General features: G+C 71.5%; 75 protein-coding genes and 2 pseudogenes (1 of these 77 cut by a window edge). 48 read left to right on the top strand and 29 right to left on the bottom strand.

Going from position 1 to position 194,778, the window contains the following annotated elements:
* The 4 genes from ACFVWW_RS23760 to ACFVWW_RS23775 all read left to right on the top strand — a co-directional run.
* On the top strand, window positions 1-20,291 hold the 3' portion of the coding sequence (locus tag ACFVWW_RS23760; RefSeq protein ID WP_386879015.1) for a type I polyketide synthase. It extends 8,197 nt beyond the left edge of the window; only the last 20,291 of its 28,488 coding nucleotides appear in the window; its start codon lies beyond the left edge, outside the window; its stop codon occupies window positions 20,289-20,291.
* A 22-nt stretch (window positions 20,292-20,313) separates the two neighbouring features.
* Window positions 20,314-36,663, top strand: coding sequence for a type I polyketide synthase (locus tag ACFVWW_RS23765; RefSeq protein WP_386879014.1), 16,350 nt, complete (start codon window positions 20,314-20,316; stop codon window positions 36,661-36,663).
* Window positions 36,664-36,739: 76 nt separating this feature from the next.
* The gene (locus ACFVWW_RS23770; RefSeq protein ID WP_389680025.1) at window positions 36,740-42,913 is read left to right on the top strand and encodes a type I polyketide synthase; all 6,174 of its coding nucleotides are present in this window, start codon (window positions 36,740-36,742) and stop codon (window positions 42,911-42,913) included.
* A 137-nt stretch (window positions 42,914-43,050) separates the two neighbouring features.
* The gene (locus ACFVWW_RS23775; RefSeq protein ID WP_384189136.1) at window positions 43,051-44,235 is read left to right on the top strand and encodes a cytochrome P450; all 1,185 of its coding nucleotides are present in this window, start codon (window positions 43,051-43,053) and stop codon (window positions 44,233-44,235) included.
* An 80-nt stretch (window positions 44,236-44,315) separates the two neighbouring features.
* Here ACFVWW_RS23775 and ACFVWW_RS23780 read toward each other — a convergent pair whose 3' ends face one another.
* The 4 genes from ACFVWW_RS23780 to ACFVWW_RS23795 all read right to left on the bottom strand — a co-directional run bounded on the left by ACFVWW_RS23780 (window position 44,316) and on the right by ACFVWW_RS23795 (window position 48,277).
* Window positions 44,316-44,510, bottom strand: coding sequence for a ferredoxin (locus ACFVWW_RS23780; RefSeq protein WP_384189134.1), 195 nt, complete (start codon window positions 44,508-44,510; stop codon window positions 44,316-44,318).
* 62 nt (window positions 44,511-44,572) lie between these two features.
* Entirely contained in the window at window positions 44,573-45,748 is a 1,176-nt protein-coding gene (locus ACFVWW_RS23785; RefSeq protein WP_384189132.1) for a cytochrome P450, read from the bottom strand.
* 63 nt (window positions 45,749-45,811) lie between these two features.
* The gene (locus tag ACFVWW_RS23790) at window positions 45,812-46,870 is read right to left on the bottom strand and encodes a DegT/DnrJ/EryC1/StrS family aminotransferase (RefSeq protein ID WP_384189131.1); all 1,059 of its coding nucleotides are present in this window, start codon (window positions 46,868-46,870) and stop codon (window positions 45,812-45,814) included.
* A 12-nt stretch (window positions 46,871-46,882) separates the two neighbouring features.
* On the bottom strand, window positions 46,883-48,277 hold the full coding sequence (locus tag ACFVWW_RS23795; protein ID WP_384189130.1) for a glycosyltransferase: 1,395 nt from the start codon (window positions 48,275-48,277) through the stop codon (window positions 46,883-46,885).
* A 376-nt stretch (window positions 48,278-48,653) separates the two neighbouring features.
* Here ACFVWW_RS23795 and ACFVWW_RS23800 point away from each other — a divergent pair, with 376 nt between their 5' ends.
* From ACFVWW_RS23800 to ACFVWW_RS23850, 11 genes and pseudogenes are all read left to right on the top strand, one after another.
* Window positions 48,654-52,775 carry a type I polyketide synthase gene (locus ACFVWW_RS23800; protein ID WP_389680028.1) on the top strand — a complete coding sequence of 1,374 codons (4,122 nt, stop codon included), beginning with the start codon at window positions 48,654-48,656 and terminating at the stop codon, window positions 52,773-52,775.
* A 59-nt stretch (window positions 52,776-52,834) separates the two neighbouring features.
* A pseudogene (locus ACFVWW_RS23805) lies at window positions 52,835-62,401 on the top strand (type I polyketide synthase); the annotation flags it as partial.
* Window positions 62,402-62,420: 19 nt separating this feature from the next.
* A complete protein-coding gene (locus tag ACFVWW_RS23810; protein ID WP_386879011.1) occupies window positions 62,421-95,081 on the top strand; it encodes an SDR family NAD(P)-dependent oxidoreductase in 32,661 nt (10,886 codons plus the stop codon).
* A 299-nt stretch (window positions 95,082-95,380) separates the two neighbouring features.
* Complete coding sequence (locus ACFVWW_RS23815) at window positions 95,381-96,136, top strand: thioesterase II family protein (RefSeq protein WP_386879010.1); 756 nt, start codon at window positions 95,381-95,383, stop codon at window positions 96,134-96,136.
* Between the two features lie 277 nt (window positions 96,137-96,413).
* Window positions 96,414-99,401 carry an AAA family ATPase gene (locus tag ACFVWW_RS23820; RefSeq protein WP_386879009.1) on the top strand — a complete coding sequence of 996 codons (2,988 nt, stop codon included), beginning with the start codon at window positions 96,414-96,416 and terminating at the stop codon, window positions 99,399-99,401.
* A 63-nt stretch (window positions 99,402-99,464) separates the two neighbouring features.
* Window positions 99,465-102,314: an AAA family ATPase gene (locus ACFVWW_RS23825; protein ID WP_386879008.1), complete on the top strand. Its 2,850-nt coding sequence runs from the start codon at window positions 99,465-99,467 to the stop codon at window positions 102,312-102,314.
* Complete coding sequence (locus ACFVWW_RS23830; protein WP_386879007.1) at window positions 102,304-105,084, top strand: AAA family ATPase; 2,781 nt, start codon at window positions 102,304-102,306, stop codon at window positions 105,082-105,084. Before ACFVWW_RS23825 ends, ACFVWW_RS23830 begins: the two co-directional genes overlap by 11 nt.
* Before the next feature lie 445 nt (window positions 105,085-105,529).
* Window positions 105,530-106,162 (top strand): PAS domain-containing protein, encoded by a 633-nt coding sequence (locus ACFVWW_RS23835; protein WP_384189133.1) that lies wholly within the window; start codon window positions 105,530-105,532, stop codon window positions 106,160-106,162.
* 778 nt (window positions 106,163-106,940) lie between these two features.
* Window positions 106,941-110,282 (top strand): NACHT domain-containing protein, encoded by a 3,342-nt coding sequence (locus ACFVWW_RS23840; protein WP_386879006.1) that lies wholly within the window; start codon window positions 106,941-106,943, stop codon window positions 110,280-110,282.
* A 231-nt stretch (window positions 110,283-110,513) separates the two neighbouring features.
* On the top strand, window positions 110,514-111,722 hold the full coding sequence (locus ACFVWW_RS23845) for a hypothetical protein (RefSeq protein ID WP_386879005.1): 1,209 nt from the start codon (window positions 110,514-110,516) through the stop codon (window positions 111,720-111,722).
* 41 nt (window positions 111,723-111,763) lie between these two features.
* Complete coding sequence (locus ACFVWW_RS23850; protein WP_386879004.1) at window positions 111,764-112,573, top strand: M23 family metallopeptidase; 810 nt, start codon at window positions 111,764-111,766, stop codon at window positions 112,571-112,573.
* 81 nt (window positions 112,574-112,654) lie between these two features.
* Here ACFVWW_RS23850 and ACFVWW_RS23855 read toward each other — a convergent pair whose 3' ends face one another.
* A complete protein-coding gene (locus ACFVWW_RS23855; protein WP_384188218.1) occupies window positions 112,655-114,088 on the bottom strand; it encodes a lipase family alpha/beta hydrolase in 1,434 nt (477 codons plus the stop codon).
* 83 nt (window positions 114,089-114,171) lie between these two features.
* Complete coding sequence (locus ACFVWW_RS23860; RefSeq protein WP_384188217.1) at window positions 114,172-118,587, bottom strand: AAA family ATPase; 4,416 nt, start codon at window positions 118,585-118,587, stop codon at window positions 114,172-114,174.
* Between the two features lie 91 nt (window positions 118,588-118,678).
* Here ACFVWW_RS23860 and ACFVWW_RS23865 point away from each other — a divergent pair, with 91 nt between their 5' ends.
* Complete coding sequence (locus ACFVWW_RS23865; RefSeq protein WP_386879003.1) at window positions 118,679-119,683, top strand: translation initiation factor 2; 1,005 nt, start codon at window positions 118,679-118,681, stop codon at window positions 119,681-119,683.
* A 29-nt stretch (window positions 119,684-119,712) separates the two neighbouring features.
* On the opposite strand, the gene ACFVWW_RS23870 is transcribed toward ACFVWW_RS23865, so the two are convergent.
* From ACFVWW_RS23870 to ACFVWW_RS23885, 4 genes are read right to left on the bottom strand one after another with little or no spacing between them, the layout of a single operon-like run.
* Window positions 119,713-120,744, bottom strand: coding sequence for a LacI family DNA-binding transcriptional regulator (locus ACFVWW_RS23870; protein WP_384188213.1), 1,032 nt, complete (start codon window positions 120,742-120,744; stop codon window positions 119,713-119,715).
* Between the two features lie 33 nt (window positions 120,745-120,777).
* Complete coding sequence (locus ACFVWW_RS23875; RefSeq protein ID WP_384188212.1) at window positions 120,778-121,644, bottom strand: carbohydrate ABC transporter permease; 867 nt, start codon at window positions 121,642-121,644, stop codon at window positions 120,778-120,780.
* A complete protein-coding gene (locus tag ACFVWW_RS23880) occupies window positions 121,641-122,549 on the bottom strand; it encodes a carbohydrate ABC transporter permease (RefSeq protein WP_384188210.1) in 909 nt (302 codons plus the stop codon). The genes ACFVWW_RS23875 and ACFVWW_RS23880 overlap by 4 nt, the downstream gene beginning before the upstream one ends.
* Window positions 122,549-123,865, bottom strand: coding sequence for an ABC transporter substrate-binding protein (locus ACFVWW_RS23885; protein ID WP_384188209.1), 1,317 nt, complete (start codon window positions 123,863-123,865; stop codon window positions 122,549-122,551). Before ACFVWW_RS23885 ends, ACFVWW_RS23880 begins: the two co-directional genes overlap by 1 nt.
* A 200-nt stretch (window positions 123,866-124,065) precedes the next feature.
* On the opposite strand from ACFVWW_RS23885, the gene ACFVWW_RS23890 reads away from it, so the two are divergent.
* Both ACFVWW_RS23890 and ACFVWW_RS23895 read left to right on the top strand, forming a co-directional pair.
* Window positions 124,066-126,087, top strand: a complete 2,022-nt coding sequence (locus tag ACFVWW_RS23890) for a beta-galactosidase (RefSeq protein ID WP_384188208.1) — start codon at window positions 124,066-124,068, stop codon at window positions 126,085-126,087.
* Between the two features lie 89 nt (window positions 126,088-126,176).
* Window positions 126,177-127,760: a glycosyl hydrolase 53 family protein gene (locus tag ACFVWW_RS23895; protein WP_386879002.1), complete on the top strand. Its 1,584-nt coding sequence runs from the start codon at window positions 126,177-126,179 to the stop codon at window positions 127,758-127,760.
* Window positions 127,761-127,813: 53 nt separating this feature from the next.
* On the opposite strand, the gene ACFVWW_RS23900 is transcribed toward ACFVWW_RS23895, so the two are convergent.
* Window positions 127,814-128,014 carry a DUF1918 domain-containing protein gene (locus tag ACFVWW_RS23900; protein ID WP_384188206.1) on the bottom strand — a complete coding sequence of 67 codons (201 nt, stop codon included), beginning with the start codon at window positions 128,012-128,014 and terminating at the stop codon, window positions 127,814-127,816.
* Window positions 128,015-128,184: 170 nt separating this feature from the next.
* Here ACFVWW_RS23900 and ACFVWW_RS23905 point away from each other — a divergent pair, with 170 nt between their 5' ends.
* Entirely contained in the window at window positions 128,185-129,615 is a 1,431-nt protein-coding gene (locus ACFVWW_RS23905) for a DUF2252 domain-containing protein (RefSeq protein ID WP_386879001.1), read from the top strand.
* Window positions 129,616-129,628: 13 nt separating this feature from the next.
* Here ACFVWW_RS23905 and ACFVWW_RS23910 read toward each other — a convergent pair whose 3' ends face one another.
* Both ACFVWW_RS23910 and ACFVWW_RS23915 read right to left on the bottom strand, forming a co-directional pair.
* A complete protein-coding gene (locus ACFVWW_RS23910) occupies window positions 129,629-130,441 on the bottom strand; it encodes an Fpg/Nei family DNA glycosylase (protein ID WP_384329856.1) in 813 nt (270 codons plus the stop codon).
* A 95-nt stretch (window positions 130,442-130,536) separates the two neighbouring features.
* The gene (locus ACFVWW_RS23915; RefSeq protein WP_386879000.1) at window positions 130,537-131,682 is read right to left on the bottom strand and encodes a glycoside hydrolase family 88 protein; all 1,146 of its coding nucleotides are present in this window, start codon (window positions 131,680-131,682) and stop codon (window positions 130,537-130,539) included.
* A 267-nt stretch (window positions 131,683-131,949) separates the two neighbouring features.
* Here ACFVWW_RS23915 and ACFVWW_RS23920 point away from each other — a divergent pair, with 267 nt between their 5' ends.
* From ACFVWW_RS23920 to ACFVWW_RS23935, 4 genes are all read left to right on the top strand, one after another.
* Window positions 131,950-132,393 carry an SPW repeat protein gene (locus ACFVWW_RS23920; RefSeq protein WP_384188224.1) on the top strand — a complete coding sequence of 148 codons (444 nt, stop codon included), beginning with the start codon at window positions 131,950-131,952 and terminating at the stop codon, window positions 132,391-132,393.
* Between the two features lie 244 nt (window positions 132,394-132,637).
* Window positions 132,638-133,939: a ThuA domain-containing protein gene (locus ACFVWW_RS23925; RefSeq protein ID WP_384329849.1), complete on the top strand. Its 1,302-nt coding sequence runs from the start codon at window positions 132,638-132,640 to the stop codon at window positions 133,937-133,939.
* 127 nt (window positions 133,940-134,066) lie between these two features.
* Window positions 134,067-134,723 (top strand): peptide deformylase, encoded by a 657-nt coding sequence (gene def, locus ACFVWW_RS23930; protein ID WP_386878999.1) that lies wholly within the window; start codon window positions 134,067-134,069, stop codon window positions 134,721-134,723.
* Between the two features lie 58 nt (window positions 134,724-134,781).
* Window positions 134,782-135,111: an SCO4225 family membrane protein gene (locus ACFVWW_RS23935; protein WP_384188196.1), complete on the top strand. Its 330-nt coding sequence runs from the start codon at window positions 134,782-134,784 to the stop codon at window positions 135,109-135,111.
* Between the two features lie 71 nt (window positions 135,112-135,182).
* On the opposite strand, the gene ACFVWW_RS23940 is transcribed toward ACFVWW_RS23935, so the two are convergent.
* Window positions 135,183-135,875 (bottom strand): hypothetical protein, encoded by a 693-nt coding sequence (locus ACFVWW_RS23940; protein WP_386878998.1) that lies wholly within the window; start codon window positions 135,873-135,875, stop codon window positions 135,183-135,185.
* Window positions 135,876-136,267: 392 nt separating this feature from the next.
* Between ACFVWW_RS23940 and ACFVWW_RS23945 the strand changes: the two genes are divergently transcribed.
* From ACFVWW_RS23945 to ACFVWW_RS23955, 3 genes are all read left to right on the top strand, one after another.
* A complete protein-coding gene (locus tag ACFVWW_RS23945; RefSeq protein WP_386878997.1) occupies window positions 136,268-137,812 on the top strand; it encodes an alpha/beta hydrolase family esterase in 1,545 nt (514 codons plus the stop codon).
* Between the two features lie 151 nt (window positions 137,813-137,963).
* Window positions 137,964-138,290 carry a hypothetical protein gene (locus tag ACFVWW_RS23950; RefSeq protein WP_384188191.1) on the top strand — a complete coding sequence of 109 codons (327 nt, stop codon included), beginning with the start codon at window positions 137,964-137,966 and terminating at the stop codon, window positions 138,288-138,290.
* A gap of 38 nt (window positions 138,291-138,328) precedes the next feature.
* Window positions 138,329-138,613 carry a hypothetical protein gene (locus ACFVWW_RS23955; RefSeq protein WP_384188190.1) on the top strand — a complete coding sequence of 95 codons (285 nt, stop codon included), beginning with the start codon at window positions 138,329-138,331 and terminating at the stop codon, window positions 138,611-138,613.
* Window positions 138,614-138,654: 41 nt separating this feature from the next.
* On the opposite strand, the gene clpX is transcribed toward ACFVWW_RS23955, so the two are convergent.
* On the bottom strand, window positions 138,655-139,962 hold the full coding sequence (gene clpX / locus ACFVWW_RS23960) for an ATP-dependent Clp protease ATP-binding subunit ClpX (RefSeq protein ID WP_386878996.1): 1,308 nt from the start codon (window positions 139,960-139,962) through the stop codon (window positions 138,655-138,657).
* Between the two features lie 134 nt (window positions 139,963-140,096).
* Between clpX and ACFVWW_RS23965 the strand changes: the two genes are divergently transcribed.
* The 3 genes from ACFVWW_RS23965 (at window position 140,097) to ACFVWW_RS23975 (ending at window position 143,394) form a co-directional block, all read left to right on the top strand.
* Entirely contained in the window at window positions 140,097-141,218 is a 1,122-nt protein-coding gene (locus tag ACFVWW_RS23965) for a TetR/AcrR family transcriptional regulator (RefSeq protein ID WP_386878995.1), read from the top strand.
* A gap of 196 nt (window positions 141,219-141,414) precedes the next feature.
* Window positions 141,415-141,816, top strand: coding sequence for a hypothetical protein (locus ACFVWW_RS23970; RefSeq protein ID WP_386878994.1), 402 nt, complete (start codon window positions 141,415-141,417; stop codon window positions 141,814-141,816).
* 99 nt (window positions 141,817-141,915) lie between these two features.
* Complete coding sequence (locus ACFVWW_RS23975; RefSeq protein ID WP_386878993.1) at window positions 141,916-143,394, top strand: amino acid permease; 1,479 nt, start codon at window positions 141,916-141,918, stop codon at window positions 143,392-143,394.
* A 280-nt stretch (window positions 143,395-143,674) separates the two neighbouring features.
* Here ACFVWW_RS23975 and ACFVWW_RS23980 read toward each other — a convergent pair whose 3' ends face one another.
* A complete protein-coding gene (locus ACFVWW_RS23980; RefSeq protein WP_386878992.1) occupies window positions 143,675-144,052 on the bottom strand; it encodes a reverse transcriptase N-terminal domain-containing protein in 378 nt (125 codons plus the stop codon).
* Window positions 144,053-144,728: 676 nt separating this feature from the next.
* Between ACFVWW_RS23980 and ACFVWW_RS23985 the strand changes: the two genes are divergently transcribed.
* Window positions 144,729-147,131, top strand: coding sequence for a hypothetical protein (locus ACFVWW_RS23985; RefSeq protein ID WP_386878991.1), 2,403 nt, complete (start codon window positions 144,729-144,731; stop codon window positions 147,129-147,131).
* 48 nt (window positions 147,132-147,179) lie between these two features.
* On the opposite strand, the gene ACFVWW_RS23990 is transcribed toward ACFVWW_RS23985, so the two are convergent.
* A complete protein-coding gene (locus ACFVWW_RS23990) occupies window positions 147,180-148,178 on the bottom strand; it encodes an ankyrin repeat domain-containing protein (protein WP_386878990.1) in 999 nt (332 codons plus the stop codon).
* 707 nt (window positions 148,179-148,885) lie between these two features.
* Here ACFVWW_RS23990 and ACFVWW_RS23995 point away from each other — a divergent pair.
* From ACFVWW_RS23995 to ACFVWW_RS24025, 7 genes are all read left to right on the top strand, one after another.
* Window positions 148,886-152,815, top strand: a complete 3,930-nt coding sequence (locus tag ACFVWW_RS23995; protein WP_386878989.1) for an amino acid adenylation domain-containing protein — start codon at window positions 148,886-148,888, stop codon at window positions 152,813-152,815.
* On the top strand, window positions 152,812-162,132 hold the full coding sequence (locus ACFVWW_RS24000) for an amino acid adenylation domain-containing protein (RefSeq protein ID WP_386878988.1): 9,321 nt from the start codon (window positions 152,812-152,814) through the stop codon (window positions 162,130-162,132). The genes ACFVWW_RS23995 and ACFVWW_RS24000 overlap by 4 nt, the downstream gene beginning before the upstream one ends.
* A gap of 81 nt (window positions 162,133-162,213) precedes the next feature.
* Entirely contained in the window at window positions 162,214-163,281 is a 1,068-nt protein-coding gene (locus ACFVWW_RS24005) for a GSCFA domain-containing protein (RefSeq protein ID WP_386878987.1), read from the top strand.
* Window positions 163,282-163,324: 43 nt separating this feature from the next.
* Window positions 163,325-163,921 carry a hypothetical protein gene (locus ACFVWW_RS24010; protein ID WP_386878986.1) on the top strand — a complete coding sequence of 199 codons (597 nt, stop codon included), beginning with the start codon at window positions 163,325-163,327 and terminating at the stop codon, window positions 163,919-163,921.
* Between the two features lie 78 nt (window positions 163,922-163,999).
* Complete coding sequence (locus ACFVWW_RS24015; RefSeq protein ID WP_386878985.1) at window positions 164,000-164,872, top strand: TauD/TfdA dioxygenase family protein; 873 nt, start codon at window positions 164,000-164,002, stop codon at window positions 164,870-164,872.
* A 41-nt stretch (window positions 164,873-164,913) separates the two neighbouring features.
* Entirely contained in the window at window positions 164,914-165,699 is a 786-nt protein-coding gene (locus tag ACFVWW_RS24020; RefSeq protein WP_386878984.1) for a SpcZ, read from the top strand.
* 126 nt (window positions 165,700-165,825) lie between these two features.
* Window positions 165,826-167,850 (top strand): GTP-binding protein, encoded by a 2,025-nt coding sequence (locus ACFVWW_RS24025; protein ID WP_386878983.1) that lies wholly within the window; start codon window positions 165,826-165,828, stop codon window positions 167,848-167,850.
* On the opposite strand, the gene ACFVWW_RS24030 is transcribed toward ACFVWW_RS24025, so the two are convergent.
* The 3 genes from ACFVWW_RS24030 to ACFVWW_RS24040 are packed head-to-tail and all read right to left on the bottom strand — an operon-like array spanning window position 167,847 to window position 170,412.
* Window positions 167,847-168,602, bottom strand: a complete 756-nt coding sequence (locus ACFVWW_RS24030; protein WP_386878982.1) for an FAD:protein FMN transferase — start codon at window positions 168,600-168,602, stop codon at window positions 167,847-167,849. The genes ACFVWW_RS24025 and ACFVWW_RS24030 overlap by 4 nt on opposite strands.
* Complete coding sequence (locus ACFVWW_RS24035) at window positions 168,595-169,017, bottom strand: FMN-binding protein (protein ID WP_384188165.1); 423 nt, start codon at window positions 169,015-169,017, stop codon at window positions 168,595-168,597. The genes ACFVWW_RS24030 and ACFVWW_RS24035 overlap by 8 nt, the downstream gene beginning before the upstream one ends.
* Window positions 169,018-169,047: 30 nt before the next feature.
* Window positions 169,048-170,412, bottom strand: a complete 1,365-nt coding sequence (locus ACFVWW_RS24040) for a ferric reductase-like transmembrane domain-containing protein (protein ID WP_384329805.1) — start codon at window positions 170,410-170,412, stop codon at window positions 169,048-169,050.
* Between the two features lie 149 nt (window positions 170,413-170,561).
* Here ACFVWW_RS24040 and ACFVWW_RS24045 point away from each other — a divergent pair, with 149 nt between their 5' ends.
* From ACFVWW_RS24045 to ACFVWW_RS24060, 4 genes are all read left to right on the top strand, one after another.
* Window positions 170,562-171,296 (top strand): response regulator transcription factor, encoded by a 735-nt coding sequence (locus tag ACFVWW_RS24045; protein ID WP_384188162.1) that lies wholly within the window; start codon window positions 170,562-170,564, stop codon window positions 171,294-171,296.
* Entirely contained in the window at window positions 171,293-172,777 is a 1,485-nt protein-coding gene (locus ACFVWW_RS24050; protein ID WP_386878981.1) for a sensor histidine kinase, read from the top strand. The genes ACFVWW_RS24045 and ACFVWW_RS24050 overlap by 4 nt, the downstream gene beginning before the upstream one ends.
* A 75-nt stretch (window positions 172,778-172,852) precedes the next feature.
* Window positions 172,853-173,479: a GntR family transcriptional regulator gene (locus ACFVWW_RS24055; protein WP_384329999.1), complete on the top strand. Its 627-nt coding sequence runs from the start codon at window positions 172,853-172,855 to the stop codon at window positions 173,477-173,479.
* A 47-nt stretch (window positions 173,480-173,526) separates the two neighbouring features.
* Window positions 173,527-174,222 carry an alpha/beta fold hydrolase gene (locus ACFVWW_RS24060; protein ID WP_386878980.1) on the top strand — a complete coding sequence of 232 codons (696 nt, stop codon included), beginning with the start codon at window positions 173,527-173,529 and terminating at the stop codon, window positions 174,220-174,222.
* Here the strand turns inward: ACFVWW_RS24060 and ACFVWW_RS24065 are convergent, their stop codons facing one another.
* Both ACFVWW_RS24065 and ACFVWW_RS24070 read right to left on the bottom strand, forming a co-directional pair.
* Window positions 174,223-175,056: a carbon-nitrogen hydrolase family protein gene (locus ACFVWW_RS24065; protein ID WP_386878979.1), complete on the bottom strand. Its 834-nt coding sequence runs from the start codon at window positions 175,054-175,056 to the stop codon at window positions 174,223-174,225. It lies immediately after the preceding gene.
* 73 nt (window positions 175,057-175,129) lie between these two features.
* Window positions 175,130-176,509 carry an MFS transporter gene (locus ACFVWW_RS24070; RefSeq protein ID WP_386878978.1) on the bottom strand — a complete coding sequence of 460 codons (1,380 nt, stop codon included), beginning with the start codon at window positions 176,507-176,509 and terminating at the stop codon, window positions 175,130-175,132.
* A gap of 122 nt (window positions 176,510-176,631) precedes the next feature.
* Here ACFVWW_RS24070 and ACFVWW_RS24075 point away from each other — a divergent pair, with 122 nt between their 5' ends.
* Window positions 176,632-177,318, top strand: a complete 687-nt coding sequence (locus tag ACFVWW_RS24075) for a DUF2848 domain-containing protein (RefSeq protein WP_386878977.1) — start codon at window positions 176,632-176,634, stop codon at window positions 177,316-177,318.
* A 13-nt stretch (window positions 177,319-177,331) separates the two neighbouring features.
* On the opposite strand, the gene ACFVWW_RS24080 is transcribed toward ACFVWW_RS24075, so the two are convergent.
* Window positions 177,332-178,246, bottom strand: coding sequence for a glutaminase (locus tag ACFVWW_RS24080; RefSeq protein WP_386878976.1), 915 nt, complete (start codon window positions 178,244-178,246; stop codon window positions 177,332-177,334).
* 243 nt (window positions 178,247-178,489) lie between these two features.
* Between ACFVWW_RS24080 and ACFVWW_RS24085 the strand changes: the two genes are divergently transcribed.
* The 4 genes from ACFVWW_RS24085 (at window position 178,490) to ACFVWW_RS24100 (ending at window position 180,977) form a co-directional block, all read left to right on the top strand.
* The gene (locus tag ACFVWW_RS24085; protein ID WP_386878975.1) at window positions 178,490-179,305 is read left to right on the top strand and encodes an SAM-dependent methyltransferase; all 816 of its coding nucleotides are present in this window, start codon (window positions 178,490-178,492) and stop codon (window positions 179,303-179,305) included.
* A gap of 26 nt (window positions 179,306-179,331) precedes the next feature.
* Complete coding sequence (locus tag ACFVWW_RS24090; protein ID WP_386878974.1) at window positions 179,332-180,060, top strand: ribonuclease H; 729 nt, start codon at window positions 179,332-179,334, stop codon at window positions 180,058-180,060.
* Between the two features lie 150 nt (window positions 180,061-180,210).
* Window positions 180,211-180,381 carry a hydrophobic protein gene (locus ACFVWW_RS24095; protein WP_384188148.1) on the top strand — a complete coding sequence of 57 codons (171 nt, stop codon included), beginning with the start codon at window positions 180,211-180,213 and terminating at the stop codon, window positions 180,379-180,381.
* Between the two features lie 170 nt (window positions 180,382-180,551).
* Window positions 180,552-180,977 carry an SRPBCC family protein gene (locus ACFVWW_RS24100; protein WP_384188146.1) on the top strand — a complete coding sequence of 142 codons (426 nt, stop codon included), beginning with the start codon at window positions 180,552-180,554 and terminating at the stop codon, window positions 180,975-180,977.
* A gap of 258 nt (window positions 180,978-181,235) precedes the next feature.
* Here the strand turns inward: ACFVWW_RS24100 and ACFVWW_RS24105 are convergent, their stop codons facing one another.
* Complete coding sequence (locus ACFVWW_RS24105) at window positions 181,236-182,702, bottom strand: M20/M25/M40 family metallo-hydrolase (RefSeq protein ID WP_386878973.1); 1,467 nt, start codon at window positions 182,700-182,702, stop codon at window positions 181,236-181,238.
* 366 nt (window positions 182,703-183,068) lie between these two features.
* Between ACFVWW_RS24105 and ACFVWW_RS24110 the strand changes: the two genes are divergently transcribed.
* Window positions 183,069-183,794 (top strand): helix-turn-helix domain-containing protein, encoded by a 726-nt coding sequence (locus ACFVWW_RS24110; RefSeq protein ID WP_386878972.1) that lies wholly within the window; start codon window positions 183,069-183,071, stop codon window positions 183,792-183,794.
* On the opposite strand, the pseudogene ACFVWW_RS24115 reads toward ACFVWW_RS24110, so the two are convergent.
* The 3 genes and pseudogenes from ACFVWW_RS24115 to ACFVWW_RS24125 all read right to left on the bottom strand — a co-directional run.
* A pseudogene (locus tag ACFVWW_RS24115) lies at window positions 183,739-184,065 on the bottom strand (protein translocase subunit SecD); the annotation flags it as partial. The gene ACFVWW_RS24110 and the pseudogene ACFVWW_RS24115 overlap by 56 nt on opposite strands.
* A 483-nt stretch (window positions 184,066-184,548) precedes the next feature.
* On the bottom strand, window positions 184,549-185,373 hold the full coding sequence (locus ACFVWW_RS24120) for a rod shape-determining protein (RefSeq protein ID WP_386878971.1): 825 nt from the start codon (window positions 185,371-185,373) through the stop codon (window positions 184,549-184,551).
* A 62-nt stretch (window positions 185,374-185,435) separates the two neighbouring features.
* Complete coding sequence (locus tag ACFVWW_RS24125) at window positions 185,436-185,762, bottom strand: TraR/DksA family transcriptional regulator (protein WP_386878970.1); 327 nt, start codon at window positions 185,760-185,762, stop codon at window positions 185,436-185,438.
* Window positions 185,763-186,322: 560 nt separating this feature from the next.
* Between ACFVWW_RS24125 and ACFVWW_RS24130 the strand changes: the two genes are divergently transcribed.
* Window positions 186,323-186,646 (top strand): SH3 domain-containing protein, encoded by a 324-nt coding sequence (locus ACFVWW_RS24130; protein WP_386878969.1) that lies wholly within the window; start codon window positions 186,323-186,325, stop codon window positions 186,644-186,646.
* A 191-nt stretch (window positions 186,647-186,837) separates the two neighbouring features.
* On the opposite strand, the gene ACFVWW_RS24135 is transcribed toward ACFVWW_RS24130, so the two are convergent.
* Window positions 186,838-187,341 carry an ATP-binding protein gene (locus ACFVWW_RS24135; RefSeq protein WP_386878968.1) on the bottom strand — a complete coding sequence of 168 codons (504 nt, stop codon included), beginning with the start codon at window positions 187,339-187,341 and terminating at the stop codon, window positions 186,838-186,840.
* A gap of 614 nt (window positions 187,342-187,955) precedes the next feature.
* Window positions 187,956-194,627, bottom strand: coding sequence for an SDR family NAD(P)-dependent oxidoreductase (locus tag ACFVWW_RS24140; RefSeq protein ID WP_386878967.1), 6,672 nt, complete (start codon window positions 194,625-194,627; stop codon window positions 187,956-187,958).
* Window positions 194,628-194,778 lie beyond the last annotated feature (151 nt).

Raw genomic sequence — 194,778 nt, forward strand, 5'->3', positions numbered from 1 at the left:
ACGGCACCTGGCTGCTCGTCAGCAGCGAGGAGACCGACGACACCCTCTGCGACGATCTGGCGGGCGCGCTCAGCACGCACGGCGCGCGGGTGCGCCGTGTGGTCCTGGACGCGTCGTGCGCCGACCGTGGCGTGCTGGCGGCGCGGCTCGAAGGCACCGAGGACTTCGACAGCACGGCGAACGTGCTGTCCGTTCTCCCGCTGGACGAGCGCCCGAGCGACGCGTACGCGCCGCTCACCACCGGGCTCGCGCTGACGGTCGCGCTCGTCCAGGCACTGGGCGACACCGGGTCCGGGGGACGGCTGTGGACGGCCACTCGGGGCGCCGTGTCGACCGGACCCGCAGACCCGGTCACCCGGCCCGTCCAGGCCGCGGCCTGGGGGCTCGGCCGGGTCGCGGCCCTCGAACACCCCCAGAGCTGGGGCGGTCTCATCGACCTGCCGGCCACGCTCGACCAGCAGGCCGGACAGCGGCTGGCGGGCGTGCTCGCCACTAAGGACGCCCCCGACGGCGAGGACCAGGTGGCGCTGCGCGCCTCCGGGGTCTCCGGCCGCCGCCTCGTCCGGCACACCGTCGACGCACTGCCCGCCGCCCACGAGTTCACCGCACGGGGCACCGTGCTGGTGACCGGTGGCACCGGCGGCCTCGGCGCCGAGGTGGGCCGCTGGCTGGCACGCTCCGGCGCGCAGCACCTGGTCCTGACCAGCCGCCGCGGCCCGGACGCCCCCGGCGCGGCCGAACTCCGCGCCGAGCTGGAGGAGCTGGGCGCCCGCGTCGAGATCGTCGCCTGCGATGTCTCCGACCGCGACGCGCTCGCCGCCGTACTGGACGGGATCCCGTCCGAGCTGCCGCTGACCGGTGTGGTGCACACCGCGGGCGTCGGCCACTTCGGACCGCTGGAGCAGCTCAGCCTCCCGGACTTCGCCGAGCTGACCTCGGCGAAGCTGGCGGGCGCGGCCCATCTCGACGCCCTGCTCGGCGACCGCGAACTGGACCTCTTCGTCCTGTTCGGCTCGATCGCCGGCGTCTGGGGCAGCGGCGGCCAGAGCGCGTACGGCGCGGCCAACGCCTACCTGGACGCCCTGGCCGAGCACCGGCACGCCCGTGGACTCACTGCCACCTCCGTGGCCTGGGGTCCGTGGGCCGAAGCGGGCATGGCCGTCGACGAGACGGTCTCCGGAAGCCTGAAGCGACAGGGCCTCGGCTTCCTGGACCCCGGTCCCGCGATGACCGAACTCCGCCGCGCGGTCGTACGGCGGGACGTGACCGTCACGGTCGCCGACGTCGACTGGGACTGCTACGCGCCGGTCTTCACCTCGGGACGGCCCAGCGCGCTGCTCGCCGGCCTGCCCGAGGTACAGGCGCTGACGAGCGGCGCCGAGCAGGACACGGCCGGTGACGCCTCCGAGTTCGTCACGCGCGTGCGCGCCCTGGCCGAGCCCGAGCAGGACCGGCTGCTCGCCGACCTCGTCCGCGACGAGGCGGCAGCCGTGCTGGGCCACAGCTCCGCCGACGGCGTACCGGAGGGGCGTGCCTTCCGCGACATCGGCTTCGACTCGCTGACCGCGGTCGAGCTGCGCAAGCGGCTGTCCACCGTGACCGGCCTGACCCTGCCGAGCACGATGGTCTTCGACTATCCGACCCCGCTGGAGCTGGCGCGGTATCTGCGCTCGGAGATCCTGGGCGCCGTGCTGGAGGTGGCAGGACCGGTCGCCACCCTGGCGGCCGACGACGAGCCGATCGCCATCATCGGCATGAGCTGCCGCTTCCCCGGCGGAGCCGGCTCGCCCGAGCAGCTGTGGGACCTCGTCACCAACGGCGCGGACGCCGTGACGGAATTTCCCGTCAACCGAGGCTGGGACGCCCAGGGACTCTTCGACCCGGACCCGGACCGGCAGGGCAGGACCTACTCGACGCAGGGCGGATTCCTGCACGAGGCCGACGAGTTCGACCCGACGTTCTTCGGCATCTCCCCGCGCGAGGCACTGGTGATGGACCCCCAGCAGCGGCTGCTGCTGGAGACCACCTGGGAGTCCTTCGAACGCGCGGGCATCACCCCCGGCGCGGCACGGGGCAGCCTCACCGGCACCTTCATCGGATCCAGCTACCAGGACTACGGCATGGGCGCCGGCGACGGCGCCGAGGGCCACATGGTCACCGGCAGCAGCCCGAGCGTGCTCTCCGGGCGGATCTCGTACGTATTCGGTCTCGAGGGCCCCGCGGTCACCGTCGACACCGCGTGCTCCTCCTCTCTCGTCGCCCTGCACCTCGCCTGCCAGTCCCTGCGCAACGGCGAGTCCACGCTCGCCGTCGCGGGCGGCGCCACGATCATGACCACGCCCGCCCCCTTCGTCGCGTTCAGCCGGCAGCGGGCGCTCGCCCAGGACGGCCGCTGCAAGGCGTTCTCCGACGACGCGGACGGCATGACGCTCGCCGAGGGCGTCGGCATCCTGCTGGTCGAGCGGCTCTCCGACGCCCGGCGCAACGGTCATCCGGTCCTCGCGGTGATCCGTGGCTCGGCGATCAACCAGGACGGCGCGTCCAACGGACTCACCGCGCCCAACGGTCCCTCGCAGCAGCGGGTGATGCGACAGGCCCTGGCCAACGCCCGCCTCTCCCCGGGGGACATCGACGCCCTGGAGGCCCACGGCACCGGTACGCCCCTCGGCGACCCGATCGAGGCGCAGGCGCTGCTGGCCACCTATGGCAGGGACCGCGACCCGGAGCGCTCCCTGCTGCTCGGTTCGGTCAAGTCCAACATCGGGCACACCCAGTCCGCCGCCGGAGTCGCGAGCGTCATCAAGATGGTGATGGCGCTGCGCAACGGCGTGCTGCCGCGGACGCTGCACGCGGAGACTCCCTCGTCGCACGTGGACTGGTCCTCGGGCGCGGTACGTCTGCTGTCCGAGGCGGTCGCATGGCCCGAGACGGGCCGGCCGCGCCGTGCGGCGGTGTCGTCGTTCGGGATCAGCGGCACCAACGCCCACACGCTGCTGGAGCAGGCGCCCGTCGAGGAAGAGACCGAGGAGACCGGGTCCACGGTCGAGCCGGTGCCCGTCGCGGGCGGCGTGGTGCCGTGGGTGGTGTCGGGCCGTACCGGGTCCGCCGTACGGGAGCAGGGGGCACGCCTGCTGTCGTACGTGGAGACCGCGGGATCCGCGTCGAGGCCGCTCGATGTGGGCTTCTCACTCGTCTCGTCCCGCTCCGTCTTCGAGCACCGGGCCGTGGTGGTCCCCGCCGAGGACGCGGACCCGCTGACGGCCCTGCGCGCGATCGAGCACGACGGACCGTCGTCCGTGGTGGCCCGGGGTGTGGCCGATGTGGAGGGGAAGACGGTGTTCGTCTTCCCGGGTCAGGGTTCGCAGTGGGTGGGGATGGGGGCTCGTCTGCTGGACGAGTCGCCGGTCTTCGCCGAGCGGATCAGTGAATGTGCGGCGGCGCTGGGCGAGTTCACCGACTGGTCGTTGGTGGATGTGCTGCGGGGTGTCGAGGGCGCGCCGTCCCTGGAGCGGGTGGATGTGGTCCAGCCCGCGTCCTTCTCGGTGATGGTGTCGCTGGCCGCGCTGTGGCGCTCGCGCGGCGTCGAGCCCGCGGCCGTCGTCGGCCATTCCCAGGGCGAGATCGCGGCCGCTGTCGTCTCCGGTGCGCTGTCCTTGCAGGACGGCGCGCGGGTGGTGGCGCTGCGCAGCCAGGCGATCGGCCGGCGGCTCGCCGGACACGGCGGAATGATGTCCGTGGCGCTGCCCGTGGCCGACGTCGAGAGCCGGCTGGAGGCGTGGTCGGGCCGGGTGTCCGTCGCCGCGGTCAACGGCCCGCGCTCGGTCGTCGTCTCGGGTGAGCCGGAGGCCCTGGACGAGCTGTCCGCCGAGCTGACGGCCGAGGACATCCGGGTCCGCCGGATCGCGGTGGACTACGCCTCGCACTCCGCCCAGGTCGAGGACCTGCGCGACGAACTGCTCGACGTGCTGGGGCCGGTACGCCCTCAGGTCTCCGAAGTCCCGTTCTTCTCGACGATGACGGGCGCGTGGCTGGACACCGACGGGATGGACGCCGGGTACTGGTTCCGCAACCTGCGGCAGCGGGTGCTGTTCGCCGACGCGGTACGCGACCTGCTGGACGCGGGACACCGCGCCTTCATCGAGGTCAGCTCGCACCCGGTGCTCACCATGTCGGTGCAGGACATGATCGACGAGACCGGTGAACCGGGCGTCGCGACCGGCACGTTGCGCCGGGACACGGGCGGCGTGTCGCGGTTCCTGCTCTCGGCCGCCGAGGTCTTCGTCCGTGGCGTCGACGTCGACTGGGCGGGCGTTTTCGCGGGCACGGATGCCCGGCGGGTGGACCTGCCCACCTACGCGTTCCAGCACGAACAGCTGTGGGCCATACCGCCCGCGCCCGAGAACGCCGTCGCCGCCGACCCCGCCGACGCCGAGTTCTGGGCGGCGGTGGAGCAGGAGGATCTCTCCGCGCTGTCCTCGACGCTGCGTACGGACGAGGGTTCGGTGGCCGCCGTGCTGCCGGCGCTGTCGTCCTGGCGCAGGTCGCGCCGGGACCGGTCGACGGTCGATTCCTGGCGCTACCGCGTGTCCTGGTCCCCGGTGAGCACCGTTCCGCAGAAGTCGCTCTCGGGCGCCTGGCTGGTGGTGTCCGCCGAGGGAATCGACGACGCCGAGGTCGTCGACGCACTGAGCGGCCACGGCGCCGAGGTCCGGCGTCTGGTGCTGGACGAGTCGTGTGTCGACCGTACGGTCCTGGCGGAGCGGCTGGCCGGGACCGGCGAGGTCGCCGGAATCGTGTCCGTGCTCGCCGGGGCCGAGGAGCCGGGCGAGCAGTATCCCGGCCTCTCCCTCGGGCTCGCGCTGACGGTCTCGCTGGTGCAGGCCCTGGGCGATACCGAGACCGGCGCCCCGCTGTGGTTCCTCACCCAGGGCGCGGTCTCCACGGGCCGTTCCGACGAGGTCACGTCCCCCGTCCAGGCTCAGGTGGCCGGGGTGGGGTGGACGACGGCGCTGGAGCATCCGCAGCGCTGGGGCGGGGTCATCGATCTGCCGCAGACGCTTGACCAGCGGGCGGCTCAGCGTCTGGTGTCCGCCCTGGCGGGCGCACTGGGCGAGGAGGACCAGCTCGCCATCCGGTCCTCCGGCGTCTTCACCCGCCGTATCGTCCGCGCCGCGGCCGGCCGGCAGGGCCCCTCCCGGGACTGGACGCCGCGCGGCACCACCCTCGTCACCGGCGGCTCGGGCACCCTCGCCCCGCATCTCGCCCGCTGGCTGGCCGGACAGGGCGCCGAGCACCTGGTGCTGACGAGCCGTCGGGGCATGGACGCTCCTGGCTCCGCCGAACTCGTCGCCGAACTGGCCGAGCTGGGCACCGAAGCCACCATCGCCGCCTGCGACGTCACCGACCGCGAGGCCGTGGCCGCGCTCCTGGCGGAGCTCAAGGCCGAGGGACGGACCGTACGGACCGTCGTGCACACCGCCGCGCTCATCGAGCTGTACTCGCTGGCCGAGACCGGCATGGACGCCTTCTCCCGCGTCATGCACGCGAAGGTGGTCGGCGCCCAGGTCCTGGACGAACTGCTCGACAACGACGACCTCGACGACTTCATCCTCTACTCGTCCACGGCCGGCATGTGGGGCAGTGGCGCGCACGCCGCGTATGTGGCGGGCAACGCCTACCTCGCCGCGCTCGCCGCCCACCGCAGGGCCCGCGGGCTGCGCGCCATGTCGCTCTCCTGGGGCATCTGGTCCGACGACCTCAAGATCGGCCGCGTCGACCCGCAGCTGATCCGCCGCAGCGGCCTGGAGTTCATGGACCCGCAGCTGGCGCTGAGCGGACTGAAGCGGGCCCTGGACGACGACGAGACCGTCATCGCGGTCGCCGACGTCGACTGGGACACGTACTACCCCGTCTTCACGTCGAGCCGTCCCACGGCCCTCTTCTCCGAGGTCCCCGAGGTCCGCAGGCTCACCGAGGCCGCCGAGCAGACCACCGGCACCGTCGTGGAGGGCGAGTTCGTGGCGCGGCTGCGCGCGCTGTCCGCCGCCGAGCAGGAGCGGCTGCTGCTGGAGGTGGTCCGTACCGAGGCCATGGCCGTTCTGGGGCTCACGTCCGCCGACGCCCTGCCCGACCAGCGCGCCTTCCGTGACGTCGGTTTCGACTCGCTGACCGCCGTCGGGCTGCGCAACCGCCTCGCGTCCGTCACCGGGCTGACGCTGCCGACGACCATGGTCTTCGACTATCCGAGCCCCGCCGCGCTGGCCGGCTTCCTGCGGTCCGAGCTGGCCGGGGCGCAGCCCGCGACCGGCGCCCCCGCCGTCGTCGCGTCGGCCTCCGCCGCCGACGACGACCCGATCGCCATCATCGGCATGAGCTGCCGCTACCCCGGCGGGGTCACCTCGTCGGAGGAGCTGTGGAAGCTCGTCCTGAACGGCTCCGACGCCATCTCCGGCTTCCCCGCCGACCGTGGCTGGGACGCCGAGGGCCTGTACGACCCGGACCCCGACCGGTCCGGCAGGACCTACTCCGTCCAAGGCGGATTCCTGCGCGACGTCGCCGACTTCGACCCCGGGTTCTTCGGCATCTCGCCGCGTGAAGCGGTGTCCATGGACCCGCAGCAGCGCCTGCTGCTGGAAACGTCCTGGGAAGCCTTCGAACACGCCGGAATCGACCCGGCCTCCCAGCGCTCCAGCCTGACCGGCACCTTCATCGGCGCCAGCTACCAGGACTACACCTCCGGCGTGGCCAACGCCGCCGAGGGGTCCGAAGGCCACATGATCACCGGCACGCTCTCCAGCGTGCTGTCGGGCCGGGTGTCCTACCTCTTCGGCTTCGAGGGCCCCGCGGTCACCCTCGACACCGCCTGCTCGTCCTCGCTCGTCGCGCTCCACCTGGCCTGCCAGTCGCTGCGCAACGGAGAGAGCTCCCTCGCGCTCGCGGGCGGCGTCAGCATCATGTCCACCCCCAGCGCCTTCGTCGGCTTCAGCCGGCAGCGGGCGCTCGCGGTCGACGGCCGCTGCAAGGCCTACGCCGAGGCAGCCGACGGCATGACGCTCGCCGAGGGCGTCGGCCTGGTCCTGCTGGAGCGCCTCTCCGAGGCCCGGCGCAACGGCCACCAGGTGCTGGCCGTGGTGCGCGGCTCCGCGGTCAACCAGGACGGCGCGTCCAACGGACTCACCGCCCCGAACGGCCCGTCGCAGCAGCGGGTGATCCGGCAGGCCCTGGCCAACGCCGGACTCCGGTCCCGCGAGGTCGATGTCATCGAGGGCCACGGCACCGGCACCGCGCTGGGCGACCCCATCGAGGCGCAGGCCCTGCTGACCACGTACGGACAGGACCGGGATCCCGAGCACCCGCTGCTGCTCGGCTCGGTCAAGACCAACATCGGCCACACCCAGATGGCCTCCGGCGTCGCCAGCGTCATCAAGATGGTCCACGCCCTCCAGCAGGGCATCGTGCCGAAGACACTGCACATCGACACACCGTCCTCGCACGTGGACTGGTCCTCCGGCGCCATCGATCTGCTGACCGAGCAGACCACGTGGCCCGAGACCGGCCGCCGCCGCCGCGGCGCCGTCTCCTCGTTCGGCCTCAGCGGCACCAATGTGCACACCATCCTGGAGCAGGCTCCCCCGGAGGAGCCCGCCGAGCGGCCGGCACCCGAGCGGGAGCCCCGTCCTGGCATCATGCCCCTGCTGGTCTCCGCCCGGAGCGAGGCGGCGCTGCGCGCCCAGGCCGGCCGGCTGCTGTCCCTGGTGGAGGAGCGGCCCGACGCGCACCTCACCGACCTCGCCTTCTCGCTGGCCACCTCCCGTTCGAGCCTGGACCGGCGGGCGGCCGTCGTGGCGGAGGAGCGCGACGAACTGCTGCGCGGTCTGCTGGCCCTGCGCGACGGACTGCCGGGCCCCGGTGTGGTCCAGGGCAGCACGGGCCGCGGCCGTACCGCGTTCCTGTTCAGCGGACAGGGCAGCCAGCGTCCCGGCATGGGCCGCGAGCTGTACGAGCGGTTCCCCGCCTTCGCCGACGCGCTCGACGCCGTACTGGCCCGGGTCGACGGTGAGCTGGACCGGCCGCTGCGCGAGATCATGTTCTGCGAGGCGGGATCCACCGAGGCCGCCCTGCTCGACCGGACCGAGTACGCACAGCCCGCGCTGTTCGCCGTCGAGGTCGCGCTGTTCCGGCTGGCCGAGTCCTGGGGCGTCACCCCCGACTATCTGGCCGGGCACTCCATTGGCGAGCTCGCCGCCGCGCACGTCGCGGGTGTGCTCTCCCTGGAGGACGCGTGCGCCCTGGTGGCGGCACGCGGCCGGCTGATGCAGGCACTGCCCGCGGGCGGCGCGATGATCTCCCTCCAGGCCGCCGAGGACGAGGTCCTCCCGCTGCTGGCGGGAATCGAGGACCAGGTGTCGATCGCCGCCGTCAACGGCCCCGCCTCGGTGGTCGTCGCCGGAGCCGAGGCCGCCGTCCTCGACCTCGCCGCCCGCCTCGGGGCCGAGGGACGCAAGACCAAGCAACTGCGGGTGAGCCATGCCTTCCACTCGCCGCTCATGGACGCCATGCTCGACGACTTCGGCCGGGTCGCGAGCGGCATCACGTACCACCCGCCGGTGATTCCCTTCGTCTCCAACGTGACCGGTGAACTCGCCACCGACGACCAGGTGTGCTCCCCGGAGTACTGGGTCCAGCACGTCCGCCGTGCGGTCCGCTTCGCCGACGGGGTGAGCTGGCTGTCGGAGCGGGGCGGCGTCCGTACGTTCCTGGAACTCGGCCCCGACGGGGTGCTCTGCGGCATGGCCCGCGAGAGCCTCGCCGACGCGTCGCGCTCCGCGCTCCTTCCGCTGCTGCGCGGCGACCGTCCCGAGGTACGGGCCGTCCTCACCGCACTGGCCGGCGCGCACGCGCACGGCGTGGACGTCGACTGGTCCGTCTTCTTCGCCGACACCGGAGCCCGCCGGGTCGAGCTGCCCACATACGCCTTCCAGCGCGAGCGGTACTGGCCCGAGGCCCCCGCGCAGCAGGCGGGACCGCAGTCGGCGGAGAACGCGCTCGACGCCGAGTTCTGGTCGGCGGTGGAACGGGACGACGTACGGTCCCTGGCCGCCTCGCTGGACCTGGACGACGACACCGTCACCGCGATGGTCCCGGCCCTGACCGCCTGGCGCCGCCGCCGCGGTGAGCAGTCCGCGGTGGACGCCTGGCGCTACCGCGTCACCTGGAAGCCGCAGACCGGCTCCACCGCGCCGACCGTGCTGTCAGGGCGCTGGCTCGTCCTGACCCCGGCCCGCGCGGAGGACGCCGCGTGGTCCGCCGAGGTCGTCGGCGCCCTCGGGACGCAGACCGTCACGGTCGAGGTCACCGAGGTTGACCGCGCCGCGCTCGCCGCGCGACTGGAGGCACTCGGCGCCGAGGACGGCGGCTTCACGGGCGTCCTGTCGCTGCTCGCCCTCGCCGGCTGCGAAGGCGTCGCGCACTCCGGTGTCCCCGCTTCGCTCGCCCTGACGACCGTCGCCGTACAGGCGCTCGGTGACGCGGGGATCGACGCACCGCTGTGGAGCGTCACCCGCGGCGCGGTGTCCGTCGGCCGCTCGGAGCATGTCGTCAGCCTCGACCAGGCGGCCGTCTGGGGACTCGGGCGCGTCGTCGCGCTCGAACATCCCGGCCGTTGGGGCGGCTCCGTCGACCTGCCCGAGCAGCTCGACTCCCACGCCGGCCGCCGGCTGCGCGGCGTCCTGGCCGGCGCCGCCGGCGAGAACGAGGCTGCCGTACGCGCCTCCGGCGTGTTCGTACGCCGCCTCGCCCACAGCCCCGCCGCACCGGCCACGGCCGGGCGCCCGCTCGACGCGTCGGGCACCGTGCTGATCACCGGAGGCACCGGCGGCCTCGGCGGGCATGTCGCCCGCGGGCTCGCCCGCTCCGGCGCCGGACATCTGCTGCTCACCAGCCGACGGGGCGAGGACGCCCCCGGCGCCGACGAGCTGCGCCGCGAACTCACCGAACTCGGCGCCCGGGTCACCATCGCCGCCTGCGATGTCGCGGACCATGACGCCCTGGCCGCCCTGCTCGCCTCCGTCCCCGAGGACGCGCCGCTCACCGCGGTCTTCCACACGGCCGGTGTCGTCGTGGACAGCGTCGTGGACGCGCTGACGGCGGACAACTTCACTCCCGTACTGCGCTCCAAGGTCGTCTCCGCGCGCAATCTGCACGAGCTGACCGCGGACCTCGACCTGTCGGCGTTCGTCCTCTTCTCCTCCACGGCCGGCGTCTTCGGCGCCGCCGGACAGGGCAACTACGCCGCGGCCAACGCCTATCTCGACGCCCTCGCTGAATACCGGCGCGCACACGGCCTGACGGCCCTCTCCGTCGCCTGGGGCCCCTGGGCCGGATCCGGCATGGTCGCCGACGCCGCGGAGATCGAGAGCCGGGTGCGGCGCGGCGGATTCGAGCCGCTGGCGCCGGAACCCGCCGTCCGCGCCATGCTCCAGGCCGTCGAACACGACGACACGGCCGTCGCGGTCGCCGACATCGACTGGAGCCGCTTCCTCCGCGCGTTCGCCTCGACCCGCCCCCTGCCGCTCATCAGCGACCTGCCCGAGGTACGGCAGGCCGCCACCGCGTCGGTCGGGGCGGCCGCCGGGGAACCGGAGCTGCGCCGGCGGCTCGCGGAACTCCCCGAGGCCGAGCGTGGCGGCTACGTGCTCGACCTGCTGCGCGCCCAGGTGGCCGCGGTGCTGGGGCACTCCGACGCCAGGAACATCGAGGACGACCGCGCCTTCCGCGACCTGGGCTTCGACTCACTGACGACGCTCGAACTGCGCAACGGGCTCGCCGCCGTCACCGGGCTGAGCCTGCCCGTCTCCCTCGTGTACGACCTGCCCACCCCGCGCGAGATGGCGGAGTTCCTGCTCGCCGAGCTGGTCGGCTCGCTGCCCGACGCGTCGGCGGCGCTCCCGGTCGCCACCGGCCGGCCGGTGGACGACGACCCGATCGCCGTCGTCGGCATCAGCTGCCGCTTCCCCGGCGGGGTGTCCTCGCCGGAGGAGCTGTGGCAGCTGCTCCAGGACGGCGGGGACGGCATCTCCTCGTTCCCTGCCGACCGCGGCTGGGACATCGAGGCGCTCGGAGCGGGCGCCTCGGACACCCTCGACGGCGGATTCCTCACCGGGGTCGCCGACTTCGACGCCGGCTTCTTCGGCATCTCGCCGCGTGAGGCCCTGGCGATGGACCCGCAGCAGCGGCTGCTGTTGGAGGCGACCTGGGAGGCGCTGGAGCGGGCCGGTATCGACCCGTCAGGACTGCGCGGCTCCACCACCGGCGTCTTCGTCGGTACCAACGGCCAGGACTACCCCACCCTGCTGCGCAGGTCCGCCTCCGACGTGCAGGGCTATGTGGCCACCGGCAACACCGCCAGTGTCATGTCGGGCCGGCTCTCCTACGCGCTCGGCCTGGAGGGCCCGGCGGTCACCATCGACACCGCCTGCTCGTCCTCGCTGGTGGCGCTGCACTGGGCCGGCAAGGCGCTCAGCTCGGGGGAGTGCTCGCTGGTGATCGCGGGCGGCGTCTCCGTGATGTCGAGCCCCGACTCCTTCGTCGAGTTCAGCACCCAGGGCGGGCTGGCCCCCGACGGCCGGTGCAAGGCGTTCTCCGACAGCGCCGACGGCACCGCCTGGTCCGAGGGCGTCGGCATCCTGGTGCTGGAGCGGCTCTCCGACGCCGTACGCAACGGGCACGAGGTGCGCGGCGTCATCCGCGGCACCGCCGTCAACCAGGACGGCGCGTCCAACGGGCTCACCGCCCCCAACGGCCCCTCGCAGCAGCGGGTGATCCGGCAGGCGCTCGCCGACGCCGGACTGGCCACCGCCGACATCGACGCCGTCGAGGCGCACGGCACGGGCACCACCCTCGGCGACCCGATCGAGGCGCAGGCCCTGCTGACCACGTACGGCCGGGACCGCGAGCGCCCGCTGCTCCTCGGCACGGTCAAGTCCAACATCGGTCACACGCAGGCCGCGGCGGGCGTCGCGGGTGTGATCAAGATGCTGATGGCCATGCGGCACGGCACCCTGCCGAAGACCCTGCACATCGACACCCCGTCGGCGCACGTCGACTGGTCCGCGGGGGCCGTGTCACTGCTGCGCGAGCCGCAGGCGTGGCCGGAGACCGGTCGGCCGCGCCGGGCCGGCGTCTCGGCCTTCGGCGTCAGCGGTACGAACGCCCACGTCATCGTGGAGCAGGCACCCGCCGTCGAACAGCCCCCGGCCGACCCGGAGACCGCCGCCCCGGCCGTCGCGCCGACGGTCGTGCCGTGGATCGTGTCCGGCAGGACCCGTGAGGCGCTCCAGGCCCAGGTCGAGCGGCTCACCTCCTTCACCGAGCGCCACACCGGGCTCTCGCCCCTGGACATCGGCCACTCGCTCGTGTCGGACCGTACGGCCTTCCCGCACCGCGCGGTGCTGCTGGCCGGGCCCGACGGCGTACGGGAGGCCGCGCGCGGCGTCGCGAGCCGCGCCCCCGGCAGGACCGCGTTCCTCTTCTCCGGCCAGGGCAGCCAGCGGGCCGCCATGGGACGGGAGCTGTACGAGCGGTTCCCCGTCTTCGCCGAGGCCCTCGACGCGGTGCTCGCCCATCTGGACACGGAGCTGGAATTCCCGCTGCGGGAGGTGCTGTTCGCCGAGCCGGGCACCTTCGAGGCGGAACTGCTGGACGAGACGGGATGGACCCAGCCGGCCCTCTTCGCCGTCGAGGTGGCGCTGTTCCGGCTGATGGAGTCGTGGGGCATCACCCCGGACTTCGTGGCAGGACACTCCATCGGTGAGATCACCGCCGCCCATGTGGCGGGCGTGTTCCCGCTCGAGGACGCCTGCCGGCTGGTCGCGGCGCGCGCCTCGCTGATGCAGGCCCTGCCCCAGGGCGGCGCGATGGTCGCGGTGCAGGCCACCGAGGACGAGGTCACCTCGCTGCTCGGTGAGCATGTCTCGATCGCCGCGGTCAACGGCCCCGAGGCGCTGGTCATCGCCGGTGCGGAGGACGCCGTCCTGGAGATCGCCGACCTCTTCGCCGCGGACGGGCGCCGCACCAGGCGGCTGCGGGTGAGCCACGCGTTCCACTCGCCGCTGATGGACCCGATGCTCGCGGACTTCGCCCGGGTCACCGAGGGCCTCGCGTTCGAGGAGCCCCGTATCCCCGTGGTGTCGAACCTGACCGGTGAGGTCGCCACGGCGCGGGAGCTGGGCTCGCCCGCCTACTGGGTGCGGCACGTACGGGAGGCCGTCCGGTTCGCCGACGGTGTCCGCACCCTGCGGGACGCCGGCGTCAGCACCTTCGTGGAACTCGGCCCCGACGGCGTGCTCTCCGCCATGGCCCAGCAGAGCCTGGAGGGCGTCGAGCCCGCCCCGGCCGTGGTGCCCCTGCTCCGCAAGGCCCAGGGCGAGGAGGCGGCCGTGGCCGCCGCGCTGGCCACCCTGCACACGCACGGAGCGGACCCGCGGTGGTCCGCGTTCTTCGCGGGCACCGGCGCGCGCCGCGTCGAGCTGCCGACGTACGCCTTCCAGCGCGAGCGGTACTGGCCCGAGCCGGCGGCCCCGGCCGCCGTCGGTGCCCCGGACCCGGTGGACGCCGAGTTCTGGTCGGCCGTGGAGCGGGAGGACCTGGAGTCGCTGGCCGCCTCGCTGGACCTGGACGGCGACACCGTCACCACGATGGTGCCCGCGCTCTCCGCGTGGCGCCGCCGCAGGGGCGAGCAGTCCGCGGGCGAGAACTGGCGCTACCGCGAGAGCTGGACGCCGCTCACCGCACCGGCCACGGCCGCGCCGTCCGGCGACTGGCTGGTCCTCGTGCCGGCCTCCGGCGCCGAGGACACCTGGATGTCCGACGCCGTCGCGGCACTGGGCGCACGGGCGGTACGGGTGGAGGCCGACGCGGCCGACCACGCGGAGCTGTCGCGGCGGCTGGCGACGGCGCGCGAGGACGGGACCGGTTACGCCGGTGTCGTGTCGTTGCTCGCCGCCGCCCGCCCGGATGCGGAAGCCACCGGTGCGCATCTGCCGCAGGACCTGGCGTGGCCGACCGCGCTGCTGCGGGCGCTGGACGAGGCGGGGATCGACGCGCCGCTGTGGTGCGTCACGCGGGGCGCCGTCTCCGTGGCCCCGTCGGAGCACCTGGTGAACGCCGGACAGGCCGCCGTATGGGGCCAGGGGCGGGTCACCGCACTGGAACACCCGGACCGCTGGGGCGGACTCGTCGACCTCCCCGAGGCCATCGACGCCCTGACGGGCGCCCGCTTCGCCGCGGCCCTGGCCGGCCAGGACGGCGAGGACCAGATCGCGGTCCGCGCCACCGGGGCCTTCGGCCGGCGGCTGAGCCGTACGGCACCGTCCCCGGCGGGCGGCTCGTGGCGGCCCACCGGCACGGTCCTCGTCGTCGGGGGTACGGGAACGATGGGCGCCCGCGCCGCCCGCTGGCTGGCCCGCGAGGGCGCCCAGCACCTCGTACTGACCGGCCGTCAGGAGTCGGACCTGACGGGCGCGGCCGCGCTCGAAGCCGAACTGACGCGGCTCGGCGCCACCGTCACGGCCGCCGTCTGCGAGGTGTCCGACCGCGACGCGCTGACCGCGCTGCTGGCGGCGATCCCCGAGGACAGGCCACTGACCGCGGTGATCCACGCCGAGGAGGCCGCCGGCGACACCGGCTCCGGAGCCGCGGCACTGTCCGCGGCGCTGGCCGGAGTCGTCCAGCTGGACGCCGTCCTCGGCGACCGGCCGCTGGACGCGTTCGTCCTGTTCGGATCGATCGCCGGAGTCTGGGGTGTCCGCGGCCAGGAGACACAGGCGGCGCTCGGCGCGTACGTGGACGCCGTCGCACGCCAGCGCCGTGACCGGGGCGCCACCGCCCTGTCGGTCGCCTGGGGCGCCTGGACGGATGCCGTGGACCGCACCATGGCCGCGCATCTGCGGATGAACGGACTGCCCGTGATGGACGCCGACGCGGCGCTCGCCGCGCTCGGCCGCACCCTCGCCGACGGCGAGAGCGCGGTGACCGTCGCCGACGTGGACTGGGAGACCTTCGCCCCCGCCTTCACCGAAGGCCGCCGCAGCACCCTGCTGGCGGACCTCCCGGAGGCCCGCGCCGCCATCGCCGCCGCCGAACGCGAGCGCCGGGACGAGCAGTCCGCCGCCGGCACCTACCGGCAGGGGCTGCTGGAACTGCCCGAAGCCGAACGGGCGGACGCGCTGCTCTCCCTGGTCACCGGGAAGGTCGCCGTGGTCCTGGGACACGCGGACGCCGGCGTGGTCGAGTCCGACCTGCCGTTCCGTGACCTCGGGTTCGACTCGCTGACCGCCGTCGACCTGCGCAACCAGCTCATGGCCGCGACCGGCCTCAGCCTGCCGGCCACCCTTGTGTTCGACCACCCGACCCCGGCCGAACTGGCCGGTCATCTGCGGACCGTGCTGCTCGGCGAACTGCCGGACGTCGCGGCGCCCGTGGCGGCCTCGGGTCACATCGGCGACGACCCCATCGCGATCGTCGGCATGGCCTGCCGCTATCCGGGAGGCGTCGGTTCCCCCGAGGACCTGTGGAAGCTCGTCACCGAAGGGACCGACGCCGTCGGTGAGTTCCCCACGGACCGCGGCTGGGACCTCGACACCCTGCTCGGCGGCGGAACGGAGGGCGGCCGCGGACGCAGCGCCACCGGCCACGGCGGCTTCCTCTACGACGCGGCCGACTTCGACCCCGGCCTGTTCGGCATCTCTCCGCGCGAGGCCATGGTGATGGACCCGCAGCAGCGCATCGTGCTCGAAGCCGCCTGGGAGGCGCTGGAGCGGGCCGGTATCGACGCGGCGACGCTCCGCGGGAGCGCGACCACCGGCGTCTACGTCGGCGGCGGCAGCGGTGACTACCGGCCGCCGAAGGAGTTCGGACAGTGGGAGACGGCCCAGTCGGCGAGTCTCCTGTCCGGCCGGCTGGCGTACTCCTTCGGCCTCCAGGGGCCCACGGTGTCGGTCGACACGGCATGCTCCTCGTCCCTGGTGGCCCTCCACCTGGCGGCGCAGGCACTGCGTTCGGGAGAGTGCTCGATCGCGCTGGCCGGTGGGGTGACCGTCATGGCCACCCCGGTGGGCTTCGTCGAATTCACCGCCCAGGGCGCGCTGTCCTCCGACGGCCGGTGCAAGGCGTTCTCCGAAGTGGCGGACGGCACCGGCTGGGCCGAGGGCGTGGGCATGCTCGTCGTTGAGCGGCTCTCCGACGCGCGGCGCAACGGCCACCACGTCCTGGCGGTCCTGCGCGGCTCCGCCATCAACCAGGACGGCGCCTCCAACGGACTGACCGCGCCGAGCGGACCCGCGCAGCAGCGGGTGATCCGGCAGGCGCTCGCCAACTCCGGCCTGGCGCCCGCCGATGTGGACGCGGTGGAGGCACACGGCACCGGAACCAAGCTCGGTGACCCGATCGAGGCGCAGTCCCTGCTGGCCACCTACGGCCAGGACCGTGACCCGCAGCGCCCGGTGCTGCTCGGCTCGCTGAAGTCCAACATCGGCCACACCCAGGCCGCTTCCGGCGTCGCGGGTGTGATCAAGATGGTGATGGCGATGCGGCACGGCACCCTGCCGAAGTCGCTCCACGCGCAGCCGCCGTCGTCGCACGTGGACTGGACGGCGGGCGCCGCCCGGCTGCTCACCGAGCCGGTCGCCTGGCCGGACGCGGGCCGCCCGCGCCGCGCCGGAGTCTCCTCGTTCGGCGCCAGCGGTACGAATGCGCACGTCATCCTGGAGCAGGCACCGTCGGCCGACGCCGACACGGCTCCCACGGCCCCCGAAGGGGCCGCACGCGAGGCGGGAACGCTGCCGGTGCTGCTGTCCGGAAGGACGGAGAGCGCGCTGCGCGACCAGGCCCGCCGACTGCTCGCCCAGGTGACCGCGCACCCGGACACCGCCCTGGCCGATCTGGCCTTCTCGCTCGCGACCACCCGCTCGGTCTTCGAGCACCGGGCCGCCGTCACCGTCACCGAACGCGAGGGTCTGCTCGACGGCCTCGCGGCGCTGGCCGAGGGCAGCACCGTCCCGCACGTGGTCGAGAACCAGGTGGAACGGATCGGCAAGCGCGCGTTCCTCTTCTCCGGCCAGGGTTCGCAGCGGCTGGGGATGGGCCGGGAACTGTACGACGGCTTCCCGGTGTTCGCCGAGGCGCTCGATGCCGTACTGGCGCGGCTGGACGGTGAGTTGGACCGTCCGCTGCGTGAGGTGATCTGGGGCGAGGACGCCGATCTGCTGAACGAGACGGGCTTCACCCAGCCGGCGCTGTTCGCCATCGAGGTGGCGCTGTTCCGGCTGGTGGAATCGTGGGGTGTGACGCCGGACTTCGTGGCCGGTCACTCGATCGGTGAGATCGCCGCCGCGCATGTGGCGGGGGTGTTCTCCCTGGAGGACGCCTGCCGCCTGGTGGTGGCGCGCGCCGGGCTGATGCAGGCGCTGCCGTCCGGCGGTGCGATGGTGGCGGTACAGGCGACGGAGGACGAGGTTCTTCCGCTGCTGTCCGAGCGCATCTCCATCGCCGCGGTCAACGGACCGACATCGGTGGTGATCTCCGGCGACGAGGACGTGGTCCTGGAGGTCGCGGCCCGGCTCCAGGAGCAGGGCCGTAAGACCAGCCGGCTGCGCGTCTCGCACGCCTTCCACTCACCCCTGATGGACCCGATGCTGGCGGACTTCCAGCGGGTCGCGGAGAGCCTGGCCTTCCAGGCGCCCCGGATCCCGGTGGTGTCCAACCTGACCGGCGGCCTCGCGACGGCCGACGAGCTGTGCTCCGCCGCCTACTGGGTGCGGCACGTACGGGAGGCCGTCCGGTTCTCCGACGGCGTACGGACGCTGGCGGACCGCGGCGTGACCACGTTCCTGGAACTGGGTCCGGACGCGGTGCTCTCCGCGATGGCCCAGGAGTCGGCGCCGCAGGGCGCGGTGGCCGTGCCGGTCCTGCGCAAGGGCCGCGGCGAGGAAGCCACCCTGGTGACCGCGTTCGCCCGGCTGCACGTCCACGGGGTGAGCCCGAGGTGGTCCGCGTTCTTCGCGGGCACCGGCGCCCAGTGGGTGGACCTGCCGACCTACGCCTTCCAGCACGGCCGGTTCTGGCCGGACGCCCTGCCCGGTACGGCCGGCGCGGCCGCCTCGCAGGAGTCGGACGCGACCGACCGCGCGTTCTGGGAGGCGGTGGAGCAGGAGGACTTCGCCTCCCTGGAATCCGTCCTGGACATCGAGGGCGACACGCTGTCCAAGGTGCTTCCCGCGCTGCTCGACTGGCGCAGGCACCGCCAGGACGAGTCGGTCGTGGAGGGCTGGCGGCACCGGATCGTATGGAAGCCGCTGGCCGGCGCCACCACCGCCAACCGCAAGCCGCTGACGGGCACCTGGCTCGCCGTGGTCCCCGAGGAACAGACCGAGGACACCTGGGTCCGCGCCGCGCTCGACGCGCTGGGCACCACGGTGGTACGGGTAGCGGCCGGCACGCCGGACCGGGCCACGCTCGCCGGGGAACTCCGCGCCCTCGCCGAGGACGCGCGCGCCGAGGACGGCACGGCCTTCGCCGGAGTCGTCTCGCTCCTGGCGCTGCGGGACACCACGGCGGGCAGCGTGCCCGAGGGCGTCGCCCTCACCGCGGTGCTGCTGCAGGCGCTGGGTGACGCCGGGATCGACGCCCCGCTCTGGGCCGTCACCCGGGGTGCGGTGTCCGTGAACCGCGCGGACACGCCACACAACCCGCTCCAGGCCGCCGTCTGGGGCCTGGGCCGCGTCGCCGCGCTGGAGTACCCCGAGCGCTGGGGCGGTCTGATCGACCTCCCCGAGGAGCTGGACGAGCGGACGGCCGCGGGCCTCGCCGGAGCGCTGGCCGGGACGGACGGTGAGGACCAGATCGCCGTACGGGCCTCCGCGGTCCTCGCCCGCCGGCTGGTACAGGCGCCCGGCAAGCACCCCGCCCGCGTATGGGATCCGAAGGGCACGGTGCTCATCACCGGGGGCACCGGCGCCCTCGGCGCCCATGTCGCCCGCCGGCTGGCCAGGGACGGCGTCCAGCACCTGGTGCTGCTCAGCCGCCGCGGCCAGGACGCACCGGGCGCGGCCGGCCTGCGGGCCGAACTCGACCGGCTGGGCACCGGCGTCACCGTCGCCGCGTGCGACGTCGCCGACCGCGCCCAACTCGCCGCCGTACTCGCGGACATCCCGGCCGAGCACCCGCTGACCGGCGTGGTGCACGCGGCGGGTGTCCTGGACGACGGCGTGCTCGACCGGCTCACCCCGGAGCGGTTCGAGGCGGTCTTCCGCTCGAAGGTGACCTCGGCCTTCCTGCTCGACGAGCTCACCCGTGATCTGGACCTCACGGCGTTCGTCCTGTTCTCCTCCGCCTCCGCGGCCGTGGGCAACCTCGGCCAGGCCAACTACGCGGCGGCGAACGCGGTACTCGACGCACTGGCCGAGCGGCGCCGGGCGCTGGACCTCCCGGCGACCTCGATCGCCTGGGGCGCCTGGGGCGGCGGCGGAATGGCCGAAGGGGCCGGGGCCGACGAGGCCGCCAAGCGCGCCGGGGTCGGCGCCATGGACCCGGAGCTGGCCTGCGAGGCACTCCTGCGGCTGGTCATGGGAACGGAACCGACGGCGGTGGTCGCCGAGGTCGCCCTCGAACGCTTCGTGGGCGCCTTCGGCGCGGCCCGGCCGAGCGCCCTGCTCCGGGAGTTCCCCGGATACCGGGACATGGTGGCCGCGACGGCCGCGGCGCCCGAGAGCGGCGCGGGCGAAGCCGGCCTGCGGGACCGGCTCGTGGGCATGCGGGCGAACCGGCGCCTCGAAGTGGTCGTGGATCTGGTCCGTACCCGGGCCGCCCAGGTACTGGGCTACCCGGACACCGACGCCGTCGGCGCCGAACGGTCCTTCCGTGACCTCGGAGTCGACTCGCTCGGAGCCGTCGAGCTGCGCAACCAGCTCAACGCGGCCACCGGCCTGAGCCTTTCCGCGACGCTCGTCTTCGACCATCCGACCCCCACGGCCCTCGGTGAGCACGTGCTCGGGCAGCTCGTCCCCGACGAGGGCCCCGACGCGCGGACCGACGCGGAAGAGGCGGAGATCCGGGCCCTGCTGGCCTCCGTACCGCTCGCACAGCTGCGGGACATCGGCGTACTGGAGCCGCTGCTCCAGCTGGCAGGGCGGGGCGGGACGGCCCCGGCAGAGGACGACGAATCCGACGAGTCCATCGACTCGATGGCCGTGGCAGACCTGGTGCGGGCCGCGCTCAACGGCCAGTCCGACCTGTAGCGCGAGAGTGACGGAGCAGACGATGAATGCCCCCACCGAGAATGCCCCTACCGCGGGTGTCGTAGAAGCACTCCGCGCCGCGATGAAGGAGGCCGAGCGGCTCCGGCGGCAGAACCGCATGTTCGTCGCCGCGGCCAAGGAACCCATCGCCATCGTCGGAATGAGCTGCCGGTTCCCCGGCGAGGTCTACTCCCCGGAAGGCCTCTGGGACCTCGTCGCCTCCGGCACCGACGCCATCTCCGGATTCCCCACCGACCGGGGATGGGACCTGGACGCGCTGCGCGACAGCTCCACCGACGAGCGCGACACCTCCGTCAGCCAGCAGGGCGGATTCCTCAGCTGCATCGCCGACTTCGATCCCGGCTTCTTCGGCATCTCGCCCCGCGAGGCGGCCACCATGGACCCCCAGCAGCGGCTGCTGCTGGAGACCACCTGGGAGGCCATCGAGCGGTCCGGTATCGACGCCACCCGGCTGCGGGGCACCCGTACCGGAGCGTTCATCGGCACCAACGGTCAGGACTACGCCTACCTGTTGGTCAGGTCGCTGGACGACGCGACCGGCGATGTCGGCACCGGCATCGCCGCCAGCGCCGTGTCCGGCCGGCTCTCGTACACGCTCGGTCTCGAAGGCCCCGCGATCACGGTCGACACCGCGTGCTCGTCCTCGCTGGTCGCCCTCCACCTGGCCGTGCAGTCGCTGCGCAACGGCGAATGCGGGCTGGCGCTCGCCGGCGGCGTCAATGTGATGTCCACCCCCGGCTCGCTGGTCGAGTTCAGCCGCCAGGGCGGTCTGGCACGCGACGGCCGGTGCAAGGCGTTCGCCGAGTCGGCCGACGGCACCGGCTGGTCCGAGGGCGCCGGCGTCCTGATGCTGGAGCGCCTGTCGGACGCCCAGCGCAACGGACACCCCGTCCTCGCCGTGGTCCGGGGCTCCGCGGTCAACCAGGACGGCGCCTCCAACGGCTTCACCGCGCCCAACGGCCCCTCACAGCAACGCGTCATCCGGCAGGCGCTCGCCAACGCGGGCCTCTCCCCGGCCGATGTCGACGCGGTGGAGGCGCACGGTACGGGCACCCCGCTGGGCGACCCCATCGAGGCGCAGAGCCTGCTCGCCGGCTACGGCCAGGACCGCGAGCGGCCGCTGCTGCTCGGCTCGGTGAAGTCCAACATCGGGCACACCCAGGCCGCTTCCGGCGTCGCGGGCGTGATCAAGATGGTCATGGCGATGCGGCACGGCGTGGCGCCGAAGACCCTCCACGCGGACGAGCCGTCGTCGCACGTCGACTGGTCCGCGGGCAAGGTCGAGCTGCTCACCGAGGCGCGCGCGTGGCCGGACGCGGGCCGTCCGCGCCGTACGGGCGTGTCCTCGTTCGGGGTCAGCGGCACCAACGCACATGTGATCATCGAGCAGGCCCCGGCCGCCGAGGCCGCCCCCGCCGAGCGGGAGGAGACCGCCCCCGCCCGGGAGGCCACCGCCCTGCCGTGGGTCATCTCGGGACGGACCGCCGAAGCCCTGCGGGACCAGGCGACCGTTCTGCTGAGCCGGCTGGAGCGCGAGCCCGGCCTGCGCCCGGTGGATACGGCACTGTCCCTGGCGACGTCCAGGGCGAGCATGGAGCACCGCCTCGCCGTCGTCGCGGACGGGACCGGCGAAGCGGGCCGCGAGGCGCTGGAGGCATGGCTCAGGAACGGCGCGGCACCGGGCGCGGTCGACGGCACGGTCGCCGGACGCACGAAGTACGCGGTGCTGTTCTCGGGCCAGGGCTCGCAGCGGCTGGGCATGGGCCGTGAGTTGTACGACAGGTTCCCGGTGTTCGCCGAGGCGCTGGATGCCGTACTGGAGCGGCTGGACGGTGAGTTGGACCGTCCGTTGCGCGACGTGATCTGGGGCGAGGACGCCGACCTGCTGAACGAGACCGGCTTCACCCAGCCGGCCCTGTTCGCCATTGAGGTCGCTCTCTTCCGCCTGATCGAGTCGTGGGGTGTTTCCCCGGACTTCGTGGCCGGCCATTCCATCGGTGAGATTGCCGCCGCGCATGTGGCGGGGGTGTTCTCGCTGGAGGACGCGTCCCGTCTGGTCGCGGCCCGCGCGAAGTTGATGCAGGCGTTGCCGTCCGGCGGTGCGATGGTGGCGGTCCAGGCCACCGAGGACGAGGTCGTCCCGCTGCTGTCCGACCGTGTGTCGATCGCGGCGGTCAACGGCCCGACGTCGGTGGTGATTTCGGGCGATGAGGATGCGGTCCTGGAGGTCGCGGCGCGGCTGGCGGAGCAGGGCCGTAAGACAAGCCGGCTGCGTGTCTCGCACGCGTTCCACTCGCCGCTGATGGACCCGATGCTGGACGAGTTCCGCGCCGTCGCCGAGACCCTGACCTATGCCGAGCCGTCCGTGCCGGTGGTGTCGAATCTGACCGGCGGTCTGGCCTCGGACGGGGAGTTGTGCTCGGCGGAGTACTGGGTGCGGCATGTCCGGGAAGCTGTCCGGTTCGCGGACGGTGTTCGGACGCTGGGCGAGCAGGGTGTGACGACGTTCCTGGAGCTGGGCCCGGACGGCGTGCTCTCCGCCATGGCCCAGGAATCGGTCCCGAGCGGCGCCGTGACCGTACCGTCGCTCCGCAAGGACCGGCCCGAGGAGACCTCGGCCGTCACCGCACTGGCCCACCTGCACGTCCACGGTGTACGGGTGGACTGGCCGGCGTTCTTCGCCGGAACCGGCGCCCGGCAGGTCGATCTGCCGACCTACGCCTTCCAGCACGAGCGGTTCTGGCCGAAGGTGACCTTCCAGCCGGCCGACGCCGCCGGTCTGGGCCTGACCTCCGCCAACCACCCGCTGCTCGGCGCGGCCATGTCCGTGGCGGGCTCCGACGAACTGCTGCTGACCGGCACGCTGTCGCTGGCCACCCACCCGTGGCTGGCCGACCATGTCGTCAGCGGGATGGTCTTCTTCCCCGGCACCGGATTCCTGGAGCTGGCGATCCGCGCCGCCGACCAGGCCGGCTGCGACCGGGTCGAGGAACTGATGCTGGCCGCCCCGCTCATTCTGCCCCGCACCGGCGCGGTCCAGGTCCAGATCTCCGTCGGCGGCGCCGACGACGACGGCCGCCGTGAACTGCGCTTCTACACGCGCCCGGCCGACGCGCCCGACGACGAGTGGACGCTGCACGCCTCCGGGCGGATCGGCAACGGCGAGCGCCTGATCGACTTCGACGCGTCCGTATGGCCGCCCAAGGGCGCGACCGTGGCGGACGTGGAGGGTCTCTACGACCGCTACGCGAGCAACGGGCTGGAGTACGGTCCCGTCTTCCGCGGTCTGCGCGCGGTCTGGCGCCGGGGGGAGGAGATCTTCGCCGAGGTCGCGCTCGACCGTGACGTCAGCGACGCGGACTCCTACGGGGTGCACCCGGCGCTGTTCGACTCCGTCCTGCACAGCACGGTGTTCACCAGCGCGGACGGTGACGACCGCAGCCTGCTGCCGTTCGCCTGGAACGGCGTGTCGCTGCACGCCTCCGGGGCGTCGACCCTGCGTGTCCGGGTCACCAGCAACGGCCAGGACTCGGTCCAGTTGGCCGCGGTCGACATGCGGGGCGAACCGGTGATCTCGGTGGAGTCGCTGGTCCTGCGGGCGGCCGGGCCCCAGCCGGCGGGCACGGCCCGCCGCGACGAGCTGAACTCGCTGTTCCGTGTCGACTGGGTGCCGGGAACGCCGGAGAAGGTGTCCGAGGACACCACCTGGGTGGTGCTCGGCCAGGACGAGCTGGGCCTGACGGCCGCGCTCGGTTCGACAGCCGCGGTCCGGCTCCGTCCTCCGGTGGCCACGCTCGCGGAGCTGGCCGGATCGGCCGCCGGTGATGAAGCGCCGGTGCCGCAGGTCGTGGTCGTCCCGCTCACGGGCGACAGTACGCGCGGCGCCGAGTCGGCGCACGAACTCGCCCGTCACGCGCTGGCGTTGGTGCAGGAGTGGCTGGCCGAGGACCGGTTCGCCGGTTCGCGGCTGGTGTTCGTCACCCGGGGCGCCGTCGAGGACGGAGCCGAGGATGTCTCCGATGTCGCCGCCGCCTCGGTATGGGGTCTCGTACGGTCCGCGCAGGCGGAGAACCCCGGCCGGTTCCTGCTGGTGGACGTGGACGCTTCGGCGGACTCGGCGGCCGTACTCCCCGGTCTGCCGGGGCTGGTGGACGCCGAAGAACCGCAGGCCGTGGTCCGCGCGGGCACGCTGCGGGTCGGCCGGCTCGCCCGGCTGGAGTCCGGTACGGGGCTGGTGCCGCCGGCCGGGGTGCCGTGGCGGCTGGGCAGCCGGGCCAAGGGCAGCCTGGACGGGCTGACCCTCGCTCCGTTCCCCGAGGTCCTCGAACCGCTGACCGGCCGCGATGTACGCATCGAGGTCCGCGCGGCCGGGGTGAACTTCCGTGATGTCCTCAACGCCCTGGGCATGTACCCCGGCGATGCCGGGCTGTTCGGCTCCGAGGCGGCCGGCGTGGTCGTCGAGACCGGGCCCGAGGCGACCGAACTGCGGGTCGGCGACCGGGTCACGGGCATGCTCTTCGGCGGCTTCGGCACGCATGTCGTGGGCGACGAACGCCGCATGACCCCCGTACCGGAGGGCTGGTCGTGGGAGACGGCGGCTTCGATGCCGCTGGTGTTCCTGACGGCCTACCACGCCCTGGTGGAGCTCGGCGGGCTTCAGCGCGGTGAGAAGGTGCTGATCCATGCCGGCGCCGGTGGTGTCGGGATGGCGGCGATCCAGGTGGCGAACCATCTGGGCGCCGAGGTGTTCGCGACCGCGAGCGAGGGCAAGTGGGAGGTCCTGCGGTCGTTGGGTGTGGCGGATGATCACATCGCTTCGTCGCGTACGACAGACTTTGAGGCGGCTTTCGCCGGGGTCACGGAGGGCCGGGGTGTCGATGTCGTACTGAACTCGCTGGCCGGTGAGTTCGTGGACGCGTCGCTGCGGCTGGTCGCGCCCGGCGGCCGGTTCCTGGAGATGGGCAAGACCGACGTCCGTGACGCGGCGGACCTGCCCGACGGCGTGAACTACCGTTCGTTCGACCTCGGTTGGGTGGAGCCCGAGGGTATCCAGCGGATGCTGGTCGCGTTGATGGAGCTGTTCGACCGGGGTGTGCTGGAGCCGCTGCCGGTCCGTTCCTGGGATGTGCGCCGGGCGCGCGACGCGTTCCGGTTCATGAGCATGGCCAAGCACGTCGGCAAGATCGTGTTGAGCATGCCCCCCGTGTGGGACGCCCATGGCACGGTCCTGATCACCGGCGGTACCGGCGGTCTGGGGGGCGTGCTGGCACGCCATCTGGTCGCCGAACGCGGTGTACGGCATCTGCTGCTGACCAGCCGGCGGGGCATCGAGGCTCCGGGCGCGGCCGAACTGGCCGCCGAGCTGAGGACGCAGGGCGCCGACGTATCGGTCGCCGCGTGCGATGTGGCCGACCGGGAAGCGCTGGCGGGGCTGTTGGCATCGGTTCCGTCCGAGCATCCGCTGACCGCCGTGGTGCATACGGCGGGTGTGCTGGACGACGGCATCATCGGCTCGCTGACCCCGGAGCGGCTGGCCACGGTCCTGCGGCCGAAGGTCGACGCCGCCTGGAACCTGCACGAGCTGACCCGGGACCTCGACCTCGCCGCGTTCGTGGTGTATTCGTCGACGTCCGGCGTCATGGGCGGCCCCGGACAGGCCAACTACGCGGCGGGCAACGCGTTCCTCGACGCCCTCGCCGCCCACCGGCGCGCCCAGGGCCTGCCCGCGCTCTCGCTGGCCTGGGGCGCCTGGGAACAGGGCGTCGGCATGACCAGCACCCTGGAGGACCACGACGTACGCCGGGTCAGCGGCTCCGGGATGCCGCTGCTGTCGGTGGAGCAGGGCCTCGCCCTGTTCGACGCCGCCACGGGCAGCGACGAGGCACTGGTCGTCCCGCTCGGCATCGGCGGCGGCGCGATCCCCTCGGCGGCCGGAGTCCCGGCCATCCTGCGCGGGCTCGTACGCACCGGCCGCCGCGCCGCGAAGAGCGGCGCCGCCGGCGTGTCCCGGGCGGGCCTCGTCGAGCGGCTGGCCGCGCTGGGCGAGAACGAGCGCCCCCGCCTGCTGATCGACCTGGTCCGTACCGAAGCCGCCGTGGTGCTCGCGCACTCCTCGCCCGAGGCCGTCGTCGCGGAACGGGAGTTCCGCCAGCTGGGCTTCGACTCCCTGACCGCCGTCGAGCTGCGCAACCGGCTGTCCTCGGCCACCGGTCTGACGCTGCCCGCCACCCTCATCTTCGACTACCCCACGCCCACCCGGCTCGCCGGATATCTGCTCGACGAGCTGGTGGGCGCGGACGACATCGCGGCCGTCACCGCACGCGAGTCGGCCGACAGCGCCGATGCCACCGACGATCCGATCGCGATCGTGGGGATGAGCTGCCGCTTCCCCGGCGGAGTGGAATCCCCCGAGGGCCTCTGGGACCTCGTCCTCTCCGGCGAGGACGCCATCTCCGGCTTCCCCACCGACCGTGGCTGGCAGGCCGACTCGACCATCGGCGCCACCGAGGGACAGGGCGGGTTCCTGCGCGACGTGGCCGACTTCGACGCCGGGTTCTTCGGAATCTCGCCGCGCGAGGCCCTCGCCATGGACCCACAGCAGCGCGTGCTGCTCGAAGTCTCCTGGGAAGCGGCCGAACGCGCCGGAATCGACCCGGCGACCCTGCGCGGCAGCCGTACCGGCGTCTTCGTCGGCGTGAGCGGCCAGGACTACGTCGGCCTCGTCATGCGCTCGAAGGACGACATGGCGGGCCACGCGACCACCGGCCTCGCCGTCAGCGTCGTGTCGGGCCGACTGGCGTACGCGCTCGGCCTGGAGGGCCCGGCGATGTCGGTCGACACCGCCTGCTCCTCGTCCCTGGTGTCACTGCACCTCGCCGCCCAGGCGCTGCGCAGCGGTGAGTGCTCGCTCGCCCTCGCGGGCGGTGTGACGGTGATGACCACCTCCGCGAACTTCGCCGGATTCTCCCGTATGGGCGGGCTGGCCGGCGACGGCCGGTGCAAGGCGTTCTCCGACTCGGCAGACGGCACAGGATGGTCCGAGGGCGCGGCCGTGCTGGTCATGGAGCGGCTGTCGGACGCCCGGCGCAACGGGCACAAGGTCCTTGCGGTCGTACGGGGCAGCGCGGTCAACCAGGACGGTGCCTCGAACGGTCTGACGGCGCCGAACGGCCCGGCCCAGCAGCGCGTCATCCGGCAGGCGCTGGCCAACGCGGGCCTGGCCCCGGCCGAGGTGGACGCGGTGGAGGCGCACGGCACCGGGACGCCGCTGGGCGACCCGATCGAGGCGCAGGCGCTGCTCGCGACGTACGGGCAGGACCGCGAGCTCGACCGGCCGCTGCTGCTGGGCTCCGTGAAGTCCAACATCGGTCACACACAGGCCGCCGCGGGCGCCGCCGGGCTGGTCAAGATGGTGATGGCGCTGCGGCACGGAACGCTGCCGCGGACACTGCATCTGACGGAGCCGTCGTCGCACGTCGACTGGACAGCCGGCGCCGTGGAGCTGCTGGCCGACAACACCGCGTGGCCGGAGACCGGGCGCGCGCGCCGGGCCGGTGTGTCGTCCTTCGGCATCAGCGGCACGAACGCGCACGTGGTCCTGGAGCAGTCCGACCCGGCAGATGACGCCGCGGACCGTTCGCCTGTCACGCCGGACGTGGTGCCCCGCGCCGTGCCCTGGCTCGTGTCGGCCAAGAACGAAGCCGCCCTGGACGGACAGATCAGCCGGATACGGGCCTTCGCGAGGCAGCACCCCGGGCACTCCCCGGTGGATGTCGGGTTCTCGCTGGCGACCGGCCGGTCGGCGTTCGAGCACCGCGCGGTACTGCTGGCCACCGGCGAGGGCGTCGCGGACATCGCCCGGGGCATGGCCACCGAGCGGACATCGGCGGTGCTGTTCTCCGGTCAGGGCAGTCAGCGGCTGGGGATGGGACGCGAGTTGTACGAGCGGTTCCCGGTGTTCGCCGAGGCGCTGGATGCCGTACTGGCGGGGCTGGACGGTGAGTTGGACCGTCCGCTCAGGGACGTGATCTGGGGCGACGACGCGGAGTTGCTGAACGAGACCGGCTTCACTCAGCCGGCCCTGTTCGCCATCGAGGTCGCTCTCTTCCGCCTGGTGGAGTCGTGGGGTGTGACGCCGGACTTCGTGGCCGGTCACTCGATCGGTGAGATTGCCGCAGCCCATGTGGCGGGGGTGTTCTCGCTGGAGGACGCCTGCACGCTGGTGGTGGCGCGGGCGAAGCTGATGCAGGCGCTGCCGTCCGGCGGTGCGATGGTCGCGGTCCAGGCGACGGAGGACGAGGTTCTTCCGCTGCTCTCCGACCGTGTCTCGATCGCCGCGGTCAACGGCCTGACGTCCGTGGTGATTTCGGGCGATGAGGATGTGGTCCTGGAGGTCGCGGCCCGGCTGGCGGAGCAGGGCCGTAAGACGAGCAGGCTGCGCGTCTCGCACGCCTTCCACTCGCCGCTGATGCAGCCGATGCTGGACGAGTTCCGCACGGTGGCCGCCGGTCTGTCGTTCCAGGAGCCCGGCATCCCGCTGGTGTCCAACCTGACCGGCCGGCTCGCGTCGGCCGAGGAGCTGTGCTCGGCGGAGTACTGGGTCCGCCATGTCCGGGAGGCCGTCCGGTTCGCCGACGGCGTACGGACCCTGGCCGATCAGGGCGTCGGTACGTTCCTGGAGCTGGGCCCGGACGGGGTGCTCTCCGCCATGGCACGCGAGTCCCTGCCCGGCGACGCCGAGGTGGTTCCCGCGCTGCGCAAGGACCGCGACGAGGAAGCGGCGCTGATCACCGCGCTGGCGCGGCTGCATGTGGCCGGCGCCCCCGTCGACTGGACCGAGGTGTTCGCGGGAACCGGTGCCCGGCAGGTGGATCTGCCGACCTACGCCTTCCAGCGCGAGCGGTTCTGGCCCGAGGTGGTCGGCGCCGCGCCGGCGGACGGTACGGATCCGGTCGACGCGGAGTTCTGGGCTGCGGTGGAGCGGGAGGATCTGGAGTCCCTGTCGTCCAGCCTGGACGTGGACGGCGATTCCCTCGGGGCCGTACTGCCCGCCCTGTCGTCGTGGCGGACCCGGCGCAAGGCCCGGTCGGCCGTGGACGCGTGGCGCTACCGCGCGAGCTGGAAGCCGCTGAACGCCGACAGCTCCCAGGACACCCTGTCGGGGACCTGGCTGGTGCCGGTCCCGGCCGGAGGTGACGACGCCTGGGTGACGTCGCTGATCGCGGCGCTCGGCCCGGCCGCGGTGCGGGTGGACATCGGTGACGCCGACCGTGACCGTACCGGCCTCGCCGAGCGGCTGTCCGAGGCGGCGGCTTCGAGCGGCGCGGACATCGCGGGTGTGGTGTCGCTGCTGGCCCTGGACGAGTCGTCAGGACCCGCCGGGGTGCCCGGTGGCCTGGTGTCCACCGCCACCCTCGTACAGGCGCTCGCGGACACGGGCCTCGCGGCCCCGCTCTGGGCGGTCACCCGGGGCGCGGTGTCGGTCGGCCGCTCCGAGCCGCTGGTCAGCCCGGCGCAGGCCGCCGTGTGGGGCCTCGGCCGCGTCGCCGCGCTCGAACACCCGCGTCTCTGGGGCGGGCTGGCCGATCTCCCCGAGGAGCTGGACGACCGGTCCGTACGGCGGTTCGTCGCCGTGCTGGCGGGCCGGAGCGACGAGGATCAGGTCGCCGTCCGCGCGTCGGGCGTGTTCGGCCGGAGGATGGTGCCCGCGCCCACGGCGGAGACCGTGGGGGAGCGCGAGGGACGGTGGGAGCCGTCGGGCACCGTGCTCATCACCGGCGGTACCGGCGCGCTCGGCGCGCGGGTGGCCCGCCGGCTGGCGAGCGAGGGCGCCCGCCATCTCGTACTGCTGAGCCGCCGTGGCCCGGACGCCCCCGGCGCGCGGGAACTGCACGCGGAGCTGACGGACCTCGGCGTACAGGTCACCCTCACCGCCTGCGACGCGGCCGACCGGCAGCAGCTGGAGCGGGTGCTCGCAGCGGTCCCGGAGGACTGCCCGTTGACCGCCGTGGTGCACACGGCGGGTGTGCTGGACGACGGCGTGCTGGCCGGTCTGACGCCCGAGCGGTTCGAGACGGTGTTCCGGCCGAAGGTCGCGTCGGCCCTGCTGCTCGACGAACTGACCCGTGATCTGGATCTTTCGGTGTTCGCGCTGTTCTCGTCGGTGGCCGGCGCGGTGGGCAACCCCGGCCAGGCCAACTACGCGGCGGCGAACGCGGTGCTCGACGCACTGGCCGAGCGGCGGCGGTCGCTGGGGCTCCCCGCGACCTCCATCGCCTGGGGCGCGTGGGGCGGCGGCGGCATGGCCCGCCAGGCCGGGATCGACGACACCGCCGGCGCACCGTCGGGCGCGCTCGGCCCTGAGCAGCCGCCGGGTCTGCTCGACCCCGAGCTGGCGCTCTCCGCGCTGTCCCGGGTCGTGCGGGAGCCGGAACCGACCGCGGTCCTCGCCGATCTGCAGCAGCCGCGTCTCCTCGAAGCCCTGCTGAGCCTGCGGCCCAGTCCGCTGCTGGCCGACCTGCCCGAGGCCCGTCGCGCCCTGAAGATGGCGCGGGAGGCACGGCAGGAGAGCGAGTCGGCCGCCTCCGGGCTGCGGGAGCGGCTGTACGGAGCGTCGGAGGGCGAGCGCGTCGCCGTGCTGCTGGCCGCCGTCCGTACCCAGGCCGCCGCGGTGCTCGGACACGCCGGCGCCGAGGCCATCAGGGGCGACAAGGCGTTCCGTGACCTCGGCTTCGACTCGCTGACCGCGGTGGAACTGAGCAACCGGCTCTCGCAGCTCACCGGTCTGGCGCTGCCCGCCAGCCTGGTGTTCGACTACCCCACCCCGCGGGCGCTCGCCGGCCATCTGATCGCCGAGCTGCTCGGCGAGCGGACCGGCCTCGACGCCCCCGCCCTCACCCCCGCCGTCACCCCCGGCGTCGCGGACTCCGACGACCCGATCGTGATCGTCGGCATGGCGTGCCGGTTCCCCGGCGGGGTGCGCTCGCCCGAGGACCTGTGGCAGCTCCTGGCCGACGGCCGGGACGGGATCGCCGAGTTCCCCACGGACCGGGGCTGGAACCTCGATGTCCTGGCCGGCGACGGCCAGGGCCGCAGCGCGACGCGGGAAGGCGGATTCCTCTACGAGGCCGCCGACTTCGACCCCGGCTTCTTCGGGATCTCGCCGCGTGAGGCCCTCGCCATGGACCCGCAGCAGCGCCTGCTGCTGGAGGTGGGCTGGGAGGCCTTCGAGCGGACCGGCACCGACCCGGCCTCGCTGCGCGGCAGCCGGACCGGTGTGTTCGTCGGCACCAACGGCCAGGACTACGCCAACCTGATTCTCCGGGCCAGCGAGGACGTGGAGGCCCACGCCGGCACCGGTCTCGCCGCGAGCGTCATCTCCGGCAGGCTCTCCTACGCCTTCGGCTTCGAGGGCCCCGCGGTCACGGTGGACACCGCCTGCTCCTCCTCCCTGGTGGCGCTGCACTGGGCCGCCCAGGCGCTGCGCGGCGGTGAGTGCTCCATGGCGCTGGTCGGCGGGGTCACCGTGATGACGACCGCGACGAGCTTCGCCGGGTTCACCCGGCAGGGCGGTCTCGCCCCGGACGGCCGCTGCAAGGCGTTCTCCGACTCGGCCGACGGCACCGGATGGTCGGAAGGCGTCGGCGTGGTCGTCGCCGAGCGGCTGTCGGACGCCCGGCGCAACGGTCACGAGATCCTGGCCGTCCTGCGCGGGTCGGCCATCAACCAGGACGGCGCGTCGAACGGTCTGACCGCCCCGAACGGCCCCTCCCAGCAGCGGGTGATCCGTCAGGCCCTCGCCAGCGGCGGTCTGACACCCGCGGATGTGGACGCCGTCGAGGCGCACGGCACCGGCACCACGCTCGGCGACCCCATCGAGGCGCAGGCCCTGCTCGCGACGTACGGGCGTGACCGCGACCCGGAGCGGCCGCTGCTGCTCGGGTCCGTGAAATCGAACCTCGGCCACACCCAGGCGGCCGCCGGCGTCGCAGGCGTGATGAAAATGATCCTGGCGCTCCGCAACGGCCGGCTGCCGCGGACGCTGAACGTGAGCGAGCCCTCGACCCGGGTCGACTGGTCGGCGGGGGCGGTGGAGCTGCTCACCCAGCAGGTGGAGTGGCCGGATGCCGACCGTCCCAGGCGTGCCGGGGTGTCGTCCTTCGGCATCAGCGGCACCAACGCGCATGTGATTCTGGAGCAGGGCCCGCCGGCCGAGGACACGGCCGAGCGGCCGTCGGCCCCCGCCGTGACGCCGACGGCGGTGCCGTGGCTCGTATCGGCCACCAGCGAAGCCGCGCTGGACGGGCAGCTGGAGCGGCTGCGGTCCTTCGTGGCCGAGCGCCCCGGGCTGTCCCCGGTCGACATCGGGTTCTCGCTCGCCACGGGCCGCTCGGTGTTCGAGCACCGAGCCGTGCTGACGCATTCCGGCGAGGGAGTGGCGGAGGTCGCCAGGGGAGTGGACACGGAGCGGCCCGCCGCGGTGCTGTTCTCCGGTCAGGGCTCGCAGCGGCTGGGGATGGGCCGGGAGCTGTACGAGCGCTTCCCGGTCTTCGCCGACGCGCTGGACGCCGTACTGGCGCGGCTGGACGGTGAGTTGGACCGTCCGCTGCGCGAGGTGATCTGGGGCGACGACGCCGATCTGCTGAACCGGACCGCGTTCACCCAGCCCGCCCTGTTCGCGATCGAGGTGGCGCTGTTCCGGCTGGTGGAGTCGTGGGGTGTGACCCCGGACTTCGTGGCCGGTCACTCGATCGGCGAGATCACCGCAGCGCAGGTGGCGGGGGTGTTCTCGCTGGAGGATGCCTGCCGTCTGGTGGCGGCCAGGGCCCGGCTGATGGAGGCGCTGCCCCCGGGCGGCGCCATGATCGCGGTGCAGGCCACCGAGGACGAGGTCGCCCCGCTGCTGTCCGACCGGGTGTCCGTCGCGGCGGTCAACGGACCCACCTCCGTCGTCCTCTCCGGCGACGAGGAGCAGGTGAGGACGGCCGCGGACCTCCTGGCGGCCGAGGGACGCAGGACGTCACGGCTCTCGGTCAGCCACGCGTTCCACTCGCCGCTGATGGACCCGATGCTGGACGAGTTCCGCGCCGTCGCACGGCGGCTGGCCTTCCAGGCGCCCCGTATTCCCGTGGTGTCGAACCTGACCGGCCGGCTCGCGTCCGCCGAGGAGCTGTGCTCCGCCGAGTACTGGGTACGGCATGTCCGCGAGGCGGTCCGCTTCGCCGACGGGGTGCGGACCCTCGCAGAGCAGGGCGTCGGTACGTTCCTGGAGCTGGGCCCGGACGGGGTGCTCGCCGCCCTGACCCGCCCCTGCGTGCCGGCCGAGGCCGTGGTGGTGCCGGTCCTGCGCAAGGGCCGCTCCGAGGAGCTGACCGCCGTCACCGCGCTGGCCCGGGTGCACGCCAACGGGGTGACGGCCGACTGGGCCGGGATCTTCGCCGGCACGGGCGCGCGCCGGGTGGAGCTGCCGACCTACGCGTTCCAGCGTGAGCGCTACTGGCCTTCGGTGTCGGTGGCCGCGGGAGACGCCTCGGGGCTCGGCCTGGTGGCCGCGGGGCATCCGCTGCTGGGCGCGGCGATGACGGTCGCCGGTTCGGACGAGACGGTGCTGACCGGCCGGCTGTCGGTCCAGTCGCACCCCTGGCTGACCGGCCATCAGGTGCTCGGCAGGACGGTGTTGCCGGCGGCGGCCTTCGCCGAGCTGGCCGTACGGGCCGGTGACGAGGTCGGCTGCGACCGGGTCGAGGAACTGGCCGTCGCGGCGGGTCTGGTCGTGCCCGAGCAGGGCGCGGTGCGCGTACAGGTGCGGGTGGGAGCCGCCGACGAGGCGGGCCGCCGCTCGCTGCATGTACACGCGCGTCCCGACGCCGCGGCGGACCTGCCGTGGACCCTGCACGCCAGTGGAGTACTGGCCGCCGGTGACCGTAGGCCGGAGGCCGAGTTCGACACGGCGGTATGGCCGCCGGCCGGCGCCGAAGCCGTACGCCTGGACCTGGACCCGGACCTGGATCCGGACCCGGACGGCGCTGCCCAGCGGCTCGGTCTCCGGGCGGCCTGGCGGCGGGACGGCGAGGTGTTCGCCGAGGTGGAGCTCGCCGAAGAGGCCCGTACGCACGGGGCCTTCGCGATCCATCCGGCGCTGCTCACCGCCGCCGTCCGCGCGGCCGGCCTGCTGGACACCGACGGCGCGGCCGCCGGAGCGGAGCCGTCCGAGTGGCACGGACTGACACTGCACGCCGCGGCCGCCACGACACTGCGCGTACGGCTCACCCCGGCCGGCGAGGACACCGTGTCGCTGGCGGCGGTCGACGAGGAGGGCGCACCGGTCCTCTCGGTGCGCTCCCTGACCCTGCGCCCGGTCACCGAAGCGGAGACCGCCACGGCTGCCGACGAGGACGCCTCGCTGTTCGGCGTCGAGTGGGTGCCCGCGCCGGTGTCTCCCGCGTCCCCGGCCGGCATCCGGTGGGCGGTCGTCGCCACGGACGCGGCGGGGCCGTCCGGCGCGCTGGAATCGATGGGCGGCCTGTCCGCCGTACGGGCCGGCTCGCTGGCGGAACTCCTCGACGCCGAGGGCCCGGTGCCGGACGTCGTGCTGGCCCCGGCCATCCGTGACCTGACCGGCGCACCCGAGCCGGTCCCCGGGGCCGTACGGACCGTGACGACCGCCGTCCTGGACCTGCTGCGGGAGTGGACGGCCGATCAGCGGACCGCCGGATCCCGGCTGGTCCTCGTCACCCGGGGCGCGGTCTCGGCCGGGGACAAGGACGTACCGGACCTGGCCGCCGCCCCGGCGTGGGGCCTGGTGCGCTCCGCGCAGTCGGAGAACCCCGGCAGCTTCCTGCTCCTCGACCTGGACGACACGGACGCCCTGCCGGCCGCTCTCCGCGCCCTGCCGGGACTGCTGGACGCCGGTGAGACACAGGCGGCGCTGCGTGGTGGCGAGATACGGGTGGCCCGGCTGGCCCGGCTGCCGGAACGCGCCCCGGCGGCCCGGAACGCGGCCCGTTCGTGGGACCGCGACGGTACGGTCCTGATCACCGGCGGCACCGGCGGCCTGGGCGGTGAGCTGGCCCGGCACCTGGTGGCCGGACACGGCGTCAAGCACCTGCTCCTCGTCGGCCGCCGCGGACCGGACGCGCCGGGCGCGGCGGACCTGCGGGCGGAACTGACCGCCCAGGGCGCCGAGGTGACCGTCGCCGCCTGCGACGTCGCCGACCGTACGGCGCTGGACGCGCTGCTGGCGGCCGTACCGGCCGAGCACCCGCTGACCGCCGTCGTACACACCGCCGGGGTGCTGGCCGATGCCACGATCGGCTCGCTGACGCCCGGACTGCTCGACCGGGTGCTGCGGCCGAAGGCGGACGCCGCCTGGCATCTGCACGAGGCGACCCGCGACCTGGACCTGGCGGGCTTCGTCCTGTACTCCTCGGTCGCCGGAATCACCGGCGGCCCCGGCCAGGGCAACTACGCCGCCGCCAACACGTTCCTGGACGCGCTGGCCCGTCACCGCGCGGGCCTCGGCCTGCCCGCCCTGTCGCTGGCCTGGGGCCCGTGGGCCCGCAGCGGCGGCATGACCAGCGGTCTCAGCGACACCGACATGGAGCGGATGTCCCGCTCGGGCATGCCTCCGCTGCCGGTGGACCAGGGCCTCGCCCTGTTCGACGCCGCGACCGTACGCGACGAAGCCCTGGCCGTTCCGGTACGGATCGCCGCCGGAGCGGGCGCCGCCACGCCGCGCGACCCGGGCGAGGTCCCCGCGATCCTGCGGGGGCTGCTGCGGACCCGGCGCCGCACGGCCGCCGCCGCACGGGGCGGCGCCACCGGTCTCGCCCAGCGCCTCGCGGGGCTGGGGGAGGAGGAGCGCGAGCTGCTCCTCGTGGACCTGGTGCGGGCCGAGACCGCCGCCGTACTGGGGCACACCACCCCGGACGCGATCCCGGCCGACCGCGACTTCAGCCGGCTGGGCTTCGACTCCCTGATGGCGGTGGAGCTGCGGACGCGGCTGACCGCGACAGCGGGGGTGCGGCTCTCCGCCACCCTCGTGTTCGACCATCCCACGCCGGTCGCCGTCGCCCGGCATCTCGCGTCCGCGCTGCTGGGTGAGGCCACACCGGCCGCGAGCCCGTCCCCGCTGGCCGAACTCGACCGGCTGGAGGCGGCGCTCGCCGCGGGCGTGCTGGACGAGGTCACCAGGTCCGGGGTCGCGGGACGGCTGCGGCACCTGCTCGCGAGGTGGGACGGATCCGACCCCGAGACCGACGAAAACGCCACTACGGAACGGATCGAGGCTGCGAGTGCCGATGAGGTCCTCGCCTTCATCGACAACGAGCTCGGCCGGTCGGCGGATTCCTGACCGACGGACTCCTGACCGACGTACCGACGGTCGAACTCCCTTCGCGCTCGAAACATCTGAGGAAGGTTCACGGACGATGCCGGACGAAAAGAAGCTCGTCGAATACCTGAAGTGGGTCACGACGGACCTGCACCAGACCCGCCAACGCCTCCAGGAGGCCGAATCCGGCCGCCACGAGCCGGTGGCGATCGTCGGGATGGCGTGCAGGTTCCCCGGCGGGGTCCGGTCCCCGGAGGACCTGTGGGAACTGCTCGCCTCCGGCCGGGACGCGATCTCCGGGTTCCCCGCCGACCGCGGCTGGGACCTGGAGGCGCTCGCCGGTGACGGGGAGGGACACAGCGCCACCCAGGAAGGCGGCTTCCTGTACGACGCACCCGAGTTCGACCCCGCCTTCTTCGGGATCTCGCCGCGCGAGGCGCTGGCGATGGACCCCCAGCAGCGGCTGCTGCTGGAAGTGTCCTGGGAAGCCATCGAGCGTACGGGCATCGACCCGGCCGGGCTGCGCGGCAGCAGGACCGGGGTGTTCGTCGGCACCAACTCCCAGGACTACGCGCACCTCGTCCTCGCCTCGCAGGACGACATGGGCGGCTACGCGGGCAACGGCCTCGCGGCCAGCGTCATGTCCGGCCGGCTGTCCTTCGTCCTCGGTCTCGAAGGGCCCGCGGTCACCCTCGACACCGCCTGCTCCTCGTCGCTGGTGACGCTGCACCTCGCCGCGCAGGCCGTACGGAACGGCGAATGCTCGCTGGCGCTGGCCGGCGGGGTGACCGTGATGACGACCTCGTCGAGCTTCGCCGGGTTCAGCCTGCAGGGCGGCCTCGCCCCCGACGGGCGCTGCAAGGCGTTCTCCGACGCGGCGGACGGTACCGGCTGGTCCGAGGGCGTCGGCATGCTGGTGGTCGAGCGGCTGTCGGACGCCCAGCGCAACGGGCACGAGATCCTCGCGGTGCTGCGCGGCAGCGCGGTCAACCAGGACGGCGCGTCCAACGGGCTCAGCGCCCCCAACGGCCCTTCGCAGCAGCGGGTGATCCGCCAGGCCCTGGCCGGCGCCGGGCTCTCCCCGGCAGACGTGGACGCGGTCGAGGCCCACGGTACGGGTACCACCCTCGGCGACCCGATCGAGGCCGGGGCCCTGCTGGCCACCTACGGGCAGGACCGCGACCCGGAGCGCCCGCTGTGGCTGGGCGCGGTCAAGTCGAACCTCGGTCACACCCAGGCGGCGGCGGGTGTCGCGGGCGTGATGAAGATGGTGATGGCGCTCCGCAACGGCGTCCTGCCCGAGACACTCCATGTGGACGCGCCGTCGTCGCACGTGGACTGGTCGGCCGGCGGCGTACGGCTGCTGACGAAGCCGGTGGAGTGGCCGGAGGGCGACCGGGTGCGCCGCGCCGGCGTCTCGTCGTTCGGGATCAGCGGCACCAACGCGCACGTACTCATCGAGCAGGCCCCACCGGCCGAGCCCGACGCCGCCGCGCCCGCCCAGGCGCCGGCCGCGCCGCCGAAGGCCGTGCCGTGGCCGGTGTCGGCCAGGAGCGAGGCCGCGCTCGACGCCCAGCTGGAGCGGATCCGCTCCTTCGCGGACGCCGGCCCCGGCCGGAACCCGGTCGATGTCGGCTTCTCGCTCGCCACGACCCGGTCCGCCTTCGAGCACCGGGCGGTGCTGCTGGCGTTCGGCGCAGACGTCGTCCAGGCGGCGCGCGGCGTGGCCGCCAAGGGCCCGCTGGCGGTGCTGTTCTCGGGCCAGGGATCCCAGCGGCTCGGGATGGGCCGCGAGCTGTACGGCCGGTTCCCCGTCTTCGCCGAGGCGCTGGACGCCGTACTCACCCAGCTGGACGGGGAGCTGGACCGTCCGCTGCGGGACGTGATCTGGGGCGACGACGCGGTCCTGCTCAATGACACCGGCTACACCCAGCCGGCGCTGTTCGCCCTTGAGGTGGCGCTGTTCCGGCTGGTCAGGTCCTGGGGAGTCAAGGCGGACTTCCTGGCCGGTCACTCGATCGGTGAGATCACGGCCGCCCATGCGGCCGGGGTGTTCTCGCTGGAGGACGCCTGCCGCCTGGTGGCCGCCCGGGCCCGGCTGATGCGGGCGCTGCCGGCCGGCGGGGCGATGGTGGCCGTACGGGCCACCGAGGACGAGGTGACCGCGCTGCTGGACGACCGGGTGTCGGTCGCCGCGGTCAACGGCCCCGACGCGGTGGTGATCTCCGGCCACGAGGACGCGGTGCTGGAGATCGCGGAACGGCTGGCGGCCGAGGGACGCAAGACCACCCGGCTGTCCGTCAGCCACGCGTTCCACTCGCCGCTGATGGAACCGATGCTCGACGAGTTCCGCGCGGTGGTGGAGGGGCTGTCGTTCCAGCAGCCGACCGTACCCGTCGTCTCGAACCTGACCGGGGACCTGGCCCCGTCCGACGAGCTCGGCTCCGCCGAGTACTGGGTCCGGCACGTCAGGCAGGCGGTCCGGTTCGGCGACGGGGTGCGGACGCTCGCCCGGCGCGGCGTGAAGACCTTCCTCGAACTGGGCCCGGACGGGGTGCTCTCCGCCCTGGTGGGGGAGTCCGTGCAGGACCCGTCCGTCACCGCGGTGCCGGTCCTCACCAAGAACCACCCCGAGGAGAGCGCCGCCGTCACCGCGCTCGCCGGGCTGTACGCCCACGGCGTGGCCGTCGACTGGGCCGGGCTGTTCTCCGGCACGGGCGCGCGCCGGGTGGACGTGCCGACGTACGCCTTCCAGCGCGAGCGGTTCTGGCCCACGGTGCGGATGCCGGCCGGCGACGCGTCGGGCCTCGGCCTGGTCGCCGCGGGGCACCCGCTGCTGGGCGCGGCGATGATGATGGCCGGGGCGGACGAGACCGTACTGACCGGCAGGCTGTCGGCGCAGTCGCATCCCTGGCTGGCCGACCATCGGATCTCGGGCCGGATCGTGCTGCCGGGCACGGCCTTCGCGGAACTCGCCGTCCGGGCCGGGGACCAGTCGGGCCAGGACCGGGTGGCGGAACTGACGCTGCTCGCCCCGCTCGTGCTGACCGAGCGGGACGCGGTCTCGATACAGGTGCGGGTGGGCGCGGCGGACGAGTCGGGGGGCCGCGAGCTGACCATCCACTCCCGCCCCGACGGCCGGGACGCCCAGGACGGACAGCCCTGGACGCTGCACGCCCGCGGTGTGCTGACAGCCGGCGGACCGGCGGGTGAACTCGCCGGGGACAGCGCCGGATTCGACACCGCCGTCTGGCCGCCGCGCGACGCTTCCCCCGTACCCCTGGACGGTCTGCACGCGCGGCTCGCCGACGCCGGACTGGCCTACGGGCCGGTGTTCCAGGGCCTGTCGGGCGTATGGCGGCGCGAGAGCGAGGTCTTCGCCGAGGTGTCGCTGCCCTCGGCGGCCGACGACGCCGCGGCGTTCGGTATCCACCCGGCGCTGCTGGACGCCGCGCTCCGGGCGGCGGGCGCGCTGGACGCCGACGGCGCCGCCACCGTCCCCGTGTCGTGGAGCGGTCTCACCCTGCACGCCGGCGCCGCCTCCGCCCTGCGGGTACGGATCACCGCGGCCGGTCCCGGCGAGGTGGCGCTGACCGCCGTCGACGCGACAGGCGCCCCGGTGCTCTCGGTGGACTCGCTGGTCCTCGGCCCGCCCTCCGGGGAGCCGCAGGCGACGCCCGCCGGCAGCGGCCCCGAGCGCGGTTCGCTGTTCGCCGTCGACTGGGTGCCCGCCGCGGTGGATCCCGCGTCCGTCACCGGTACCCGGTGGGCGGTGGTCGGCGCGGACGAACTCGACCTGGGCTACGCGATGCACCGCGCGGACGAGACCGTCAGCGCGTACGCGGACTCCCTGACCGGCGCGGTCGGCGACAGCGGGGTCGCCCCCGATGTCTTCCTGGTGCCCGTCGTCGGCGACGCGGACCAGGACCGGCCCGCGTCGGTGCGCGCCCTGACGTCCTGGGTGCTCGGCCTGATCCAGGAGTGGCTGAACGAGCCGCGGCTGGCGGGATCGCGGATGGTCTTCCTCACCCGCGGTGCGGTCGCCCTCGACGGCGAGGACGTCCAGGATCTGGCCGCGGCCGCCGTATGGGGTCTGGTGCGGTCGGCGCAGACGGAGAACCCGGGCAGCTTCCTGCTGGTCGACATGGACGACACGTTCCTGTCGGCCGGGGTGCTGCCGGGCCTGCTCGCCCTCGACGAGCAGCAGATGGTGGTGCGCTCCAACACCGTCCGCGTCGGACGGCTGACGCGGCTTCCCGAGAGCGGGGACGCCTCCCCGGCCGGGGGCGCGGGGCCGGCCTGGGACCGCGAGGGCACCGTACTGATCACCGGTGGTACCGGTGGCCTCGGCGGGGAGCTGGCGCGGCACCTGGTCGCCGAGCACGGCGTACGGCATCTGCTGCTGGCCAGCCGGCGCGGACCGGCGGCGCCGGGCGCGGCGGAGCTGCTCGCGGCCCTCGCCGAGCAGGGCGCGGAAGCCGCCGCGGTCGCCTGCGACCTGGGGGACCGGGACGCGGTGACCGCGCTGCTGGCGGGTGTGCCCGCCGAGCGTCCGCTGACCGCGGTGGTGCACACCGCCGGGGTGCTGGGCGACGCGCTGACCGGCTCGCTGACGCCGGAACTGCTGGAGCGCGTGATGCGGCCGAAGGTGGATGCCGCCTGGTATCTGCACGAGGCGACCCGCGACCTCGACCTGTCCGCGTTCGTGCTCTACTCCTCCATCTCCGGTGTGCTGGGCAGCCCCGGCCAGGGCAACTACGCGGCGGCCAACGCGTTCCTCGACGCGCTCGCCCAGCACCGCGCCGGCCTGGGGCTGCCCGCGGTGTCCCTCGCGTGGGGGCCATGGGAGCAGGGCAGTGGCATGACCAGCCATGTCAGCGCCACCGACCTGGAGCGGATGGCCCGCGGCGGTATGCCGCCGCTGGCCATGGAGCAGGGCCTCGCGCTCTTCGACGCCGCCACCGCCCGCGGCCGTACGACGGTGGTCCCGACCCGGCTCAATGTGGCCGGACTCCAGGAACAGCAGGCGCTGCCGGCGCTCTGGCGCGAGCTGGTGCCCCGTACCCGGCGCTCGGCCGCCGCGGCCGACCGCTCGCCGGTCACCCTGCGGGAGCGGCTGCGGCACCTCGGCGCGGCCGAGCAGGAGAACCTGCTCATCGAACTCGTGGTGGGCTACTCCGCCGGTCTGCTCGGGCACCGCGACCCCAGCGGGGTCGACCCCGAACGCGGCTTCCTGGAGCTGGGCTTCGACTCGCTGGTCTCCGTCGGGCTGCGCAACCAGCTCTCCGACGCGCTCGGCCTGCGGCTCCCCAGCTCGGTGGTGTTCGACAACGGGACGCCCATGAAGCTCGCCCGCTGGCTGCACGGCGAGCTCGCGGGACAGCTCGCCCCGTCCACCGCGAGCGGCACCTCCGCCGCCGCCGCGCGGCCGGCCGCGAGCATGGACGAGACGCTGGAAGGTCTCTTCTACGCCGCGGTCAAGGGCGGGAAGATGGTCGAGGGCATGCGCATGCTGAAGGCGGTCGCCAACACGCGGCCCACCTTCGAGACCCCCGCCGACCTGGAGGAACTGTCGGCGCCCGTCGTCCTGGCGGACGGCCCGAGCAACCCGAGGCTGGTCTTCGTCAGCGCCCCCGGCGCCACCGGCGGCGTCCACCAGTACGCGCGCATCGCGGCGCACTTCCGCGGCAAGCGGCATGTCTCCGCGCTGCCGCTCATGGGGTTCGCCCCCGGTGAGTCGCTGCCGGCCACCAGCGAGGCCGCGGCCCGCATCGTGGCGGAGAGCGCCTTGCACGCCAGTGACGGCGAACCCTTCGTCCTGGTGGGGCACTCGACGGGCGGCTCGCTCGCCTATCTGGCCGCCGGGGTGCTGGAGGAGACCTGGGGGATCACGCCCGAGGCGGTGATCCTGCTGGACACCGCGTCCATCCGCTACCGGGTGGGCGAGGGCAAGGACCTGGACAGGACCACCCGGTACTACCTCGCCGACATCGACTCGCCGTCGGTGACGCTGAACAGCGCCAGGCTGTCCGCGATGGCGCACTGGTTCATGGCGATGACCGACATCGAGTCGGTGCCCACCAGCGCGCCCACGCTCCTCGTCCGGTGCATGGAGTCGCTGGACGGCTTCCTGTTCGACACCGCGGGGGTTCCCGCGAACGAGATCCGTGAGATCGAGGCCAACCACCTGTCGCTCGCCAAGGAACACTCCGCGCTGACCGCGCGGACCATCGAGGAGTGGCTCGACGGCCTGCCGGCCACCGAGGCGTAACCGTGCGGTCCTGGCGGCGGGGCCGCGCCGCCGGGACCGCACGCACCGACACACACCGGGGGCCGCCCCGGCCCGGTCCCGGTCCGTGGGCGGTCGGGGCCCAGCACACACGCACCACCGTCCAGAGGAGAATCCCCATGACCACATCCCAAGAGCTGCCCTCGCTCAAGGGCCAGCAGCAGTCCGTGCTGCGGCTGAGCCCGCTGCTGCGCGAGCTCCAGGCCGAGAACCCCGTGTGCAAGGTGCGCACCCCCGCCGGTGACGAGGGATGGCTGGTGACCCGCCACGCCGAACTCAAGGAACTGCTCCGCGACGAGCGGCTGGGACGGGCGCACGCCACCCCGGCCACCGCCCCGCGCTATGTCCACAACCCCTTCCTCGACATGCTCGTCAGCGACGACGCCGAACTGGCCAGGAAGCTGCACACCGAGACCCGGGCGCTGCTCACCCCGAACTTCTCGGCCCGGCGCGTGCTCAACATGATGCCGAAGGTGGAGGCCATCGCCGAGGGCGTGCTGGCGAACTTCATCGCCCAGGGCCCGCCCGCCGATCTGCACAGCCAGTTCTCGCTGCCGTTCTCGCTGGCCGTCCTCTGCGAACTGATCGGCGTCCCCACCGAGGACCACGGTCTGCTCGTCAGCCATCTGTCCCGGATGGGCGGTCTCGACGACCCGGACACCGTCCAGGGCGGGCAGCAGGACCTCTTCGGCTACCTGGTGGAGCTGGCCGGCCGGAAGAGGGCCGAGCCCGGCGACGACGTGATCTCACGGCTGTGTGTGAGCGAGCCCTCCGACGAGCGTATCGGGCCGGTCGCGGCCGGGGTCCTGTTCGCCGGACTGGAAGCCGTCGCCAGCCATGTCGACCTCGGCGTGGTGCTGTTCACCCTCTACCCCGAGCAGCGCGCGGCGGCCATGGGCGACCCGAAGCTGATGGCGGGCGCGGTGGAGGAGATCCTGCGGTCCGCCAAGGCCGGCGGCTCGGTGCTCCCGCGGTACGCCACCGACGACGTGGAGATCAGCGGCGTCACCATCCGCACCGGTGACCTGGTCCTGCTGGACTTCACCCTCTCCAACTTCGACACGCGGGTCTTCGACGAACCCGAGCTGTTCGACATCACCCGGTCCCCCAACCCGCATCTGACGTTCGGTCATGGGATGTGGCACTGCATCGGCGCCCCGCTGGCCCGGATGCAGCTGAGGACCGCGTACACCCTGCTCTTCACCCGGCTGCCCGAGCTGAGCCTCGCGCTCCCGGTCGAGGAGCTCCAGGTGCTGGGCGGCCAGCTCTCCGCCGGCCTCACCGAGCTGCCGGTCAGCTGGTAGCGCGGTCCCGCGCGACAGCGCCAACGGGCGCTGCCCCCACCGACGGTGGGGGCAGCGCCCGTTGTATAGGCGGGAGCCGCTCAGCTCTCCCGTACGGTGATCGCCTGTGACGGGCAGATCAGGCCCGCCTGCCGCGCCGCGTCCCGCGCCGGATCGTCCGACGGCTCCTCCAGGACCATGACGATCCCGTTGTCGTCCTGGTCGAAGACATCGGGAGCCGACAGCACGCACTGTCCCGCTCCGACACAGCGGTCGGTGTCCACGCTGATCTGCACCATCATTCCTCCGTCGGTTGCTTACGGTCTTGCCGGGGGCCGCCCATGATCGCCTGCCGGTCCTACCAGCGGACGGGCAGCTCGTGCAACCCGTACAGCACTCCGTCGTACTTGAGCGGCAGTTCTTCGACCGGCACCGCCAGCTCCAGCGAGGGGATCCGCTCGAACAGCGTCCGGTAGGCGATGTCCATCTCGACCCGGACCAGATTCTGTCCGAGGCACTGGTGCACGCCATACCCGAACGCCACATGCGAGCGGGCCGACCTGCCGGGGTCGAACTCGTCGGGACGGTCGAAGACGGTCCCGTCATGGTTGGCCGCGGCCACCAGCGGCACGATGCCCTCGCCCGCCTTGATCAGCTGACCGCCGATCTCCACATCCTCGACGGCCACCCGGAAGGCCACCAGGTCGGCCACCGAGTAGTAGCGCAGCAGCTCCTCCACCGCCCGCTCGTCGCCGATCCACTTCGGATTGGTCAGCAGGGTGACCACCCCGAGGCCGATGTTGTTCGCCGTCGTCTCGTGCCCCGCGATCAGCAGGAGCATCGACACGCCGGACAGTTCCTGCTTGCTCAGCGTCCCCTCGCCCAGCAGTTGACTGATGAGGTCGTCGCCCGGCCGCTTCTGCTTGATGGTGATCAGCCGGTTGAGATAGCGCAGCAGCGCCATGGACGCCGCCTGGCGCTGCTCGTCCGTGGAGGTCAGCGTGACCAGGACCCGGGTCTTCGTCTCGAAGAAGTCGCGGTCCGCGTTGGGCACGCCGAGCAGACTGGAGATCACCAGCGACGGCACGGACAGCGCGAAGTCGGCGATCAGATCGGCGGTGTTGCCCGCCGCGAGCATGGCGTCGATGCGCTCGTCGACGATCTGCTGGATCGCCGGCCGCATCTCCCTGACCTTGCGCACCGTGAACTCGGGAATCAGCGTCTTGCGGAACCTGCCGTGCTCCGGCGGGTCCAGCGCCACGAACCAGCCGGGCACCTCGTCCTGGGACGGGACACCGCCGGTCTTCGCCGCCCGGGGGAAACCCGGGTGCGAGGGGTTGGAGCTGATCCGCGGATCGGTGAGCACCGTACGTACGTCTTCGTGCCGCGTCACCAGCCATACCCGGACCCCGGAGGGCAGCGTCGTCTGTACGAGGCCGTCCTGCGCGCGGAAGTCCGCGTACTCCGGCGGCGGAAAGGTCTGGCCGGGCCGCCGCAGCGGGAAGGCGACCGGGCACCTGTCAGTAGTTGTCATCTTTTAGGTTCCTCTGAGGATCGGAACTTCCCGTGTCGTCCGTGTCGTACTCCCTCGCGGGGCTCACGAGGCGCCGTAGAACGCACGGACCTTCTCCGTGATGAATTCCTGGTCGTCCTTGGTCAGCCCGGTATGGGTCGGCAGATAGAAGCCGTCCTCGCTGAAACGGCTGGCGTTCAGCGACGGCCAGTCCGCGTCGTAGTAGCCGGGCTGCCGGCTCATCGGCTTGAAGAACAGCCGGGTCTCGACGCCCTCGGCCGCGAGGAAGGCACGCAGCTCCTCACGGCGTTCCGCGCGCAGGTCGTACATCCACAGCACGTCGCGCGGCGGCATCAGCGTGATCCCGTCGACGCCCCGCAGCCCCTCGTCGTAGCGCCGCTCGATCTCCCGGCGGGTCTCCAGGATCGAGTCCAGCTGCTCGGTCTGCGCCAGGGCGACGGCCGCCTGCATGCTCGTCATACGGAAGTTGTAGGCGAGCTTCTTGTGCAGGAAGCTGTGGTCCTTGGTGAAGGCCATCGCGCGCAGATGGGCCATCTGCTCGGCCAGCCGCTCGTCATTGGTGAGACAGACACCGCCCTCGCCGGCGGTGATGATCTTGTTGGCGAAGAGCGAGAAGCAGGCGATGTCGGCGACCGGCCGTACGCCGTGCGCCTCGGCGGAGTCCTCCACGACACGCAGGTTGTACTCGTAGGCGATATCCATGATCTGGTCCATGTCGCACCGCCGCCCGTAGATGTGCACGGGCATGATCACCTTGGTCCTGGCGGTGATCTTCTCCTCGATGAGCGAGACATCGATGTTCAGGTCGTCCCCGCAGTCCACGAAGACGGGGGTCGCGCCCACATAGGTGACCGCCCAGGCACTCGCGATCATCGTGAACTCGGGGACGATCACCTCGTCGCCGGGACCGATGCCGAGCGCCCGCAGGGCAAGGGTGAGCGCCGTCGTACCCGAGGAACAGGCGACGCCGTGCGCCACCCCGTTGTACCGGGCGAACTCCTCCTCGAACCGCCGGACATAGGGCCCCTGCGACGAGATCCAGCCGTCGCTGACGGCCTCGGTCACATACTCGAGCTCACGCCCGCCGAGCCAGGGTTTGGAAACCGGATGGGTGAAAGACATGGGATGCCCCGATCAGTGAGTAGCGGGTGCTGTGGCGAGTACCGGGAGGCCGAGCAGCAGGTCCGCCGCCGAACTCCGGCCGCCCGCCGCGCGCAGAAGCTCTCCGAAGTGCTCCGCGCGCTCGCGGAACGCGCTGTCGTCGAGCACCCGGGTGAGCTTGTCGTACACATCGTCCGGATCGACGGTCTCCGGACGGTCGAGGGTCAGGCTGACGCCGAAGTCCTGGCCGCGGACGGCCTGGTCGTCGCAGTCCACCCAGAGCGGCCGCACCACCAGCGGCTTACCGAAGTACAGCCCCTCGTGATAGCCGTTGCCGCCCGCGTGGGTGAAGAAGACCTTGACGTTCGGATGGGCCAGGACATCGAGCTGCGAGGGAACCCAGCTCTCGATCCGCAGATTGTCCGGCAGATCCTCCGGCAGCAGGTGCTGCTGTTCCCTGGGCAGTTTCCACAGGACCGCGTGCCGGTCCGACAGCCGCCGTGTGACCTCCACCAGCGCGCCGACCTGCTCACGCGTCAGCCTGGTGATCGTGCCGAACCCCATGTAGACGACGGAGTCCTGGGCGGCGAGCCAGTCGGAGAGGCCGTCGTCGTCCGGTGCCTGCGGCAGCGGCGGCACCATGGCGCCGACCAGTCGCATCTTGTCCGGCACGGGGAAGGGGTAGTCCAGTTCGGGCACCGAGTAGCACAGCACCATCTCGGCATGGTCGATCCTGGCCATCATCGCGCGTGCCTCGGGCGCGATCCCCAGCTCCTCGCGGATCTGGTTGTCCTCCTCGACCACCTTCCGCATCGAAGAGGTCATGAACATCCCCAGCGTCCGCAGCCGGAACAGCTGGTTGGCCACCCGCTGCGGGAAGCTCATGTCCAGCGGAAGACCGGAGTGCGGCACCGGGAAGCCGCCCGGGGTGTAGGACTTGGCGAAGGGCACGTGCGACGTGAGCACATTGCTGGGCACGAACGGCACGCCCAGCACGAAGGGAATCTTCTTGGTGATGGCCAGTTCATAACCGAACTGGCACATGCTCTCGATCACCATCAGCGCCGGCTTGACCTCGTCGACGACGGCTTCCAGACGCCGGTACTTCTCGACCCGCGACCGCGGCGCGAACGAGTGCTTGATGACCGCGCGATGCGCCTTGAACCGCGAACGCTGGGTCACCTCCCGATACGTCTCGTCGTCCCAGGTGACGGCCGACATCTCGGACACGACCTCGCCGAGGGACGCGAACTCGACAGGGGTTTTGACTTCGACCGCTCCGATATCGGAGCGTCCTTTCTCATCCGTCGCGAACCACAGGTCTTCCACTCCGCGACGTGACAATTCCTCCGCCAGCACGAGCAGCGGGTTGAGGAGACCGCTTTCGGCATAGCTGACGAACAGGATCGGCCGCCGAATCGAGTCCATGGACAACACCCTTCGGAAGTGGCAGTCCGATGGCTCGGTGCCACGCGTACACACACGGCCGGTCGCCGGGTGGCCGCGTTCATCGCCGCCGCCCCCCGGTCCGCGCCGTCCCGAGGGGACCGGCGCCGGCCGGCATCGACGGGCGCGCCGCGCGATGAAGCGGGACAGTAACTTGGTCTCACACCACGTTCCGGAGAATCCCTAGTCTTCGTGCCGTCCCGCGACTTTGTGCGTGCTGTACGAGCCGTCCGCGCGCCGCCGCGCAATGACCGGCGGGGGATCCGGCGAATTCCTTAGGGAAAAGTACAGCCTTGCCGCCCATACGATCCGGCACGGAGAGATGTCCGTGGCCCGACTTTCCCTAGGGGTGTGCAACGTGATGACGATCGGAGCCGACGAAGACCCGGTAGTGGTCGTCGGGATGGCGTGCCGCTATCCGGGCGGCGTGCGCTCCCCCGAGGAGCTGTGGGATCTGGTCCTGACGGACCGCGACGCGATCTCCGGCTTCCCGGCGGACCGCGGCTGGGACCTGGACACGCTCGCCGGCGAAGGACCCGGCCGCAGCGTGACCCGCGAGGGAGGATTCCTCCACGAGGCGGCCGACTTCGACGCCGGCTTCTTCGGTATGTCGCCCCGCGAGGCGGTGTCCACGGACCCGCAGCAGCGTCTGGTGCTGGAAACGTCGTGGGAGGCCGTCGAACGGGCCGGGATCGACCCGCTGTCGCTGCGCGGCAGCAGGACCGGCGTGTTCGTCGGCACCAACGGCCAGGACTACGCCACCGTCACCCAGCGCTCGCGGGAGGACCTGGCAGGCCACGCCATGACCGGCCTCTCGCCCAGCGTCGCCTCCGGGCGGCTCGCCTACACCCTCGGTCTCGAAGGACCGGCGATCACGGTGGACACCGCTTCCTCCTCCTCGCTGGTGGCCCTGCACTGGGCGGCGCGTTCGCTGCGCTCGGGGGAGTGCTCGATGGCCCTGGCCGGGGGCGTCACGGTGATGTCCACCCCGGTGGGATTCGTCGGCTACTCCCGGCAGGGCGGCCTGGCACCCGACGGCCGCTGCAAGGTGTTCTCCGACGACGCGGACGGCACCGCCTGGGCCGAGGGCGTGGGCATCGTGGTGCTGGAACGCCTGTCCGACGCACGGGCCAACGGGCACCCCGTCCTCGCCGTCATCCGCGGCTCCGCCACCAACCAGGACGGCGCGTCGAACGGGCTGACCTCACCGAGCGGCCAGGCTCAGGAGCGGGTGATCCGTCAGGCGCTGGCCGATGCGGGCCTCTCCCCGGCCGAGGTCGACGTGGTGGAGGCGCACGGCACCGGTACGAAGCTCGGCGACCCGATCGAGGCGCAGGCGCTGCTGGCCACGTACGGCCAGGGCCGCGCCCCCGGACGCCCGCTGTGGCTCGGCTCCCTCAAGTCGAACATCGGGCACGCCCAGGCGGCCGCCGGTGTCGGGGGCGTCATCAAAATGGTGATGGCCATGCGGTACGGGCTGATGCCGCGCACCCTGCATGTGAACAAGCGGACGTCCCAGGTGGACTGGGCGAGCGGCGCCGTGGAGTTGCTGACCGAGCCGGTCCTGTGGGGCGAGGACGGGCGTCCGCGCCGGGCGGGGGTGTCGTCCTTCGGCATCAGCGGCACCAACGCCCACATGATCATCGAGCAGGCCCCGGCGGCCGAGCCGCGGACAGGCCCGCCCGCCCCGCCCGCCAGCGAGCCCGAAACGGCGCCCGCCGTCGTGCCATGGCTCGTATCGGCCAGGACCGAGGCGGCCCTCGACGCCCAACTGGCCCGCCTCACCTCCTTCGTGGACGGCCACCCCGGGCTCAGCCCGGTGGATGTCGGCTTCTCGCTGGCGACGGGCCGGGCGGCGCTGCGCCACCGGGCCGTGCTGCTCCCCTCCCTCGCGCCCGGCGAGGCGCGGAGCGTGGGCGAAGCGGCCCGCGGCGTGGCCGGCGACGGCGCCACAGCGGTGCTCTTCCCCGGCCAGGGCAGCCAGCGGCTCGGTATGGGACGCGAACTGTACGAGCGTTTCCCGGCGTTCGCCGACGCCCTGGACGCGGTGGAGTCCGAACTGAACGCGTACCTCGACCGCCCGCTGCGCGCGGTCATGTGGGGTGACGACCCGGAGCGGCTGAACCGTACCGGCTGGACCCAGCCCGCCCTGTTCGCCATCGAGGTGGCGCTGTTCCGCCTGATGGAGTCCCTCGGCGTACGCCCCGCTGTCGTGGGCGGCCACTCGATCGGCGAGATCGCGGCCGCGCATGTGGCCGGAGTCTTCTCGCTGGCCGACGCCTGCCGGCTGGTCGCGGCGCGCGCCTCACTGATGCAGGCGCTGCCCCCGGGCGGGGCGATGGTGGCCGTGCAGGCCGCCGAGGACGAGGTCCTGCCGCTGCTCGCCGGGCGCGCGGACGAGGTGTCCGTCGCCGCGGTCAACGGACCCGAGTCCGTGGTGGTCGCGGGCGAGGAGAGCGCGGTCCTGGAGATCGCCGCACACTTCACCGGACTGGCGCGCAAGACGAACCGGCTGTCGGTGTCGCACGCCTTCCACTCCCCGCTGATGGATCCGATGCTCGCGGACTTCCGGCACGTCGTGGAGGGACTGGCCTTCCACGAGCCGGCCGTACCCGTGATCTCTAATCTCACCGGCGAGCTGTCCACCGGGCAGCTGAGCACCCCCGAGTACTGGGTGGAGCATGTACGGCAGGCGGTCCGCTTCGCCGACGGGATCACGGCGCTCCTGGACGAGAACGTGGACGTCCTGCTGGAACTGGGGCCCGGCGGCGTGCTGTCCGCGATGGCCCAGGGCAGCCTGGGCGAGGCGGCCCCGCGCATGACCGTCGTGCCCGCTCTGCGCAAGGACCGTACCGAGGAAACCGCCCTGGTCACCGCGTTGGGCCGGCTGCACACCGCCGGTGTGCCGGTCGACTGGCGCAGCTTCTTCGCGGACCTGGCGGCCCGGCGGGTCGATCTGCCGACGTACGCCTTCCAGCACGAGCGCTTCTGGCCGGCCGCGCCGGCGGACGGCACCGGCGGCTCCGGCGCGGGCGCGACCGGCCACCCCCTGCTATGCGCCACGCTGGAACTCGCCGACGGCGAGGGCCTGGTGTTCACCGGCACCCTCTCGGCGCGCTCGCACCCCTGGCTGGCCGACCACGTGATCGCGGGGCGGATCCTGCTGCCGGGCACGGCCTTCCTGGAACTGGTCGTCCGCGCCGGCGACGAGGTCGGCTGCGACCGGATCGAGCAGCTGGTCCTGACCGAACCCCTCGTCCTGCCCGAACACGGCGCGGCCCGGATCCAGATACGCGTCAGCGCGGCGGACGGGATCGGCTGGCGCGTCGTCACCATCCACTCCAGGCCGGAGGGCGCGGTGAACGAGCCGTGGACGCAGCACGCGACCGGTGTGCTGACACCCGGCTCGGACGAGACCGCGCCGGAGCCCGGACTCGGCGCGGGCGTCTGGCCGCCGGAGGGCGCGGTGCCGGTGGACCTCGAAGACCACTACGAGCGGCTGGCCGACAGCGGCTTCGACTACGGCCCGCTCTTCCAGGGGCTGCGGGCGCTGTGGCGGCGCGGCGACGAGATCTACGCCGAGGCCGCGCTGCCCTCCGGGGTGCCGGACGCGGAGTCGTACGGTCTGCATCCCGCCCTGCTCGACGCGGCCCGGCACGCGGCCATGACGGACGGCGGCAGTCTCCCGCTCTGCTGGCAGGGGGTGTCCCTGCACGCCTTCGGCGCCTCGGCGCTGCGGATACGGCTCTCCCCGCGCGACGACGACGCGATGTCGCTGCTGGCCGCCGACGTCTGCGGGGCGCCGGTGCTCTCGGTCGAGGCGCTGCGCGTACGCCCGTTGTCGGAGGAGGAGAAGGCCCCCGCCCTGCGGGAGGCCCACAGCGGGACCGCGACACCGGCCGAAGGACCGCGGACCACCCGGCCGGCGGCGGCGAAGCCCGGCATGGCGGGCAGCGAAGCGCCCACGCTGGTGACCCGGCTGGAAGGCATGCCGGAGAGCAAGCGGGCCCGCCATCTGCTGGATCTGGTACGGACCGAGGCCGCCGCGGTGCTCGGCCACGGCAGCCCGGACGCCGTCGGCGCCCAGCAGGTCTTCAAGGAAATGGGATTCGACTCACTGGCGGGGGTCGAACTCTGCGACCGGCTCAATGCCCTCACCGGCCGGCGGCTCCCCAGCACGCTCGTATTCAACTTCCCGACCCCGGTTCTGGTGGCCGAGTATCTGTCGGCCAACCTCACCGCCCCCGCCACCGCCGCGACGGGTTCGGCGGACGACGAACTCGCCAGGTTCGAGGCTGTCATGCAATCAGTGCCGGCGGACGGTTCCGAACGCCAGGGGATCGCGGACCGCCTGGAGAAAATCGTTTACACGCTACGACAATCCGCGCCATCCGCAATGCGCTCTTCGGGCGAGGACATCGAGACGGTGTCGGTCGACAGGCTGCTCGACATCATCGATGAAGAGTTCGAAACCACATAACGAATTGTTGCTTTCGTTCGCGACCCGATGATGAGGACGGACCGGTGCCAGAAGACCAGCAGGACAAAGTCGTCGACTACTTGAGGCGGGTCACCTCAGATCTCCGCCGCGCGCGTCAGCGCATCGGCGAACTGGAACTCAAGAACAACGAGCCCATCGCCATTGTGGGAATGAGCTGCCGCCTCCCCGGCGGCGTCCGCTCCCCGGAGGCCCTGTGGGATCTCGTCGATTCCGGTGGCGACGCCATCTCCGGATTCCCGGCGGACCGCGGCTGGAATCTGGACCGGCTCACCGGCGACGGAGAGGGCAGCAGCGCGACCCACGAGGGCGGCTTTCTCTACGAGGCGGCGGAATTCGACGCCGGATTCTTCGGTATCTCCCCGCGCGAGGCCCTCGCGATGGACCCCCAGCAGCGGCTGCTGCTCGAAGTGTCGTGGGAAGCCCTCGAACGGTCCGGGATCGCCCCGAACTCGCTGCGCGGCAGCCAGGCCGGTGTCTTCGTCGGCGCCTACCACTGGGGACAGCCGTCGGCCGGAACGGCCGGAGAGCTCCAGGGGCACGCGCTGACCGGAACCGCGGCCAGTGTGCTGTCGGGCCGGCTCGCCTACACCCTCGGGCTCGAAGGCCCCGCCATGACGGTCGACACGGCCTGCTCCTCCTCGCTGGTCGCGCTGCACGTGGCGGCGCAGTCGCTGCGCAACGGCGAGTCCTCGCTCGCCGTCATCGGCGGCGTCACGGTGCTGTCGGAGCCCTCGGTCTTCGTGGAGTTCAGCAAGCAGGGCGGGCTGGCGCCCGACGGCCGCTGCAAGGCGTTCTCCGACGACGCGAACGGTACGGGTTGGGGCGAAGGCGTCGGCGTACTCGTCGCGGAGCGCCTCTCGGACGCCCGCCGCAACGGGCACCAGGTCCTCGCCGTACTGCGCGGCTCCGCCGTCAACCAGGACGGCGCGTCCAACGGGCTCACCGCGCCCAACGGCCCCTCGCAGGAGCGGGTGGTCCGCCAGGTCCTCGCGCAGGCCGGTCTGTCGACGGCGGATGTGGACGCGGTGGAGGCGCACGGCACCGGCACCAGGCTCGGTGACCCGATCGAGGCGCAGGCGCTGCTGGCGACGTACGGCCAGGACCGGGATCCGGAGCGCCCGCTGTGGCTGGGCTCGCTCAAGTCCAACATCGGTCACACGCAGGCGGCCGCCGGTGTCGCCGGGGTCATCAAGATGGTGATGGCGCTGCGCAACGGGGTGCTGCCGCGGACCTTGCATGCGCAGTCCCCGTCGTCGCAGGTGGACTGGTCCTCGGGCGCGGTGCGGCTGCTGTCGGAGGCCGTGGAGTGGCCGGAGACGGGCAGGCCGCGCCGGTGCGCGGTGTCGTCGTTCGGCATCAGTGGAACGAACGCCCACGCGCTGCTCGAAGAGGCGCCGGCCGCCGAGGAGGCCGAGCCGCAGGCGGAGCCGGTGCCCGTCGCGGGCGGCGTGGTGCCCTGGGTGGTGTCAGGTCGCGGCCGGTCGGCGGTACGGGACCAGGCGACGGCTCTCGTCTCCTGGGCGGAGACCGGTGCGGAGACCGGTCAGCAGCCGCGGCCGGCCGACGTGGGCTTCTCGCTGGTCTCGTCGCGGTCGGTGTTCGACCACCGCGCCGTGCTGGTCGGCGAGGACCACGACGAACTCCTGGCCGGAGCCCGCGCGCTGGGCGCCGCCGAGTCCTGGGCCGGCCTGGTCGACGGTGTGGCCGATGTGGAGGGGAAGACGGTGTTCGTCTTCCCGGGTCAGGGTTCGCAGTGGGTGGGGATGGGGGCTCGTCTGCTGGATGAGTCGCCGGTCTTCGCGGAGCGGATCGGTGAATGTGCGGCGGCTCTCGGCGAGTTCACCGACTGGTCGTTGGTGGATGTGCTGCGGGGTGTCGAGGGCGCGCCGTCCCTGGAGCGGGTGGATGTGGTCCAGCCCGCCTCCTTCTCGGTGATGGTGTCGCTGGCCGCGCTGTGGCGTTCGCGCGGTGTCGAGCCGGACGCCGTGGTGGGGCACTCACAGGGCGAGATCGCGGCCGCGGTGGCCTCGGGCGCGCTGTCGTTGGAGGACGGCGCGCGGGTGGTGGCACTGCGCAGCCAGGCGATCGGCCGGCGACTGGCGGGGCATGGCGGAATGATGTCGCTCCCGCTGCCCGTGGCCGAGGTGGAGAGCCGGCTGGAGGCGTGGTCGGGCCGGGTGTCGGTCGCGGCGGTCAACGGCCCGCGCTCGGTTGTCGTCTCGGGTGAGCCGGAGGCCCTGGACGAGCTGTTCGCGGAGCTGACGGCCGAGGAGGTGCGGGTCCGCCGGATCGCGGTGGACTACGCCTCGCACTCCGCCCAGGTCGAGGACCTGCGCGACGAACTCCTGCGTGAGCTGGGGCCGGTGCGTCCGCGCGTCTCCGAGGTGCCGTTCTTCTCGACGGTCACCGGTGACTGGCTGGACACCGAGCAGATGGACGCCGGGTACTGGTTCAGCAATCTGCGCCAGCGGGTCAGGTTCGCCGACGCGGTCCTCGACCTCCTGGGCAGCGGGCACCGCGCCTTCGTGGAGGTCAGTTCCCATCCGGTGCTGACGATGTCGGTGCAGGACATGATCGACGACGCGGGCGAACCCGCTGTCGCCACGGGGACGTTGCGCCGGGACACGGGTGGTCTGTCGCGGTTCCTGCTCTCGGCCGCCGAGGTCTTCGTCCGTGGCGTCGACGTCGACTGGGCGGGTGTTTTCGCGGGCACGGACGCCCGGCGGGTGGACCTGCCCACCTACGCGTTCCAGCACGAGCGTTTCTGGAACATCCCCGACGTGCTCGACCAGGTCGCCGCGGTCGATCCCCTGGACGCGGCGTTCTGGGCGGCGGTGGAGCAGGAGGATCTCTCCGCGCTGTCCTCGACGCTGCGTACGGACGAGGGCTCGGTGGCCGCCGTGCTGCCGGCGCTGTCGTCCTGGCGCAGGTCGCGCCGGGACCGGTCGACGGTCGATTCCTGGCGCTACCGCGTGTCCTGGTCCCCGGTGAGCACCGTTCCGCAGAAGTCGCTGTCGGGCGCCTGGCTGGTGGTGTCCGCCGAGGGAATCGACGACGCCGAGGTCGTCGGTGCACTGAGCGGATCGGGCGCTGAGGTGCGGCGTCTGGTGCTGGACGAGCCGTGTGTGGATCGTACGGTCCTGGCGGAGCGGCTGGCCGGGAGCGGCGAGGTTGCCGGAATCGTGTCCGTGCTCGCCCGCGCCGAGGAGCCGGGCGAGCGGTACCCCGGCCTGTCCCTCGGGCTCGCTCTGACGGTGTCCCTGGTCCAGGCCCTGGGCGACGCCGGAATCGGCGCCCCGCTGTGGTTCCTCACCCAGGGCGCGGTCTCCACGGGCCGTTCCGACGAGGTCACGTCCCCCGCGCAGGCTCAGGTGGCCGGGGTGGGGTGGACGACGGCGCTGGAGCATCCGCAGCGCTGGGGCGGGGTCATCGATCTGCCGCAGACGCTTGACCAGCGGGCGGCTCAGCGTCTGGTGTCCGCTCTGGCGGGCGCGCTGGGCGAGGAGGACCAGCTCGCCATCCGGTCCTCCGGTGTGCTGACCCGCCGTATCGTCCGCGCCGGCGCCGGCCGGAAGGCCTCGTCCCGCGACTGGAAGCCGCGCGGCACCACGCTCGTCACCGGCGGCTCGGGCACCCTCGCCCCCGGCCTCGCGCGCTGGCTGGCGGCGCACGGCGCCGAGCATCTGGTGCTGGTGAGCCGGCGGGGCATCGAGGCCCCCGGCGCTCCGGAACTCGTCGCCGAACTGGCCGAGCTGGGCACCGAAGCCACCATCGCCGCCTGCGACGTCACCGACCGCGACGCGGTGGCCGCACTCCTGACGAACCTCAAGAACGACGGCCGTACGGTCCGTACGGTCATCCACACGGCCGCCGTTATCGAGCTGTACTCGCTGGCCGAGACCAGCATGGAGTCCTTCTCCGACGTCGTGCACGCGAAGGTCGCCGGCGCCCGGCACCTGGACGAGCTGCTGGACGACGAGGAGCTGGACGACTTCATCCTCTACTCGTCCACGGCCGGCATGTGGGGGAGCGGTCACCACGCCGCGTATGTGGCGGGCAACGCCTACCTCTCCGCCCTCGCCACCCAGCGCCGGGCCCGTGGCCTGCGCACCACCTCGCTGCACTGGGGCAAGTGGCCCGACGACATCGAGCGCGAGCTCGCCGACCCGCACCAGATCCGCCGCAGCGGTCTCCAGTACCTGGACCCGCAGCTGGCGCTGAGCGGGCTGAAGCGGGTCCTGGACGACGACGAGACCGTCATCGGGGTGACGGACGTCGACTGGGACACGTACTACCCCGTCTTCACCTCCGGCCGCCCCACGCGCCTCTTCGACGAGGTGCCCGAGGTACGACGGCAGCTGGCGGAGAGCGCCGAACAGGGCGGCGCGGGGCCGGAGATGAGCGATCTCGCGGCGCGGCTGCACGAGCTGACCGCCCCCGAGCAGGAACGCCTGCTGCTGAATCTCGTCCGTACGGAGGCGGCCGCCGTCCTGGGCCACGCCTCCGCCGAGGTGTTCCCCGAGCGGCGCGCCTTCCGGGATATCGGCTTCGACTCGGTCACCGCGGTGGACCTGCGCAACCGCCTTGTGTCGGCCACCGGTCTGAAGCTGCCGTCGACCATGGTCTTCGACTACCCCAGCCCCGCCGTGCTGGCCGGCTTCCTGCGGTCCCAGGCCGTGGGTGACGCGCAGGCGTCGTCGGCGGCGACCGCGTCCGCCGGTACCGACGCCGACGACGAGCCGATCGCCATCATCGGCATGAGCTGCCGCTACCCCGGCGGCGCAGGCTCCCCCGAAGAGCTGATGCGACTCGCCCTCGACGGCGCCGATGTCATCTCGGAGTTCCCGGCCGACCGTGGCTGGGACGCCCAGGGGCTCTACGACCCCGACCCGGACCGGCAGGGCAGGACCTACTCCGTCCAGGGCGGATTCCTGCACGAGGCGGCCGAGTTCGACCCCGGGTTCTTCGGGATATCGCCGCGTGAAGCGGTGTCCATGGACCCGCAGCAGCGCCTGCTGCTGGAGACCTCCTGGGAGGCCTTCGAGCGCGCCGGAATCGAGCTGGACTCGCTGCGCGGCAGCACCGCCGGTACGTTCATCGGCGCCAGCTACCAGGACTACTCGTCGAGCGTGCAGAACGGAGCCGAGGGCTCCGAGGTGCACATGGTCACCGGCACGGCGGCCAGCGTGCTGTCGGGCCGGGTGTCCTACCTCTTCGGCTTCGAGGGCCCCGCCGTCACCGTCGACACCGCCTGCTCGTCCTCGCTGGTCGCGATGCATCTGGCGTGCCAGTCGCTGCGCAGCGGCGAGAGCTCGCTCGCGCTGGCCGGCGGCGCGGCCGTGATGGCCACCCCGCACGCCTTCGTGGGCTTCAGCCGGCAGCGGGCGCTCGCGCTCGACGGCCGCTGCAAGCCGTTCTCCGAAGCCGCCGACGGGATGACGCTGGCGGAAGGCGTCGGCGTCGTCCTGATGGAGCGCCTCTCGGACGCGCGGCGCAACGGGCACCGCGTGCTCGCGGTGGTACGCGGCTCGGCGATCAACCAGGACGGCGCGTCCAACGGACTCACCGCGCCCAACGGCCCCTCGCAGCAGCGGGTGATCCGCCAGGCGCTGGCCAACGCCGGTCTGTCGACGGCGGACGTCGACGCCGTGGAGGCACACGGCACCGGCACCAAACTCGGCGACCCGATCGAGGCGCAGGCACTGCTGGCGACGTACGGCCAGGACCGGGATCCGGAGCGCCCGCTCTGGCTGGGCTCGCTCAAGTCCAACATCGGGCACACACAGGCAGCCGCCGGGGTCGCCGGGGTCATCAAAATGGTGATGTCCATGCGTGACGGTGTCCTTCCCAGGACGCTGCACGCGGGCACTCCGTCGTCACACGTCGACTGGACCGCGGGCGCGGTGGAACTGCTGCACGAGCAGACCGCGTGGCCGGACGCCGGCCGCCCGAGGCGGGCCGGAGTCTCGTCCTTCGGGATCAGCGGCACCAACGCGCATCTCATCCTGGAACAGGCCCCCGCGGCCGAAGAGCCCGCCGAAGAGCCGGGCGAGGAGACGCCGGACGAGCCCGGACAGGACGCGGCACACGAAGGCGTGCTGCCCTGGCTGATCTCGGCGAAGTCCGACGGAGCGCTGCGCGAGCAGGCGGCCCGGCTGCTCGCCCACGCCGACGCCGACCCTCTCCTGTCGCCCGCGCGGGTGGGCTGGTCGCTGGCGACCGGCCGGTCCACCTTCGCCCACCGCGCGGTGGTGCTCGGCGAGAGCAGGGACGACTTCCTGCGCTCCCTGGACGCGCTGGTCACCGAGCAGAGCGCCGCGGGCGTGGTGCGCGGGGTGGCGGACGAGGACGCGGCCGGCGGCCCGGTGTTCGTCTTCCCCGGCCAGGGATCCCAGTGGTGGGGGATGGGCCGCGACCTGCTCGCGAGCTCCGACGTGTTCCGGGACACCGTGGACGCGTGCGCCGAGGCGCTGGCCCCGTACATCGACTGGTCGCTGCACGACGTGCTGGCCGGTGAAGGAGACCCGGCCCTGCTCGAACGGGTGGACGTGGTCCAGCCCGCGCTGTTCTCGATGATGGTGGCGCTGTCCGCGCTCTGGCGCTCCTACGGCGTCGAGCCCGCGGCGGTGGTCGGCCACTCGCAGGGCGAGATCGCCGCGGCGTACGTGGCCGGCGCGCTGACCCTGGAGGACGCCGCGGCCGTCGTCGCACTGCGCAGCCAGGCCCTGCCCCGTCTTTCCGGCCTGGGCGGCATGATGTCGGTGGCCGCTCCGGTCGAGCGGGTGACGGCCCTGCTGGAACCCTGGAGTGAACTCCTCTCGGTGGCGGCGGTCAACGGCCCCTCCTCGGTCGTCGTGTCCGGCGACGCCCGGGCCCTGGACGAACTGCTCGCCGCGTGCGAACAGCAGAACGTCCGCGCCCGCAAGGTCTCGGTGGACTACGCCTCGCACGGGGCGCACGTCGAAGCGGTACGCGACGAGCTGTCGCGAGTGCTCGCCACGGTCCGCTCCACCTCCCCCCGGGTGCCCTTCTACTCGACGGTGACCGGCGGCCGGCTGGAGACAGCCGCGTTCGACGGCGACTACTGGTACACCAACCTGCGGCAGACGGTACGGATGGAGGAGGCGACCCGGGCGCTGCTGGCCGACGGGCACCGGGTCTTCATCGAGGCCAGCCCGCATCCCGTGCTGGCCGGGCCCATCCAGGAGACCCAGGAGACGGTGGCGGAAGCCGCCGGATCCGCGGTGGTCCTGGGGTCGCTGCGCCGGGACGAGGGTGACACCGGGCGCTTCCTGGCCTCCCTCGCCGAGGCGCATGTGCACGGGACACCGGTCGACTGGCGCACGGCGTTCCCGGCCGGCGGTCTCACCCCGGTGGAGCTGCCGACGTACGCCTTCCAGCGCCGGCGCTACTGGCCGGAGCAGAAGCCCGTCGAGAACGGCGGCGCGGCCGGCACCGACGCGGACGCGGCGTTCTGGCGGCTCGTCGAGAGCGAGGACCTGGAGTCCCTCGCCGACGAACTGGGCGTCGGAGCCAACGGTGAGCGTTCCTCGCTCGGCGCCGTACTGCCCACGCTCTCGGCCTGGCGCGCCAAGTCGCGGGAGCGCTCACTCGTCAACGAGTGGCGCTACCGCGTCGACTGGACCCGGCTGAGCGAGCCGGCCGCCGGCCCTGCCGAGGGCCGCTGGCTCGCGGTGGTCGCGGCAGGCGGGGCCGACGACCCGTGGGTCTCCACCGCGCTCGCCGCGCTCGGCCGGGACACGGTCCTGTTCGAAGCCGGGACCGAGGGCGCCGACCGCACCGTCTGGGCCAAAAGGCTCACTGAACTGACCGCCGACGGAGGCGAGTTCGCGGGCGTGCTGTCGCTGCTGGCCCCCGTCGAGGAAAGGCACCCGGACTTCGGCTCGGTGCCCGGCGGGCTGGCCCTGACACTCACCCTCGTCCAGGCACTGGGCGACGCCGGGCTCGACGCACCGCTGTGGTGCGTCACCCGCGGCGCCGTCTCCGTCGGCCGGGACGACCGGCTGACCAGCCCGGTGCAGGGCGCGCTGTGGGGCCTCGGCCGCGTGGTCGCGCTGGAGCACCCGGACCGCTGGGGCGGTCTGGTCGACCTCCCCGAGGCGGTGGACGCGCGGGCCGTGGCCCGGCTGACCGCCGTACTGGCCGGCCTCGACGGTGAGGACCAGGTCGCCATCCGACCCTCGGGTGTCTACGGACGCCGCATGGTGCACGCCGCGCCCGCGGTCGCCGCCCCCGAACGCCGCTGGCAGGGCCGCGGTACGGCACTGATCACCGGCGGCACCGGCGGTATCGGTGGCCGGGTCGCCCGCTGGATGGCCGAGCGCGGCGCCGAACACCTGGTGCTGACCAGCCGCCGCGGCGAGGACGCGCCCGGCGCGGCCGAACTGCGCGCGGAACTGGAGGAACTGGGCGCCCGGGTCACCATCGCGGCCTGCGACGCCGCCGACCGCGCGGCGCTGGCCGGCGTACTCGCGGCGATCCCCGCCGATTCCCCGCTGACCTCCGTGTTCCACTCCGCAGGGGTGGCGGACGGCGACGACACCGTGCGGTCACTGACGCTCGGACAGCTCGACGCGCTCATGCGGTCGAAGCTGACCGCCGCCCTGCATCTGCACGAACTGACCCGCGACCTCGACCTGGACGCGTTCGTCCTGTTCTCCTCGGGCGCGGCCATCTGGGGCAGCGGCGGCCAGCCCGGATACGCGGCGGCCAACGCGTTCCTCGACGCCCTGGCCGAGTACCGCAGGGCCGAGGGCCTCACCGCCTCGTCCGTCTCCTGGGGCACCTGGGCCGAGGTCGGCATGGCCACGGTCTTCGAGGTCCATGAGCGGCTGCGGCGCCAGGGCGTACGGGCGATGGAACCGGCGCCGGCCCTCGCCGCCCTCCAGCGGATGCTGGAGGACGACGACACGGCCCTCACGGTGGCATCGATGGACTGGGACGTGTTCACCCCCAGCTTCACCGCGACCAGGCCCAGCCCCCTGCTGGCCGGAATCCCGGAGGCCGGCCAGGCGCTGGCCACCGGGAACGGCCTCCCCACCGGCGACACCGACGCCGACGTACCGCCGCTGCGGCGGCGGCTCGACGCACTGCCGACCGCGGAGCGCGCCCGCGCCCTGCTCGAAGCGGTACGCGCCGACGCGGCGGCGACACTCGGCCACGACGTGGCCGACGCCATCCCGGCGACCCGGGCCTTCCGCGACGTCGGGTTCGACTCCGTGACGGCGGTCGAGCTGCGAAACCGGCTGCGGACCGGCCTCGGCCTGCCCCTGCCGGCGGCGCTGGTCTTCGACCACCCGACCCCGGCCGCACTCGCGCAGCATCTCGCCCCGCTCCTCTTCGGGGCCGTACCCGCGCAGGACGCGGACCGGGCGAACGACCCGGAAGCGCGCATGCGCGACGTCCTCGCATCCGTCCCGATCAGCCGACTCCGCAAAGCGGGCCTGCTGGACATGGTGTTGAAACTCGCCACCGCCGACGACGCCGAGGCCCCGGGCCCGGTGGCCGACGGCGGGAGCGACTCGCTCGACGACATGGACGCGGAAAGCCTGCTGCGGCTCGCCACCGAGAACTCGGCGAACTGAAAGAGATCTGGAGAGAACGATGAGCACGTCCCCCAATAAGTATGTCGAGGCGCTGCGGTCGTCCCTGAAGGAGATCGAGCGGCTCCGTCAGCAGAATCAGCAGCTGGTGGCGGCTGCGGAGGAGCCCATCGCCGTCGTCGGAATCGGCTGCCGCTACCCGGGCGGGGTGACCTCCCCCGAGGCCCTGTGGGAGCTGGTCGCCGAGGGCCGCGACGTCATGGCCGGCTTCCCCGCCGACCGTGGCTGGGACCTGGACCGCCTCGCGGGGGACGGCCCCGGCCGCAGCCTGGCCCGGGAGGGCGGGTTCCTCTACGACATGGCGGAGTTCGACCCCGGGTTCTTCGGGATCTCTCCCCGTGAGGCCGTCGCCATGGACCCCCAGCAGCGGCTGCTGCTCCAGGTGTCCTGGGAGGCGCTGGAGCGGGCCGGGATCGACCCGGCCACGCTCCGCGGCAGCCGGGCGGGCGTGTTCGTCGGCACCGCAGGGCAGGACTACGGCTCGGTGGTCAAGGCGTCCGACGAGGACATGGAGCTCTATGCCACGACCGGGCACGCCGCCAGCGTCATCTCGGGCCGTCTCTCCTACACACTCGGCGCCGAGGGGCCGGCCGTCACGGTCGACACGGCCTGCTCCTCCTCGCTGGTGGCGCTGCACTGGGCGGCGCAGTCCCTGCGCAACGGCGAGTGCACGATGGCCCTGGCCGGCGGGGCGTCCGTGATGGCCACGCCGGGCCCCTTCGTCTCCTTCACCGCGCAGAACGGGATGGCCGCCGACGGCCGGTGCAAGTCGTTCTCCGACGACGCCGACGGCACCGGCTGGGGCGAGGGCGCCGCCGTCCTCGTACTGGAGCGGCTCTCCGACGCGCAGCGGGCAGGCCATCCTGTCCTGGCCGTACTGCGCGGCAGCGCGATCAACCAGGACGGCGCGTCCAACGGCCTGTCGGCCCCCCACGGCCCCTCGCAGCGGCGGGTCATCCGCGCCGCCCTGGAGAACGCCCGGCTGGCGCCCGGCGACGTGGACATCGTCGAGGCGCACGGTACGGGTACGACGCTCGGCGACCCGATCGAGGCGCAGGCGCTGCTGGCCACCTACGGCCAGGACCGCGAGCGCCCGCTGCGGCTGGGCTCCGTCAAGTCGAACATCGGACACACACAGGCGGCCTCGGGCGCCGCGGGTGTCATCAAGATGATCATGGCGATGCGGCACGGGCTGATGCCGCGCAGCCTGCACGCGGCCGAGCCGTCCGCCGACGTCGACTGGACCACCGGCTCGGTGGAGCTGCTGAACGAGCCCGTCGAGTGGCCGGAGACCGGACGGGCCCGGCGGGCCGCGGTCTCCTCCTTCGGAGTCAGCGGCACCAACGCGCATGTGATCCTTGAGCAGGCGCCGCCGGCGGCCGCGAAAGCCGTCGCCGAGGACGCCGTGGAACCGGGCGTCATCCCCTGGGCCATCGCCGGCAGGACCGCGGCGGCGCTGGAGGCCCAGCGCGCACGACTGCTCTCGTTCATCGAGCGGAACCCGGGCATCCGGCCGGCCGATGTGGGCTTCTCCCTCGCCGTGGGCCGCTCGGTCTTCGAACACCGGGCCGTCCTGCTCGCCGGGGACACCGACGCCACGGAGGTCGCCCAGGGCGTCGCCGGCGAAGGCCCGCTCGCCGTACTGTTCTCGGGCCAGGGCTCCCAGCGGCTCGGCATGGGCCGTGAACTCCACGCGCGCTTCCCGGTGTTCGCCGAGGCGTTCGACGCGGTCGCCGACGCACTCGACGCGCACTCCGACCGTCCGCTGCGGGACATCGTCTGGGGAACCGACCCCGCGGAACTGGGCGAGACCCGCTGGACCCAACCGGCGCTCTTCGCGATCGAGGTGGCGCTGTACCGCCTCGTCGCGTCGCTCGGCGTCACCCCCGACTTCGTCGGCGGCCACTCCATCGGTGAGATCGCGGCCGCCCATGTGGCCGGCGTGTTCCCACTGGAGGACGCCTGCCGCCTCGTGACGGCCCGCGCCTCGCTGATGCAGGCCCTGCCGCGCGACGGCGCCATGGTCGCCATACGGGCGACCGAGGACGAGGTCGCATCGCTGCTCACCGACCGGGTGTCCATCGCCGCGGTCAACGGGCCCGAGTCCGTGGTGATCGCGGGCGACGAGAGCGCCGTACTGGACATCGCCGCGCACTTCGAGACACAGAAGCGGAAGACCAGCAGGCTGCGCGTCTCGCACGCCTTCCACTCACCGCTCATGCAGCCGATGCTGGAGGAGTTCCGCGCCGTCGCGGAGGGCCTCACGTACCAGGAACCCCGGATCCCGGTGGTGTCGAACGTGACCGGCCGCATCGCCGCGGTCGAGGAGCTGTGCTCCGCCGACTACTGGGTCAGGCACGTACGGGAGGCCGTACGGTTCGCCGACGGCGTCCGCACCCTCACCGGACGAGGCGTCACCACCCTGCTGGAACTGGGCCCGGACGGGGTGCTCTCCGCCATGGCCCAGGACTCGCTGCCGGACGGGGCGGCGATCGTGCCGCTGCTGCGCAAGGACCGCCCCGAGGAGCTCGCCGCGGTCACCGCCCTCGCGCAGGTGCACGTCCGCGGCGCCACCGTGCGGTGGGCCGGGCTCTACGCCGGATCCGGCGCCCGGCAGGTGGACCTGCCGACCTACCCCTTCCAGAACCAGCGCTACTGGCCGGCCGCCTCCCTCAACAAGGCCGGCGACATGCGCGCGGCGGGCCTCGGCTCCGCCGGACACCCCCTGCTGGGCGCGGCCGTCGAACTGGCCGACGGCGAGGGCGCCCTGTTCACCAGCCGGCTGTCGGTGCAGTCCCACCCCTGGCTCGCCGACCACGGAGTGCGGGGCCGGGCCCTGCTGCCGGGAACGGCCTTCGTCGAGCTGGCCATCCGCGCCGGTGACGAGGTCGACTGCGACCGGGTCGAGGAGCTGACCCTCGCCGCGCCCCTGGCATTCCCCGAGCACGGCGCCGTACAGCTCCAGGTCCGCGTCGGCGCCGCCGACGCCGCGGGACGCCGCCCGCTGGGCATCTACTCGCGCGCCGAGGGCGTCGTGGACCTCCCCTGGTCGCAGCACGCCACCGGCGTACTGGCCCCGGGCACACCGGCCGCGGACACCACGGACCCCGGCTTCGATGCCACCGTCTGGCCGCCGCCCGGCGCGGAACCCGTCGACCTGGACGGCTGCTACGAGCGCCTCGCCGGACTCGGCTTCGACTACGGCCCGGTCTTCCAGGGCCTGCGCGCCGCGTGGCGGCGCGGTGACGAGGTGTTCGCCGAGGTCACCCTGCCGGACGGCGCCGATTCCGAGGCGAGCGCCTTCGGTCTGCACCCGGCGCTGCTCGACGCCGCCCAGCACGCGGCCGCCTACACGGACCTCGGCGCCATCAGCCGGGGCGGCCTGCCGTTCGCCTGGGAGGGTGTGTCGCTGACCGCCTCCGGGGCATCCGCGGTGCGCGCCCGGCTGTCCCCGGCGGGCGAGGACACGGTGTCGATCGCGGTGTACGACGCGGCAGGCGGCCCGGTCCTCTCCGTGGACTCCCTGGTCTCCCGCTCGATGCCCGCCGAGCGGCTGCACGACACCGGCGCGGTACACCGGGACTCGCTGTTCCGCGTGGAGTGGACCAAGGCCAAGGGCTCCACGCCGTCCGGCCCCGGCCCGGTGGCCGTGGTGGGCGCGGACACACTCGGCGTGGCCGGCGCCCTGCACACCGCCGACGCGCCCGTCACGGTCCACCCCGACCTGGCGTCGCTCGCGGCGGCGGACGGCCCGGTGCCCGGCGTGGTCATGATCGCCGCGGTCGGTGAGCCCGACGGCTCCGGCGACGGCGTCGTGGCCTCGACGCACGCCCTCGGCGCCCTCGTCCTCGGACACGTACAGCAGTGGCTGGACGAGGACCGGTTCGCCGACGCCCGCCTGGTGTTCGTGACCCGGGGCGCGGTGGACGGAGACGACCTCGCCGCCGCCTCGGTCCACGGACTCGTACGGACGGCGCGCACCGAGAACCCAGGACGCTTCGGTCTCCTGGACCTGGACCCCGGCACGGCCTCACTCCCCCCGGAGGCCGTGCCGGCTGTACTCACCTCGGCCGCCGTGACGGACGAGCCGGACCTCGCGGTACGGGGCGGCGAACTGCTCGCCGCCCGCCTGGCGCGCGTCCCGGTCCCCGACGAGCCGGCCGGCTGGGACGCCGACGGCACGGTACTGATCACCGGAGGCACGGGTGGCCTGGGCGGTGTACTGGCCCGGCACCTGGTCGCCGAGCGGGGCGTACGGCACCTGCTGCTCGTCAGCCGCCGCGGCCTCGCCGCCGAAGGAGCAGGGCAGCTCGTCGCCGAACTGACCGAGCAGGGCGTCGAGGTGACGGTCGCCCCCTGTGACGTGACCGACCGGGCCGCCCTCGCGGAGCTGCTCACGACCGTTCCGGCCGAGCATCCCCTGACCGCCGTCGTCCACACCGCCGGTGTGGTCGACGACGGCGTGGTCGGCTCACTGACCGCCGAGCGACTTGCCGGTGTACTGCGGCCGAAGGTCGACGCGGCGTGGAACCTGCACGAGCTGACCCGCGGGCTCGACCTCGCCGCCTTCGTGGTGTTCTCCTCCGTCGCCGCCACCCTCGGCAGCCCCGGACAGGCCAACTACGCCGCCGGAAACGCCTTCCTGGACGCGCTCGCCACCCACCGGCGGACCGCCGGACTGCCCGGCCTGTCCCTCGCCTGGGGCCCATGGACCCAGAGCGTCGGCATGACCAGGACACTCACCGACATCGACGTGGAACGCATCGCACGCTCCGGCATGCCGCCGCTCTCCGTCGAGCAGGGCGTGGCGCTGTTCGACGCCGCCCTCGCCACCGGCGCCGCCGCCGTGGCACCCGTACGCCTCGACCTGCCGGTCCTGCGCGCCCAGGGCGACATCCCGGCGCTGCTGCGCGGCCTCATCAGGGCCCCGGCCCGGCGCGCCGCCGCCCAGGTCTCCGAGACGGCCGGCGGCCTCGCCCAGCGCCTCGCCGGACTGAACGGCGCCGAGCGCCGCGAGATCCTCCTCGATCTCGTACGCGGCCAGGTCGCGCAGGTACTGGGACACGCCGACGCGGCGGAGGTCGAAGCGGCCCGCCAGTTCCAGGACCTCGGCTTCGACTCCCTGACGGCGGTCGAACTGCGCAACGGCCTGAACACCGTCACCGGCCTGCGGCTGCCCGCGACCATGGTCTTCGACTATCCGACGCCGAGCGCGCTCGCCGACCATCTGCGCGACGAACTCCTCGGCGGCGAGGCGGAAGCACCGACCGTACCGGTCCGCGCCCTGCCCCCGGTCACCGACGACCCCATCGCGATCGTCGGCATGGCCTGCCGCTACCCCGGCGGGGTGACATCGCCGGAAGACCTGTGGCGGCTGGTCACCGAGGGCGCCGACGCGATCTCCGGGTTCCCGGCCAACCGTGGCTGGGACATCGACGGACTCTACGACCCGGACCCCGACCGCCCCGGCAGGACCCATGTCCGCGAAGGCGGATTCCTGCACACGGCGGGCGACTTCGACCCGGACTTCTTCGGGATGAGCCCCCGTGAGGCGATGGCCACGGACTCGCAGCAGCGCCTGCTGCTCGAACTCTCCTGGGAGGCCGTCGAGCGCGCCGGCATCGACCCGGTGTCGCTGCGCGACAGCCAGACCGGCGTCTTCGCCGGCGTGATGTACAACGACTACGGCCCGCTGCTCACGGGCGAGGAGTACGAGGCATTCCGCGGCAACGGCAGCGCACCGAGCGTCGCCTCCGGCCGGGTCTCCTACACCCTCGGTCTCGAAGGCCCCGCCGTCACCGTGGACACCGCGTGCTCCTCCTCCCTGGTCGGCATGCACCTCGCCGCACAGGCGCTGCGCGCCGGTGAATGCTCGCTGGCACTGGCCGGCGGTGTGACCGTGATGTCCACGCCGAGCACGTTCGTCGAGTTCTCCCGGGCGCGGGGTCTGGCCCCCGACGGCCGGTCCAAGGCGTTCTCCGAGTCGGCCGACGGGGTCGCCTGGTCGGAGGGCGTCGGCATGCTGGTGCTGGAACGCCTCTCGGACGCGCGGCGCAACGGCCACCAGGTGCTCGCGCTGCTGCGCGGCAGCGCGATCAACCAGGACGGTGCGTCGAACGGCCTGACCGCGCCGAACGGTCCCTCGCAGCAGCGGGTGATCCGCCAGGCGTTGGCGAGTGGCGGCCTTTCGGCCGATGACGTCGATGTGGTGGAGGCGCACGGTACGGGCACGACTCTCGGTGACCCGATCGAGGCGCAGGCGCTGCTGGCGACGTACGGCCGGGACCGTGATCCGGAGCGGCCGCTGCTGCTGGGCTCGGTGAAGTCCAACATCGGTCATACGCAGGCGGCCGCAGGTGTCGCGGGTGTGATCAAGATGGTGATGGCGATGCGGCACGGAGTGCTGCCGCGGACGCTGCACGTGACCGAGCCGTCGACGCATGTCGACTGGACCGCGGGCGCGGTGGAGCTGCTGAGCGAGCAGACCGCCTGGCCGGAGGCCGGACACGCGCGACGCGCCGGTGTGTCGTCGTTCGGTATCAGCGGTACGAACGCGCACGTCATCCTGGAGCAGGCGCCCACGGTGATCCAGGGAACGGTGCTGGACGGCGCAGCCGCCACTCCGGTGGCGGAGCCGGGTGTGGTGCCGTGGGTGCTCTCGGGCAGGACGCCGGAGGCGCTGGCCGCTCAAGCGGCGCGGCTGCTGTCCGCCGTCGAGTCGGAGGCCGGGCAGCGGCCGGTGGATGTCGGGTTCTCGCTGGCTACGGGCCGGTCGGTGTTCGACCACCGCGCGGTGGTACTGGCGGGCGATCCCGCGGACGCGGTCCGTGCGCTTGCGGCGCTGGCGGCCGGCGGGGCGGATGCCTCGGCGGTATCGGGCTCGGTCGCCGGTGGCAAGCGCGCGTTCCTGTTCTCGGGCCAGGGTTCACAGCGGCTGGGGATGGGCCGGGAGCTGTACGACCGCTTCCCCGTCTTCGCGAAGGCGCTGGATGCCGTACTGGCCCAGCTGGACGGTGAGTTGGACCGTCCGCTGCGTGAGGTGATCTGGGGCGACGACGCGGAGCTGCTGAACGAGACGGGTTTCACTCAGCCGGCGCTGTTCGCCATTGAGGTGGCGTTGTTCCGGCTGGTGGAGTCGTGGGGTGTGACGCCGGACTTTGTGGCGGGTCATTCGATCGGTGAGATCGCGGCGGCTCATGTGGCGGGGGTGTTCTCGCTGGAGGACGCGTCGCGTCTGGTCGCGGCGCGGGCGAAGCTGATGCAGGCGCTGCCGTCCGGTGGTGCGATGGTGGCGGTGCGGGCGACGGAGGACGAGGTTCTTCCGCTGCTCTCCGACCGTGTGTCGATCGCGGCGGTCAACGGCCCGACGTCCGTGGTGATTTCGGGCGACGAGGACGCGGTGCTCGCGGTCGCGGCCCGGCTGGAGGAGCAGGGCCGTAAGACAAGCCGGCTGCGCGTCTCGCACGCGTTCCACTCCCCGCTGATGGACCCGATGCTGGAGGAGTTCCGCGCGGTGGCGGAGGACTTGGTCTTCCAGACCCCGCGTATCCCCGTGGTCTCGAACCTGACCGGCGCTCTGGCCTCGGACGGGGAGCTGTGCTCCGCCGCGTACTGGGTGCGCCATGTCCGGGAGGCCGTGCGCTTCGCGGACGGTGTACGGACGCTGGGCGAGCAGGGTGTGACCACATTCCTGGAGCTGGGCCCGGACGGCGTGCTCTCCGCCATGGCTCAGGAATCGGTGCCGGACGACGCCGTGACCGTACCCCTGCTCCGTAAGGACCGGCCGGAAGAACTGGCCGCTGTCACCGCGCTGGCGCGGCTCCATGTGCGGGGCGTCCCGACCGACTGGGCCGCCGTGTTCGCGGGGACGGGCGCGGCGCGGGTGGACGTACCGACGTACGCCTTCCAGCACCAGTGGTTCTGGCCGGCGGGGCCGCAGTCCGGCGCGGGTGACGTACGCGCGGCGGGGCTGGGCTCCGCCGGACATCCCCTGCTGGGTGCTGCGGTCGAACTGGCAGAGGGCGAAGGAGTGCTGTTCACCGGCCGGCTCTCCGTCCAGTCGCATCCGTGGCTCGCCGACCACGCGGTACTCGACCGGATCCTGCTGCCGGGAACGGCCCTGCTGGAGCTGGCCTTCCGCGCCGGTGACGAGGTCGGCTGCGACCGCGTCGAAGAGCTGACGCTCGCCGCGCCGCTCACGCTGCCGGAGCACGGTGCGGTCCGGGTCCAGGTGCGCGTCGGGGTCGCGGACGACACCGGCCGGCGCTCCGTCGCGGTGCACTCCCGGATCGACGGCGCCGACGAGCGGTCGTGGACGCAGCACGCGATGGGCGTACTGACCGTGGCCGGCCAGGTACCGGCCGACGGATTCGACGCCACGGTGTGGCCGCCGACCGGCGCCGAGCCCCTGGACGTCGAGGGGTGCTACGAGCGCTTCGCCGAGCTCGGGTTCGGCTACGGCCCCGTCTTCCAAGGGCTGCGGGCCGCCTGGCGGCGCGACGGCGAGATCTTCGCCGAGGTGAGCCTCCCGGAGAGCGCGGAAGCCGACGCGGCCGCGTTCGGCCTCCATCCCGCTCTGCTCGACTCCGCTCTGCACGCCTCGCTCCTCGCCGGTGATGGCGAGGACGGCAACGGCGGTCTGCCGTTCTCGTGGGAAGGCGTGTCGCTGTACGCGACGGGCGCTTGTGCCCTGCGGGTCCGGATCGTCCCGGCCGCCGGCCGGGACGCGGTGTCGATCGCGGTCGCCGACACGTCCGGTGCCTCGGTCGCCTCGGTCGATTCGCTGCTCGTACGAGCCGTGTCGAGTGAGCAGCTGAGCGAGGACGCCGCGCTGGCCCGGGACGCGCTGTTCGGACTGGACTGGGTTCCCGTGCCGTCCGGTTCCACCGTTCCCGAGACCCTCGCCCTGGTGGGGCCTGATCCGCTCGGGCTCGCCGGCGGGGTGGCCGGGTCCGGCGCCCGCGTCGAGACGTTCACCGATCTGGCGGCGCTGGCAGCGGGGGAGTCCCCGGTGCCCGGCGTCGTCCTGATCGGCGTGACCGGTGCGAACAGCACGGACGGTGCCGGGGTGGCGGAGTCCGCCCATACGCTGACGGCCGACGTGCTGGCGTCGCTCCAGGCGTGGCTGGCCGAGGACCGGTTCGCCGGGTCGCGGCTGGTGTTCGTGACGCGGGGCGCCGTGGCGGCCGGTGACGAGGATGTCTCCGATGTCGCCGCCGCCTCGGTGTGGGGTCTGGTCCGGTCCGCGCAGACCGAGAACCCCGGCTGCTTCGGCCTGGTGGACCTCGGCTTCGCGGACGACGCCGTCGCACGGCTCGTGACGTCACTCGGTGCGGACGAACCGCAGGTGGTGATCCGCGACAGCGGAATCCAGGCAGGCCGGCTCGCGCGGCTGGACTCCGGTACGGGGCTGGTGCCGCCGGCCGGGGTGCCGTGGCGCTTGGACAGTAAGACGAAGGGCAGCCTGGACGGGCTGACCCTGGCGCCGTTCCCCGAGGTCCTCGAGCCGCTGACCGGCAGCGATGTACGGATCGACGTGCGCGCGGCCGGGGTGAACTTCCGCGATGTCCTCAAGGCGCTGGACATGTACCCCGGTGACGCCGGGCGCATGGGGCGCGAGGTCTCGGGTGTGGTGACCGCGACCGGACCCGATGTGACCGGGCTGCGGCCCGGCGACCGGGTCACCGGCCTGGTGTCCGGTGGCTTCGGCTCACAGGTGGTGGGCGACGCACGGCTCCTCACCCGGATGCCCGAGGGCTGGTCGTGGGAGACGGCGGCTTCGATGCCGCTGGTGTTCCTGACGGCGTACTACGCCCTGGTGGACCTCGGTGGGCTTCAGCGCGGTGAGAAGGTGCTGATCCATGCCGGCGCGGGTGGTGTCGGGATGGCAGCGATCCAGGTGGCCAATCATCTGGGCGCCGAGGTGTTCGCGACCGCGAGTGAGGGCAAGCATGACGTTCTGCGGTCGTTGGGTGTGGCGGACGATCACATCGCTTCGTCGCGTACGACGGACTTCGAGGCGGCTTTCGCCGGGGTCACGGACGGCCAGGGTGTCGATGTCGTACTGAACTCGCTGGCCGGTGAGTTCGTGGATGCCTCGCTGCGGCTGGTTGCGCCCGGCGGCCGGTTCCTGGAGATGGGCAAGACCGACATCCGCGACGAGGCGGACCTGCCGGAGGGCATGGACTACCAGTCCTTCGACCTCGGTTGGGTGGAGCCCGAGGGTATCCAGCGGATGCTGGTCGCGTTGATGGAGCTGTTCGACCGGGGTGTGCTGGAGTCGCTGCCGGTCCGCTCGTGGGATGTGCGGCAGGCCCGGGACGCGTTCCGGTTCATGAGCATGGCCAAGCATGTGGGCAAGATCGTGCTGAGCATGCCGCGGGTGTGGGATGCCGACGGCACGGTCCTGATCACCGGTGGTACCGGCGGTCTGGGGGGTGTGCTGGCACGCCATCTGGTCGCCGAACGCGGAGTACGGCATCTGCTGCTGACCAGCCGTCGCGGCATCGAGGCTCCGGGCGCGGCCGAACTGGCCGCCGAGCTGACGGCGCAGGGCGCCGACGTATCGGTCGAGGCATGTGATGTGGCGGACCGCGCGGCGCTGGCAGAACTGCTGGGAGCGGTGCCGTCCGGGCATCCGCTGACCGCCGTGGTGCATACGGCGGGTGTGCTGGACGACGGCATCATCGGCTCGCTGACCCCCGAGCGGCTCGACACGGTCCTGCGGCCGAAGGCTGACGCGGCCTGGAACCTGCATGAACTGACCCGGGACCTCGACCTCGCCGCCTTCGTGGTGTTCTCCTCGGTCTCCGGCCTGATCGGTGGCGCGGGACAGGGCAACTACGCGGCGGGCAACACCTTCCTGGACGCGCTCGCCGCGCACCGGCAGGCCGAGGGCCTGCCGGGCGTCTCCCTCGCCTGGGGCGCCTGGAACCAGGGCGCCGGCATGACCAGCGGTCTCGGTGAGGCCGATCTCCGGCGGGCGGCCGAGGCCGGAATGCCTCTCCTCTCGGTCGAACAGGGCGTGGCCCTGTTCGACGCCGCGCTGGCCACCGGCCGGGCCGCGGTGGCGCCGGTGCGACTGGACGTGGCGACGCTGCGTACGCGGGGCGCCGTCCCGCCGCTGCTGCGGGGTCTGGTCCGTACGGGCTCCCGGCGCACCGCGGTCGCCGGAGCGGGAACGAGCGCGGACGCCGGTCTGGCGGAGCGCCTGAGCCGGCTGGAGCGCGCCGAACGGCGTGAGACGCTGGCGAATCTGGTACGCGGCCAGGCGGCCATGGTGCTCGGCCACGCGAGTGGTGACGGGGTCGACCCGGCACGGGCGTTCCGGGATCTGGGGTTCGACTCGCTGACGGCGGTGGAGCTGCGGAACCGGCTCAACACCGCGACCGGGCTGCGGCTGCCGGCCACGATGGTCTTCGACTACCCGACGGTCGGGGCGCTGGCGGACCATCTGCTCGAAGAGCTCCTCGGCCCGGACGCGGCCGCGGCCGCGGTGCCGGAACTCTCGCGGGCTCTGCTCGACGACGACCCGGTCGTGGTCGTGGGCATGAGCTGCCGCTTCCCCGGCGGCATCGGTTCGCCGGAGGACCTGTGGCGGCTGGTCACCGAAGGCGCCGACGTCGTCACGGACTTCCCGGTCAACCGTGGCTGGGACGTGGACGCGCTGTTCAACCCCGACCCGGACCACATGGGGACGTCCTACACCCGCTCGGGTGGATTCCTGCACGACGCCGGCGAGTTCGACCCCGACTTCTTCGGGATGAGCCCGCGCGAGGCGATGGCCACGGACTCCCAGCAGCGACTGCTGCTGGAGACGTCCTGGGAGGCGATCGAGCGGGCCGGTATCGACCCGGTGTCGCTGCGCGACAGCCAGACCGGTGTCTTCGCCGGTGTGATGTACGGCGGCTACAACACCACGCTCAGCGGCAAGGAGTTTGAAGGCTTCCAGGGCCAGGGCAGCGCGCTGAGCGTGGCCTCGGGCCGCGTCTCGTACACCTTCGGGTTCGAGGGCCCCGCCGTCACGGTGGACACCGCCTGCTCGTCGTCCCTGGTCGCGATGCACCTCGCCGCACAGGCGCTGCGTGGCGGTGAATGCTCGCTGGCGCTGGCCGGCGGTGTCACCGTCATGTCGATCCCCGACACCTTCGTGGAGTTCTCGCGGCAGCGGGGCCTGGCCCCCGACGGCCGGTCCAAGCCGTTCTCCGAGTCGGCCGACGGCGTCGGCTGGTCCGAGGGCATCGGCATGCTCCTCCTGGAGCGGCAGTCGGACGCCCTGCGCAACGGCCACGAGATCCTCGCGGTGCTGCGCGGCTCCGCGGTCAACCAGGACGGCGCGTCGAACGGTCTGACCGCGCCGAACGGTCCCTCGCAGCAGCGGGTGATCCGGCAGGCCCTGGCCAGCGGCGGTCTGTCGCCCGCCGATGTGGACGCGGTGGAAGCGCACGGTACGGGCACCACGCTGGGTGACCCGATCGAGGCGCAGGCACTGCTCGCCACCTACGGCAGGGACCGCGAACAGCCGCTGCTCCTGGGGTCGGTGAAGTCGAACCTCGGCCACACCCAGGCGGCCGCGGGCGCCGCGGGTGTGATCAAGATGATCATGGCGATGCGGCACGGAGTGCTGCCGCGGACGCTGCATGTGACCGAGCCGTCCTCGCACGTCGACTGGTCGGCGGGCGCGGTGGAACTGCTGCGGGAGAACACCGCCTGGCCGCAGAGCGACCGTGCGCGGCGCGCGGGTGTGTCGTCGTTCGGTATCAGTGGTACGAACGCACACGTCATCCTGGAGCAGCCGGCGACGGTGATCCAGGGGACGGTGGTGAACACCGCTGACGCTCCTGCGGTGGAGCCCGGTGTGGTGCCGTGGGTGCTGTCCGGCAAGACGCCGGAGGCGCTGCGCGGCCAGGCGGCCCGGCTGCTCTCGTACATCGAGGCACGGCCCGAACTGAGGCCGCTGGACGTCGGGTTCTCCCTGGCCACGAGCCGGTCGAGGTTCGAGCACCGAGCGGTGGTGCTGGCCGGTGACTCCGTGGACACGGCACAGGTACTGGCGGCGGTGGCGGTCGGCGAGCCGGATGTCTCGGCCGTGTCCGGTTCGGTGATCGGCGGCAAGACGGCGTTCCTCTTCTCCGGTCAGGGCAGTCAACGGCTCGGTATGGGACGCGAGTTGTACGAGCGGTTCCCGGTGTTCGCCGAGGCGCTCGATGCCGTACTGGCGCGGCTGGACGGTGAGTTGGACCGTCCGCTCAGGGATGTCATCTGGGGTGATGACGCCGACCTGCTGAACGAGACGGGCTTCACCCAGCCGGCGCTGTTCGCGATCGAGGTGGCGCTGTTCCGGCTGGTGGAGTCGTGGGGTGTGACGCCGGACTTCGTGGCCGGTCACTCGATCGGTGAGATCGCGGCGGCTCATGTGGCGGGGGTGTTCTCGCTGGAGGACGCGTCCCGTCTGGTGGTGGCGCGGGCGAAGCTGATGCAGGCGCTGCCCTCGGGCGGTGCGATGGTCGCGGTGCAGGCGACGGAGGACGAGGTTCTTCCGCTGCTGTCCGAGCGCGAAGCCCAGGTGTCGATCGCCGCGGTCAACGGTCCTTCTTCGGTGGTGATCTCCGGCGACGAGGACGTGGTCCTGGAGGTGGCGGCGCGGCTGGAGGAGCAGGGCAGGAAGGCGACCTGGCTGCGCGTCTCGCACGCCTTCCACTCGCCGCTGATGCGGCCGATGCTGGACGAGTTCCGCGCTGTCGCGCAGACCCTGACCTTCGCCGAGCCGTCGGTTCCGGTCGTGTCGAACCTGACCGGCCGGCTGGCGTCGGCCGAGGAACTGTGCTCGCCCGACTACTGGGTGCGGCACGTCCGGGAGGCCGTCCGGTTCGCCGACGGCGTGCGGACCCTCGCCGATCAGGGCGTCGGCGTGTTCCTGGAGCTGGGCCCGGACGGGGTGCTCTCCGCCATGGCCGGGGAATCGGTGCCCGACGAGGCCGTCACCGTGCCGGTGCTCCGCAAGAACCGGCCCGAGGAGACCTCCGCGGTCACCGCCGTGGGCCAACTGCACACGCACGGCGCGCTCGTGGACTGGACCAGGTTCTTCGCCGGGACCGGCGCGTCCCGCGTGGATCTGCCCACGTACGCCTTCCAGCACCAGCCGTTCTGGCCCGGGGGCGTACGAGGCGGCGCCGACGCGGCCGCCATCGGGCTCATGTCCGCAGGACACCCCCTCCTCAACGGCGTTGTCGAACTGGCCGAGGGCGAAGGCGTGTTGTTCACCGGCCGGCTGTCGGTGCAGTCGCACCCATGGCTGGCCGATCACGCGGTGCTCGGCCGGATCCTGCTGCCCGGTACGGCGCTGCTGGAGCTGGCGATCCGGGCCGGCGACGAGGTCGGCTGCGACCGGGTCGAGGAACTGACCCTCGCGGCGCCGCTGGTGCTGCCGGAGCGCGGCGCCGTGCAGACGCAGGTACGGGTCGGAACCGCCGCCGACGAGACCGGGCGGCGTACCCTCACCGTCCACTCCCGTCCCGAGGGCGCGATCGAGTCACCGTGGACCCAGCACGCCATGGGCGTACTCGCCGTCGGCGCTTCCGCCGCGTCCGCCGACTTCGACGCCACGGTCTGGCCGCCCGAGGGCGCCGAACCGGTGGATCTGGACGGCTTCTACGATGCCCGGGCCGCCGACGGTTTCGCGTACGGTCCGGTGTTCCAGGGACTGCGGTCCGTGTGGCGACGCGGCGGCGAGGTCTTCGCCGAGGTGAGCCTGCCGGACGGCCTCCAGGACGAAGCGGAAGCGTTCGGCCTGCACCCCGCGCTGCTGGACGCCGGGCTGCACGCGGCCTGGTTCACCGGTCCGGATCAGCGGGCCGGTGTGCCGTTCTCCTGGAGCGGCGTCTCGCTGCAGGCGTCCGGGGCCTCGGCCGTACGGGTCAGGATGACCCGCGACGCCGACGGAGCGGTCTCGATCGCTCTCGCCGACACCACGGGGGCGCCGGTCGCGTCGGTGGAGTCGCTGGCGATGCGGGCGCTGTCCACCGAGGCGCTGAGCGACTCCGCGGCGTTGACGCGGGACGCCCTGTTCCGGCTGGACTGGACTCCGCCGGCCGCGCCCTCCACCGACGCCCCGCAGACGGTGACGGTGCTCGGCCCGGACACCGTGGGTCTGGTGACAGCCCTGCGTGACGCGGGTGTCGAGCCGGACATCCACCAGGAGTTGATGGCTGCGGCGGCCGGAGATACTCCGCTGCCCGGCGTCGTACTGATCCCCGTGGCCGGGGAACCGACCGCGGACACCGCCGGCTCGGTGCGCGCACTCACCCACCAGGTCCTGGCGCAGCTCCAGGCGCGGCTGGCCGAGGAGCGGTTCGCCGCATCCCGCTTCGTCTTCGTCACCCGTGGTGCTATGGGCGGCCGCGATGTGGCGGCGGCCTCGGTGTGGGGTCTCGTACGGTCCGCGCAGTCGGAGAACCCCGGCTGCTTCGGACTGGTCGACCTGGACGTGGACGAGTCGGCCGCGCTGCCGCTGTGGGCCCTGGAGGCCGATGAGCCGCAGGTGGTGGTCCGGGACGGTGAGGTCCTGGCCGGGCGCCTGGTGCGCAGGCCGGCAGCCGAATTCGATATGACCCCGGCGTGGGGCGCCGAGGGCAGCGTGCTGATCACCGGTGGTACGGGTGGTCTGGGCGCGGTCGTCGCGCGCCATCTGGTGGCGGAGCACGGCGTACGGCGGCTGCTGCTGGTCAGCCGGCGGGGACGGGCCGCCGAGGGCGTCGAAGAGCTGGTGGCCGAGCTGGAGCTGCAAGGGACCGCGGTCGCGGTCGCGGCCTGCGATGTGGCCGACCGGGACGCGCTGGCGGACCTGCTGGCCGCGCACCCGGTGTCCGCCGTGGTGCACGCGGCGGGTGTGCTGGACGACGGGGTGGTCGGTTCGCTGACTCCGGAGCGGCTCGACACGGTCCTGCGGCCGAAGGTCGACGCGGCCTGGCATCTGCACGAACTGACCCGGGACATGGACCTCGCCGCTTTCGTGGTCTTCTCCTCCGCGGCGGCCACCTTCGGCAGTCCGGGGCAGGGCAACTACGCGGCGGGCAACGCGTTCCTGGACGCGCTGATGGAGCGCCGGCAGACCGAGGGCCTGCCCGGGACGTCCCTCGCCTGGGGCCCGTGGGACCAGCCCGGTGGCATGACCGGGACGCTCGCGGAAGCGGACACCGACCGGATGGCGCGCTCCGGCGTGCCCCCGCTGCCGGTGGAGCAGGGTGTGGCGCTGTTCGACGCGGCGCTGGCCACCGGGGACGCCGTACTCGCGCCGGTCCGGCTGGACCTGCCGGTGCTGCGTGCCCAGGGTGAGGTGCCGCCGTTGCTGCGGGCCCTGATTCGGACCCGGTCCCGTCGGGCGGCGGTCGCCGGATCGGCCACCGCCGCGGGACTTGTGGAGCGGCTGGCCGGGCTTACGGCCGTGGAGCGTCAAGAGGTGCTGCTCGACCTCGTACGCGGGCAGGTCGCCCTCGTACTGGGACACGCCGACGCCGAGGCGGTCCATCCGGGCCGCGCGTTCCGTGAGCTGGGCTTCGACTCGCTGACGGCGGTCGAACTGCGGAACCGGCTCAACACCGCCAGCGGGCTGCGGCTGCCCGCCACGATGGCCTTCGACTATCCGACGGTCCAGACACTGGTCGACCATCTGCTCGACGAGCTGCTCGGCTCGGACGCGGCGGTGGCCGCGCCCGCTGCCACCCGGACCGCGGCGGTGGCCGACGATCCGATCGTGGTCGTCGGGATGAGCTGCCGGTATCCGGGCGGGGTCGGTTCGCCGGAGGATCTGTGGCGGCTGGTGACCGAGGGCGCCGACGCGATCTCCGGATTCCCGGTCAACCGTGGCTGGGACGTGGACGGGCTGTTCCACCCGGACCCCGACCACATGGGTACGTCCTACACGCGTTCGGGCGGGTTCCTGCACGAGGCGGGGCAGTTCGACCCGGCGTTCTTCGGGATGAGCCCGCGTGAGGCACTGGCGACGGACTCGCAGCAGCGGTTGCTGCTGGAAGCCTCGTGGGAGGCGATCGAGCGGGCGGGGATCGACCCGGTGTCGCTGCGGGGCAGCGCCACGGGTGTCTTCGCCGGTGTGATGTACAGCGACTACACCGCCGTACTGGCGAGCCCCGAGTTCGAGGGCTTCCAGGGCGGTGGAAGTACGAGTCTGGCGTCCGGCCGGGTGTCGTACACGCTGGGTCTCGAAGGCCCGGCCGTCACCGTCGACACCGCGTGCTCGTCGTCGCTGGTGGCGATGCACTGGGCGATGCAGGCGCTGCGCAGTGGTGAGTGCTCGATGGCGCTGGCCGGCGGGGTGACGGTGATGTCGACGCCGACGGTGTTCGTGGACTTCTCCCGGCAGCGCGGCCTGTCGCCCGACGGGCGGTGCAAGGCGTTCTCCGAGTCGGCTGACGGTGTCGGCTGGTCCGAGGGTGTCGGCATGCTGGTGCTGGAGCGGCAGTCGGACGCGCTGCGCAACGGCCACGAGGTTCTGGCCGTGGTGCGCGGCAGTGCGGTCAACCAGGATGGTGCGTCGAACGGTCTGACGGCGCCGAACGGTCCCTCGCAGCAGCGGGTGATCCGGCAGGCGCTCGCCAGCGGCGGACTCACGGCGGACGATGTCGATGTCGTGGAGGCGCACGGCACGGGCACGATGCTCGGCGACCCGATCGAGGCGCAGGCGCTGCTGGCCACGTACGGGCGCGACCGTGATCCGGAGCGGCCGCTGCTGCTCGGCTCGGTCAAGTCCAACATCGGTCACACGCAGGCCGCCGCCGGCGTCGCCGGGGTGATCAAGATGATCATGGCGATGCGGCACGGAAGCCTGCCGCAGACGCTGCACGTCGACGCCCCGTCCTCCCATGTGGACTGGACCGAGGGCGCGGTGGAACTGCTGACCGAGCCGACCGTCTGGCCGGAGAGCGACCGTGCGCGACGAGCGGCCGTGTCGTCGTTCGGTATCAGTGGTACGAACGCGCACGTGATCCTGGAGCAGCCGGCGACGGTGATCCAGGGGACGGTGGTCGGCAAGGCCGATGCTCCGGGTGTGGAGCCGGGTGTGGTGCCGTGGGTGCTGTCGGGTAAGACGCCGGAGGCACTGCGGGGCCAGGCGGCGCGACTGCTCTCCTTCATCGAGGCGCGGCCGGAGCTGCGGCCGGTGGATGTCGGATTCTCGCTGGCCACGGGCCGGTCGGTCTTCGACCATCGGGCGGCAGTGCTGGCGGACGGCTCCGCGGACACGGTACGAGCCCTGACGGCGCTCGCGGCCGGTGAACCGGACCCGTTGGCCCTCTCCGGCTCGGTCACCGGTGGGAAGACGGCATTGCTCTTCTCGGGCCAGGGCAGTCAGCGGCTGGGGATGGGCCGGGAGTTGTACGAGCGGTTCCCGGTGTTCGCCGAAGCGCTCGACTCCGTACTGACCCGGCTGGACGGTGAGTTGGACCGTCCGCTCAGGGACGTGATCTGGGGCGACGACGTCGACCTGCTGAACGAGACGGGCTTCACTCAGCCGGCGTTGTTCGCGGTTGAGGTGGCGTTGTTCCGGCTGGTGGAGTCGTGGGGTGTGACGCCGGACTTCGTGGCCGGTCACTCGATCGGTGAGATCGCTGCCGCGTATGTGGCGGGGGTGTTCTCGCTGGAGGACGCGTCGCGTCTGGTGGTGGCGCGCGCGAAGTTGATGCAGGCGCTGCCGTCCGGCGGTGCGATGGTCGCGGTACGGGCGACGGAGGACGAGGTTCTTCCGCTGCTGTCCGACCGTGTGTCGATCGCCGCGGTCAACGGTCCGTCGTCGGTGGTGATTTCCGGTGATGAGGATGTGGTCCTGGAGGTCGCGGTGCGGCTGGAGGAGCAGGGCCGTAAGACGAGCAGGCTGCGGGTCTCGCACGCCTTCCACTCCCCGCTGATGCAGCCGATGCTGGACGCGTTCCGCACCGTCGCGCAGGGACTGGTCTTCCGGACGCCTCGTATCCCGGTGGTGTCTAACCTCACCGGTGAGACGGCGACAGCCGAGGAGCTGTGCTCCGCCGACTACTGGGTGCGGCACGTCAGGGAGGCGGTCCGGTTCGCCGACGGGGTGCGGTTCCTGGAGGGCGCGGGCGTCAGGAAGTTCGTGGAGCTCGGGCCGGACGGGGTGCTCTCCGCCATGGCGCGGGAGTCCACCGCCGACGACACGCTCGTGGTGCCGGTGCTGCGCAAGGACCGGCCCGAGGAACTGTCCGCCGTCACCGCGTTGACGCGGCTCCACGTCCAGGGCGTTCCCATGGACCGGGCCGCCGTGTTCGCCGGATCCGGTGCGTCGCGGGTGGATGTGCCGACGTACGCCTTCCAGCACCAGTGGTTCTGGCCCGCCGGCCCCCTGGGCGGCGCGGGTGATGTGCGGGCGGCCGGTCTCGGTTCGGCCGAGCACCCGTTGCTGGGCGCCGCGGTCGAACTGGCTGAAGGTGAAGGCGCGTTGTTCACCGGCCGGCTGTCGGTGCAGTCGCATCCGTGGCTGGCCGACCACGCGGTCATGGACCAGATCCTGCTGCCCGGTACGGCGCTGCTGGAGCTGGCGTTCCGGGCCGGCGACGAGGTCGGCTGCGACCGCGTCGAGGAGCTGACGCTCGCCGCGCCGCTCCTGCTTCCCGAGCAGGGTGCGGTGCAGGTGCAGGTACGTGTGGGCGTCGCTGACGAGGAGGGCCGACGCTCGGTCGCGGTCCACTCCCGGCTCGACAGCGCCGACGAGCGGTCCTGGACGCAGCACGCGACGGGTGTACTCGCTGTCGGTGCTTCCGGCGCGTCCACCGACTTCGATGCCACGGTCTGGCCGCCCACGGGCGCCGAGACGCTTGATGTCGAGGGCTGCTACGAGCGGTTCGCCGAGATCGGCTTCGGTTACGGTCCGGTGTTCCAGGGGCTCCAAGCCGCCTGGCGGCGTGGCGGTGAGATCTTCGCGGAGGTGAGCCTCCCGGAGGACGCCGACGCGGCCGCGTTCGGTCTGCACCCCGCCCTGCTCGACTCCGCGCTGCACGCTTCCCTGCTCGCCGGTGACGGCGAGGAGGGCAACGGCGGTCTGCCGTTCTCGTGGGAGGGCGTCTCGCTGTACGCGACGGGCGCGTCGGCCCTGCGGGTACGGATCGCTCCCGCAGGCAACGACGCGATATCGGTGACGGTCGCCGACACGTCCGGTGAGCCGGTCGCCTCGGTCGACTCCCTTCTCGTACGGACCGTGTCGAGCGAGCAGCTCCGTGGGGCGGCGGGGCCGGCCAGGGACGCGTTGTTCGGCCTGGGCTGGGTGCCGGTGGCTGTTCCGTCCGAGGCCGTGTCCGGTGCGGTCGCGGTGGTCGGCCCGGATGCTCTCGGCCTGGCCGAGGGCTTGGAGGGGACGGGCGTCACGGTCGGTACGTACCCGGATCTGGCGTCGGCGGCGGGGGAGTCCCCGGTGCCGGACGTGGTGCTGGTGGGTGTCGCCGACACATCCGACGGTCAGGTGGCGGAGTCCGCGCACGCGCTGACCGCCGACGCGCTGGCGTTGGTGCAGGAGTGGCTGGCCGAGGACCGGTTCGCCGGTTCGCGGCTGGTGTTCGTGACGCGGGGCGCCGTGGCGGCCGGTGACGAGGATGTCTCCGATGTCGCCGCCGCTGCGGTGTGGGGTCTGGTGCGTTCCGCGCAGACCGAGAACCCGGGCTCCTTCGGCCTGGTGGACCTCGGGTCCGATGAGCCGACGGCCGTACTGCCGCGGGCTCTCGGCGCGGATGAACCACAGCTGGTGATCCGCGACGGTGGCATGCGTGCCGGGCGCCTCGCCCGTATGACCGTCGCCGAGCCGGAGGCGGGCGCGGCGTGGGACGCCGAGGGCACCGTATTGATCACCGGTGGTACGGGCGGTCTGGGCGGTCGGCTGGCGCGGCACCTGGTGGCTGGGCGAGGCGTACGGCACCTGCTGCTGGTCAGCCGAAGCGGTCTGGCGGCCGAGGGCGCCGAGGCACTGGTCGCGGAGCTCGCCGAGCAGGGCGCCGAGGTCTCGGTCGCCGCGTGTGATGTGGCGGACCGGGAAGCGCTGACGGAGCTGTTGGCGTCGGTGCCGGTGGACCATCCGCTGACCGCTGTGGTGCATACGGCGGGTGTGCTGGACGACGGCGTGATCGGTTCGTTGACGCCGGAGCGGCTCGATACGGTTCTGCGGCCGAAGGCGGACGCGGCCTGGCATCTGCATGAACTGACCCGGGATCTCGATCTGGCCGCGTTCGTCGTGTTCTCCTCGGTCGCCGGCGTGTTCGGCGGCGCGGGCCAGGGCAACTACGCGGCGGGCAACGCCTTCCTGGACGCGCTCGCCGCGCACCGGCAGGCCGAGGGCCTGCCGGGCCTGTCGCTCGCCTGGGGCCCGTGGGAGCAGGGCGCGGGCATGACCAGCGGTCTGGCCGGCCGTGATCTGCGCCGGGCCGAGGACGCGGGCATGCCGCTGCTCTCGGTCGAACAGGGGATGGCCCTGTTCGACGCTGCGCTGGCCGGCGGCGAGCCGCTCGCGGTACCGGTGAGGCTGGACCTGCCGGTGCTGCGCGCACAGGGCGTCGCCCCGGCGCTGCTGCGGGGGCTGATCCGTACGCCTTCGCGCCGGGCCGCCACGACGGGATCGGGCGGGGACGCCGGCCTGGCGCAGCGGCTGAGCCGACTGAACCTGGCGGACCGACAAGAAGTGCTGCTGGATCTCGTCCGTGCCCAGGCGGCTCTGGTGCTGGGCCACGCGAGCGTCGCCGACATCGACTCGGAGCGCGCCTTCCGTGATCTGGGGTTCGACTCGCTGACGGCGGTGGAGCTGCGGAACCGGCTGAACACCGCGACCGGACTGCGGCTGCCGGCCACGATGGTCTTCGACTACCCGACGCTGACGGCGCTGGCGGACCATCTGCTGGACGAGCTGCTCGGAGCCGAGGCCGAGGTGGCGATCCCGGTGTCGTCCCTGCCGCCGATGGCGGACGACCCGATCGTGGTGGTCGGGATGGCCTGCCGGTATCCGGGCGGGGTGGCCTCGCCGGAGGATCTGTGGCGGCTGGTCACCGAGGGCGCGGACGCCGTCTCGGACTTCCCCGCCGACCGTGGCTGGGACGTGGACGCACTGTTCCATCCCGACCCCGACCACAGCGGGACCTCTTACACCCGTTCGGGTGGGTTCCTGCACGAGGCGGGGCAGTTCGACCCGGCGTTCTTCGGGATGAGCCCGCGTGAGGCCATGGCGACGGACTCCCAGCAGCGGCTGCTGCTGGAATCGTCGTGGGAGGCCATCGAGCGGGCCGGTATCGACCCGGTGTCGCTGCGCGACAGCCAGACCGGTGTCTTCGCCGGTGTGATGTACAACGACTACGGCACCACCCTCAACGGCAAGGAGTTCGAGGGTTTCCAGGGCCAGGGCAGCGCGGGCAGCGTGGCCTCGGGCCGGGTGTCCTACACCTTCGGGTTCGAGGGCCCCGCGGTCACCGTGGACACCGCGTGCTCGTCGTCGCTGGTTGCGATGCACTGGGCGATGCAGGCGCTGCGCAGTGGCGAATGCTCGCTGGCGCTGGCCGGCGGTGTGACGGTGATGTCGACTCCCGGCACCTTCGTGGAGTTCTCGCGGCAGCGTGGTCTGTCGCCCGACGGGCGGTGCAAGGCGTTCTCCGAGTCGGCCGACGGTGTCGGCTGGGCAGAGGGCGTCGGCATGCTGCTCCTGGAGCGGCAGTCGGACGCCCTGCGCAACGGCCACGAGATCCTGGCCGTCGTGCGTGGCTCCGCGGTGAACCAGGACGGTGCGTCGAACGGTCTGACGGCGCCGAACGGTCCCTCGCAGCAGCGGGTGATCCGGCAGGCGCTGGCCAGCGGCGGTCTGTCGCCCGCTGATGTGGACGCGGTGGAGGCACACGGTACGGGCACCACGCTGGGTGACCCGATCGAGGCGCAGGCGCTGCTCGCCACCTACGGTCAGAGCCGTGAGCCGGAGCGTCCGCTCTGGCTGGGCTCGCTCAAGTCGAACATCGGGCACACCCAGGCGGCTGCCGGTGTCGCCGGGGTCATCAAGATGGTCATGGCGCTGCGGCATGGAGTGCTGCCGCGGACGCTGCATGTGACCGAGCCGTCCTCGCACGTCGACTGGTCGGCGGGCGCGGTGGAGCTGCTGAGCGAGCAGACCGCCTGGCCGGAGGCCGGTCGGGTACGGCGTGCGGGTGTGTCGTCGTTCGGTATCAGCGGTACGAACGCGCACGTCATCCTGGAGCAGCCGGCGACGGTGATCCAGGGAACAGTCGTCGGCAAGGCCGATGCTCCGGCGGTGGAGCCGGGTGTGGTGCCGTGGGTGCTGTCCGGCAAGACGCCGGAGGCACTGCGGGGCCAGGCGGCGCGGCTGCTCTCCTTCATCGAGGCACGGCCCGAACTGCGGCCGCTGGACGTCGGGTTCTCCCTGGCCACGAGCCGGTCGAGGTTCGAGCACCGAGCGGTGCTGACCGGCGACCCGGCTGAGGTGGCTCGTGCGCTGGCGGCGGTGGCGACCGGTGAGCCGGACGCCTCGGTGGTGTCCGGTTCGTCGGGCGGCGGCAAGCGCGCGTTCCTGTTCTCGGGTCAGGGCAGTCAGCGGCTGGGGATGGGCCGTGAGTTGTACGAGCGGTTCCCCGTGTTCGCCGAGGCGCTCGACTCCGTACTGGCCCAGCTGGACGCAGAGTTGGACCGTCCGCTCAGGGACGTGATCTGGGGCGAGGACGTCGACCTGCTGAACGAGACGGGCTTCACTCAGCCGGCTCTGTTCGCCATTGAGGTCGCTCTCTTCCGCCTGATCGAGTCGTGGGGTGTTTCCCCGGACTTCGTGGCCGGCCATTCCATCGGTGAGATTGCCGCCGCGCATGTGGCGGGGGTGTTCTCGCTGGAGGACGCGTCCCGTCTGGTCGCGGCCCGCGCGAAGTTGATGCAGGCGTTGCCGTCCGGCGGTGCGATGGTGGCGGTCCAGGCCACCGAGGACGAGGTCGTCCCGCTGCTGTCCGACCGTGTGTCGATCGCGGCGGTCAACGGCCCGACGTCGGTGGTGATTTCGGGCGATGAGGATGCGGTCCTGGAGGTCGCGGCGCGGCTGGCGGAGCAGGGCCGTAAGACGAGCAGGCTGCGGGTCTCGCACGCCTTCCACTCCCCGCTGATGCAGCCGATGCTGGACGAGTTCCGCACGGTCGCGGAGAGCCTGGCCTTCGCCGAGCCGTCGGTTCCGGTGGTGTCGAACCTGACCGGGCACCTCGCGACGGTCGAAGAACTGTGCACGCCCGACTACTGGGTGCGGCACGTGCGCGAGGCGGTCCGCTTCGCCGACGGCGTACGGACCCTCGCCGACCAGGGCGTGACCACGTTCCTGGAGCTGGGCCCCGACGGTGTGCTGTCGGCACTGGCCGCGGAGTCGGTGCCGGACGGCGCGGTGACCGTACCCGTGCTGCGTAAGGACCGGCCCGAGGAGACCACGGCTCTCGGCGCACTGGCCCAACTGCATGTGCGCGGCGTACGCGTGGACTGGCCGGCGTTCTTCGCCGGAACCGGCGCGCGGCAGGTCGATCTGCCGACGTACGCCTTCCAGCACCAGTGGTTCTGGCCGACCGGTTCGCACGGAGTGGCGAACGCGGCCGCGGTCGGGCTGACCTCCGCCGAACACCCCCTGCTCAACGGCGCCGTCGAACTGGCCGAGGGTGAGGGCGTGCTGTTCACCGGCCGGCTGTCGGTGCAGTCGCATCCGTGGCTGGCCGACCATGCCGTCATGGGCAGGATCCTGCTGCCCGGTACGGCGCTGCTGGAGCTGGCGTTCCGCGCCGGTGACGAGGTCGGGTGCGACCGGGTGGACGAGCTGACTCTCGCGGCGCCGCTGGTGCTGCCGGAGCACGGCGCCCTGCAGACGCAGGTACGGGTCGGCGTCGCCGACGACACCGGGCGGCGTACCGTCACGGTCCACTCCCGTCCCGAGGGTGCGGCGGACGCGTCCTGGACGCAGCACGCCATGGGCGTACTGGCCGTCGGTGCTTCCGGCGCGTCCACCGACTTCGACGCCACGGTCTGGCCGCCCGCGGGCGCCGAGACGCTTGATGTCGAGGGCTGCTACGAGCGGTTCGCCGAGATCGGCTTCGGTTACGGTCCGGTGTTCCAGGGGCTCCAAGCCGCCTGGCGGCGTGACGGTGAGGTCTTCGCGGAGGTGAGCCTCCCGGAGGACGCCGACGCGGCCGCGTTCGGTCTGCACCCCGCCCTGCTCGACTCCGCGCTGCATGCCTCGCTGCTCGCCGGTGACGGCGAAGAAGGCAACGGCGGTCTGCCGTTCTCCTGGCAGGGCGTCTCGCTGCACGCGACAGGCGCTTCGGCGCTGCGGGTACGGCTCACTCCCGCCGGTAACAACGCGCTGACGATCGCGGTCGCCGACACCAGCGGTGAGCCGGTCGCGTCCGTCGACTCGCTGCTCGTACGGACCGTGTCGAGCGAACAGTTGAGTGATAACGGAGCGGTCGGCAGGGACGCGCTGTTCCGGCTGACCTGGATCCCCGTGCCGGACGAGCCGCTCGGTTCGCAGTCGGTCGCCGTGCTCGGTGCCGGCGCGTCGGCTCTGGCCGACGCGATGGCGGAGGCCGGCGTGGCCGTCGAGGCGTACGCCGACCTGGCGGCGCTGACGGCGGGGGAGACCCCGGTGCCGGACGTGGTGCTGGTGGGCGTGACCGGTGAGACCGAAGGCCGGGTGGTGGAGTCCGCGCACGCGCTGACCGCCGACGTACTCGCGCTGATCCAGGGATGGCCGGCCGAGGAGCGCTTCGCCGGCTCGCGCCTGGTGTTCGTGACACGCGGCGCCGTCGCCGACGGCGGCGAGGAGGTCACGGACATCGCCGCGGCCTCGGTATGGGGTCTGGTGCGGTCCGCGCAGACCGAGAACCCCGGCTGCTTCGGCCTGGTCGACCTCGGCTCCGACGAGGCGTCGACGGCGCTGCTGCCGCGGGCTCTCGGTGTCGACGAGCCACAACTGCTGGTCCGCGACGGCGGAATCCGCGCGGGACGGCTGGCCCGGGTGCCCGTCGGCGACATCCGGGCGGATCACGCCTGGGATGCCGAGGGCACGGTGTTGATCACCGGCGGTACGGGCGGTCTGGGTGGCGTGCTCGCGCGGCACCTCGTGGCCGAGCGTGGTGTGCGGCATCTGCTGCTGGCGAGCCGCAGGGGCGCGGACGCGCCGGGCGCGACGGAGCTGGTGGCGGAGCTCACCGCTCAGGGCGCCGAGGTCACGGTCGCGGCGTGCGACGTCGCCGACCGGAGCGCGGCGGCCGGTCTACTGGCCGGTGTGCCAGCCGGACACCCGTTGACCGCCGTGGTGCATACGGCGGGTGTGCTGGACGACGGCATCATCGGATCCCTGACTCCGGAGCGGCTCGACACGGTCCTGCGGCCGAAGGCCGACGCGGCCTGGAACCTGCACGAGCTGACCCGTGATCTCGACCTGTCCGCGTTCGTGGCGTTCTCCTCCGTGGCGGGTCTGTTCGGCGGTGCCGGGCAGGGCAACTACGCCGCCGCGAACGCGTTCCTGGACGCGTTGGCGGGCCGTCGGCGGGCCGAGGGCCTGCCCGGTGTGTCGCTGGCCTGGGGCCCGTGGGACCAGTCCGGCGGAATGACCGGAAGCGTGACCGAGGCGGACATGCAGCGGATGGCCCGCTCCGGTATGCCGCCGCTCTCCCTCGACCAGGGCGTGGCGCTGTTCGATACGGCGCTGGCCACCGGCGAGGCCGTGCTGGCGCCGGTGCGGCTCGACCTGCCGGCGCTGCGTGCGGGGGGTGAGGTCCCGCCGCTGCTGCGGGCGTTGATCCGTACTCGCTCCCGTCGGACCGCCGTGGCCGGATCAGCCACCGCCACCGGGCTCGCGAGCCGGCTGGCCGGGCTCGACTCCGTACAGCGGCAGGAGGCGCTCCTCGACCTCGTACGGGGTCAGGTCGCCCTCGTGCTCGGCCACACCGGTGCGGCAGCCGTGGACGCCGCCGCACAGTTCCGGGACCTGGGATTCGATTCGCTGATGGCGGTCGAGCTGCGGAACCGGCTGTCCACGGTGACCGGGCTGCGGCTCACCGCCACATTGATCTTCGACTATCCGACCGCGACGGCGTTGGCGGACCATCTGCGTGACGAGTTGTTCGGAACGGAGGCCGACGTGTCGGTCCCGGTCCGGCTGCTGCCGCCGCCGGCCGACGATCCGATCGTGGTCGTCGGGATGAGCTGCCGGTATCCGGGCGGCGTCGGTTCGCCGGAGGATCTGTGGCGGCTGGTGACCGAGGGCGCCGACGCGATCTCGGGATTCCCGGACAACCGCGGCTGGGATGTCGAGTCGCTGTATCACCCGGACCCGGACCACGCCGGTACGGCCTACACCCGCTCCGGCGGGTTCCTGCAGGACGCCGGCGCGTTCGATCCCGCGTTCTTCGGGATGAGCCCGCGTGAGGCCATGGCGACCGACTCCCAGCAGCGGCTGCTGCTGGAAGCGTCGTGGGAGGCGGTCGAGCGGGCCGGTGTGGATCCGGTGTCGCTGCGGGGCAGCGCGACGGGCGTGTTCGCCGGTGTGATGTACAGCGATTACGGCACCACGCTCAACGGCAAGGATTTCGAAGGCCATCAGGGTCAGGGCAGCGCGGGCAGCGTGGCGTCGGGCCGGGTGTCCTACACCTTCGGGTTCGAAGGGCCCGCGGTGACGGTGGACACGGCATGCTCGTCGTCGCTGGTGGCGATGCACCTGGCGGCGCAGGCGCTGCGCGGTGGCGAATGCTCGCTGGCGCTGGCCGGTGGTGTGACGGTGATGTCGACTCCCGGCACCTTCGTGGAGTTCTCGCGGCAGCGTGGTCTGTCGCCCGACGGACGGTGCAAGGCGTTCTCCGAGTCGGCCGACGGTGTCGGCTGGGCGGAAGGCGTCGGCATGCTCGTCCTGGAGCGGCAGTCCGACGCCCTGCGCAACGGCCACGAGATCCTGGCCGTGCTGCGCGGCAGTGCGGTCAACCAGGACGGTGCCTCGAACGGTCTGACCGCGCCGAACGGTCCCTCGCAGCAGCGGGTGATCCGGCAGGCCCTGGCCAGCGGCGGACTCTCCGCCGACGAGGTCGACGCCGTGGAGGCGCACGGCACGGGCACCACACTCGGTGACCCGATCGAGGCGCAGGCGCTGCTCGCGACCTACGGCCGGGACCGTGATCCGGAGCGGCCGCTGCTGCTCGGCTCCGTGAAGTCCAACATCGGTCATACGCAGGCGGCTGCCGGTGTGGCGGGTGTCATCAAGATGGTCATGGCGATGCGGTACGGAACGCTGCCGCGGACGCTGCACGTCGACGCTCCGTCCTCCCATGTGGACTGGTCGGCGGGCGCCGTGGAGTTGCTGACGGAGTCCACCGAGTGGCCCGAATCCGACCATGTCCGGCGTGCGGGTGTGTCGTCCTTCGGGATCAGCGGTACGAACGCGCACATCATCCTGGAGCAGCCCGCGTCGGTGGCCGAAGCCGCTGCCGAGCCCGCCGGGGCCGAGCTGCCCGACACGGTGGCGCCGTGGGTACTCTCGGGCAAGACGGCGGACGCGCTGCGGGAACAGGCGGCCCGCCTGCTGTCCGCTCTTGAGACGCGGCCGGAGCTGCGTCCGGTGGATGTCGGGTTCTCCCTGGCCACGAGCCGGTCGAGCTTCGAGCATCGAGCGGTGGTGCTGACGGGTGACCCGGCCGACATGGTGCGGGCGCTGGCGGCGCTGGCGGCCGGCGAGCCGGACCCGCTGGCCGTCTCCGGCGCCGCCACCGGCGGAAAGACGGCGGTGCTGTTCTCCGGTCAGGGCAGCCAGCGGCTGGGGATGGGCCGCGAGTTGTACGAGCGGTTCCCGGTGTTCGCCGAGGCGCTCGACTCCGTACTGGCGCGGCTGGACGGCGAGTTGGACCGTCCACTGCGTGAGGTCGTCTGGGGCGAGGACGCCGAGCTGCTGAATGACACGGGCTTCACCCAGCCCGCGCTGTTCGCCATTGAAGTGGCGCTGTTCCGGCTGGTGGAGTCGTGGGGTGTGACCCCGGACTTCGTGGCAGGACATTCCATCGGTGAGATCGCCGCGGCCCATGTGGCGGGGGTGTTCTCCCTGGAGGACGCGTCCCGTCTGGTCGTGGCGCGGGCTTCGCTGATGCGGGCGCTGCCGGCCGGTGGCGCGATGGTGGCGGTGCAGGCGACCGAGGACGAGGTGGTCCCGCTGCTGTCCGACGGCGTCTCGATCGCCGCCGTCAACGGTCCGGCCTCCGTGGTCGTCTCCGGGGCCGAGGACGCCCTGCTCGACGTCGCGGCACGGATCGAGGAACTCGGCAGGAAGGCGACCTGGCTGCGCGTCTCGCACGCCTTCCACTCGCCGTTGATGCAGCCGATGCTGGAGGAGTTCCGCGCGGTTGCGGAGGGCCTGGTCTTCGAGGCGCCGCGTATCCCGGTGGTGTCGAACCTGACCGGGGGCCTGGCCTCGGCCGAGGAGCTGTGCTCGGCCGAGTACTGGGTACGCCACGTCCGGGAGGCGGTCCGCTTCGCCGACGGCGTACGGATCCTCGCCGACCAGGGCGTGACCACGTTCCTGGAGCTGGGCCCGGACGGGGTGCTCTCCGCCATGGCCCAGGAATCGGTGCCGGACGGCGCCGTGACCGTCCCGGTCCTGCGCAAGAACCGGGACGAGGAACTCACCGCCCTCGCCGCCCTGGCTCAGGTGCACGCGCACGGTGCCACGGTCGACTGGAGCGGGTTCTTCACCGGAACGGGCGCGCGGCGGGTCGAGTTGCCCACGTACGCCTTCCAGCACCAGTGGTTCTGGCCGGCGGGATCGCGGTCCGGCACCGGTGACGTACGCGCGGCGGGGCTGGGCTCCGCCGAGCACCCGCTGCTGGGCGCGGCGGTCGAACTCGCCGCAGGACAAGGCGTGTTGTTCACCGGCCGGCTGTCCGTGCAGTCGCATCCGTGGCTGGCCGACCACACGGTCATGGACCAGATCCTGCTGCCCGGTACGGCGCTGCTTGAGCTGGCGATCCGGGCCGGCGACGAGGTCGGCTGCGACCGCGTCGAGGAACTGACCCTCGCGGCCCCGCTGCTCCTGCCGGAGCGCGGCGCCGTGCAGGTGCAGGTCGCGGTGGGTACCCCCGACGAGTCGGGCCGCCGCACCGTGGGGATCTACTCCCGGCCCGAAGGCGCGACCGACGCGCCGTGGACCCAGCACGCCACCGGCGCGCTGGCCGAAGGCGCCGGGCCGGAGAACACCGGGTTCGACGCCACGGTCTGGCCGCCGAAGGACGCGGAGGTCCTGGACCTGGACGGCTGCTACGAGCGGTTCGCCGAGATCGGGTTCGCCTACGGCCCGGTGTTCCAGGGGCTCCACGCCGCCTGGCGGCGTGACCGCGAGGTCTTCGCGGAGGTCAGCCTTCCGGAGGACGCGCAGGGCGACGCGGCCGCGTTCGGTCTGCATCCCGCGCTGCTCGACGCCGCGCTGCACGCCTCGCTGCTCGCCGGTGACGGCGAGTCGGGCGGCGCCGCTCTCCCGTTCTCCTGGGAGGGCGTCTCGCTCCGGGCGAGCGGCGCCGCCGCGCTGCGGGTACGGATCGCTCCGGCCGGGGACGACGCGATATCGATCGCGGTCGCCGACACCTCCGGCGCCTCGGTCGCCTCGGTCGACTCGCTGCTCGTACGGGCCGTGTCGAGCGAACAGCTGAACGCAGCCACCGGAACGGGCAAGGACGCGCTCTTCGTACAGAACTGGATACCGGTGCCCGCCGCAGGCCAGGCCGGGTCCGGCACACCGAGCGCCGGTCCGGTCGCCCTGGTGGGGCCGGATCTCCTCGGACTCGCCGCCGGCGCGGCCGGATCCGGTGCGCTCATCGAGACGCATGCCGACCTGGCGTCGCTGGCCGCGACGGATGCCCCGGTGCCGGGTGTCGTGCTGATGCCCGTCCTCGGCGACGCGGCCGACACCGTGCCCGGATCGGTACGGTCGCTCACGTCCCGGACGCTGGAGCAGCTTCAGCGGTGGCTGGACGAGGACCGGTTCACCGGGTCGAAGCTGGTGTTCGTCACCCGGGGCGCGGTGGCCGTGGACGGCGGCGGTGTGGCCGATCTGGCGGCGGCTTCCGTCTGGGGCCTGGTGCGGTCCGCGCAGTCGGAGAACCCCGGCTGCTTCGGTCTGCTGGACCTCGACCCCGCCGACGGCGCCGAGCGGCTTCCGCTGGCGCAGGCCCTTGGCTCGGACGAGCCGCAATGGGCGCTGCGCGGCGGTGAGCTCAGGGCCGCGCGGCTGGACCGGGCGTCACTCCCGGAGCCGGTCACCGGCGACGCCGGGGACGATGGCGATGGCTGGGAGCGGGGCGGCACGGTGGTGATCACCGGCGGCACCGGTGGTCTGGGCGGTGTGCTGGCCCGGCACCTGGTCGCCGAGCGCGGAGTACGCCGTCTGCTGCTGCTCAGCCGCCGAGGTCTCGGCGCGGACGGTGCGGAAAAGCTCGTCGAGGAGCTGGAACTGCTCGGCGCCGAGGTCACGGCCGCGGCCTGTGACGTCGGCGACCGGGCCGCCCTGGCCGAGGTCCTGGCGGCGGTGGACCCGGCGCGTCCGGTGTCGGCGGTGGTGCATGCCGCCGGCGTGCTGGACGACGGCGTGATCCGTTCCCTGACCCCGGCGCGGCTGGACACCGTACTGCGGCCGAAGGTCGACGCGGCCTGGAATCTGCACGAACTCACGCGGGACCTCGACCTCTCCGCGTTCGTGGTGTTCTCGTCCGTGGCAGGCGTGTTCGGCGGCGCCGGGCAGGGCAACTACGCGGCCGCGAACACCTTCCTGGACGCGCTGATGGAACACCGGCGGGCCGAGGGACTGCCGGGCGTGTCGCTGGCCTGGGGTCCGTGGGATCAGGCCGGTGGGATGACCGGCGGCGTCACCGAGGCGGACATGCGACGGCTGGCCCGCTCGGGTATGCCGGCGCTCTCCATCGACCAGGGTGTGGCGCTGTTCGACGCGGCGGTCACCGCCGCGGCGGCGCTGGTGCTGCCCGTACGGCTGGATCTGCCGGCAATCCGGGCGCAGGGCGAGATCCCGGCCCTGCTCCGGGGTCTCATCCGTACGCCGGCCCGGCGGTCCGCGACGGCCGCTCCGCAGACGGCCGACTCGCTCGCACAGCGGCTGACCGGACTGACCGAGGAGGAGCGCCGCGACGTTCTTCTGAAGCTGGTCCGCGACCAGGCCGCCGTGGTGCTCGGACACGCGGACGGGACGGCTGTCGGGGCCACCCGCCAGTTCCAGGAGCTGGGCTTCGATTCGCTGACGGCGGTGGACTTCCGGAACCGGCTGAACACGGCCACCGGGCTGCGTCTGCCGGCCACCCTGTTGTTCGACTACCCCACCCCGGCCGATGTCGTGGACCATCTCCGCGACCAGCTCGTGACCGAGGAGGCCACCGGGGCGGGATCGGTTCTCGCCATTCTCGACCAATTGCAGAAGGCGATGACGGAGATGACCGTCGACGCCCAGGAATACAAGCATGTCGCCGGACGAATCGAGGTACTCAGGACGAAGTGGGCCGCACTGCGGAAGGAGTCGGCGAACGGCAGCGGCGAATTCGACCTCGAAGCGGCGTCGGACGACGATGTGTTCGCGCTTCTCGACGACGAGCTCGGCCTGTCCTGACCTGGCCCGTGCCCACCTCCGGACGCCTCCGGAGGACACCCCCGACGCCTGGCCGGAATGTCATCCGGCCGGGCGCCGGAGGTGGGGGAAGGGGTAAGCGGTGTCACCCGGGACCGCGGAGAGACTAGGGAATTTCCCACTGTCCGTCCTAGTGAAATGGGGTGGTCGGTCACCGGGCCGGCGACGCTGGTCGGCGTTACACGCGGTGTGAGCGGTATATCCGCTCTGTCTTTCGGGGCAAGCGGCGAACAGCTGTATGGTCCGGATCGCTCGGCCTACCGCTAGGAGGATGCAACACGATGACGACGTCCACCGAGGAGAGCCTTTGGGCGCGGCGCTTCCACCCGGCGCCCGACAGCGCGAGACAGCTCTTCTGTTTCCCCCACGCGGGTGGCTCGGCGTCTTTCTACTTCCCCGTGTCCGCTCAACTGTCGTCCGTGGCCGAGGTGTTCTCGGTGCAGTACCCCGGCCGCCAGGACCGGCGCAGGGAGACCAGTCCCGGTGACATCGGGGCCATGGCCGACCAGGTCTACGAGGCGCTGCGCGAACAGCTCTTCGCACGGCCGACGACATTTTTCGGACACAGTATGGGCGCGACGATCGCTTTCGAGGTCGCGCGGCGGTTCGAGGCGGAGGGTGGCGAGCTCTCTCGGCTGTTCGCCTCGGGGCGGCGCGCGCCGTCGCGTTTCCGGGACGAGGATGTGCACCGGCGCAGTGACGACGGGATCGTCGCGGAGCTGAAGCTGATGTCCGGTACGAATACGGCGCTGCTCGGCGACGAGGAGATCCTGCGCATGATCCTGCCGGCGATCCGCAGCGACTATCAGGCCATCGAGACCTATCGCTGCGAGCCGGGGACGGTGGTCCGGGCCCCGGTCTCCGTGCTGACCGGGGACAATGACCCGAAGACCTCGCTGGACGAGGCCGAGGACTGGCGCGGGCACACCAGAGGATCGTTCGACCTGAAGGTCTTTCCCGGCGGGCATTTCTATCTGACGTCCCAGGCGCCCGCCGTGATAGCGCTCCTGCGGGAACACCTGGCCACCGTGGCCTAGTTGAGCCCGGCCGACCTCACCCCCGTGGACCGGCCGTGCGAAGGTCCGGCATCGGCTGTGCGTGATCCGCTCCCCGCGGGGTAGTGCCCAGGTATCGATAAGTCGATCACTCGTTCAAAGGCGTACGGTGCCACCGATTGTTCCTGGACTTCGTAGGCTGCACGGTCCAACGATCATGTAACCTCGCGCTCTCGATCGTGGTGTTTCAACTTTTCCGTGCGGGACGTGTCGACGAGTCAGTGCACCTGTTGTGTCCCCGAGAAGCGAGGAGACCTTGATGCTGGATCAGGCCGATCTCACCGGTTTGTCCAGCATTCTGGTCGGTCGCGCCGAAGAGCTGCGGGTGCTGAACCGCCACGCCGAGGCGGCGCGGGCGGGCCGCGCCGGACTGGTGATCCTGTCCGGCCCGGCCGGCATCGGGAAGACCAGCCTGCTGCGCACCTTCCTGGCCGGCGAGGCGTGCCGGAACATGACCGTGCTGTACGGGGCCTGCGGCCATGTCATGGCCGGCTCGGGATACGGCGGCGTCCGGGAGCTGTTCGGCCCGCTGGGGCTCAGCGGCGAGGACGCCGAAGACTCACCCCTGCTGCACGGTCTCGCGCGTCGCGCGCTGCCCGCGCTCACCGAAGGACCGCTCAGCCAGGTCCCGTTCGGCGCTCCGGCCGCCTATCCGGTGCTGCACGGGCTGTACTGGCTCGCGGCGAATCTGATGGCGGACCGTCCGCTCGTGCTGGTCCTCGACGACGTGCACTGGTGCGACGAACGCTCCCTGTGCTGGGTCGACTTCCTGCTCCGGCGCGCGGACGACCTGCCGCTGCTCGTGGTGCTCGCGCTGCGCGGCGAGACCGAACCCGTCGCCCCCGCCGCCCTGGCGGAGATCGCCGCGCAGCGCCGGCCCACCGTGCTGCGCCTGGCGCCGCTGACGCATACGGACGTCGGCGAGATGGTGCGGCAGATCTTCTCCTGTCCCGACGAGACCCCCGCCGTGCCGCACGCCGGGGACGCGGCCAGAACCCCCGCCGAGATCTGTGCGGCGGCGCTCGCGTGCACCCCCGTCGAACGGACCTTCACCGAGCGCGCCACGGCTGTCTCCGGCGGCAACCCCCTCACCCTCAGCCGGCTGCTGGACGCGCTGCGCGCCGAAGGTGTGCGGCCGGACGAGAAAGGGGTGCGGAGAGTCGCCGAGGTGGGCGGTCAGGTGATCGCCCTGTCCGTACGGCGGCTGCTGGACCAGCAGCCGCCCTGGGTGCGCGATGTGGCCAGGGCCGTCGCGGTCCTCGGCGAGGAGTCGGCCGGCCTGGTCGGCACGCTGGCCGACGTGCCCCCCACGCTGGTGGCGCAAGCCCTGCTCATCCTCCGGCGCGCCGAGGTGATCGCGTCCGACCGGGCGGATCTGGTCCACGACGTGGTGCGCTCGGCCGTACTCGAACCGGTCGGCGCCGAGGCGCTGGCCGACCTGCGGACCAGAGCCGCCCTGCTGCTCAGCGACGCCGGCCGGCCCGCCGAGGACGCCGCAGGCCAGCTCATGCTGCTGCCCTCACTGCCTCAGCCGTGGATGCCGGGCGTCCTTCGCGACGCGGCGGACCAGGCCGGGAGCCGGGGCGCCCCCGAGGCCGCGGTGCGCTATCTGTACCGGGTGCTGGAAGTGGAGCCGGACAGCGTGTCGTTGCGCGTCCAGATGGCCAAGTCGCTGGCGGAGGTCAATCCGCCGGAGGCCATCCGGCTGCTGGAGGAGGCGCTGGCGCGGTCCCGCGACATCCGCACCAGGGCGACGGTCGCCGTCCAGTACGGGATGACCTGCCTGGCCGTACAGGAGTCACCCGCCGGGGTACGGGTTCTCGAGGAGGCCCTGGAAGCGCTGGAGGCCGGGCTCGGGCCCAGCTCCGACCCCGCCGACCGCGAACTGCGCACCCTTGTCGAATCGGTTCTGCTGATCGTCGGGGCGGACGAGAAGGTGACGATCTCCGCGGTCCGTGACCGGGCCGCGCGACTGACCGCCCCGCCCGGCGACACGCCCGCCCAACGCCAGATGCTCTCGATGATGACCGTACTGACCGCGATGGACGGCCGCTCCGCAGAGCAGACGGTCGAACAGGCCCGCCGGGCACTGCGGTTCCCGGGATTCGAGCTGGAGAGCTGGTCGCTGATCACCTCGTCGTTCGCGCTCAGCCTCGCCGACGAGGTGGGCGAGGCGCTGGACGCGCTCGACCGCATGCTCCAGTACGGCCAGGACAACGCCGCGGTCTGGACGTATGTGCTCGCTCTGTCCACCCGCGCTCTGCTGCTGCACAGTATGGGCGCGATCCCCGACGCGCTGGCCGACGCCCAGACGTCGATCGAGATCATCGGCCAGGAGAGCTGGGGCGACAGCGCGGCGCTGCCGCAGACCGCGCTCGCGACCGTGCTGGTCGACCGGGGCGAGCCCGAACGGGCCGAGGAACTGCTCACCGGGATCAAGCGGCCGCGCCTGGACCGGTTCGTCATCGAATACCACTGGCACCTGATGGCCCGCGCCCGCGCCCGGCGGGCGCTCGGCGACCCGGAGGCGGCGCTCGGCCTGTTCCTCCAGTGCGGCGAGTCCCTGGAGAAGGCCCGGTTCACCAACCCGGCGTTCCTGCCGTGGTGGGCGGAGGCCGCGTGTCTGCTGGCGGTCATGAACCGGGCGGACGAGGCCCGGGAGATCACCGAGTACGGCAGTGAGCTGGCCCGGCGGTGGGGAACACCCCGCGTACTGGGCCTCGCCGCGCTCGCCCACGGGGTGATCACTCCCGGCGGGGCGGGCGTCGACCTGCTCACCGAAGCGGTCCGGATCCTGGCCGACTCGCCCGCCAGGGCCGAGCACGCCAAGGCCGAATACCTCCTCGGCCGCGCGATGCTGAAGACGGGCGACCAGCGCGCCGCCCGCGAACATCTGCGCACCGCCGCCGACCTCGCCCAGCGCTGCGGGGCGCTCGCGCTCGCCGGCACCGCACGCAAGCTGCTGGTCACCGCGGGCGGCAGGATGCGGAAGATGAGCGCCTCCCCCCTGGACATGCTGACCGGAATGGAACGCAGGGTGGCGGGCCTGGCCGCGGAGGGGGCGAGCAACCGGTCCATCGCGGAGTCCCTCTTCGTGACCGTACGGACCATAGAAACGCATCTGACGAGCGTGTACCGGAAGCTGGGCGTCAGCCGGCGTACCGAACTCGGCTCTGTCCTGCACACCCCCGACATCCCCGACAGACAACCACCTGGCTGGGCGTTCGAGTCACGCCGGCGAAGCTGAAGCGACCTGAGCGAGGCGGTGCGCGTGACTGGCCGGGGTGATGAAAGTCCGAACCTGAGAACCATGGAGTCGACGTACGGTCCGAGCCTTCGCCGGGGTGCGATACCGCTGCTGGAGCGCCGGCCCGAGCAGGCGGTGCTGGCCTCGGTGCTCGCCGGCCTGAGCGGGGGGCGCGCGGCGTTCGTGACCCTGACCGGCAGGGCCGGCCACGGGCAGAACGCCCTGCTGCGGTGGGCCGCCCGGCTCGCCAGGGACAGCGGGCTGCGGGTGCTGCGCGCACGGGCCACCCCGGCCGAACGCGAGCTGCGCTACGGCGTGATCGTCCAGCTCATGACGCCGGCGGACGGGCCGGCCTGCGCCCTCCTCCAGACCCTGATGGAGCATCAGCCGTGCGATCCGCCCCCGGGCATTGACGAACTCCTGCGCTTCGCGCGGGACGTGCCCACGGTGCTCGTGATCGAAGACACCCAGTGGCTGGATCCCGCCTCCTTGAACTGGCTCAGCTCGCTCGTCGGGCGGCTGACGCCGGACCTGCCGGTCGCGGTGCTGGCGAGCGGCAGTGATGTGTCCGCCAGGGGCGAGGACTGGCTGACCGTGCTCCCGCAGACCCCGACTCCGCAGACCTCGCCTGCGTCGGCCCCGACCTCGCAGACATCGGCCCCACCGTCCTCCGTCACCATGAAGCGGTTCGTGCTGCCGGGCCTGAGCGAGCGCGGCGTCGCCGCCGCGGTGGAGCTGATCTGCGGCGCCCCCGGCGACCAGCGGTTCACCGCGGCTGCCACCGATGCCACGGCCGGCAACCCCGCCGTACTGAGCGATGTACTGCGCCTGTTCACCGACCGGGGCCACGCGCCGGTCGCCGACCGGCTGCCGGAGCTGCACGCGATCATCGCCGCCGTCGTCGGCGACCACACGACCCGCGCCCTGAACGTCCTGCCCGGCGAGGCGTCCACGCTCCTGCGGGCGCTGGCCGTCTGCGGCGACCTGCTGAACTTCCCCCTCGTACGCGAACTGGCCGGACTGCGGTTGGTACGCGGGCAGGAGCTGCGGGCGACGCTGCGGGCGGCCGGTCTCACCGTCTCCGTCGGAACGAGGGAGCACCTCCGCTTCCCGGCGATGCGGGCCCGCGTGCTGCAGGACATACCCACCGACGAACGGGCCGACCTGTACGCCCGCGCCGCCGACCTGGCGCACCGCGCGGGCGCCAACGACGAGGACATCGCCCATCTCCTGCTGCGGTCACCGCCTCTCGGCGCCCCCTGGGTGATCCCCGTACTGCGCCGGAGCTTCTCCGCCGCCCAGCGGAATGAAGACCACCGCGGCGCGGGCGCCTATCTGGTCCGCGCGCTGCGCGAACCGCAGGAACCGTACGAACGCGCCCTGCTGACCCTGGAGCTGGCCGCCGCCGAAGCGGTGGCCGTACCCGAGGCCGGTGACCGCCGGCTCGGCGAACTCGCCTGCAGCGCCGGCCCCGCCGCCGCCGGGCTGAGAGTCCGCGCCGTCGACCTCGGACTCGCCCGGGGCAACTACGACTGGGTACGCCGGGCGGCCGCCGAAGCGCTGCCCCACGCCCGGTACAGCGAACGGGACGGTCTGGTATCGCTGTTCTGGCTGGCCGATCAGGCCCGCGACGACACCGAGCCGATGGTGCCCGAGGTGCCCGCCCTGCCCGACCGTCCCGTGTCGCCCGCGCAGGCGGGCGTACGCGCCTGGCAGCTCGCCGTCCGGGGCGACGACCTGGCCACGACCAGGGTACTGGCCCGCGCGGCCCTGGCCGGTGACGGCCCCGACGGCGCTCTGGTGGTGCCCCGGCTGGCCGCCTGCCGGGCCCTGATCGTGACCGACGACTACGAGGAGGCGGGAGCCGAGCTCGACGCGCTGCTCACCGTGGTCCGGCGCGGTCATCTCAGGGCCGCCACCGCCCGGATACTGACCCTGCGGGCCGAACTCCATCTGCGCTCCGCCAGGATCGACGCCGCCGAAGCGGACCTCGAAGCAGCCGAACGGGCTCTTCCGCTGGCGAGCTGGCACCCGCTCATCGCGCCGGGCCTGACGGGCCTGCGCATTTCGACCGCCGTGGAAGCCGGCCGCTACGAATACGCGAGGTCGCTCGCCGCCGCGCCCACGCCCCCCGGCGCGGAGGACGGCGTGGCCTGGGCCACCCTCCTCTTCGCCCGGGCGCGCGTCGCCGCCGTCGACGAGCGGTGGGCCGAAGCCATGGAGCTGTCGAAGGAGAGCGGCCGACGGCTGCTGCGCCGACAGTGGAGCAACCCGGCGCTGCTGTGCTGGCGCCCGCTGGCGGCCGAAGCCTGCCTGGCCCTCGGCGACCGCGAGGAAGCGGCGAAGCTGAGCCGGGAGGAGCTGACACTGGCCCGCCGGTGGGGCACGGCGGGCGCGATCGGCATGGCAGAACTGTGGACCGGGCCGATGACCGGCGCCGGCGGCAGGCCCGTGGTCAGAGCCCGTGAGGCGCTCCGGGTCCTGCGTGACTCACCCGCCCAACTGGCCTGCGTGTGGGGGCTGGTCCAGCTGGCCGCCGCCGAACTGGAGGAGGGCGACCGCCGCGCGGCCGCACGCTCCATGGCCGAACTCTCCGCGTTCACCACGGCCCATCCGGCGAGCCGTCCCGCCGAGTGCGTACGCCGCCTCACCGAGCGGCTGGAGAAGCCGGCCAGGACGCCGCTCCCGGCCCTGCCTCGCGAATGGCTGACACTCTCGGAGGCCGAACAGCACACCGCGACCTTCGCGGGGCGCGGCCACGGCAACCGTGAGATCGCGGAACTGCTGTCGGTGAGCCGGCGCACGGTGGAACTGCGCCTGAGCAATACGTACCGGAAGCTGCGTATCACCGGGCGTGAGGAACTGTGCGCACTGGTGCGGACCATGGAAGGACGGCCGAGCGATGCTCCTTGAGCGGGACACCGAACTGGCACGCGTGGACGCCGCCCTGAGAGCCGCCGACTCGGGCACGTCGTCGCTGATACTGGTGACCGGCCCGCTCGGCATCGGACGGTCCGCACTGCTGCGGCAGCTGCCCGGCCTGGCCGCCGGTGAGGACGTACGCGTCCTGCGCGCGAACGCCGCGCCGATGGAACAGGACTTCGCCTTCGGCGTGGTGCGGCAGCTGTTCGACAGCCTGCTGACCGGCGCTCCTGAGGACGACCGCGAGCGCCGGACGCCGGAGGCCGATCACATCACCCGGCTGCTGGCCGCCGACACCACGCCGTCCGGCGGCGGCCGGACCGGCGCCGCGTCCGAGACGATCCTGCTCGGCCCGCGGTCACTGCTCGCGGACGCGGGACCGCACACCCGGCTGCTCATCCTGGTGGACGATCTGCAGTGGGTGGACGTCCCCTCGCTGCGCTGGCTGGCCCACTTGGCCAAACGGCTGAACGGACTGCGCGCCGTGCTCGTCTGCACGCTCCGCGACGGAGACGAGAGGGCCTGCCACCCCTTGGTGCGCGAGGTCGCCGACACGTCCACGCAGGTGCTGCGCCCCGCACCGCTGTCGCTCGACGCCACCAGGACCCTGATCCAGGAGCAGTACGGCAGACCGGGACACGAGGAGTACGCCCGCGCCTGCCACGAGGCGTCCGGCGGCAACCCGCTGTTCCTGATGTCCGTACTGCTGGGCATGGAGGCCAGAGGCTTCCCGCCGACCACCGAACACAGCGGCCCCGCACGCTCGTTGCGGCCCTCGGGCCTGCGCGAGCGGCTGGCGAGCTTTCTGCGGACCCAGCCACCGGCGGTACGCGACCTGGCAGCGGCCGTCGCGGCCTTCGGCGACCAGGGCGACCCGGCGCTCATCGAGCAACTGGCGGGACTGGACGAGAACGGCTTCGGCGCCGCGCGGCGCGCGATGTACGACATGGGGCTGCTGGCCGACGCGCGCGAGCCGCGCTTCATCCACGGCGTCGTGCGCGACGCGGTCGAGTCGTCGATGAGCGCCTCGGAGCGCGAGCGCTCACACACCGCCGCCGCTGACCTGCTGTACCGGTGCGGCCGGCCGGCCGAGCAGGTCGCCGCCCATCTGCTGGCCGTGACCACCGACTGCCGCCCCTGGTCAGTGGTGGTGCTGCGCGCCGCGGCCGACACCGCGCTGCGCCGGGGCGCCCCGGAGACCGCGGCTCGCTATCTGCGCCACGCGCTGCTGCACCACCACGCCCAGGACGAGCGCCGGGCCCGGCTGCTGATCGACCTGGCCACCGCGGAGCGCGGCTACGACCCCGAGGCGTGCGAACGGCACATCACCCAGGCGACATCGCTGCTGACCACGGCCAGGGACCGGGCCGCCGCCGCGCTGCGGATCCCGCCGGCCCTCCTCGCCAGGGCGTCCCCGCTGGCCACGGGCCTGCTGCGGCGGTCCGCCGCGGAACTCGGCGCGCCCGCCTCCTTGGACGGACCGGCGCGCGAGATGGCCCTGCGTATCGAGGCACGGCTTCGGCACCACGGCCACGAGAGCCCGGGTGAGCTGGCCTCGGCAGCCGAACGCCTGCGTGAGATGGGGGAGGAACCGTCGCTCGGCTCCGCCGCCGAACGCGAACTGATGGCGGTCCTCCTCTGCTCGGGGACGCTCACCGGCCGGCTCTCCGCCGCCGAGGCCGCCAGGACCGCCAACCGCATCCTGGAACGCGAACCCGCCGCTTCGGCACGCGCGCACACCGCGCTGCCGCTGGTCGTGATCACGCTGTTCGCCGCCGAATCCGTACAGGGCGTCGATTCCTGGCTGTCGACCGAGCAGCAGACCCGGCGGCAGAACGCGACCGGCGCCGACGATGTGCTCCTCTTCGCCGAGCGGGCGCTCGTCCTCGTCTCGCAGGGCAGGCTGACCCAGGCGCGCGAACATGTCGAGCGCGCCATGGGACTGGCCGAAACGGACTGGCGCGAGATGTCCGTCATCGCCCTCTCCTCGGTCGCGCTCGAACTGCGCGACCCGGCACTCAGCGAACGGATCCTGGCCAGGGCCCGTGGACGCCGCTCGGCCGGCCTGGCCCTGGCGGCGACTCTGCAGATCCTCCAGGCGTCGGTCGACGCCCAACGAGGTCTGCGGGCCAGGGCCCTGGAGAGCCTGCTCGCCTGCGGCCGGCAACTGGACGGCTCCGGCTGGCAGAACTCGGCGCTCTTCCCGTGGCGGCCGCACGCCATCGGCCTCCACCACCGGCTCGGCGACTCCCGCTCCGCGCTGCGCCTCGCCGAAGAGGAACACGCGTGGGCCACGGAATGGGGAGCGCCCACCGGACTCGGCCGGGCGCTGCGGCTGAAGGGCTGGCTGCACGGCGGCGAGGGCGTCCCCCTGCTGCGTGAGGCGGTCGAGGTACTGCGCGGCTCGGCGTACGAGCTCGAACTCGCCAGGACCCTGGTGCTGTTGGGCCGTCAGCTGGGCAACGGCCCGGAGGCGGAGGCGGCGCTACGGGAGGCGGGCGCGCTCGCCGCGGCCTGTGGCGCTCCCTGGCTGGTCGAGCGGGCCGAGCTCGGCCTCGGCACCGCCGCTCCGCCACGGAAGGTCGTGCTCACCCGCAGTGAGCGCCGAGTGATCTCCCTCGTCGGCCGCGGCCTGACCAATCAGGAAATTGCGGGCGAACTCGGGGTAAGTTCCCGCGCCGTTGAGAAACATCTTACGAATTCCTACCGGAAGCTCGGCGTTTCGGGCCGGCATGAGCTCGCGGATGCTCTGCCCGCCTAGTCGAGGCGCATATGCGTGAGCGCTGGTCTATGGGCGCGGTGGGGTTCTCCGGCGGCCGTGTCCGGCGGTCCGGCGCGCGTTCGGCGAAGAAACCTCAAGGGAACCTCAAACGCGACTCAATTGTGTGGATGCGTCCGAATCGACCGGACGGACATGCCGAGTTCGGCTCCGTAGGTGTCGGCATTGCGGACCGTACCTTCGGGGGGTGCGACCACAGCTTTAGCCAGCAGAACATGGACGTTGTTGACGTGCAACTGCAAATTACCTAGTCTCAATTTGGTAAATGGATAGACCGGTCGAGCGGGATGCGTGAGGCCGGATACTGGCGCCATCGGGCGCGTAACGTCATTGCATATTCCGAAGAATCCGGGGGAACCGAAAGGATGGCGGTCTCGTGGAGATTGCTGCACTTGCAGATTCGGCGCAGGTCACAACCAGCGAACTCATACCTGACCAGATCGGGCGCGGAGGCGCCCGGCAGTTCGACCAGCTGGGGCTGTGCGTGGCCTCGCTCGACCCGGCTCTGACCATCCAGCAGGCGAACCAGGAGTTCTTCCGCCAGTTCGGCGACTCCTCGGCGGGCGTCTGCGGTCGCAGCTTCCGCGATCTGGTGCATCCCAGCGTCCAGCAGCCACTGATGCGCCAGTTCACCCGACTGATCGAGGGGAAGCGCCAGCGGTTCGCCTCACATGTGGTGGCCGTGGGGCCGGAGGACTCCGCATTCGCAGGCACGCTCACCGCTGCGGCCGTGAGTGGGGAGACCCCCGATGTGGCGGCGATCCTGGTGCTCATGCGTTCGACGAAGGGCGCCGACGACGCGGGTGTCCTGACCAACCAGAAGAAGATCCTTACCGAGATCGACGCGCGCATTCTTGAAGGTATCGCCGCAGGTCTTTCCACGATTCCGCTGGCCTCGCGGCTCTATCTGAGCAGGCAGGGCGTTGAGTACCACGTAACCGGCCTGCTCCGGAAGCTCAGGGTTCCCAACCGGGCCGCCCTGGTCTCCCGTGCCTATTCCATGGGCGTCCTGAACGTCGGCACCTGGCCGCCGAAGGTCGTTGAAGACTTCATCAAGTGAGCCGGGGGGTGGCCGGCCCCCGACCGCCCCCCGACTCACGCGGACCCGCACACCGCCCGCCGGACGGTGGCGCCCTGTCGAAGGGCTCCACGGTTTCGGCGGGCTTCTGCGTTCATCCCTGGATCGTGCGGGGGCGTGCAGGGGCGTGCGGGGGGTCATGCGCGGGTAAAAATTCCGGCCGCGGACGTCCGCTTCAGCTGTCGCGTTGTCTGTTTGTGCGGTGATTAGTGATGATCATGCAGTGCGGGCGGGGCCGCCGTGGGGTGAGCGAGGCGGCACGGGATAACGCGCCGGTGGCGTCCAGGTGTATGCGATATTTCGCGAGATGGCGTGCGGGAAGCCTTTCGCGACACCTGTGTGACGCCCGTACTTTGCGGAGATCGCTGCGGCCGCGCAAATTACGCCCCGAAGGGTGTTCCCATTGTCGCGAGTTAGAATTAAAGGATTGCCGTGTGGTTTTGGCCGTCGTGACTGTGGTTTTACTGCCCGACTGTTTCGGTGATTTCATCCGGGGCACCCGCGGCCGGGATGCGGGCAACACGGCGGTATCCGAGGAGTGCGATGCGCGTAGACCTGCTTCCTTCGCCGGTGCATTCCTGCTATTTCCCGCACCCGCCATTCATTCCCGGCATTGACACCCGAATCCGGACCGACAGCGCCCGCGGGCGCACACGGGGCGCCATGCGGGCATCTCATGGCCATCTCGCGGGCCCGGCGGCCCGCCGCGTGGTAGAAGTGGCGCGGGGCGCGGCACACGGTCGTGGGCAGGAGCGGGGGAATGGTGCGGGGGCGACGACGGCTTCTCAGTTTCAGTGACGCGGTGGCGGTCCTGGGTGGGGACGGCGCGGCGCTGGCGGCCGCCGACCAGGCCCTTGGCGGCGCGCTGTCGATGGCGACGGGCGGGGTCAGTGACACGGTGCTCAGCGTGTTCGACGCCCAGGGGCGATTACTCCGGCTCGGGCGCGATCTGACGAGCGGGCTGCGCGACCGTCTGGGCTCGTCGGAGCGGGCCGAGCGCACGGAACGGCTCGCCGCGGCACACGCGGTGCTCGTGGTCACCGCCTACTTCGAGGCCTTGGGCGACCTGGAACTGCCCCTCGCCCTGCGCGCCATGGAGCTCACCCGGAGCGAGCAGATCCGGCTGGCCGGAGGGGACGACGCCGCGCAGGACTTCATTCGGACGCTGGTCGCCGCAGCCGTGCCACAACCCGCCCCGCACGTACCGTACGAGCAGGTCCTCCATGAACTCCATGTCTGGTACGCGCAGCTCTCGGAACGGCTGGAGCGCTTCGCGCGCGGGCTGGCGGCCTGGGACGGGCTGACCGAAGCGCAGCGCCAGGAGACCGCGTCGGCGCTGACGCGGCATCTGATCCCGCTGGCGACCGGGCGCTACGAGGAGCTGTACGCGCGACTGGCACTAGAGGTGCCCGAGTTCGGTTTCTGGTCCGGCCAGGTGGAGCACCAGGCCACGCGCGCCGGTCTGCGCCAGGCACTGACCGGCATCGAGACCGCGCTCGCGGGCCTCAGCGCCGTACGCCCCCTCACCCAGGTCGCCGCTTCTCTCGCCACCGGATACCGGAAGGCGCTGCTGCGGCCGATCCTCGCCGAGGGCGATGCCCCCAGCGGCGTACACCTGCCCCTCCTCGGCGAGGGCTATGTGGACCCCGACTTCCGGGTACGGGCCGTGCCCGACGGCCCGGGCGGCCCGGCGGACGAGGACTGGTGGGGCGCCGCGCCGGTACGCTCCGACCTCACCGAGTATCTGGCGGGCGCTCTCACCTCCGTCGCCTCGGACAGCGCGCCGCTGCTCGTCCTGGGCCAGCCCGGCGCCGGAAAGTCCGTACTGACCAAGATCCTCGCGGCCCGGCTGCCCGCAGCCGGGTTCCTGCCGGTCCGGATCATCCTGCGTGAGATTCCCACCGACGCCGACGTACAGGACCAGATCGAGCACGCCGTGCGCGCCGCGACCGGCGAACGGGCTTCCTGGCCCGAACTGGTCAGGTCGGCCGAGGGGGCCGTCCCGGTCCTTCTCTTCGACGGCTTCGACGAGCTTCTCCAGGCCACCGGTGTCAGCCAGTCCGACTACCTGTTACGAGTGGCCCGCTTCCAGCAGCGCGAGGCCGACCAGGGCAGGCCGGTGCTCGCCCTGGTCACCAGCAGGACCGCGGTCGCCGACCGCGCCCGCTGCCCGGAGGGCACCGTGGCGCTACGCCTCGAACCGTTCCGTACCGAGCACATCGAGACCTGGCTCACCCTCTGGAACCGCCTCAACGCCCCGGACCTCGCGGCCCAGGGGCTCAGGCCGCTGCCCGCCGAGGTGGCCGGCCGTCACGAGGCCCTCGCCTCTCAGCCGCTGCTCCTGCTGATGCTCGCCCTGTACGACGCCACGTCCAACGCCCTCCAGCGGGGAGCCACGGGCGACGAACCCCTGGGTGAGGCGGAGCTGTACGAGGAACTGCTGACGTCCTTCGCCGTCCGCGAGGTCGGCAAGGGCCACCAGCCACTGACGGACCGGCAGCTGGCGGACCGTGCCGAGCAAGAGCTGCAGCGGCTCTCCCTGATCGCCTTCGGCATGCTCAACCGGCACCGTCAGTGGATCACCACCGCCGAGCTCGAAGAGGACCTGACCGGACTCCTCGGCCGCGCCGAGACGGCGCAGGCGGACCTGCGGGCGCCGCTCAACCAGGCCGAGATCGCGCTCGGCCGGTTCTTCTTCGTCCAGCGGGGCCAGGCGGTCAGGGACGACCAGCGGCTGACGACGTACGAATTCCTGCACGCGACCTTCGGCGAGTACCTGGCCGCCCGGCTCGCCGTACAACTTCTCCAAGGTCTCGCGGCCCAACGGCCGGCCCTCGCCCTCGGCAGGATCTCCGTCGACGACGACCTATTGTACGTCCTGCTGTCCTACGCGCCGCTCTCCTCCCGTCAGATGCTGAGGTTCGTCGACGCCCGCATCCGTCGCCTCACCCCGGAGGACCGGAGCCGGCTCGGCGCACTCCTCGTCACCGTCATGGCCGACCACCGCGACCGCACGGAGCACAAGTTCGCCACGTACCGGCCGTCGCAGCGCGCCACCTCCTCGCGCCACGGCTTGTACGGCGCGAACTTGATGATCCTGACGGTCCTGGTGACCGGGGGCACCACGACGAGCGAGGTGTTCCCCGAATCCGGCGATCCGGTGGGCACCTGGCACCGCCACGCGCTGCTGTGGCGGTCGGCGTTCACCGAACCGGAGTGGACCGACTTCTCGCTGGCCATCAGGGTCGGCCAGACCTGGAGCGGCGACCGGAGAGAGCTGACCGTCCTGCCGGGGAGTCCTGTTGGATCTCCTGTGCCGGAACCGGTGGACCCCCACTGGCTCTACGGCTACCCGCCGGGCCATGAGATCCGTACCCGGGGAATGGACTGGTCCCGTACCTACTGGAACCGGATATGGCACAAGATGTCTCTCTCGGGCGGCACCAACGACTCCGTCGTCCTACATGCCCTCGAACCCGTGTTCCAGCGACTTGGACCGTCCCTCACCACCTTCTTCAGCTCACCCCATGGCAGTGCCGAGTCAGTCGCTCACCACCTGATCGAGCTGTGGCTGGCGAGCGGTCTGGGCGCGTCGGAGGATGAACTGGCCACACTCTACGAGCGGTGTGCCGATTTCCTGCTCCCGTGGTGGTCTTTTCTGGACCATGAGACCGGTCGCCGGGTGACCCGGCTTGTCTGTCGGCAGTTGGTCATCGACGCCGGCAGGCTTCCCCCGGACGTGGCCGCCCGGGTGTTGCTCACGCTATCCGTGGGGGACGACGACCCGCACACGCGGGAACTGGTGGTGCGCGCCGCCATGGCCGCGCTGCGGAGGCATGGTCCGGCCGAGGTCCGGGAAGGGCTCCGGGCGCAGCTGGAGTCGGACATCGCCATCCTCGTACGTACGGATCCCGCCCGAATACTGGCGCTCTGGGGGGAGGCCGAGGATCCGGAGCGGACCCGTGAATGGTTCGGCGCGAGCCCTCTGGAGGCGTTGCGTGGCATGTCCGCGGACGAGCTGAGGGAGCTCCCGCCCGAGCTCCTGCGGCGCGTGCGGGCACTTGCCGCTCCCGACGACCCGGCCCCGCCCGCGTCGGCCTGACGTCCGCCGGCCCGGCGGACGTCAGGCGCAGGGATTCCAGTCCGCTCTTGTTGTGGACATGCCAGGATCGCTACGGTGGCCCGGGTCGCGTCGCTCGGACACGATCCGCACCAGATCCCGATGTGCCCGGCCGTTCCGCCCCGTGTGCGTGCCGGGGTGATCCGCCCGGCCCGACGAAAGAGACTGTGGATGCGTCAGAGACGGCAGCGACAGCGTTGGTTGAGCGGACTCGTGGCAACGCTCGCCTGTGCGGGACTGGCGGTGAACACCTCACCGGCCGGGGCGGCCGACAGCCAAAAATCCACGCGCGTAGCGTCCGGTGGGATCACCTGGCCGGCGAACCTCACCCGTATCGACGCCGACGACGTGAACGTGCGCTACGCGCAGGGTGCGCTGCGGATCCGGCAGCAGGACTTCCACTCGGCCTCCGCGGGCACCGAACAGGGTTACGGCACCCAGGTGCTCGCGCCCAAGAAGCTCGACCGGCCCGTCAACCGCGTCCAGGCGGAGCTTTCCGCGCGGGTGCCCTCCGGGGCTCGCGTGAGCGTCGATGTCCGCGGGCGCGCCGAGGACGGTTCCTGGACGGAGTGGCGCGAGGCGGCGGGGACCGCGGCGGCCCTGCCCCGTACCGTCACCACCGTGCAGGCCCGGATCACGATCTGGGACAAGGACGGGACGGCGCGGATCCAGGGACTGCGGCTGACGGCCGACCGCGGCCCCGAGCCGCGGACCGAGCAGCGGGCCGCCGCGTTCAGCGCTCGCGTCTTCGCGACCCGCGAGGGGCTCGTCGGCGGAACGACCGCCAACGGCCACATCATCAAGCCGAACGACCACTTCGTCGCCCTGCCCTCCAGGCGCGGCCTGTCGCCGAACGGCAGCAGCCAGTACTCCGTCCAGGTCTGCGGCCCGGCGCGCTGCGAGACCGCCCCCGTCTGGGACGTCGGCCCGTGGAACACCCGCGACGACTACTGGAACCCCTCTGCGACCCGGGAGAGCTTCAAGGACCTGCCGCAGGGCAAGCCCGAAGCGCAGGCGGCGTACGAGAACGGCTACAACGGCGGTCTCGACGGCTCGGGCCGGCGAGTGGCCAACCCGGCCGGGATCGACCTCGCCGACGGCACCTTCGCCAACGTCGGCCTGTCGGACAACGGCTGGGTGACCGTCACCTATCTGTGGACCGGCAGCCAGACCGGCAAGACCTTCCCGACCTGGGGCACCGACGTACGCATCCGTCAGCAGGCGACGACGGCGTCCGCCGAGGTCGGACGGCTGGCCGGGCCCACGCAGGTCAACGTCCAGTGCCAGGTCCACGGCCAGCGGATCACCGTGGACGGCATCACCAACGACGCGTGGTCCTATCTGCCGAGTTACGGCGGCTACATCTCCAACATCTTCATCGACGTGGCCGACTCGTGGCTGCCCGGCGTCCCCCAGTGCTGAACGCCGCCCGCACTCTCCCACCCGGAAAAGGAGTAGTCCGTATGCACCGCAGACGGCTGTTGTCCGTCCTCGTCACCGGCCTTTTCGCGATAGCCGGCCTGACCGCCGCTCCCGCCCAGGCACAGAGCCGGCCCGGCCCGGAGGCCACGCTCGCGGCCCCGAACTTCAAGGCGCCCTACCCGTGCGGCCAGAAGTGGACCTTCAGCCACCACTCCGCCGAGGTCCGCCGGGCACTGGACTACGTCCGCGCCGACGGCGGCTCGACCGCGGGCACGCCGGTCCTGGCCTCCGCCGCCGGGACGGCGACGCGGATGTCGGAGCCCAGCGGCGCCGGCAACTACATCGTCATCGACCACGGCGGCGGCTGGAAGACCTACTACTTCCACCTGGCCTCGTACTCGGTGTCCAGCGGCGCCTCGGTCGGCCAGGGACAGCAGATCGGTGTCACCGGCTCCACCGGCAACTCCAGCGGAGCGCACATCCACTACGAGCAGCTACTCAACGGAGTCGGCCAGAACATCGTCATCAACGGTGCCGGACAGCCCTACCCGTCCCAGTACAACCAGTCGTACCTGACCAGTGACAACGGCTGCGGTGGCGGCGGCAGCACCTTCCGCACCTGGGGCACCGACATCCGCGTCCGCGCGGACGCCCGCCTGAACGCGGCAGTGGTCACCATCCTCCCCGGACCGACCAACGTCACGGTGGTGTGCCAGAAGCAGGGCGACACCGTCACGGCCGAGGGCTACACCAACAACTGGTGGAGCAAGCTCCGCGACCAGGGCGGCTTCATCTCCAACATCTACATCGACCACCCCTCCGCCCAACTCCCGGGCGTCCCCGCCTGCTGAGCCCCGGCCCTTCCCGTCCCCACCGCCCCGGCACCCGGCGCACCACACACGCCACGCGCCGGGGCGGCCAGGGGGCCTCTCTTATCCGCCGGCGACGAGCACCACGTCGCGGTGGACGACGCGCGGATGGTCCGCGACGACTTCCAGCACCCACGTTCCTGCGGCGGAGACCAACTCACCCCGCAGGTTCCCGGCGCCGTCCGGCGTCAACGGCACCTCCGGAGTCTCCGGCTGTCCTGGTGCGCTCAGACGGACTCGGACCCCTCGGTCCGCCTCGGCACCGACGGCTACGATCTCGAACGGTTCGCCCTCCACCGCGAGATCGGGTACCTCCACGCCGAAGTCGCTGCCCCCAGCCAGTGTCGCTCGTGCGGACTTCCCCTGAAAGATGTTCACGAGTTGCATCTCGACCGACTCCTCGCCGGCCATCCCGGCGTGCCGGTAGCCGTTCCAGATGGCATCGCCCATGTCGTCCAGCGCCCACTTCGCGAACGCCGACTCCTCCGGAACGGTGCCGTCACCGGTCCACTCCTGGTCATCGTTCAAGGAGATGGGGAAGTCGAGCTTCTCCGGCGCCAGGATCACCCCGTGCACGGTGGGGTGGTTACGGCCGCCGAGGGCGTAGACCTTGTAGGGGCGCTTCCCGTCCGCCTCGTTACGTTCCTGGGCATCGGTGAACTCGCGTTGGAAGGCGAACACGTCCCGCACGAGTTCACTGCCCAGTTCCGGGACGGTGACGTCTTCGAGCGGCTGGAGGCGGGTCTTCCCCGGCTCTCTCACCGCGTCGTACACAGGAAGCAGTTGCGCGATCGAGGGGAAGGTCCTGCACAGTTCGGCGACTTGGGGGTTGTAGCGCTCGGCGACCTTGCCGATCACCAGGTCGCGGACCGGCCCCTTCCCGGGGTGAGGATCAATCGCGTGACCCGTGAGGAACTTGACCGTCTTGGCCGCGCCCCGGTGTGGCGTACCGATGGTCACCAGAGTCCGTGCGATCTCCCGGCCACCCAGCACCTCCAGGTAGTAGCGGGCGATCAGGCCGCCCATCGAATGGCACAGGAACACCACCTTCGGCTCGTCATGTCCCGGATACAGCGTCCTGGCCCGCTCCCGCCAGAGACTCAGCGCCCGCTCGACCTTCTCTTGGAGATCGGCGGCGGAGAGCCGGTTCGACAGTCTCCAGTCGTACGGGAAAGGCAGGAACTGATCCTTGTGGAGTCCTTTGAGCGCGGGCCGGACATCCGGGTAGCCCGGGGTGATGCCGATACGAGATGCGAGCGCGGTGAAGAGGCCGGGAAGAGCGTCGGGGGCCTTGATGAGGTGATCGGCGCGCAGCGCGTGTGGTCCCTCCGGCCTGGCGTCACCGATGCCGGGCGGCAGCTGGAAGTCTTTCAAGAGCCTTCCAGGGTGGCGGAGTTGCAGGAGCGCCTGCTTGGACAGCTCCCACATGTCCTTGCCGTCACGCGTCAGCCGGCTGCCCGTAATACCGGGAACGAACACCACCAGGTCGTGTTTCATAGGGGAATTCCCATCCTCCGTGGATTGTCGACGGTGTCCGAGGACCACCCGCCGGGGCTGGAGCGGACCAGGTCACCCAGCCCTTAGCTGAACTGGAAAGAACTGATGCCCATCCGCTCGGCGAGGCGCTTACGGCCCAGGAACAGCTGGTCACATCGGTTGCGCCCCTGGAGCATCAGCGTGATCCCGCTGTCGTCGAACGCGGCAGCGGCGCGCTCCACCTGGTAGCCGCGATCCGGTACGTCCCCCGGGGACAGCCACCGCTTTCCCACCACGTCCCATATCGCCACCGCGGTGGATCCGCCACCGCAGACCAGAAGCAACGGACGCCGCCGGCCGCCGGTGAACACCAGGGACGTCGCCTGCGAGAAGTCGCCCTTCAGTTTGTCGCCCTCCGGACGCGAGCGGTCGCATCGGGCCACACGGACCCGCCCGTCGGACGACAGCCAGGCCAGGAGCGGAACGAACTCCGTGCCCTCCAGGTGCCCGCCCACCGCCACCGCCTGGGCCTGGAGCGGTGTGCGTACGGTCCTGACGACGGGGGAGCCGTCGAGGCGGGACAGTTCCCACAGACCGATCGATGTCACGCCGTTGGCCGCCAGCCAGGTACGGCCGTTCGCGGACACCGAGCCGGTCCAGTCGATCGACGCGCCGCCCTGGAGCGACATCGGGCTCACGGGTCGCCACTGCCGGGTCTGCCCGGCTGCCGTGGCCCAGCACCGCAGTTCCTGGCCGAGCGGCGCGAAGGCCAGCATCTGGCCACCGACGACCGCCACCCCCACCGCGGACACGGATTCGCCCGGGTCGGCGCCCATGTCGAACTCGTCTTCCTTCACTGGTGCCTTGAGGTCGTCCGCCACTCGCCAGATGTGTACGGTTCCACCGGTGACGGACGCCACGGTCCAGCACGCTCCGGTGCGCAGCGCGGATACCGCGGTGACCTGTTTCGGATGGCCGTCCAGTACCAGCGGCGCTGCGGCTTCACGACTGTCGTTGGATCGGTGGAGGGTGAGCAGGACGGTTCTGTGCGAGACCCGGCACAGCAGGTGCCGCCCGTCGTCGCCGGTCGCCAGATGAACGATGACGCGTTCGCGGTGGGGTCTGCCGCGGGCTCCGTCGCCGCCAGCTTGGCCGGGCGTGGTCTGCAGCACACGCACGGCGGATCCGTCGGCCACCGCCAGCCGTCCCGTGCCCTCGGGATCGAACGCCAGTGACGCGTGCTGGTCGCCGGCGGAGAAGCTGAAGTACGGGTGCTGGTCGGCGATTCTCCGTACGCGGATCCTTCCCTGCTCCTGGATGGCGAGCAGCGGTGTGTCCCCGGCGTGACCGACGGCGATCCCCCGGGCTCCGGATTCGATCTCCAGGGCGTGTTCGACGACCGGCTGCCCGTAGCCCTCGGCTGTCAGCCGCCAGACGCGGACATGTATTCCGTCGGCCGCGGCCAGCCAGGCACCGTTGTCGCCCTGAACCACCGCGGCGACCGCGAGCACCGGTTCCACGTCCTGCGCCAGGAGGGTTTCCGGGCCCAGGGGCGAATCACCCTCCCGCGGCCGCCAGGCGAACTCGTGCAGTGTGACCGTGTCATGGCCGCCGGCAAGGAGGAAATGCCGGTCGGCCAGGGGAAGCAAGGTGACGCGGCGGGCCCTGACGGGGATCAGGGCATGGCGGAGTCCCCGCGTCGACGGCCCTGCCTCCACCGGCCATTGCCATAGCCAGACGCGGTGTCCGTCAGCCGCCGCCACGTGGGCCGTTCCACCGAATTCGGAGGCGGAGAGGCTGTCCGGCGAGCCGCCCCAGAAGAAGCTTTGCCGGGGCAGCCGTCTGTTGCCGGGCCAGATGTGTACGTTGCTCCCGTCAAGGCCCACGACGGTCCGGCGATGACCGCGTCCGAGCTCCGCCACATTGCGCAGGGGGACTCGTCCCGTCCCGGGATCCGACTTGGGCTGGTGCACTCGTACGCGTCGGCCCGTGTCGGCCAGGTGGGTGACGATCTCGCCGCGTCCCGATGCGGAGATCAGTCCGCCGGCGGCCGGGGACCAGGAAACCGCGCACGCTCCTCCCGCCGGCCCCTGCCAGCTCTGATGGAACGGCTCCGGTCCGGCGTCCGTCCAGATGTCCTTCCACAGCACGGACGGCGGCGGTTCCATGTGGTCGAGAGCCCTGGGGTGGCCTGCCAGCGCGGTGGCGCTGAGCAGAGCCCACCGGTCCGCGGCGGCGGGCCGGTGACGGAATGTGCCGGCCACCCGCCGGTACAGATCGGCCCGGTCGCTGTCCGGCACGAGCGGAACGACCAGGGGCAGCATGACGTCGGGGTCGGCGTGCAGGAGATAGTCCGCCGTGTTGATCAGATACTCCAGTTCCCCGGGACCGCCGAGTGCCGCATGTGCTCCGAGATGCCGTTGGATGTAGGTGCCCGCGCTGCCCCAGTCCTCCTGGCAGAGTTCGTTGAGAGCCGCGAAGACGGTGCTGTGCCACGCACGTTGCTCGGCCGCGGTGTCCGCCAGCAGGTGGGAGCCGAAGCTCGGATGCTGGAATCGGTAGATCTCGTCTCCCTCGTCGTCGGCCACCTTGGTGATCAGTGAACCCCTGGCGATGCGCGGCAGGTTGCGCAGCTGCTGATCGGTGAGTTTCCTGGACCCGTCCCTGCGCAGGGCATTGGCCATGGCCAGCCAGACGTCCGTGAGAGGCAGCCCAGACCCTTGTGCCAGGGCGAGAGGGCGGAGCAAGGGTTCCAGACCGTAGCTCCCGTCGGGGTCCAGATGCCGGATCTCGGCGGTTATACGCTCCTTCAGCTGAGCGTTTCCGGCGTGAAGGAAGTCATCGAGGCGGTCCGCCGACAGCGGTGTCCGCAGGCCCGCCAGCGCCCGCGCGGACAGATCGGCGACGAGGAACAGTCTGCTGCTGTGTCTCGCGATGCGTGTCGCGGCACGGCTTCGTTCGCCGTCCGCCTCGGGCCGTGCGTAGGGCGACCCTTCGGCGCTCAGGACCGCTTCGGCGTATCGTGCGATGTCCCCGTCCGCGTCCTTGTCGAGATCCAGCGCGAGGGCGGGCACGGTCTGGTCCAGCGCCTCGTACAGCGTCTCCTCCAGCACCCGGCCCGGCAGGACGCGACGGGGCTGTACGCGCGTTCCCACAAGGACCTTGACCCCGGGAGAGGCGGCCAGCCGGTTGAGGAGATCCCGCGCGATGTCATGGGCCTGACCGGCGGCTGCCTCGTCCAGACCGTCGAAAACCAGATTGAGGACACCGGCTTTCTGGGCGAGGGCCGCCACCTGCGCGACGCACGCGTCAGGGGTCAGATCACCGTGGGCCGGCGGCTCGATACCGAGGGGCTCCAGGGCATGGCAAAGGTCGGCACACAGTTCGTGCAGAGTCTTGCCGAAGCAGGGCAGTGCCGCGTGGATGGAGCCGGGGCGGGGCTGCGCGTCCAGGGGCGGCGGAGAATCGAGGCTGTCGAGATACCGGGGGATGGAAAGGTGCGCCAAGCGGCTCAGAAGCGTGGTCTTGCCGGAACCGGCAGGACCGGTGACAGCGAGCAGACCGCTCGCATGCGACTCCTGCCATTTCACCATGCGGCTCAGGGCCGTGAGGCGGCCGGTGAACTGGAGCATGCTTCTGGTTCTCGCGTCTCCGGCGAGCGAACGGACAAATCGGCTGTCGAGCTCTTCGAGGAACGTGGCGTCGTGCTCAGCAGGCCGCACCGCCGTGCGCGGCAGCCGGCCCTCGTTGAAGTAGGGGTTGTGCAGGAACGCTCCGTCGAGCAGCCGGATCTCGGCGAAGGCGGGTAATCGGCTGGGGTCCTCGACGCCGTCGTCTGCCGCCGCGGAGTTGACCGCCTTCATCAGATACGAGAATGGCACGTACGGAACGCTCTCCTGGAACGGGTGCACACGCTCGTCGACCATGGTCGCGGGATCGTCGAGGACCGCTTCGAGCCAGTCGGCCCACTGCCCTTCATCGACGGTGCGCTCCACACCCGCGGTGCAGACCAGTGCGAAACCCGAACCGGCCGCCTCTTTTCCCGTGAACTCGTTCACGAGGAACCTCTGCCGGATCCACGCCAGCAGGCTCTGGGAGTAGCAGGCGTCGATGACGATCAGCACCTCGGACGTCTGGCTTTTCAGGCGGCCGACGAGACTGTCGACATTCACGGACCTGGCCGGGACGACCGTGTCACCCGGGCCGTCGAGATAACTGTCCCCGCACGCCAGGTAGTAGTCGTCTTGCTGGGACAGACCGTGGCCGGTCCAGTAGAAGATCTTGCGCAATGCCTGGTACCGCTCGAACTGAGTGATACCCCGCTCCACATCCTCGTGCGTACCGGTTCCCTCCAGCCTCTTCGTGACACCGAAGCCAAGTCGCCCGCACGCGCGCATGAACCCCTCGCGCGCCTTCTCCACGTGCCCCCGATCGCGTCGCCCCGCGCCGTAGCTGCCGATGGCGAACGTGCCGGCGAAGCCGGCCTGGCGCTGTTCCTCACGGTCGAGGTACATGGACATGAGGTCTCTCCCGGGGTCACTTATATGATGGCGCATCACGTGTGATGCGCATCACCACACACGATTGGTCGAGAGCAGGGGGAACGATTTCATGACGCAGCGGGACAGGTTCACGGTTGCGGGCCGGCAGACCGGCTGTCATGTCTTCGAAGGCGAAGGAACGCGGCCCATCCTGGAGAAGAACCTGCGGGTCCGCTACAACCCGAAGCAGGTGGAGTTCCCGGACGAGATCGGCCAGTGGCGGCGTGAGGTCGAGGAGGAGCAGAAGCGCGCGGAGGCGGCGGGGGAGGCGCACCGGTGGAACAACCCGCGGTTCGCCGTGGAGAGGCTCGTCATCCGGCGGACCCACACACTGGAGGACCCCGGCGCCACACTGACCCTGTGCGACGCCGACTACTACGATTTCCTCGCCACCTCCATCAACCTCGACCGCAAGCGGGCGAACGGCGTCACGCTGCGCGAGGAGTACCTGGAGCGCAGGGATCCGGTCGACGCCCCCGCCTTCATGTTCTGCAGTCTCGGGGTGAACGTCGCGGTGGAGACCGGCCGTGACCACAAGATGCTCTTCTCCCACCGCAGCGCGCTGGTCGCCGGGCCGAACAAGCAGAGGTGGAACTCGTCCGCCAACGAGGGCCTCGCACGCAATCACGACCTGCCCGAGGACGGCTCCGCCATCAGTCTCCATGCCGTCGCCCGCCGGGCGTTGAAGGAGGAACTGGCCGTCCACGCGGGGGACGAGGTCGATCTCGAACTCCTCGGGTTCGGCCTGGACCTGCGGAACAACCAGTGGGCGGCCTTCTTTCGCGCGGTGCTGAAGGACCTCGGCGAGGACGAGCTGCGCGACCGCTGGACCAAGGGCGTCGAGGACAAGTGGGAACACGACAAGCACGCCTTCGTGCCGGCGGACGCCGAGTCGATCCTGCGCTTCATTCTCGATCAGCCGGAGGAGCACTGGACCCCATGCGCTCCCGCGTTGTTCTACCTGGCGCTGGTCCGCGGCGCCGTGCTCGCGCGCGGCGGCGACCCGGCCGGACGCCTGGACGTGGAAGCGGTGGAACGCCGCTTGATGCGGGACAGGGAGCAGGACGACGCCTGAGGGCGGGGCCTCTTCGGGCGGTCCGCGTGTCAGGCGGAGCCGCGGCGGACCAGTTCGGTGGGGAGGATGACCGTGGAGGTGTCCTCCCCGCCGATCTGCGCGAGCAGCACACGCACCATCTCCGAGCTGATGCGGTCCCAGGGCTGGCGAATCGTGGTGAGGGCCGGCCGGGTGTCCAGGGCCGCGGGGGAGTCGTCGAAGCCGCCCACGGCGACATCGACGGGCACCCGGCGGCCGGCGTCCTGGAGTGCGGTGAGTACGCCTTGGGCCATGAGGTCGGACGCGACGAACACCGCGTCCAGATCCGGTGCGCGCCGCAGCAGTTCCGCCGCGCAGGACTCGCCGCTGGCCCGGCTGTAGTCCCCGGAGGCGATGAGCCGTTCATCCGCCTCGATGCCGGACTCGGCGAGGATCTCCCGGTAGCCGGCGAGCCGTTCGGTGCCGCCCGGGGTGTCGAGCGGGCCGGTCACGGTGGCGATGCGGCGGCGTCCGCTGCGTACGAGATGGCGCACCATCTCCCGCGCGCCGTCCCGGTCGTCGGCGGCGACGTAACTGACCTTCGAACTCTGCCCGAGGGGTTTGCCGCAGGCCACCAGCGGGACGCGCGCCGCGCGCAGTTGCTCGGCGACCGGGTCTCCGGAGTGGCTGGACACCAGCAGCACCCCGTCGACATGGCCCGCGGTGATGTACCGCGTTATCCTGCGCCGTTCGTCCTTCGTCCCCGCGATCATCAGCAGCAGCGGGATGTCGTGTCCCGCCAGCGCCTGGGTGCAGCCGCGCAGCAGTACGTTGAAGTTGGGGTCCTCGAAGAACCGCTCCTGCGGCTCGGTGAGCAGGAAGGCCACCGAATCCGAACGGCCCGTGATGAGGCTGCGTGCGTGCCGGTTGACGACGTACCCGGTCTTGCGGATCGCGGCGTTGACCGCTTCCTCCGCCGCCGGGCTCACATAGTGGCCGCCGTTGAGGACGCGCGAGACGGTGCCCCGGGAGACACCCGCTTCGCGCGCCACGTCGTGGATCGTGGGCGGCTTGCGCCGGCCGTTGCTGCCCGTGCGGCTCATACCTGTCGTTCTCTCATGATCGTGCCTGTCGCGTCAGGACTTTACGGCCCCGGACAGCAGATCCAGACTCCAGAACCGCTGGATGACCAGGAACAGCGCGATCAGCGGCAGCACCGCGAGCAGCGCACCGGTGATCACCAGAGTGTAGAGGGCGGGGGTGGTGGAGCCCTGCTGGAGCAGGGTGTAGAGGCCGAGTGTGACGGGGAACTTCCGGTCGTCGCCGAGCATGATGTACGGGAGCAGGAAGTTGTTCCAGATGGCGACGAACTGGAAGAGGAACACCGTCACCAGGCCGGGCAGCATCATCGGCAGAGCCAGCGACCGGAAGATCCGCCACTCGCCGCCCCCGTCCATCCGGCCCGCTTCCACCACATCGAGCGGTACGGACGCCGCCGCGTAGATCCGGGCGAGGTAGACGCCGTACGGGGAAAGGATCAGCGGGAGCAGCACCGACAGATAGCTGTCGGCCAGGTCGGCCTTCGCCATCAGCAGGTACTGCGGTACGGCGAGGACGACCGGCGGCATCAGCACGCCCGCGAGCAGCACATTGAAGATGCTCTCCCGGCCCCGGAACCGGTAGATCGCGAGCGCGAAGCCGCTGAGCGCGGACACCCCGGTCGACAGCAGGGCGCCGAACCCGGCGTAGAAGAGCGAGTTGAGCATCCACCGCCAGTACACGCCGTCGCGGTAGGCGGACAGGTCCGCGACGTTGTCGGTGAAACCCGTGCCGGGCAGGAAGGTGAAGGTGGAGAACAGCTCCCGCCCGGACTTGGTGGAGGCCATCACGATCCAGGCCACGGGCAGCAGGCAGTACACGGCGCCGAGCAGCAGCGCGACGGTCGGCACCCAGGCGATACGGCGCCGGTGCCCGTCGCGGGTGCGGGCGATGACAGCGGTCACTGGGTCTCTCCCCGGTTCGAACGGGAGCCCACGGTCCTGAGGAAGCCGAAGGACAGCGCGAGGGTCACGACGGCGATGACCACGGAGGTGGCGGCCGCCGAGTAGATGTCTCCCTTGACGAAGGCGTCCTGATAGACCTTCATCAGCGGGGACCAGGTGGTGGACAGCGAGTTGGTGAGCGGCTTGAGGGTGGTGGGCTCGCTGAACACCTGGAGCGTCGCGATGATCGAGAAGAAGAAGGTCAGCACCAGCGAGGGCACGACGATCGGGATCTTGATCCGTAGGGCTGTCTGGAGCTGTGAGCAGCCGTCGAGCCTGGCCGCCTCGTGGATCTCGGCGGGGATGGAACGCAACGACGTATAGATGACGATCATGTTGAAGCCGGTGCCGCCCCACAGGGCGATATTGGCCAGGGCCGCGTAGAGCGGCCCGCCGTCCAGCAGATCCGGCTGCGGCAGGCCCGCCCTGTCCAGCAGGTAGTGGAACGGGCTGACGTCAGGAAGGTAGAGGAAGCCCCACATCAACGCGGCGATCACGCCCGGGACGGCGTACGGCAGAAAGATCGCGAGCCGGGAGAAACCGCTGAGCCGGGTGCGCTCGGCGTCCAGCATCAGCGCGAGGACCAGAGCGAGCCCGAGCATCGCGGGCACCACGATCGCCCCGTAGCCCAGCACCCGTATGGAACTGGAGAGCAGTTCGGAGTCGGACAGCGCACTGGTGTAGTTCGACAGCCCCGCCCATACCTCCTCGCGTGCGCCCGCGCCGAGCCCCAGTCCCTTGACCTCGACCTTGCGAAGGCTCAGGAAGAGGGCGTAGCCGATGGGCAGTGCGAAGAAGAGCGCGAACAGGACGAGGGCGGGGAGGAGGAACGCGTAAGGGGCGTTGCGTACGCGCCGGCCGGCCATCACCCCGCGACCTCGAAGCCCTGCTTCTTGAGGTCGGCGACGGTGGCCTGCTGCATGGCGGTGAGCGCCGCGGTGAAGTCCGACCTGTTCTTGGCGGCGGGGGCGAAGGAGTCCCGGAAGACGGTGTACGCGACGTTCACGTTCGGACCCCACGCGGAGGGTGCGGTGGTCTTCGCGATCTCGGCCGCCCGGGCGTAGAAGTCCGGCTGGTTCGGGAAGTAGCCGGGGGCCGCGCTGAGCGCGCCGCCCGTCTGCGCGGCGGTGGCGGCCGGGTAGATACCGCTCTCCTTCACCAGCGCGGCCAGCGCCTGGCTGTCCGTGTTCAGCCAGCTCGCGAACTGCGCGGCGGCCTTCTTGTGCGGCGAGTCATTGGTGACCCCGGTGGACGATCCGCCCCAACTGCCGGTCGCGGACTCTCCCTCGCTCCACTGCGGCAGCGGGGCCATCGCCCACTTGCCCTTCGTGTCCGGCGCCGCGGTGACCAGGGTGCCGGGTGCCCATACGGCGCTCACCCACGCGATCTGCTTGCCCGTGTTGAGTGCCTTGTTCCAGGCCGGGGTGTACATGGGCTGGTTGTCTATCGCGCCTTCCGCGACCAGGCCGCCCCAGAAGCTCGCGACCTTCTTCGTGGTGGCGTCGTCGATGCCGACCTTCCAGCTCTCGCCCCCCGCGGTCCACCACTTGGCGCCCGCCTGCTGCGCGAGGCCGGCGAACAGCCCCGGGTCGTTGCTGGAGAACGTGGTCAGAGCCTTGGACGGGTCCTTCTTCTTCAGTGCGCGCGCCGTACCGGCGAACTCGTCCCAGGTGGTGGGAACCGTCAGCCCGTACTTCTTGAAGAGGTCCTGGCGGTAGTAGAACATCATCGGCCCGGAGTCCTGCGGGACCGCGTAGACCGCGTCGGTGCCGAGCGTGGTCTGCTGCCAGACCCCCGGCGCGAACTGGCTTCTGGCGTCGGAGACTTCGCCGGATATGTCCGCCAGGACGTCATTGCTGACGAGCGTCGGGAGGGCCTGGTACTCGGCCTGCACCAGGTCCGGGGCCTTCTTCGCCTTGGCCGCGGTGATGATCTTGGTGACCAGGTCGTCCCCGGAGGCCTGCTTCTTGACCGTGACGGTGATGCCGGCCTTCTTGCCCTCCGTGGAGTTCCAGAGGTCGGCGACCTTGTCCATGCCGGGTGCCCAGGCCCAGTAGCTGAGTGAGACGGGGCCGGTACTTTCCTCGTCGCCGCTGCCGGAACCGCAGGCGGCGAGGGTGGTCGCGCCGAGCGCGATGGTGAGGGACGTGGCCACGAGGCGTCGGTGCGTCGTGAATTGCATGGTGATTCTCCCCTGACGAAGGTCCCCGGCACGAGTGCGGCAGACCGGCCATGCTCTGTGAGCGTTCACAGTAGAGAAACGTCCCGGACACTTGTCAATGGTTGTTCGTGTGCGGTTATGTTGGATCTGCGTCACCGACCATGTGTGTGCACGTTCCCACAATGACGCAGTCATCCCCGCAGGCAGCACAGGAGGCATCCATGCCGGAGACCGCACCCGAGGGCCTCGAAGGGCTCGCGTTCGGCGGAGACTACAACCCCGAACAGTGGCCGGAGGCCGTCTGGCAGGAGGACGTCCGCCTCATGCGCGAGGCCGACGTCACCCTGGTGAGTCTCGGCATCTTCTCCTGGGCGCTGCTCGAACCCGAGCCGGGCCGCTACGACTTCGGCTGGCTCGACAGGATCATCGCCCTCCTGCACGAGAACGGGATCCGCATCGACCTGGGCACCCCCACCGTCGCCCCGCCCGCGTGGTTCTACCGCGCCCACCCGGACGCACTGCCCGTGAGCCGGGAAGGCGTGCGGTACGAATTCGGCTCGCGCGGCGCGATCTGCCACAGCTCACCGGCGTACCGCGAGGCAGCGGGGGCGATCACCGAGCAGCTCGCCCTGCGCTACGGCAGCCACCCGGCGCTGGCGCTCTGGCACGTCCACAACGAGTACGGCGTTCCCGTCGGCGCCTGCTACTGCGCGAACTGCGCCGTCCACTTCCGCCGCAGGCTGCGCGCCACGTACGCGACCGTCGACGCGCTCAACGAAGCCTGGGGCACCGCCTTCTGGGGCCAGCGCTACGGCTCCTTCGACGAGATCGAGCCGCCCCGCGCCACCCCCACCGTCTGCAACCCCGCGCAGCGCCTCGACTACGCGCGCTTCGCCGACGCCACCATGCGGGAGAACTTCGTACGGGAACGCGACCTGCTGCACCGGCTCTCCCCGGGCATCCCCGTCACCACCAACTTCATGACGGCCCTCAGCCAGTGCGACTCCGTCGACTACTGGGCCTGGGGACGCGAGGTCGACCTGGTCACCAATGACCACTACCTCATCACCGACGGCCGGCGGACCCATGTGAACCTCGCCATGGCCGCCGACCTCACAAGGTCCGTGGCCGGCAGCGCCCCCTGGCTGCTGCTCGAACACTCCACCAGTGGGGTCAACTGGCAGCCGCGCAACCCGGCCAAGGCCCCCGGCCAGATGGCCAGGAACAGTCTCGCCCACGTGGCGCGCGGTTCCGACGGCGCGATGTTCTTCCAGTGGCGTCAGTCCCGGCGCGGCGCGGAGAAGTTCCACTCGTCGATGGTGCCGCACGCCGGCACCGACAGCCGCGTCTGGCGCGAGGTGGTCAGGCTCGGCGCGGATCTGGACCGGCTGGCGGCGGTGCGCGGTACGAGAACGGTCGCCGATGTCGCCATGGTCTGGGACTGGCAGTCCTGGTGGGCCCAGCGGCTGGAATGGCGGCCGAGCGAGGACCACGACGCCCGCGAGCGGGCCGACAGCTTCTACGAGACGCTCTACGACCGCCACCTCACGGTCGACTTCGCCCACCCGGAAGCCGATCTGTCGGGCTACCCGCTCGTCGTGGTGCCCGCCCTCTACCTCGCCTCCGAGGCCACGGGACGCAATCTCCGTACCTACGTCGAGAACGGCGGCACCCTGGTCGTCTCGTACTTCTCCGGAATCGTCGACGAGCACGACGCCGTTCACCCCGGCGCCCACCCGGGCGTGCTGCGTGAGGTCCTCGGCCTCACTGTCGAGGAGTTCTCACCCCTCGGCGCGGGCGAACGCGTCCGGCTCACCGCGGCCGACGGCGCGGAGCTGACCGGAGACGTCTGGAGCGAGTTCGTGGTGCCACGGGGCGCCGAGACGATCTGGACGTACGCCGACGGGCTGGTCGCCGGACAGCCGGCCATCACCCGGCACCGGCTGGGCCGGGGGACAGCCTGGTATCTCTCCACACGCCTCGGCCCCGACGCCCTCGACACGGTCCTCGGCGCCGCCGCCGAGGACGCCCGCCTGGCGCCGCGCACCGATCTGCCGCGCGACGTCGAGGTGGTACGCCGTACCGGGGAGGGCGGCACCTACCTCTTCGCCCTCAACCACACCGGAGCGGACACCAAGGTGCCGCTGTCCGCCCACGGGACCGAACTCCTCACCGGCGACCGGGCCGCGGGCAGGCTCGCCCTCCCGGCCGGAGCGGTACGCGTCGTGAAACTCGACGACTGAGCCCCGGTCGTCCGAGTCCCGGTCTTCACACCCCGCTCCTCCCGCCCCACCCCACCCGCCTCGCTCATCCGGTCGAAGGGACATCGACGATGCACACCGCACACCGCATACGCCGCACACCGCTCGGAGCGGTCGCTCTCTCCGCGCTCGGCGCGCTGCTCCTCACCGCCCTGCCCGCTCAGCAGGCCCGAGCGGCCGACGGCCCCGGCAACGCCGGGTTCGAGACGGACGGAACGGGGACGAGCACCCCGGCCGGCTGGAGCACCCGGTCGGCGGCCAGCCAGGGCAACGCCTCCTTCACCGAGAACGGGGGCCACAGCGGCAGCCTCCGCCTCACCCACTGGTCGGCCTCGGCCTACCGGACCCAGACGTATCAGCGCCTCTCCGGTCTGACCGACGGCACCTACACGCTCAGCGTCTGGGTCCGCTCCAGCGGCGGCCAGAACTCCGCCTACATCGCACTGCGCGACTGCGGAAGCGCCGACCGGCGCACCGATCTGCCGCCCACCCCCGACGGCGAGTGGATCCGCGTCGTGACCTCGGTGAAGGTACGCGGCGGATCCTGCACCCTCAGCCTCAACTCCGACGCGCACGCCGGGCAGTGGGCCAACTTCGACGACATCGGCTTCACGGCCGGATCGACGGGCCTGGACGTCAGGGGCGGAGACCTGTCGACCCTTGCGAAGAACGAGGCGTTCGGAGCCACCTACCGCACCGCCGGCGGAGTGCGGCAGGACCCGCTGCGCATTCTGCGTGGCGCCGGGATGAACTACGCCCGGCTCAAGGTCTGGGTGAACCCGGCCGACGGCTACAACGACAAGAAGCATGTCCTCGCCGTGGCCAAAAGGGCCAAGGCCGCGGGGATGAAGCTCCTGGTCGACTTCCACTACTCGGACGGCTGGGCCGACCCGGGCAAGCAGAACAAACCGGCCGCCTGGGCCACACACTCGTACAACCGGCTGCGCACCGACGTCTACGACCACACCTTCGATGTCCTGAACGCCCTCAAGGCACAGGGCACCACCGCCGACATGGTCCAGATCGGCAATGAGATCAACGGCGGCATGCTGTGGCCCGACGGCTCCACCGACGACTGGACGCGGCTCGCGGGGCTGCTCACCTCCGGGGCCCGGGCGGCGAAGGCCGTCTCGCCCTCGACCCAGGTCGCCCTTCATCTGGCCGAGGGCGGCGACAACGCCGGCACCCGCTGGTGGTTCGACCAGGCCGTGGCGCACCAGGTGCCGTTCGACGTGATAGCCCTGTCGTACTACGGCTACTGGCACGGCCCGCTGTCCGACCTGCAGACCAATCTGGACGATGTGTCGGCCCGCTACGACAAGCCGGTGCTGGTGGCCGAGACCGCCTACGCGCACACCCTCGCCAACGATGACTTCCTGGAGAACAACGTCTCCACCGCCGACCAGCTGGTACCGGGCTACCCGGCGACCCCGGCCGGTCAGGCGGCCAACCTGCGGGACGTGATGAACGTCGTCAAGGCGGTCCCGGCGGGGCGCGGTCTGGGCATCGTCTACTGGGAACCGGCCTGGACCGCGGTGGACGGGAGCGGCTGGGATCCGCAGGACCCCTCCTCAGGAAACGCCTGGGAGAACCAGGCGCTCTTCGGATACGACAAGAAGCTGCTGCCCGCGGCGCGGTGGTTCGCGGACCGGTAGCGCGGAGGACAGCTGAGAGCGGCGGAGCCCCCGAGCCCGCCGGCGGGGGACTCCTACTTGCGCTTGCGTGGCTTGCGCGACTCCACCGCCGCGTCGGGCCCGGGCGACACGATCGATTCATGACCGTTCTCGGAGCGCACCTTGAAGGGCGGCGTGCCGTCCGGCCCCAGCACCTCCACGATTTCCACGACCCGGTCATGCTCACCGACGACCCTGCCGTGCCTCACCAGGCGGTCGCCCTTGTTTGCTTTCATGTGCGCTCCCCATGTCACGAGATGTAATCAGGACTGTACGGAACGCCGCGTGATCCGGCCTCCGGGACGTACGGAGATGCATGACCGGCGAAGGCGTGTTTCGGTGGTGGGGGAGCGCGCCGATCGGGTGAACCTGCCCTGCGGCGGCTCCCTGACAGGAGGAACCACCCATGACCTCTGTCGTCAGTGCGCACGGCCGGGCCGGAACGGCGAAACGACCGCAGCCACCCTCCTGCCGCGAACGGGCCGAACGGGGCAAGGCCGCCCGGGCGCAGGTGCCCCGTTCCGCCCACGCGGTCTACGAACCGGCCCCGGACCGGGCGGATCCGGTGGACCTCGTCGAAGCGCAGTCGGCGGCGCGGGTGAGCGAACTCGTCCCCATCCGCTACGGCCGGATGACCGAATCGCCGTTCCGCTTCTACCGAGGCGCCGCGGCGATCATGGCGGCCGATCTGGCGGCGACGCCGCGCTCGGGTATCACGGCTCAACTCTGCGGGGACGCGCACCTGCTGAACTTCCGGCTGCTGGCCTCGCCCGAGCGGCACCTCATGTTCGACATCAACGACTTCGACGAGACCCTGCCGGGCCCCTGGGAGTGGGACGTGAAGCGGCTGGCCACCAGTCTGGTCATCGCCGGCCGGGCGAACGGCTATACGCGCCGGCAGCGCGCGGAGATCGTCCGCTCGACGGTCCGGTCCTACCGTGAACGGATGCGGGTGTTGGCCGGTATGGGCAATCTGGACGTCTGGTACGACCATCAGGACACGGCGGAGCTCGAGGCCGTGGTGGCCGAGGGAATGAACAGGACCCGCCGCAAGCGCCTGTCGCACGTGCTGGACAAGGCCCGCTCGCGCGACAACCTCCAGGCCTTCGAGAAACTGACCTGTGTCGTCGGCGGCGAACGCACGATCACCCCCGACCCGCCCCTGGTGACCCCCCTCGAAGACTTGCTGCCCGACCTGGAACGCCGGCAGCTGGAACAGAACCTCGCGGAGCTCGTCTCGGGGTACGGCGACACTCTGCAGTCGGACCGCCGCGCGCTGCTCGGGCAGTACCGGCTGGCCGACATGGCCCGGAAAGTGGTCGGCGTCGGCAGTGTCGGCACCCGCTGCTGGATCATCCTGCTGCTCGGCAGGGACGGCGAGGACCCGCTCCTGCTACAGGCGAAGGAGGCCGACGTGTCGGTCCTGGCGCGGTACGTGGGCGGAAGCGCGTACGAGAACCAGGGCGAGCGGGTCGTCGCGGGCCAGCGTCTGATGCAGGCCACCAGCGACATCTTCCTCGGCTGGAAACGGACCGAGGGCATCGACGGACGGCAGCGCGACTTCTACGTCCGGCAGTTGCACGACTGGAAGGGCGTCCTCGAACCGGAGGGCATGCTGCCGGACGGTCTGCGGAGGTTCGGCGTACTCTGCGGTGCCACCCTGGCCCGCGCCCACGCGCGGTCGGGCGACCGGATCGCCATCGCCTCCTACCTCGGCCGAGGGGACTCGTTCGACCGGGCGCTGCCGGTGTTCGGGGAGGCCTACGCGGACCAGAACGAACGGGACCACGCGGTCCTGACCGAGGCGGTCCGCACCGGCCGCGTACCGAGTGTCTGATGGCGTTGCCGAATCAGGCGGGGCCGGGGCCGCTCTGGCAGCGCGGACACCAGTACGTCGGGCGCTCGCGGCCGATCCGGCCGTGCGTCTCGGAGGCGACGCGGACGGCGGCGCCGCAGACCAGGCAGGGGCGGCCGGCGCGACCGTAGACGTACAAGCGATGGGCGGACCGCGCACGGACGGCGGTGCTCGTCGTCGTACGGTCGAAGCGTTCCCGGTTCGCCTCCAGAAGGCGCTGGGCCGCGGCGACGACGCGTTCGGGGGACGGGACGTCCCCGGCCGGCGTCCAGGGGGTGACCCTGGCGAGGAAGCAGAGTTCCGCCATGAAGACATTGCCGATGCCGGCGAGATTGCGCTGATCGAGCAGAGCGGACCCGAACGGCCGGCCCGGATCGTCCAGGAGGCGGCGCAGCGCCTCGTCCTGATCCCAGTCCGGGCCCAGCAGGTCGGGCCCGAGATGGCCGACCACCCGCTGCTCGTCCGTGGTGCGCAGGAGTTCGAGGACAGGGAGGCGGTAGCCGACGGCCGTACGGTCGCCGGCGTCGAGGACGGCCCGGATCTGATGCCCGGGCCCGCCGCGCCATCGGTCCCCGGCCGAGTAGACCTTCCACGCCCCGTCCATACGGAGATGCGAGTGCAGGGTCAGTCCGCCCTCGATCCGCATGAGCAGGTGCTTGCCGCGCGGCGTGACATCGAGGACGGTACGGCCGCTCAGATCGGTGGTGGCGAGTGTGGGCACGCGCAGGTCGGACCGGACGAGCGTACGACCGGCCAGGGCGAGGTGCAGGCGCCGGGCGGCCTGCCAGACGGTGTCTCCTTCGGGCATACCGTCCATCATGCGGCCCGGCCCGACGATGATGGCCGGGCAGCCGCCCCTGGCGTGGAGCGGCCGCACCGGGCCACCGTACGTACGTCGGGAACCTAAACGGCCAGGCCGGCGAGTTCGGTTCCGGCCAGCAGGAACGCGCCCACGGCGAAGTCCGCCGTGCTGTCGTAGGTGATGGGCTGGCTGGATTCGGGGCGGTCGCCCACCTTCTGGACGTAGCCCAGGAAGCCGTCGGGGTGAACGGCGGTGGTCACGAGGCCGTTCCAGGCGCGGGCGGCCACCGGCAGAAAGGCGGCGCCGGTGACCAGTCCCGCGCTGATGGCGTAGGCCGTGCCGTACGCGAAGAAGGCGGTGCCGCTGGTCTCAGGACCCGGCAGGTGCGAGGCGTCGGCGAGGTTGACGTTCCAGAAGCCGTCGGTCCGCTGCACCGCGGCCGTCGCGGTCACGAGCCGGGTGAGCGTGTCGCGGTACTCGGCGACATGGCGCTCCCCGGCCGGCAGGACCTTGAGCGTCTTGGTGTGGCCGCCCGCCACCCAGCCGTTTCCGCGTGACCAGAGCACCGGCTTGCCACCGGGCGAGGTGATCTTGCCGGGCAGGAAGCGGTCGTCGCGGTACCACAGGCCGCTTCCCGCGTCGTACAGACCGGGTCCGCCCCGCACCTGCTTGGTGTGGTGGTAGAGGCTGTAGAGCTTCTCCCAGTACTGCGGATCGCCGCGCAGCGCGCCGATACGGGCGAACGGCGGCATGGCCATGTGCAGGGCGTCGTCCCACCACCAGTCGTCGTTCTTGGCCGGCTGGTCGGTGTAGACCATACGGCGCAGGGACGCCTCGATCGCGGTGAGCTTCTGCTCCTCCGGCTCGATCTCGTACAGATCGAGATAGGCCTGTCCGGCGCAGTGGTTGTCGGCGTGCCGGGTGCTGACGCCGCCCATCAGACCGTACGCGTGCTTCTCCGCCCAGCCTCTGGCGTAACCGAGGTACCGGGTGTCGCCGGTGAGCCGGTGAAGGGCGAGCAGGCCGCTGAAAAAGGTCGCATTGGCCCAGCCGTTGTCGCCCGAGTTGCTGTGCGCGCCGATCCAGTGGTCGGCGACGCGGCGCAGCACGCTGATGATCGCTGCTCTGGACGGCAGTTGGGGTGACGGGGCGGCGGGGGCAGCCGTCGCGGGGCCGGCCAGGCCGGGCAGTACGGACGCGGTCGCCGCGAGCGCGGCGCCGCCGGCGAGCAGGTGTCGTCTATCCATGTGAACGACTCCTCTGGATGTGGGGGAGCTCTATCTTCAACTCCCGGCCCTGGGCTGTCCATGGCGTGTGCGTGTGCTTCTGGAGGCCGTTCATTGTTCACATACAGGAACGCGAGGCGGTGTATGAATCCCGTGGACGGCGCCGGTGAGTCGAGCATGCCCGGACTCCGCTACACAAAAGCCTGCAAAGCGCGCAAAATGGGTTTGGTGCGTGACTCCGAGTCGCGCGACCTGGTCAGACTTGCGCGATCGAAGGAGGCGAGTCGTATGGCCGACGTGTCACATACGAGGGGGGACCTGGCCGGTCATCCCGACGTTCCCGAGATGCGAGCGCGTTACGCCCGCATGCTCGGAGGGCACGATGTGGCACTCGTGGACGGACCGGTGTTTCTCGTCGGCCTGTACTGCGCTGTGTCGCCCTGGATCATCCATTTCTCGAGCACCCAGCCGTCCCTGGCGACGCACAACGTCATCATGGGCATCGCGATTGCCGTGCTGGCGCTCGGTTTCACCGCCACTCCCGGGAGGATGTACGGCCTGAGCTGGGCCATGTGTGTCATGGGCGCCTGGTTGATCGCGGCTCCCTGGGTCGTCGGCAGCAGTCCTGACGCCGGCGTCATCTGGAGCAACGCCGTCATCGGTGGTCTCACCGCCTTGCTCGGTCTGCTGTGCGTGGGCGCGGCGATGAGAAGCAGTCGCCGAAGGGCGTGAAGTGAGCGGCCGGCCTGCCCCTGGCGGGTCGGCCGCGTTCTGCCGCGCATTGGTCCATACCAAAACCTTGACAGGGGGTTCGTTCACTTCTTAAATCACGAAGTGAGCCGTGCTCCCCCTTCCCCGGGCGGTGCATCCCCACGATCGCGCTGTGTACGTCCGTGGCGTACACCTGTCATGCGCATGGCAAGTCCACTGTGTGAACTCACCCCCCATAGCCGGTCGAGGAAAGGATCATCCCCGGATGACCAGGAACAGAGTCGGTGCGAGGCACATGGCCCTGCGGCTGCTCGCACTGCTGGCCGTGCTGCTCGGCCTGACCGCCGCCCCCGCCCACGCGGCCGTACAGCAGCCGAGCGCACCGTCGTTCAAGGTGCTGGCCTTCTACAACGGCACCTGGGACGACGCCCACATCAGCTTCGTCCGGGAAGCCAACGAGTGGTTCCCCCGGACCGCGGCCGCCAATAACTTCTCGTACACGGCGACCAACAACTGGGAGCTGCTGTCCAGCATCACCCCGCAGCAGTACCAGGTGGTGCTGTTCCTGGACGACGCCCCGCAGACGGCCGGCCAACGGTCCGGGTTCGAGCGCTATATGCGCGGCGGAGGTGCCTGGATGGGCTTCCACGTCTCCGCGTTCACCACCAGCGCCCAGAGCTGGCCCTGGTACTACAACGAGTTCCTCGGCTCCGGGAACTTCCGGTCGAACACCTGGGGGCCCACCACCGCGACCCTGCGCGTCGAGGACCGGACCCACCCCTCGACCACGGGCCTGCCCGCCACGTTCACCTCCTCGGTGAGCGAGTGGTACAGCTGGAACAACAACCTCAGGAACAACCCGAACATCAAGACCCTGGCCTCGGTCGACCCGGTGAGCTTCCCGTTGGGCACGGACCCCAATCAGTCCTGGTACAGCGGCGACTACCCGATCATGTGGACCAACACCAACTACAAAATGATCTACGCGAACTTCGGGCACAACGCCATGAACTACAGCACGGGGCAGACCCTGTCGTCGACGTTCGGCAGCGAGACCCAGAACCGCTTCATCATCGACAGCCTGAAGTGGCTGGGCACGGGCGAAGGGGGCGGACCGGCGCCGACGGGTCCGATCTCCGAGACCGCGTGGTACACGCTCGTCAACGGCGGCAACAACCTGTGCGTCGACGCCCGCGCGGCGGCCACCGCCAATGGGACGGCGATCCAGCAGTACACCTGCAACGCCACCACGGCCCAGCAGTTCCAGTTCCGCGCCACCAGCGGCGGATTCTCCCGGATCGGCATCCGCGCCAACAGCCAGCAGGTCATCGACGTCACCAATGTGTCGACCGCCGACAACGCCCCGCTCCAGCTGTGGACGTACTCCGTCGGAACGAACCAGCAGTGGCAACCCGTGGCAGAGGCCAACGGCCGCTACCACTTCACCGCCAGGCACAGCGGGAAATGCCTCAGCGCCCCGGACAGCGCCACATCCGGCAGCCAGCTGGTCCAGCGTTCCTGCAACGGCTCAGCGGCGCAGTCCTTCCAGCTCGTAGAGCAGCCGTGACCGGTGAATTGAGGAGCCACGGGACGTAGCGCGCCCCGGCGCCCGGTCCTCCGCCCGCCAGGACCGGCGGAGGACCGTTCCGAGGACCCGCCCTTCGCCGGGCGCGCGCGTCTGGGAAAGTGGATCCATGCAGGCCATCACGCTGACCGAACTCGTCGACGGACTCCTCGACGGTCCTCGTCCGCTGCCCATCGTCTCCGCCGGTGACCCGGTGCTGCGGACTCCCGCGCTGTCGTACGAAGGGCAGCTCGGCGACGAACGGCTCCACCGCCTCGTACGAGCGATGCGGGAGACGATGCGCGCCGCCCCCGGGGTCGGGCTGGCGGCGCCCCAGGTGGGAATTCCGCTGCGGCTCGCCGTCATCCAGGACCCGGCCGAGGTCCCGGAGGCGGTGCGGGAGGCGCGCTGCCGCGTTCCCCAGCCCTTCCGCGTCCTGGTCAATCCCTCGTACGAGCCCGTGGGCGAAGCGCGGGCCGCCTTCTTCGAAGGCTGCCTCAGCGTCCCCGGCTGGCAGGCCGTGGTCGCCCGCCACGGACGTGTCCGGCTGCGCGGGCAGGACGAAGCAGGGCACGAGATCGACGAAGAGTTCTCGGGATGGGCGGCGCGCATCGTCCAGCACGAGACCGACCACCTCGACGGAAGGCTCTACGTCGACATCGCCGAGACGCGGTCGCTCTCCGCCACGCACCACGTGATCGAGCGCTGGTCGCAGCCCACCCCCGACCTGGCGGCGCGGGAGCTCGGCTTCACCCTCGCCAACCGCCCGCCGGCCGACGGGGTTTGAAGCCGGGCACAGCGAGCAGTCGGTTGGGCTGCGGGTCCTACTCGGCGTTGGAGGACGGATGAACGGCAACAGCACGGTGCGGCGCGTCGTGGACGCGGTCGTGGGCAACTGGGCGTCACGGGTCTATCTGGCCGTGGCGGCGGCCCTGATCATCTGGGTGGGGATCGACACCGCTTTCGTGGCCCACGACGACGCTTCGTTCGCCGGGATCTTCCCGCTCCTCTTCACCGCGCCCACCAGCCTCCTCGTCCTGTTCTTGGACGTCGAAGGCATGGCTGTTCTGCCCTTCCTCGCGGTGGCGGCGCTGGTCAACGCGGCTGTGATCGGCCTGACGGTTCACAAGGCCGGCGGCGGTGGGACGGCGCCCAACGGGCTCTCGCCGCGTTGAGCGACGCCGTCACCCCCGTTGTCACCGCCTACGTGGCCGACGCTGCCGGCCCGGCCCTCGTCGTCTCCCGCTCAGTTGCCGGGGGACTGGTAGAGACCCCGTCCCGCGCGGTGGGCGCGTGAGGTGGCGACGAGACGGTCGAGCGTGCTGCGTACGGCGTTGATGCTGCCGGGAGTGTCATCGCGTCCCAGCGCCTGCGCCACGTCGCGGGCCCGGACGGGGGCGTCACCGGCCTTGGACAGGATCTCGACGACCTGCTCGGTCAGGCCACTGGGGTGCTTGTCCTCGACGGCCTTGTCCTGGACGGCGGGGGCCGACTCCTTCGCCGCGCCGCCCTTCGCGGGGCGGTGCTTCTGCTCCTTGGGCTCGTCCGTCTTCCCCTTACGGCTCGCGCCGGTGGCGCGGTTCGTGTCCGGGCCCGCCTTGCGGGACTTCCGGCGTGCGGGGGCAGGCGTCTGCTCGGTGGGGGAAGTCTGCTCCGCGGTGGGCTCCGCTTCCGGGACCGTCGCGGCCGCGGCGCCCCCCGAAGCGCTGGGCGCCGCCGTCGACGCGTCGTCCGCTGACACCGCAGGCTCCGCCACGTAGGGGGCGAGGGACAAGCCGTGCAGGGCGCTCAGGGCGGTACGGACCGACTCCAGGCGCTCGGTGACGGTCGCCAGGTCCTTTTCGAGTATCTGCTGGTGTGCTTCGAGCCGGGGGAGTTCCGCCTGCAGGAGTGCTGTGGTCGCTTCGATACTGCCTGGTGTGCCGAATGCGGATGTCATGGTGTCGCCCTTCGTTCCGGGCCGCCGCTGTTGCCCCCGCTGGTGGCCGCCGGACAGCAGCCTAATCTTGTTGGTGGGAACGGGGACGAGCAGGGCGGAAACCATCGTCGACGCTCGCAAGTGGTGTTATGGCTCCGGGGTGGCGTCGGCGGGCGAAAGAGTGTGCCACGGACCGGAGTTCAGCCCCCGGACCTCGTGCGCGAGGGGTGGCTGCCACCGGCCGCTCGGCCAGGGCTGTTTCACGACCGAACACCGGTGCGCCACAAGGACGTCCATGTGGCCGGGCCCCACCGCTCCGTTGGATTGATAGGGGTCCGGCCCGTGCTGCGCCGTGTGTGAGCGGCCCTACAGTCCGTATCCCGCCACAGGGGGGACGCCTCGAAGGAGCCGCCATGCAGAGAACCCGTACATCGAGAAAACTGTCCACCGCCGGGCTGCTGCTCGCGCTGCTCGTCACCCTGCTTGGAATGGGCGGGCCCGGGTTCGTGCCCACGGCACAGGCCGCGTCGCTCACCGAAGTGACCGGCTTCGGTACGAACCCCGGCAACCTGCGGATGTTCCGGTACGTGCCGGACGGCCTGCCCGCCGGCCGCCCCCTCGTCGTGGCGATGCACGGCTGTACGCAGTCGGCAGCCGCATACGACGCGGAGACCGGCTGGACCAAATGGGCCGACCAGTGGGGCTTCGCGCTGCTGCTGCCCCAGCAGCAGTCCGGGAACAATCTCAACTCCTGCTTCAACTGGTTCGAGTCCGCGGACATCGGGCGCGGGGCCGGCGAGACACTGTCGATCAAGCAGATGACGGACCGGATGAAGACCGACCTGGGCAGTGACGCCGCCCGGGTCTACGCGACCGGGCTGTCCGCGGGGGCCGCGATGACCAACGTCATGCTCGCCGCCTATCCGGACGTGTTCGCCGCGGGAGCGCCGGTGGCCGGCCTGCCCTACGCCTGTGCGACCAGTGTGGTCGACGCCTTCAGCTGCATGAACCCCGGGAAGAACCTGACTCCGGCGGCCTGGGCCGACAAGGTCCGTGCCGCGTACCCCGGTTACGGCGGGCCGTGGCCGGCGGTCTCGGTCTGGCAGGGCACCAGCGACACGACGGTCGCCCCCGTCAACATGACGGAGACCGTCGAGCAGTGGACCGCCGTCCAGGGCACGGACACCACGGCCGATGCCACCGACACCGTGGCCGGCTATCCGCACGCGGTGTATCGCAACAGCGCCGGACGGGCCGTGGTGGAGACCTACTCGATCACGGGCATGGGACATGGCCAGCCGGTCGACCCGGGGACGGGAGCGCAGCAGTGCGGCACCGCGGGCGCCTACGTCCTCGACGTCAATCTGTGCGCCTCGTACCGTATCGGCCAGTTCTGGGGTCTCGGCGACGGCGGCGGCGGAACACCACCCGGGAACGAGACGCACACCGCGGTGCTGCCGAGCCTGGCCGCGGACGACGGGTATGTGAAGGCGTCCGCGACCGGCGGCACCCCGGCGACCGGCACGCTCGAAGGCAGCCTGGGCGTGGCGGTCGGCCGGGGCACGGACGGGCTGCACAACCGGGCCGTGTTCTCGTTCGACACCGCTTCGCTCCCGGACGGGGTGAAGGTGAAGAGGGCGTTCCTGACCGTGGCGCGCGCCAGTGGCAGTGGCGACCCCTGGGCGGCGGGCAACCGGATGGTTCTGGACATCAGGTCCGGCTGCTTCGGGGCGAGCTGCGCGACGGCCGCCGACGACTGGTCCGCCGCGGCCACGGCGGCCGAGGCGGCGCAGATCGGCAGCTTCACCTCGGGTGCGAAGGCGTCCAGTGACTTCACCACGGTGAACCTCACCGGCACCACGCAGGTACGGCTGCGCCTCGCGTCCGCGCCGGCCTCCACCGCGTACGCCTTCATGAAGTCCGGCGCCGACGCCACACTCACGGTGGAGTGGGAGTAGCGGTTACGCCGGGGGTGCCGGGCGGCTGTCGCCCGCCCGGCACCCTCACCCGCACCCTCGGTCGGCAGTGGGCCCGTCGGCGGTGTTGTCCGGGGACGGGCCTTGCCCCGTCCTCTGGACCGCGTACCCACCGGCACTTACTATCTCCCTCATGCTCATGACAAAGCGGCTGCGTGTGATGACGGGCCTCTGCGCACTTCTCGGCGGGTCTCTGGCGCTCGCACCGTCGGCCGCCCAGGCGGATCCCACGGTGCCGGACCACGCCGTCATCGTGTGCGACAGCGCCAGTTTCTACGCCAACTACGACAGCGCGAGCGGCCCGGTGGGTCTCAAGCGGACGCTTCTGCGCGGCGACAAGGTCGGCCACACCCGCGGCGCTCACCCCGTCTACAACGGCTGGGCGGCCACCTTCGACTTCGGTCCCAACGACTGGGGCTTCGTCCGGCAGGAATGCCTGGGCGGCTTCGGATCCTGGTAACCCCGCCCCTTCCCACACCCACCCAACGGAGTCCGTCGATGACACGTCACCTCGCGCGCGCCACCTGCGCGCTGTCGCTCGCGCTCGCCGCCACATTCCTCACGACACCGGCGCAGGCCGCGAACGGCACCGTGGGCCAACGGGAAGCCGTGTGCGCCAACGACCTCTTCGTCCGTGTCACAGCCCCGCACGGCGCCTGGATGGGCACCCTCACCCGCGGCCAGACCTTCCTGGTGGAGCAGGTGAACGGCGACTGGGTCTACGGCTTCGCCTACGGTGACATCAACCGCCGAGGCTGGGTGCAGAACGGCTGGTTCTGCTGACCGGGAGCTGATCGCCGTACACCGGCCGGGAGGGGAGCGGCTCAGGCGGACCTCTCGCCGCGCTCCCCGCCCCGGCGGGGCAGTTCGCGTGGCACCAGCGTCGGGTTGACGTTGTCGAGCACGGTGTCGCGGTCGACCACGACACGGGCCACGTCGTCCCGGCTCGGCACCTCATACATCACATTGAGCAGGACCTCTTCGAGGATCGTGCGGGCGGCCCGGGCGCCGGTGCGGCGGAGCAGGGCCTGTTCGGCAATCGCGCCGATGGCGTCCTCGGTGAACTCCAGCTCGACGCCGTCGATTTCGAAGAGCTTCTGGTACTGCTTGACCAGCGCGTTGCGCGGCTCGGTGAGGATCCGGACCAACGCTGTGCGGTCCAGCGGCTGGACGGCCGACACCACCGGGAGCCGGCCGACGAACTCCGGGATCAACCCGAACTTCAGCAGATCCTCGGGCATGACCTCGGCGAACGCGTCCCGCTGCGCCCGCTCCTCCTTGCCGTGGACCGCGGCGCCGAACCCGATGCCCTTGCGGCTGGCCCGCTGCTCGATGATTCCCTCCAGGCCGGCGAAGGCGCCGCCGACGATGAACAGCACATTGCCCGTGTCGATCTGGATGGACTCCTGCTGCGGGTGTTTCCGGCCGCCCTGCGGGGGGACCGAGGCCGTGGTGCCTTCCAGGATCTTCAGCAGGGCCTGCTGGACGCCCTCGCCGGAGACATCGCGGGTGATCGACGGGTTCTCGCTCTTGCGGGCGACCTTGTCGATCTCGTCGATGTAGATGATCCCGGTCTCGGCCTTCTTGACGTCGTAGTCCGCCGCCTGGATCAGCTTCAGCAGGATGTTCTCGACATCCTCACCGACATAACCGGCCTCCGTCAGCGCCGTCGCGTCGGCGATGGCGAACGGGACATCGAGCATCCGGGCGAGCGTCTGGACGAGGTACGTCTTGCCGCAGCCGGTCGGCCCGACCAGCAGGACGTTGGACTTGCCGAGTTCGACCAGTTCTTCCCTCACGCCCGCCCCAACGCCCGCCTCACCGCCGTTCTCGCCGGCCTGGATCCGTTTGTAGTGGTTGTAGACCGCCACCGAGAGCGCCTTCTTGGCGCTCTCCTGTCCGACGACATACCGCTCCAGGAACGCGAAGATCTCCCTCGGCTTCGGCAGCTCCAGCGGCCCGCCCTCCGCGGCCACGCCGAGTTCCTCCGCGATGAGTTCATTGCAGAGCCCGACGCATTCGTCGCAGATGCAGAGGGGACTCGGGCCCGCGATGAGCTTCTTGACCTGCTTCTGGGTCTTCCCGCAGAACGTGCACCTCAGCAGGTCGCCTCCGTCACCGATGCGTGCCACTCGGAAACGTCTCCTCAAGTGTTGTGCGGGCGGGTGAGCTTCATTCGAATGGTGCGTACATATGACGTCACCATCTGAATGTTCACGGTATCTTGAACCCGGACGGACGGCAACGCGGGGATGAGTGAGGGGCGATGGGCCGGCTCAGCAGGGTGGAGCTGCAGGAGCGCAATCGTGCCAAGGTGCTGACAGCGGCCAGGAATGAATTCGCCGAGCGCGGCTTCCGGGACGCCAAGGTGGACGGCATCGCCGAGCGCGCCGGACTGACCCGTGGCGCGGTCTACTCCAACTTTCCCGGCAAGCGGGCGCTGTACTTCGCGGTCCTGGCCGAACTCGCCGAGCGCGCGCCCGAGCCGCCGCACCCGGAGCCGGGCCGCACCGCCCGTGAGGCGCTCGGCGCGCTCGCCCGCGCCTGGGTCGCACGGCTCCCGCTCGCCGACACCGACGAGCAGCACGGAGCGGCCAGGCTCGGCATGCACCTGCTGCCGGAGATCCTCGCCGAGGAGCGGATCCGGCGGCCGTTCGCGCAGCTGATGAAGCTGAACGCGATCCTTCTCGGGCTGGCCCTGGAGCGTCTGGGCCCGCCCGGCGCACCGCAGGGCCGCCTGGTGCGCGTCGCGGAAGCGGCCCTCACGACCCTGCACGGCGCGAACCAGATGGCCGCCGCCGCGCCCGGCTTCATCGAGCCCTTCAACGTCGTCAGCGCCTGCGAGCAGTTGGCGGGCCTTGATCTCAACGACGGGTGGTGGCCGCCCACCCCATGGATTCCGGCCGCGCGGCCCGCCGACGAACCGTGGTCACCACCGGCCGTGGTGGACGCGGTACGCGGCGAGCCCGCCCGGCTCGCGGGTGACGGCGTGGTGGCGATCCTCGGGCTGCACCGGCTCGAAGCCGCCGAGGAGGCGGTACGGGCGGCGCCGTACGGAGCCCACGTCACCGCTGTCCTGGTCACCGGCGATCCCGCCGAACTGGCGCCGCTGGCCCGGCTGGCCGTCGCCGAGCTCTGCAACTGCCTGCGCCGGGCCTTTCCTCCCTCGGCACTGCCGCGCCTACAGGTGGTGTTCGACGAGTCGGGCGCCCTCGCCGCGGCGGCCGGTGTGCCCGCCGTCAGCGACGGGACCGAGGCCGCCGTCCGTACCGTGGCGAACCGGATCGTCGCCCGCGCCGACGGCCGCGGCGCCTGCCACGCGGCCGCCTCGGCCGGGCTGTCCGCGCCCACCGGTCAGGCCCCGCCGTCGACGCGACACCTCGGATAGCCTTCTGCGGCAACCGCCTTGGGCCGACGGCGATGTCAACGGCGCGGGCGGTCCCGGCCCGAACGAGGTCATCCGTGACGGTGGTTCTGTGGCGTGCCGCCCCCGGGCTCGGCACGATCAGGAGCAGGGTGGACGAATGCGCCACACCATCATGCTGCCTCTCGCTCTCGCACTCTTCCTCGGCACAACGGGCTGTATGTCCGTGTCACCCCCCGAAAACCCGCCGCTCCCGAACCTCGCACCGGCGCAGAACCGGTCGCCCGCTCCGGTCGAGTCACCCCGGCCGGCGCAGTCGCCGGCCCGCGAAGAGCTCGCGGCGACGGGCCCCGAGGACACGCCGGAGAGCACCAAGTCCGCCGCTCAGCGGGACAGTTCTGACGACCGTCAGGCGCCGGAGAGAGCCGCGGCGGACCCCTTCGTACACGGGCCCGGAGCACCCGAGGACGAGCTGCGGCGCCCGCGTACGCAGCCGCGTCTCGGTGTGCGACCGCTGCGCCCCCGACAGGACTTCAACGACATGCGCGGTCTCTGTGCGGCATCGGACGGTGTCGCGAAGTCGCCCATCGTAGAGCTGTGCCGCAATACGTACGGCCGCTGATGTCCCTCACCGGTGCCTCGCGGCACTAGGGAGATCATTACTCGGCCTCGCCTAGGGTTCGGCTGAACTTTCCCCCCGAGTGAAGCGAGATGAACCACTGTGCGCAAGGAAGCCGTCCGGGACACGCCCCCCTCGCTCAAGGAGGTCACCGCCGGCGCGTCGTCGCCGGACGCGGGGGACGCCGGGTACAGCAAGGACCTGAAGTCCCGTCACATCAACATGATCGCGATCGGCGGCGCGATCGGCACCGGGCTCTTCCTCGGCGCGGGCGGCCGGCTCGCCTCGGCCGGCCCCGCCCTGGCCGTGGCCTACGCGGTCTGCGGCATCTTCGCCTTCTTCGTCGTACGAGCCCTCGGCGAACTGGTGCTGCACCGGCCGTCCTCGGGCTCCTTCGTCTCCTACGCCCGTGAGTTCCTGGGAGAGAAGGGTGCGTACACCGCCGGCTGGATGTACGTCGTGAACTGGTCGACCACCGGTATCGCCGACATCACGGCCGTCGCGCTCTACGCCCATTACTGGAGCCTGTTCACCGATGTCCCGCAGTGGGTGCTGGCCCTGATCGCGCTGACCATCGTGCTGAGCGTGAACCTGATCTCCGTCAAGATCTTCGGCGAAATGGAGTTCTGGTTCGCGATCGTCAAGGTCGCCGCGCTCGTCGCCTTCATGGCGATCGGCATCTTCCTGCTGGTCACCCAGCACCCGGTCGGCGGGCAGACGCCCGGACTGCACATCATCAGCGACCACGGCGGCTTCTTCCCGTCCGGCCTGGTACCCGTCGTCGTGGTCCTCCAGGGCGTCGTGTTCGCCTACGCCGCCGTCGAACTGATCGGTGTCACCGCGGGGGAGACCGCCGAGCCGCACAAGGTCGTACCGCGCGCGGTGAACTCCATCATGTGGCGCGTCCTGGTCTTCTACGTCGGCTCCGTCGTACTGCTCGCGCTGCTGATCCCCTACGACGGGTACTCGGCCTCGGAGAGCCCCTTCGTCACCGTGCTCTCCAAGATCGGGGTGCCGGCGGCCGGCGATGTGATGAACCTGGTGGTGCTCACCGCCGCGATGTCCAGCCTCAACTCCGGTCTCTACTCCACCGGCCGCATCCTCCGGTCCATGGCGATGGCCGGCTCCGCGCCGAGGTGGACGGGGCTCATGAACCGGCATCAGGTGCCGTACGGCGGCATCATGCTCACCGCTGCCGTCTGTGTACTCGGCGTCGCGCTCAACTACATCGTGCCGGGTGAGGCGTTCGAGATCGTTCTCAACATCGCCGCGCTCGGTGTGCTGAGCACCTGGGGCATCATCATGCTCTGCCACCTGGCCTTCGTCCGGCGATCACGTGAAGGACGGCTGGAGCGCCCCTCCTACCAGCTGCCGGGATCGCCGGCCATCCAACTGGTCACCCTCGCCTTCCTGGCCGGGGTCGTCGTGCTGATGTGGGCCGACGGCGGTGTGGGCCGGCGTACGGTCATGCTCATCCCGGTCATCGCCGCCGCACTGATCGCCGGCTGGTTCGCCGTACGCGGACGGGTCCGCAGCACGGCCGCCGCGGCAGCCACCCAGGAGACAGCCGACCGCGGCTGATCGGCAGCGCCTCGTGAGCGGCGAGGGCGGCCTCGGCGTCGCCGGGGGTGCGGCCCCAGCGGTGGCCGACGGGCAGGGCGTGGATACGGCCCGGGACCATCCCGCCGTCGGATACGGTGGCCCGGATATGGCAGGCACGGCGGATCCCGCCGTGGAGCGTGAACCCGCCGGCTGCCGCAGCGCTGTTCTATTTCGATGCGAAAACCCAGGTCCAGGCTCTGGACCGCGCCCAGCTGTCCCTGCCGATGGTGCCGGGGCGGGCCGGGACGATGACCCGGGACTACAAGAGGAACGGCACCCTGGACCTGTTCGCCGCGCCGAACGTGGACTCCGGGGAGGTACTGCATGACACCCGCTGCTCCCACACCGGCCGTGACGTGCCGGCGTTCTTCCGCCGCATCGACATACACGTCGCCCCCGACCTGGAGCTGCACGTCATCTGCAAGTTGCGGACCCTCTTCAGGTCCCCTGCCTGCGACGCCGCGAAGATGCGCTGGCGCAGACGACGTACGTTCTCCTCGGCGGCACGGCGCGGACTGCGCGTGCACCTCGACCAGGCGGTGGCCCCGGAGCGGAGCAGCGAGGCCGACTCGCCACCACCTCCACCGAACGTCAACGGGACAACGTGCCCGCCGCAGTGGAGGCTGTCGGCGGGCACGTCATAGCCTGGGCCGACCAACCAGACACCCGATGAATCTGTGCCTGTGGGCAGTTCAGGTGGCGCTGTAAGCGTGCGGTGGCGACCGTATGCTCAACACCCTTGCCGGAACAGAAGCGTTGGTGCGGCACGCTTGCGCAGGCCCTTGACAGGAAGGGGCGGGCAGCCCGACTATTCACCAAACATCGGATGTAAGTGTGCGGTCCAGGCCCTCAGCCCGCCGGAGGCACCTCTCAGACGCACGCGAGTCTTCCGGCGGACGCAATAGCCGTTGGTCCTTTACCACCCGGGCCCGAGCTCCCGACGCTGGAACGCCCTTGATGAATGTTCGCGCTGCCCGGCCCTCCATGCCAACCCTCCGGTCACTCAGAATCACCTCATCTCCGTACATGGGAAGGACCCGCCCGTGTCACCACAAGGTTCGATCACGCGGAGGCTGCTGCGCCGCGTCGGCCCGATCGCAGCAGCCCTCGGTCTGATTCTGACGGCACCCGTAGTTCAATCCGCCACTGCCGCGCCCTCCGTGACGCTCTACGCGTCGCCGTCCGGGGCGGGTTCGACCTGTTCCTCCTCGGCCCCGTGTTCCCTGTCCGGTGCCCAGGAGGCGGTTCGAACCCATCTCGCCGCAGAGGGTTCCGCGGACGTCAGCGTGCTGCTGGCCGACGGTGTGTATCGCTTGTCGAAGACCTGGTCCCTCGGCCCGGCGGACTCGGGCACGCCGGGCCACCCAGTGGTGTGGAGGTCCGCGCCAGGGGCGCATCCGGTGATCTCGGGGGCCTCACAGGTCACCGGATGGACGCAGCGCGGATCGAGCGGGGTGTGGTCCGCTCCGGTACCCAGCTCCAGCAACAGCCGCCAGCTGTACATCGACGGCCATAAGGCCCCGATAGCGCAGGCGACCCCGGCGAGCCTGGGATTCCGGGGCTCGTGGACCGGAACGTCGACGGGCTACACGATCTCCGGCGACCAGGCGGCGATGGCGTGGTTCGGCTCGCTGACCGCAAGCCAGGTGGCGGGCGTCGAGTTCGACTACCCCGGTGGCAACGGGCCGTGGACCGAGTCGAGGTGCCGCGTGGCAAGCTTCTCCGCGGCGGCCGGAACGCTGAGGATGAGCCAGCCGTGCTGGACCAATGTGACCGCCCGGGCGTCCTTCGCGCAAGCCAGCGGTGGCCTGCCGTCCATGTCGCCCCACACGATGCCCGCGCGGATCGAGAACGCGCAGGCCCTGCTCGGTTCCGGGCAGTGGTTCCTGGACGGCGCCAGCGGCACGTTGTACTACAAGCCTTCCGCAGGCCAGCAGATGTCCGCCCTCGACGTGGAACTGCCGCGCCTCGAGAGCCTGGTCCAGGGCGCCGGCACTCTCGCCGCGCCCATCCATGACATCAGCTTCAGCGGTCTTCAGTTCTCGTTCGCGACCTGGAACGCTCCCTCCACCAGCTCCGGGTTCGCCGACGTGCAGAGCAATCTGCGGATGACCGGCGCGAACAACCAGGGCATGTGCACGTTCTCCAATCCCGCAGGAAGCTGCCCCTGGGGATCGCTGACCCAGCCCCTGGCGAACGTCTCGTTCACCGCTTCCAAGAACATCACGCTCACCGGCAACCGGTTCACCGAACTCGGCGGAGCCGGACTGGGCGTGATGTACGGAGCGACCAACACCCTCATTCAGGGCAACGAGTTCACCGACATCGCCTCCACCGCGATCCTCCTCGGTTGCACCTACGACCCGCTGCCGACCGACCCGTCCGACGCTGCGGGGATCAAGCAGAACTGCACCCCCAATGGAGCAAATGAAACCGCTGCGATCGGCACCAACGAAATCCTGACCGGTACCACCGTGGCGGACAACGTCATCCATCACATCGGTACCGACTACTCCTCGGCCAGCGGCATCACCCTGTTGTTCTCGCAGCACACGACCATTACCCGGAACAACCTGTACGACCTGCCCTACACCGGCATCACAGCCGGAGTCATCCAGGGTCACGTCAATCAGGCCAGCACCCCGCAGAACACCACGAACATCAACAGCTCGAACACCATCAGCAACAACATCCTCCATGACTACCTGTCCGTCCGCAGCGACGGCGGCGCCGTCTACGTCGAGGGACACCAGGCGCAGTACGTGTACCAGGCGGACGGGACGACGATCGACCCGGTGCAGACTCTGGCCAAGGGCCTTCAGGTCACCGGCAACATCGCCTACAACGGTCCCTCGACCAACTTCACCTACTACAACGACGCCGGCTCGGAATGGATCAACTGGCAGGGAAACGTCGCCTTCCGCGCCGGTGACAAAGCACAGGGCGGCTGTAGCCCGACGGGCCACTTCTGGATCACCGGCAATTACTTCTCCGCCGGCATCCAGTCATACCCGTGCGCCCAGCCGGTCGACACTCACGCGAGTGGGAACACGACCATCCCGGCAACCCCCAAGCCGACCGACCTTCCCAACGCCCTGCTGCGCGCCGCGGGCACGGGCTCCGGCTCCTTCACGCCGGTCCTCTCCGTCCCCGCGAGAATCTTCTACGTGTCGCCCACGGCCAACGCGACGGAGGTCCTCGTTGCCGGCGAGGGCTTCGGCCCGGCAACGCCGGTATACATCGGCACCACCCCGGTCGCCAATGTGACCCACCTGTCCAGCGGATTCATGATCGTCCCGGTTCCGGCCGGCACCACAGCCGGGCAGATCTCCGTCACTCCGCAGGTCCCTGGATCCATCCGGCTCAACGACGACGACAGCAGCATCACCTACAGCGGATTCGCGTACGCGGGCGGCCGCTCCTACGGCGACCATCAGAACGATGTCCACTACGCGACGTCGAACGGGTCGACCGCGTCGCTCACCTTCACCGGCACCAGAGTCACGGTGTACGGCGAGCAGAACACCGACCAGGGAAACATCGGCATCAGCATCGACGGCGGACCGCAGCAGGTCGTCAGCACACTGCCGAGCGACGGCGTACGACATGCGAACGTCGCGGTGTACACGTCCGGTCTGCTCTCCTCGGGCAGACACACCATCGTGGTGACCAAGTTGTCCGGTCAGTACAGCACCCTCGACGGATTCACCGTGTGAAGGCGAGCGAACCGGTTTCGACGCAGCACCGACGGGACAGCCCTTAGCTCAAGACCAGGACCTCAATGGCACCTGCACGATACGGCGCGGCCCACTGCACAGTGCCCAGCAGTCCCTGGCGCTTGCCTTGCTGATGCCTCCCATCGCGCAGGCGTACGCGAGGAGATTGGCGTCATGGGCAAAGGTGACGCCGGGCCGCTGCCAGAAGCGGTAAAGCCAATGCTCTGGCGGATCATCCACCAACGGCGTCAGGGGACCTATCTCCTCATGGCGTACTTTGGTGCCATTGCGGTACAGCGTTCCGAAGGTACCGCCCTTGGGGTTGAAATAGAGGCTGTAGGTGGTGGCCGGCGACAGTCTGCGGGCCAGTTCGTCGTCGTCCAGCGCCGTCCAGAAAGGCTGGCTGATGATGCAGCCAAGCGCGGTACCGGTAACGCCGAGCGCATGGTTGCCGCCCGCGTTGAACAGCGACATCTGGTCCACCTCCGAATCCTGCTGCCATACGGGGCACTCCGCAGGATCGGCACCAAGCCGACGGATGACCTCATCTTCACCGATTGCGTCGGTGAACGTCACACCCAGGCCTTCGGAGTGGATCAGCTCTGCTGAGAAGACGCCGATGAGCCGGTCCGCCCGTGCCTGCTCCGCCCGTTGTGCCGCCGTCAACGGCACGGCTCCCGGCTTCCCTTCTACCAATGGCGCAAGGTCTGTCGTCAGTGCCAGCAGCCCTGGCGTCACCTCACCCACGCAGGGGCGCCATGCATCGGCTCCCGCGTCGAGAAGAATCTGCACGGTCTCTCCGTGCATGCCCTCGATTGCCCGCCACAAAGGCGTGAGCCCCTGTGCGTCCGGCGTGTCCACTTCCCGCGTGTAGGGCAGCATCGCGGTTACCGCCGCGACGGCGCCCGCCTCTGCCGCCAAGTGCAGTGGCGTTTCCCAGTCCCAGCCCGATCCCAGGCGTGCGGTCGGAGATTCCCCACTCGCAAGCCGCGCCCTCACGCACGCCAGTTCGTCCCAGTCCTGGAGATGCCAGCTTTTCTCACTCATCCAGTGATCATCGCAACCAGCACTGACAGTGACGCCAGAACCCGCAGCCCTTGCCTCGGGCGGCACGAGCGGTTCGGCGCCGATCCCCTCCGGCCCGGGCGCCGGTGAATGTCTGTGTCGAGGGGCGGTCAGGTGAAAACCGAGCGACAGACTACCCGCGCACCCGGTCATCGCGTCAAGGGCTCAAAGTGCTGCTCATGGCCCGCAGTTGGCCCCTCCCAAGGTGACCATTGACAGGCTGTCGGAGCGTGATCAATTATCGCCGTGCGCCCTGGCAGCCCCACCGGCCCCCCGGAGCCAGGCGCGAAGTCCTCACGTCCGCTGTGTGGCTCACGAGGAAGCTGGTACGCCCTGTGAAACGTCGCTCCGGCGCCCACGACATGCGTTGGCAACGTTGTCGTCACATGAGCGTCTGTAAACGCCCGTGAGTATGTCCCCCGCCCCCACCAGTACCGGCACCGGCATCGGTACCAGGTGACCGAAGCGGCCTACTGACCACCGAGCCTGGAGACGTCCGGGTCGGCGCCCCCCGCGAGCACCTCCTTTCCCGGCTCCGCGCGGGCTCGAAGCATGCGTGAAAACACCCCATTCTCCGTAGAGGGGATGAACAAGCCTTGCCGTCTCACCCCACCCCCCGCACCTCTTCCTCCCACTTCCCCGCTCCCAGCGAACGCGATGGTCGGCGCCAGCCCAACCCCGGACATGAGGTGGCGCCCTCGTCCTTCCCGCAGCAGCGCATGTGGTTCCTGTCCCAGATGCCCGGCGCCAGCGAGGCATACAACGAGGCGATGGCCTTCCGGCTGCGCGGGCCGCTCGACCGGCGCGTCCTCGGGCAGGCGCTCGACACTCTGGTCCGCCGGCACGAGACGCTGCGGACCCGGCTGGCCGAGGCCGGGGGCGAGGTGCTCCAGTACATCGATCCGCCCGGGACCGGCTTCACCCTTGTGGTGGAGGACCTCACAGGCCGCGACGACGCCGAGGAACGACTGGCCGCCCTGCGGTACGAGGAGCTGACCACCCCCTTCGACCTGCGCCGGGGACCGCTCGGGCGCGGCCGTCTCGTCGTCATCGGCGCGCGCCATCACGTGCTGCTGCTGACGATGCATCACTCCGTTTTCGACGGCTGGTCGATGGACGTGCTCCTGCGTGAACTGGGGCTCTCGTACGCGGCTTCGGCGAGCGGCGACACAGATCCGCTGCCGGCACCGGTCCTCCAGTACGCCGACTACGCCCGCGCGCAGCGCGCGCAGGCCGAGGGTGAGGAGTCCGCCGCGCAGGCCGCGTACTGGCAGCGGAACCTCGACGGCGCACCCGCTCTCCTCCCGCTGCCCACCGACCGGCCGCGCCCGCCCGAGCAGGACCACCGGGGCGGTCGCGTCAGTTTCCGTCTCGACCGGGAGCTCACCGCGGCGCTGAAGTCCGTGGCGCGGAAGTCCGGTGGAACGCTGTTCGTCGCCGTACTCACCGGCTGGTCGGTCCTGCTGTCCCGGCTGACCGGACAGAGCGACATCGTGGTGGGCACCCCGACGGCCAACCGCCGCCACGGTGAGGTGAAGGGGCTGATCGGTTTCTTCGTCAACTCCCTCGCGCTGCGCGTCGACCTGTCCGGTACCCCGACGGCGGCGACCGCGTTGAAGCGGGTACGCGGTGTCGTCCGCGACGCACTCGACCATCAGGACCTGCCGTTCGAGCGCGTCGTGGAACTGGTCAACCCTCCGCGCAGCCCCGCGCACACTCCGCTGTTCCAGACCATGTGCGTCTGGGTGCCTTCCCGGCAGGGGATGCTCGTGCTGCCGGATGTCGACGTGGAGCCGCTCGACATCCCCGACGCGGCCGCCAAGTTCGACCTGGCGCTGTCGCTGACGGAGACCGACGGGTGTGTCGTGGGCCATCTCGACTACGCCCGGGCCCTGTTCGACCATGCGACGGCCGAGCGGTACGCCCGGCACCTGCGGCACCTGCTGACGGGTATGGCCGCGCGGCCCGACACCGACCTCGCGGACCTTCCCCTGATGGACGAGGAGGAGACCCGGCTGCTGGTGGCGGACTGGGACGCCGGCCGACCCGGAGAGGGCGTACCGGACGCGTCTGCCGCCCCGGACGGTCTCGTGCGGCGCTTCGAGACCCAGGTACGGCTGCGGCCCGACGCGCCCGCGCTCGTCTGCGGCAGCGTCCGGCACAGTTACGCGGAGCTCGATCAGCGGGCCAACCGCCTCGCGCACGCGCTGATGGCCCGCGGGGCCGGCCCCGGCCAGGTGATCGGGGTGCACACGGGGCGGACCGCGGAGCTGGTGGTGGGCGTTCTCGGTGTCCTGAAGGCGGGCGCCGCCTGGCTCCCGCTCGATCCGGGACAGCCCGCCGCCCGGCTGGCCTCGATGGTCGAGGACGCGGCACCGACGCTCGTACTCAGCGACTTCAGCGAGACGGACACACCGCCCGGGCCGTGGCGGTCCCTGCGCGCGGTCGAGGCGGAGGCCACCCGCGACGACGCGCCCGGCGTGCGAGCGCTTCCCTCGCAGCCGGCCTACGTGATCTACACCTCGGGGTCCACCGGCCGTCCCAAGGGCGTCGCGGTGACGCACGCGAGTGTTCTCAACCTCTTCGACACCTGGCTGGCCAGGATGGGGGCAGAGCCGGGGGAGGCGTCGTCGGCGTGGTCCGGCATCGGCTTCGACGCCTCCGTACACGAGCTGCTGATGCCGCTCACCACGGGCGGCGTCCTGCACCTGGTCCCCGACGAGCTGCGGGGTGATCCCGAGGCGCTGATGGCGTGGCTGGGGGAGCACCGGATCGCGCAGGCCTTCCTACCGCCCGCGTACATCAAGTGGATCGACGAGGATCCGGCACGGCGGGTGGCCGGACTGGGCCTGCGGCGACTCCTGACCGGTGTGGAGTCCCTGCCCGAGATGGCGCTGTACCGCATGACGCGGAACCTGCCGGGACTGCGTGTCTGTTACGGCTACGGCCCCACCGAGGCCACCCTCTACAGCACCGCCTACTACGACCCCCAGCCGCTGGAGAGGCAGTGCCCGATCGGCCGGCCGCTGCCCGGCACGCGGCTGTATCTGCTGGACGACCGGCTCCGGCCCGTCCCGGCCGGGGTCGCCGGCGAGGTCTACCTCGGCGGCGCGAGCCTCGCCCAGGGCTATCTGCACCGGCCCGACCTGACGGACGAACGCTTCATCGCCGATCCGTTCGTCCCCGGCGAGCGCCTCTACCGCACCGGTGACCTGGCCCGGCGCCTGCCCGACGGCAACGCCGAGTACCTTGGCCGCTCGGACGATCAGGTGAAACTGCGCGGCTTCCGCATCGAACCGGGCGAGGTCGAGGCGGCGGTCCTGGCGCTCGACGGTGTCAGGGAGGCGGCCGTGCTGGCGGACCGCGACGCCGGCGGCCAACTGCGCCTGGTGGCCGGGGTCGGCAGAGGTGACGCACCCCCGCGTCCGCCGCACGCGTGGCGCGCCCTGCTGGCGGCGCGGCTTCCCGACTACATGATCCCCGCCCTCTTCGTGGAGCTCCCCTCCCTGCCGCTCAACCGCAGCGGCAAGCTCGACCGGGCGGCCCTCCTCGAACTGGCGCGCTCCAGCGCGGCCACCCAGGTCAACATGGCCAGTCCGCGCGACCACATAGAGCTGAGCCTCTATCAGATCTGGCAGGACATCTTGCTGACCGAGGACATCGGCATCCGCGACAGCTTCTTCGACCTGGGCGGTACGTCCCTGTCCGCGATCAAGATGGCGCACCGGGTGCGGGAGACGCTGGGCGAGACGATCGCCGTCCGCGACATCATGCTCCACCCGACCGTCGAGGACCTCGGCGGGCTCATCAGGCGGGGCGCGTCCGGGCGGCCGGCGAGCAACCTCATCGAATTCCGAGCCGGTGAGAGCGGCCGGCGCGTGGTGTGCGTGCACCCCGCCGGAGGGACCGCCTTCTGCTACCTCTCCCTGGCCAAGGCGCTGCCCGACGACATCGGCCTGTACGGCGTCCAGTCACCGGGAGTGAACCCGGGCGAATCGTTCCTGCCCAGCGTCGAGGCCATGGCCGAGGCGTATCTGCGGCTCATCGAGCCCCTGGGCGACGGCCCGCTGGTGCTGACGGGCCTCTCCTACGGCGGTCTCGTCGCCCATGAGATGGGACGCCGGCTGGCCGCGGCGGGCAGGACCGACGTCAGTGTGGTCCTGCTCGACACGCAGGCGACCGACGACCCCGCCGAGCGCGCCGCCGTCACGCCCGTGGACATCGCCGAGTTCCGCGACAAGCTGGTCCGCTTCAACGGCATGTACCCCGGCATCGACGACGAGCAGATCGAGCAGTACTTCCGTATCTACAACCACAACCGCATGACGGCGCGCGAGCACATCCCCGCCCGTTCCGCCGCGCGGCTTGTGCTGCTGCAGGCGGTCGGCGGAGGCGCGGACGAGGCGTTCCTCGACGCGGTGCGGACGTTCTGGCGCACGCGCGCCGACGGCGAGCACCACGTGGAACCGATGGACTGCGACCACTGGGAGATGCTGGAGAACGCCGAGGCGCCGCTGGTCGCCGCCGTGATCGAGCGGGAACTGAAGCAGTGCGCGGCGCCGCCCCTCCCACGGCCCGCACCGCAGGATGCCTCTCTCAGAGTCCGGGAGGCGCGATGACTCCGGACTTCGCCGAGGCGCCCCGTACCCCCGGTCCTCCCGCGGCGAAGGGTCTGGCGGCGGCGGTGCTGGCCGGTGTGCGGCGCGCGCCGCACACGCCCGCGATCGTGGACGGCGGGCACGTGGTCGACCGAGCCGGGCTCGACAGGCTGAGCGCGGCCGTCGCCGAGTCCCTGCGTCTGCACGGCGTACGGCGCGGCCAGGCGGTCGCGGTGTGTCTGCCGCGCTCCTGGCAGCTGGTCTGCGTCATGCTCGGCGTGCTGCGGGCCGGCGCCGTCGTCGTACCCCTGGACGCGCAGAGTCCGCCCGAGCGGCGCGAGCACATTCTGCGGGACGCGGGGGCCACGGTGCTGGTGCACGACGGTGCGCCACAGGAAGCGCTGCCCGCGGCCGTCACGGGTCTCGTGTGCTCGGCGCTGCTGGCACCCGCCGACGGACCCGACGGTCTCTCGCCGGAGCCGGTCGCCCCGGTCGCCGACACGTGGCAGGACCCGTGCGCAGAGCCGACGGTCTCGTTCCTCTTCTACACCTCCGGAAGCACCGGCCGCCCCAAGGGCGTCGAGGTGCGGGACGCCGGTGTCCTGCGGCTGGCCCGCGACGGTTACCTCGACCTGGCCGAAGGCGCCCGCTACGCCTGCCTGTCCAACCCCGCCTTCGACGCGCTGAGCTTCGAGGTGTGGGTGCCGCTGCTGACCGGCGGCTGCTGCGTGATCCTGCCCGACGAGGACGTGCAGACACCGCACGCACTCGACGCGGCACTGCGGCGCGAGGCCGTCGACACCATGTTCCTCACGGTCGCCCTGTTCAACGCGGTGACCGACCAGGTGCCCGACTGCTTCTCCTCGGTGCGGCAGGTCCTGATCGGCGGCGAGCAGCTCAACGCCCCGCTGATCAGCCGCTGGTACTGGCACAACGCGGCCACGTCCACGACGAGGCTGTTCAACGTCTACGGGCCGACCGAGTCCACCACGTTCGCGCTGTGCCACCCGGTCCCGCGTGACTTCGACGGCGATGTCGTACCGCTCGGTGACGCTCTGCCCGGCACCGGCACGCTCCTCGTCGCGGACGGCACACGCCCCGCGCGGCCTGCGGAAGTCGCGGAACTGTACTTGTCCGGGGACGGTCTCGCCGCCGGGTACCGCAACCTGCCCGAGGAGACCGCCCGCCGGTTCGTGACGCTGCCGTGGCACGACGCCGGCCGCACCCGCTGGTACCGCACCGGCGACCTCGTGCGCCGTGACGAGAAGGGCCTGATCACCTACGTGGGCCGCGCCGACCGGCAGGTCAAGGTGCGCGGCTTCCGTATCGAGCCCGGCGAGGTCGAACGCTGCCTGGTCTCCCACCCGGCGGTCCGGCAGGCGTACGTCTGCACCCGCCGCGACGCCACCGGCGCCAACGAGCTCCTGGCCTATCTGGTCCCGCGCGGCGAGCTGTCGTTCGAGCGGTTCGACCGTCATCTGGCCGCCGGCCTGCCCGCCTACATGCGCCCGCACCACCTGCACCTCGTGGACGCGCTCCCGCTCACCGCCAACGGCAAGGTCGACCGGGACGCCCTTCTGCGCCGAGCCGTCGAACCCTGGCGCCCCGCGCGCGGCGCGGACACCCGTACCACGCCCTGGCAGCGCGAGATACTCGACCTCGCCGGTGACGTCCTCGGCGTTACGGACCCGCGCCTCGAAGACCGGTGGATCCCGCTGGGCGGTGACTCCCTCAAAGCGCTGAGACTCCGCTTCGAGGTGCGCAGACGCTACGGCTGCGACGTGCCGCAGTCGCTGGTCCTCGGCTCCGATCTCGCCGCGCTGGCCGCCGCCGTCGAGGCGGGCCGCGCCGCGGGCGACCGCGTCCACCCGCCGCTGCCCGCGCCGGTCACCGGTCGCGACCGTGCCCCGGCCACCGCCGAGCAGCAGCGCCTGTGGCTGATCCAGCAGCGCGACCCGCACTCCCGCGCGTACGACGTGCCCCTCGCCTTCCGGGTACGCGGCGACCTCGACGTCCCCGCGCTGCGCCGGGCACTTCGGGGGCTGGTCGTACGCCACCCCGCCCTGCGCACCGCGTTCGAGGCCACGGCCGGTGGACTCGTGCAGCGCGTGGCCGAGCCGTACGACCCGTGGCACCCGGTCGTGGCCGGTGACGGGGAGGACGGCGAGGACGGGGACGACGGGGAGGCAGCGGCCCGGCAGCTGTCCGGCACGCCCTTCGACCTGGCCGATCCGCGGCTGCTCAGGGCCGGATGGCTGCCGTGGGACGGCGGTGGGACGCTCCTGCTGCACCTGCACCACATCGCCGTCGACGGCTGGTCCCTCAACGTACTGTTCCGTGAACTGTCCGCCGGCTACGCCACCGCCCTGGGCGACGGCCGGAGCCACGGCGCGGACCCGGAAGCCGAGCGGCCGGAAGACGGCAGCGGCGCCGCCACCCCGCTGGACCTGGCGCTCTGGCAGCAGGACTGGCGCACGCACGACGCCTACCGCACCCAGCGCGCGGACCTTCGCGCGTACTACGGCGGCCTTGAGCCCGCATCCCCGCCCCTGGAGCCACTGCGCACGGCGGAACAGCCCACGGGCCGCGAACGCCCCACCGGCCGCCTCGTGCGCACCTCGCTCGACCTCGTACGGCGCACGGCTCTGGACCGGCTGAGCGCCGAACTGGGCCTGACCCGCTTCCACCTGCTGCTCAGTGCGTACGCGTGGAGTCTGTACGGCGTCACAGGACAGCTCCGTCCCGTCATCGCCGCCCCGGTCGCCGGACGGCCGCTGCCCGACTTCGAGACCAGCGTGGGCATGTTCGCCAACACCGTGCTCCTGCCGGTGGCCCTCGACCCCGCCGCGGAGTTGGGCCGCCAGGTGCGGACCCTGTCGGCGGCCGTACAGACGGTCCTCGACCGGCAGGACGTGGGGCTCGCCGACGTACTGGACGACTGGCGCACGCGCAGCGGCGGGACGCCCTTCGACTTCATGTTCGTACTGGAGAACACCGACTTCGGGGCGCTGGCGCTGCAAGGCTGCGACAGCCGCCCGGAGTTCCCGCAGCCGGCCGAGGCCAAGTGCCCGCTGACGCTCTCCGTGGTCGAGCACGAGAACGGCTTCGACTGTCTGTGGGAGTACGCCGACGACTATTTCGACCCCGCGGACATCGAGTCCCTCACCGACCTGTTCGTCCAGGGGCTCGACCGGCTGGCCGCAGGGGGTACGGGCACACTCGCCGACATCGTGGCCCCCTACCGCCGCGCTCTCGCCGACCCGGGCCGCGGTGCGCCGGGCACGCCGGCTTTCACCACCGTGGCCGAGGGCTTCGCCCGCCAGGTACGGCGCACCCCGCACGCCCCGGCGGTGACGTACGGCGACCGCACACTGAGCTACAGCGAACTGGACGCCCAGGCCGCGGCGCTGGCCGACGAACTGCGCGCCCGGCACCCGCTGCCTACGGCCGATGCACCCGCCTGTGTGGCACTGCACCTGTCACCGTCGATCGAGCACGTGGTGGCGCTGCTCGCGCTCGCGCGCCTCAACATCACCGCTGTGCCGCTCGATCCGTCCTATCCGCCCGCGCTGCTGCGGCAGATCCTCGGCCGCGTCGAGCCGCTCTGTGTCCTGCTGGCACCCGGCGAGGAGTCCGCCCTCGACGCCGTCGCCGGCGTGGACCTGCCCCGTCATCCGGTCACCCTGCCGCCCGCGCCGCCCGCCCCGCCGGCCTTCCGGCCCCACCAGGGCCTGCGACCGCTGTACATCCTGTTCACCTCCGGCTCCACGGGCACGCCCAAGGGCGTCCAGGTGCCGGACAGCACCCTGTGCAATCTGCTGGCGTGGCAGACCGGGGAGGGCGGTCTCCCAGGGCCTGCCGTCACGCAGCAGTTCTCGATGCTGTCCTTCGACGTCTCCTTCCAGGAGATCTTCACCACCCTGTGCGGCGGCGGCCGGCTGCATCTGATCCGGCCCGGCTGGCGCCAGGACGTGCCCGCCCTCCTGGAGCAGCTGGAGACCGCCGCCGTCGAACGCCTCTTCATGCCGTACGTGGCCCTCAGCCTGCTCGCCGAGCACGGCGTCCTGCTGGGCCGCTATCCGTCGCGGCTGCGTGAAGTCATCACCGCGGGCGAGCAGTTGGTGTGCACCGACGCGATCCGGCGCTGGTTTGCCGGGCTTTCCGGGGCGCGGCTGTTCAATCACTACGGGCCGACCGAGACGCACGTGGTGAGCGGGCTGTGCCTGGACGGCGACCCCGCCCGCTGGCCGGACCGCCCCGCCATCGGCCGCCCCGTCGCGAACGCGCACCTCCGGGTGGTCGACGACGACGGGCAGCCCGTGGCGCCCGGCCGCACGGGCCACCTGCTCATCGGCGGTTCCATGGCCGCGCCCTGCTACGTGGGTGATGCCGGCCTGAACCGGACCCGGTTCGCGGCCGACGCGGAATCGGGCACCTTCTACCGCAGCGGTGACCTCGCCCGTTTCGACCGCCAGGGCCTCCTGCACTACTCGGGCCGCGACGACGAGCAGGTCAAGGTCAGCGGTCACCGCGTCGAACCCGGCCAGATCGAGGCCGCCCTGCTGCGGCATCCCCGGATCGACCAGGCCGTCGTCGTCCTCGACGGTACTCACCTGGTGGCCTGCCTCCAGTGGCGTCAGGGGGAGGCCCTGCCGCAGGACATCGGCGCTCATCTCGCGGCCCTGCTGCCGGCACATATGCGCGTGCACCGTTTCCGCCGCCTGCGCACGCTGCCCCGTACGCCCAGCGGCAAGCTGGACCGCCGGGCGGCACTGGAAGCGAGCACGGAAGAGCGCGCCGCCGTCGTCGGCGCCGAGCGGGCGCCAGGCATCTCGGCACGCGAGGCGCGCCTGTCCGGGCTGTTCACCGCGGCCACGGGCCGGAGCGTCTCCCCGGAACAGCGCTTCTTCGACGCCGGCGCGACCAGCCTCGACCTGATGCGGTTCCACCTGCGCTGCGTGGCCGAACCGGACCTGGACTTCACCATCCCCGACCTGTTCGAGCACGTGACGATCCGGGCACTGAGCCGCTTCCTCGCCGCGCGAAGCGACGAAGCGCCCGTGCCCGTCTCCGCCTCCGTGCCCGCCTCCGACTTCACCTCGGACGAACCGATCGCCGTCATCGGTATGGCCGTCCGGCTGCCCGGCGCCTCCGACCTGGCCGCCTTCTGGGACATGGTCGAGTCGGGCGCCCGGGGTATCGAACACTTCGACGCCCCGGACGGAAAGGTGGGCGCCCGCAGCCAGATGGACGGTCTGCTGGCATTCGATCCCGGTCACTTCTCCATCAGCCGCCAGGAGGCCCGGCTGATGGACCCCCAGCAACGACACCTGCTGATGAGCTGCGTCGAGGCACTCGCCCACGCCGGCATCGCCGATCCGGCCGTACGGCGCGTCGGTCTCGTCGCCGGCTGCGGAGAGAACACGTACTTCCAGTCGATGCTGCGCGAAGGCGACCCGGCAGCCCTGCCCGACTCCTTCCAACTGGCCCTCCACCACGAGAAGGACTTCCTCGCCACCAAGGCCGCCTACCATCTGGGCCTCACCGGCCCGGCGCTCACCGTGCAGGCCGCCTGCGCCAGCTCCCTCGCCGGTGTCCACGTCGCCGCCGGCCTGCTCCGTCAGGGCGACGCCGACGTCATGCTCGCGGGCGGAGTCCTGGTCGACACCCAGCTCAGCGACGGCTACACCTACCGGCCACAGCACATTTTCTCCCCCGACGGCCACTGCAGGCCCTTCAGCGACGACGCGGGCGGCACCATCGGCGCCAGCGGCGTCGGCGTCGTGGTCCTCAAACGGCTCTCGCGAGCCCGGCGCGACGGCGACACCGTGTACGCGGTCGTCACCGGGTCGGCCCTGAACAACGACGGCGCCGACAAGATGAGTTACAGCGCCCCGTCCCTGGCGGGCCAGCGCGAGGTCATCCGTACCGCGCTGCGGCGCAGCGGCCGCCGCAGCGCCGACCTCGGCTACGTGGAGGCACACGGTACGGCCACCCGGCTCGGCGACCCGGTGGAGGTGGACGCCCTGCGCCAGGCGTTCGACCTGGCCGAGTCCGGGCGCTGCGCGCTGTCGTCCGTCAAGAGTCAGATCGGGCACCTCGGCGCCGCCGCCGGTGTCGTCGGACTCGTACGGGCCGCCCTCGCGGTGCACCACGGCCGGATACCCCCCAACGTCGGCTTCCGCCGCCTCAACCCGCACCTCGGTGACGACCCGACACCGTTCCACGTACCGGCCGTGTCCGCTCCGTGGCCGGCGGACCGGCCGCGGGTGGCGGCCGTCAGCAGCTTCGGCATCGGCGGCACCAACGCCCATCTGATCCTCGAACAGGGCGCGCCGGCCGACCCCGTGCCAGGGCCCGTGACCGTGCCCTGCCTCGTCCTGTCCAGCCGCAGCGCGGCGGGGCTGCGGGCCGACGCGGCCCGCGTCGCGGCCTACCTGAGCGCCCGGCCGGACCGGTACGAGCAGGTGCTGCGCCACCTCCAGGCGGGCCGTCCCGCCCACCGGTGGCGCGCCGCCGCAGTATGCCCCGACGCCGCGTCAGCCGTCGCGTGGCTGCGTACGGCCACCGGTACGCAGGCGTCTCCCGCCGACGAGGCGCCGCTCGCCGCGGACCGCGCCCCGGAACGGCTGGCAGCCGCGTGGACGGCCGGGCACCCTGTCCAGTGGCCCGCCGGTCCGGCCCAGGCCCCCTGGGACTTCCCGCCGCCCGCCTTCGACCTGTCCGAGCACGACTTCCCCAGGATCGCGTCCGGCGCGCAGGCCGGCCCCGGCGACGGCGTGCGCCGACTGCCCGAGGACCGGTGGCTGCACCAGCCGGCCTGGGTACGGCTGAGGCGAGCCGTCCCCGGGGCCGGCAAGGACAGCGCGCGGGTCCTGGTCGTCATGACCGCCACGCCGTCCGAGGCGGCCGACTGGCAGGACCTGGCACGCGCGTACGGGCGAGTGGTCCGGGTCGGCGCAGGCGACGCCTTCGCCCGGTGCGCGGACGACGTCTACACCGTCGATCCCGCCGATGCCACCTCGCTCGGCCTGCTGCTGCGCGCCCTGCGGGAGGAGGCGCCGGCCGGTCTCGACTGGCTGCACGCCCTGCCGCTGGCGGTGGACGGCGAGGTCGGTGAGGCGGCCCTCGCACGGGCCCGCTGGGCCTGCCTGGACACGCCCGCCGCGCTGGTACGGGCGATTGCCGAAGGCGCCGAGGACGCCGAAGCCGCCGGTCCGACTCGCGTCTGGTGGCTGTCGCACAGAGCCCAGCCGGTCGAAGGACCGGTGGAGCGCCCCGAACTGGGTCTCCTCGCGGGGGCCGTGGAGGTGCCGCGTCAGGAGACCGGCCTGTCCACGTGCTGGCTCGACCTGCCGACTCCCCGGCCTGCGCACTGGGCCGCGTCGCTGGCGTCCGTGCTGGCGGACGAGAACGCGGCGGCGCTGCCCCGGCGGCTGGCGCTGCGCTCGGGGTACTGGTGGCACGTGACGCCGAACCCCGTCGAGGCTCCCACCCGTTCCGCGCCGCCCTGTCGGGATCCGGCCGGCAGCGACGAGGCCCGCTGGCTCGTCCTGGGCGGCACCGGCGGAATCGGTGGCAGCATCGCCGCGCATCTGCTGGAGACGACCGACTGCCGTGTCGTCCTGGTGGCCCGGCGTGCGAACCTGCCGCAGGCGCTGACACGCTGGGCGGACCGCGTCGAGTGCATCGAGGCCGACCTGGCCGAGGAGCCGCCCGAGCGGGTACGGGCCCGCATCGACGGGGACGGCCGGCGCATCGAGGGCATCGTCCACGCGGCGGGCGTCGCGTCCGGCGCCCTGCTGGTGCGGCGCGACGCCGACGCGATGCGACGCGGGACGGAGGCCAAGCTGCGCGGGGCCCTGCTGATGGAAGGGCTCATCGCGACGCACCGCCCCGCCTACGCCGTCTACTGCTCGTCGATGTCTGCCTGGTACGGCGGCATCGGCCAGTTCGACTACGCCGCCGCCAACGGGCTCCTGGACGGTTTCGCCCAGCACCGGGCCGGCGGCCCGGCCGACGACACCGTCCGTATCGCCCTCGACTGGGACATCTGGAGCGACACGGGCATGGCCACGAACGCCCTGCACCACGACGCCCGGCACCGGGCCCACTTGGCGGTCGGGCTCACCGCGGACGAGGGCCGGCGGGTGTTCGCGGACGCGCTGCGGCTGCAACTGCCGCACCTGATGGTCTCCACCACGGCCCTCGACCGGGCGCAGTCGTTCTACGAGCCCGCCGATCCCGCCCCGGTCCCTGCAACGGCAACGGCAACGGCAACGGCAACGGCGGCGGTGGCGGCAACGGTGGCGAGCACGGGTTCGGGTGCTCTCCCGACTGCCGCCGAGCTGGCCGGCCTGCTGTGCCGGACCCTGGGGACGGACTCCCTCGACCCGTCGGCCTCGTTGTACGACCTGGGCGCCGATTCCCTCACGTTCCTTGAACTGATCACGGACATCCACGACCGGTACGGGATCGAGCTGGAACTGTCCCGGCTCAGCCACCGCGTCAGCCTCGACGAGATACTCGAACACCTCGGCGCCGCGGCCCGCGCCGAGACTCCCGGCGCCGATCCGGTGCGGCTGGAGATCTGGCAGGCGGGCACGGGCCGCGACGTGCTCTGCCTGGTGCACCCCGTGGGCGGTGACATCCAGGCGTACCGGTCCCTGGTCACGGCCCTCGATCCCCGGCTGACCGTGTGCCTGATCGCGGACCCGGCGCTGCGCGACCCCGGTCTGCCGCCGTGGACCCTCACCGAACGAGCCGCGTGCTACTACGCGGCCGTAGAGGCCCGCTTCCCGCACACCGAATGGCGCCGGCGGCTGGCCGGCTGGTCGTTCGGTGCCTGGGTGGCGCTGTCCATGGCGGCCGCGGCCGAGACGGACGCACAGCCCGTGGACCACGTCTACCTGCTCGATCCACCGCCGCCCGGCGCCGGGCCGGTCCTCGGCGGCTACGACGAGCAGCAGATCCGTACGGTGTTCGCCCACGAGCTGGCCCGCCAGGACACCGACCGCCCGCCGGGCGAGGAGGCGCAGCAGTACGCGGACCGGCTCACCCGGTGCTGCCGCGCCAATCTGCGCAGCATGGCGGACCACCGGCTGCCGCGGCTGAGCCGTACGCCGAGCACGCTGTGGCTGGCCGGGCTGCCGACGCCGGGGCTGCCGGTGCCGGGGTCGCCGGACGCCCAGGCCGCGGCCTGGGAGGCGCTGCTGCCCCGGCCGTCGAGCCTGCGTCACCTGGAGACCAGCCACTACGACATCGTGCGGCCGCCCCAGGTGAAGCACGTGACCGAGGCCGTCAACGCGGACACGCCGCCCGGCTCGGAGAGGCGATGACCGCATCCGGCCCGCCTCGCCTCACCTCCCGCGCCGCGCCGCGCCACGCCATGCATCGCCTCGCACCAGGAAGTGACCTTCGTGCATCCTTACGCGTCCCTCTCCGCGCGCTCGTTCTGGCGCACGGCCGTCGCCGAGCCCGATCCGGCGGACATCACCGGGCTGTGGACGCCCAAGTTCGCCCTCGGGCAGGACGATCCCGTACTCACCGCGGGCTCCTGCTTCGCCCGCCATCTCGGCCCCGCCCTGCTGGAGGAGGGCATGTACTGGCAGGACGCCGAACCGGCGCCGCCGGGTCTCACCGCGGCCGAGCGGCGGGAACGCCACTACGGCCAGTTCTCGTTCCGCACCGGCAACATCTACACCGCCGCCGCCCTGCTGCAGTGGCTGTCCTGGGCCTTCGGGGAGACGGAGCCGCCCGAGGAGGTGTGGAGCGAGGCGGGCAGTCACCACGACCCCTTCCGGCCGTCCGTGGAGCCCGGAGGCTTCGCCTCGCCCGGCGCCGTGGCGGCGGCCCGGCAGGTGACGCTGGCGGCGATACGCGACGCGGTGTCGTCGGCGAGCTGCCTCATCTTCACCCTGGGGCTGACGGAGGCGTGGCTCGACCGCGCCACCGGCGCCGTGCACCAGGTCTGCCCCGGCACCGTGCACGGCACGTTCGACCCCGCTCGCCACGTCTTCCACAACTTCACCGCGGCCGAGGTGCACAGGGACCTGTCCGCGGCCGTCGCGCTCGCCCGCCGGGCCAACCCCGGCCTGCGGGTGCTGCTCACCGTCTCCCCGGTGCCGCTGACGGCGACGGCCACCGGCGGGCACGCCCTGCCTGCCACCACGTACTCCAAGTCCGTACTGCGGGCCGCGGCAGGGCAGTTGGCCGTGGAACTCGACCACGTCGACTACTTCCCCTCGTACGAGATCGTCACCGGCCTGCCCTTCGGACGGCGGTTCTTCGAACCGAACCTGCGCACCGTCACCCCGCAGGGCGTCGCCTTCGTGATGCGCCACTTCTTCGAGGCGCTGGGGCAGCGCGTCGCCGCGACCCGCCCCGTGCCCACCCCTGACTCCCGGACTGCCGGCGGAGAGGACCACTGGTGTGAAGACGCCGTACTCGACTACTACATCCGCGGCCAGGTTCCTCCTGCTCGGTGACTCCCACGCCGGGCCCGTCGGCCGCGCCGCCGAGGCCGCTCGTGTGCCGTTCCGGGGCGGACCCCTGGGCGCGGGCCGTGAGTTCCACGCGGACTTCTTCGACGTACGCGGCACGGACGTGGTCTTCCGCAAGGAGGAGACCGAGCGCCTCTACCGCGGGTTCCTCGCCGAGCTGGGCGCGGAAGGCCTCGGGGCGCTGGACATCCCGCTCGTGACGACGTTCGGCTTCAGCGCCCATACGGTCGCCACGAGCGAGAACTGGCGGATCTACCGCGTGCGGGGCGGCGGTTTCGCGCCCGGCTTCCTCGGCAGCGGCCTGTTCGCCGACATCGTCCGGGCCATGGTCCGCGACGCGCTGGCCTTCTACGAGCACGCCGTCGGACTGGGGCTGCGGGTCGTGTCGCTGATGCCGCCGCAACGCGTGCCCGGCATGTCGGATCCGCAGGTGTTCTTCGCCGCCCAGGAGACCGTGCGCGCCGAACTGGCCGCGCGTGGCGTCGAGATCGTGGACGTCCGTGCGCGCGTGACCGACGGGACGGGGTTCCAGCGGCCCGCCTTCTGCGAGGCGGACGACACCATCCACGGCAACCTGGCGTTCGGCCGGCTGATCCTGGCCGACCTCCTCGCCCGCGGCCTCTGACCCCGCTGCCACCCGACCGACCCGGCTCCCCCCCGACCGACCCGAAAGCTTCCCCCACACACAGAGGAGAGAACGACCGTGGAACAGTTCGCACTCGACGCCATCGAGCGCATCACCACCAGGCCGAGGGAACACAGCACATCCATCACCGTCGACCCGCTGACCCCGCTCCTCGGCGCGGAGGTGTCGGGCCTGGACCTCGCGAAGGAACTGACCCCCGAACAGACGGACGACGTCAGGCGGGCCTTCCTGACCCATCACGTCCTGGTGTTCCGCGACCAGACTCTGACGGACGAGGAGCACAAGCGTTTCGCCGGTCTCTTCGGTCCGCTGCACCCCGTCGCACTTCCCGCCGAGGGCTCCGACCCCTACATCCTGGAGATCAGCGCCGACAAGGAGTCGCGGGCCGTCGCCGGCAACGGGTGGCACGCCGACGGCACAGCGGACGCCGAGCCCTCGCTCGGATCGATGCTCCACATCACCCGCATCCCCGAGGCGGGCAGCGGAGGCGACACCCTGTTCGCCAACATGCACCTCGCCTACGACATGCTCTCCCCGGCGATGAAGACGTTCCTGGAGGGCCTGACCGCCGTCCACGACGGCGCGCTGCCCTGGATGGGACAGACCCCGCCGCCCGAGTACGACATCCCGAAGAACGAGCACCCGGTCGTGGTCCGCCATCCCGAGACCGGCCGCAAGCTCCTCTTCGTCAACGCCCCCTACACGTCGCACATCGCGCAGCTGTCACGCGTCGAGAGCGACGCGGTGCTGCAGATGCTGTACGCCCACATCGCCCGCACGCCCCTGTTGCACTGCCGGGTCAGCTGGCAGCCCGGCACCCTGGTGTTCTGGGACAACCGGTGCGTCCAGCACCACGCGATCTGGGACTACTACCCGCACTCGCGTTACGGCCGGCGCGTCGCCATCGACGGCACCCGCCCGAAGGCTTGAGCGACCGAGACGGCCGTACGCCGAGAAAGCCGAGGGAGAGAGTGAACGGGCACGCGAGGGGTTTCGTCGTCCTGCTCGACCAGGGAGGGCCCGCGGACCCGCCAGGCCCGCCCGGCCCGCCCGGAACACGGCAGGCCGGTGATCCGGCGATACCGGTGTGGGCCTGGCACCTGCTCGCCGCGCTGTACGACGGCCAGGACGAACCGGCGGCCGAGAGCTGGGCCCTGCGGGCGCACGCCGTGCTCGAACTCCTCGACGGACCCGTCGACTTCAGGGTCGTCCACGCGTGGCACGCGGACGTCGTCCTGCCGATGCTCGCCGAGGCGAGCACACGGCGCGGCGGGAGCTCCCGGCCGTACGAGGCGCCGGCTCGTCTGCACGCGGCTGCGGCGGCGGGCGAGCGGCACGACCGGGCCACATGGGAAGCGGCTCTGGAGCCGGCCTTGAGGGAGGTGTACCGGCACGCCTATGCCACGACAGAGGCCGGCGAGACGGCCTACGCGAACGCCCGTGCCTACGCCGTCGCCAACGGGTACGACGAGGCGGAGGCCGACCGGTACGGTCGCCGCTACGCCGATCTGAGCACCGACGCCGGCGTGCGTGCCTTCTCCGACGCCAATGCCGTGGCCAACGCGCGGGCCACGGCGGCCGCGTACACGACGGCCGACGACCGGGCGCGGGCATGGGCGTTCTGGGGCGCGCGGGTCCACGCGTACGCCCGCGCCGGTGCGGTGGGGTCCGCCGACGGCGGCACGGACCCGGCGGCGGAGCGGTCTGCGGCCTACGGTCGCCTCGCCGAGGGCTTGCTCGACGCTCTCAGTAAATAGGTTGCCCTCCCAAGTGGCCGTCTGCTGTAATCCCCAGCAGCCAATCGATCAAGGAGACGGAAATGCGGAAAGCGTTCATGTTCAGTCAGACGGGAACTTTCACCTATCTTGAGGACATGACGCTTCGTGCGAACGTTGAACTTGGGGATCCTGGCGCATGTCGACGCCGGTAAGACGAGCCTGACCGAGCGGCTGCTCCATTCCGCCGGTGTCATCGACGAGATCGGCAGCGTTGACGACGGCAGCACCCAGACCGATTCCCTGGTGCTGGAACGGCAACGCGGCATTACGATCAAATCGGCCGTCATGTCGTTCGTCATCGACGACATCACGGTCAATCTGATCGACACGCCCGGCCACCCGGATTTCATCGCCGAGGTGGAACGGGTGTTGAGCGTGCTCGACGGCGCCGTACTGGTCGTCTCCGCCGTCGAGGGCGTGCAGGCGCAGACCCGCGTATTGATGCGGACGCTGCAGCGGCTGCGCATTCCCACCCTCATTTTCGTGAACAAGATCGACCGCGGTGGCGCGCGATACGAACACGTGCTGCACAGCATGTCCGAGAGGCTGGCCCCGGCGGTCATCCCGATGGGATCGGTCGACGGACTGGGTACCCGCGGTGCTCGGTGCGCGCCGTTCACCGCCGCCGACGCCGACTTCACTTCCAAGCTGGTCGATCTGCTCGCCGACCACAACGACGCGTTTCTGGCCGCGTACGTCGACGACGAGGCGACGGTCTCGTATCCCCGGCTCCGGGGCGAGCTGGCGGCACAGACCCAGCAGGCGCTGGTGCATCCGGTGTACTTCGGCTCGGCCATCACGGGCGCGGGCGTGGAGGCGCTGATCACCGGTATCACCGAGCTGCTGCCCGCGACGGAAGGCGATGTGGACGGCCCGGTCTCGGGCACCGTCTTCAAGATCGAACGCGGTCCGGCCGGGGAGAAGATCGCGTACGTCCGCATGTTCTCGGGAACGGTACGAACGCGCGATCTCCTGCGCTTTTATGGCGAGGGCGACGGCGAGGGGAAGGTCACCGCGGTCAGTGTCTTCGACCGTGGCCCGGCGGTCCGCCGGGCGTCGGTCGACGCGGGGCAGATCGGCAAGCTCTGGGGTCTCGGTGATATCCGGATCGGCGACGCGATTGGCGTATCGCGAACAGGCCCGACGCGTCACCACTTCGCCCCGCCGACCCTGGAAACGGCCGTCATTCCCTGCCGTCCGGCCGACAAAGGGACGCTGCATGTCGCACTCGTCCAGTTCGCCGAGCAGGACCCGCTGATCAACCTGCGGCAGGACGATATTCGGAAAGAAGTATTCGTCTCGCTCTATGGAGAGGTCCAGAAAGAGGTGATCCAAGCAACGCTGGCGAACGAATTCGGCATCGACGTCACCTTCCGCGAGACAACGACCATCTGCGTCGAACGGCCCAACGGCACCGGCGCCGCCGTCGAGATCATGGGCAAGGACCCCAATCCGTTTCTCGCGACCGTCGGCCTGCGCATCGATCCGGCTCCGATCGACACCGGCGTGGAATTCCGACTGGAGGTCGAGCTCGGGTCGATGCCGTACGCGTTCATGAAAGCGGTCGAGGACACGGTCAAAGAGACACTCCACCAAGGGATCCACGGATGGCAGGTCACCGACTGCACGGTCACCATGACGCATTCCGGCTATGCGCCGCGCCAGAGCCACTCCCATGCCGTCTTCGACAAAAGCATGTCGAGCACGGGCGCGGACTTCCGCAACCTGACCCCGCTGGTCCTGATGAGCGCGTTGAAGCAGGCCGGCTCCGGGGTGTACGAGCCGATGCACCGCTTCCACCTGGAGCTCCCGGCAGACACATTCGGAGCGATCATGCCCGTCCTGGCCCGGCTGCGTGCCATTCCGCTCTCGCCCGAGGTCCGGGGCCCGTCGTGCCTGCTGGAGGGTGAGATCCCGGCAGCCCGCGTGCACGAGTTGCAACAACAGCTGCCGGCGCTGACGCGCGGCGAGGGAGTGCTGGAATCCGCCTTCGACCACTACCAACCGGTCACCGGCACCATCCCGACCCGGACTCGGACAGACCATGATCCGCTCCACCGCAAGGAGTACCTGCTGAACGTCGTACGGAGGGTCGCCGGACGCAGGGAGAGCGGGTCAGACAGCCCCTAGCAGGGAAAGCCGTCGCTTTGCCATGTCCTGCCGTCGGCGGTGACCGCCATCGCCTCGTAACCGTCCTGCGAGGCGATCCAGGAGCGTGCCCCGTCGCCCATCGCGAAGGCGGCGGTGGCGAAGACATCGGCCCGGGTCAGAGAACGGCCGGTCACAGTGATGGACAGCAGGCCGGAGGCCGGCAGGCCGGTGCGGGGGTCGACGACATGGGCGCCCCGCTCGGCCGTTCCCGACGTCGCGACGGCCAGGTCACGGCCGTCGACGACGGCGATCAGCCGGTCCCGGGACAGGGGATGGGCGATGCCGATCCGCCAGGGGACACCCGGAGACGCTTCCCCCCGGAGCTGGAGATCGCCGCCGCCGTTGACATACGTGTCGTGGGCTCCGGACTCGTACAGAATCCGCGAAGCGTGCTCCACGGCCCACCCCTTGACCAGGCCGGACGGGTCGAGCCGGCCGCCGGGCGTGACCGTGAAGAACCCTCCGGTGACCCGGGTCGCCTCCGCGCAGAGTTCGAGGACCTCGGCCACCACCTCCGGGCACCGGTCCACGGTCGACTCACCACGGGAGAGACGGCTGATGGCGCTGTCCGCGCGGTACGTCGAGAAGACCGCGTCCATCTCGTGCAGCCACGCGACGGCCTCGGCGAGGGCCCGGCGGATGTCCCGGGTGACCGTGCCGCGGATGTCGAAGGAGAACACGGTTCCCATGACGTGTTCGACATGGCGCAGGCCGTCGGTGCGGTCAGACACCGGCCTGGTCCAACGCGCTCTGCAGGGACTGTATATAGCCCTCGCTGGTGTAACTGGCCCCGGAAACGGCGTCGATGTGCGCGCTCTGGGCGCCCAGGGCCTCCTGGGTGAGGCGTGGCACCGCGTAGGCGGCGATCTCCTGGTCGCGGCCACTTCCGGAAGGCACCTGAACGGCCCTGACGGCCGTCAGCCTGCCCTGCTCGACAGTGACCGCGACCTGGACCGGTCCGTACTGGGTGTCGATCACATCACCGGTGAACGTGCCGTTCGTGGTGCCCTGTGACGGGTGCCCGGACGGTGACGAGGACGGCGGCCGTGTCGCGACGGCGGGTGGCGTGCTCTGATGCGGTTTGAGCGACAGGAGCAGGACGATGCCCGCCGCCGTCGAAAGGAGGGTGAGTACTGCTCGGCGCATGGCGGATCCGGTCTCCTCGGGCGGGCGGTCTCAGAACGCGAACGACTCGTGATGGATACGGTGGCGTGGCACGCCCGCCGTGCGCAGGGCCCGCCGCGCCGCGTCGGTCATGCCGGGCGGGCCGCACAGGTACACGTCGTGGTCGGCCACGTCGGGGACGAGACGCAGCAGCGCGCGGGCGGTGAGCGGCACGGAGTGCGAGGCGGGTTCGTCGACCGCGTACAGGACCCGGGCGCCGCGGGCCGCGGCGATGGCGTCGAGCTCGTCGCGCAGCGCCAGATCGTGCGGACGCCGGGCGCGGTACATGAGGGTGACGTCACCCGGGAGCGTCTCGAACAGGGTGCGCAAGGGGGTGATCCCGACCCCTCCGCCGATCAGCAGGGTCTTCCGGCCGGTGCCGCGGGCCGCGGTGAAACCGCCGTACGGGCCCTCCGCCCACACCCTGGTGCCGGGCGCGAGCCGGGCGAGCGCCGCGCTGTGCGTACCGGCCGCCTTGACCGTGATGCGCAGGAACCGGGGGTGGGCGGGAGCGGAGAGCGAGTAGGGATTGGCGGTCCACCACAGGCCGGGCGCCAGAAAACGCCAGCGGAAGAACTGGCCCGGTTCGGCGGCGAGTTCTTCGAGCCGCTCACCCGTCAGATACACCGAGACCACGCCGGGCGCCTCGGGCCGTACCTCCGTGACACTCAGACGGTGACGCAGGGCCCGGCGTACGGGGACGAGGAACCGGAACCAGACAAGCAGTACGGCCACCGTGAGGAACAGGGCGTACCACGCCACCCGGGCGGCGGGGTTCGTCACGAAGTCGGCGCCGTTGGCGAGCTGGTGTCCGAAGGCCAGAAACACCGCCAGGTAGGTGGCGAAGTGCAGATAGTGCCATGTCTCGTAGCTCATCCTGCGGCGGGCCGCACGCGCGGAGAGCACCCCGGTGGCCAGGAGCAGGACGAATCCCGCCGTCGCCTTGAGCATGTCCGGATACTGCAGAACGAGCGTCCGGGTCTGGTCCACCACCGTCGACCGGGACGTCAGTGTGTAGCCCCAGATGATCAGCAAGGTGTGGGCCAGGACGAGCGAGACGGTGTACCTGCCACCCAGCGCGTGCCACCGGGCCAGCCGGTCGGTCCCGATGCCCCTGTCCAGCAGCGGAACCCGCGCCATGAGGGCGAGCAGGACCGCGCAGGCGTAGCCGGCGAGCAGCCCGGTGATGCGACCCGCGCCGGTCAGCCATCCCGCGGGGCCGACGACCGACGTGGTGTCGCTCCACCACAGACCGAGGACCGCAGCGGCGCCCGACCAGATCAGGGCGTGGACGGCGAACGGGAGGAAACGCTGAGCACGGAGGCGGACCGGTGGCCCGCAGGGGGCGGCACGGCGCTCGTACGTAGGAGTGGCCACGAGGTGTCCCTCTTTCGGAGGCGGACCGCCAGCCTCACAGTGCCCCTTCTGAGAAGCCTCTGAAGAGACATCCGCACCGACGATTCAGAGGAAACTCAGAGCTCCGGCGACCCGCGCCCGGCCCGGCCACGGGGGATGCTGGACACACCATGGACAACCACGCCCCGCCACCCGTTCTGAGCAGGCCCGACGGCACCCCCGTGCGCGTCCTCGTCGTCGACGACGAGCCCGACCTGACCGAGGTACTGTCCGGCGCGCTCCGGTACGAGCGGTGGGAGGTGCGGAGCGCGTGCGACGGCGCCTCCGCCGTCAGCGCGGCCCGCGCCTTCCGCCCCGACGCGGTGGTGCTCGACTGGATGCTGCCCGACATGGACGGTCTTCGGGTGCTGCGCGAGCTGCGGGCGGCTCAGCCGGGCGTCTGCGTCCTCTTCCTGACCGCGCGCGACGCGGTGGAGGACCGCATCGCGGGCATCACCGCGGGCGGCGACGACTATGTCACCAAGCCGTTCAGCCTGGAGGAGGTGCTCGCCCGGTTGCGCGGACTCCTGCGAAGGGCCGGCATGGCCCGGGAGCCGGGCGGCAGCCGGCTGGTGGTGGGAGAGCTGGTGATGGATGAGGATGCCCGCGAGGTCAGCAGGGCGGGCGTGGCGGTAGAGCTCTCCCGTACCGAGTTCGAGCTGCTGCGCTTCCTGATGCGAAATCCCCGCCGGGTCCTGTCGAAGGACCAGATCCTGGACCGTGTCTGGTCGTACGACTTCGGTGGCCGGGCGCACATCGTCGAGCTGTACATCAGCTACCTGCGCAAGAAGATCGACGCGGGCCGGACACCACTGATCCACACCGTGCGCGGGGTCGGCTACGTCCTCAAGCCGGACACCTCATGAGGCGACTGCCCGTGCCGCGCACCCTGAGGGCACGGCTCACCGCGGGTCTCGTGCTGCTGCTCACCCTGGCGTGCCTGGCGGTGGGGGTGACCACCGTGGTGGCGCTCGAAGGCTTTCTCGTACGCAAGCTGGACCAGCAGCTCGTCGCGACCGGGGGCCGGTTCGCGGCGAGCCTGGAACACGAGGCGCGCCCGGACGCGGACAACGCACCCGACACCAGGGGCCAGTCGGACGGCACGTTCGGCGCCCGGCTGCTGCACGGCAGAACCACGCAGGCATCCGTCGTACGCGATGAGACGGACGCCCCCGTACCGCTCACCGCGGCGGACCGGCGGGCGCTGGCCGCCGTACCGCCCGACGAGACGGGCCACACCCTCCGGCTGTCCACCCTCGGCGCCTACCGGGTCGTCGCCGTCGTCGGGGACGACAACGACGTGCTCCTCACGGGACTGCCGTTGCACGGCGTTGCGGAGACCGTGCATCGCCTGGAGGCGGTGGAAGCCGTGGTGTTCGGCGCCACCCTCGCCGTCACCGGAGTGGCGGGGGCGCTGTGGGTACGGCTGTCCCTCAGACCGCTCAGCCGCGTCGCCGCCACCGCGACCGAGGTGACCCGGCTGCCGCTGGCCAGCGGGGAGGTGGCCATGCCCGCCCCGGTACCGGAAACCGACCCCCGTACCGAAGTCGGCCGGGTCGGCGCCGCTCTCAACCACATGCTCGGCCATGTCGGCGACGCGCTCTCCCGCCGGCACGCGAGTGAGGAGAGGCTGCGCCACTTCGCCGCGGACGCCAGCCATGAACTGCGTACCCCCGTGGCCACCGTGCGCGCGCACGCGGAACTGGCGCTGCGCCACCCGGGCACCGTACCGGGCGAGGTGCGGCACGCGCTGGAGCGCATCCAGTCCGAGAGCGAACGGATGACCGGGCTCGTCGACGATCTCCTGCTGCTGGCACGCCTGGATGCCGGCCGGCCACTGGCGCGTGACACCGTCGACCTCACCCGGCTCGCCCTCGACGCCCTGAGCGACGCGCGTGCGGCGGCGCCGGATCATCGCTGGCTGCTGGACCTGCCCGAGGAACCGGTGACCGTCACCGGTGACGGCCACCGGCTCTACCAGGTGGTGGCCAACCTCCTGAACAACGCCCGCACGCACACGCCGGCCGGCACCTCCGTGACCCTGGGCATCGCCGGCGAGGAAGACATCGCCGGCGAGGAAGACATCGCCGACGGGGAGGGCATGGTCGTACTGACCGTGACGGACACCGGCCCCGGCATTCCCGCGGAGCTGCGGGCCGAGGTCTTCCAGCGGTTCACCCGCGCGGATCACGGTCGCTCACGGACCGCGGGAGGCACCGGTCTCGGCCTGGCGATCGTTTCCGCGGTGGTGGGGGCTCACCACGGCACCGTCGACGTGACCAGCGTCCCCGGACGCACGGCTTTCCGCGTGCGGCTGCCCGTGGACCCGGACCCGCGATCGGGATGACGGCGATGCGGCTTCACGGGCTGTGGCAGCGGGCGGAATTTTGTATACTCGTTGTATGCAACCGTGGGGGAAATCGTGATATCGGGCCGGGACAAGGCATACGCGTTTCTCAAGGAGACCGTCCTCACCGACCCGGACATGCAGGGTGGGTTCCTCTCCGAGCAGGAGATCGCCGACCGTATCGGGGTGTCCCGTACCCCCATCCGTGAGGCGTTGCTGCTGCTCGCCGCCGAGGACCTCGTGAAGCTGGTCCCCAAGCGCGGGGCGCAGATCGTCGCGCTGTCGGGGCGTGAGATCACCGAGCTGATGGAGCTGCGCGGCATTGTCGAGCGGTACGCGGCCGAGCGGACCATCCCCGAGGGCCGAGTTCCCGTGGCCGAGCTGACCGGACTCCTGGACCGTCAGCGCGCGCTCAGCGGGCCCGAGCACGCCAAGGACTTCATCGCGGTGGATCACCTCTTCCACGCGACGATCGTCTCCGCGGTGGGCAACTCCCTGCTCAACCGGCACTACGAGGGGCTGCGCAGTCGGCAGATCCGGGCCGGGGTGGTAGCGCTCTACAACGAGCACGGCCGGCAGGAAGCCGTGCTCGACGAGCATGTGGCGATCCTGGCCGCGATGGCCTCCGGTGACGCGCGTGCGGCGTGCGCCGCGATCGACAGTCATCTGGAGACCACCCTCAAGGTCCTGCTCGCCGGATAGGCAAGTGGTCCGGCGGGGATGTCAGACCGCTCCGCTACGGTGCCACCATGACGGAATTCGTACTGGTCGCAGGCGCGTGGCTCGGATCCTGGGCGTGGGACGAGGTGGTGCCGGAGCTGCGCGCGGCCGGCCACCACACCCATCCCTTGACGCTCTCCGGCCTCGCCGACAAGCAGGGCATGCCGGCCGGGCAGCGGACTCATGTCCAGGACATCGTCGACGAGGTCGAGCGCCACGATCTGCGCGACGTCATCCTGGTCGGGCACAGCTACTCGGGCATCCCGGCCGGCCAGGCCGCCGAGCTGATCGGTGACCGGCTGGCCCGCGTGGTCTTCGTCGATTCCAACGTGCCGGCCGACGGCGAGTCGTTCGTGTCCGGCTGGCCGTACGGCCGGGCGATGGTGGAGGCGTCGATCGCCGAGAGCGGGGGTTTCTGGGCCCCGCTGCCCGCGGCCGACTACGCCGGCCAGGGTCTCAGTGACGAGCAGATCGCACGGATCGTGGCCGGCTCGACACCGCACCCGGGCGCCACGCTGACCGAGCCGGCCGTGCTGGCACGGCCGCTCGGCGAGCTTCCGGCGACGTACATCAAATGCCTGCTCGACGGCGCCGAGCCGAGCGAGGAGGTGGCCGAGCTGCTGACCAGCGAGCACTGGCGGCTGGTCGAGATGGACACCGGCCACTGGCCCATGTTCTCCCAGCCGCGCGAGCTGGCGCGGATCCTCCTCGACGCGGCCGGGTAGTCACGCCACGGCGCCCCGGACACCAGCCTTCCCGGACGCTGTCTGGATCCGGCGGTTGGCCAGTACGGGTACGGCGCGGCGAACAGCGGCAACCTCGGCGAAATCCAGGTCGGCCAGCAGCATCCCCGGTCCTGCGTCGAGACGCTGCCGTACGGTTCCGTCGGGACCGATCACCGCGCTGTGGCCGATTCCGGTGGGAGCGTTCGACGCCGTGGGAGTTCCGGACGCCGCCGGGTCGGCCTGGTCCACGGCGGCGAGCCAGAGGGTGGCGTCGAGTGCTCGGGCGCGGATCAGCAGCTCCCACTGCTCACGTTTGCCGGGACCGGCGCCCCAGGAGGCGGGGAGCAGTGACAGGAGCGCTCCGGCGTCGGCGTGTGCCCTGAACAGTTCGGGGAAGCGGACGTCATAGCAGGTGGCGAGGCCGATGCGAGTGCCGTCGACATCGATGGTGACGACCTGGGAGCCGGGTGCCACGGTGTCGGACTCCGCATAGCCGAAGGCGTCGTAGAGGTGGATCTTGTCGTAAGCCGCCTCGATGCCGGGGCCGGTGGCCAGCAGGGTGTTCGCCACCTTGCCGTCCGGGGCGGGGGTGAACATGCCCGCGACCACGACGAGACCGGTCTCCTCGGCGATCCGGCGGACCGCCGTGGCCCACGGGCCGTCCAGCGGTTCGGCCAGCGGCGCCAGGGGCGTCCCGAAGCACGCCATCGCGGCCTCGGGGAAGACGGCGACGCGCGCCTCCGCGTCGGCCGCGCGATGGGCCTGTTCGCGGAGGAGCGCGAGGTTCTGCTCGGGGTCGGGGCCGGTGGTGATCTGGCTCAGTGCGATGCGCACGGGGCTACCTTCCTCGGTGCGGGTGCGGGTGCGGGTGCGGGTGCGGGTGCGGGTGCCGATGTTGGTGCCGGGGTCAGCCGGCCGATGCGGTCTGCGAGCCGATGGGCTCTGACGTACGGTCCTCGCTGTCGCTGCCCCCGATCAGCTCCTCCTCGTCCGACCGCCCCCCGTCGCGGCCCAGACACAGCCCGGTGATCGTGACAGCCGCGGTGACCACGATGTAGAGAGCCAGCGGAACCCACGACTCGTAGGCGTCGAGCAGCGCGGTGAACAACAGCGGCGCGACGGCTCCACCGACGACACCGGCCAGCGTGTAGGCGAGCGAGGACCCGGTGTAGCGCAGTCGCGGGGAGAACTGTTCGGCGATGAAGGCCGCCTGCGGTCCGTACATCAGCGAGTGGATGGCCAGTGCCACCACGACACCGAGGACGAGTAGCGGCCAGCTCCCCCCGCCGATCATGGGGAAGAACAGGAACGGCCACACCCCGGCCGCCGCCGCGGAGACGCCGTACACCAGCCGCCGGTTGACGCGGTCGGACAGAGCTCCGGCCAGCGGGATGAGGAACACCTGCAGGGAGGAGCCGATGAGGACGGCGGCCAGTGCCGAGCCTCGGGACATGCCGAGTTCACCCGTCGCGTAGGTGAGGACGAAGACGGTGAAGAGCGCGTACAGCACGTCCGGAGCGATACGGCTCAGGATCGCGGCCGTCAGGGCGCGGGGGTGCGTGGCGAAGACTTCCCTGATCGGTGCCTGGGGACGATTCTGCTCGGCCTCCATGGCCTTGAAGACGGGGGTTTCCTCAAGCTTCGTACGGATCCACAGGCCGAAGACGACGAGGACCCCGGAGAGCAGGAACGCCACCCGCCAGCCCCAGGTCAGGAACTGGTTCTCGGTCAGCAGTGCGCCGAGGGCCGCGAGTACCCCGTTGGCCAGCAGGTTGCCGGCCGGCGGGCCGATCTGGGCGGCCGAGGCGAAGAAGCCGCGCCGTCGAGGGTCGCCGAACTCGCTGGACAGCAGGACGGCGCCGCCCCACTCGCCACCGACGCCGACGCCCTGGGCGAAGCGGAGTATGACCAGGGCGATGGGGGCGGCCACGCCGATCGTGGCGTAGGAGGGGAGCAGACCGATCAGGAGGGTGGCGATTCCGATCAGTACGAGGGTCGCGATGAGGACCTTCTTGCGGCCGATCTTGTCGCCGAGGCGGCCGAAGACGAAACCGCCCAGCGGCCGCGACACATAGCCGACGGCGTAGGTGGAGAAGGCCAGCAGAGTGCCGGTTGCCGGGTCCTCGGAGGGGAAGAAGACATCACCGAAGACCAGCGCCGCGGCCACGGAGTAGATGGCGAAGTCGTACCACTCCAAGGCGGTTCCGGTGAGGCTGGCGAAGAAGGCGCGGCGGACCGCGGACCCGCCGATCGGGTGCTTTTCCGTACTCGTGCTGGTGTGCTTCACGACGTCCGTCCTTGAGTGGGGGCGCTATCGACCTTCCGGCATACTTCTTGTATACAGGTCGTATGCGCAAGCCTTCCGCGCAAAGTTAACCTCCCCGATACCCCGACCGATGTGGAGAAACCATGGCGCCGCTGACCTTCGAACTGCCCGACGGCACCCTCCGGCACGTCGATGTCGTCCAGGTGCTCAACGCCGGCTACGCCGGACGCAGCCAGGTCGATGTCGCCGCGCACGTGGCCGAGCTCGCCGAGCTGGGCGTGCCCGCGCCGTCCGTGACCCCTGCGCTCTACCCGGTTTCCCCGTACCTCGCCCAGCACACCGACCAGGTCAGCGTCCAGCACGGCCGCACCTCGGGGGAGGCGGAATGGGCGCTGGTGGTGGACCGCGACGGTGAGCTGCTGCTGACGGCGGCCTGCGACCACACCGACCGCGATCTGGAGGTGCACGGAGTGGCGTGGAGCAAGAACGCGAGCCCCGATGTGCTCGCCCGCCGCGCCTGGCGCCTGGCCGACGTACAGGAGCGGCTCGACGATCTGACCCTGCGGGCCTGGGTGACCCACGCGGGGCGGGAAACCGCCATCCAGAACGGCACCCTGGCCGAGCTGCTCACTCCCGGTTACTGGGCCGATGTGCTGCGTGAGCGCGGTGACCTGGTGCCCGGTACGGTGCTGATCTCCGGCACCATCCCCATGGCCGAGGGCGTGGACCAGTTCGCCGACCGCTGGCGCGTCGAACTGAGCGACCCGGTCACCGGGGACGCGATCGAACTCGCCTACGACGTGGTCCGCATGCCCGCGCCGATCGGCTGACCCGCGCCCGCGGTCAGAAGACCGACCAGCCGGAGGCGGTGGTGAACGCGTCCAGGGCGGCGACCGCCGCGACGGAGTTCCCGACCTCGTCCAGGCTCGGGCCCCACGCGCACAGTGCGGCACGTTCGGGAAGGATGGCCACGATGCCGCCGCCGACCCCGCTCTTGCCGGGCAGCCCGACCCGGTAGGCGAACTCTCCCGCCGCGTCATAGGCGCCGCAGGTGAGCAGGACCGCGTTGATCCTCTTGGCCTCACTGCTCGACATCAGCCGGGAGCCGTCGGCGCGCAGCCCGTGCCGGGCCAGAAACCGGCCGGCCAGCGCGAGGTCACGGCAGCTGGCGGTGAGCGAGCAGTGCGCGTAGTAGCGGTCCAGCACGGTCTCGACCGGGTTCTCCAGATTGCCGTGGCTCGCGATGAAGTGCGCCAGCGCGGCGTTGCGGTGACCGTGCCCGGCCTCCGACGCGGCCACAGCCGGGTCCGTGTCCAGGAGCGGGTTGCTGGACTCCTGACGGAGGAAGTCACGCACGGCTCCGGCGGCGTCACCGGTCAGACTCTGCAGCCGGTCGGTGACCACGAGCGCGCCCGCGTTGATGAAGGGGTTGCGCGGGATGCCGTGCTCGTTCTCCAGCTGGACCAGCGAGTTGAAGGGGTTGCCGGACGGCTCCCGCCCCACACCGCGCCAGATCGTGTCACCGCCATGAGCGAGTACGAGAGCGAGGGAGAAGAGCTTGGAGACGCTCTGGATCGAGAACGGCTGTTCCCAGTCACCCACGCCGTACAGATCGCCGTCGACCGTCGCGAGGGCCATTCCGAACGCGTTCGGATCCGCCGTGGCAAGTGCCGGGATGTAGTCGGCGACCCGCCCCCGGCCCGCGGTTTCGCGGGCCGCCGCCATCGCGGTGAGCAGGAGTTCCTGGTAGTCAGGCATGTACGAGCGGGTCCGGCGTCGGCTTCGTCTGCATGATCCGGATCTTCTCAGAAGAGCCTCGGGCTCCTGTACCCGGCCCGGCGGTCCTGGTTCAAGTAGCGCCGGGATGTGCCCGATTCGCCGAGAACTCGCGCGAACCTGCGATCACTGAGTGTCTAGACTCTGGGCCAAGGCTTCAGCTGATACGGGCGCGGTACGGATGCTTCGCGTGAGGCGCGGGCGAGGTACCGGGGAGGACGGAAGATGGCGGCACAGGGCAGTCCAGCAGACCGGTTCAACACGGGGGAGGCGCACTCGGCGCGCGTCTACGACTACGTGCTGGGCGGCAAGGACAACTACCCCGTGGATCAGGAGGCCGGTGAGGCGATGATCCGCGAGTGGCCGGCCCTGCGGGTCCATATGCGCGCCAACCGGGAGTTCATGCACCGGGCGGCCCGCTATCTCGCGCGGGAGGAGGGCATCCGGCAGTTCCTGGACATCGGTACCGGTCTGCCCACCGTGCCCAACGTGCACGAGATCGTGCAGGAGGTCACCCCTGACAGCCGGGTCGTCTACGTCGACAACGACCCGATCGTGCTCGCGCACGCGCGCGCCCTGCTGACCAGCAGTCCCGAAGGCCGCACCGCCTACATCGACGCCGACATGCGCGACCCCGACGCGATCATCGGCTCTCCGCAGTTCCAGGAGATCCTGAACCTGCGGCAGCCGGTCGGGCTCATGATCATCGGGATCCTGCACTTCATCCTTGACACAGACGACGACCACGGCCTCGTACAGCGTCTCCTCGCCCCGCTGCCCGCGGGCAGCTTCCTGGCCATGACCATCGGCACCGCCGACTTCGCCCCGCAAGAGGTCGGCCGCGTTGCCACCGAGTACGCCCGCCGCGGCATGCCCATGCAGCTGCGCACCCAGGCCGAGGCCGAGGCGTTCTTCACCGGCCTTGACCTGGTCGAACCCGGGGTCACCCAGGTCCATCACTGGCGGCCCGACGCCGACCAGGGAGCCATAGACGACCGCGACATCGCCATGTACGGAGCCGTCGCACGGAAGAACACCTGAGTCGTCCGACGTGCCGCCGCCCTGGCATGATCGGAAGCATGGCTGAACGTGTGATCGCCGCGTGTGACGGGGCGTCGAAAGGAAACCCCGGGCCCGCCGGCTGGGCCTGGGTCATCGCCGACGGTGAGGAGACTCCGGCCCGCTGGGAGTCCGGCCCGCTGGGCACGGCGACGAACAATGTCGCGGAGCTCACCGCCCTGGAACGCCTGTTGACGGCGGCCGCGCCCGGCGTTCCCATGGAAATCCGGATGGACTCGCAGTACGCGATGAAGGCCGTCACGACCTGGCTGCCCGGCTGGAAGCGCAACGGCTGGAAGACGTCCGCGGGCAAGCCCGTGGCCAACCAGGAACTGGTCGTCCGCATCGACGGGCTCCTCGAGGGCCGCTCGGTGGAGTTCCGGTACGTGCCCGCGCACCAGGTCGGCGGCGATCGGCTCAACGACTTCGCCGACCGGGCCGCGAGCCAGGCGGCGCTGGTCCAGAAGACCGCGGGCAGCGAGCACGGCTCCCCGGAGCCCCCGGCCGCGCCCGACACCGTACGGTCGGGCGGCGCCCGCCGCGGCTCCTCCGGCGGAGCGACGAAGACAGCCTCGTCGCGACGGCGCACCTCGGCGGGCGCGGCGCGGACCCTCAACGCCAAGTTCCCCGGCCGCTGCCGCTGCGGGCGCTCGTACGCCGCGGGCGAGTCCATCGCCAAGAACCCGGAAGGCTGGGGCCACCCGGCCTGCGCCACCGCCAAGGGCGACGAGGCTTAAAGGCTGTCCCGCAATCCGTGGCGCAACCGCGAATCCGGCGCTGCTCGGAAGAGCGGGTCCTCATGGCCCGGGAGTAGAATGAGAAACGCCTGGTATCGCACGCACGATTGCGCCGCCTCCGGGCAGACATTGACTTGGAGGCTGGTAGTCATGGGTCCTCTGCTTCTCGTTCTCCTGCTCGTCCTGATCATTCTCGGAGTGGGTTTCGTGATTCATGCTCTGTGGTGGATCGCGGTCGTCGTATTCGTGGTGTGGCTGCTCGGATTCCTGATCCGGCCGGCCTCCAGTGGCGGTCGCAGGGGCCGCTGGTATCGCTGGTAAACAGGGCAAGAGGGTGCTCGGACGACATCGTCCGAGCACCCTCTTCTATCGTCCGAGCACCTTCTTCCAGTGCATGTCCCAGGGAAGCGCATCTGTGGATGAACGGCGGGTTTCCGGGTAGCCGCCAGGTCAGCCACAGCATTGCAGCATCCAACGAAGGGACAGCACCCATGGCGTCTTCGCTGCTCGAGACCGTAGACATCAAGGCCCCCGTCGCCGTGAGTTGGGACCTGTGGAGTGACGTGACGCGCTGGCCGAAGTTCCTCAGTCATGTGAAGCACGTCGACCGCATTGACGAGCGCCGCTTCGCCTGGCAATTGTCGCTTCCCGGCGCGGACAAGAGTTTTGTGGCGGAGCTTACCGAGGTGATTCCGGAAGACCGCATCGCGTGGAAGACGACAGAGGGTGTTCACCACGCGGGCGTCGTTACTTTCCATCGTCTCAGTGACACGACGAGCCGTGTCACTCTCCAGATCGAATACGACCCGCACGGCTTCGTGGAGCATGTCGGCGCGCTGACCAACCTGGACTCCGCATTGGCCAACTATGACCTGGGGGAATTCCAGAAGCTCGCCGAAACGGCAGCCGCCGGCTGAGTACGGGAATGAGAGTGCCGCCCTCCGGCCGGCTTCTGCCGGAGGGCGGCACACCTGTGTTCGGTTCCGGTCGCGCCCGGCCTAAGGGCTGTCCCGTAATCCGTGGGGGATCAGCGCACGGCGTCAGATGCGGTGCATCGCAAGGCGGAGGGACGTCCGCATACCGGATGTATTCGGGCGTTCCGACAACGCAGCGAGGTGCCGTAGCTGTCGTCGTGCGCCCGCCACGGATTACGGGACAGCCCTTAGGGCCGTCGGTCAGCGCTGCGGTACGGGGAAGGACACCGGGCTGCGATGACCGGCCCGGTTCACCGCGCGGACGCCGAAGAAGACGTTGTCCTTGGACAGGTCCACGGTGTGGCTCGTCGCACCGGCGGCCTTGATCACGTGGGTCCACTCCGGCGCGGTCGTCTCGCGCCACACCACCTCGTGCCCGGCCAGATCGGATTCCGTACCGGGTTCCCACACCAGCTCGGTGGAGTTGGTCAGCGAGCTGGTGACGATCTTCACCCCACGCGGAGCCGCCGGGGCCTGGGCAAGGGTCCACAGAGCCGCGCCATTGACCCGGGCCACGCGGGCGATGTACCCGAAGTCGCAGAACTCGGGCAGGTCACCGTACTGCTGACCGTCCTCCACCCGTACGTCCTGGTGCTGGTGTGCGAAGTCTTCGGTCGGCTCGGTGAAGCGGGCCGCGGTATAGCCGCGTTCGAGGAAGGGGATGTGGTCGCCGCCACGCAGATAGCGGTCGCGGCGGTAGATCACGCGGACGTTCATGCCGGTGGCGTCGTTGTTCGCGACGTCGCGGACGAAGCGCGCGAGCTGGCGGGTCGGCGAGTCGTTCTCGCCGCCGACGGAGCGGCGGGTGTCGGCCTGTTGCGGTGTCTCGGAGGTGGGGACGCCCTCGGCGAAGAGGCGCACGGTGTACGGGTCGCGGGTACCGTCGTCGGCCCTGGGACTGCCGACGATGTCGTTGGTGAACATGCCGTGGACGTCCGAGCCCGCGGCCTTGAACTGCTCCGCCATATGGGTGGACCCGTACAGCCCCTGTTCCTCGCCGGCGACGGCGGCGAAGACGATGGTCGCGGCCGGGCGTCGCCTCGCCATCACGCGCGCCAGCTCCATCGCCACCGCGACCCCGGAGGCGTCGTCGTCGGCGCCGGGCGCGTCGCTGACCGCGTCCATGACGTCGGTGGCACGCGAGTCGTAGTGGCCGGAGACGACATAGACGCGGTCGGGGTCGACCGACCCGCGGAGGGTCGCGACGATGTTGGTGATCCGGGTCGCCACCGGGATCCGCGAGGCGGGCTCCTGTACGTACGACTGGAGTTCGACGGTCATCCGGCCGCCGGAGGCCGCGGCGTAGCGCTTCAGCTCCGCGTATATCCAGTCGCGCGCGGCGCCGATACCGCGGTCGGGGTCGTCCTGGGTGGACAGGGTGTGCCGGGTTCCGAACGCGGCGAGCCGGCGCACGGTCGCCTCGATCCGGTCACGGTCGACCTCTTTGAGCAGTTCCCGCAGCTCCCGGCCGGGGGACTGGGCGGTGGCCGGGCGGTCTGCGGTGTCCCGCCCGGTGGACGCGGCCGCGGGCGCCGCGGAGGCCGCCTGAGCCACCGACGGCACGCCGACCACTGCGGTCGCGACCGTGGCCGACAGTACGGTCCTTCGGGGCATCCCTGTCGGGTCCTGGGGCATGGCGAGTCCCTTCCACGGCTGCGTCAGTGACATGGCGCTCCATGGTCATGGACAGGCCAACAACAGCACAAGGTCGCCGGACCGGCCTCGCCCGCCGTTATTCGACCGGCGCGCGGCCGAAGCGGCGCTCAACGCCTTCCCGCACTACGGTGCCGAGGTGCCGGGCGGCAGGTGCACTTCATTCACCTACGCGGCAAGCGCCCAACGCGCCGCTCACTGATCCGCGTGTTTCAGTTGAGGACCGGCCTGCCGGAGTGAACCAAGCCGTCGTCAGCGGAGCCCGCAGCGGACGGGGCGGTCGACGCACTGAACGCCCGGCGCCCATGCCGACAAGTTGCCCAGTGGCCCGGGTGCTGATTTGGTCGTTCAAGACCGCCGAGGCGAAGGGACGTGCTCCTCATGTCGGAAGGTCCGCCACAGAACTCCGCCACGCCTCACCCGCCACCCACGCCGGGCGACATCGGCCGCCGGGCCGCTGTCCGCCGCGAGCAGCTCGGGCTCACGCGCGCGGAGGTGGCCGAGCGCGCGGGCTCGGCGCCCGGCTACATCCAGTACGTGGAGGAGAAGCCCGCCGTTCCCGGCATCGGGTTCCTGCTGCGTCTGGCCGACGCGCTGCAGACGACGGTCGAGGAACTGACCGGCGGAACGGTCGACCTGCCACCCGGAATCGGCGAGGCCGCCTATCACCCCGAGCTGGTCGCGCTCGACGAGGACGAGTGCCGCGCCCTGCTGGGTACGCACGGCGTGGGCAGGGTGGGCGTGACCACAGCCGAGGGGCCTGCCATCGTGCCGGTCAATTACTTGATCGTCCACGGCGATGTGGCGTTCAGAACGGCCCCCGAAGCGCTCCCGGCCGAAGCGGCGGGCCACGAGGTCGCTTTCGAGGTGGACCACATCGACGAAGCGCTGAGCCAAGGGTGGAGCGTGCTGATCGTCGGCGGCGCGCGAAAGGTCACCGACCGCCATTCCGTACGCGCACTGGACGAGATGGCTTACACCGCGCCTTGGGCCGGCGGAACCCGCCCCCTGTGGATCGCCATCACGCTCGCCCGTGTCACAGGCCGCCGGATCAACGTCCGGCAAACGCATGTCCCGCCCGAGACCGGGCAGCCCGCACGGGACTGACCGCGGCAAGGCGAGGCGGCCCGCCGCGCCGTGCCTCCAGCGCGATGGAGGCCGGGACAGCCAGGAACACCGATGAGTAGGTGCCCACCACGATTCCGATGAGCAGCGCCAGCGCGAAGTCCCGCAGCGAGTCTCCGCCCAGAATCGCCAGGGCTGTCAGGATGAAGAGGGCGCCCGTCCCGGTGTTGACCGTGCGGGGAACGGTCTGCAGCACCGCGGCCGTGGCCACCTGCGGGAACGGCGTGCGGCGGGCCTTCGCCCACAGTAGCCGGCTGGTCAGGGAACAGGACGGGACACGGCCCGCCCCGGAGGTCCCCGGACCCCGGGAAGCGCGTACGGTACGGCGGGCTCTGCCGCCTCCCGCGTGCGTACGGTGCGCGGCACTACGGCAGGCGCCCACGGCAGGCGAGGGCCGGCGGGAAGGACGCCGTGGGCGGGGTGGCCCACGCCATGCGCGCGCCACCCCGCCGAAGGACCGGCGACCCGGGGCGGGTCGGCGAGGCGCTCGCGGGACTCGGCCGATGTCCGTCGGGGGCGACGCGTGTCCGCGTCTCCCCGTACCTGCCTCGTTCGTTGGACAAGGCCGCCCAGGTCCTGTCCCTGCTCGGCGGACGGTGCCGGCGCGGACCGTGAGCGGCCGGCGGTGAGCCTGTGAGGACCGCCGACTGCACGGAGCACACCGCCGCCACGGTGGCGAAGAGCGCGAGGATGACGACGATCCACCGTGGCACGTCGCCCTCCGCACGCTTCCGCGTCACGTCGTCCCGCTGTGCGTGCGGGGCCACGGGGCGCTGCCCGGATGACGGAGTACGGACAGCAGGGCCGAGGCGGCTCCCCGCACCACCGCGGTGGACGGCGCGGGGGAGGCACGTACGGGTGTACGGAGGCGCGCTGCCAGCTGACCTCTGAGGTCGCCTCGCACAGCGCCGCCGCCGACCAGCAGAGGGCCCCGGCGCAGCGCGCCGGTCATGGCACCGTCCTTGTCGCGCCGGAGCATGTCCTCGACCATGCCGACGGCCGCTTCCACCAGTGTGGAAGGGGAACCGGGCGCCATGGGGCCGATATCACGCAGACCGATTTCCGCCTGCCGCGCGTCCGTCACACTGCCGCATGCGAGGAGGGTCACCTCCAACAGGTCTGCTCCGACATCCACCACCAGCAGGGGACGCTCGTCGTACGCGCCCGCGCCGGCCCCCGCCGCTGTCCCTGCCGCGGCTCGCGCACTGTCGATGACGACGACCGCTGACGGTCGCAGGACCGACAACGCCTCGGTCACTGCGGCACGGTGGTCAGGACCGGCGAGAACCGGCCGGGACAGCACGACCACGGGGCGTGGACAGCTGAGCCGCGTGCCCGACGGGAGGAACTGTCGCAACATGTCCGCACAGGCGGCGGGGTCGACGACGCGTCCCCGCCGCACGGGACGGACGACCTCGCCACCGGCCGACACCGAGCTGGGCAGATCGAGAGGAGTCTTCCAACCCGGGGCCCAGATACGGGTCCGGGAACTGCCGAGGTCGATGGCGAGTCCACGGCGGACCTCGGTGGTCTTGGCACCAACTGCCGTACAGATGTTCATGGTTCTTTGACTTCCGCAGAAGGGTCAGGGCAGCCCGGTGCGGCCTTCGCCGCGAAGTAGGTTCAGGCCGGCAGTCCCTGGCAGCCGACGCAGAAACGTGCGTACGGCCTGATTTCCAGCCGTTCCACGGGGATGTCCTTCTCGCAGCGTTCGCATGTCCCGAAGACTCCGTCCTCCAGGCGCTGAGCGGCCTGGTCGATCTCAGTGAGCAACTCTTGGGCCGAGGCGGTCCGGGTGGCCAGTAGTGTGCTTTCGCTCCACTGGTCGCCCCGCTCGGCATCGGCCAACTGTGCTTGAAGGGCTTCGCGTTCCCGCGCCAGCCATTGGCGGGCCTGCTGCACGGAGAGTTCGTGGGGAGGGTGTTCGGGGTGCGGGCTGTCCATGATCATGGCAAGGATTTCCTCTGGGTCAGGGATGTCTGAGGTGAAAGGCCCCCGTAGGGGCGGGGTGAAGCACGGTCTGCGTCGGGCTGTGTGAGCCAAGGACGACGAGGCGGACCCTCAGCTGAAGCGAGGGCCGCCCGGCGGCGGTGACCCGCCGAATCTCCGATACAGAGGCAGACTCATGGAATCACTATGGGATATCCCGGTCAGGAAAGCCAGTGGGCTACGAACTCCAGGGCGCGTGCCGGTGTCGTCCTGGCTCGGAAATCATCGCGCGCTGCTCGACGGGTCATGACGATGACGCCCCGACAGGGACGGCCGGGCTGGGGAGATCAGCTTCCCACCCGGCGTGCGCCGGGCGCTGTTTCTGGCGCCAACGCGCCACGCCCACACCTGACACTGACTCGTCCGAGTGAGGAATCCGCCTCCGTCTAGCTTTCGCCTCGGCGGACGTGTCATAAGGATGTAACACCCAAAAAGGGAAAGAGGGAACTGTGTACACACTTCGCATCAAGCGTCGAGTCACCGCAGCGCTCGCCGTATTCATGATCGCTGGTTCCGGGGCCTTGACTGCCACGCCCGCCATCGCGGCCACCACCCCCGACACCGTTGCAGGTACGGTCTCGGCCCCGGCGCCGAGGGCGACCGCGGTGCTTCCCAAGGGCAAGGTCGTCTCGCGGATCACACTGAACATCCGTCAGCGGCCAAGCGCCAACTCCGCAGACCTGGGCGGCATCCAGCCGGGCACGATCATCTCCTTGTCCTGCAAGGTCACGGGCCAGAACGTGGACGGCAACAACCTCTGGTATCTGCTCGGCGGCGGGAGGGTCGGCTACGTCGCCGCCCGGTACGTCAAGAACCTGTCGCCCGTGCCGTACTGCGTGCGCTGACGGTCCCAGGACCGTGAGCAATCGCTGACCGTTGCCGCACGCCGCAACGGCAGCCCGAATGGCGCCGGATCGGTGGTTTGGCCAACCGCCGATTCGGCGCTTCGTTTGTGTATGTCGCAAGCGCGCTCGGCGGAGATCTCGCTCCCCGGGAGATCTCGACGCCGTGGTGACCCGGTCCCGGGCTGGGATGCCTACGGGTTGATTCGTAACGTAGCCAGAACGGTGCAGTTGCCGTTGCTGTCGGTTTCTACACCCCAGTCTTCGGCGAGTTCGGTGACCAGTTCCAGGCCGCGGCCGGATTCCTTGATGTGGTGGACGGGCAGGGGCTGTTGGGGGGTGGAGGTTGTACGTCCCTGGTCGCGGACTTCGATGTGCAGTTGGTCGCCGGCTTTGTGCAGATGGCTGCTGATCCGGGTGCTGCCGGAATGCTCGACCGCGTTGGTCATCAGTTCCGATATGACGAGGAGGGCGGTGTAACGGGTGTCGTCGTCGGTGACGTTCTGAGCGCTCAGCCAAAGCTGGGCGAGATGGCGGGAGATGGGGACGGCTCGCTTCAGCGAGGGTACGGAGAACGATATCGGCTGCCCTGCGGTGCAGTGGGCGATCAGAGCTTGGGGGTGTGTCCCTTCTGGCCATTCATCGAGGTCCTGGGCGGTCAGTACCAGTTCGGTGAGCGGGATCGCGATCAGTGACATGTGGCTTCTCTCCTCGGTGGGGGATGGCGGTGTTCGTCATCCGGGGCTGCCGGCACGGGTGTTGTTGTTATCCGTACCGGTGGCGTTGAGGATTGGGCCATAGCCGACCGCGTTGTTGCAGTGAGCCCGTGCCCGTGCCCGTCGCGAGGACCGTGACGACTGGGCCGGTGCTGAATGTCCGCGTTCTTTTATGAGGGTTCACAATGCCTCCCGTATCCATGCGTTCGCATGGTTCGGGCGAGACGTATTCCTTGGTTTCGAGATGTGGAGGTGGCTGCTGTGGAGGGCCGGGGTGCCGGTCGTGGGGACCGGTGTGTCTCGCTTCTCCTATTCAAGCAGGTGGGTAATTCGGGGGGAAGGCGTGAAGTGTTTTTATAGGGAGCGGAATGCGCGAATAGGTTGCGATGTGTGTTCATCGCAAGAATACGGTTGTGGGCTGCGCTGAGCCATTTCCCTTTAGGGGGCCGGTATTCGGCGTCGGAATCATGGCATGGCGACGAAGATTGTATATCACATCACGAGGCGTGAGAGCGACGACGACCCTTTTCGGGCTTGGATGTAGTGCGACGTGAAGGGCAGACGGTCGGGCCTGTGGTTGGTGGGGGTCTGCAATTTCATTTCTCTGGTGTGGGCGGCGCTTGAGTGGTGTGTTGGGTGAGGTGGGTGGCGAGGGCGGTGAGGGTGGGGTGTTGGTAGATGTAGTTGGTGGGGAGGGTGATGTGGAGGTCGTTTTGGATGTGGTTGCGGAGTTCGAGGGCGAGGAGGGAGTCGAACCCGAGGGTGGTGAGGGGGGTTTGGGGGTCGAGGGCGGTGGTGTTGAGGTGAAGGATGGTGGTGATCTGTTGGTTGAGGTAGTTCTCGAGGTTGGTTTGTTTGCTGGGGTCGGGTCCGGCGGGTGCGGGGCTGGGGGTGGGGCCGGCGCTGGTGGGCGCGGGTGAGGGTTCGGGGCTGGGGCTGGGGCTGGGGCGGGGGTTGGGTTCCGGTCGGGGGCTGGGGGCTGGTGTGGGTGTAGGTGTGGGTGTGGAGTCTGCGGCGAGGTGGGTCATGAGGGGGATGGGGGTGGTGGTGCGGGGGAGCCAGGTGTCGGGTGGGCCTGGGATGACGGCGGTGTTGGTGCGGGCGTGGGTGAGGAGGGTGTGGAGCGCGGTGAGCCCCTGGTGGGTGGAGATGGTCTGGTAGCCGTGCTGGGCGTAATGGGTGGCGGCTCCGGTCTGGCCCCAGGGTCCCCAGTTGACGGCGAGGGTGGGGTGCCCCTGGTGGGTGCGCCAGATGGCGAAGGCGTCGAGCCAGGAGTTGGCCGCGGCGTAGAGGGCTTGTCCGGGGTTGCCGATGAGGGAGGTCATGGAGGAGTAGAGGACGAACCAGTCGAGGGTGTCGTGGCGGGCTGCTCGGTGGAGGTTCCAGGCGCCGTGGGTTTTGGGGTTCCAGACGCTGGTGACGTGGTCTTCCTGGATGTTGGTGAGGGTGGCGTCGTGGAGGTTCATGGCGCTGTGGACGATGCCGCGAAGGGGGTGGCCGTGGGCGGTTGCGGTGGTGACGAGACGTTCGGCGGTCTCGGGTCGGGTGATGTCGCCGAGGATCAGGGTGATGCGGGTTCCGGTCTGGCTGAGTTGTTCGATGGTCTGGGTGGTGGCGGGGGTGGGAGCGGTGCGGGCGTTGAGGACCACGTGGCCGGCGTTGTGTTGGGCGAGCCAGCGTGCGGTGGCGAGGCCGAGGCCGCTGAGGCCGCCGGTGATGATGTAGGAGCCGTTGCCGCGGATGACGGGTGGGCGGGGTTGACGGGCGGTGGTGTGTCCGTGGTCGGGGAGGGTGAGGATGAGCTTGCCGGTGTGGTGGGCGCCGGCCATGAGGCGGAAGGCTCGGGTGGCTTGGTCGAGGGGGTAGGCGGTGTGGGGGAGGGGCTGGAGGCGGCCTTCGGTGATTTCGGTGAGGGTGTCGCGGAGCAGGGTCGTGTAGGTGAGGGGGTGGTGTTGTTGGAGTTCGATGAGGTTGATGGTGGCGAGGGTGATGTTGTGGAGCAGGGGGGCCAGGCCGAGGGGGGTGTCGGCGTGGGTGTCGCGGACGCCGAGTTCGATGAAGCGGCCGAAGGGGCGGAGGGTTTTGAGTCCGGCGCGGATGGCGGGTCCGGGGAGTGAGTTGAGGACGACGTCGACGCCTTGGCCGTCGGTGGCGGTGAGGGTTTGTTCGGTGAAGTCGAGGGTGCGGGAGTCCATCACGTGGCGGATGCCGAGGTCGCGGAGGTATTGGCGCTTCTTGTCAGAGCCGGCAGTGGCGAGGACCTCGGCGCCGAGGCGGCGGGCGACGGCGATGGCGGCGAGGCCGGTGCCTCCGCTGGCGGAGTGGATGAGGATGCGTTCGCCCGGGCTGAGGCGGGCGATGTGGTGGAGGGCGTACCAGGCGGTGAGGTAGGCGGTGGGCAGTCCTGCGGCGGTGGTGGGGCTGAGTCCCGGGGGGATGGGGGCGACGGTGTGGGCGGGGAGGGTGGTGAAGGAGGCGAAGGCGCCGCCTTCGAGATGAGCGGCGAGGACAGGGTCGCCGATGTGTAGGTGGTCGACGCCGGGGCCGGTCCTGGTGACGACTCCCGCGCACTCGAAGCCGATCGGCCCGCAGACATCCCGGTCCTGGCCCCGAGCCTGATCCAGGTCCAGGTCCAGGTCCAGGTCCAGGTCCAGGTTGAGGTCTTGGTTTTGGCTTTGGCTTTGGTTGTGGGGGAGCAGGCCCATGACGGTGAGTACGTCGCGGAAGTTGATGCCGGCGGCTTGGACGCGTACTTCTACTTCGCCGGGTCCTGGTGTCCGTCGTGGGGCGGTGGTGAGTTCCAGGCTGGAGAGATCGCCGGGGCGTGCCGCGTGGAGGCGGAAGCCGTCTTCGGCATAGTGCACGGTGCGGGAGATGTCCGAGGGGCGTTCGGAGTCCTGTACGGGGCGGTAGTCGAGCCGGGCGACATGCCGTGCGGAGCCGCGCAGGGCGACTTCGTCCTCGCTGCCGCCGGCGAGCAACTCCCCGACCAGATTCACCAGAACCGGATCCTCCTCGGCTGAGCGGGCCTCTCCGGCCAGCGCCTCCCCGGCTGGGTCCTTCGCGCCCTGGTTGTCCGGGGCGATGTCTAGGAGCGTGGCCCGCATGTCCGGGTGTTCGAGTGCGAGTACGCGTACTACTCCGCGTAGGGCGCCTTGTCCGAGGTCGGTTGTTTCGCCTGTCAGTACCGCGCGGGCGTCGCGGGTGACCACGTACAGGCGTGGCGGGTCGGTGTGCCGGGCGAGTGCTTGGGCGATGCCGAGGAGCCGTCGGGTCCGCAGCAGTGCGTCCACGGTGGGATCGTCCGCGGGGCCGTCTGCTGCTGTCGGGTGGTTTGTCGGTGTGTTGGGGGTGGGAGTTCGGCAGAGCATGATTACGGCGTGGGGGAGGTGGGGTTGGGTGGTGAGGTGGGCGTTGAGTGTGGTGGTGATGGATTCGAGTGGGTCGTCGTCGAGGGGGGTGTCTTGTACTTCGGTGTGTGCTCCGGTGGTGTGCAGGGCGTCGGCGAGGTGGAGAGCGGTGCTGTCGCCCTCGCCGATGATGAGCCAGTTTCCGGGCGGGGTTGGGTGGGTGGTCGGCGGGCGGGGGGCGGGGTGCCAGTCGATTTCGAGGAGCGATTGGTCGGGTGGGGTGGTGTCTTGTGTGGTGTGTTCTCGGTGTGTGAATTGGGCGCCGTCGAGGGTGAGGACGGGGGCGCCGGTGGGGTCGAGGAGGCGGATGTGTCCGGTGAGGGTGTTGGCGGTGGTTTCGGTGATGCGTGCGTGGCAGTAGGTGGCGGTGGTGGGATCGCCAAGGATGCGCACGGAGTTGATTTTGACGGGGAGGATGAGGCTGTGGCTGGTGTTGTTGATGAGGCGGGCGGTGATGAGTTGGAGGCAGAGGTCGATGAGGACGGGGTGGATTTTGAGGGTGTGTGAGGGGCTGTGGGCGGGGGGCGGGATGTTCACGGTGGCCCAGAAGCTTTCCTGGTTGCGTGAGGTGTGCAGGCCGGTGATGCCGGTGAAGGCCGGGCCGTGCTGGAGTCCTCGGCTGCGCAGGCCGGCGTAGAGGGTGTCGGGGTGGAGGGTGAGGGGGTGTTTGAGGGCGAGGGTGGTGAGGGAGGCGGGGCGGGGCGGGGGTGGGGGCGAGGCGTGGTGGTGGAGTACGGCGGAGGCGTACAGGGTCCATTGGCCGGTGTCGTCGCGTGCGTGGATTTCGCAGGTGGCGCGGTCAGGGGTGGAGAGGGTCGCGGTGGTGGTCAGGCCGGTGTGGGGGGTCAGGTGGAGCATCTGGTGGAAGGTGATGTCGGTGACTTCAATGGTGGCCGGTGTGGTGTCGAACATGTCGCAGGCTGCGCTCAGGGCGACGGCGTAGTAGGCGGCGCCGGGCATGACGGGGCTGTTGTGGACCTGATGGTCGGCCAGCCAGGGCAGGGCTGCGGTCCCGGCCTCCGCGTGCCACAGATGGCGCACGGGATCACCCGGCACTTCGGTATGAACACCAGGCAGCCCGCCACCGGGTGGCCCGTCACCGGCCGGGGTGTCGCTGGGCTGGGTGCCGTCGGCCGCGGTGTCGCCGGGCTGGGTGGGAGTGCTGGCCGTGGCGGGGTGGGCGGTGCCGCTCCAGTGGTGTTGGCGGTCGTAGGTGATGGTGGGCGCGTCGGTGAGGTGTCCGTCCGCGTACAGGGGTGTCCAGTCGATGTGTACGCCGGCGCAGTGGAGGGCGGCGAGTTGGGTGCGCAGGGTGGTGGTTTCGTCTTCTCCGCGGCGCAGGGTGGGCAGGACGAGGTGGGGGCTGGTCCGGGTGGTGTGCGGAGTGAGGGTTTCGGTGAGGGCGCGGGTGATGACGGGGTGGGGGGAGACTTCGACGTAGATCAGGTGGCGGTCGGCGGCGGCCGCGGTGACGGCGGTGGTGAAACGGACAGGGTTACGGAGGTTGGCGCACCAGTAGGCGGCGTCGAAAGCGGGTGGGGTGTCCGGGTTTTCGAGAGCGGTGGAGTAGAAGGGGATGCGGAGGGGCCGGGGGGTGAGGTCGGCGAGGCCGGTGAGGAGTTCGGGTAGGAGGGTGTCTACCTGTGAGCTGTGGGAGGCGACGTCGACGTCGATCGGTGCGGCGAGGATTCCCCGAGCCTGCCAGGCGTCGATGAGCCGGCTGATGTGCGCGGGGTCGCCGGTGATGACGGTGGAGTGGGGCGAGGCGTAGACCGCGATGGTCACGGACGGCGTTGCGGCGATGTCGTTTTCCACGGTGGCGGGAGGCAGGGGCACGCTGGCCATGGCGCCGTTTCCGGCGATCCGGGTCAGGAGTGCGGAGCGCCGGCAGATGACGCGTACTCCGTCTTCGAGGGAGAGGGCTCCGGCGACGACTGCGGCCGCTGCTTCCCCCATGGAATGGCCGATGACCGCGGCCGGCTGGATTCCGTGGGCACGCCAGGTGGCGGCGAGGGCGATCTGGAGGGCGAACAGGGTGGGCTGGACTGTGGCGCAGCCGGTGACCTGTCGGCCGGTACGCACCGTCTGGAGTACGGAGAATCCGCTCTCGGCGGCGATGAGGGCGTCGGCTTCGGCGAGGGCGGCTGCGAAGGCGGGTTCTCGTCGTAGCAGTGTGCGTCCCATGCCGGCCCATTGGGAGCCCTGTCCGGAGAAGACCCATACCGGTTTGCGGGACACGGCGGCGCCCACGGCGCCGGAGGTCACGGCGGGATGCGGGTCTCCGGCTGCGAAGGCTCGCAGCGCCTCGACGGCTTCGCCGCGGGTGGCGGCCACTACCCCCAGGCGTCCGCGTCCGGCGCTGCGGCGGAGGGCCAGGGTGTGGGCGACGTCGCGCAGTGGTACGTCCGCGCCGTCGCCTTCGAGCCAGTCGGCCAGGCGCTGTGCGGCGGCCGGTAGTACGGCGGGGGATCCGGCGGGGACGAGCAGGACATCGGGTGCGGCTGTCGTGGCGCGGCGGGGTGCGGGCAGGATGGGACGGCGTTTGGCGGCGGGGGGCTGTTCCAGTACGACGTGGGCGTTGGTGCCGGAGAATCCGAAGGAGGACACCGCGGCCAGTCTCGTGGTGCCCTCTACAGGCCATGGGGTGAGTTCGGTGGGGACAAAGAGACGGGTGTCCCGTGCGGTGATGGCGGGGTTCCAGCGGGTGAAGTGCAGGTTGGGCGGGATGAGGCCGTGCTGGAGGCACAGGACTGTCTTGATGAGCGCGGTGACGCCGGCGGCGGGTTCGAGGTGACCGAGGTTGGTTTTCACCGATCCCAGGGCGCAGCGTTGCCGGCCGGTGCCGTAGACCTGTGCCAGGCTCGCGAATTCGACGGGGTCGCCGAGCGGGGTTCCGGTTCCGTGCGCCTCGATCAGTCCGACGTCGCGCGGGTCGACTCCGGCGTTGCTGAGTGCGGCGCGGAGGACGGCTTGCTGGGCGGCGGGAGAGGGTGCGGCCAGGCCGTCGGAGCGGCCGTCCTGATTGACGGCGGAGCCGCGCAGGACGGCGAGGACGCGGTCGCCGTCGCGCAGGGCATCGGCGAGGCGTTTGAGGACGACGGCCCCGCAGCCTTCGCCGCGAACGAACCCGTCGGCGGCGGCGTCGAAGGTGTGGCACCGTCCGGTCGGTGAGAGCATGCCCATCCGCGCGAAGGACAGCGTGATCCTGGGCTGGAGCATGAGGGTGACGCCCGCGGCCAGGGCGAGGTCGCACTCGTTGTTCCGCAGCGACTGGCAGGCCAGGTGGACTGCGACCAGGGAGGACGAGCAGGCGGTGTCGAGCGCCAGGCAGGGGCCTTGGAGTCCCAGCAGGTAGGAGATACGGCCGGCGGCGACGCTGTGCCCGTTGGTGAGGATGGAGCCTTCCAGTTCCTGGGGCTGTCCGGCGAGGCTGTCCATGTAGTCGTTGTAGCTGAGACCGGTGAAGACCCCGGTGGAGGAGCCGGCCAGCCGCTCCGGTGGGATTCCGGCGTGTTCCAGTGCTTCCCAGGCCACTTCCAGCAGCAGGCGGTGCTGGGGGTCGAGTACGTCCGCCTCGCGGCCGGAGATGCCGAAGTAGTCGGCGTCGAAGGTGGATACGTTGTTGAGGTATCCACCGCGGCGGGAGGGCGGGGTCGCCCGGTGCGGGGTGTGTTCGGTGTGCTCCGGTGTCCAGAGTTCTTCTCGTCCCGGCGGTGGTTCTCCGACCGCTTCGCGTCCCTCGGTGAGCAGCTGCCATAGGGCGGCGGGGGAGTCGGTGTCGCCGGGAAGCCGGCAGCCCATACCGATGATGGCGATGCGGGTCGCGGTTTTGCCCGAGGCACGTGTGCGTTTGCCCATGGGGTTCTCCTTGTCCGGTCAACACTCGGGGGTGGGGGGTTGACGGGGCCGGGGGTGGTTTATGTGGGGTGGTTGTTGGTGAGGTGGGTGGCGCTTTTGAGTCCTCCGATTTGGTAGTTGAGGGTGAGGGCGTGGTGGAAGGTGAGGGGGC

Origin of the sequence: Streptomyces sp. NPDC058198 (genome assembly GCF_042882605.1) — a bacterium.
Lineage (GTDB): Bacteria > Actinomycetota > Actinomycetes > Streptomycetales > Streptomycetaceae > Streptomyces.

What these genes read in the sequence shown, in the direction of transcription:
- ACFVWW_RS23765 (WP_386879014.1), top strand. Translation starts at nt 20,314, where the DNA reads ATGAATGCCCCCACCGAGAATGCCCCTACCGCGGGTGTCGTAGAAGCA.
- ACFVWW_RS23770 (WP_389680025.1), top strand. Translation starts at nt 36,740, where the DNA reads ATGCCGGACGAAAAGAAGCTCGTCGAATACCTGAAGTGGGTCACGACG.
- ACFVWW_RS23775 (WP_384189136.1), top strand. Translation starts at nt 43,051, where the DNA reads ATGACCACATCCCAAGAGCTGCCCTCGCTCAAGGGCCAGCAGCAGTCC.
- ACFVWW_RS23785 (WP_384189132.1), bottom strand. Translation starts at nt 45,748, where the DNA reads ATGACAACTACTGACAGGTGCCCGGTCGCCTTCCCGCTGCGGCGGCCC.
- ACFVWW_RS23790 (WP_384189131.1), bottom strand. Translation starts at nt 46,870, where the DNA reads ATGTCTTTCACCCATCCGGTTTCCAAACCCTGGCTCGGCGGGCGTGAG.
- ACFVWW_RS23795 (WP_384189130.1), bottom strand. Translation starts at nt 48,277, where the DNA reads ATGGACTCGATTCGGCGGCCGATCCTGTTCGTCAGCTATGCCGAAAGC.
- ACFVWW_RS23810 (WP_386879011.1), top strand. Translation starts at nt 62,421, where the DNA reads ATGAGCACGTCCCCCAATAAGTATGTCGAGGCGCTGCGGTCGTCCCTG.
- ACFVWW_RS23815 (WP_386879010.1), top strand. Translation starts at nt 95,381, where the DNA reads ATGACGACGTCCACCGAGGAGAGCCTTTGGGCGCGGCGCTTCCACCCG.
- ACFVWW_RS23820 (WP_386879009.1), top strand. Translation starts at nt 96,414, where the DNA reads ATGCTGGATCAGGCCGATCTCACCGGTTTGTCCAGCATTCTGGTCGGT.
- ACFVWW_RS23825 (WP_386879008.1), top strand. Translation starts at nt 99,465, where the DNA reads ATGGAGTCGACGTACGGTCCGAGCCTTCGCCGGGGTGCGATACCGCTG.
- ACFVWW_RS23830 (WP_386879007.1), top strand. Translation starts at nt 102,304, where the DNA reads ATGCTCCTTGAGCGGGACACCGAACTGGCACGCGTGGACGCCGCCCTG.
- ACFVWW_RS23840 (WP_386879006.1), top strand. Translation starts at nt 106,941, where the DNA reads ATGGTGCGGGGGCGACGACGGCTTCTCAGTTTCAGTGACGCGGTGGCG.
- ACFVWW_RS23850 (WP_386879004.1), top strand. Translation starts at nt 111,764, where the DNA reads ATGCACCGCAGACGGCTGTTGTCCGTCCTCGTCACCGGCCTTTTCGCG.
- ACFVWW_RS23855 (WP_384188218.1), bottom strand. Translation starts at nt 114,088, where the DNA reads ATGAAACACGACCTGGTGGTGTTCGTTCCCGGTATTACGGGCAGCCGG.
- ACFVWW_RS23860 (WP_384188217.1), bottom strand. Translation starts at nt 118,587, where the DNA reads ATGTCCATGTACCTCGACCGTGAGGAACAGCGCCAGGCCGGCTTCGCC.
- ACFVWW_RS23865 (WP_386879003.1), top strand. Translation starts at nt 118,679, where the DNA reads ATGACGCAGCGGGACAGGTTCACGGTTGCGGGCCGGCAGACCGGCTGT.
- ACFVWW_RS23870 (WP_384188213.1), bottom strand. Translation starts at nt 120,744, where the DNA reads ATGAGCCGCACGGGCAGCAACGGCCGGCGCAAGCCGCCCACGATCCAC.
- ACFVWW_RS23880 (WP_384188210.1), bottom strand. Translation starts at nt 122,549, where the DNA reads ATGGCCGGCCGGCGCGTACGCAACGCCCCTTACGCGTTCCTCCTCCCC.
- ACFVWW_RS23885 (WP_384188209.1), bottom strand. Translation starts at nt 123,865, where the DNA reads ATGCAATTCACGACGCACCGACGCCTCGTGGCCACGTCCCTCACCATC.
- ACFVWW_RS23890 (WP_384188208.1), top strand. Translation starts at nt 124,066, where the DNA reads ATGCCGGAGACCGCACCCGAGGGCCTCGAAGGGCTCGCGTTCGGCGGA.
- ACFVWW_RS23895 (WP_386879002.1), top strand. Translation starts at nt 126,177, where the DNA reads ATGCACACCGCACACCGCATACGCCGCACACCGCTCGGAGCGGTCGCT.
- ACFVWW_RS23900 (WP_384188206.1), bottom strand. Translation starts at nt 128,014, where the DNA reads ATGAAAGCAAACAAGGGCGACCGCCTGGTGAGGCACGGCAGGGTCGTC.
- ACFVWW_RS23905 (WP_386879001.1), top strand. Translation starts at nt 128,185, where the DNA reads ATGACCTCTGTCGTCAGTGCGCACGGCCGGGCCGGAACGGCGAAACGA.
- ACFVWW_RS23910 (WP_384329856.1), bottom strand. Translation starts at nt 130,441, where the DNA reads ATGCCCGAAGGAGACACCGTCTGGCAGGCCGCCCGGCGCCTGCACCTC.
- ACFVWW_RS23915 (WP_386879000.1), bottom strand. Translation starts at nt 131,682, where the DNA reads ATGGATAGACGACACCTGCTCGCCGGCGGCGCCGCGCTCGCGGCGACC.
- ACFVWW_RS23920 (WP_384188224.1), top strand. Translation starts at nt 131,950, where the DNA reads ATGGCCGACGTGTCACATACGAGGGGGGACCTGGCCGGTCATCCCGAC.
- ACFVWW_RS23925 (WP_384329849.1), top strand. Translation starts at nt 132,638, where the DNA reads ATGACCAGGAACAGAGTCGGTGCGAGGCACATGGCCCTGCGGCTGCTC.
- def (WP_386878999.1), top strand. Translation starts at nt 134,067, where the DNA reads ATGCAGGCCATCACGCTGACCGAACTCGTCGACGGACTCCTCGACGGT.
- ACFVWW_RS23935 (WP_384188196.1), top strand. Translation starts at nt 134,782, where the DNA reads ATGAACGGCAACAGCACGGTGCGGCGCGTCGTGGACGCGGTCGTGGGC.
- ACFVWW_RS23940 (WP_386878998.1), bottom strand. Translation starts at nt 135,875, where the DNA reads ATGACATCCGCATTCGGCACACCAGGCAGTATCGAAGCGACCACAGCA.
- ACFVWW_RS23945 (WP_386878997.1), top strand. Translation starts at nt 136,268, where the DNA reads ATGCAGAGAACCCGTACATCGAGAAAACTGTCCACCGCCGGGCTGCTG.
- ACFVWW_RS23950 (WP_384188191.1), top strand. Translation starts at nt 137,964, where the DNA reads ATGCTCATGACAAAGCGGCTGCGTGTGATGACGGGCCTCTGCGCACTT.
- ACFVWW_RS23955 (WP_384188190.1), top strand. Translation starts at nt 138,329, where the DNA reads ATGACACGTCACCTCGCGCGCGCCACCTGCGCGCTGTCGCTCGCGCTC.
- ACFVWW_RS23965 (WP_386878995.1), top strand. Translation starts at nt 140,097, where the DNA reads ATGGGCCGGCTCAGCAGGGTGGAGCTGCAGGAGCGCAATCGTGCCAAG.
- ACFVWW_RS23970 (WP_386878994.1), top strand. Translation starts at nt 141,415, where the DNA reads ATGTCCGTGTCACCCCCCGAAAACCCGCCGCTCCCGAACCTCGCACCG.
- ACFVWW_RS23990 (WP_386878990.1), bottom strand. Translation starts at nt 148,178, where the DNA reads ATGAGTGAGAAAAGCTGGCATCTCCAGGACTGGGACGAACTGGCGTGC.
- ACFVWW_RS24000 (WP_386878988.1), top strand. Translation starts at nt 152,812, where the DNA reads ATGACTCCGGACTTCGCCGAGGCGCCCCGTACCCCCGGTCCTCCCGCG.
- ACFVWW_RS24035 (WP_384188165.1), bottom strand. Translation starts at nt 169,017, where the DNA reads ATGCGCCGAGCAGTACTCACCCTCCTTTCGACGGCGGCGGGCATCGTC.
- ACFVWW_RS24045 (WP_384188162.1), top strand. Translation starts at nt 170,562, where the DNA reads ATGGACAACCACGCCCCGCCACCCGTTCTGAGCAGGCCCGACGGCACC.
- ACFVWW_RS24050 (WP_386878981.1), top strand. Translation starts at nt 171,293, where the DNA reads ATGAGGCGACTGCCCGTGCCGCGCACCCTGAGGGCACGGCTCACCGCG.
- ACFVWW_RS24060 (WP_386878980.1), top strand. Translation starts at nt 173,527, where the DNA reads ATGACGGAATTCGTACTGGTCGCAGGCGCGTGGCTCGGATCCTGGGCG.
- ACFVWW_RS24075 (WP_386878977.1), top strand. Translation starts at nt 176,632, where the DNA reads ATGGCGCCGCTGACCTTCGAACTGCCCGACGGCACCCTCCGGCACGTC.
- ACFVWW_RS24080 (WP_386878976.1), bottom strand. Translation starts at nt 178,246, where the DNA reads ATGCCTGACTACCAGGAACTCCTGCTCACCGCGATGGCGGCGGCCCGC.
- ACFVWW_RS24085 (WP_386878975.1), top strand. Translation starts at nt 178,490, where the DNA reads ATGGCGGCACAGGGCAGTCCAGCAGACCGGTTCAACACGGGGGAGGCG.
- ACFVWW_RS24090 (WP_386878974.1), top strand. Translation starts at nt 179,332, where the DNA reads ATGATCGGAAGCATGGCTGAACGTGTGATCGCCGCGTGTGACGGGGCG.
- ACFVWW_RS24095 (WP_384188148.1), top strand. Translation starts at nt 180,211, where the DNA reads ATGGGTCCTCTGCTTCTCGTTCTCCTGCTCGTCCTGATCATTCTCGGA.
- ACFVWW_RS24100 (WP_384188146.1), top strand. Translation starts at nt 180,552, where the DNA reads ATGGCGTCTTCGCTGCTCGAGACCGTAGACATCAAGGCCCCCGTCGCC.
- ACFVWW_RS24105 (WP_386878973.1), bottom strand. Translation starts at nt 182,702, where the DNA reads ATGTCACTGACGCAGCCGTGGAAGGGACTCGCCATGCCCCAGGACCCG.
- ACFVWW_RS24110 (WP_386878972.1), top strand. Translation starts at nt 183,069, where the DNA reads ATGTCGGAAGGTCCGCCACAGAACTCCGCCACGCCTCACCCGCCACCC.
- ACFVWW_RS24120 (WP_386878971.1), bottom strand. Translation starts at nt 185,373, where the DNA reads ATGAACATCTGTACGGCAGTTGGTGCCAAGACCACCGAGGTCCGCCGT.
- ACFVWW_RS24125 (WP_386878970.1), bottom strand. Translation starts at nt 185,762, where the DNA reads ATGATCATGGACAGCCCGCACCCCGAACACCCTCCCCACGAACTCTCC.
- ACFVWW_RS24135 (WP_386878968.1), bottom strand. Translation starts at nt 187,341, where the DNA reads ATGTCACTGATCGCGATCCCGCTCACCGAACTGGTACTGACCGCCCAG.
- ACFVWW_RS24140 (WP_386878967.1), bottom strand. Translation starts at nt 194,627, where the DNA reads ATGGGCAAACGCACACGTGCCTCGGGCAAAACCGCGACCCGCATCGCC.